At 69.9% G+C, this 221870-nt stretch carries 216 protein-coding genes, 2 tRNA genes and 1 other RNA gene (2 of these 219 running past the window's edge); 141 read left to right on the top strand and 78 right to left on the bottom strand.

The features are described from left to right. The 5 genes in view from ACTJJ4_RS04870 to ACTJJ4_RS04850 are tightly spaced (at most 20 nt apart) and all read right to left on the bottom strand, a layout consistent with a single transcriptional unit that may run on beyond the window. Nucleotides 1–1213, bottom strand: the 5' portion of a protein-coding gene (locus ACTJJ4_RS04870; RefSeq protein WP_440942251.1) for a DUF1116 domain-containing protein. The gene continues 212 nt to the left of window position 1, outside the view; 1213 of the gene's 1425 nt are visible here — the first part of the coding sequence; the start codon lies at nucleotides 1211–1213; its stop codon lies off the left edge, out of view. Beyond that, complete coding sequence (gene fdrA / locus ACTJJ4_RS04865; protein WP_440942250.1) at nucleotides 1213–2763, bottom strand: acyl-CoA synthetase FdrA; 1551 nt, start codon at nucleotides 2761–2763, stop codon at nucleotides 1213–1215. The genes ACTJJ4_RS04870 and fdrA overlap by 1 nt, the downstream gene beginning before the upstream one ends. Nucleotides 2764–2783: 20 nt before the next feature. Further along, nucleotides 2784–3383: an ankyrin repeat domain-containing protein gene (locus ACTJJ4_RS04860; protein ID WP_440942249.1), complete on the bottom strand. Its 600-nt coding sequence runs from the start codon at nucleotides 3381–3383 to the stop codon at nucleotides 2784–2786. Next, nucleotides 3380–4699, bottom strand: coding sequence for a purine-cytosine permease family protein (locus ACTJJ4_RS04855; RefSeq protein WP_440942248.1), 1320 nt, complete (start codon nucleotides 4697–4699; stop codon nucleotides 3380–3382). The genes ACTJJ4_RS04860 and ACTJJ4_RS04855 overlap by 4 nt, the downstream gene beginning before the upstream one ends. Beyond that, complete coding sequence (locus ACTJJ4_RS04850; RefSeq protein WP_440942247.1) at nucleotides 4692–5666, bottom strand: DUF2877 domain-containing protein; 975 nt, start codon at nucleotides 5664–5666, stop codon at nucleotides 4692–4694. The genes ACTJJ4_RS04855 and ACTJJ4_RS04850 overlap by 8 nt, the downstream gene beginning before the upstream one ends. Nucleotides 5667–5808: 142 nt before the next feature. On the opposite strand from ACTJJ4_RS04850, the gene ACTJJ4_RS04845 reads away from it, so the two are divergent. From ACTJJ4_RS04845 to ACTJJ4_RS04835, 3 genes are all read left to right on the top strand, one after another. Further along, entirely contained in the window at nucleotides 5809–6765 is a 957-nt protein-coding gene (locus ACTJJ4_RS04845; RefSeq protein ID WP_440942246.1) for a carbamate kinase, read from the top strand. 35 nt (nucleotides 6766–6800) lie between these two features. Further along, on the top strand, nucleotides 6801–7475 hold the full coding sequence (locus tag ACTJJ4_RS04840; protein WP_285633550.1) for a GntR family transcriptional regulator: 675 nt from the start codon (nucleotides 6801–6803) through the stop codon (nucleotides 7473–7475). A gap of 87 nt (nucleotides 7476–7562) precedes the next feature. After that, nucleotides 7563–8786 carry a pyridoxal phosphate-dependent aminotransferase gene (locus ACTJJ4_RS04835; protein WP_440942245.1) on the top strand — a complete coding sequence of 408 codons (1224 nt, stop codon included), beginning with the start codon at nucleotides 7563–7565 and terminating at the stop codon, nucleotides 8784–8786. On the opposite strand, the gene ACTJJ4_RS04830 is transcribed toward ACTJJ4_RS04835, so the two are convergent. After that, nucleotides 8734–9936 (bottom strand): AAA family ATPase, encoded by a 1203-nt coding sequence (locus ACTJJ4_RS04830; protein WP_440942244.1) that lies wholly within the window; start codon nucleotides 9934–9936, stop codon nucleotides 8734–8736. The two genes, ACTJJ4_RS04835 and ACTJJ4_RS04830, sit on opposite strands and share 53 nt — an antisense overlap. Beyond that, nucleotides 9933–10547 (bottom strand): SAF domain-containing protein, encoded by a 615-nt coding sequence (locus ACTJJ4_RS04825; protein WP_440942243.1) that lies wholly within the window; start codon nucleotides 10545–10547, stop codon nucleotides 9933–9935. The genes ACTJJ4_RS04830 and ACTJJ4_RS04825 overlap by 4 nt, the downstream gene beginning before the upstream one ends. A gap of 97 nt (nucleotides 10548–10644) precedes the next feature. On the opposite strand from ACTJJ4_RS04825, the gene ACTJJ4_RS04820 reads away from it, so the two are divergent. Beyond that, nucleotides 10645–10923 (top strand): helix-turn-helix domain-containing protein, encoded by a 279-nt coding sequence (locus ACTJJ4_RS04820; protein WP_285633538.1) that lies wholly within the window; start codon nucleotides 10645–10647, stop codon nucleotides 10921–10923. A gap of 44 nt (nucleotides 10924–10967) precedes the next feature. Here ACTJJ4_RS04820 and ACTJJ4_RS04815 read toward each other — a convergent pair whose 3' ends face one another. After that, complete coding sequence (locus ACTJJ4_RS04815) at nucleotides 10968–11570, bottom strand: hypothetical protein (RefSeq protein ID WP_440942242.1); 603 nt, start codon at nucleotides 11568–11570, stop codon at nucleotides 10968–10970. A gap of 157 nt (nucleotides 11571–11727) precedes the next feature. Between ACTJJ4_RS04815 and ACTJJ4_RS04810 the strand changes: the two genes are divergently transcribed. Then, complete coding sequence (locus ACTJJ4_RS04810; protein ID WP_292701939.1) at nucleotides 11728–12120, top strand: Rv3235 family protein; 393 nt, start codon at nucleotides 11728–11730, stop codon at nucleotides 12118–12120. A gap of 52 nt (nucleotides 12121–12172) precedes the next feature. Beyond that, nucleotides 12173–13645 (top strand): sensor histidine kinase, encoded by a 1473-nt coding sequence (locus ACTJJ4_RS04805; RefSeq protein WP_440942241.1) that lies wholly within the window; start codon nucleotides 12173–12175, stop codon nucleotides 13643–13645. A gap of 64 nt (nucleotides 13646–13709) precedes the next feature. Here the strand turns inward: ACTJJ4_RS04805 and ACTJJ4_RS04800 are convergent, their stop codons facing one another. Next, the gene (locus ACTJJ4_RS04800; protein WP_071641453.1) at nucleotides 13710–13958 is read right to left on the bottom strand and encodes a WhiB family transcriptional regulator; all 249 of its coding nucleotides are present in this window, start codon (nucleotides 13956–13958) and stop codon (nucleotides 13710–13712) included. 206 nt (nucleotides 13959–14164) lie between these two features. Between ACTJJ4_RS04800 and ACTJJ4_RS04795 the strand changes: the two genes are divergently transcribed. Next, complete coding sequence (locus ACTJJ4_RS04795; protein WP_440942240.1) at nucleotides 14165–14575, top strand: hypothetical protein; 411 nt, start codon at nucleotides 14165–14167, stop codon at nucleotides 14573–14575. A gap of 12 nt (nucleotides 14576–14587) precedes the next feature. Here ACTJJ4_RS04795 and bcp read toward each other — a convergent pair whose 3' ends face one another. The 3 genes from bcp to aroA are packed head-to-tail and all read right to left on the bottom strand — an operon-like array spanning nucleotide 14588 to nucleotide 17439. Next, nucleotides 14588–15064 carry a thioredoxin-dependent thiol peroxidase gene (gene bcp, locus ACTJJ4_RS04790; RefSeq protein ID WP_440942239.1) on the bottom strand — a complete coding sequence of 159 codons (477 nt, stop codon included), beginning with the start codon at nucleotides 15062–15064 and terminating at the stop codon, nucleotides 14588–14590. Between the two features lie 9 nt (nucleotides 15065–15073). Continuing rightward, the gene (gene rsgA / locus ACTJJ4_RS04785; RefSeq protein ID WP_440942238.1) at nucleotides 15074–16117 is read right to left on the bottom strand and encodes a ribosome small subunit-dependent GTPase A; all 1044 of its coding nucleotides are present in this window, start codon (nucleotides 16115–16117) and stop codon (nucleotides 15074–15076) included. Then, entirely contained in the window at nucleotides 16114–17439 is a 1326-nt protein-coding gene (gene aroA / locus ACTJJ4_RS04780; RefSeq protein ID WP_440942237.1) for a 3-phosphoshikimate 1-carboxyvinyltransferase, read from the bottom strand. Before aroA ends, rsgA begins: the two co-directional genes overlap by 4 nt. 50 nt (nucleotides 17440–17489) lie before the next feature. Between aroA and ACTJJ4_RS04775 the strand changes: the two genes are divergently transcribed. From ACTJJ4_RS04775 to ACTJJ4_RS04720, 12 genes are all read left to right on the top strand, one after another. Beyond that, complete coding sequence (locus ACTJJ4_RS04775) at nucleotides 17490–18158, top strand: sigma-70 family RNA polymerase sigma factor (RefSeq protein WP_292701968.1); 669 nt, start codon at nucleotides 17490–17492, stop codon at nucleotides 18156–18158. Then, entirely contained in the window at nucleotides 18155–18400 is a 246-nt protein-coding gene (locus tag ACTJJ4_RS04770; protein ID WP_285633503.1) for a zf-HC2 domain-containing protein, read from the top strand. Before ACTJJ4_RS04775 ends, ACTJJ4_RS04770 begins: the two co-directional genes overlap by 4 nt. A gap of 55 nt (nucleotides 18401–18455) precedes the next feature. Continuing rightward, complete coding sequence (locus tag ACTJJ4_RS04765; RefSeq protein WP_440942236.1) at nucleotides 18456–19766, top strand: GNAT family N-acetyltransferase; 1311 nt, start codon at nucleotides 18456–18458, stop codon at nucleotides 19764–19766. Nucleotides 19767–20047: 281 nt separating this feature from the next. Beyond that, nucleotides 20048–21577: an ABC transporter substrate-binding protein gene (locus ACTJJ4_RS04760; RefSeq protein WP_440942235.1), complete on the top strand. Its 1530-nt coding sequence runs from the start codon at nucleotides 20048–20050 to the stop codon at nucleotides 21575–21577. A 41-nt stretch (nucleotides 21578–21618) separates the two neighbouring features. After that, nucleotides 21619–22623 (top strand): ABC transporter permease, encoded by a 1005-nt coding sequence (locus ACTJJ4_RS04755; RefSeq protein WP_440942234.1) that lies wholly within the window; start codon nucleotides 21619–21621, stop codon nucleotides 22621–22623. Further along, the gene (locus ACTJJ4_RS04750) at nucleotides 22616–23644 is read left to right on the top strand and encodes an ABC transporter permease (protein WP_440942233.1); all 1029 of its coding nucleotides are present in this window, start codon (nucleotides 22616–22618) and stop codon (nucleotides 23642–23644) included. The genes ACTJJ4_RS04755 and ACTJJ4_RS04750 overlap by 8 nt, the downstream gene beginning before the upstream one ends. After that, nucleotides 23641–24573, top strand: coding sequence for an ABC transporter ATP-binding protein (locus tag ACTJJ4_RS04745; RefSeq protein WP_440942232.1), 933 nt, complete (start codon nucleotides 23641–23643; stop codon nucleotides 24571–24573). The genes ACTJJ4_RS04750 and ACTJJ4_RS04745 overlap by 4 nt, the downstream gene beginning before the upstream one ends. Beyond that, nucleotides 24570–25427 carry an ABC transporter ATP-binding protein gene (locus ACTJJ4_RS04740; protein ID WP_292702012.1) on the top strand — a complete coding sequence of 286 codons (858 nt, stop codon included), beginning with the start codon at nucleotides 24570–24572 and terminating at the stop codon, nucleotides 25425–25427. Before ACTJJ4_RS04745 ends, ACTJJ4_RS04740 begins: the two co-directional genes overlap by 4 nt. An 85-nt stretch (nucleotides 25428–25512) precedes the next feature. Further along, the gene (locus tag ACTJJ4_RS04735) at nucleotides 25513–26658 is read left to right on the top strand and encodes an ROK family transcriptional regulator (RefSeq protein ID WP_440942231.1); all 1146 of its coding nucleotides are present in this window, start codon (nucleotides 25513–25515) and stop codon (nucleotides 26656–26658) included. A 36-nt stretch (nucleotides 26659–26694) separates the two neighbouring features. After that, nucleotides 26695–27951 carry a family 4 glycosyl hydrolase gene (locus ACTJJ4_RS04730; protein WP_440942230.1) on the top strand — a complete coding sequence of 419 codons (1257 nt, stop codon included), beginning with the start codon at nucleotides 26695–26697 and terminating at the stop codon, nucleotides 27949–27951. Further along, complete coding sequence (locus ACTJJ4_RS04725) at nucleotides 27948–28955, top strand: N-acetylglucosamine kinase (protein WP_440942229.1); 1008 nt, start codon at nucleotides 27948–27950, stop codon at nucleotides 28953–28955. Before ACTJJ4_RS04730 ends, ACTJJ4_RS04725 begins: the two co-directional genes overlap by 4 nt. Nucleotides 28956–29062: 107 nt before the next feature. Continuing rightward, a complete protein-coding gene (locus ACTJJ4_RS04720) occupies nucleotides 29063–30364 on the top strand; it encodes an APC family permease (RefSeq protein WP_440942228.1) in 1302 nt (433 codons plus the stop codon). Nucleotides 30365–30482: 118 nt separating this feature from the next. Here ACTJJ4_RS04720 and ACTJJ4_RS04715 read toward each other — a convergent pair whose 3' ends face one another. Then, nucleotides 30483–34151, bottom strand: a complete 3669-nt coding sequence (locus ACTJJ4_RS04715) for a multifunctional oxoglutarate decarboxylase/oxoglutarate dehydrogenase thiamine pyrophosphate-binding subunit/dihydrolipoyllysine-residue succinyltransferase subunit (RefSeq protein WP_440942227.1) — start codon at nucleotides 34149–34151, stop codon at nucleotides 30483–30485. A gap of 164 nt (nucleotides 34152–34315) precedes the next feature. Here ACTJJ4_RS04715 and ACTJJ4_RS04710 point away from each other — a divergent pair, with 164 nt between their 5' ends. The 3 genes from ACTJJ4_RS04710 to ACTJJ4_RS04700 all read left to right on the top strand — a co-directional run bounded on the left by ACTJJ4_RS04710 (nucleotide 34316) and on the right by ACTJJ4_RS04700 (nucleotide 38269). Then, nucleotides 34316–35776, top strand: a complete 1461-nt coding sequence (locus ACTJJ4_RS04710; RefSeq protein WP_440942226.1) for a GuaB1 family IMP dehydrogenase-related protein — start codon at nucleotides 34316–34318, stop codon at nucleotides 35774–35776. A 115-nt stretch (nucleotides 35777–35891) separates the two neighbouring features. Beyond that, complete coding sequence (locus tag ACTJJ4_RS04705) at nucleotides 35892–37217, top strand: hemolysin family protein (protein ID WP_440942225.1); 1326 nt, start codon at nucleotides 35892–35894, stop codon at nucleotides 37215–37217. Next, complete coding sequence (locus ACTJJ4_RS04700) at nucleotides 37214–38269, top strand: hemolysin family protein (RefSeq protein WP_292702035.1); 1056 nt, start codon at nucleotides 37214–37216, stop codon at nucleotides 38267–38269. Before ACTJJ4_RS04705 ends, ACTJJ4_RS04700 begins: the two co-directional genes overlap by 4 nt. A gap of 64 nt (nucleotides 38270–38333) precedes the next feature. On the opposite strand, the gene ACTJJ4_RS04695 is transcribed toward ACTJJ4_RS04700, so the two are convergent. Beyond that, complete coding sequence (locus ACTJJ4_RS04695) at nucleotides 38334–39401, bottom strand: NADH:flavin oxidoreductase/NADH oxidase (protein ID WP_440942224.1); 1068 nt, start codon at nucleotides 39399–39401, stop codon at nucleotides 38334–38336. A gap of 85 nt (nucleotides 39402–39486) precedes the next feature. On the opposite strand from ACTJJ4_RS04695, the gene ACTJJ4_RS04690 reads away from it, so the two are divergent. From ACTJJ4_RS04690 to ACTJJ4_RS04670, 5 genes are all read left to right on the top strand, one after another. Then, complete coding sequence (locus ACTJJ4_RS04690; protein WP_440942223.1) at nucleotides 39487–40323, top strand: ADP-dependent NAD(P)H-hydrate dehydratase; 837 nt, start codon at nucleotides 39487–39489, stop codon at nucleotides 40321–40323. A gap of 46 nt (nucleotides 40324–40369) precedes the next feature. Further along, complete coding sequence (locus tag ACTJJ4_RS04685; RefSeq protein WP_440942222.1) at nucleotides 40370–41599, top strand: hypothetical protein; 1230 nt, start codon at nucleotides 40370–40372, stop codon at nucleotides 41597–41599. Nucleotides 41600–41625: 26 nt separating this feature from the next. Continuing rightward, on the top strand, nucleotides 41626–41943 hold the full coding sequence (locus ACTJJ4_RS04680; protein ID WP_285633448.1) for a thiamine-binding protein: 318 nt from the start codon (nucleotides 41626–41628) through the stop codon (nucleotides 41941–41943). A gap of 1 nt (nucleotide 41944) precedes the next feature. Beyond that, nucleotides 41945–42595, top strand: coding sequence for an NUDIX hydrolase (locus ACTJJ4_RS04675; RefSeq protein ID WP_440942221.1), 651 nt, complete (start codon nucleotides 41945–41947; stop codon nucleotides 42593–42595). Between the two features lie 91 nt (nucleotides 42596–42686). Then, nucleotides 42687–43877 (top strand): MFS transporter, encoded by a 1191-nt coding sequence (locus ACTJJ4_RS04670; RefSeq protein ID WP_440942818.1) that lies wholly within the window; start codon nucleotides 42687–42689, stop codon nucleotides 43875–43877. A gap of 33 nt (nucleotides 43878–43910) precedes the next feature. Here ACTJJ4_RS04670 and metX read toward each other — a convergent pair whose 3' ends face one another. Then, on the bottom strand, nucleotides 43911–45116 hold the full coding sequence (gene metX / locus ACTJJ4_RS04665; RefSeq protein ID WP_440942220.1) for a homoserine O-acetyltransferase MetX: 1206 nt from the start codon (nucleotides 45114–45116) through the stop codon (nucleotides 43911–43913). A gap of 451 nt (nucleotides 45117–45567) precedes the next feature. Between metX and ACTJJ4_RS04660 the strand changes: the two genes are divergently transcribed. Then, entirely contained in the window at nucleotides 45568–46314 is a 747-nt protein-coding gene (locus tag ACTJJ4_RS04660) for a hypothetical protein (RefSeq protein ID WP_440942219.1), read from the top strand. A 158-nt stretch (nucleotides 46315–46472) separates the two neighbouring features. On the opposite strand, the gene ACTJJ4_RS04655 is transcribed toward ACTJJ4_RS04660, so the two are convergent. Beyond that, on the bottom strand, nucleotides 46473–47795 hold the full coding sequence (locus ACTJJ4_RS04655; protein ID WP_440942218.1) for a bifunctional o-acetylhomoserine/o-acetylserine sulfhydrylase: 1323 nt from the start codon (nucleotides 47793–47795) through the stop codon (nucleotides 46473–46475). A 137-nt stretch (nucleotides 47796–47932) separates the two neighbouring features. Between ACTJJ4_RS04655 and ACTJJ4_RS04650 the strand changes: the two genes are divergently transcribed. From ACTJJ4_RS04650 to ACTJJ4_RS04640, 3 genes are read left to right on the top strand one after another with little or no spacing between them, the layout of a single operon-like run. Continuing rightward, nucleotides 47933–48718 carry an SDR family oxidoreductase gene (locus ACTJJ4_RS04650; RefSeq protein WP_440942217.1) on the top strand — a complete coding sequence of 262 codons (786 nt, stop codon included), beginning with the start codon at nucleotides 47933–47935 and terminating at the stop codon, nucleotides 48716–48718. Then, nucleotides 48718–49416 (top strand): uracil-DNA glycosylase, encoded by a 699-nt coding sequence (locus tag ACTJJ4_RS04645; RefSeq protein WP_440942216.1) that lies wholly within the window; start codon nucleotides 48718–48720, stop codon nucleotides 49414–49416. Before ACTJJ4_RS04650 ends, ACTJJ4_RS04645 begins: the two co-directional genes overlap by 1 nt. Next, nucleotides 49413–49916, top strand: a complete 504-nt coding sequence (locus ACTJJ4_RS04640; protein ID WP_440942215.1) for an N-acetyltransferase family protein — start codon at nucleotides 49413–49415, stop codon at nucleotides 49914–49916. Before ACTJJ4_RS04645 ends, ACTJJ4_RS04640 begins: the two co-directional genes overlap by 4 nt. A 2-nt stretch (nucleotides 49917–49918) precedes the next feature. On the opposite strand, the gene ACTJJ4_RS04635 is transcribed toward ACTJJ4_RS04640, so the two are convergent. The 6 genes from ACTJJ4_RS04635 to ACTJJ4_RS04610 are packed head-to-tail and all read right to left on the bottom strand — an operon-like array spanning nucleotide 49919 to nucleotide 55855. Further along, nucleotides 49919–50719 carry an ABC transporter ATP-binding protein gene (locus tag ACTJJ4_RS04635; protein ID WP_440942214.1) on the bottom strand — a complete coding sequence of 267 codons (801 nt, stop codon included), beginning with the start codon at nucleotides 50717–50719 and terminating at the stop codon, nucleotides 49919–49921. After that, on the bottom strand, nucleotides 50716–51537 hold the full coding sequence (locus ACTJJ4_RS04630; RefSeq protein WP_440942213.1) for an ATP-binding cassette domain-containing protein: 822 nt from the start codon (nucleotides 51535–51537) through the stop codon (nucleotides 50716–50718). Before ACTJJ4_RS04630 ends, ACTJJ4_RS04635 begins: the two co-directional genes overlap by 4 nt. Next, complete coding sequence (locus ACTJJ4_RS04625) at nucleotides 51534–52403, bottom strand: ABC transporter permease (RefSeq protein ID WP_440942212.1); 870 nt, start codon at nucleotides 52401–52403, stop codon at nucleotides 51534–51536. The genes ACTJJ4_RS04630 and ACTJJ4_RS04625 overlap by 4 nt, the downstream gene beginning before the upstream one ends. Beyond that, a complete protein-coding gene (locus ACTJJ4_RS04620) occupies nucleotides 52400–53353 on the bottom strand; it encodes an ABC transporter permease (RefSeq protein WP_440942211.1) in 954 nt (317 codons plus the stop codon). Before ACTJJ4_RS04620 ends, ACTJJ4_RS04625 begins: the two co-directional genes overlap by 4 nt. Before the next feature lies 1 nt (nucleotide 53354). Further along, a complete protein-coding gene (locus tag ACTJJ4_RS04615) occupies nucleotides 53355–54884 on the bottom strand; it encodes an ABC transporter substrate-binding protein (RefSeq protein WP_440942210.1) in 1530 nt (509 codons plus the stop codon). Nucleotides 54885–54940: 56 nt separating this feature from the next. Next, on the bottom strand, nucleotides 54941–55855 hold the full coding sequence (locus ACTJJ4_RS04610; protein ID WP_440942209.1) for an alpha/beta fold hydrolase: 915 nt from the start codon (nucleotides 55853–55855) through the stop codon (nucleotides 54941–54943). 160 nt (nucleotides 55856–56015) lie between these two features. Here ACTJJ4_RS04610 and ACTJJ4_RS04605 point away from each other — a divergent pair, with 160 nt between their 5' ends. Both ACTJJ4_RS04605 and ACTJJ4_RS04600 read left to right on the top strand, forming a co-directional pair. Next, a complete protein-coding gene (locus ACTJJ4_RS04605) occupies nucleotides 56016–56720 on the top strand; it encodes a tyrosine-protein phosphatase (RefSeq protein ID WP_440942208.1) in 705 nt (234 codons plus the stop codon). Between the two features lie 85 nt (nucleotides 56721–56805). Then, entirely contained in the window at nucleotides 56806–57267 is a 462-nt protein-coding gene (locus tag ACTJJ4_RS04600; RefSeq protein ID WP_292702078.1) for an SIP domain-containing protein, read from the top strand. On the opposite strand, the gene ACTJJ4_RS04595 is transcribed toward ACTJJ4_RS04600, so the two are convergent. The 4 genes from ACTJJ4_RS04595 to ACTJJ4_RS04580 all read right to left on the bottom strand — a co-directional run bounded on the left by ACTJJ4_RS04595 (nucleotide 57246) and on the right by ACTJJ4_RS04580 (nucleotide 61540). Beyond that, a complete protein-coding gene (locus ACTJJ4_RS04595) occupies nucleotides 57246–57731 on the bottom strand; it encodes a Fe-S oxidoreductase (protein WP_440942207.1) in 486 nt (161 codons plus the stop codon). The genes ACTJJ4_RS04600 and ACTJJ4_RS04595 overlap by 22 nt on opposite strands. Before the next feature lie 31 nt (nucleotides 57732–57762). Further along, nucleotides 57763–58569, bottom strand: coding sequence for an arginase family protein (locus ACTJJ4_RS04590; protein WP_292702084.1), 807 nt, complete (start codon nucleotides 58567–58569; stop codon nucleotides 57763–57765). 83 nt (nucleotides 58570–58652) lie between these two features. Further along, nucleotides 58653–59390, bottom strand: a complete 738-nt coding sequence (locus ACTJJ4_RS04585) for a PspA/IM30 family protein (protein WP_285633394.1) — start codon at nucleotides 59388–59390, stop codon at nucleotides 58653–58655. A gap of 101 nt (nucleotides 59391–59491) precedes the next feature. Beyond that, nucleotides 59492–61540, bottom strand: coding sequence for a TPM domain-containing protein (locus tag ACTJJ4_RS04580; RefSeq protein WP_440942206.1), 2049 nt, complete (start codon nucleotides 61538–61540; stop codon nucleotides 59492–59494). A 90-nt stretch (nucleotides 61541–61630) separates the two neighbouring features. On the opposite strand from ACTJJ4_RS04580, the gene ACTJJ4_RS04575 reads away from it, so the two are divergent. The 8 genes from ACTJJ4_RS04575 (at nucleotide 61631) to ACTJJ4_RS04540 (ending at nucleotide 67110) form a co-directional block, all read left to right on the top strand. After that, nucleotides 61631–62470 (top strand): DUF3097 domain-containing protein, encoded by an 840-nt coding sequence (locus tag ACTJJ4_RS04575; RefSeq protein WP_440942205.1) that lies wholly within the window; start codon nucleotides 61631–61633, stop codon nucleotides 62468–62470. Between the two features lie 59 nt (nucleotides 62471–62529). Beyond that, a complete protein-coding gene (gene trmB / locus ACTJJ4_RS04570; RefSeq protein ID WP_292702091.1) occupies nucleotides 62530–63255 on the top strand; it encodes a tRNA (guanosine(46)-N7)-methyltransferase TrmB in 726 nt (241 codons plus the stop codon). Further along, entirely contained in the window at nucleotides 63252–64118 is an 867-nt protein-coding gene (locus tag ACTJJ4_RS04565) for a CPBP family intramembrane glutamic endopeptidase (protein ID WP_440942204.1), read from the top strand. Before trmB ends, ACTJJ4_RS04565 begins: the two co-directional genes overlap by 4 nt. Before the next feature lie 72 nt (nucleotides 64119–64190). After that, complete coding sequence (locus tag ACTJJ4_RS04560) at nucleotides 64191–65489, top strand: cysteine desulfurase (RefSeq protein ID WP_440942203.1); 1299 nt, start codon at nucleotides 64191–64193, stop codon at nucleotides 65487–65489. Next, a complete protein-coding gene (sufU, locus tag ACTJJ4_RS04555; protein WP_440942202.1) occupies nucleotides 65489–65929 on the top strand; it encodes a Fe-S cluster assembly sulfur transfer protein SufU in 441 nt (146 codons plus the stop codon). The genes ACTJJ4_RS04560 and sufU overlap by 1 nt, the downstream gene beginning before the upstream one ends. Before the next feature lie 45 nt (nucleotides 65930–65974). Continuing rightward, a tRNA-Arg gene (locus tag ACTJJ4_RS04550) sits at nucleotides 65975–66047 on the top strand. Nucleotides 66048–66314: 267 nt separating this feature from the next. After that, nucleotides 66315–66530, top strand: a complete 216-nt coding sequence (locus ACTJJ4_RS04545) for a DUF2945 domain-containing protein (protein ID WP_440942201.1) — start codon at nucleotides 66315–66317, stop codon at nucleotides 66528–66530. Beyond that, a complete protein-coding gene (locus ACTJJ4_RS04540; RefSeq protein ID WP_440942200.1) occupies nucleotides 66523–67110 on the top strand; it encodes a DUF488 domain-containing protein in 588 nt (195 codons plus the stop codon). The genes ACTJJ4_RS04545 and ACTJJ4_RS04540 overlap by 8 nt, the downstream gene beginning before the upstream one ends. On the opposite strand, the gene ACTJJ4_RS04535 is transcribed toward ACTJJ4_RS04540, so the two are convergent. From ACTJJ4_RS04535 to ACTJJ4_RS04510, 6 genes are all read right to left on the bottom strand, one after another. After that, nucleotides 67070–67864 carry an SGNH/GDSL hydrolase family protein gene (locus ACTJJ4_RS04535; protein ID WP_440942199.1) on the bottom strand — a complete coding sequence of 265 codons (795 nt, stop codon included), beginning with the start codon at nucleotides 67862–67864 and terminating at the stop codon, nucleotides 67070–67072. The two genes, ACTJJ4_RS04540 and ACTJJ4_RS04535, sit on opposite strands and share 41 nt — an antisense overlap. Nucleotides 67865–67969: 105 nt before the next feature. Then, the gene (locus ACTJJ4_RS04530) at nucleotides 67970–68878 is read right to left on the bottom strand and encodes a carbohydrate ABC transporter permease (RefSeq protein ID WP_440942198.1); all 909 of its coding nucleotides are present in this window, start codon (nucleotides 68876–68878) and stop codon (nucleotides 67970–67972) included. Continuing rightward, on the bottom strand, nucleotides 68875–69822 hold the full coding sequence (locus ACTJJ4_RS04525) for a carbohydrate ABC transporter permease (RefSeq protein ID WP_285633367.1): 948 nt from the start codon (nucleotides 69820–69822) through the stop codon (nucleotides 68875–68877). Before ACTJJ4_RS04525 ends, ACTJJ4_RS04530 begins: the two co-directional genes overlap by 4 nt. 71 nt (nucleotides 69823–69893) lie before the next feature. Then, nucleotides 69894–71312: an N-acetylglucosamine/diacetylchitobiose ABC transporter substrate-binding protein gene (gene ngcE / locus ACTJJ4_RS04520; protein WP_440942197.1), complete on the bottom strand. Its 1419-nt coding sequence runs from the start codon at nucleotides 71310–71312 to the stop codon at nucleotides 69894–69896. An 83-nt stretch (nucleotides 71313–71395) separates the two neighbouring features. Continuing rightward, nucleotides 71396–72148, bottom strand: coding sequence for a sugar isomerase domain-containing protein (locus tag ACTJJ4_RS04515; protein ID WP_440942196.1), 753 nt, complete (start codon nucleotides 72146–72148; stop codon nucleotides 71396–71398). Next, a complete protein-coding gene (locus ACTJJ4_RS04510; RefSeq protein WP_285633359.1) occupies nucleotides 72145–73077 on the bottom strand; it encodes a MurR/RpiR family transcriptional regulator in 933 nt (310 codons plus the stop codon). Before ACTJJ4_RS04510 ends, ACTJJ4_RS04515 begins: the two co-directional genes overlap by 4 nt. Nucleotides 73078–73167: 90 nt before the next feature. Here ACTJJ4_RS04510 and ACTJJ4_RS04505 point away from each other — a divergent pair, with 90 nt between their 5' ends. From ACTJJ4_RS04505 to ACTJJ4_RS04495, 3 genes are read left to right on the top strand one after another with little or no spacing between them, the layout of a single operon-like run. Continuing rightward, the gene (locus ACTJJ4_RS04505; protein ID WP_440942195.1) at nucleotides 73168–74151 is read left to right on the top strand and encodes an N-acetylglucosamine kinase; all 984 of its coding nucleotides are present in this window, start codon (nucleotides 73168–73170) and stop codon (nucleotides 74149–74151) included. Between the two features lie 27 nt (nucleotides 74152–74178). Further along, nucleotides 74179–75846, top strand: coding sequence for an arginine--tRNA ligase (gene argS / locus ACTJJ4_RS04500; protein ID WP_440942194.1), 1668 nt, complete (start codon nucleotides 74179–74181; stop codon nucleotides 75844–75846). A 1-nt stretch (nucleotide 75847) separates the two neighbouring features. After that, nucleotides 75848–76624, top strand: a complete 777-nt coding sequence (locus ACTJJ4_RS04495) for an LmeA family phospholipid-binding protein (protein ID WP_440942193.1) — start codon at nucleotides 75848–75850, stop codon at nucleotides 76622–76624. 6 nt (nucleotides 76625–76630) lie between these two features. On the opposite strand, the gene ACTJJ4_RS04490 is transcribed toward ACTJJ4_RS04495, so the two are convergent. Further along, nucleotides 76631–77671: a YhjD/YihY/BrkB family envelope integrity protein gene (locus ACTJJ4_RS04490; protein WP_440942192.1), complete on the bottom strand. Its 1041-nt coding sequence runs from the start codon at nucleotides 77669–77671 to the stop codon at nucleotides 76631–76633. Nucleotides 77672–77788: 117 nt separating this feature from the next. Between ACTJJ4_RS04490 and lysA the strand changes: the two genes are divergently transcribed. The 5 genes from lysA to prfA all read left to right on the top strand — a co-directional run bounded on the left by lysA (nucleotide 77789) and on the right by prfA (nucleotide 84851). Next, entirely contained in the window at nucleotides 77789–79180 is a 1392-nt protein-coding gene (gene lysA, locus ACTJJ4_RS04485; RefSeq protein WP_440942191.1) for a diaminopimelate decarboxylase, read from the top strand. A 70-nt stretch (nucleotides 79181–79250) separates the two neighbouring features. After that, nucleotides 79251–80567, top strand: a complete 1317-nt coding sequence (locus ACTJJ4_RS04480) for a homoserine dehydrogenase (protein ID WP_440942190.1) — start codon at nucleotides 79251–79253, stop codon at nucleotides 80565–80567. A 29-nt stretch (nucleotides 80568–80596) separates the two neighbouring features. After that, entirely contained in the window at nucleotides 80597–81559 is a 963-nt protein-coding gene (gene thrB, locus ACTJJ4_RS04475) for a homoserine kinase (RefSeq protein WP_440942817.1), read from the top strand. Between the two features lie 167 nt (nucleotides 81560–81726). After that, complete coding sequence (gene rho, locus ACTJJ4_RS04470; protein WP_440942189.1) at nucleotides 81727–83748, top strand: transcription termination factor Rho; 2022 nt, start codon at nucleotides 81727–81729, stop codon at nucleotides 83746–83748. A 20-nt stretch (nucleotides 83749–83768) separates the two neighbouring features. Next, nucleotides 83769–84851 (top strand): peptide chain release factor 1, encoded by a 1083-nt coding sequence (gene prfA, locus ACTJJ4_RS04465; RefSeq protein ID WP_440942188.1) that lies wholly within the window; start codon nucleotides 83769–83771, stop codon nucleotides 84849–84851. Nucleotides 84852–84873: 22 nt separating this feature from the next. Here prfA and epsC read toward each other — a convergent pair whose 3' ends face one another. Together epsC and cysK are read right to left on the bottom strand one after the other, a co-directional pair. Continuing rightward, nucleotides 84874–85443 carry a serine O-acetyltransferase EpsC gene (epsC, locus tag ACTJJ4_RS04460; RefSeq protein WP_440942187.1) on the bottom strand — a complete coding sequence of 190 codons (570 nt, stop codon included), beginning with the start codon at nucleotides 85441–85443 and terminating at the stop codon, nucleotides 84874–84876. Between the two features lies 1 nt (nucleotide 85444). After that, nucleotides 85445–86392: a cysteine synthase A gene (gene cysK / locus ACTJJ4_RS04455; RefSeq protein ID WP_292702146.1), complete on the bottom strand. Its 948-nt coding sequence runs from the start codon at nucleotides 86390–86392 to the stop codon at nucleotides 85445–85447. Between the two features lie 111 nt (nucleotides 86393–86503). Here cysK and prmC point away from each other — a divergent pair, with 111 nt between their 5' ends. The 17 genes from prmC to ACTJJ4_RS04370 all read left to right on the top strand — a co-directional run bounded on the left by prmC (nucleotide 86504) and on the right by ACTJJ4_RS04370 (nucleotide 103291). Next, nucleotides 86504–87361, top strand: coding sequence for a peptide chain release factor N(5)-glutamine methyltransferase (prmC, locus tag ACTJJ4_RS04450; RefSeq protein ID WP_440942186.1), 858 nt, complete (start codon nucleotides 86504–86506; stop codon nucleotides 87359–87361). Between the two features lie 70 nt (nucleotides 87362–87431). Then, nucleotides 87432–88223: an L-threonylcarbamoyladenylate synthase gene (locus ACTJJ4_RS04445; RefSeq protein WP_440942185.1), complete on the top strand. Its 792-nt coding sequence runs from the start codon at nucleotides 87432–87434 to the stop codon at nucleotides 88221–88223. Continuing rightward, nucleotides 88220–89452: an MraY family glycosyltransferase gene (locus ACTJJ4_RS04440; protein WP_440942184.1), complete on the top strand. Its 1233-nt coding sequence runs from the start codon at nucleotides 88220–88222 to the stop codon at nucleotides 89450–89452. Before ACTJJ4_RS04445 ends, ACTJJ4_RS04440 begins: the two co-directional genes overlap by 4 nt. After that, a complete protein-coding gene (locus ACTJJ4_RS04435; protein WP_440942183.1) occupies nucleotides 89449–89961 on the top strand; it encodes a hypothetical protein in 513 nt (170 codons plus the stop codon). The genes ACTJJ4_RS04440 and ACTJJ4_RS04435 overlap by 4 nt, the downstream gene beginning before the upstream one ends. A 175-nt stretch (nucleotides 89962–90136) precedes the next feature. Beyond that, nucleotides 90137–90877 (top strand): F0F1 ATP synthase subunit A, encoded by a 741-nt coding sequence (gene atpB, locus ACTJJ4_RS04430; RefSeq protein WP_285633317.1) that lies wholly within the window; start codon nucleotides 90137–90139, stop codon nucleotides 90875–90877. A gap of 41 nt (nucleotides 90878–90918) precedes the next feature. Then, complete coding sequence (gene atpE / locus ACTJJ4_RS04425; protein WP_285633314.1) at nucleotides 90919–91155, top strand: ATP synthase F0 subunit C; 237 nt, start codon at nucleotides 90919–90921, stop codon at nucleotides 91153–91155. Nucleotides 91156–91182: 27 nt separating this feature from the next. Then, nucleotides 91183–91725, top strand: a complete 543-nt coding sequence (locus ACTJJ4_RS04420; protein WP_285633312.1) for a F0F1 ATP synthase subunit B — start codon at nucleotides 91183–91185, stop codon at nucleotides 91723–91725. Further along, on the top strand, nucleotides 91725–92513 hold the full coding sequence (locus tag ACTJJ4_RS04415) for a F0F1 ATP synthase subunit delta (protein WP_440942182.1): 789 nt from the start codon (nucleotides 91725–91727) through the stop codon (nucleotides 92511–92513). Before ACTJJ4_RS04420 ends, ACTJJ4_RS04415 begins: the two co-directional genes overlap by 1 nt. A 50-nt stretch (nucleotides 92514–92563) precedes the next feature. After that, nucleotides 92564–94204 (top strand): F0F1 ATP synthase subunit alpha, encoded by a 1641-nt coding sequence (gene atpA / locus ACTJJ4_RS04410; protein ID WP_440942181.1) that lies wholly within the window; start codon nucleotides 92564–92566, stop codon nucleotides 94202–94204. A gap of 19 nt (nucleotides 94205–94223) precedes the next feature. Next, the gene (locus ACTJJ4_RS04405) at nucleotides 94224–95120 is read left to right on the top strand and encodes a F0F1 ATP synthase subunit gamma (protein WP_285633306.1); all 897 of its coding nucleotides are present in this window, start codon (nucleotides 94224–94226) and stop codon (nucleotides 95118–95120) included. A 26-nt stretch (nucleotides 95121–95146) separates the two neighbouring features. Continuing rightward, complete coding sequence (gene atpD / locus ACTJJ4_RS04400) at nucleotides 95147–96601, top strand: F0F1 ATP synthase subunit beta (RefSeq protein ID WP_440942180.1); 1455 nt, start codon at nucleotides 95147–95149, stop codon at nucleotides 96599–96601. Between the two features lie 2 nt (nucleotides 96602–96603). Then, nucleotides 96604–96864: a F0F1 ATP synthase subunit epsilon gene (locus tag ACTJJ4_RS04395; protein WP_292697895.1), complete on the top strand. Its 261-nt coding sequence runs from the start codon at nucleotides 96604–96606 to the stop codon at nucleotides 96862–96864. Nucleotides 96865–96940: 76 nt separating this feature from the next. After that, nucleotides 96941–97681 (top strand): YaaA family protein, encoded by a 741-nt coding sequence (locus ACTJJ4_RS04390; protein WP_440942179.1) that lies wholly within the window; start codon nucleotides 96941–96943, stop codon nucleotides 97679–97681. Nucleotides 97682–97759: 78 nt separating this feature from the next. Then, nucleotides 97760–98602, top strand: a complete 843-nt coding sequence (locus tag ACTJJ4_RS04385) for a DUF5684 domain-containing protein (protein WP_440942178.1) — start codon at nucleotides 97760–97762, stop codon at nucleotides 98600–98602. 88 nt (nucleotides 98603–98690) lie between these two features. Next, nucleotides 98691–99674: an aldo/keto reductase gene (locus ACTJJ4_RS04380; RefSeq protein WP_440942177.1), complete on the top strand. Its 984-nt coding sequence runs from the start codon at nucleotides 98691–98693 to the stop codon at nucleotides 99672–99674. A gap of 70 nt (nucleotides 99675–99744) precedes the next feature. Continuing rightward, nucleotides 99745–100539 (top strand): PP2C family protein-serine/threonine phosphatase, encoded by a 795-nt coding sequence (locus tag ACTJJ4_RS04375; RefSeq protein WP_440942176.1) that lies wholly within the window; start codon nucleotides 99745–99747, stop codon nucleotides 100537–100539. A gap of 58 nt (nucleotides 100540–100597) precedes the next feature. Beyond that, on the top strand, nucleotides 100598–103291 hold the full coding sequence (locus tag ACTJJ4_RS04370) for an FtsK/SpoIIIE domain-containing protein (protein ID WP_440942175.1): 2694 nt from the start codon (nucleotides 100598–100600) through the stop codon (nucleotides 103289–103291). Between the two features lie 47 nt (nucleotides 103292–103338). Here the strand turns inward: ACTJJ4_RS04370 and ACTJJ4_RS04365 are convergent, their stop codons facing one another. Continuing rightward, complete coding sequence (locus ACTJJ4_RS04365) at nucleotides 103339–104334, bottom strand: asparaginase (RefSeq protein WP_440942174.1); 996 nt, start codon at nucleotides 104332–104334, stop codon at nucleotides 103339–103341. 97 nt (nucleotides 104335–104431) lie between these two features. Between ACTJJ4_RS04365 and ACTJJ4_RS04360 the strand changes: the two genes are divergently transcribed. Further along, nucleotides 104432–104926: an OsmC family protein gene (locus ACTJJ4_RS04360; protein ID WP_440942173.1), complete on the top strand. Its 495-nt coding sequence runs from the start codon at nucleotides 104432–104434 to the stop codon at nucleotides 104924–104926. Between the two features lie 2 nt (nucleotides 104927–104928). On the opposite strand, the gene ACTJJ4_RS04355 is transcribed toward ACTJJ4_RS04360, so the two are convergent. Beyond that, the gene (locus tag ACTJJ4_RS04355; RefSeq protein ID WP_440942172.1) at nucleotides 104929–105705 is read right to left on the bottom strand and encodes a lysophospholipid acyltransferase family protein; all 777 of its coding nucleotides are present in this window, start codon (nucleotides 105703–105705) and stop codon (nucleotides 104929–104931) included. Between the two features lie 123 nt (nucleotides 105706–105828). Here ACTJJ4_RS04355 and ACTJJ4_RS04350 point away from each other — a divergent pair, with 123 nt between their 5' ends. Together ACTJJ4_RS04350 and dxr are read left to right on the top strand one after the other, a co-directional pair. Continuing rightward, on the top strand, nucleotides 105829–106782 hold the full coding sequence (locus ACTJJ4_RS04350) for an FKBP-type peptidyl-prolyl cis-trans isomerase (protein ID WP_440942171.1): 954 nt from the start codon (nucleotides 105829–105831) through the stop codon (nucleotides 106780–106782). Nucleotides 106783–106852: 70 nt separating this feature from the next. Then, a complete protein-coding gene (dxr, locus tag ACTJJ4_RS04345) occupies nucleotides 106853–107935 on the top strand; it encodes a 1-deoxy-D-xylulose-5-phosphate reductoisomerase (protein ID WP_440942170.1) in 1083 nt (360 codons plus the stop codon). 21 nt (nucleotides 107936–107956) lie between these two features. Here the strand turns inward: dxr and ACTJJ4_RS04340 are convergent, their stop codons facing one another. From ACTJJ4_RS04340 to ACTJJ4_RS04330, 3 genes are all read right to left on the bottom strand, one after another. Next, nucleotides 107957–109576: a Mur ligase family protein gene (locus ACTJJ4_RS04340; protein WP_440942169.1), complete on the bottom strand. Its 1620-nt coding sequence runs from the start codon at nucleotides 109574–109576 to the stop codon at nucleotides 107957–107959. 85 nt (nucleotides 109577–109661) lie between these two features. Continuing rightward, nucleotides 109662–110339: a DUF1775 domain-containing protein gene (locus ACTJJ4_RS04335; RefSeq protein WP_440942168.1), complete on the bottom strand. Its 678-nt coding sequence runs from the start codon at nucleotides 110337–110339 to the stop codon at nucleotides 109662–109664. A 150-nt stretch (nucleotides 110340–110489) separates the two neighbouring features. Then, nucleotides 110490–111074: a hypothetical protein gene (locus tag ACTJJ4_RS04330; protein WP_440942167.1), complete on the bottom strand. Its 585-nt coding sequence runs from the start codon at nucleotides 111072–111074 to the stop codon at nucleotides 110490–110492. A gap of 70 nt (nucleotides 111075–111144) precedes the next feature. Between ACTJJ4_RS04330 and ACTJJ4_RS04325 the strand changes: the two genes are divergently transcribed. Next, complete coding sequence (locus tag ACTJJ4_RS04325) at nucleotides 111145–112464, top strand: M50 family metallopeptidase (RefSeq protein WP_440942166.1); 1320 nt, start codon at nucleotides 111145–111147, stop codon at nucleotides 112462–112464. 36 nt (nucleotides 112465–112500) lie between these two features. Then, nucleotides 112501–113625 carry a hypothetical protein gene (locus ACTJJ4_RS04320; RefSeq protein ID WP_440942165.1) on the top strand — a complete coding sequence of 375 codons (1125 nt, stop codon included), beginning with the start codon at nucleotides 112501–112503 and terminating at the stop codon, nucleotides 113623–113625. A 22-nt stretch (nucleotides 113626–113647) separates the two neighbouring features. Here ACTJJ4_RS04320 and ACTJJ4_RS04315 read toward each other — a convergent pair whose 3' ends face one another. Together ACTJJ4_RS04315 and ACTJJ4_RS04310 are read right to left on the bottom strand one after the other, a co-directional pair. Next, nucleotides 113648–115525 (bottom strand): anthranilate synthase family protein, encoded by a 1878-nt coding sequence (locus ACTJJ4_RS04315; RefSeq protein WP_440942164.1) that lies wholly within the window; start codon nucleotides 115523–115525, stop codon nucleotides 113648–113650. A gap of 173 nt (nucleotides 115526–115698) precedes the next feature. Further along, nucleotides 115699–116325: a pyroglutamyl-peptidase I family protein gene (locus ACTJJ4_RS04310; RefSeq protein WP_440942163.1), complete on the bottom strand. Its 627-nt coding sequence runs from the start codon at nucleotides 116323–116325 to the stop codon at nucleotides 115699–115701. A 77-nt stretch (nucleotides 116326–116402) separates the two neighbouring features. Here ACTJJ4_RS04310 and ispG point away from each other — a divergent pair, with 77 nt between their 5' ends. The 3 genes from ispG (at nucleotide 116403) to ACTJJ4_RS04295 (ending at nucleotide 118886) form a co-directional block, all read left to right on the top strand. Next, nucleotides 116403–117533 (top strand): flavodoxin-dependent (E)-4-hydroxy-3-methylbut-2-enyl-diphosphate synthase, encoded by a 1131-nt coding sequence (gene ispG / locus ACTJJ4_RS04305; protein ID WP_292697918.1) that lies wholly within the window; start codon nucleotides 116403–116405, stop codon nucleotides 117531–117533. A 98-nt stretch (nucleotides 117534–117631) separates the two neighbouring features. Then, complete coding sequence (locus ACTJJ4_RS04300) at nucleotides 117632–117964, top strand: nuclear transport factor 2 family protein (protein WP_440942162.1); 333 nt, start codon at nucleotides 117632–117634, stop codon at nucleotides 117962–117964. Between the two features lie 67 nt (nucleotides 117965–118031). Further along, nucleotides 118032–118886: a hypothetical protein gene (locus tag ACTJJ4_RS04295; RefSeq protein ID WP_440942161.1), complete on the top strand. Its 855-nt coding sequence runs from the start codon at nucleotides 118032–118034 to the stop codon at nucleotides 118884–118886. 13 nt (nucleotides 118887–118899) lie between these two features. On the opposite strand, the gene ACTJJ4_RS04290 is transcribed toward ACTJJ4_RS04295, so the two are convergent. Both ACTJJ4_RS04290 and ACTJJ4_RS04285 read right to left on the bottom strand, forming a co-directional pair. Then, the gene (locus tag ACTJJ4_RS04290) at nucleotides 118900–120225 is read right to left on the bottom strand and encodes an erythromycin esterase family protein (RefSeq protein ID WP_440942160.1); all 1326 of its coding nucleotides are present in this window, start codon (nucleotides 120223–120225) and stop codon (nucleotides 118900–118902) included. Then, nucleotides 120222–120938, bottom strand: a complete 717-nt coding sequence (locus ACTJJ4_RS04285) for an ASCH domain-containing protein (RefSeq protein WP_440942159.1) — start codon at nucleotides 120936–120938, stop codon at nucleotides 120222–120224. The genes ACTJJ4_RS04290 and ACTJJ4_RS04285 overlap by 4 nt, the downstream gene beginning before the upstream one ends. A gap of 76 nt (nucleotides 120939–121014) precedes the next feature. On the opposite strand from ACTJJ4_RS04285, the gene ACTJJ4_RS04280 reads away from it, so the two are divergent. After that, nucleotides 121015–121995 (top strand): aldo/keto reductase, encoded by a 981-nt coding sequence (locus tag ACTJJ4_RS04280; protein ID WP_440942158.1) that lies wholly within the window; start codon nucleotides 121015–121017, stop codon nucleotides 121993–121995. 90 nt (nucleotides 121996–122085) lie between these two features. On the opposite strand, the gene ACTJJ4_RS04275 is transcribed toward ACTJJ4_RS04280, so the two are convergent. Both ACTJJ4_RS04275 and ACTJJ4_RS04270 read right to left on the bottom strand, forming a co-directional pair. Then, entirely contained in the window at nucleotides 122086–122940 is an 855-nt protein-coding gene (locus ACTJJ4_RS04275) for a phosphotransferase family protein (RefSeq protein ID WP_440942157.1), read from the bottom strand. Beyond that, nucleotides 122937–124358: an RNB domain-containing ribonuclease gene (locus ACTJJ4_RS04270; protein WP_440942156.1), complete on the bottom strand. Its 1422-nt coding sequence runs from the start codon at nucleotides 124356–124358 to the stop codon at nucleotides 122937–122939. The genes ACTJJ4_RS04275 and ACTJJ4_RS04270 overlap by 4 nt, the downstream gene beginning before the upstream one ends. Before the next feature lie 105 nt (nucleotides 124359–124463). Between ACTJJ4_RS04270 and ACTJJ4_RS04265 the strand changes: the two genes are divergently transcribed. The 3 genes from ACTJJ4_RS04265 to ACTJJ4_RS04255 all read left to right on the top strand — a co-directional run bounded on the left by ACTJJ4_RS04265 (nucleotide 124464) and on the right by ACTJJ4_RS04255 (nucleotide 128222). After that, nucleotides 124464–125234, top strand: a complete 771-nt coding sequence (locus ACTJJ4_RS04265; RefSeq protein WP_440942155.1) for an isocitrate lyase/PEP mutase family protein — start codon at nucleotides 124464–124466, stop codon at nucleotides 125232–125234. Between the two features lie 58 nt (nucleotides 125235–125292). Beyond that, complete coding sequence (locus tag ACTJJ4_RS04260) at nucleotides 125293–127047, top strand: proline--tRNA ligase (RefSeq protein WP_440942154.1); 1755 nt, start codon at nucleotides 125293–125295, stop codon at nucleotides 127045–127047. A 140-nt stretch (nucleotides 127048–127187) separates the two neighbouring features. Next, entirely contained in the window at nucleotides 127188–128222 is a 1035-nt protein-coding gene (locus ACTJJ4_RS04255; protein WP_440942153.1) for a TIGR00730 family Rossman fold protein, read from the top strand. A 61-nt stretch (nucleotides 128223–128283) separates the two neighbouring features. On the opposite strand, the gene ACTJJ4_RS04250 is transcribed toward ACTJJ4_RS04255, so the two are convergent. Then, complete coding sequence (locus tag ACTJJ4_RS04250; RefSeq protein WP_440942152.1) at nucleotides 128284–128631, bottom strand: hypothetical protein; 348 nt, start codon at nucleotides 128629–128631, stop codon at nucleotides 128284–128286. 100 nt (nucleotides 128632–128731) lie between these two features. Then, nucleotides 128732–130093, bottom strand: a complete 1362-nt coding sequence (locus ACTJJ4_RS04245) for a flavin monoamine oxidase family protein (RefSeq protein WP_440942151.1) — start codon at nucleotides 130091–130093, stop codon at nucleotides 128732–128734. A gap of 119 nt (nucleotides 130094–130212) precedes the next feature. Here ACTJJ4_RS04245 and ACTJJ4_RS04240 point away from each other — a divergent pair, with 119 nt between their 5' ends. The 7 genes from ACTJJ4_RS04240 (at nucleotide 130213) to rbfA (ending at nucleotide 138733) form a co-directional block, all read left to right on the top strand. Then, entirely contained in the window at nucleotides 130213–131190 is a 978-nt protein-coding gene (locus tag ACTJJ4_RS04240) for an alpha/beta hydrolase (RefSeq protein WP_440942150.1), read from the top strand. An 87-nt stretch (nucleotides 131191–131277) separates the two neighbouring features. Continuing rightward, complete coding sequence (locus ACTJJ4_RS04235; RefSeq protein WP_440942149.1) at nucleotides 131278–133338, top strand: PhoX family protein; 2061 nt, start codon at nucleotides 131278–131280, stop codon at nucleotides 133336–133338. Between the two features lie 81 nt (nucleotides 133339–133419). After that, nucleotides 133420–133905 carry a DUF3592 domain-containing protein gene (locus ACTJJ4_RS04230; protein WP_440942148.1) on the top strand — a complete coding sequence of 162 codons (486 nt, stop codon included), beginning with the start codon at nucleotides 133420–133422 and terminating at the stop codon, nucleotides 133903–133905. Nucleotides 133906–133984: 79 nt separating this feature from the next. Further along, a complete protein-coding gene (gene nusA, locus ACTJJ4_RS04225) occupies nucleotides 133985–134974 on the top strand; it encodes a transcription termination factor NusA (protein ID WP_292697842.1) in 990 nt (329 codons plus the stop codon). A 69-nt stretch (nucleotides 134975–135043) separates the two neighbouring features. Next, entirely contained in the window at nucleotides 135044–135316 is a 273-nt protein-coding gene (locus tag ACTJJ4_RS04220) for a YlxR family protein (protein ID WP_440942147.1), read from the top strand. Between the two features lie 94 nt (nucleotides 135317–135410). Further along, entirely contained in the window at nucleotides 135411–138176 is a 2766-nt protein-coding gene (infB, locus tag ACTJJ4_RS04215) for a translation initiation factor IF-2 (RefSeq protein WP_440942146.1), read from the top strand. A gap of 134 nt (nucleotides 138177–138310) precedes the next feature. Beyond that, a complete protein-coding gene (rbfA, locus tag ACTJJ4_RS04210; protein WP_292697835.1) occupies nucleotides 138311–138733 on the top strand; it encodes a 30S ribosome-binding factor RbfA in 423 nt (140 codons plus the stop codon). 77 nt (nucleotides 138734–138810) lie between these two features. On the opposite strand, the gene ACTJJ4_RS04205 is transcribed toward rbfA, so the two are convergent. Then, nucleotides 138811–139698: an A/G-specific adenine glycosylase gene (locus ACTJJ4_RS04205; RefSeq protein WP_440942145.1), complete on the bottom strand. Its 888-nt coding sequence runs from the start codon at nucleotides 139696–139698 to the stop codon at nucleotides 138811–138813. Nucleotides 139699–139741: 43 nt separating this feature from the next. On the opposite strand from ACTJJ4_RS04205, the gene truB reads away from it, so the two are divergent. From truB to ACTJJ4_RS04175, 6 genes are all read left to right on the top strand, one after another. Continuing rightward, the gene (truB, locus tag ACTJJ4_RS04200) at nucleotides 139742–140635 is read left to right on the top strand and encodes a tRNA pseudouridine(55) synthase TruB (protein ID WP_440942144.1); all 894 of its coding nucleotides are present in this window, start codon (nucleotides 139742–139744) and stop codon (nucleotides 140633–140635) included. Further along, the gene (locus tag ACTJJ4_RS04195) at nucleotides 140632–141000 is read left to right on the top strand and encodes a hypothetical protein (protein WP_292697829.1); all 369 of its coding nucleotides are present in this window, start codon (nucleotides 140632–140634) and stop codon (nucleotides 140998–141000) included. Before truB ends, ACTJJ4_RS04195 begins: the two co-directional genes overlap by 4 nt. A 123-nt stretch (nucleotides 141001–141123) precedes the next feature. Next, complete coding sequence (locus ACTJJ4_RS04190) at nucleotides 141124–141516, top strand: hypothetical protein (protein WP_440942816.1); 393 nt, start codon at nucleotides 141124–141126, stop codon at nucleotides 141514–141516. Continuing rightward, nucleotides 141513–142460 (top strand): bifunctional riboflavin kinase/FAD synthetase, encoded by a 948-nt coding sequence (locus tag ACTJJ4_RS04185; RefSeq protein ID WP_440942143.1) that lies wholly within the window; start codon nucleotides 141513–141515, stop codon nucleotides 142458–142460. Before ACTJJ4_RS04190 ends, ACTJJ4_RS04185 begins: the two co-directional genes overlap by 4 nt. 170 nt (nucleotides 142461–142630) lie before the next feature. Further along, complete coding sequence (locus ACTJJ4_RS04180; RefSeq protein ID WP_440942142.1) at nucleotides 142631–144778, top strand: DEAD/DEAH box helicase; 2148 nt, start codon at nucleotides 142631–142633, stop codon at nucleotides 144776–144778. A gap of 222 nt (nucleotides 144779–145000) precedes the next feature. Further along, a complete protein-coding gene (locus ACTJJ4_RS04175) occupies nucleotides 145001–146029 on the top strand; it encodes a 6-phosphofructokinase (protein ID WP_285633178.1) in 1029 nt (342 codons plus the stop codon). A gap of 22 nt (nucleotides 146030–146051) precedes the next feature. Here ACTJJ4_RS04175 and ACTJJ4_RS04170 read toward each other — a convergent pair whose 3' ends face one another. Then, nucleotides 146052–148163: a S9 family peptidase gene (locus ACTJJ4_RS04170; RefSeq protein WP_440942141.1), complete on the bottom strand. Its 2112-nt coding sequence runs from the start codon at nucleotides 148161–148163 to the stop codon at nucleotides 146052–146054. Between the two features lie 196 nt (nucleotides 148164–148359). Between ACTJJ4_RS04170 and ACTJJ4_RS04165 the strand changes: the two genes are divergently transcribed. From ACTJJ4_RS04165 to ACTJJ4_RS04150, 4 genes are read left to right on the top strand one after another with little or no spacing between them, the layout of a single operon-like run. Next, nucleotides 148360–149826 (top strand): anion permease, encoded by a 1467-nt coding sequence (locus ACTJJ4_RS04165; RefSeq protein ID WP_440942140.1) that lies wholly within the window; start codon nucleotides 148360–148362, stop codon nucleotides 149824–149826. Continuing rightward, the gene (locus ACTJJ4_RS04160; protein ID WP_292697817.1) at nucleotides 149823–150164 is read left to right on the top strand and encodes a peptidase; all 342 of its coding nucleotides are present in this window, start codon (nucleotides 149823–149825) and stop codon (nucleotides 150162–150164) included. Before ACTJJ4_RS04165 ends, ACTJJ4_RS04160 begins: the two co-directional genes overlap by 4 nt. A 52-nt stretch (nucleotides 150165–150216) precedes the next feature. Then, on the top strand, nucleotides 150217–151134 hold the full coding sequence (locus ACTJJ4_RS04155; protein ID WP_440942139.1) for a phosphodiesterase: 918 nt from the start codon (nucleotides 150217–150219) through the stop codon (nucleotides 151132–151134). 50 nt (nucleotides 151135–151184) lie between these two features. Then, complete coding sequence (locus ACTJJ4_RS04150; RefSeq protein ID WP_440942138.1) at nucleotides 151185–152645, top strand: aspartate ammonia-lyase; 1461 nt, start codon at nucleotides 151185–151187, stop codon at nucleotides 152643–152645. Nucleotides 152646–152712: 67 nt separating this feature from the next. Here ACTJJ4_RS04150 and ACTJJ4_RS04145 read toward each other — a convergent pair whose 3' ends face one another. After that, nucleotides 152713–153582 (bottom strand): fumarylacetoacetate hydrolase family protein, encoded by an 870-nt coding sequence (locus tag ACTJJ4_RS04145; protein WP_440942137.1) that lies wholly within the window; start codon nucleotides 153580–153582, stop codon nucleotides 152713–152715. 59 nt (nucleotides 153583–153641) lie between these two features. Between ACTJJ4_RS04145 and ACTJJ4_RS04140 the strand changes: the two genes are divergently transcribed. Next, nucleotides 153642–155120, top strand: coding sequence for a PrsW family glutamic-type intramembrane protease (locus tag ACTJJ4_RS04140; RefSeq protein ID WP_440942136.1), 1479 nt, complete (start codon nucleotides 153642–153644; stop codon nucleotides 155118–155120). Between the two features lie 109 nt (nucleotides 155121–155229). On the opposite strand, the gene ACTJJ4_RS04135 is transcribed toward ACTJJ4_RS04140, so the two are convergent. Next, nucleotides 155230–156252 carry an asparaginase gene (locus ACTJJ4_RS04135; protein ID WP_440942135.1) on the bottom strand — a complete coding sequence of 341 codons (1023 nt, stop codon included), beginning with the start codon at nucleotides 156250–156252 and terminating at the stop codon, nucleotides 155230–155232. A gap of 132 nt (nucleotides 156253–156384) precedes the next feature. Between ACTJJ4_RS04135 and ACTJJ4_RS04130 the strand changes: the two genes are divergently transcribed. Next, on the top strand, nucleotides 156385–156753 hold the full coding sequence (locus ACTJJ4_RS04130; RefSeq protein WP_285633152.1) for an FKBP-type peptidyl-prolyl cis-trans isomerase: 369 nt from the start codon (nucleotides 156385–156387) through the stop codon (nucleotides 156751–156753). Between the two features lie 195 nt (nucleotides 156754–156948). Beyond that, nucleotides 156949–157497 (top strand): YceI family protein, encoded by a 549-nt coding sequence (locus tag ACTJJ4_RS04125; RefSeq protein WP_292697807.1) that lies wholly within the window; start codon nucleotides 156949–156951, stop codon nucleotides 157495–157497. Between the two features lie 42 nt (nucleotides 157498–157539). On the opposite strand, the gene ACTJJ4_RS04120 is transcribed toward ACTJJ4_RS04125, so the two are convergent. Further along, entirely contained in the window at nucleotides 157540–158832 is a 1293-nt protein-coding gene (locus ACTJJ4_RS04120) for an MFS transporter (RefSeq protein WP_440942134.1), read from the bottom strand. A gap of 141 nt (nucleotides 158833–158973) precedes the next feature. Here ACTJJ4_RS04120 and rpsO point away from each other — a divergent pair, with 141 nt between their 5' ends. The 3 genes from rpsO to ACTJJ4_RS04105 all read left to right on the top strand — a co-directional run bounded on the left by rpsO (nucleotide 158974) and on the right by ACTJJ4_RS04105 (nucleotide 160553). Then, nucleotides 158974–159243, top strand: coding sequence for a 30S ribosomal protein S15 (gene rpsO / locus ACTJJ4_RS04115; protein ID WP_005048780.1), 270 nt, complete (start codon nucleotides 158974–158976; stop codon nucleotides 159241–159243). A 145-nt stretch (nucleotides 159244–159388) separates the two neighbouring features. Further along, nucleotides 159389–160243, top strand: coding sequence for a hypothetical protein (locus ACTJJ4_RS04110; protein ID WP_440942133.1), 855 nt, complete (start codon nucleotides 159389–159391; stop codon nucleotides 160241–160243). Then, nucleotides 160236–160553 carry a transcriptional regulator gene (locus ACTJJ4_RS04105; RefSeq protein ID WP_440942132.1) on the top strand — a complete coding sequence of 106 codons (318 nt, stop codon included), beginning with the start codon at nucleotides 160236–160238 and terminating at the stop codon, nucleotides 160551–160553. The genes ACTJJ4_RS04110 and ACTJJ4_RS04105 overlap by 8 nt, the downstream gene beginning before the upstream one ends. A gap of 1 nt (nucleotide 160554) precedes the next feature. On the opposite strand, the gene ACTJJ4_RS04100 is transcribed toward ACTJJ4_RS04105, so the two are convergent. Beyond that, on the bottom strand, nucleotides 160555–161553 hold the full coding sequence (locus tag ACTJJ4_RS04100) for an isopenicillin N synthase family dioxygenase (RefSeq protein ID WP_440942131.1): 999 nt from the start codon (nucleotides 161551–161553) through the stop codon (nucleotides 160555–160557). A gap of 163 nt (nucleotides 161554–161716) precedes the next feature. Between ACTJJ4_RS04100 and efeU the strand changes: the two genes are divergently transcribed. Genes efeU through efeB form a run of 3 tightly spaced genes read left to right on the top strand, consistent with a single transcriptional unit; the run spans nucleotide 161717 to nucleotide 165160 of the window. Beyond that, a complete protein-coding gene (efeU, locus tag ACTJJ4_RS04095; RefSeq protein WP_440942815.1) occupies nucleotides 161717–162658 on the top strand; it encodes an iron uptake transporter permease EfeU in 942 nt (313 codons plus the stop codon). Further along, nucleotides 162655–163887: an iron uptake system protein EfeO gene (gene efeO / locus ACTJJ4_RS04090; protein ID WP_440942130.1), complete on the top strand. Its 1233-nt coding sequence runs from the start codon at nucleotides 162655–162657 to the stop codon at nucleotides 163885–163887. Before efeU ends, efeO begins: the two co-directional genes overlap by 4 nt. 7 nt (nucleotides 163888–163894) lie before the next feature. After that, entirely contained in the window at nucleotides 163895–165160 is a 1266-nt protein-coding gene (efeB, locus tag ACTJJ4_RS04085; RefSeq protein WP_440942129.1) for an iron uptake transporter deferrochelatase/peroxidase subunit, read from the top strand. 3 nt (nucleotides 165161–165163) lie between these two features. Here efeB and ACTJJ4_RS04080 read toward each other — a convergent pair whose 3' ends face one another. Then, nucleotides 165164–166291, bottom strand: a complete 1128-nt coding sequence (locus tag ACTJJ4_RS04080) for an acyltransferase family protein (protein ID WP_440942128.1) — start codon at nucleotides 166289–166291, stop codon at nucleotides 165164–165166. 161 nt (nucleotides 166292–166452) lie between these two features. Here ACTJJ4_RS04080 and ACTJJ4_RS04075 point away from each other — a divergent pair, with 161 nt between their 5' ends. Further along, a complete protein-coding gene (locus tag ACTJJ4_RS04075) occupies nucleotides 166453–167652 on the top strand; it encodes an LLM class flavin-dependent oxidoreductase (RefSeq protein WP_440942814.1) in 1200 nt (399 codons plus the stop codon). A gap of 1 nt (nucleotide 167653) precedes the next feature. Continuing rightward, nucleotides 167654–168298, top strand: a complete 645-nt coding sequence (locus ACTJJ4_RS04070) for an FMN reductase (protein ID WP_292697789.1) — start codon at nucleotides 167654–167656, stop codon at nucleotides 168296–168298. A gap of 12 nt (nucleotides 168299–168310) precedes the next feature. Here the strand turns inward: ACTJJ4_RS04070 and ACTJJ4_RS04065 are convergent, their stop codons facing one another. Continuing rightward, on the bottom strand, nucleotides 168311–169000 hold the full coding sequence (locus ACTJJ4_RS04065; protein WP_440942127.1) for a response regulator: 690 nt from the start codon (nucleotides 168998–169000) through the stop codon (nucleotides 168311–168313). Then, nucleotides 168997–170271, bottom strand: coding sequence for a sensor histidine kinase (locus ACTJJ4_RS04060; protein WP_440942126.1), 1275 nt, complete (start codon nucleotides 170269–170271; stop codon nucleotides 168997–168999). Before ACTJJ4_RS04060 ends, ACTJJ4_RS04065 begins: the two co-directional genes overlap by 4 nt. A 144-nt stretch (nucleotides 170272–170415) precedes the next feature. Here ACTJJ4_RS04060 and ACTJJ4_RS04055 point away from each other — a divergent pair, with 144 nt between their 5' ends. Next, entirely contained in the window at nucleotides 170416–171813 is a 1398-nt protein-coding gene (locus ACTJJ4_RS04055) for a cation:dicarboxylate symporter family transporter (RefSeq protein ID WP_440942125.1), read from the top strand. Between the two features lie 91 nt (nucleotides 171814–171904). On the opposite strand, the gene ACTJJ4_RS04050 is transcribed toward ACTJJ4_RS04055, so the two are convergent. Next, complete coding sequence (locus tag ACTJJ4_RS04050; protein WP_285633077.1) at nucleotides 171905–172078, bottom strand: DUF5302 domain-containing protein; 174 nt, start codon at nucleotides 172076–172078, stop codon at nucleotides 171905–171907. A gap of 5 nt (nucleotides 172079–172083) precedes the next feature. Continuing rightward, the gene (locus ACTJJ4_RS04045; protein WP_440942813.1) at nucleotides 172084–172695 is read right to left on the bottom strand and encodes a DedA family protein; all 612 of its coding nucleotides are present in this window, start codon (nucleotides 172693–172695) and stop codon (nucleotides 172084–172086) included. A 143-nt stretch (nucleotides 172696–172838) separates the two neighbouring features. Between ACTJJ4_RS04045 and ACTJJ4_RS04040 the strand changes: the two genes are divergently transcribed. From ACTJJ4_RS04040 to ACTJJ4_RS04015, 6 genes are all read left to right on the top strand, one after another. Continuing rightward, nucleotides 172839–174779, top strand: coding sequence for a GDSL-type esterase/lipase family protein (locus ACTJJ4_RS04040; protein WP_440942124.1), 1941 nt, complete (start codon nucleotides 172839–172841; stop codon nucleotides 174777–174779). 261 nt (nucleotides 174780–175040) lie between these two features. Beyond that, nucleotides 175041–177314: a polyribonucleotide nucleotidyltransferase gene (locus tag ACTJJ4_RS04035; protein ID WP_440942123.1), complete on the top strand. Its 2274-nt coding sequence runs from the start codon at nucleotides 175041–175043 to the stop codon at nucleotides 177312–177314. Between the two features lie 209 nt (nucleotides 177315–177523). Continuing rightward, complete coding sequence (locus ACTJJ4_RS04030; RefSeq protein ID WP_440942122.1) at nucleotides 177524–178549, top strand: aldo/keto reductase; 1026 nt, start codon at nucleotides 177524–177526, stop codon at nucleotides 178547–178549. A gap of 80 nt (nucleotides 178550–178629) precedes the next feature. Then, nucleotides 178630–179232 carry a histidine phosphatase family protein gene (locus ACTJJ4_RS04025; RefSeq protein WP_285633065.1) on the top strand — a complete coding sequence of 201 codons (603 nt, stop codon included), beginning with the start codon at nucleotides 178630–178632 and terminating at the stop codon, nucleotides 179230–179232. A 53-nt stretch (nucleotides 179233–179285) separates the two neighbouring features. Further along, nucleotides 179286–180032: a 4-hydroxy-tetrahydrodipicolinate reductase gene (dapB, locus tag ACTJJ4_RS04020; RefSeq protein ID WP_440942121.1), complete on the top strand. Its 747-nt coding sequence runs from the start codon at nucleotides 179286–179288 to the stop codon at nucleotides 180030–180032. After that, entirely contained in the window at nucleotides 180029–183193 is a 3165-nt protein-coding gene (locus ACTJJ4_RS04015; RefSeq protein ID WP_440942120.1) for an ATP-binding protein, read from the top strand. The genes dapB and ACTJJ4_RS04015 overlap by 4 nt, the downstream gene beginning before the upstream one ends. Nucleotides 183194–183276: 83 nt before the next feature. On the opposite strand, the gene ACTJJ4_RS04010 is transcribed toward ACTJJ4_RS04015, so the two are convergent. Continuing rightward, nucleotides 183277–184107: an ABC transporter permease gene (locus tag ACTJJ4_RS04010; RefSeq protein WP_440942119.1), complete on the bottom strand. Its 831-nt coding sequence runs from the start codon at nucleotides 184105–184107 to the stop codon at nucleotides 183277–183279. Beyond that, on the bottom strand, nucleotides 184104–185114 hold the full coding sequence (locus tag ACTJJ4_RS04005; protein ID WP_440942118.1) for an ATP-binding cassette domain-containing protein: 1011 nt from the start codon (nucleotides 185112–185114) through the stop codon (nucleotides 184104–184106). Before ACTJJ4_RS04005 ends, ACTJJ4_RS04010 begins: the two co-directional genes overlap by 4 nt. Nucleotides 185115–185224: 110 nt before the next feature. Between ACTJJ4_RS04005 and ACTJJ4_RS04000 the strand changes: the two genes are divergently transcribed. Then, nucleotides 185225–185668 carry a hypothetical protein gene (locus ACTJJ4_RS04000; protein ID WP_440942117.1) on the top strand — a complete coding sequence of 148 codons (444 nt, stop codon included), beginning with the start codon at nucleotides 185225–185227 and terminating at the stop codon, nucleotides 185666–185668. Nucleotides 185669–185692: 24 nt separating this feature from the next. Here the strand turns inward: ACTJJ4_RS04000 and ACTJJ4_RS03995 are convergent, their stop codons facing one another. The 3 genes from ACTJJ4_RS03995 to ACTJJ4_RS03985 form a co-directional block, all read right to left on the bottom strand. After that, a complete protein-coding gene (locus ACTJJ4_RS03995; RefSeq protein WP_285633047.1) occupies nucleotides 185693–186118 on the bottom strand; it encodes an OsmC family peroxiredoxin in 426 nt (141 codons plus the stop codon). An 87-nt stretch (nucleotides 186119–186205) separates the two neighbouring features. Continuing rightward, complete coding sequence (locus ACTJJ4_RS03990) at nucleotides 186206–186694, bottom strand: DUF4395 domain-containing protein (protein ID WP_440942116.1); 489 nt, start codon at nucleotides 186692–186694, stop codon at nucleotides 186206–186208. Then, nucleotides 186691–187116, bottom strand: a complete 426-nt coding sequence (locus ACTJJ4_RS03985; RefSeq protein WP_292697760.1) for a thioredoxin family protein — start codon at nucleotides 187114–187116, stop codon at nucleotides 186691–186693. Before ACTJJ4_RS03985 ends, ACTJJ4_RS03990 begins: the two co-directional genes overlap by 4 nt. A gap of 96 nt (nucleotides 187117–187212) precedes the next feature. On the opposite strand from ACTJJ4_RS03985, the gene ACTJJ4_RS03980 reads away from it, so the two are divergent. The 17 genes from ACTJJ4_RS03980 to dapF all read left to right on the top strand — a co-directional run bounded on the left by ACTJJ4_RS03980 (nucleotide 187213) and on the right by dapF (nucleotide 203345). After that, a complete protein-coding gene (locus tag ACTJJ4_RS03980; RefSeq protein WP_440942115.1) occupies nucleotides 187213–188022 on the top strand; it encodes a thymidylate synthase in 810 nt (269 codons plus the stop codon). Next, nucleotides 188019–188495: a dihydrofolate reductase gene (locus tag ACTJJ4_RS03975; RefSeq protein ID WP_440942114.1), complete on the top strand. Its 477-nt coding sequence runs from the start codon at nucleotides 188019–188021 to the stop codon at nucleotides 188493–188495. The genes ACTJJ4_RS03980 and ACTJJ4_RS03975 overlap by 4 nt, the downstream gene beginning before the upstream one ends. Next, entirely contained in the window at nucleotides 188495–189256 is a 762-nt protein-coding gene (locus ACTJJ4_RS03970; protein WP_440942113.1) for an SDR family NAD(P)-dependent oxidoreductase, read from the top strand. The genes ACTJJ4_RS03975 and ACTJJ4_RS03970 overlap by 1 nt, the downstream gene beginning before the upstream one ends. Before the next feature lie 93 nt (nucleotides 189257–189349). Then, nucleotides 189350–190327, top strand: a complete 978-nt coding sequence (gene dapA / locus ACTJJ4_RS03965) for a 4-hydroxy-tetrahydrodipicolinate synthase (RefSeq protein ID WP_285633036.1) — start codon at nucleotides 189350–189352, stop codon at nucleotides 190325–190327. Between the two features lie 64 nt (nucleotides 190328–190391). After that, complete coding sequence (locus ACTJJ4_RS03960; protein WP_440942112.1) at nucleotides 190392–192068, top strand: ribonuclease J; 1677 nt, start codon at nucleotides 190392–190394, stop codon at nucleotides 192066–192068. A 59-nt stretch (nucleotides 192069–192127) separates the two neighbouring features. Further along, nucleotides 192128–194878 carry a DNA translocase FtsK gene (locus ACTJJ4_RS03955; protein WP_440942111.1) on the top strand — a complete coding sequence of 917 codons (2751 nt, stop codon included), beginning with the start codon at nucleotides 192128–192130 and terminating at the stop codon, nucleotides 194876–194878. After that, on the top strand, nucleotides 194878–195453 hold the full coding sequence (gene pgsA / locus ACTJJ4_RS03950) for a CDP-diacylglycerol--glycerol-3-phosphate 3-phosphatidyltransferase (protein WP_440942110.1): 576 nt from the start codon (nucleotides 194878–194880) through the stop codon (nucleotides 195451–195453). The genes ACTJJ4_RS03955 and pgsA overlap by 1 nt, the downstream gene beginning before the upstream one ends. After that, nucleotides 195450–195932 (top strand): CinA family protein, encoded by a 483-nt coding sequence (locus ACTJJ4_RS03945; RefSeq protein ID WP_440942109.1) that lies wholly within the window; start codon nucleotides 195450–195452, stop codon nucleotides 195930–195932. Before pgsA ends, ACTJJ4_RS03945 begins: the two co-directional genes overlap by 4 nt. Before the next feature lie 174 nt (nucleotides 195933–196106). Next, the gene (locus ACTJJ4_RS03940) at nucleotides 196107–196415 is read left to right on the top strand and encodes a helix-turn-helix domain-containing protein (protein ID WP_285633026.1); all 309 of its coding nucleotides are present in this window, start codon (nucleotides 196107–196109) and stop codon (nucleotides 196413–196415) included. Nucleotides 196416–196431: 16 nt separating this feature from the next. Beyond that, on the top strand, nucleotides 196432–196653 hold the full coding sequence (locus ACTJJ4_RS03935; RefSeq protein WP_285633024.1) for a DUF3046 domain-containing protein: 222 nt from the start codon (nucleotides 196432–196434) through the stop codon (nucleotides 196651–196653). A gap of 273 nt (nucleotides 196654–196926) precedes the next feature. Beyond that, on the top strand, nucleotides 196927–197976 hold the full coding sequence (recA, locus tag ACTJJ4_RS03930; RefSeq protein WP_440942108.1) for a recombinase RecA: 1050 nt from the start codon (nucleotides 196927–196929) through the stop codon (nucleotides 197974–197976). A 2-nt stretch (nucleotides 197977–197978) separates the two neighbouring features. Next, nucleotides 197979–198737: a regulatory protein RecX gene (locus ACTJJ4_RS03925; RefSeq protein WP_440942107.1), complete on the top strand. Its 759-nt coding sequence runs from the start codon at nucleotides 197979–197981 to the stop codon at nucleotides 198735–198737. A 78-nt stretch (nucleotides 198738–198815) separates the two neighbouring features. Then, nucleotides 198816–200369, top strand: coding sequence for a tRNA (N6-isopentenyl adenosine(37)-C2)-methylthiotransferase MiaB (gene miaB, locus ACTJJ4_RS03920; protein ID WP_440942106.1), 1554 nt, complete (start codon nucleotides 198816–198818; stop codon nucleotides 200367–200369). Between the two features lie 118 nt (nucleotides 200370–200487). Continuing rightward, nucleotides 200488–201399 (top strand): tRNA (adenosine(37)-N6)-dimethylallyltransferase MiaA, encoded by a 912-nt coding sequence (gene miaA / locus ACTJJ4_RS03915; RefSeq protein ID WP_440942105.1) that lies wholly within the window; start codon nucleotides 200488–200490, stop codon nucleotides 201397–201399. 40 nt (nucleotides 201400–201439) lie between these two features. Continuing rightward, nucleotides 201440–201997, top strand: a complete 558-nt coding sequence (locus ACTJJ4_RS03910; RefSeq protein ID WP_440942104.1) for a dihydrofolate reductase family protein — start codon at nucleotides 201440–201442, stop codon at nucleotides 201995–201997. Next, nucleotides 201994–202437, top strand: a complete 444-nt coding sequence (locus ACTJJ4_RS03905; RefSeq protein WP_440942103.1) for a GNAT family acetyltransferase — start codon at nucleotides 201994–201996, stop codon at nucleotides 202435–202437. The genes ACTJJ4_RS03910 and ACTJJ4_RS03905 overlap by 4 nt, the downstream gene beginning before the upstream one ends. Before the next feature lie 35 nt (nucleotides 202438–202472). Further along, nucleotides 202473–203345 (top strand): diaminopimelate epimerase, encoded by an 873-nt coding sequence (dapF, locus tag ACTJJ4_RS03900; RefSeq protein WP_440942102.1) that lies wholly within the window; start codon nucleotides 202473–202475, stop codon nucleotides 203343–203345. A gap of 13 nt (nucleotides 203346–203358) precedes the next feature. On the opposite strand, the gene ACTJJ4_RS03895 is transcribed toward dapF, so the two are convergent. After that, nucleotides 203359–204003: a class I SAM-dependent methyltransferase gene (locus tag ACTJJ4_RS03895; RefSeq protein ID WP_440942101.1), complete on the bottom strand. Its 645-nt coding sequence runs from the start codon at nucleotides 204001–204003 to the stop codon at nucleotides 203359–203361. Nucleotides 204004–204109: 106 nt separating this feature from the next. Between ACTJJ4_RS03895 and hflX the strand changes: the two genes are divergently transcribed. After that, on the top strand, nucleotides 204110–205618 hold the full coding sequence (gene hflX / locus ACTJJ4_RS03890) for a GTPase HflX (RefSeq protein WP_440942100.1): 1509 nt from the start codon (nucleotides 204110–204112) through the stop codon (nucleotides 205616–205618). 19 nt (nucleotides 205619–205637) lie between these two features. Here the strand turns inward: hflX and ACTJJ4_RS03885 are convergent, their stop codons facing one another. Then, nucleotides 205638–206303 carry an SIMPL domain-containing protein gene (locus ACTJJ4_RS03885; protein ID WP_440942099.1) on the bottom strand — a complete coding sequence of 222 codons (666 nt, stop codon included), beginning with the start codon at nucleotides 206301–206303 and terminating at the stop codon, nucleotides 205638–205640. 146 nt (nucleotides 206304–206449) lie between these two features. Here ACTJJ4_RS03885 and ssrA point away from each other — a divergent pair. Then, nucleotides 206450–206819: a transfer-messenger RNA gene (gene ssrA / locus ACTJJ4_RS03880) on the top strand. An 80-nt stretch (nucleotides 206820–206899) separates the two neighbouring features. Here the strand turns inward: ssrA and ACTJJ4_RS03875 are convergent. Then, nucleotides 206900–208759, bottom strand: a complete 1860-nt coding sequence (locus ACTJJ4_RS03875) for an alkaline phosphatase family protein (RefSeq protein ID WP_440942098.1) — start codon at nucleotides 208757–208759, stop codon at nucleotides 206900–206902. A gap of 508 nt (nucleotides 208760–209267) precedes the next feature. Here ACTJJ4_RS03875 and ACTJJ4_RS03870 point away from each other — a divergent pair. After that, complete coding sequence (locus ACTJJ4_RS03870) at nucleotides 209268–209582, top strand: hypothetical protein (RefSeq protein ID WP_440942097.1); 315 nt, start codon at nucleotides 209268–209270, stop codon at nucleotides 209580–209582. Here the strand turns inward: ACTJJ4_RS03870 and ACTJJ4_RS03865 are convergent, their stop codons facing one another. After that, a complete protein-coding gene (locus tag ACTJJ4_RS03865) occupies nucleotides 209583–210185 on the bottom strand; it encodes a TetR/AcrR family transcriptional regulator (RefSeq protein WP_440942096.1) in 603 nt (200 codons plus the stop codon). A 117-nt stretch (nucleotides 210186–210302) separates the two neighbouring features. On the opposite strand from ACTJJ4_RS03865, the gene ACTJJ4_RS03860 reads away from it, so the two are divergent. After that, entirely contained in the window at nucleotides 210303–210503 is a 201-nt protein-coding gene (locus ACTJJ4_RS03860; RefSeq protein ID WP_292697715.1) for a hypothetical protein, read from the top strand. Nucleotides 210504–210590: 87 nt separating this feature from the next. Here ACTJJ4_RS03860 and ACTJJ4_RS03855 read toward each other — a convergent pair whose 3' ends face one another. After that, entirely contained in the window at nucleotides 210591–211175 is a 585-nt protein-coding gene (locus ACTJJ4_RS03855) for an SPOR domain-containing protein (RefSeq protein WP_440942095.1), read from the bottom strand. A gap of 31 nt (nucleotides 211176–211206) precedes the next feature. Continuing rightward, nucleotides 211207–212016 (bottom strand): inositol monophosphatase family protein, encoded by an 810-nt coding sequence (locus ACTJJ4_RS03850; protein ID WP_440942094.1) that lies wholly within the window; start codon nucleotides 212014–212016, stop codon nucleotides 211207–211209. 186 nt (nucleotides 212017–212202) lie between these two features. Here ACTJJ4_RS03850 and ACTJJ4_RS03845 point away from each other — a divergent pair. Beyond that, a tRNA-Lys gene (locus tag ACTJJ4_RS03845) sits at nucleotides 212203–212275 on the top strand. 101 nt (nucleotides 212276–212376) lie between these two features. On the opposite strand, the gene ACTJJ4_RS03840 is transcribed toward ACTJJ4_RS03845, so the two are convergent. The 3 genes from ACTJJ4_RS03840 to ACTJJ4_RS03830 form a co-directional block, all read right to left on the bottom strand. Next, nucleotides 212377–212556: a hypothetical protein gene (locus ACTJJ4_RS03840; protein WP_440942093.1), complete on the bottom strand. Its 180-nt coding sequence runs from the start codon at nucleotides 212554–212556 to the stop codon at nucleotides 212377–212379. A gap of 602 nt (nucleotides 212557–213158) precedes the next feature. Further along, nucleotides 213159–213533, bottom strand: a complete 375-nt coding sequence (locus ACTJJ4_RS03835; RefSeq protein WP_440942812.1) for a phosphotransferase — start codon at nucleotides 213531–213533, stop codon at nucleotides 213159–213161. Nucleotides 213534–213989: 456 nt separating this feature from the next. Beyond that, entirely contained in the window at nucleotides 213990–214265 is a 276-nt protein-coding gene (locus tag ACTJJ4_RS03830) for a hypothetical protein (RefSeq protein ID WP_440942092.1), read from the bottom strand. A gap of 140 nt (nucleotides 214266–214405) precedes the next feature. On the opposite strand from ACTJJ4_RS03830, the gene ACTJJ4_RS03825 reads away from it, so the two are divergent. After that, entirely contained in the window at nucleotides 214406–214702 is a 297-nt protein-coding gene (locus ACTJJ4_RS03825; protein WP_440942091.1) for a DUF7882 family protein, read from the top strand. A 21-nt stretch (nucleotides 214703–214723) separates the two neighbouring features. On the opposite strand, the gene ACTJJ4_RS03820 is transcribed toward ACTJJ4_RS03825, so the two are convergent. Next, nucleotides 214724–215563 (bottom strand): transposase, encoded by an 840-nt coding sequence (locus tag ACTJJ4_RS03820; protein WP_440942090.1) that lies wholly within the window; start codon nucleotides 215561–215563, stop codon nucleotides 214724–214726. Between the two features lie 10 nt (nucleotides 215564–215573). Then, the gene (locus tag ACTJJ4_RS03815) at nucleotides 215574–216668 is read right to left on the bottom strand and encodes an LOG family protein (protein ID WP_440942089.1); all 1095 of its coding nucleotides are present in this window, start codon (nucleotides 216666–216668) and stop codon (nucleotides 215574–215576) included. Nucleotides 216669–216741: 73 nt separating this feature from the next. Between ACTJJ4_RS03815 and ACTJJ4_RS03810 the strand changes: the two genes are divergently transcribed. Then, entirely contained in the window at nucleotides 216742–217236 is a 495-nt protein-coding gene (locus tag ACTJJ4_RS03810; protein WP_440942088.1) for a hypothetical protein, read from the top strand. Here the strand turns inward: ACTJJ4_RS03810 and ACTJJ4_RS03805 are convergent, their stop codons facing one another. The 3 genes from ACTJJ4_RS03805 to ACTJJ4_RS03795 are packed head-to-tail and all read right to left on the bottom strand — an operon-like array spanning nucleotide 217237 to nucleotide 219409. Further along, nucleotides 217237–217719 (bottom strand): YbaK/EbsC family protein, encoded by a 483-nt coding sequence (locus ACTJJ4_RS03805; RefSeq protein WP_440942087.1) that lies wholly within the window; start codon nucleotides 217717–217719, stop codon nucleotides 217237–217239. Between the two features lie 26 nt (nucleotides 217720–217745). Further along, nucleotides 217746–218972 carry an MFS transporter gene (locus ACTJJ4_RS03800; RefSeq protein ID WP_440942086.1) on the bottom strand — a complete coding sequence of 409 codons (1227 nt, stop codon included), beginning with the start codon at nucleotides 218970–218972 and terminating at the stop codon, nucleotides 217746–217748. Then, complete coding sequence (locus tag ACTJJ4_RS03795; protein WP_440942085.1) at nucleotides 218969–219409, bottom strand: MarR family winged helix-turn-helix transcriptional regulator; 441 nt, start codon at nucleotides 219407–219409, stop codon at nucleotides 218969–218971. The genes ACTJJ4_RS03800 and ACTJJ4_RS03795 overlap by 4 nt, the downstream gene beginning before the upstream one ends. A 125-nt stretch (nucleotides 219410–219534) precedes the next feature. Between ACTJJ4_RS03795 and ACTJJ4_RS03790 the strand changes: the two genes are divergently transcribed. The 3 genes in view from ACTJJ4_RS03790 to ACTJJ4_RS03780 are tightly spaced (at most 3 nt apart) and all read left to right on the top strand, a layout consistent with a single transcriptional unit that may run on beyond the window. Then, on the top strand, nucleotides 219535–220731 hold the full coding sequence (locus tag ACTJJ4_RS03790) for a substrate-binding domain-containing protein (RefSeq protein ID WP_440942084.1): 1197 nt from the start codon (nucleotides 219535–219537) through the stop codon (nucleotides 220729–220731). A gap of 3 nt (nucleotides 220732–220734) precedes the next feature. Then, the gene (locus ACTJJ4_RS03785) at nucleotides 220735–221511 is read left to right on the top strand and encodes an ABC transporter ATP-binding protein (protein ID WP_440942083.1); all 777 of its coding nucleotides are present in this window, start codon (nucleotides 220735–220737) and stop codon (nucleotides 221509–221511) included. Then, nucleotides 221508–221870 carry the 5' portion of an ABC transporter ATP-binding protein gene (locus ACTJJ4_RS03780; protein ID WP_440942082.1) on the top strand. The gene runs 348 nt beyond the window's last position, so only the first 363 of its 711 coding nucleotides appear in the window; its start codon is at nucleotides 221508–221510; its stop codon lies beyond the right edge, outside the window. The genes ACTJJ4_RS03785 and ACTJJ4_RS03780 overlap by 4 nt, the downstream gene beginning before the upstream one ends.

Below are 221870 nucleotides of genomic sequence, written 5' to 3'. Positions count from 1 at the left end.
GGTTGTTGCCCGTCGTGATCGCGTTCATCGTGCGCGAGTAGCCCATGGCCTCGGCGACGGTGCCGCCGACGAGGGCGACGATCGCGGGGGCCGCGGCCATCGCGAAGCCGCCGATGCCGAAGGTCTCGGTGATGGCGGAGTCGCCCATGTCCAGACCGGAGTCCTCACGGGTGTAGCCGGCGAACATCGGGCCGATGACCTCCTGCGCGGGGCCGGTGAACCACTGCCCGCCGGTGCCGGAGACACGGATGCCGAAGTCGACGCCGTTGCGCGCCATGGTGGTGACGATCGTCGAGTTCTCGATGCCGTTCGCCGCGTCCATCGAGGCCTTCGCCGCGACCATCCAGGTGGGGCCGGAGAAGTAGTCCGACGAGGCGACGAAGTCGAACACCTCACGCTTCTCCTTCGTGGTGAAGTCGGTCTCGAGGATGTACGGGGCCAGCGCCTGGATCAGCAGGGTGGTGCCGGCCACGTTGCGGTTGTGCGCCTCGTCGCCCATGTGCAGCGCCTGCGAGAGCATCAGACGCAGGTCCAGGCCCTCCTCGTTCAGCGCCATGGCGCCGGCGAGCACGGGACCGAACACGTCGCGCATCCAGTTCAGGCGGTCGATGACCGACTGGTCGTTCGCGCCGAAGCGCAGGATCTTCGACAGCTGCTCCGACAGGTTGGTGAACGCGGTGTTGCCGTGGGTGCGGTTGGTGACCTTGTGCACCCACATGCTCGCGCTGGTGACGCCGGCCATCGAGCCGACCGACTGGTGCTCGTGGCAGGGCGAGAAGGTGATCTCGCCCGAGGCCGCGAGCTCGAACGCCTCGTCGACGTCCTTCGCCAGGCCCTCGAAGACGAGCGCGCCGGTGACGGCGCCCTTCATCGGGCCGGACATCCGGGTGAACTCGATCGGCGGGCCGGCGTGCAGGATGGTCTTCGCGGTCATCCCGGGCACGGTGTCGATCGCCTGACCGAAGCCCTCCAGGAAGGGCTGCGAGGAGAGGATGCGCTCGAGGGCGACCTCGTTGGCGGCGTCGATCTTCTCAGCGACCGCAGGGTCCTCGAGCCGGCTCAGCGCGGCGATGACCTCCGGGTCGCCACCGCCCGGCGGGGTCCAGTCCATCAGGACCGGCTCGACGCCCTGCGTCTTCAGGTCGTCGGCGAACATGTCGAGGCCGAGGTTCACCGGCTTCAGATCGGAGGAGAAAAGGTCGTTGACGCTCATCAGTTGTCACCCTTCGCGACGAATTCACGGGCCAGCAGGCCGAGGTTGGTGGAGGAGGAGGCGATGGTCACGCCGGCGGCCTCGAGCTTGGCGACCTGCTCGGCGAGAGCCGGGGTGTCCAGGTCGGTGCCGAGGACGTAGCCGAGGATCTCGAGGTGCTGACCGCGAGCGGCCGCCTTCGACTTGGCCTCGGTGATGGCCGGGATGGTGACGCCCACCGGGTCCTCGTGCGATCCGAAGCCGAGCACGAAGTCCATGGCGATGACGCCGACCTCGGGGTCGTCCGCCTCCTGGACGATGCGCTGCAGACGCAGCGACGGGTCGATCATCGGGTGCGGACGGCCGTTGGTGAAGTCGTCGTCGCCCATGTCGAGGAAGGTGTGCTCCTTCGAGGCATCCATCGCGCCGATCCTGTACGCCGGGTTCTTCTGGATGTTGGAGTACACGTTCTCGTACTTGCCCAGGGCCGCGAACATCGACTCGTCGCACAGCGTGCCACCGCAGAACAGGCCGCGGATGTACTTCTGCTCGGGGGTGAGCTTGGCGCGCACCTCCTCGATCAGCGGGATGTTCAGCGGGTGCTTGTCCAGCGTCGACTCGTCGATGCCGGATGCTACGACCGCGGCGATCGCGAGGGGCTTGGTGCCCTCGGTGATCATCGTCACGTTGTCGTAGCCGGACTCGGAGCGGTCCGAACCGAGGAAGGTCACGAAGACGGGCTTCGAGGCTGCGCCGGCGACGGCGAGGACCTTCTCGGCGACCTCCTCCGCCGGCGGCTTGGAGATGAGGACGATGACCTTGGTCTCGGGGTCGGCGTCCAGGGCCCGGATGCCGTCGATCATCGAGATGCCGCCGATGTCGGTGCTGAGGTCGCGACCGCCGGTGCCGATCAGCTGCGAGATGCCGCCGCCGAAGTCGTGCACGCGGACGGACACCTCCTGGCTGCCGGTGCCCGAGGCGCCGACGACGCCGATGCTGCCGCGGCGCACTGCGTTCGCGAAGGCCAGGCCGGTGCCGTTGATGATCGCCGTGCCGCAGTCGGGACCCATGACGATCAGGCCCTTCTCGTGGGCCAGGTTCTTCAGCGACAGCTCGTCCTCGACGGACACGTTGTCGGAGAAGATCATGACGCTCTTGCCGGCGTTCAGAGCCTTGCGCGCCTCCCGCGCCGCGAACGCGCCGTTGACCGAGATCAGGACGAGGTTGGTGTCCTGGTTCTCCTCGAAGGCGCCGTCCAGGGTGCGGTAGCGCACCTCGTGCGCCTCGCCGGCCTTCTTGTCCTTGCGGGCCAGGATGTCGTTGACGGCCGCGATGGCGGCCTCGATGGCGTCCTCGCTCGCGTCGATCACGATCATCAGATCGCTGGGCCTGGCCTCGTCGACGGCGGTGTCGTTGACGCCGACATTGGCGACCACCTCCTTGTTCATCGGCGTCGCCATGCCCAGCAGGGCCTGGGTGACGCCCTCGACGGCGTTCGCCTTGGTGCTCATCGACATGAGCGAGACGGAGTCGAGGTAGGTGTTCTTCCTGATTTCGATGTGCCTGGTCATCGTTGTCCTTTCGGGGAGTCTTAGGCGTGCGCCTGGTCGAGGATGGCGGCGATCTCGGTGAACCCGCGCTCGCGCGCGAGGTCCGCCGGGGACACGCCCCACTCGTTGGTCATGCCGGGCTTGGCGCGGTGCGCGAGCAGCAGCCGCACGATCTCCTGGCGGACGGGGCCGCCGTCGCCGAGGATGATGGTCTCGATCAGCGCGGTCCAGCCGAGGTTGTTCGTGAGGTTCACGTTGATGCCGGTGTTCTCCAGCAGGTAGCGGACGACCTCGATGTGGCCCTTCTCGGCCGCAGGCGTCAGGCCGTTGCCGCCCATGCGCGTCAGGCGCGTGAGGTCGGCGCCCGCCTCGACCATGATCTTCACGAGCTCGAGGTCGTCGGTGATGCAGCCGAGCAGGAACGGGTTGGAGCAGGTCTGGTCCTGGGCGTCGATGTCGACGCCCTCCGCGATGAGCGCGCGCACCACCTCGAGGTGCCCGCCCCGGGCCGCGTGCAGGATCGCGGTCGCCTCCTCCCAGTCCACGGCGTTCTTGTCCGCGCCGTCGGCGAGGGCGGCGCGCACGCCGTCCAGGTCGCCGGCGGCTGCGGCATCCAGATAGCGCTGGTCTGCGTCTGTCATCGGGTGATCTCCTTCTTGGGGGTGAACTGCTCCATGGCGAGGTATGCGAGGCATCCCACGACCAGGCCGACCACGGCATCCGAGAGGGCCGGGGCGAAGAAATGCGTGATCAGGGCGGAACCGGCGCCGATGGCCCACGCGATCAGGGCGCTGACGCGGAACCGCTGCTCCGGGCGACCGGCGTTGCGGCGGCCGAGGATGATCTGGTCGGCGATCAGCACGGCGCCCAGGGGCGGGACGAGCACGCCGAGCAGCGCGAGCCAGTTGGCGAAGTACTGCCATGCGCCGAGCACGGCGACGATCACGCCGATGACGCCGAGGATCAGCGTCAGCACGCGCATCTTCGACCGGGTCAGGTGCGACCAGCCGAGGGCGCCGTTGTACAGGCAGTGCGTGCAGACGGATCCGAGGTTGATCACCACGAACAGCAGCAGGAACACGTTCAGCAGGGGGTTGCCCGTGCCGGTGAGGATGGGCGCGAAGTTTCCGCCGTTCACGGCGGGCAGGGCGATCGCGCCGGCGGCGACGAGGACGCCGCCGCTGAGCTGGGCGACCAGGCTCGCGATCGGGAACGCGGTGACCGTGGCCAGCACGGCCTCCTTTCCGTTGCGTGCCCAGCGCGCGAAGTCGGCAGTCATGGTGCCGGAATCGGCGAAGGTCGCCATGATCGCGGTGACGGCCACGCCGAAGGTCATCGCGTCGTTCACCTTCTCTCCGCCATAGCTCAGCACCGCCGAGAAGTCCGCGGTCTGCGAGGCGATGACCACCGCGACGATCACGGCGATGATGAACAGCGGGGCGGCGATGGTGCCGAGCACCGACAGGGCGCGGATGCCGAGGTAGGTGACGGCGATGAACACGATTCCGGCGACGGCGGCGACGAGCATCTCGTTCCAGCCGAACGCCTCGCTGAGGGTCGCGCCGGTCGCCCCCGTGTTGAAGGCGAACCAGCCGACGACGACCGTGGACAGGAAGCCGGAGGCGATCGCGTAGCCCGCGGTGCCGAAGGTCTCGATCGCCTGCAGCGAGAAGCTCTTCCCGGTGCGGCCGGCTCGCCAGCTGAGCAGGCTGACGTAGACGAACATGATCGCGTTGGCGACGAGGATCGCGCCGACGCCCTGCCAGAAGCCGAGCATCGCGACGACCAGGCCGCCGGGGACGGCGTTGGTCAGGATCATCGGGAACCCGAACCAGACGGCCGAGACCGTGAACAGTGACTTGCGGTGGCTCTCCGGGACCGGCTCGCGCTCGAACTCGTCGGATGCCGAGGCATCCGATGCGGTCGCCGCGGCGGTGCCTGCAGCTGAATCAGTCAAGAGGGATCCTCGATTCCGTCGGAGGGGTGGTGGCTGCGCTCCGGGAGGCGCGGAGCGACCTCTCGACGTCGAGCGCGAGCCGGATGCCGGTGAGGATGTCCGCACCGGACGTGTGGCCGATCTCGAGGATCGCGGAGGCGACGGAGCGCATGCGATCGAGATCACCGGAGACGAGGGAGCCGGCCAGTTCGTGCAGGCTCTGGCGCGCACGGCCTTCGGCGGCGTGCGACAGGGTGACGTGACTGAGCAGGCCCGTGGAGGTCCGGCCGTCGCGGATGGCGGCGGCGAGGGACGGCAGGCGGCGGCTCAGCAGCGCTCCCGGCTGGGCGGCGAGGAAGACCAAGCCGGTGAGGATGTCGTCACCGGAAGGGGTGAGGCCCTCGCCCAGTCCGATCAGCGAGTTCGCGGCCGCCTGCACGACCCGCCCGTCGCCGTGGAGGAGCTCGCGGCGCAGCTGCGCTGTTCGGGTCACCAGGAGCTCCTGCGCCGCATGTCCGAAGGGCGTGACGGGCTCGGACGCCCGGAATCCCTCGAGCACGGCCAGGGCAGCTGTGAGCTCGTCGACGCCGAGCCGCTCCAGATCGGATGCCGGGGCGGTCCAGGCGCGTGCGCCGGTGAGGGACACGACCACGTCGTGGCCGTCGGCCGCGAGCACGATGCGATCCACGGAGACGTCGACGGGGGAGTCCTGCGTCACGCCCAGCCGTCGCCAGTCCTCGACGGGGACCCGGACCGTGGCGGGCGCATCATCGATGTCGAGGCTCGCCAGCGCGACCAGGACGTCGTCGATGAGGACGTTGACCACCCGGCGGTGCACCGAGTGCACGTGAGCCGGGGTGCCGGCGGAAAGCGCAGCGGCGCGCGTGCCATCGGCGAACGCGCGCTCTGCTGCGCATGAGAGCGTCTCCTCAAGCGCAGCATCCCAACTGGCCGCCGTCACGGCGACCGGGATTGCGACGGGGGTCATCGTCTTCTCTCCATGACGGTCGTCTCGTGGATGTGCGATGCGGCCCGTCTTCACTTTGTGTCTCCCCAGGTATACCATTCAAACGGATGGAATACCATTCCTAAATTTGGAATACCAAAAGTCTTCTACTGAAGGAGTAAACATGCGCGTCGTAGTGGCCCTCGGGGGCAACGCCCTCGCCCGTCGTGGTGAGCCGATGACCGCCGAGTTCCTGCGCTCGAACGTGAAGTCGACGTGCGAATCGCTGGCGAACCTGGCCCGGGACAACGAGGTCGTCATCACCCACGGCAACGGCCCGCAGGTGGGTCTGCTCGCCCTGCAGAACCTGGCCTACCAGGACGTCGCCGCGTACCCCCTGGACATCCTCGGTGCCGAGACCCAGGGCATGATCGGCTACGTCGTCCAGCAGGAGCTCTCGAACGCGCTGAACGGCGAGCGCGAGGTCGCCGGCATCATCACGACCACGGTCGTCGACGAGAACGACCCGGCCTTCTCGCGTCCCACCAAGCTCATCGGCCCGACCTACTCCGCGCACGACGCCGCCGAGGCCGCTGCCGAGTACCGCTGGACCATCGCCAAGGACGGCAGCGCCTTCCGCCGCGTCGTCCCCTCCCCGAATCCGATCTCGATCGTGCAGGCCCCGCTGATCCGTCGCCTGCTCGAGGCCGGCAGCCTCGCCGTGTGCGTCGGCGGTGGCGGCGTGCCGGTGCGCGAGGACTCGAAGGGGCGTCACGTCGGCGTCCAGGCGGTGGTCGACAAGGACCTCGCCTCGGCCGCCCTGGCAGCCGACATCGGCGCCGACACCCTCATCCTGCTCACCGACGGCGACTACGTCAGCGAGAACTGGGGCACCCCGGAGCAGCGCGACATCCACACCGCTTCCGTCGACGCGGTCGCGGCGATGAAGTTCGCCGAGGGCTCCATGCAGCCGAAGATCGACGCCGCGATCCGCGTCGGCCGCGCCGGTGGCCGCACGCTGATCGGTCCGCTGGACCGCCTCGACGACCTCCTGGCGCGCCGGATCGGCACCGAGATCGTCCCAACGCTCGAAGAGGGCATCCGCTGGGTCGAGAGGACGCCCGCCGGCAAGAAGGCCTGACAGGCTTCTCGCCCCCGGCGTGCGAGGATGAATGCGTGAGCAGAGCAGAAGAGCGTGAGCTCGAGTCGACGAGGGTCACCGCGTGGTTGCGCGACGCGATCATCATCGGCGAGCGTGCTCCGGGCAGCAAGCTGATCGAGCGCGACCTCGCGGCCGAGATCGGTGTCAGCCGCGTGCCCGTCCGCGATGCACTCAAGGTCCTCGAGGCCGAGGGGCTGGTCGAACTGCGACCGCGCACCTGGGCCATCGTGCGCGAATTCACCGCCGCAGACCTGGCGGACCTCGACGAGGTCCGCCAGGTGCTCGAGCCGATGGCGTTCCGCCTCGCAGCGGAGCGCCATCGCCGAGACGGCCTGGAGCGGCTGCGCGCCGCGCTGGAGGACGAGCAGGAGAGCGCGCGCAGCGCCGACCAGCTGATCTCCCGCCGCGCGGCGGCCGACTTCCACGAGATCGTCGTGGATCTGGCCGACAACCGCCTGCTCACCGACCTGATGGGCGGCATCCGCAGCCGGCTGCGCTGGGCGCTCGCGCAGCACGACGACCTGCATCACATCGCCGAGGAGCACGTCGCGCTCTACGAGGCGATCCGGGACCGCGACGGTGCCCGCGCCGCGGATCTCGCCTTCCGGCACGTCGAGAGCAGTCGGCTCGAGCGCATTGCGCACACCGAGGCGCTGCGCACCTCCTCGATGCCCGTCATCGCAGACTGAACGACGACCGCTCCGTCGTCCTCCAGGCGACCCCGGCGGTGCGGAACGGTGGCGAGCCGGCCTCTGCGCTGTCGGTATCCTTGGCAGATGACCCGCCGAACCCTGGACCAGTCGTCCAAGCTCAAGAACGTCCTCTACGAGATCCGTGGCAAGGCACTGGTCGAGGCGGCGCGTCTGGAGGCGGAGGGGCACCAGATCCTCAAGCTGAACACGGGCAACCCGGCGGTCTTCGGTTTCGAGGCGCCGCACCAGATCGTGCGCGACATGCTCGCCGCGCTCCCGACGGCGCACGGCTACAGCGAGAGCAAGGGCATCATCTCCGCCCGCCGTGCGGTGGTCAGCCGCTACGAGGAGATCCCCGACTTCCCGCGCTTCGACCCGGACGACGTGTTCCTGGGCAATGGCGTGTCCGAGCTCATCACGATGGTCATGCAGGCGCTGCTCGATCAGGGCGACGAGGTCCTGATCCCCGCGCCGGACTACCCGCTGTGGACCGCCATGACCTCGCTGGCCGGCGGCACTCCGGTGCACTACGTGTGCGACGAGGAGAACGGGTGGCAGCCCGACCTCGAGGACATCCGCTCGAAGGTGACGCCGCAGACGAAGGCGATCGTCATCATCAACCCGAACAACCCCACCGGCGCGGTGTACTCCCGCGAGGTGCTCGAGGGCATCGTGCAGATCGCGCGCGAGAACCAGCTGCTGCTGCTCTCGGACGAGATCTACGACCGGATCCTCTTCGACGACGCCGTGCACACGCCGACGGCGACGCTCGCTCCCGATCTGCTCTGCCTGACGTTCAACGGACTCTCGAAGACCTATCGCGTCGCCGGCTACCGCTCGGGCTGGCTCGTGATCACCGGCCCGAAGTCCCATGCTCGGGGCTTCCTCGAGGGGATCACCCTGCTGGCGTCGACGCGACTGTGCCCGAACGTGCCCGCGCAGCATGCCGTGCAGGCGGCGCTGGGCGGTGTGCAGTCGATCGACGCGCTGATCGTTCCGTCCGGGCGCCTGCACGAGCAGCGCGACATCGCCTGGAAGGGACTGGAATCGATCCCGGGCGTGAGCTGCGTCAAGCCGGAGGGGGCCCTCTACGCCTTCCCGCGCCTCGACCCCGAGGTGCACGACATCCGCGACGACGAGAAGCTCGTCTACGACCTGCTCGTCTCCGAGAAGATCCTTCTGGTGCAGGGGACCGGCTTCAACTGGCCGAACCCCGACCATCTGCGCGTCGTCACCCTCCCCGAGGCGAGGGTGCTCAGCGAAGCCGTCGAGCGGCTCGGGAACTTCCTCGCGAGCTACCGCCAGTAGCCGCTTCGGCGCGTGCGCCCAGCGATGAGGCGATGCGACGCACGGCCGTGACCAGCGGCGAACGCGGCGCCACGTCGGCGATCGCGCGCGCGTGCAGAGCCGCGGCATCCGCTGCACGCTGATCCTCGGGGACGAACGCGACCTCGTCGATCCCCGCGAAGCGGTCCAGCGTGCGCCGGATCTGCCCGCGCGCGTCGATGCCCAGCGGACCGGGACGCACGCGGTTCGCGACCACAGTGACCGGTGTGCCGCCCAGCACGTGCCTGAGCTCGGCGTGGGCGCGGATGAACCGGCTCACGCCGAGGGGGTCGGCGGAGAGCACCGCCACCACTGCATCGGCCTCCAGCAGGGCGGCGGCGGTCGCGGCGTGCCGGGCGGGCGCACCCGGGTCGAGGCCGTCATCGTCCGCATCGAGCTCCGCGGCGACGTCGACGACGGTCTCGTCGGTCCAGTTGCGGCAGGCCGCCAGCGTCGCTCGCACTCGACCCGCGCCGAGCTCCGGCCAGCGACTGGGCCTGTTCAGCCCGCTGAGCACCTCGAGCGTGCCGCCGGAGGTCTCGACAGGGCTCGACAGCCGGGAGAGCTCGGCGACGTCCAGAGTCCCCAGCTCGGCCCGACGGCATGCGGCGGCGAGACCGGGAGCGTCCTCGCCCAGTCCGAGCACGAGCGCGAGGGACGGCGCCACGCTGTCGGCGTCGACGAGCGCCGTGCGCCGCCCCGCCCTGGACAGCTCCACCGCGAGCTGGACGGCGATCGTCGAACGGCCGGGAGCACCGTGCGGACCCCAGACCGCGATCACACGTGACGGCCGGCCGGTCGGGGCACCGGGCGAGCCCGCTGCCAGCGCTTGAAGCACCTGCGCCGCCGATGTGCCGTAGGGGAGCGGTGCCGGCAGACCGAACCTCGTCGCCAGCCGGGTGTCGGCGTCGCCGACGGGCAGAACCCGCACGCCCGTGCGATCGCACGCGCCGATCAGCTCGGCGGTCAGCGTCGACCGCGTGGGCGCGATCAGCAGGGCATCCGCTCCGTCCAGCGCGGCGGCCGTCAGCTCGGACGCGTCCAGTCGTCGCACGTCGACGCCCTCGAGCTCCAGATCGGAGGCCAGCATCGAGGCCTCGGCGTCCGGTGCGCAGAGCAGGATGCTGGTCACGAGCCCGCCCCCGCGGGGATGATCGAGATGACGGAGCCGCCCGTGATCGCAGCCAGCACCTCTGCGACGTCCGCGCGGTCGATCACCACCTCCACGTCGGTGCGGTTCTCGCTGAGCATGCCCTCCGCCTCGGCGACCCTGCCGATGACCGCATCGCCGACGAGCACGCGCGGGGCGTCGCGAGTGCGGCCGTCATCTTTCAGCGGCGCCTGCCAGAGCTCCACCGCACTGCCCGCCACCACGCCAGCGGGAATGGCCGTGCTGCTGACCACGATGGTCGTCGTGCGGGACGCTTCCCGGTCGCCGATGCTCGCCGAGGGCACCAGCTCGCCCTTCGGCACGGTGCGCGTCGCGACCGCACCCGACTTCAGCTCCTGCGGAGCGAGATAGGCGTCGACGACCCCGCCCAGGCCCACCTCGACGACCTGGAAGTCCGCGGCACTGACGCTCTCGCCGGGCAGCACGGTGCGCGTGGCCTGGAGCACCGGCGTCGTCTGGCGCGAGGAGGACACCAGCATCCAGACCCCGGCGATGGAGACCGCGACCAGCACGAGGCCGATCAGAAACCGGAGATCGCCGAAGAACGGGCGGTGTGCACGCGAGGACATCATGCACACATCGTCACAGATTCGATGAAGGTGCCCGAAAAGTTATCCACAGGGCCGATTCTCAGGGGCGTGAGCCGCCCAGGCAGGGGAGAATGAACGCATGCCCGAAGCATCCGACATGGCTCCGCGCTTCCTCGCGCCCGCGCAGGTCGCCGAGCTGCTGAGCATCGAGGTCGATGAGGTCATCGATCTCGTGCAGCAGGGGCGCCTGCGGGGCTCGCAGCTGGGTTCGCCGCCGCGCTGGCGGGTCGAGGAGGCCAGCCTCGCCGACTACCTCGAGGAGCAGTCCGAGGATGCCAGACGCCAGGCGCTGTGGCGCCAGGCCAACGAGGCGAGCTTCCCCGAGCTCTGGGGCACCACTCCGTACCGTCGCAGTTGACCGGCGCCGCGCCGCGCGTGAGGCGCCGGGATCCGGCGCGCCTCTCATGATGCCGCCGTCTCGCCGCTCTCGACCCTGATCCAGACCAGCGAGTCGAAGGGGATCACCCGGAAGCCGCGCACCGATCGCGTGCGGCGGACCTCACCGGCGTCATGCAGCGCGAGGTCGAGATGATCGGCGCCGGCGCGGTCGATCGTGCCGTGCTGCGGATCGGTGCCGCGTCGGGCCACCGTCACCGGGGTGCGTCGCCGGGCGAGGTCGCGCAGCACGAAGCCGAGCGTCATCCGCTCTCGCATCGTGGGGGCGGATGCTGCGGCATCCGTGCCGAGCGAGGACAGCAGCGTGCCGTGATCGACGCCGATCGCCGAGACGGCTGCGACGGGCAGGATGCGCAGTCGCGGGTCGGAGGGGAGCACGACGCCGATCCAGTCGGCGCCGATGGCGTGCACCGTGCACTCCCAGCGCTCACCGTCGGCCGGTTCCAGCACCATTCGGATGCGCTCGTCGGCGATCGCGCGGAGTCTGTCGCGCAGTGTCAGCTTCGAGATCCGCAGTCGCTCCGACTCGGCATCCAGTGCGGCGCGCTCCGCCTCCCACTCGGCGGCGAGCTGACCCTCCAGGTCGGCGAAGAGGTGATCCCATTCCACCCGAATGAGCGTAGGCGACCCGAAACGGGCGTGCGCGAGTTATCCACAGATCGGTGCCCGCGACTTCCCTGAGACCGTCGCGCGTGCTGTACTGCAAGGAGTTCGAGCCGATATGCCAGCATGCACGACTGCCACGACCCGGGGGGATCGCGGAACCATGACGACGACGTTGACCGAGTACTTCGCACCGCAGCCGACTCCGAGCGCCGCGCTTCCCGATCCTGTCCCGCTGCTCCGCAGTCTGACGAACGGGGCGCTGGAAGTGCTCGCCGGCATCCGCAAGGTCGACCAGCTGGCGCGCTGGCTCAGCGAGGACGCGTTCCGCGCGCTGGCCGCACGGGCGAACCTGTCGGCGCGTGCGCGCAGCGCTCGCGGCATCGCCCCGGCGCGGCCGAACTTCCAGATCCTCTCCATCCGCGTCACGGAGCCGGTCGACGGCATCGTCGAGGCGGTCGTCATCGTCGCCGGGCCCGGCCGGACGCGTGCGGTCGCGGTGCGGCTGGAGGGTCTCGACGGCAGATGGCGGGCGAGCTCGTTCGCCGTGCTGTGACGCGTGCGCGGCGGACGCGGTCGGCGCCGAACGCCCCCAGTAGGCTGAGGGAGTGTCAACGCTCAGTGATCTCGTACACGCCCAGGGCCGCCTGAACGACGCGGATGTCGAATGGCTGCATCGCCTCGCGGGCGACGGGCAGCTCCTGGCCGACCTCGCCTCCGCGGACATCGTGATGTGGATCGAGACCGCCGACGGCTCCTTCATGGCCGTCGCGCACTCCCGGCCCAGCGGGGCGGCGACCCTCTTCTACCGCGACATCGTGGGGGAGAAGGTGCGTCCGCAGTGGCGCACGCAGGTGCAGTCGGCGTTCGAGTCCGGCGAGATCGTCGATTCCTCGTCACCGGACTGGTTCGAGGAGACGCCCACGCGCGTGCGCGCGGTGCCGATCAAGCGCAAGCACGACGGCGGCGCCATCGTGGGCGTGATCACCCGGCACACCAACCTGGGCGAGGCGCGGATGCCGTCCCGCCAGCAGATCAGCTTCGACGAGTGCGCGAACGACCTGTTCCGCATGATCGCCTCCGGCGAGTTCCCGGATCTCGCGGCGCCGACCGCGCCCCGGCGCGGCGCGCCCCGTGCATCCGACGGCCTCATCCGGCTCGACGTCGACGGCATCACCACCTTCGCGAGCCCCAACGCGCTGTCGGCGTTCAACCGGATGGGGTTCGACGACGAGCTCGAGGGCGAGTCGCTGGCCGAGGTGACCACGCGGATCGTGCCGCCCTCGCGTCAGGTGGACGAGTCGCTCCCCGTGGTCGTGACCGGCCGCGCACCCTGGCGCACCGACATGGAGGCTCGCGGGGTGACGGTGTCGCTGCGAGCGATCCCGCTGAAGGACCACGGCACCCGGATCGGGGCGATCGTGCTGTGCCGCGACGTGTCGGAACTGCGTCACCAGGAGCAGGAGCTCATCACCAAGGACGCGACGATCCGCGAGATCCACCACCGAGTCAAGAACAACCTGCAGACGGTGGCCTCGCTGCTGCGCATCCAGGCGCGCAGGACACGCTCCGACGATGCCAGGGACGCGCTGACCCAGGCCATGCGCCGCGTCGAGTCCATCGCCGTGGTGCACGACACCCTCGCCAGCGGCCTGTCCCAGACCGTCGACTTCGACGAGGTCTTCGACCGCGTGCTCAAGCTCGTCGCCGAGGTGGCCGCCGCCCCGAACACCCGGGCGCGGACGCAGCTCGAGGGGCGCTTCGGCGTGCTGCCCAGCGAGTACGCCACACCGCTCGCGCTCGCGCTGACCGAGGTCGTGACCAACGCCGTCGAGCACGGCCTCGCGGGGCAGGAGGGCATCGTCCGCATCGAGGCTACCCGCACGTCCGAGCTGCTGACCGTGACGGTGACCGACACCGGGCACGGCCTTCCCGAGGGGCGGGTCGGCCAGGGGCTCGGCACGCAGATCGTGCGCACCCTGATCCAGGGCGAGCTCAGCGGCACGATCGAGTGGAAGGGCACCGAGGGCGAGGGCACGCAGGTGACCATCGCGATCCCCATGCGGTGGATCGCCGCCTGACGAGCATGCGAGAAGCGCCGGCCCCGAAGGGGACCGGCGCTTCTCGCGTCTGGTGCGAGGGAGTTCAGCCCGCGCGGCGCGCGCGTGCGGCGCGGCGCTTCAGCGCACGGCGCTCGTCCTCGGAGAGACCGCCCCACACGCCCGAGTCCTGGCCGGACTCCAGGGCGTACTGCAGGCAGATCTCGGTGACGGTGCAGGTGGCGCAGACGGCCTTCGCCTTCTCGATCTGGTCGACCGCGGGGCCGGTGTTGCCGACCGGGAAGAACAGTTCGGGGTCGACGGTAAGGCAGGCCGCTTTGTCGCGCCAATCCATGGATGGCTCCTCAGAGATAGATGTTCGGTGTGGTGGCCGCAGATGCGGCACTCGAGTTCGGGAAGCGGATCGGGAGTCAGCTACCCTGGTCATGCGGGTGTTGCACCCGCCCCACTCCGATGTGGGAGCACATGGCTTTGTCTATTCTGTTACATGGAATGTGCGAAATCAAGGGTTTTTGTGACATTCATCCCTGAGGAGTTCCCGTGCGCCGATCCGGCCCCGCCGCCATCGCAGCCGTCGTCCTGGGACTCGAGGGCGTCGCACTCGCGGTGATCAGCCTGATCGAGCTTTTCGCCCTCGGCGCCGGTGATGCGTCGTCCGCGGCGAGCGGGATCGCGCTTATCGGACTGACCTTGATCGGCGCCGCCGCGCTGATCGCCTTCGCCTTCGGCGTGGTGCGCCGTGCGTCGTGGGCGCGTTCGGGCGGCATCGTGTTCCAGGTGCTGGGGATCGCCCTGTCGCTGGCGGCGCTCACCATCCGGCCCACGCCCTGGACGTTCGTGCTGGTCCTCGGGATCGTGGGCGTCGTGGGGCTGGTCACGCTGATCGCGACGGTGCGCCGGGAGGGCGCTGACGATCCCCGACTGCAGGGGCGTTCGTCCGACGACGAGTGAGGATGCCCGCGCTCAGGCGTCCACGCCGAGCGCTTTGCGCAGCCGGGCGACGTGGCCGGTGGCCTTCACGTTGTACTGCGCGAGCTCGATGACGCCCTGCTCGTCGATGACGAAGGTCGAGCGGATGACGCCCTCGATCACCTTGCCGTAGTTCATCTTCTCGCCCCACACGCCGTAGGCGGTGTGCACGGCGTGGTCGGGGTCGCTGAGCAGCTCGAAGGTGAGGGCATCGCGCTCCTGGAACTTCTTCAGCGTGGCGGGCTCGTCCCGCGAGACGCCGACGACCGTGTAGCCGGCACCCTGCAGGGAGGAGATGCTGTCGCGGAAGTCGCACGCCTGCGTCGTGCAGCCGGGCGTCATTGCCGCCGGGTAGAAGTAGAGGATGACCTTCTTCCCGCGCAGATCGGAGAGCGAGACGCTGGTCCCGTCCTGATCGAGCAGGGTGAAGTCGGGGGCGGGGGTACCGGGTTCCAGGCGCGTCGTGGTCACGCCACCAGCCTATCCGCCGAACGTCTCCAGCAGACGCTGCAGCGACTCGAGGCGAGCGCGTCCCGCCTCGCTCAGGGTTCCGTCCGCCGCGGCCAGGTTCAGCGCGCAGTCCTCGGCGTCGGGCAGGTGCGTGCAGCCGCGCGGGCAGTCCTCGGCGATCTCGGCGAGCTCGGTGTACGCCGCGAGGATGTTGGCGCGGTCCACGTGCCCGAGCCCGAACGAACGCACGCCGGGGGTGTCGATCACCCAGCCTCGCCCGGTATCCGCGACATAGCGCAGCGAGACCGTCGACGACGACGTGTGCCGTCCGCGGCCGGTGACCTCGTTGACGTGCCCGGTGGCCCGGCCCGCTCCCGGGACCAGCGCGTTCACCAGCGTCGACTTGCCCACGCCGGAGTGGCCGACGAACACCGTGGAGTGGCCGATGAGGGCCGCGCCGATCTCGTCCACGGGCATCTGCCCGCGGGCGCTGGTGAACACGGTGAGGTCGAGGCCGTCGAAGTGCGACAGGAAGTCCGACGGATCGGCGAGGTCGGTCTTGGTCACGACCAGGAGCGGGCGGATGCCGGCATCCAGGGCCGCCACGAGATAGCGGTCGACCAGACGGGCGCGCGGCTCCGGGTCGGCCGCAGCGACGACGATCAGCATCTGGTCGGCGTTGGCGACGATGACCCGCTCCACCTGGTCGGTGTCGTCGGCGCTGCGGCGCAGCAGCGAGGTGCGATCGACGATGCCCACGATGCGGGACAGCGTCCCTTCATCGCCCGAGGTGTCGCCGACGACCCGGACCCGGTCGCCGGTGACGATCGGCGTGCGGCGCAGCTCGCGCGCGCGGGCCGAGGTCACGGTGCGCTCATCGGCCCGGTCCTCGCCGATCAGCACGCTGTACCTGCCGCGGTCGACGCCGAGGATGCGACCGATCTCGGCGTCCTCATGTGCAGGGCGCCGCTTGGTGCGTGGCCGGTTGGCCTTCGGGTTCGGACGCGACCGGATGCTGCTCTCGTCGAACTCCTCGAAGTCGGAGTCCTCGTCGTCGTCGCCCAGCCAGCTCACGCGGTGGCGCCCGTCAGCATCCGCTCCCAGAGCATCGTGAACTCGGGAAGGGTCTTCGCGGTGGTGCCGATGTCGTCGATCTCGACGCCGGGCACCCGGAGTCCGATCAGCGCGCCCGTGGTCGCCATCCGGTGGTCGTGATGTGCGGGCCACACGGCGCCTGTCAGAGGGGCGGGGGTGATGCGCAGGCCGTCGGGCAGTTCCTCGGCCTGGCCGCCGAGGGCGCGCAGGTTCCCGACGAGCGCGGCGATGCGGTCGGTCTCGTGCCGGCGGATGTGCGCCACCCCGCGGATCGTCGTGGGGCCGTCGGCGAACGCCGCGAGTCCGGCGATCGTCGGCGTCAGCTCGCTCGCCGCGGACAGGTCGATGTCCAGTCCGCGGATCCCGTCACCCGCCCTGACGGTGAGTGCACCCGCGTGCCGGCTGGTGTGCGCGCCCATGGCGTGCAGGATCTCGGGCAGCAGCGCACCCGGCTGCGTGGAGTGAAGCGGCCAGCCCGCCACCGTGACCTCGCCACCTGTGACCATCGCCGCGGCCAGGAACGGGGCCGCGTTGGACAGATCCGGCTCGATCGCCACGTCCTTCGCGCGGGGGACCCCGGCCTCGACGAGCCATTCGCCGACGGCGGGACGCTCGATGCGGATTCCGCGACGGCTGAGCGACTCGATGGTCATGTCGATGTGCGGGAGGCTGGGGAGGTGCTCGCCGGTGTGGACGAGGTGCAGACCGACGTCGAATCGCGGCGCCGCGAGCAGCAGGCCCGAGACGAACTGACTCGAGCCCGAGGCGTCGATCTCGACCCGGCCGCCTCGGATGCGACCGTGCCCGCGCACCGTGAACGGCAGCGACCAGGTGCCCTCGTCGTCGATGTCGACGCCCAGATCGCGCAGGCCCGTGATGAGTGCGCCCATCGGGCGATGCAGCGCGGTCTCGTGCGCGGTGAGATGCACGTCCTGCGCGGCGAGGCCTGCCAGCGGGGCGATGAAGCGCATCACCGTGCCGGCCTGGCCGCAGTCGATGGTGACGCCGCCCTTCAGAGGAGCCGGGGTGACGAGGAGGTCGGGGCCGAACTCGCCGTCGGAGGCGACCTCCTCGACGCCGACGCCGAGCAGCCGGAGCGCCTCGATCATGCGACGCGAGTCGTCCGAGTGCAGCGGCCGCAGCAGGTGGCCGGGTCCGTCGGCGATGGCGGCGATCATCAGCTCGCGGTTCGTCAGCGACTTCGAGCCGGGGATCGTCACGGAGGCGTGCACGGGGCGTCCGCTCTCCGGCGCGCGGTACGCACCGCGGGCGGGGGCGGGGGAATACCGGTCAGTGCTCATCGGTTCTAAGCCTAGTGAAGCCTGCGACACACGGAGAGAAGAGGTGACGGATGTCCGCGACGCTGACGACGGATGCTGTCGACTCCTCCGCTGAGGAGGTGCTCGCCCGCCTAGACTGGCCGGTGATGGACGAGACGACAACCGCGGACCCTCGACGGGATTTCGAGGAGCAGGCGATCCCCTTCATGGATCAGCTCTACGCGGCGGCGATGCGCATGACGCGCAATCCCGCCGATGCGGCTGACCTCGTGCAGGAGACCTTCGTGAAGGCGTACGGGGCGTGGTCCTCGTTCACGCAGGGCACGAACCTGAAGGCGTGGCTGTACCGCATCCTGACGAACACCTACATCAACATCTACCGCAAGCGTCAGCGCGAGCCCTTCCAGGGCACGATCGACGACCTCGAGGACTGGCAGCTGGGCGGGGCGGAGTCGACCACCGCATCCCACAGCCGCTCGGCCGAGGCCGAGGCGATCGACCGGATGCCGGCCTCGGCCGTCAAGGACGCGCTGCAGCAGGTGCCCGAGGACTTCCGCCTCGCGGTGTACCTCGCAGATGTCGAGGGGTTCTCCTACCAGGAGATCGCCGACATCATGAAGACCCCCATCGGCACCGTGATGAGCCGCCTGCACCGTGGCAGGCGCATGCTCCGCGAGCTGCTGGCAGACTATGCCGCCGAGCGAGGAATTGCGGCGGCTCAACCGAGGAGCACGAAATGACCGACTGCGGCTGCGAGAAGGCGCGAGCTGACCTGGAGGAGTACCTCCGCAACGAGATCTGCACGACCGAGCATTCCGAGATCCGCGAGCATCTGGAGAACTGCGAGTTCTGCCGGAGCGAGGCGCTGGTCGCGACGACGCTCACCGAGGTCGTCGCGCGGGCCTGCAAGGAGAGCGCTCCGGAAGAGCTGCGCGAGCAGGTCTTCGCGCGTCTGCGTGCCGCCCAGGCCGCCGCGCACTGACCGTTCCGCCGCGCTGCACCGACCCGTTCCGCTGCCCGCTGAGTAGTCTGGGCGAGTGAACTCCGTCGACGCCCGCACCGTCCCTGCCGATCCCGAGTCCGCGCGGAGGCTGCGAGAGCAGGGCTTCGACTACCGCGTCGTCGACATCGCCGACTACGGCTCCGCCGTGGCGTTCGCGCAGGCCGCCGAGCGCGGATTCCTGGGCGGTGCGCCCTCCGATGCGGAGATCGAGCGCATGCGCGAGACGTGGCAGGAGCGCCGCAACGTCGGCGTGTACGAGGCGGATGCGGTGGCCTCGGCGCTGCCGGTCGGCACCGTGAACTCCTGGGTCGCATCGATGTCCCTTCCCGGCGGTGACGCGGGGAGGGCGATCCCGATGTGGGCGATCAGCATGGTCACGGTGGCCGCGACGCATCGTCGGCGCGGCATCGCCCGGGGACTGCTGGAGGGCGAGCTGCGCGCCGCGGCATCCGCGGGAGTCCCGATGGCCGGGCTGACCGTGACGGAGGCGACCATCTACGGCCGCTACGGCTTCGGGCCGGCCGTGCCGGTGTCGCGCATCGCAGTGGACGCGCGCACCTCGGGCTGGCGGGCGCCGCAGGCGCCGGGAAGGCTCGAGTACGTCGGCCTCGACCAGCTCGCGAGGGAGCTCGGGGAGCTCCACGAGCGCGCCCGCTTCGCGCGGGCCGGACAGATCGCGGGCTGGCGCGGACGCTGGCTGGGTCAGGCGGGACTGGGTGCGGGCTCCAAGAAGGATGCCAACGCGCGCGGCGTGCACTACCGCGACGTCGACGGCGTCGTGCGCGGTGCGATCGCGTACACGCTGAAGGAGCTCCCCGGATCGTTCCGGAACAGCATGACCGTCCGCCAGCTCGTCGCCGAGACCGACGAGGCGCTGAGCGCTCTGTGGGGCTTCGCAGTGAATCACGACCTCGTCGATCGGATCGAGGCCGATCTGCGTCCCGTCGACGATCCGGTGGTGCGCCTGGTCGCGAATCCGCACGCGGTGGACGTCACGGTGCGGGACCACGGCTGGCTGCGCATCCTGGACGCGCCCGCGGCACTGCGTGCGCGCCGCTATGCGGCATCCCTCGACACGGTGATCCGCGTCGAGGACGGGTACGGCTTCGCGGACGGCACGTGGCGGCTGAGCGTCGACGCGGCCGGCGCTGCCGAGCTGGAGACGACGGATGCCGCGCCCGACGTCGCGCTCGATGTCGCGACGCTGTCCAGCGCCTATGCCGGGGGAGTGCCGCTCACCCAGCTCGCCGCGGCCGGCCGGGTGCAGGGCGACGCGGCGTCCGTCGCAGCTCTCGGGCGAGCCCTGCACGCGGACCCGGCGCCCACGCTCAGCATCTGGTACTGAGCCCGCAGGCAGGGGCCCTGCGGACTTCTCTGCAGAAATCAATTGGAAAGGTCTTTACCGGAAAGAACCTTTACTATAACCTCGCTTCTGGCGGAGTCCTCTCCGCGCGCTCGACAAGCCGACGAAGCACTTGAGACGAGGTCCCCATGCACGACATCCGGTGGAGGAAGACGATTCCTCTTGTCGCAGGCACTGCCGCGCTCGCCCTGGCACTGGGAGGATGCGCACCTTCAGGCGCTCAGCCGACCGGCGAACGGCCGCTGCGTGTCTGGTCGGGGTCGATGACCCCGATCGCGAACAACTTCAACCCCTTCGCCGTCGACACCGCGGCGCACCTGACGTTCGGCGCGATCTACGAGCCGCTGTTCTTCTTCAATCAGCTCTCCGCCGAGGCTCCGGTCGGCCTCATCGGCGACTCCTTCGAGTTCAACGACGACGGCACGGTGCTCACGATCAGGATCAAGCCGGACCAGAAGTGGAGTGACGACGCCGACCTCACCGCCGAGGACGTGGCGTTCAGCCTCGGCTACGGCTCCAATCGCGACCCGGACACGGTGTCGGTCGAGGCGAAGGACGCGACCACCGTGATCGTGACGTACTCGACGCCCAAGTTCACCGCCGCCTCGATGATCCTCGGCGCGACCTTCATCGTGCCCGAGCACATCTGGTCCAAGATCACCGACTACATGTCGGAGACCAATCCGAAGCCCGTCGGATCCGGGCCGTACGTCCTCAAGACCTTCACCGACGCCGCCTACACGCTCGAGGCCAACCCGCTCTTCCGCGAGGGCGCGCCCGACATCAAGAAGGTGCAGGACGTCGGCATCGACTCCAACCAGTCCGCCGAGGACCTGCTGAAGACCGGCGAGCTCGACTGGGTCGGGCAGTTCGTGGCCAATCCGGACGGCGTCACCGGCAGCGGCAGGGTCGCCACCATGAACCAGCAGCAGGACCCCACCGTCATCATGACCTGCGCCGATGCGGCCCTCGGCTGCAAGGGCGCGCAGACCGATCCCGCGGTGCGCCAGGCGCTCAACGCCGCGATGGACCGGGCATCGATCAGCAAGAAGGCGTTCGCGGGCCTCGCGGGGGAGTCCAGCCCGAGCTTCGCCCTGCTGCCGCGGGACGAGAAGTGGCTGAGCGACCCGTCGCTCGCGACCAGCCCGCAGCGCGCCGATGCCGCCGAGGCAGGCCGGATCCTGGAGGCCGCCGGGTACACGAAGGACGCCGACGGCTTCTACGGCAAGGACGGCACCGCCATCGAGCTCGACCTGTTCTCGCCGGACGGCTGGACCGATTACAACGACGCGGCGAAGCTGATCGCCGCTCAGGCGGCCAAGGCCGGCATCAGGGTCAACGCGCGCACGGTCTCCGAAGCCGAGTACTGGACGCCGGTCTCCAACGGCGACTTCCAGCTCGCGCTGTACGGACTGACGCAGTCCCTGGTCGCCGACCCCTTCTCGAACTACGACCAGTACTTCGCCACGGGCGCCACGGCGAAGGTCGGCGAGATGCCGGCCAAGGGGCAGAACTACGCCCGCTACAGCAACGCCGATGTCGACGCGGCCGTCGCCGCGGCCGGCGCGACCCAGGACGAGGGCGTCAAGAAGGAGGCGTACGCGAGGATCCAGGCGCAGATCGCGCAGGATCTGCCGTACATCCCGGTGGTGCTCAACGCCTCGCAGGCGTTCTACAACACCGCCGAGTTCGCCGGCTGGCCCACCGCCGACGACCTGTACGCGAACCCGCTTCCGTACCTGTCCACTGCCTCCGCCGTCATCCTGACGCACCTGCATCCGGTCGAGAAGTAGGAGCGCCCTCACATGGTTCGGGTCCCGAGGAGGGGGAGCGCATGAGGTTCTGGACGCGTCGAGTCGTCTTCTACGTGATCACGCTCTGGGCCGCCGTCTCGCTCAATTTCCTCCTGCCGAGGATGATGCCGGGCGATCCTGCGGCGATCATGATCGGCAAGCTGCGCCGGGCCAGCGGCGGACGCCAGCTCTCGGAGGCCACGATCACGTCGATCCACGCGCTGCTGGGCACCGGGAAGGACACCAGCCTGTGGGACCAGTACCTCGTCTACTGGGGGCGGATGCTGCAGGGTGACCTCGGCGTCTCGTCCACGCGTTATCCCGCATCGGTGGGCGACCTCATCGCCGACGCGCTGCCGTGGACAGTGACCCTGGTGGGGACGGCGACCGTGATCTCCTTCGTCATCGGGATCGTCGCCGGAGCCTGGGCCGGATGGCGTCGGGGGACCTGGGTCGATCAGCTCGTGCCCGTGACGACGTTCCTGCAGTCCATTCCGTACTTCTGGCTCGCCCTGGTGCTGGTCGCCGTCTTCTCGGTGCAGCTCGGGCTGCTGCCGATCTTCGGCGGCTACGGCGTGTTCGAGTATCCGGCGGGCCCGGAATGGAGCCTCGGCTTCATCGGGAGCGTCGTCGTGCACGCGCTGCTGCCTGCGACGACGATCGTGATCTCGTCGGTGGGTGGATGGCTGCTGGGCATGCGCAACATGATGGTGCAGGAGATGGCGGAGGACTACGTCCTCACCGCCGAGGCAAAGGGGCTGCGGCCGTCTCGGATCCGCCGCGCCTACGCCGCGCGGAACGCGGCCATCCCGAGCCTGGCGGGATTCGGCATCGCGCTCGGGTTCGTCGTGGCCGGGTCCATCGTCACCGAGCAGGTGTTCAGCTACCCCGGCATCGGCAAGCTGATGATCCAGGCCGTGCAGGGACTGGACTACGCGCTCATGCAGGGCGTGTTCCTGGTGATCACCCTCACGGTGCTCGCCGCCAATGTGCTCGTCGACCTGCTGTACGGGTTCATCGATCCGAGGGTGCGGAGAAATGGCTGAACTGATCGAGGCGCCGACGGGCGCACACACCGACGCGGGCACGTACGACGCACCCGCGGACACGCACGCCGTCGCCGTCGCGCGGATGGGCCGCTCCGGGCGCGTCCTGCCGAGGATCACCGGCAAGCTGCTGAGCGGTCTGACCATCATCGGCGCGATCGCGCTCTTCGGTCTGCTGGGTCCGCTGGTCGTGGGGGATCCGCACGATGCATCCCACGAACCGCTGCTCCCGCCGTCTCCCGCGCACCTGCTGGGCACGACCAAGCTCGGTCACGACGTGCTGGCGCAGATCGCGACGGGCACGCAGGGGTCGCTCTTCGTCGGACTCGTCGCCGGGCTGGTGGCCCTGCTGCTCGCCCTGGTGTTCGGCGTGCTGGCCGGATACTTCGGCGGCGCCGTGGACGAGGTGCTGATGCTGATCACGAACATCATGCTCGTCATCCCGGGGCTGCCTCTGGTGATGATCATCGCCACCTACGTGCAGCACACCGAAGGGCTCGGAGCGCTGGCCCGCAGCTCGCTGCTGGTGGCCCTGGTGCTCGGCATCACCGGATGGGCGGGATCTGCCGTGGTGCTGCGCGGGACCGCGAGGTCCCTGCGCACACGGGACTACGTCGCGGCATCCGTCGTCGCGGGGGAGCGTCCGCTGCGCATCATCTTCGTGGAGATCCTGCCGAACCTCGTGCCGCTGCTGGCGGCTCAGCTGATCTTCGGCGTGATCTTCGCGGTGCTCGGCGAGGCCGGTCTGTCCTATCTGGGTCTCGGCCCGACCGGGTCGATCACGCTGGGCACCGTGCTGAACGACGCGCAGACCGGACAGGCGGTCGGCAGCGGTGCATGGTGGTGGTTCGTGCCGCCGGGCGCGATCATCGCCCTGATCGGGACGGGGCTCTCGCTGATCAACTTCGCGATCGACGAGATCGTGAACCCGAAGCTGCGGCTCGCACCGGCTGCCGCGCGCAGGCAGCACCGCGCCCAGCGCGCCGAAGCGGCCACCAGGGGAGAGGAGGTGGCGGCATGACCGACCTCATCACCGCGCCCGTCGCGGAGCCGGTCGTCGCGTCTGTGGATGCCGAACCCGTTCTCACGGCCCGCCATGTGACGATCGAGTACGAGGTGGATCCGCCCGTCCAGGCGGTCCGCGATGTCTCGCTGACGCTGAACCGCGGCGAGATCCTGGGCCTCGCGGGAGAGTCCGGATGCGGCAAGACGACCCTCGCGTACGGGCTCAACCGGCTGCTGAAGGCGCCGGCGCTGATGACCTCGGGCGAGATCGTCTTCCACGATCGATCCGGCGCGGACATCGACGTCGCCGCGCTGGGCGGTGAAGCGCTCCGGGCGTTCCGCTGGGACAAGATCTCGATGGTCTTCCAGGGCGCGATGAACTCGCTCAACCCGGTGATCACGATCCGCGCGCAGATCTTCGACATCTTCGACACCCACCGGCCCGGCATGTCGCGGCGGGACAAGCAGACACGCGCCGAGGAGCTGCTGACGCTGGTGGGCGTGGAGCCGGCTCGGCTCGCCAGCTTCGCGCACGAGCTGTCCGGCGGCATGCGCCAGCGCATGATGATCGCGATGGCGCTCGCCCTGGATCCGCAGGTGATGATCATGGACGAGCCGACCACGGCGCTGGACGTCGTGGTGCAGCGGGGGATCATCCGCGAGATCATGCGGCTGCGCGAGAAGCTCGGCTTCGCCGTGATCTTCATCACCCACGATCTTCCGATGCTGATCGAGATCAGCGACCGCATCGCGGTGATGCTGGACGGACGCATCGTCGAGCAGGGCCCCGCCGAGCAGATCTACCGCGCACCCGAGCACGAGTACACCCGGCGGCTTCTGTCGAGCTTCCCGAGCCTGAGGGGGCAGCGGGGCGGATTCGTCCGCGCCGGTTCAGGCGTCATGGGCGCGGAAGCGGCCGGACCGACCGGAGAGGGGTCGCGATGAGGACGACGGATGCCGGAGCGCAGCCGCCGACGCTGGAGGCCAGGGGCCTGGTCAAGGACTTCCATCTGCGTTCGGGAATGCGTACGACCGTGCTGCACGCGGTGAAGGACGTCTCGTTCACACTCGAAGCCGGGAGGACTCTCGCGCTTGTCGGCGAATCCGGCAGCGGGAAGTCGACGATCGCGCGGATGCTGATGAAGCTGGAGAACCCCACCAGGGGGCAGATCCTCCTCGACGGGCGGCCGACCGGGCGCGGCGGGTGGGCCAGAGCCGCGTATCGCTCCGAGGTGCAGATGGTGTTCCAGGATCCGTTCGCGTCGCTGAACCCGTTCCACACGATCATGCATCACCTGGAGCGCCCGCTGCGGATCCATCATCCGGGGCTGTCCGGGACGCGCGTGCGCGAGCGAGCGCTCGAGCTGCTGGAGCGGGTGCGGCTGTCTCCCGCGGAGTCGTTCATCGATCGCAGGCCGCACGAGCTCTCCGGAGGCCAGCGGCAGCGGGTCGCGATCGCCCGCGCGCTCGCTCCCGGTGCACGGTTCATCGTGGCGGACGAGCCGGTGTCGATGCTCGACGTGTCGATCAGGCTCGGCGTGCTGAACCTGCTGGCCGACCTGCAGCGCGAGGACCGTCTGGGCGTGCTGTACATCACCCACGACCTCGCCACGGCTCGCCACTTCAGCGACGAGATCATGGTGCTCTACAAGGGCGATGTCGTCGAGCGCGGCCCGGCGGACCAGGTCATCCTCGACCCGAAGCACGAGTACACCAGGACGCTTCTCGCCGCCGCGCCCGAACCCGAGAATCTCGGACGGCTGCGCGACGAGGTGCGCGCGGAACTCGCCGCCGGCTGACGGCCGATCCGATTCTCTTCCCGCCACCGGCGACAGGTCCGGCTGCGGTGTCCCCGTACGACGTCGAACCCTGAGAGGAGCACTCATGTCGCAGATCGACCCGGGCACGTCCGCGTGGCTGCGCACGCGGAACGACCGCGAGGCGCTCCACCTGTTCCTCGAGCACGGAGCACTCACCCGGACGCGGCTCGGCGAGCTCTCCGGGATGTCCAAGCCCACCGCGACGCAGATGATCTCGCGGCTGGAGAGCGCGGGACTGATCGGGCCGGTGGGCGAGGTCGCCGGCAGTCGCGGCCCCAGCGCCGTGAGCTGGGGCGTGCGGAGCGACCGCGTCGCAGGCGTGGCGGTGAGCATGCTCGAGGACTGCATCCAGGCGGTGGTCGTCGACGCGCTGGACCGCAGGCATCCGATCGTCGAACTCGAGGTGCGCGGCGAACCGCGCTCGCCGGAGCGCGACATCGACCGCGCGATCGACGCGGCGTGCGCGGCGTCCGGCATCGAGCGGCGCACCGTGGAGGTGGTGACCGCGGGCGTCCAGGCCGCGGTGAGCAGCGAGTCCGACGCCCTCTCCCTGACCGACTCCCTTCCCGGATGGCCCTCTGTCGGCGCCCGTGCGCGCATCGAGTCCGAACTCGGCATCGCCGTCGTGCTGGAGAACGACGTCAATCTCGCCACCATGGCGGAGCGGGCCTTCGGCGTCGCGCAGCAGGCGGGCAGCTTCGCGCTGCTGTGGCTGGGGGTCGGACTGGGTGTCGGCGTCGATCTGGGCGGCCGGATCCACCGCGGGGCCCACGGCGGGGCCGGTGAGATCGGCTACCTCGTCGTGGCCGGACGCTCACAGCGCAGGGGCGCGGTGACCACGCAGCTGCTCGGTTCGGACAGCATCCTCGCGCTCGTCGACGCGCCGGCGGGCACGCGGTACCCGGAGGGCATCGCCGCCCTCGCGCATCATGAGCCGGCGCTGCGGACGGTCGCGGCGCGCATCGCCATGACGGTCGAACCCGTGCTCGCCGTGCTCGACCCCGAGCTCATCGTGCTCGGCGGACCGACGTCCCTGGCCGGTGGCGAGCGGCTCGCCGAGCTGGTCGCCGACGAGCTGCGCAGCGACGAGCGGCCCGACGCAGACGTGCGCCTGAGCGTCACCGGCGACAGCTCGGTGCTCGCGGGCGCGAGACGGCTGCTCGTCGAGCAGATCCGCACCCGACTCGAAGACCGAATCCCCACCTGGTGAGCCACGGCCCAACCGGTACCAACACAAGGAGAGCACATGAAACTGGCCATCGTCGGCGGCGGATCGACATACACGCCCGAACTCATCGACGGCTTCATCCGCCTGCAGGCCGAACTGCCGATCGACGAGCTCGTCCTGGTCGACACCGACCCGTCGCGACTCGAGCTCGTCGGCGGGGTGGCGAAGCGGATGCTGGTGCGCGGTGGTCACCCGGCTCGGTTCAGCACCACGGATGACCTCGTCGCGGGGGTCGCGGATGCGGATGCCGTGCTGATCCAGCTGCGCATCGGCGGGCAGGACGCCCGTGAGCAGGACGAGAGCTGGCCGCATGACGCGGGCTGCATCGGCCAGGAGACCACCGGGCCGGGCGGTCTCGCGAAGGCGCTGCGCACGGTGCCCGTCGTGCTCCGGATAGCCGAGACCGTGCGCGCGCACGCCAAGCCGGATGCCTGGATCGTCGACTTCACCAACCCGGTGGGCATCGTCACCCGGGCCCTGCTGCAGGCAGGACATCGCGCGGTGGGCCTGTGCAACGTGGCGATCGGCTTCCAGCGCCGCTTCGCGGCCGAGGCCGGGGTCTCGCCCGATCGCGTGGCGCTCGGGCACGTCGGGCTGAACCACCTCACCTGGGAGCGCGGGGTCTTCATCGACGGCGTCGACACCCTGCCGCAGGCCCTGCAGGGCGATCTGCAGGAGCTGGCCGACGACGTGCAGCTGGCGCCCGCGCTGCTCGCGCAGCTGGGGATGATCCCCTCGTACTACCTGCGCTATTACTACGCGCACGATGAGGTGCTGCATGAGCAGCTGCACAAGTCCACCAGAGCGCACGAGGTCCGCGCGATCGAGCAGGAACTGCTGGCGCTGTATGCGGACAGCAGCGTCGACACCAAGCCCGAGATCCTGGAGCGCCGCGGCGGCGCGTACTACTCCGAAGCCGCGATCGAGCTGCTGCTGGCGATCCGCGGTAGGTCCGAGCTGCCCCGCGTGGTCAATCTCCGCAATGACGGCGTGCTGCCCTTCCTCCCCGACGATCACGTGATCGAGGTGCCGGCGCGGCACGTCGACGGACGCTTCGTGGCCGAGCCGGTCGCTCCGCTGCCCGATGACATCCGGGGACTCATCAGTGCGGTAGCGGGCTACGAGCGGCTCGCGCTGGATGCGGCCGTGAACGGCGGCCGCGACCGCGTTCTCCATGCCATGCGATCGCATCCGCTGGTGCTGCAGCACGACCGCGCGGAGAAGCTCACCGACCTGCTGATGGCGGCGAACTCGCGCTTCCTGGAATGGGCATGACCATGGCGGCGGATCTGGTGATCGCGGTCGACGGCGGAGGCTCGAAGACCGACGTCGTGCTGCTCGATCTGAGCGGCAGGATGCTGGGCTGGGAGCGCGGCTCGGGGTCGAGCCCGCAGGTGGAGGGACTGACGAACTCGGTGCGCGTCATCGACGGTCTCATCGACCGCGTGCTCGACGGGCGGGACCCGAGGCGGCTCGCGCAGGTCGGGGTGTACCTTTCCGGTCTGGACCTGGACGAGGAGATTCAGGCCTTCCGTGCGGCCATCGCCCACCTGCCCTGGGCTGCGAGGCCTACGGTCGCGGAGAACGACCTGCACGCCCTGCTGCGCGCCGGCACCGATTCGCGCAATGCCGTGGCCGTGATCTGCGGCACCGGGATGAACGCCATCGGCGTGCGCGAGGACGGGGCCGACGTGCGCTTCCTCGCCCTCGGGCCGCTGTCAGGGGACTGGGGCGGCGGGACGGAGCTCGGCGCCGCCGCGCTCTGGCACGCCGCCCGTGCGGAGGACGGACGCGGGCCGCGGACGGAGCTGCTCCCGCTGCTGCTGGATGCCGTCGATGCACCGAGCGTCGGCGCGATGATCGAGGACGTGCATCTGGGGCGGCGCGAGGGCGACCGCCTCGGCTACCTGGCGCCTCTGGTCTTCCGTGCCGCGGCAGACGGCGACGTCGTCGCGCAGGGGGTCGTGCGGCGACAGGCGGATGAGGTGGTCGCCTACGCCCACGCCTGCATCCGGCGGCTCGGACTGCTCGAGGTCGACGTGCCCATCGTGTTCGGCGGCGGAGTCGCTCGAGCCAGGGACCCCCTGCTGCTGTCCGGGATCGAGGAGGGGATCTCCACGCGGATTCCCCGCGCGTCCCTGACGATCGTCGATTCCCCGCCCGTGCTGGGCGCGGCGCTGCTCGCGCTCGAGCAGGTGGGCGTCGGCATCGACGCGCTGGCCGGGGTGCGCACGGAGCTGGAATCGGACGAGAGGTTCACCCGGCCCGTGCTGCTCTGAGCATCCCCTCGTCGCCTTCCGGTCGCGTTCCGACGCAATCCGGCCATTCCTCGCACGTCAGGGTCGGCCGGGGTCTCGGTGTCCGCGGCCGTGGCTATCGTGAGCGGGTGAGCATCCGCGAATCCGACCTCCGTGCACCCTCGTCCGGAGCGCCCGCCGGGCGGCTCGGCCTCGGGCCGGGGATCGCTCTGTACCTGGCATCCGTGCTGGGCACCGGTCTGCTCGTGCTCCCCGGACTCGCCGCGCGCGCCGCGGGGCCCGCGAGCATCCTGTCGGTGGCCATCGTGACCCTGCTCGCCATCCCGCTCGCCGGGACGTTCGCGGCCCTGGCTGCCCGGCATCCGGACCCGGGCGGAGTCGCCTCCTATGTGCGGCGGACGCTGGGCCCGACCGCGGCTCGTGCGGCCGGCTACTGGTTCATGTTCGGCGTCGCCGCGGGCGGCGCCGTGGTCGCGATGCTCGGCGCCCGCTACATCGCGACGATCGTCGGGATCGACCCCGGGATGGTGCCCGTCCTGGCCCTCGCGTTCCTGGCTCTGCCGTTCATCACCAACCTGTTCGGCGTGCGGGTGGCCGGCTGGCTGCAGCTGGTGCTGACAGCCCTGCTGATGGCCGTGGTCGTCACGGTCATCGCGGTCGCTGCTCCCGCCGTGCAGCCGGCCCGTTTCGAACCGTTCCTCACGCACGGCTGGGGTGGCGTGGGCACCGCGGTCGTGATGTTCGTGTGGGCGTTCGCCGGATGGGAAGTGGGCACGCACATATCCGGCGAGTTCCGCGATCCCCGGCGCACCATCCCGATCGCGACGGCGGTCACTCTGGCGCTGTCCGGCGCGAGCTACCTGGTGCTGCAGGTCGTCACGGTCGGTGCCCTCGGGGCGCGCGCGGGGGAGGGGGACGTGGTGCTGCTCGACCTGGCCAGCCTGGGCGGGCTGTCGGCGGCACCCGCACTCGTCGGCGCGGCGGCAGGGATCGTGGCGCTCGGAGTGATGAACGTCTACCTCGCCGCATTCGCGAAGCTCGGCGCGTCGCTGGCCTCGGCCGGTGACCTGCCCGCCCCGCTGGCGAAGGGCGTCGGGAACGGCGAGGTGCCGCGTCGCGCGCTGCTGCTGACGGGTGCGATCATCCTGGTCTACTTCACGATCGTGCTGCTCACCGGCGGGGACCTGCAACCGTTCATCCTGATCCACACCGCGAGCATGGTCGCCATCTACGCGCTCGGGATGGTCGCCGCCGTGCGCCTGCTCCCGCGCCGGACCCTCGGGCATCGACTGGCCGTGGTCGCGGCGGTGCTCACCGTGGCGATGCTGCCGCTCGCCGGCACCGCGCTGATCGTGCCGGTGCTGCTCGCCGGGGCGGCCGTGCTGGTGGGAGTCATCCGCGGACGCATGCGGCGGGACGTGCGCTCCTAGGCCGACGGTTCACCTCGCGTCCGAGACGCGCGAGCCGTCGAGGCTCGCGACCCCGCACACAGACGAAGGATGCCGCCCCTCGCGAGGAGGGGCGGCATCCCGTCGTATGCGGCTCGGCTCAGTCCAGCGTCAGCGCCTGCTTCAGCAGGGCGGCCTGCTCGGCCGCGTGCACCTTCGACGACCCGGTCGACGGCGATGCCGCGGCCGGACGGGACACCACGCGGAACTGCCGCGGGCCGGGGACCTCGGCGAACGCCAGGGCCAGGAACGGCCAGGCGCCCTGGTTCTCGGGCTCGTCCTGCGCCCACACCAGCTCGGCGTTGGGGTAGGAGTCCGTGATGGCCTTCAGCGCATCGATCGGCGTCGGGTAGAACTGCTCGAGGCGCACCAGGGCGATCTCGGGGTTCGGGTTCTTCTCCAGCTCGCTGGCGAGGTCCCAGTGGATCTTGCCGGCGTGCACGACGACGCGCTTGACGGCGGCGCGGTCCAGAGCGCGGTCATCGTCGATGACCGGCTCGAAGCGTCCCTGGGTGAAGTCCTCGACCTGGCTGGTGGCACCGCGCAGACGCAGCATGGCCTTCGGGGTGAAGACGATCAGCGGCTTGCGCGGACGCGTGTACGCCTGACGACGCAGCAGGTGGAAGTACGACGCGGGAGTGGAGGGCCGCGCCACGGTCATGTTCTCCTGGGCGCACAGCTGCAGGAAGCGCTCCATGCGTGCGGAGGAGTGGTCGGGGCCCTGGCCCTCGTAGCCGTGCGGCAGCAGCAGGACGACGCCGGACTGCTGACCCCACTTCTGCTCGGCGGCCGAGATGTACTCGTCGATGACCGACTGGGCGCCGTTCACGAAGTCGCCGAACTGCGCCTCCCACAGCACCAGCGCCTCGGTGTTCTCGACCGAGTAGCCGTACTCGAAGCCGAGCGCGGCGTACTCGCTGAGCAGCGAGTCGTACACGAAGAAGCGACCCTGCGACGCGGACAGGTTGGTCAGCGGCAGCCACTCCTGACCGTTCTCGCGGTCGTGCAGCACGGCGTGACGCTGCACGAACGTGCCGCGGCGGGAATCCTGACCGGCCAGACGCACAGGGGTGCCCTCGACCAGGAGCGAACCGAACGCCAGCAGCTCGCCGAAGCCCCAGTCGATGCCGCCGGTGCGGCTCATCTCCACGCGCTTGTCGAGCTGCTGCTGCAGCTTCGGGTGCACCGTGAAGCCGTCCGGCTTGTTCGCGTGCGCGTCGCCGATGAGGTGGATGACCTCGAGCGGCACGCCGGTGATCTCGGGCTCGCCGACCTGCGGGTCGACCTGGGTCAGCTCGGGCGCGATCGGGGTGGCACCGGTCTCGGCGGCGTGCGTCTCGGCGAACGCGATCTCCAGGCGGTTCTGGAAGTCGGCCTTTGCCTTGTCGTACTCCTCCTCGGTGATGTCGCCTCGTCCGACGAGGGCCTCGGTGTACAGCTTGCGCACCGAGCGCTTCGCCTGGATGAGGTCGGTCATCAGCGGCTGGGTCATCGACGGGTCGTCGCCCTCGTTGTGACCGCGGCGGCGGTAGCAGACCAGGTCGATCACCACGTCGCGGTGGAAGCGCTCGCGGTACTCGAAGGCCAGCTGTGCCACGTGGATGACCGACTCGGGGTCGTCGCCGTTCACGTGGAAGATCGGCGCCTGGATCGTCTTGGCGACATCGGTGGCGTACACCGAGGTGCGCGAGTCGGTCGGCAGCGTCGTGAAGCCCACCTGGTTGTTCACCACGATGTGCACGGTGCCGCCGGTGCGGTAGCCGCGGAGCTGAGACATCTGCAGCGTCTCGACCACGACGCCCTGGCCGGCGAACGCGGCGTCGCCGTGCACGAGGATCGGCAGCCAGGTGAAGGTGCCGATCGGCTTGCGGTCCTGCTTGGCGCGGGCGATGCCCTCGAGGACGCCGTCGACCGTCTCCAGGTGGGAGGGGTTGGCCGCGAGGTACACGGGCAGCTCGGCGCCGTCCTCGGCGACGAAGGTCCCCTCGGTGCCGAGGTGGTACTTCACGTCGCCGGATCCGCGCTGGTTGCCCGGGGTGAGCGATCCCTCGAACTCCCGGAACACCTGGCCGTAGGTCTTGCCCGCGATGTTGGTGAGCACGTTCAGGCGGCCGCGGTGGGCCATGCCGATCGCGGCACCGTCCAGGCCCGCGTTCGCGGCGCCCTGCAGGATCTCGTCGAGCAGCGGGATCAGCGATTCGCCGCCCTCGAGCGAGAAGCGCTTCTGGCCGACGAACTTCGTCTGCAGGAAGGTCTCGAAGGCCTCGGCCTCGTTGAGCTTGCTGAGCACGCGCAGCTGCTCGTCGTGGCCGGGCTTGACGTACTTGACCTCGACCTTCTCCTGGAACCAGCGCCGCTGCTCCGGGTCCTGGATGTGCATGTACTCGATGCCGAGGGTGCGGCAGTACGAGTCGCGGAGCACGCCGAGGATCTCGCGCAGCTTCATGACGCGCTTGCCGCCGAAGCCGCCGGTGACGAACTCGCGGTCGAGGTCCCAGAAGGTCAGGCCGTGGCTCTCGATCTCCAGGTCGGGGTGCGAGCGCTGCACGTACTCCAGCGGGTCGATGTCGGCCATGAGGTGACCGCGCACGCGGTAGGAGTTGATCAGCTCCTGCACCCGGGCCTGCTTGTCGACGCGCTCGGCGAGGTCGACGGCGATGTCCGCGTTCCAGCGGATGGGCTGGTAGGGGATGCGCAGCGCGGCGAAGATGTCGTCGTAGAAGCCGCGCTCACCGATCAGCAGCTCGTGCACCTTCTTCAGGAACTCGCCGGAGCCGGCGCCCTGGATGACGCGGTGGTCGTAGGTGCTGGTCAGGGTGATGACCTTGCCGATGCCCAGCTCGGTGAGCACCTTCTCGCTGGAGCCCTGGAACTCGGCCGGGTAGTTCAGGGCGCCGGCGCCGATGATGCAGCCCTGGCCCTTCATCAGGCGCGGCACGGAGTGCACGGTGCCGATGCCGCCGGGGTTCGTGAGCGAGACCGTGGTGCCGGCGAAGTCGCCGGCGGTCAGCTTGTTGTTGCGGGCGCGGGCGATGAGGTCCTCGTAGGCGAGGAGGTACTCGCCGAACGTCATGGTGTCGGCGCGCTTGATGCTGGGCACCAGGAGGGCACGGGTGCCGTCCGGCTTGGGGACGTCGACCGCGATGCCGAGGTTGACGTGCGCGGGCGCGACCACCGAGGGCTTGCCGTCGATCTCGGCGTAGAACACGTTCTGGCTGGGGAACTCCTTGAGTGTCTTGATCAGCGCCCAGCCGATCAGGTGCGTGAAGGAGACCTTGCCGCCGCGGGTGCGGGACATGTGGTTGTTGATGACGATGCGGTTGTCGATCATCAGCTTGGCGGGGATGGTTCGGACGCTGGTCGCGGTGGGGACCGTCAGCGACTGGTCCATGTTCGCCGCGAGGGTCTTCGGCATGCCGCGCAGCGGCGTGACCTTGTCCTCCTCAGCGGACTCCGTCTCCTCCTTGGCCTGCGGCTTGGGCGCCTGCGCGGGGATCGGCGCCTGCTTCGCGGGCTTCGTCGTGGTGCGGGCCACGGGCTGCGCGCCGATCACGGGGATCGGCGCCGTCACCGGCGCGACGCTCGGCGCGTCCGAGGTCCGCGCGGTCTGCGCCGCCGCGGCATCCGGAGTGTAGTTCTCCAGGATCGGCCACCACTCCTTGTCGACGGAGTTGCGATCCTGCTTGAACTGCTCGTACAGCTCGTCCACGAGCCACGAATTGGCTCCGAACCCCCCGTCGCCCCCGACGCCGGTCACCTGGTTCGACACGCTCTACCGCCCTACTTTCATCGCTGAAGCTGTGCATGCGGCTCGGCGGCGAGAGCGCGTCGGGTCGCACGTCTGTAACAGTCTCCCAGCCTAACGCCAATCGGCCGCCGGAATGCTCCCCGGTCGGGCGGTTCGCTGCGGGCGTGGAGGGGTAGCGTGACGATATGAAGTTCTCCGGTGAGCTGCCCGCAGTGGATCTGACCTATTCGGACGTCTTCCTGGTGCCGCGGCGCTCCGCCGTCTCCAGCCGGCTTCAGGTGGATCTGGCGCCGCACGACGGCACGCCCGCGACGATTCCGCTGGTGTCGGCGAACATGAACTCGGTGACGGGTCCGCGGCTCGCCGCGGCGCTCGCGCGTCGCGGTGGGCTCGGCGTGCTGCCGCAGGATCTGCCGCTGCAGGAGCTGGATGCCGCCATCCGCTGGGTCAAGCGCCAGCCCGTGCGCTGGGACACGCCCCTGGTGCTCTCTCCGCGGGCGACGGTCGCCGACGCGCTGCGGCTGCTGCCCTCGCTGCCAGGGCACGGCATCGTCGTCGCCGACCAGCGCGGCGGCGAGCCGCTGGAGCGCGCCGACGTCCGGGGCATCCTGCCGGCACCGAGGCTCGCGACGGCCCTTCCGGACGCCGCGCTCGGCGACCTGGTGCACGCAGGGCCGGTCGCGCTGGCCGCTGAGGACATCGGCGAGGGACGCGCGGCGTACGACGCGATCGACGCGGCGGATGCCGAGATCGTCCTGGTGCTCGATCGCGGGCACGTGGTCGGCACCCTGACCCCGCGCACCGCGCTGCGCTCGAGCCTGTACCGCCCTGCCGTGGACGCCTCGGGGCGCCTGGCGGTCGCGGCGGCGGTCGGCATCAACGGGGATGTGGCGGGCAAGGCCCGCGCGCTGGCATCCGCCGGTGTCGACGTCCTGGTGATCGACACCGCCCACGGACATCAGGAGGGGATGCTGCGCGCGCTGCAGACCGTCGCGGGGCTGGATCTCGGCATCCCGCTGGTCGCAGGCAACATCGTCACCGCCGACGGCGTGCACGACCTCGTGCGTGCCGGGGCGTCGATCCTCAAGGTGGGCGTGGGGCCCGGCGCCATGTGCACGACGCGCATGATGACCGCGGTCGGGCGCCCGCAGTTCTCCGCCGTGCTCGAGACCGCGCAGGCGGCGCGCGAGCTCGGCGCGCACGTGTGGGCCGACGGGGGAGTGCGCTACCCGCGCGACGTCGCGCTCGCGCTCGCCGCCGGTGCCGCGTCCGTCATGATCGGATCCTGGTTCGCCGGCACCATCGAGGCGCCGGGCGAACTGCTCCACGACGCCGAGGGGCGGGCGTACAAGGAGTCCTGGGGGATGGCGTCGACGAAGGCGGTGCAGGCCCGGTTCGAGCGACTGGACCCCTACGAGCTGGCCCGCAAGGAGCTGTTCGCGGAGGGCATCTCCTCGTCGATGATCTACCTGGACCCGCTCCGGCCCGGCGTGGAGGACCTGCTGGACATGATCACCTCGGGCGTGCGCTCCTCGTTCACGTACGCGGGAGCGGCCACCGTCGCCGAGTTCCACGACCGCGCCCTGGTCGGCCTGCAGTCCGCGTCCGGCTACGAGGAGGGCAAGGCGCTGCCGGTGAGCTGGTAGCGTCCGCGCGGCTCACAGCAGGATTCTGTAAGATCGTCCGCACCATGGACGACCCTCCTTCTTGCAGTCCCTCGCCCCACCGCCCGCTCCTCGCCCATAGCGAGGACTTCAGCTGATGGAATTCGTGCTGCTGGGCGTGGGGCTCCTCCTCATCGTCGGGACCGGCCTGTTCGTCGCCAGCGAGTTCGCGCTGGTGAACCTCGACCGTGCAGAGCTCGAAGCGCGCCAGGCGCGCGGCGAGTCCCGGCTGATGCTCACCATTCGTGCGCTCAAGATCACCTCGACGCATCTCTCCTCGGCGCAGCTGGGCATCACGCTCACCACGCTGCTGACCGGATACACCATGGAGCCGGCGATCTCGAAGCTCCTCGAGCCGCTGCTCGAGGCGTGGGGCGTTCCGGATGCCGCGGCCGTACCGGTCTCGGTCACCGTGGCGGTGCTCGTCGCCACCTTCCTGTCGATGATCATCGGCGAGCTGGTGCCGAAGAACTTCGCGCTCGCCCTCCCGGTGCAGACGGCCAAGCTGGTCATCCCGTTCCAGACGGCGTTCACCGTGGTGTTCAAGCCCGCCGTGCTGATGCTCAACGGCAGCGCGAACGCCGTGCTGCGCGCGATGGGCATCGAGCCGAAGGAGGAGCTCTCCGGTGCGCGCAGCGCCGAGGAGCTCTCCTCGCTGGTGCGCAGGTCGGCCAGCCAGGGCGTGCTCGAGGAGGACACGGCGACGCTGCTGGACCGCAGCCTCAACTTCGCCCGCCTCACCGCGGATGACATCATGACGCCGCGCCCGAGCATGCATGCGATCTCGGTGGGCGACTGCGCGGATGATGTCATCCGCCTGGCCCGCAGCACCGGGCACAGCCGCTTCCCGGTCTACGACGACGACCTCGACGACATCACGGGCGTCGTGCATGTGAAGGCCGCCGTGTCGGTGCCCCGCGAGAAGCGCCTCGAGGTGCCCGTCGGAGCGCTCAGCACGGAGCCGCTGCGGGTGCCCGAGACCGTGCACCTGGACGCACTGGTCGCCGAGCTGCGCTCGAAGGGGTACCAGATGGCGATCGTCGTCGACGAGTACGGCGGCACCGCCGGCATCGTCACCCTGGAGGACCTCATCGAGGAGATCGTGGGCGAGGTGTTCGACGAGCACGACCGATCCCGCGCGGGCATCGTCCGCCGGGTCGACTCGATCACCTTCCCCGGCGAGCTGCGTCCGGACGAGCTCCTGGCGCGCACGGGCATCGAGGTGCCCGAGGGCGAGGTGTACGACACCATCGGCGGCTACATGATGAGCCTGCTCGAGCGCGTGCCCGCCCTCGGCGACGAGGTGCGCATCGGCTCCGGCACTCTCACGGTGGTGCGCATGGACGGCAGGCGCGTGGATCGCATCCGCTACATCGCCGATCCCGCCACCGAGACCGACGACGAGACGGAGGCCCGCCGATGAGCGACTGGGCAGGCCTGGTGTGGCTGATCGTGCTGCTGCTCGCCAACGCGTTCTTCGTCGGCGGCGAGTTCGCCGTCATCTCCGCGCGCCGCTCGCAGATCGAGCCGCTCGCGGAGCAGGGCTCGCGCGCGGCGAAGACCGCGCTGTACGCCATGGAGCACGCCACGCTGATGCTGGCGACCTCGCAGCTGGGCATCACGATCTGCTCGCTGCTGATCCTGAACGTGTCCGAGCCGGCGATCCATCATCTGCTGGAGATCCCGATGCACGCGTTGGGCTGGGATCCCGCGCTGATCTCGGTGCTGGCCTTCGTGATCACGCTCGCCCTGGTGTCGTTCCTGCACGTCGTGTTCGGCGAGATGGTGCCGAAGAACCTGGCGTTCTCGGTGCCCGACCGTGCCGTGCTGATCCTCGCGCCTCCGCTGGTGTGGGTCTCCCGCGTCTTCCGGCACGTGATCGCGCTGCTGAACGGCTCGGCGAACCTGTTCCTGCGGCTGTTCGGCGTGGAGCCGAAGAACGAGGCGGCCTCGACGTTCACGATCGAGGAGGTCGCGACGATCGTCGACCGGTCGCGTCGCGAGGGCGTGCTGACGGACACCTCCGGCGCCGTCGCCGCTGCGGTCGAGTTCACCGACAAGAAGGCGCGGGATGTCGCCGTGCCGCTGGCCGAGCTGATCACCCTGCCGGACACCGCGACGCCCGGCGATGTGGAGAAGGCGGTGGCCCGCTACGGGTTCTCGCGCTACGTGATCGTCGACGACGAGGACGTGGCGATCGGCTACGTGCACCTGAAGGACGTGCTGCGGGCCTCCGAGGAGTCCGACTCGCACATCGACGAGCCGCTGCCCGCCAAGCGGATCCACCACATGGTGCCCGTGCAGGAGGACACCGACCTGGAGGACGCGCTCGCCGCGATGCGCCGGGGCGGACGTCACCTCGCGAAGGTGCGCGACTCCTCAGGGGAGACGACCGCGGTGCTGTTCCTGGAGGACATCCTCGAGGAGCTCGTCGGCGAAGTGCAGGATGCCACGCGTCGCGGCCACGGCCGCTGAGCACGGCACAGCGCGCTGAGCGCAGCGCGCGGCCGCTGAGCGCCGCCTCCGGGGGAGGTGGCGCTCAGCGCCAGCGTGCGCGCAGGTACTGCGGCGGCCAGTCGACCTCGGCGCCCAGCTCATGCGCCGCGCGCAGCGCGAAGTGCGGGTCGCGCAGCCACTCGCGGCCGGCGAACACCGCATCCGCTGCACCGGAGGCGAGCACCTCCTCGGCCTGAGCCGCGGAGGTGATCAGCCCCACCGCGCCGGTGGGCACCCGCCCGCCGGCGCGGACGATCTCCGCGAACGGCACCTGGTAGCCGGGGCGCAGCTGCACCTTCGGGTGCGCGATCGTGCCGCCGCTGGACACGTCGACGAGGTCCGCTCCGTGCTCGATCGCCCACCTGCCGACCTCCGCCGCCTCCTCGGGGACGAAGCCGCCTTCGGCGTAGTCGGTCGCCGAGAGCCGCACGAGCACCGGCAGATCGGGGCCGGCGATCTCCCGAACCGTTTCCACGATCCGCAGCAGCAGCCGGGCGCGGTTCTGCAGCGAACCCCCGTACTCGTCGGAGCGGACGTTCGACAGCGGCGACAGGAACTGGTGCAGCAGATAGCCGTGCGCGCCGTGCACCTCGAGCGCGTCGAATCCGGCATCCACTGCCCGACGCGTCGCGTCGGCGAACCCGGCGACGATGCGGTCGATGCCGGCGGCGTCGAGTGCCTCGGTGGGCGCGAAGCCCTCGAAGGGCACGGCGGAGGGGGCGACGGTCTGCCAGCCGCCCTGATCCGCGGGGACGGATCCCTGCTCCTCCGCCCACGGCCACCAGGTGGACGCCTTGCGACCCGCGTGGGCCAGCTGGATGCCGATCATGCCACCGCGTGCGTGGACGTCGGAGACGATCTCGGCCCAGACGTCGCGCTGCTCGTCGGTCCACAGGCCGGTGTCCCGCGGGGAGATGCGGCCCTCGGGCGTCACGGCGGTCGCCTCGGCGACGATGAGCCCTGCGCCGCCTGATGCGAACTGCGCCAGATGCGTGCGGTGCCATGACTGCGGCACGCCCTCCACGGCGCTGTACATGCACATCGGCGACACCCACAGGCGATTGCGGAAGGTGCGGGAGCGGAGGGTGAGCGGCGAGAACAGCAGGGTCACCCTACGACGCTACCGGCTGATGACAGGGGTGAGGGCCGTCCCCGATCCGGGGCGGCGCCCGGCGTCCGCGCGATAGCGTGGTCTCATGACGCGCGAGTGGACGCAGGCCGACACCACCGGCTTCCTGCGCGTTCCGGCGGCTGACGACGACAAGTACTCCCGCGGCGTGGTCGTGCTGCGCACCGGTTCCGCCGCCTACCCCGGTGCTGCGGTGCTGGGCGTGGAGGCGGCCTGGCGCGCCGGTTCGGGGTACGTCCGGTATGCGGGTGAGGCCGCGGACGCCGTGCTGGCGCGCCGCCCCGAGACCGTGGTGGGCTCCGATCTCGGACGCACCAGGGTCGACGCCTGGGTGATCGGATCGGGCACGGACGCCGCCCATCGCAGCGAGGAGGAGCAGGAGGCGCTGCGTCGCATCCTCGCCGGGGCCGCCCCCGTCGTGGTGGACGCGGGTGCCCTGGATCTCGCGCGCGGCGCGACCGCACCGTGCGTCCTGACCCCGCACGCGGGCGAGCTCGCCCGGCTGCGCGCGCAGCTCGGGCTCGCCTCGGGGGAGCGGCCCGCATCCGACGATCAGCGGATCGCCGAGGTCGTCGAGACCGCGCAGACGCTGGGATCCGTCGTGCTGTGCAAGGGATCCCGCACGATCATCGCGGCACCGGACGCGGAACCCATCCTGGTGTCGAACGGGCCGGGGTGGCTCGCCACGGCCGGCACGGGCGACGTGCTGGGCGGCGTGCTCGGCACCCTGCTCGCGGCCAACTCCGGAAGGCCCCTCGCCGAGACAGCGGCGGCGGCCAGCTGGCTGCACGGGCGCGCAGCGGCGATCGCGTCAGGATCGGGCGACGGCGCCGTCGGGCATCCGATCGTCGCCCTCGACGTCGCGGACGCCCTTCCCCTCGCGATCGCGGAGCTGATCGCGTGAGCGCGGCGCGGCGCGTGCGCGTCTGCGGCCGAGAGCCGGCCCGCGGATGACGCGGAAGTCCGGCCGCACCGCACTGCTGTGGGGCGCGTTCCTCGCCGCGCATGCGGTCGTCGCCTGGCTGGGCTGGGTGCTGCCCGCGCAGCCGATGGGCGATGTGGTGCTGGTCTATCAGCCGTGGTCGTCCGCCGCGCTCGACGGCGGCGCGGTCGTGGGGATCACAGAGAGCTGGGTGTACCCGCAGCTGGCGCTGGTGCCGATGCTGCTGGCGCAGCTGCTGGCGGTGCCGTTCACCGGCGCCCTGGGGCCGCAGGCCGGCTACCTGATCGGGTGGGCGCTGCTGGTCACGCTGTGCGACCTGCTCGGGTTCGCGGCGCTCGTCGGCCGCGGCGGCACCCGGCGCCGACGGATGGCCGCCTGGTTCTGGATCGGCGCACTGCTGCTGCTCGGCCCGATCGCCATGTACCGGATCGACGCGGTCACCGTGCCCGTCGTGATCGCAGGCGGGCTGTGGCTCGCGCAGCGGCCGCGGGTGGGCGCCGCTCTGCTCACGATCGGCGCCTGGGTGAAGATCTGGCCCGGCGCCGTGGTGGTCGCCGCGATCGCTGCCGGCCGGCGGTCCTGGCAGGTGCTGCTGAGTGCGGCATCCGTCACGATCGTGATCATCGGCGTGCTGCTGATGCTCGGCGCAGGCGGGAATCTGCTGGGGTTCCTCGGCATGCAGACCGGCCGCGGCCTTCAGATCGAGGCCGTGGGGGCCACGCCCTTCCTGTGGCTGGTCCTGGGCGGCGCCGCGCGCATCGAGTACAGCTACGAGATCCTCACCTTCCAGATCGCCGCGCCCGGGGCGGACGTGGTCTCCGCGCTGCTGACGCCGCTGATGGCGCTCGTCGTCGCCGGTATCCTGATCCTCGGCGTCGTCCGCGCACGTGGCGGAGCGGCGTGGCAGCGGCTCCTGCCGCCTCTGACGCTGGCGCTGGTGACCGGGCTGATGGTGACCAACAAGGTCGGCTCCCCGCAGTTCCACACCTGGCTGATCCCGCCGGTCATCCTGTGGATCGTCTTCGACCGCGTCCGATCGCGCACCGCGGCGCTGCTCGTCCTGGCGCTGTGCGCGCTCACCTTCACGATCTATCCGCTCACCTACGACCAGCTGCTGCGCGCCGAAGCGCTGCCCGTGCTGCTGCTCACGGCTCGCAACCTGCTGCTGGTCGTCCTGCTCGTCCATGCGGTGCGCGCCGTCGTGCGCGTACCGCGCGGATCCGCGACACCCACCTGAAACCACCCCGAAATCGGAGGACACCCATGCTCGTCGCCTTCTCAGTCGCCCCGTCCGGAAACGGCCGCTCCGGCGATTCCGTCCATGACGCCGTCGCCGCCGCGGTCCGCGTCGTTCGCGAGTCCGGTCTCGCGCACCGCACCACGAGCATGTTCACCGAGATCGAGGGTCCGGACTGGGACACGGTGATGGACGTCGTCAAGCGCGCCACCGAAGCGGTGATGCCGTTCGGCTCCCGCGTCTCACTGGTGCTGAAGGCCGATATCCGTCCCGGCTACAGCGGGGAGCTGGATGCCAAGATCGAGCGGCTCGAGGCGGCGATCGACGCCGCAGACCAGGACTGAGATGAGCGCCGACGGGGAGATCCGCGTCGCGGGCACCGCCGTCGTGCTCCGCGACGGACCGGAGGGCCTGGAGACGCTGATGCTGCGGCGCCCGTCGAAGGGCTCCTTCGCGGGAGCCTGGGTGTTCCCCGGCGGACGCGTCGACCCCGGCGACTGGGCGGATGCGGACGACGAGGCGGATGCCGCCCGGGCCGCGGCCGTGCGGGAGACGCGGGAGGAGACCGCGATCCGCATCGCCGATGTCACCCTGCTCTCCCGGTGGACGCCGCCGCCCGAGCAGCCCGTGAAGTTCCGCACCTGGTTCTTCCTCGCCCGCGACCTCGGCGACGAGGTGCGCGTGAACCCCGGCGAGATCGAGGAGGCGGTGTGGCTGAGCCCGAAGCGGGTGTTCGCGCAGCATGAGGCGAGCACCCTGACCCTCTTCCCGCCGACCTGGGTGACCCTGAACGGACTGCTCGGGCACCGGACGGTCGATGACGCGCTCGCCGCCGTCGGCGAACCGGCGCTCTACGCCACGAACCTGCGCGACGGCGTCGACGGCCGCTTCGCGCTGTGGGCGGGGGACGCCGAGCACGCGGAGGAGCCCGGGGGACCGGATGCCCGGCATCGGCTCCTGATGGGCACGCTGCCCTGGCGGTACGAGCGCCGCTGATGCGGCATCCGCTCGTCATCCCGTCTTCCCCGCGCTCGCCCGCCACTAGCATGGACAGGTGACTCCCTCGAACCTCTCGAGGGGTGCGGCGATGAGGGCGCTCCTCTCCCTCGCCATCGGCAGCTTCGGCATCGGCATGACCGAGTTCGTCATGATGGGCCTGCTTCCCGACATCGCCCAGGACCTGCTGCCCGACCTCTGGGCGCGCAGCCAGGAGCAGGCGATCGGTCAGAGCGGTGTGCTCGTGTCGATGTACGCGCTGGGCGTCGTGATCGGCGCGCCGACCATCGCCGGTGCGGTCGCGCGGTATCCGCGGCATCGGGTGATGCTCGGCCTCGCCGTCGCCCTCGCCCTGTTCAACGCACTCGTCGTGGTGCTGCCCGGCTTCGGACTGGTCGGGATGGCACGTCTGCTGGCCGGCCTCCCGCACGGCGCCTACTTCGGCATCGGCGCGCTCGTCGCGGCCGACGTGCTGGGTCCGGGGCGTCGCGCCCAGGGAGTGGCCTTCATCCTCACCGGGCTCACGATCGCGAACGTCGTCGGCGTGCCCGTCGGCACCTATCTCGGCCAGCAGTGGGGCTGGCGGACCGCGTTCCTCGCCGTCACCCTGGTGTTCGCGCTCGGCGCGGTGTGCATCGCGCTGTTTGTGCCCGCCCACGAAGGCGATCCCGGACGCACGATGCGCTCCGAGCTGGGGGTGTTCCGCTCCTCGCAGGTGTGGCTGACGCTGGGCGTCGGCGCGATCGGATTCGGCGGCTTCTTCGCGGTGTACAGCTACATCGCCCCGCTCGTCACCGAGGTCGCCGGAGCACCGCAGTGGGCGGTGCCCGTGACGCTGGTGCTGGTGGGGGTGGGCATGACCATCGGCAACCTCGCCGGCGGCCACTTCGCCGACCGCGACCTGCGGGCCACGCTGCACTTCGGACTGGCGGGCCTCGCCGCGGCGCTGGTCCTGCTCGCGCTGCTGGCCTGGTCGTTCGCCGCGCTGGTGGTCCTGGCACTGATCGTCGGTGCGCTCTCCGCGATGATCAGCCCGGCGATCCAGACCCGGCTGATGGACGTCGCCGGAGACAACCAGTCGATCGCGGCAGCGCTGAACCACTCCGCGCTGAACATCGGCAACAGCCTGGGTGCGTTCCTCGGCGGCGTCGCGATCTCGCTCGGGCTGGGGTTCACCGCTCCGGAGTGGGTGGGCGCGGGGCTGGCGCTGCTGGGACTCGGCATCACCGTGATCGCGTACCGGGCGGAGCGGCGGACACTGCAGGCATCGGCCGCGGTCTGAGCCGCGGATCCCCGGCGGCCACCGCGGGACGGCTCAGGCGTCGAGCAGCCGCTGCAGATGCATCCCGACCTCGTCGGTCTCGATGAGGAAGCCGTCGTGGCCGAAGTCGCTGGCCAGCACGATCGCCTCGTCGTCGATGAGGTTCGGGATGCTGCGCGCGATGCGCTGCTGCCCGTCGACCGGGAACAGCCGGTCGGTGTCGATGCCGATCACCAGGCTCTTCGCGGTGACGGTGTGCAGCGCCTCCTCGACACCGCCGCGGTCGCGCCCGATGTCGTGGGAGTTCATCGCCTCGACCACGGTGATGTAGCTGTTCGCATCGAAGCGGCGGGTGAACTTGTTGCCGTGGAAGTCCAGGTAGGACTCCACCGCGAAGCGACCGCCGTGGCCGAGCGGGGAGACCCCGGACTGCCAGGAGCGCTGGAACCGCTGATTCAGCTCGATCGGGCTGCGGTAGTTCAGCAGCGCCATGCGGCGGGCCAGCGCCAGACCGCGGTGCGGGCCCTCGCCGAGGGCCGCGTCGTAGTACTCGCCGCCGGCGAAGCGCGGATCCATCCGCACGGTCTCCAGCTGCACGAAGTTCAGGGCGAGCTGGTCGGCCGTCGTCACCGGGGGAGAGGAGAGCACGGCCAGGCGTTCGACGCGATCAGGAGCCATGACGGCCCACTCCAGAGCGTGCATGCCGCCCATGGAGCCGCCGATCACGGCGGCCCAGGTCTCGATGCCGAGCTCGTCGGCCAGCCGGATCTGCGCAGCCACCTGATCGCGGATCGTGAGGTAGGGGAAGCGGGATGCCCACTCCCGGCCGTCCGGGGCGATGCTCGCAGGGCCGGTCGAACCCTGGCATCCGCCCAGCATGTTCGGGGCGATCACGAACCAGCGATCGGTGTCGATCGCAGCTCCCGGTCCGACCACGGAATCCCACCAGCCGGCCGTCGGATGCCCGGCGCCGGCCTCGCCGCGCACGTGGCTGTCACCGGTCAGCGCGTGCAGGATGAGCACCGCGTTGTCGCGCGCCGCGTTGAGCTCGCCCCAGGACTCCCAGGCCAGGCGCATCACGGGCAGGTGCTGGCCGCTCTCGGTGCGCAGATCGCCCAGGAAGGTGAAGCGGCGGTCGCCCGCGGGGTCGCCGTCGCGCCAGGCGCCGGTCGCGGGGGGACGGGCGCGCAGCAGTCGCTGGTCGGCCTCGGTCACGGGTGCCGAGGGCACCGTGTCCTCTGAGGTCGTCTGCCAGTCCATGTCTCCCATTCTCCCGGGTGCCCGCCTGCGGGAGCGGAAGGTTACGCCTCGTTCTCTCGGCTCTGCTCCTGCCCACCCCGCGGAGTCTGCTCCTGCCGACCCCACGGAGAAGGAGGAAAACGTTCGTCAAACCCTGCTAGAACCGATGTTTTCCTCCTCCCAGCGGAAGGAGGCCTTCATTCTGCACAGGTCGCGGTGAATACCGGGTTATCCCCTGAGCACGGGAATCCGTCGTCGCTCCGCCTTTTCGCTCCGCGAGCATGGACGAATGCGAACACGAGTGCGTCTTCCGCCCAGGCTGGGCGTCCGGTTCACGATCCAGGAGGCCGCACGGGCCGGAGTCGGACGGTCCAGGCGGGACGCTCCTGATCTTGCCCGACCATTCCCCGGCATCCGCAGTGTCAGACCGCCCGAGACGTTCAGCGAGCGGGTCGACACATATCTCCGGCGGATGAAGCCCGGGCACCGCTACGTGGGACGGACGGCCATGCGGCTGTGGGGACTGCCCCTGCCCTGGGCATGGAATCGCGGAGAGCCCCTGGACGTGGCCGTCCCGCCGGATGCCGCACCGCCTCGGACCGCCGGCGTCACGGGGCGCAGGCTCGCCCCTCACCGGGCGGAGACACTGATTCTGCAGGGCGTTCCGGTCGTCGACGCGACCGCGGCGTTCTTCTCGGCCGCTGCCGAGCTCGGTCTGGGGCACGCCGTCGCCGTCGCGGACGCACTCCTGACCACCGCGGACGACTACCCGGGGCTCGGTCCGGGCAGACCTCTGGCGACACGCGAGACGATCACGCGAAGGCTCGCCGAGTGGGGAAGGTTCCCTGGATCGGCGACGGTGCGAGAAGCGCTGAAGCTCGCCAGGGAGAAGGTGGAATCGCCCAAGGAGACCGAGACGCGACTGCTGCTGGTGAATGCCGGGATGCGGGAGCCCGAGATCCAGTTCGAGGTGAGAGTGGGGCGTCGCCTGGTCGCGAGGACGGACCTGGCCTACCCGGAGCTGAAGACAGCGATCGAGTACGAGGGCGATGGCCATCGGCGTAGCAAGGAGCAGTGGCGCATCGACATCCGCCGTCAGCGCGAACTCGTCGCGCACGGATGGATCGTCGTCCGCCTCACCCAGGCCGACCTCGATGACGGCGGACGGCTTCTGCTGGAGAGTGTCCGTTCGGCGTTCGCGACCCGCAGGAGCTCATGAAAGGAGGAGAACGTCGGAGATCCGCCGGCTTGATCGACGTTTTCCTCCCGAACCGGCGCGGAACGGGACCCGAAGCCGGACGAGGATCTCCGCCGCACACGCACGGATGCCCCGGACCGCGCGGTCCGGGGCATCCGTGTCTCTGAGGAGGAGTCCGATCAGGCGCGAGCGGCCTCGGCGACGCGACGGGCCGCGGAGAGCGCCGTCTCCAGGTCCGCCTTCAGGTCGTCGATGTTCTCCAGGCCCACCGACAGGCGCACCAGGCCCGGCGTGACGCCGGCGGTGAGCTGCTGCTCGGGCGAGAGCTGGGAGTGGGTGGTGGATGCCGGGTGGATGACGAGCGAGCGCACGTCACCGATGTTGGCGAGGTGGCTGAACAGCGTGAGGCTGTTCACGAACTCGCGACCGGCCTCCACGCCGCCCTTGAGCTCGAAGGACAGCACCGCGCCGACACCCTTGGGGGCGTACTCGTTGGCCTTGGCGTACCAGGGCGACGAGGGCAGACCCGAGTAGTTCACCGAGGCGACGTCGTCGTGGTTCTCGAGCCACTCGGCGATCTCCTGCGCGTTCTGCACGTGACGCTCGACACGCAGCGAGAGCGTCTCGATGCCCTGGATGAGGTTCCACGCGCTCTGCGGGGCGATCGCGGAGCCGAGGTCGCGCAGCAGCTGCACGCGGGCCTTGATGATGTACGCGAGACCGTCGCCGACCGCGGTGGTGTAGCTGGCGCCGTGGTAGGACGGGTCGGGCTCGGTGAGGCCGGGGAACTTCTCGACGTTCTTCGACCACTCGAAGGAGCCGCCGTCGATGATCGCGCCGCCGATGGTGGTGCCATGGCCGCCGAGGAACTTGGTGACCGAGTGGATGACGATGTCGGCGCCGTGCTCGAACGGGCGGATGAGGTACGGGGTGGCGATCGTGTTGTCGACGATCAGCGGCACGCCGCCCTCGTGGGCGATGTCGGCGACCCCGCGGATGTCGAGGACGTTGATCTTCGGGTTGCCGATGGTCTCGGCGAAGAACAGCTTCGTGTTCGGGCGGAGCGCCGCGCGCCACTCGGCCGGGTCGTCCTGGTTCTCGACGAAGGTGACCTCGATGCCGAGCTTGGCGAGCGTGTACTTGAAGAGGTTGTAGGTGCCGCCGTAGATCGAGCTGGACGAAACGATGTGGTCGCCGGCCTGAGCGATGTTCAGCACGGCGAACGTGGACGCCGCCTGACCGCTGGAGAGCACGAGCGCGCCAGTGCCGCCCTCGAGCGCGGCGAGGCGCTGCTCGAGCACGTCCTGGGTGGGGTTCTGGATGCGGGTGTAGATGTTCCCGAACTCGGCCAGGGCGAACAGATTCGCGGCGTGGTCGGCGTTGTCGAACACGTAGGAGGTGGTCTGGTAGATCGGCGTGGCGCGCGCCTTCGTGACCGGGTCGGGTGCTGCGCCGGCGTGGATCTGCTTGGTCTCGAAGCGCCAGTTCTCGGGTGCGGACATGAGGTTCTCCCAGAGTGAGTGGTGGTCGTGCGGCCGGATGCCTGGAAGCGAGGTTACGGAGCATGCACGAAGCCCGACAACAGCCGGGAAATGTTACGTAACACAGCGAACGGCTCCGAAAGCCGTACGGTGGAGGAATGCTGAACAGACGTGCCGTGGTCACAGGGGCGAGTACCGGTATCGGAGAGGCCGCAGTGCGTGCGCTGCGCGCGCAGGGCTGGGACGTGGTCGGCGTCGCCAGACGGGCGGAGCGGCTGGAGGCGCTCGCCGCGGAGACGGGTTCGACCGCGTTCGCCTGCGATCTGACCGATCCGGATGCCGTGGCCGCGCTCATCGAGGAGCTCGAGCGCACCGGTCCCGTTCATGCCCTCGTGCAGGTGGCCGGCGGCGCGCGGGGCACCGACAGCGTCGAGAACGGCTCGATCGACGACTGGCAGTGGATGTACGACGCGAACGTGCTGTCGACGCAGCGGCTCGTCGCAGGCATCCTGCCGCTGCTGCGCCGCGCCGCGGAGGACACCGGCCACGCCGACACGGTGTTCGTGACGTCGACCGCCGCGCAGACCGCCTATCCGGGTGGCGCCGGTTACAACGCGGCGAAGGCCGCGGAGTCGATGCTCGTCAAGGTGCTGCGTCAGGAGCTGAACGGCGAGCCCATCCGCGTCGTCGAGGTCGCTCCCGGCATGGTGCACACCGAGGAGTTCACCCTCAACCGCCTCGGCGGCGACCGCATCGCCGCGGACGCCGTGTACTCGGGTGTCGAGGAACCGCTGCTGGCCGAGGACGTCGCCGATGTGATCGCCTTCGCCCTGAACGCGCCGCGCCGCGTGAACCTGGATCTCGTGACCATGCGCCCGGTGGCGCAGTCCGCGCAGCACCTTCTGGCGCGCGGGCCGCTGCACGTCCGCACCGACGTCGACTGATGCCGCAGACGCTCGCCCAGCTCGCCGAGGCCGGGCAGATCGATCCGGGATGGGCGGAGGCGCTCGCGCCCGCGCAGCCGCTGATCACCGAACTGGGGGACAGGCTGCGCGCCGAGAACGCGGCCGGCCGCGGGTACCTGCCCGCGGGGCCCCATGTGCTGCGTGCGTTCCAGCGACCCCTGGCCGACGTGCGCGTGCTGATCACGGGTCAGGACCCCTACCCGACGCCGGGGCATCCGATCGGCCTGTCGTTCGCGGTCGACCGCGAGGTGAGGCCGCTCCCGCGCAGCCTCGGAAACATCTACAAGGAGCGCCAGGACGATCTCGGCATCCCTCCGGCTCCGCACGGCGACCTGACCGCCTGGAGCGACCAGGGCGTGCTGCTGCTGAACAGGGTCCTGACCGTGCGCCCCGGCACCCCGGCCTCGCACCGCGGCTGGGGCTGGGAGAAGGTCACCGAGCTCGCGATCCGCACGCTGGTCGCGCGCCGGAAGCCGCTGGTCGCGGTCCTCTGGGGAGCGGATGCCCGGGGCCTCAAGCCCCTGCTGGAGGACACCCCGATCATCGAGTCCGCCCACCCCTCGCCGCTGTCGGCGAGCCGGGGCTTCTTCGGGTCGAAGCCGTTCTCCCGGGCGAATACGATGCTGGAGTCGATGGGCGCGCAGCCCGTCGACTGGCGTGTGGAGGGAGAGGCATGAGCGCACTGCGCATCCGGCCGGTGGCGGATGCCGATCTGCCGGCGATCCGCGACATCTACAACCACTATGTGCGCACCTCGACGGTCACCTACGACGAGGTCGAGTCCACGGAGCAGACCTGGGCGGACAAGGCCGCGAAGATCGCGGACGCGGGCATCCCGTTCCTGGTGGCCGAGGCGGAGGACGGTGGACTCCTCGGGTATGCGCTCGGCCAGCAGTGGTCGCCGAAGTCGGCGTACCGGTTCACGATCGAGAACTCGATCTACCTCGCCCCGACGGCCGGCGGCCGGGGGATCGGGTGGGCGCTGCTCGCCGAGTTCCTGGACGCCTGCCGCGCAGCGGGCCTGCGCCAGGTGATCGCCGTGATCGCCGACCGCGGAGCCGAGGCCTCCATCGCCCTGCACCGCAAGGCGGGCTTCACCGACGCGGGCCGGCTCACCGAGGTGGGCCTGAAGTTCGGCGAGCCGCAGGGCGTGTTCCTGCTGCAGAAGACGCTCTAGCTCTAGCTCGAGCCGTCCGGGTGCGGAATGACGGGGATCGCTGCCAGCAGCCGCCTCGTGTAGTCCTCGGTCGGGCGCTGCAGCACGGCATCCGTCGGCCCGCGCTCCACGATCCGTCCGTCCTTCATGACCATGACCGTGTCGGCGAGGTTCTGCACCACGCCGATGTCGTGCGAGACCATGATGACCGTGAGGCCCTCCTCGCGCTGCAAGTCCGTGATCAGCTCGAGCACCTGCGCGCGGACGGTCACGTCGAGCGCCGACAGGGGCTCGTCGCCGACGAGGACGCGGGGGCGATGCGCGATGGCGCGCGCCAGGGCGATGCGCTGGCGCTGCCCGCCCGAGAACTCATGCGGATGCCGGTCGGCCATGCCGGCCTCCAGACCCACCTGCTCGAGCACCTCGCGCACTCGCGCACGGTGGTCGCCCGGGATGTCGAGGGCCCAGAGCGGCTCGGCGATGATCCGGCCAGCCGTCATCCGCGGATCCAGCGATGCGTACGGATCCTGGAAGACCAGCCCGGTCTGCCGGCGCAGCCAGTGCAGGGAGCGGGCGGATGCCGTGGCATCCACGTCCCTGCCGTCCACCGCCACCCGGCCGGTCGTCGGACGATCGAGTCCCAGCAGCAGTCGCACGAGGGTCGACTTCCCGGAGCCCGACTCGCCGATGATGCCGACCGACTCGCCTTCGTCGATCGTCAGATCGGTGGGATGCAGGGCCGTGCTGGTGCGTCTCGACTCGAACAGGGTGCGCTTCGGAAGGGCGAACGTGCGGCTGAGGCCCTCCGCCTCGATGAGGCTCATGCGACGCCTCCCTTCGGGCCGTGACCCTCGTCATGCCCGGCGTCGGGACGCCACAGCGTCGCGGTCGCGTCGCGCAGCAGCGCCTGCGTGATCGGGGACGACGGCGCCGTCAGCAGCGTCGAGACCGGCCCCTGCTCGACGACGCGGCCGTGCTCGAGCACCACCGCATGCGTCGCCACCTGCGACAGCACGGCGAGGTCGTGCGTGATGAACACCAGCGACATGCCGTGCTCCTCCACCAGCGACAGCAGCAGCTTCAGGACCTCGGCCTGGATCGTGACGTCGAGGGCGGTGGTGGGCTCGTCCGTGATCAGCAGTTTCGGCCGGCAGGCGAGCGCCATCGCGATCGCGACGCGCTGACGCTGGCCGCCGGAGAGCTGATGGGGGTAGCGGTCGACGATGGCATCCGGCTCCGGGAGCCGGACGCGAGCGGCTTCGGCGACGGCCCGCTCGCGGGCCTCGCGGCGTCCGATGCGCTCGTGGATGCGCACCGATTCCGCGATCTGCCGGCCGACGGTGCGGATCGGGTTCAGCGCGGTGCGCGGCTCCTGGAACACCATGCCGATCTCATCACCGCGCAGCTTCGCGAGCTCGCGGTCGGGCATTCCGATCAGCTCGGTGCCGTTCCAGCGGATGCTGCCGCTCGCCGTCGCCGCATCCGGGAGCAGACCCAGCAGTGCGAGCGCGGTCAGGGACTTGCCGGATCCCGACTCGCCGATCAGGCCGAAGCGCTGGCCGTCGGCGACCGAGAACGAGACGCCGTCGACCACGCGACGGCCGTCGATCTCGATGACGAGGTCATTCACCTCGAGGCTCATGCGACCACCGCCGGGACATGGACCTCTGCGCCGCGGCGGCTCAGCGTCGGGTCGGTGGCCTCGCGCAGGGCGTCGCCGAGCAGGTTCAGCCCCAGCACCGTGATCGTGATGGCAAGGCCCGGCCAGACCACGGTGAGCGGATGCACGCCGATGTAGCGCTGCAGATCCGCCAACAGGGTTCCCCAGGACGCCTCGGTGAGAGTCGCCCCGAAGCCCAGGTAGGACAGGCCGGCCTCGGCGAGCACGGCGACCGCCATCGACCAGGACAGCTGCACGATGAACACCGGCGCCACGTTCGGCAGCAGGTGGCGGACGAGGTTCTGCCCCGTGGTGAGGCCGCTCGCGCGGCCGGCCACGACGAAGTCGCTCTGCTGCACCCGGCGCAGCTCGGGCCGGGTGACGCGGGCGATGCTCACACCGAACCCGATGCCCACGGAGAACACGACGACCCACAGCGAACCGCCCCAGACGGCGGAGATCATCATCGCGATCATCAGCACGGGGAAGGCGATGAGGATGTCCACGAGAACTGCGACGGTCTCGCGCACCCAGCGCGCGGTGAGAGCGCCGAGGGCCGCGAGGGCGACGCCGACGAGGGTGGCGACGACGCCCGACCCCACGGCGACGAACAGCGTCGTGCGGGCACCGGCCATGACGAGGCTGAGGATGTCCCGCCCCGTGCCGTCTGTGCCCAGCAGATGCGGCCAGCCGGGCGCAGCCCATCGGCCCCGGATGTCGGAGAGCATCGGGTCGAACGGAGTCCAGAACAGCGAGACCAGCGCCGTCACGGCGATCAGCAGCACGACGATCACGCCGAAAAGCCCGGTGCGCGACGAGAGCAGGGAACGCAGCCAGCGGGGCATCATCCGGCCTCCTCGCGCTGTCGGGGGTCGATGGCGTGGTGGACGAGGTCGACCAGGAAGCCGATCACCAGCACGAAGCCGGTCAGCACCAGCAGCTCGCTCTGCACCTTCACGAGATCGCGCGTGCCGACGTCGGCCACCAGCATTCGCCCGATGCCGGGGAGCGTGAACAGCTGCTCCACGACGACCGAGCCGACGATGATGCCCGCGACCTGCACACCGAGCACGGTCACGATGGAGAGCCCCACGGCGGGGATGCCGTGCCGGATCAGCGCCTGGCGACGGGTGAGGCCCTTCGCAGCCGCAGTGCGCACGAAGTCCTGCCCCGCGGCCTGAAGGGTCGCGCTGCGCACGAAGCGCATCAGCATGGCGCCCTCGACGATCCCGATGGTCATGGCCGGCAGCAGCAGCGATTCGAACGCCTTGGCCGGGGTGGACCAGCCGGTGCGGGGGAAGCCCTGGGCTGGCAGCCAGCCCAGCCAGTGTGCGAAGACGACGACCAGCATCATGCCGGCCCAGATGACCGGGATCGCGGCGACCGCCTGTGCGGCGACGCTCAGCGCCGTGCCGCCGGCACGACCCCGCAGCATCGCGGAGAGCACGCCGAAGGGCGCTGCGATCAGCATCGCGATGGTCATGGACATCAGCGCCAGGGGCCAGGTCACGCGGGCCTTCTCGGCGAGCTCAGTGCCCACGGATGCCCCGCTGAGCTGAGAGGTGCCGAGGTCGCCGTGCAGGATGCCGCCGATCCAGTCGGTGTACTGCGCGAGCAGCGGCTTGTCGAGGCCGAGCGACTGGCGGATCGCCTCGACCTGCTCGGGGCTCGCCTGCGTGCCGGCGATCAGCTGCGCGACGTCGCCGGGGAAGACGCGCAGGGTGAAGAAGATGATCACGCTCGACACGAGGAGCCCTGCGATGAGCAGGACCCCTCGTGTGAGCGCGTAGCGGAGCATGTCAGCCGGCGGTCTTGGTGACGCCCGCGAGGTCGATGCGAGAGTTGATCGAGTCCTTCGGGAAGCCCTTGACGCCCGCGGTCAGGGCGGTCAGGGTGGCGCCGTTGTACAGCCAGTCGGCGGCGTCGTCCTCGGAGACGATCCGCGCGGCCTGCGCGAGCAGGTCGGCCGACTTCGCCGGGTCGAGCTCGGCCTGCGACTGCGCGTACAGGTCCTGAACCTGCTTGTTGTCGTAGCCGAAGTAGTACTCGGGGTTCGCCCAGTTGCTGAAGTCGCGCGGCTCGACGTGCAGCACGAAGCTCAGCTCGTAGTCGTGGTTCTTGTAGACGTCCTCGAGCCAGGTGGCGAACTCGACGCGGTCGACCTCGAGCGAGACGCCGATCTTCGCGTAGTCGGAGACCAGCACCTGAGCGACGGTCGTGCCGTAGAACGACGGGATCGTCAGCGAGAGGTCGAGCTTCTCGACGCCGGCCTCCTTGAGGAGCGCCTTGGCCTTGTCGGGGTCGTAGGGGACCAGCTTGGACAGGTCCTCGTAGCCCGGGTCGAGCTCCGGGATCGGACCGTACAGGGGCTGGCCGGCGCCGACGGCCTCGACGAGAGCGTCGTGGTCGACCGCCAGGCGTAGCGCCTCGCGCACGCGCTTGTCGTTCAGCGGAGCCTTCGCGTTGTTGAAGGCGAGCGTGGCCTTGTCGGTGGTGCGCCCCGTCGTGATCGTGAAGTCGCCGCTGTCCTTCAGCTGCGAGACCAGGTTCGGGTCGACCGCGGTGAGCACGTCGAGGCTGCCGTCAAGAGCCGCGTTCACGCCGGCGGTGAAGTCCGGGATGTACTGGAACGTGACCTCGGCGAGCCCGGCCTTCTTGCCCCAGTAGTCGTCGTTGCGCGAGAATGTGATCGAGCTGCCCTTGGCCCAGCGCTGCAGTGTGAAGGGGCCCGTGCCGTTCTCGGCGGTCTTCAGATCGGTGGTGTCTCCGGTCTTGAAGACGAGGCCGGCCGGTCCCGTGAGGTTGAAGAGGAAGTTCTGATCCGGCTTCGCCAGCGTGATCTGCACCGTCGTCGGGTCGGGGGCGGTGATCGCGGTGACGCCGGCGAACTCGGCGTTGCCCTGCACCGTGGCATCCGACTTCACGGTCTCGTACGAGGAGACGACGTCAGCCGAGGTGAGGGCGGTGCCGTCGTGGAAGGCGATGCCCTCGTTGAGCGTGAACGTGTAGGTGAGGCCGTCGGGCGAGATCTCGTGGGACTTCGCCAGGCGATCCTCGATCTTGTTGTCCTGCGTGCGCGTGACGAGGCCCTCGTAGATGTTGTCGACGAGGATCTGCTCGAGTGCTGCGCCGCTGGTGTGGCGGATGTCGAGGTTGGTGGGCTCGAGCACCAGCCCGACCGTGAGACCGGCCTTGGGGTCGGCCTTTCCCGTCGAGGTGGTCTGCGGCTCGGACGATCCGCCGCAGGCGGTGAGGATCAGGGCGCCGACGGCGAGGATGCCGATGGCCGCGAGACGGGCCGATCGTCGGGTGCTGCGGAAGGGAGACACGGTGTTTCCTCTCGGAGGGGTGCTGTGAGGCGCTGAGTGCGCAGCCACGGGGCTGGTCAGCGCGAAGGTCGGGTCAGGGCGTCGGATGCGAGGGAGGCGAGCAAGGCCGGGTCGGTCTCCTGCACGTTGTGGCCGGCGTCGACGGTGATCGCGGTGGCGTTCGGGAGACGCCGCTCGAACGCGGCGGCGTCGGTGTCGGCGAGGAAGCCGCGCGCACCTCGGACGAGGGTGACGGGTGCTCGGACCGCTTCGAGGTCCGCCCACGGGTCCGTCTCGGCGGCCTTCGCGTTCGCCGCGTTCAGCGCGTCGAAGGCGTGCCCGATGATGTGCGCGAAGTGGTGCTTCCACTCCACGCGACCGTCCTCGCGCACGCGCGTGTTGAAGAAGACACCGCGCTCGGTGTCCTCGCGGGAGCCGCCGAAGCCGAACGCCTGCGCCCGGTCGACGGCATCGTCGCGATCCGCGAACTCGGTCACCTGGTAGAAGTCGCGGAGAACGGCAGGGGCCGCGTCGGTGTCCATCCCCGGGACGATGTCGACGAGGATCAGCTCGCGGACGAGCTGCGGATGCCGCGCGGCCACGACGGATGCCGTGAGCCCGCCGAGCGAGTGGCCGATCAGCACCTGCGGGTCACGCGTCCACTCGGCCATCGCGACCGCGACATCGGCGGCGAGGGAGACGGGGGAGTAGTCCAGGTCCTCGCGCCAGGAGGAGTCGCCGTGACCGGCGAGATCGATCGCGAGGGCGGGACGGCCGAGCAAGAGCTGGACGGTGTCCCAGGTGTGCGCGTTCAGGCCGGCGCCGTGCAGGAGGGTGACCTCCGGTTCGCCCGCGCCGAAGCGGAGTGCGCTGAGCGTGCGGCCGTCCGGCAGCGTCAGCGCGATCCGCTCGGCGGAGGGTACGGTGGTGCCGAGCATCGCCGCCTGCGCGGGCAGGTACCGGAACTCGCTGGTGTCTTGTGCCACGGCCATATTCTGCTATCGGGATGTGGTTCACAGGAAATGCGGGATCATCATGACAAGTAATATCGGGTAATCATTCGTCACATAGTGAACTCATCGCAGATTTCACTTGTCGGTCTGTCCTGGCGGGTGTCCGACCGTGTCCTGCTCGCTCGCCTAGGCTGGAACCGTGACGGTCATTCGCATTCCTGGCGTGAACAACCTGCGCGATGTCGGCGGCATTCCCGTCGGTTCGGCGCGGGTGCGCGCGGGTGTGCTGCTGCGGTCCGGCCACCTCGCGCGGGTCACTCCGGAGGGGCAGACGATGCTGCGCGACCGCATCCGGCGGGTGGTCGATCTGCGGGACGACACCGAGGTGCGCTCGGAGCCCTCTGCGCTTCGTGACGTCCCGACGACTCGCGTGCCGCTCTTCCTCGGCTCGGTCGGATCGTTCTTCGAGCAGGACATGGACCTGGCCGGCATGTACGGCCATCTGGTCGACGACTGCTCGTCGCGCTTGGCGGATGCCGTGCGCATCATCTCCGAGGGGGAGTCCGCACTCGTGCACTGCACGGTGGGCAAGGACCGCACCGGAGTCATCGTCGCGCTGGCGCTGAGCGCGATCGGGGCGGATCGGGATGCCGTGGTCGCGGACTACGCGCTGACGGCATCGCAGCTGCCTGCTGAGCGCAATCGCGCCATCGCGGAGTACTTCCGCGCGCACATGCCCGATGCGCGCAACGCGATCCAGCTCGCCACGGAGTCGCCCGCACCGGTCATGGCCGCGCTGCTCGGCGATCTCGATCGTCGCTACGGCTCGGTCGCCGCCTACCTCCGCGAGGCGGGTCTCACGCAGGCCGAGCTGGATGGCCTCGCGGACGCGCTGATCGAGTGAGCGTGCGCTTCGACAGGCTCAGCATCCCAAGGCTGGGAGCCGCATAGGTTAGGCAACCCTTCCTCAGTGCTACGATGAAGACATCATGAGCACTGCCGAGACGACCGCGAGCGCACGCGCCGCACGCCGGGCATCCCGTCGTCCGCAGGCGCAGCACCTGATCACCGCCGACGAGAACTCCCTCGCCGAGCTGGAGGTCCTGCTCGCGACGCTGCCGCTGTGCGCCGTGGGCCGGGTGTTCATCGAGGTCGCCGACCAGGACGACGTCAGCGTCGTCTCGGCACCGCCGCGCATGACCGTCACCTGGCTGCCTCGCACCCGCAGGGGCGGCGTCCGTCGGGCGATCGGCGAGACGCTCAGCCGAGCCGCGATGGCGTGGGCCGACGAGATGCTGTGCGACGACTCCGAGGGTGCGATGCGCACCGAGGTCACGCTGTTGGGCGGCTACCTCAGCACGGCAGACATCGTCGAGCACCTCACCGGAGCGTGCGGCGTCGAGCCGACGGCCATCCACGCGCCCGCGCGCTACGGACTGCCGGTCTTCTGACGCTCCTGGGTCTCTGATCCGGTCGAAGGGCGGGACCGCGGCACGTAGCCGCCGTCCTCCAGCCCCGCCTCGATCTCGAAGCGGTTGCGCAGCGCATTCCGGCCGGCGAAGAGGTACAGCACGGGCATGAGGAAGCCGTAGCGCAGCCACTGCTGCTTGTGCACGCTCTCATGACGCAGCACGGCATCCGAGGGGTCGACGTCACCGGTCAGATAGCAGCCGCCCACGCACACCCCGCCGCGACCGTAAGCCCAGTCCGGCAGGCCGCGGAACACCCAGAGGCCGGCGCGGCGCTCGATCGGCCCGGTGCTCCAGAGCGAGCCCCAGACCCAGCCGACGGAGGTGCCCCACCAGTAGCCGATCCGGCTGATGGGGGAGCGCAGCAGGAACGAGGGGATGCGCAGATCGGAGCGCCGCCCGCGCTCGAGCGCACGCTCGGCGTCGGCGCGCCAGTCGGCGCTCACGCTGCACCCCTTCTCGCGCCTGTGCGCCGCGTCACGCCACGGACCCGATCAGGCGCAGGATCGCGCCCATGTCCTGCACGGCATCCGCAGGGCTGCGAGGCGCGAATCCCGCGATCGTCGCACCCGCGAGCGGGAGATCCTGGCGGACGCGCTTGACGGCCGCGGCAAGGGCGGCGGTACTGACGCCGAACGGCTCCGCGTCCGAGACGCCCTCGAACTCGGCGGGATCGATGACGTCGACGTCGATGTGCACCCAGACCCGGGATGCCCCGGTCGCGCGCAGCGCCTCGGCCACGGCATCCGGATCCTGCGCGTCGTCGGGCGAGAGCGTGCGCAGCGCATCCAGGCGCGACTTCTCGCCGTCGTCGACGCTGCGGGCGCCGAGCAGGACGACGCGCTCGGCGGGGATGCCGGGGTTCAGCGCGAGTTGCGGCTCCCCGTCGCCGAGCACGGCTCCGAGGGACATGCCGGAGAACGCGCCGGACGGGGAGGTGGAGGGATCGTTCAGATCGGGATGCGCGTCGCACCAGAGCACGGCGAGGTCCGAGGTGTCGATCGCGGAGAGCGCGAACACGCTCACGCTGCAGTCGCCGCCGACGAGCACGATCTGATCATCGGCATCCGTCATGTGCTCCGCGATCAGCTCGCGCACGCGCAGCAGCGAGCTGAGCCGGCGGACGCCGGTGCCCAGCGATTCACCGGCCTCGAGCGGCACATCCAGGACGGTGGTGTCCTTGCGGGGCAGGTCGCCGGCGATCGCGGTGGCACCGTCGACGAGGAGCATGGCCCGCGAGGCGGGCGAGCCCTGCCACTGCGGGACGATGAGGAAACGGGTCATGGTCTCTCCCGGGAGGAGAAGGAGCGGGCGGACGCCGGGATGCGGCATCCGCCCGCTCGGTCAATCTGCGTGTCCGAGTCCGATCACTCGGCTTCGATGGCGGCCTGCGGCTTGCCCGACTTGAGCTCGGCGAGGCGCGCCTCGACCTCGGTGAGCTCACCGAGGTCCTCGAGGCTCTCGAACTGCGCGTCCAGCGACGAGGCCGCGATCTCGGCCTTGCCCTGGGCGAGAGCCTCCTGGCGGCGGATCTTGTCCTCGAAGCGGCCGAGCTCGCTGGTCGGGTCGAGCACGTTGATCGAGCCGATGGCGTCCTGAACCTTGGTCTGCGCCTCGGCGACCTTGGCGCGGGCGAGCAGCTCGCTGCGCTTGGTCTTGAGCTCGCCGAGCTTGTTCTTCATGCCGTTCAAGCCGTCCTTCAGCTTGTCGACGATCTCGGTCTGCGACGCGATCTGCGGCTCGGCCGCCTTCGCCTCGCGCTCGGAGCTGATCTGGCGCTGCAGCGCGATCTTCGCGAGGTTGTCGAACTTGTCGGCGTCGGCGGTGTGGCCGGTGCCGCGCAGCTCGTCGGCCTTGCGGGAGGCGGCGAGGGCCTTGTTGCCCCAGTCCGTCGCCGCCTGCACGTCCTCCTCGTGGTCGCGCTCGAGAAGACGCAGGTTGCCGATGGTCTCCGCGATCGCGGACTCGGCGTCGGCGATGTTGTTCGTGTAGTCGCGGACGAGCTGGTCGATCATCTTCTGCGGGTCCTCGGCCTGGTCGAGGAGAGCGTTGATGTTGGCACGGACGAGCGTGGAGATGCGTCCGAAGATGGATTCCTTGGCCATTGTGTGGGTTCCTTTTTCTTCTCGGATGGTTGTCTTGCCGTGTACGTGTCTGGTCAGGTTAGAGCTCGATCTGATGAGCCGCGATCAGGTGCGAGATGCGGTCAGAACGAGCCGCCGCCTCCGCTGCTGCCGCCGAAGCCGCCGCCTCCTCCGCCGAAGCCGCCGACGGAGAAGCCGCCCCCGCCCCCGCCTCCTCCGAAGAAGCCGCCTCCGCCGCTCCCGCCGCCGCTGAAGCCGCCTCCGCCGCTCCCGCCGAAGATGCCGCCGCCGTCTCCCCAGCCGCCGCCACCGCCGTGGTGGTTGCCGGCCGAGCCGATGAGGACGCCGCCGATGAACGCGCCGAGATTGTCGTTCCCGCCTCCGCCGCCGTTCCACCCGCCGTAGTCGTTCTGGGCGAGGCGCAGGGCCTCGGCGGCGAGGGTGTCGGCGCGCTGCGCGAGCGCGAGGGCCTGAACCGGATCCGCCCCGGCGAGGCTCTGCGCCTGGTCGAGGTTCCCCTGGGCCTCGGAGAGCCGTGTGCGCGCGGTCGAGGAGATCGAGCCGCGCCGATTGAGGATGAAGCTCTCCGCCGAGGAGATCTGCATCTGCGCACGCTGCATCGCATCGCCGAGCATGGCGGCGGCGCGCTGGATCCTGGCCTGTTCGTCGCGCACATGCGCGATGACGCCGTCGATCGCGATGTTCGCCGCCTCCAGGACGCGCAGCGCCTCGACAGGATTTCGCCCCGATGCGCCGAGCTGACTCTGCGCCTGCCGGATGCCCTGTTCCGTGGCCGCGACGGCCTGGGCGACAGCACCCTGCGCGTCGGGCAGTGCGCGAGCCGTCTGCAGGTCGCTGCCCAGCTCTGCGATGAGGGCCGCGGCACGATCATCGGCGTCCTTCAAGGACTTCTGCAGCTGCTCGACGGCATCCTCCAGCTGCGTCGCCTGCTGCACGGCACCCTCGGCGGCGCGCACCGCGACGGCCGCGTCACCGGTCTTCCCCGCGGCGATGAACCCGTCGGCCGCCTCGACCTGGGCGTCGGTGAAGGCGAGGCGGGACCGAGCCTGGGCGGGGTTGTCGGCGACAGGGGAGATCGCGGCTGACGCGTAGGCGGCCGTGAGCGCGGCGAGGATCTGATCGGCGCGGTCCACCTCAGCACCGGCGGCGGCACGGAGCTTTCGCACATTGTCCAGCGCGGCGGGGGCGTTCTGCTCCAGCTTGCGCAGTTCGTCGAAGTCGGCCTTGCGCTCCTCGAGCACCTTCGTCGACTCGGAGCACAGCTCGAGGATGCGCTGCGACCACTCCAGCTTCTGCTCGTCGGTGTCGGGGACCTCGTCGTCGAGCTTCTGCTGCAGGGAGAAGGCCTCGTTCAGATTGGTGCGCGAGGTCTGCAGCGCCGTGACGAACTCGCCGATCACGTCATCGCCGAACTGGGCGCGCGCGTACTCCATCTCCTGCTCGCTGGAGCGGACGAGATCGTCGGTGCGCACCAGCGCGATGTTCGCCTGCTGGCCGATCTCCGCCAACTGGGCGCGGCGCTTCGCCTGTTCGGCTGCGCGCTTGCGCGCCCGCCGGATCAGCAGCACGACGACGACGATGATCACGGCGATCAGCGCGATGATCCCGAACACCGTCCAGCCCGTTGCGGCGCGCTGCGGGCCCAGCACATAGATGTCGTACGCCTCGTCCGCGCCTGCGACGACGGCGTGGCTGAAGTCGCTCGCCGTCAGGTCGGGGCGCATCGCGGAGAGGATCTGGTCTCGCTGCGAGACGGTCATCCGCCCGGCGTCCGGACGGTACATCGTGTACGAGCGCCCTTCCGTGGCCACGGAGATCAGGTACTGGTCGTCGCGGAAGCTGTTGCCCTGGGCCGTGGTGGTGGTCCACTGCTCCATCGATGCCGGATCGGTGTACTCGGGGATCATCACGAAGAACAGGTCGATGCCGGCTTCCGTGCGCAGCTTCTCGAGCGTGCTCTCCGCTTGAGCGCGATCGGAGCTCGACACGACGCCGCTGCGGTCGGTGATGTGCCCGTCGAGCGGCCCGGGGGCCGTCGCGGAGGCGGCGCTCAGCGAGAACCCGCCCAGGACCGTGCCGAGCAGGACCGCGACCCAGACCAGCCACCGTTGACGCATACTGTTCCCTCCGACCGGCAGCCGTGCCCCCATGCGACGAGTCTATGCACAGCGGCCGACACGCGACAGCATCCGCTGGGTGCTGCCCGTTCGCTGTCCGCGGAGGCGCATACGCTGGAAGGCATGGACGACAGGTACGGCAGCGATGTGCTCGCAGCGGGATGGCGGGAACGCGGCTTCGCGAAGGCGAGCGACGTGCCCGCCGTGAAGGATCTCGTCGTCGAGGTCGCTGCGGACGGCTACTGCGGCGCGATCACGCGGGTCGAAGCCGGGATGGTCGAGCTGGAGGACTGGAAGGGCCGCCGCCGCAGCTTCCCGATGGGCGGTGGATTCCTCGTGGAGGGCAAGCCGGTGCGACTGGTGGTGCCGAAGGCCGCGCCGCAGGGCACCAGGCGCACGGCGTCCGGCTCCTTCGTCGTCGCCGACGACCGCGCGAAGGTCGCGCTGCCCAGCCGCATCCTGGTCGAGGGCCGGCACGACGCCGAGCTCGTGGAGAAGGTATGGGGCGCCGACCTGCGGGTCGAGGGCGTCGTCGTCGAGTACCTGCAGGGCATCGATCTGCTCGAGGAGCTGCTGACGGAGGCACCGCCGAACGCGACCCGCCGCTACGGCGTGCTGGTCGACCACCTCGTGCCGGGATCGAAGGAGACCCGGATGGTCGAGCAGATCCTGCGCGGCCCGCACGGGAAGCACCTCAAGATCGTCGGTCACCCGTACATCGATGTCTGGCAGTGCGTCACGCCGGCCGCGATGGGCATCCGCGCCTGGCCGCAGATCCCGCGCGGCACGGACTGGAAGACCGGGATCTGCCGTGCGTTCGGCTGGCCCGCGGAGGACCAGGCCGACATCGCGCGGGCGTGGCAGCGCATTCTGTCCCGCGTGACCACCTTCCGCGATCTCGAGCCGTCGCTGCTCGGACGGGTGGAGGAGCTGATCGACTTCGTCACCGCTCCGGTATCATGAGCGGCCGGTCGCGCGGCATCCCGACGGGCCGGGAGGGCTCGCCCCGGTACCCTGGAGGGATGCCAGAACCCCGCACCTTCCGTGAAGAGCCGGTCTCGTTCGTGCGCCGCAGCGGCCGGATGTCCGAGGGACAGGAGCGGGCGTTCGAGGAGCTCGCTCCGTTCTATCTGATCGATGTCCCGCGCGACGTGGCGTTCACCTCGGTGCATCCGGATGCCCGCCTCGAGGTGGCATCCGTCTACGGCCGCACCGCGCCCCTGATCGTCGAGATCGGGTCGGGTCAGGGGCACGCGATCGTGTCCGCGGCGTCATCGCGCCCTGACGACGACTTCCTCGCCGTCGAGGTCTTCCGCGCCGGGCTCGCCCGGACGATGCTCGACGCGGATCGCGAGGGCGCCCGCAACCTCCGTCTCGTGGAGGCGAACGCCCCTGAGGTGCTGTCGACGTTCCTGCCGGAGGGCGCGGCATCCGAGGTGTGGATCTTCTTCCCCGACCCGTGGCACAAGTCGCGTCACAACAAGCGCCGTCTCGTGCGCCCCGGGTTCCCGGCGACCGTCGCGCGCGCTCTCGCCGACGGTGGACTGCTGCGTCTGGCGACCGACTGGGAGGACTACGCGCTGCAGATGCGCGAGGTGCTCGACGAGGCGCCCGAGTTCGAGCGCGCCTTCGACGGGGAGTGGGCCGAGCGGTTCGACGGCCGGGTGATGACCGCCTTCGAGCGCAAGGGCATCGCGAAGGGCCGCGACATCCGGGATCTGACATACCGCAGGGTTCCGCGGGTGTGACCTCCGTCGCCTGGCGGCGGCTGGGGCCCGCCGCACTGGTGTGCCTCGCGGCACCGGCGTTCTTCGTGCTCGGCTGGACCTGGCTGGGGTGGATGCTGATCGCGATCGGCGTCGGAGTGGCCGCGCTGCTGGAGCGCCGGCCGTCCGACAGGGGAGTGGTGTTCGCCGGTCACCGGCCGACGTGGCGCATCGGCGAAGGACGCGCGCCGTCACTCGTGCGGGATCTCCTGCTCATCGCGGTCGGGATGCTGATCGTGCACGCCATCTCGCTGGAGGCTCAGCTCGACGACGCGGCGATGCTGCGATTCACCTTGGCGCTCGGGGGAGCGGTGCTCGTGCCGTACCTCGTCTCGCGGTTCGCGTTCCGGGATCGGGCGATCTCGTTCCCGTGGCGCACCCGCAGGCGCTGGGCGCGCTGGCAGTGGGTGTGGCTGGTGGCCGTGCTGGTGCTCGGCTGGCTGATCCTGCCGTACTACTTCATCTCCAGCGGCGTGTACCGCAACTGGCCCGTGGTCGACTCGCCCGAGCTGATCGGACGGCTCTTCGTCGGCGTGGGAGCGGTGGGCATCTGGGACGAGCTGTTCTTCATCTGCACGGTGTTCGCGCTGCTGCGGAGGCACTTCCCCGACCTGGTCGCGAACCTGCTGCAGGCGATCGTGTTCGTGTCGTTCCTGTGGGAGCTCGGCTACCGGGCGTGGGGGCCGGTGCTGACCGTCCCGTTCGCCCTGCTGCAGGGCTGGATCTTCCTGCGCACGCATTCGCTCGCCTACGTCGTCACGGTGCATCTGCTGTTCGACGCGGTCGTGTTCGCCGTTCTCGTGCACGCGCACAATCCGGGCCTGCTCCCGATGTTCCTGATCTGAGATCGCCTCGCGGCCCGTAAGCGCCTGACGCACGACGGCCGCCTCGGTCTCCGCAGGTGGGAGACTGGAGGGGTGCACAACACAGCCTCCACCGTGGACTCGCTCGCCGAAGCGGAGGTGCTCCGCCTCCGCGAGGACTTCCCGATCCTGCAGACCGAGGTCAACGGGCATCCGCTCGTCTACCTCGACTCCGGCGCGACCGCGCAACGGCCGCTCGCGGTGCTCGACGCCGAGCGCGACTACCTCCTGAACCTCAACGCGGCCGTGCACCGAGGTGCGCACACGCTCGCCGCCGAGGCGACGGAGGCCTTCGAGGACGCGCGTGAGACGGTGGCGCGCTTCGTGGGCGCCGATGCCGACGAGATCGTCTGGACCTCCAACGCCACCGAGGCCGTGAACCTCGTCGCCTACTCGCTGTCGAACGCCTCGGCGGGACGCGGCGGAGCCGAGGCGGACCGGCTTCGTCTCGGCGAGGGCGACGAGATCGTGACCACCGAGATGGAGCACCACGCCAATCTCATTCCCTGGCAGGAGCTGGCCGCACGCACCGGCGCGACGCTGCGCGTCATCCCGCTCGACGACGACGGCGCCCTGCGCATGGAGGAGGCGGCCCGGCTGATCGGGCCGCGCACCCGGATCGTCGCCGTCACGCACGTCTCGAACGTCCTCGGCGTGATCAACCCGATCGAGGAGGTCATCGCGCTCGCCCGGGAAGCAGGGGCGATGGTGCTGCTCGACGCCTGCCAGTCCGCCCCGCACCTTCCGCTGGATCTGCACGCACTCGACGTGGACTTCGCAGTGCTTTCGGGGCACAAGATGCTCGGTCCGACCGGGATCGGCGCCCTGTACGGCCGGCGGGAGCTCCTCGAGGCGATGCCGCCGTTCCTCACCGGTGGTTCGATGATCACGACCGTCACCACCACCGAGGCCTCCTACCTGCCGCCGCCGCAGCGATTCGAGGCCGGGACGCAGCGCGTCTCGCAGGCGATCGCGCTCGCCGCCGCCGTCCGCTACCTGGAACGGGTCGGGATGCTGCGGATCGCCGCGCACGAGGCCGAGCTCGGAGCCATGCTCGTCGATGGGCTCGGTGCGATCGACGGCGTGCGGGTGCTGGGTTCCGGTATCGCTCGGCCCCGTGTCGGCCTCGCGAGCTTCGACGTCGCCGGCATCCACGCCCACGACATCGGCCAGATCCTCGACGACGCCGGCATCGCCGTGCGGGTGGGCCATCACTGCGCCCAGCCCTTGCACCGGCGTCTGGGCATCACGGCATCCACCAGGGCCAGCACTTATCTGTACACCACCCGCGACGAGGTCGACGCGGTGATCGGCGGGGTGGCCCGCGCGATCGACTTCTTCCGGAGGCACTGATGACCTCATCCGACCTTCAGGGGCTCTACCAGGAGCTCATCCTCGATCACTCGCGCGCGCCGTACGGGTACGGGCTGCGCGAGCCGATCGCCGCGCAGTCGCACCAGCTGAACCCCACCTGCGGCGACGAGATCACCCTGCAGATGCACCGTGCGCCGGACGGCACGATCGAGGCCGTCGCGTGGGAGGGACACGGGTGCGCGATCTCGCAGGCCTCGGCGTCGCTGTTCGCCGAGCTGGTCGAGGGGATGCCCGAGGCCGAGGTGATCAAGCGGATCGACGCGTTCCGCGAGGCGATGCGATCGAGGGGGAGGATCGAACCCGATCCCGAGCTGCTCGGAGACGCGGCCGCCCTGGGCGGGGTGTCGAAGTACGTCGCCCGCGTGAAGTGCGCGATGCTCGCCTGGGTCGCGGCGGAGGATGCTCTGCGCAAGGGGTGAGGCGGCACAGGAGGGGTCCCGCTGAATGATAGGCTCGATGAGTTCGCCTCCGTAGCTCAGCGGATAGAGCGCCGGTTTCCGGTACCGTAGGTCGCAGGTTCGATTCCTGTCGGGGGCACGAACGCCGAAATGGGCCGCCCGGAGGGCGGCCCATTTCAGCGTTCTACCCGCCCCCGACAGAGGGGCCCCGCCGGCCAGGAGGCTCGCCGCGCCGCCTCCGTGCGCAATGCGACCCGACCTCGCCCACCCGCGGCGCGGTGAGTGGCCGGTGGGGACGCGGGGGCACGACGGCCGAAGGCCGTCTCGAGTCTCGATGTGAGCAGAGCACCTCACGCGCCGTCCGAGGCACAATGGCCCTGTACGCCGCCATCGGAGGGACCCCGTCATGCCCGAGCATTTCAAGGTCGGAGATCACGTCTCCTGGAACTCCGAGGCCGGGCGCGTCAGCGGCCGCATCATCAAGGTGCACACCGCGGACTTCGACTACAAGGGGCACACGCACCGCGCCAGCGAGGCCGATCCGCAGTACGAGATCAGGAGCGACAGGACCGACCACATCGCGGCGCACAGGGGCAAGGCGCTGACACTGCTCGATGGCTGACTCGTCGCCCGCCCCGACGATCCTCACGGTCGGGCACTCCACGCATCCGCTCGAGGCGTTCCTCGGCCTGCTGCGCGAGGCGGAGGTCGGTGGGATCGTCGACGTGCGCCGGCTGCCGGGCTCCCGGCGCTTCCCCTGGTTCGATCAGGACGCGCTGTCCTCGAGCCTCGCCGACACCGGGATCCGATATGTCCGCATCCCGGAGTTGACCGGTCGCCGTCCCGTGCAGCGCGATGTCCCCGACGAGGTGAACGCGCTCTGGCGCAACCGCAGCTTCCACAACTACGCCGATCACGCGCTCGGCCAGGACTTCGCCCGCGGCCTCGACGAGCTCGTGCGCCTGGGCGGCGAGAGCCGGAGCGCGGTGATGTGCTCGGAGGCCGTGTGGTGGCGCTGCCATCGCCGCATCATCGCGGACCACCTGCTGGCCCGCGGCATCCGCGTCGAGCACCTCATGCCAGACGGGCGCATCTCACCGGCCGAGCTCACCCCGGGCGCGGTCCTCCGAGGGACTCAGGTCGTCTATCCGGCCGCAGGCCCTACTTCGCCGGCTTCTGATGGGCGCCGTCCGCCGCGGTGACCGGCGCCGCGCTGAAGCGCTCCAGCGCGTCGTGCACCTTCTCGGCGAGGTACTCGTGCCCGGCGTTCGTCGGATGCCTGCGGCCCGCGCCCACATCGATCAGGCGCAGGTAGTTCTCCGGCGTGATCCAGTTCTCCTGCACGGGCGAGATGTACCACCAGGCGCGCTCGGCCGCCAGGCGTGAGAGGTCGCGGTCGATGCGCGCGGTCGATGCGCCGACGGGCAGCTCGTGCGGGGCGGGACCCAGCACGACGATCGGGACGTCCGGGAACTTGCCGGCCAGCGCGTCCCACGCGGCGTTCACGGCGGCGGGGAACGCCGCGGCGTTCTCGCGCCGATCGTTGATCGAGCCCTCGATGACGATGAGGTCGGGGGAGATGCCCGGATCCAGCGCCTTGATGCGGGTCCCGTAGTCGGGTCCGTCGAGTCCGGGCTTCTGGTAGCCGCTGCCGCGGACGCCGTCCACCACGGTGGTTCCGTCGATGAGCCCGGCGAGCAGATACGCGTACCCGTCGGTCGGGGGAGTGGCGGCCGAGCCGTACGTCCAGGAGTCTCCGAACACCAACACCTTCGGATGCTCGGGAAGCACGAGCGGGGCGGGCTGGACGCCGCTCTCGGCGGCCGCGATCGGCGGCGTCTCCGCGGGCGGCATCCATGGCCGGGAGATCCCGAGGATCACCGTGAGCGCGACGGCGAGAGCGCCCACGACCACGAGGGCCGTGCGACGCCGTCGGGTCGGCGGACGCGTGGTCATGGGAGAAGAGTAGGTCATGTTCGGCCGGAAGAGAATTCGGGTGCTGCTGAGGGACGCCGAAGGCCCGGGAACCTGCGGAACCCGGGCCTTCGGACCTGACGGATGCTACTTCGAGGTGCCCTGCGAGACGGATCCCTGCAGCTGGCGCTGGAAGAGGATGTAGACGATCAGCACCGGGATGATCGTGATCATCACGGCGGCGAACATCTGCCCGAAGTCGAGGGCGTAGCCGGCCGACGACGCGTATGCGGCCATACCCTGCGAGAGCACGTAGTTGTCCTTGTCCGCGTTCAGCGAGATCGGCAGCAGGAACTGGTTCCACAGGCCCAGGAAGTTCATGATCGCGACGGCGGCCATGCCGGGCTTGGCCATCGGGAGCATCACCTGGAAGAACGTGCGCCACTCACTGGCGCCGTCCACGTAGGCGGCCTCCTGGATCTCGTACGGCAGCGACTTGAAGAACGAGAACAGGAAGAACACCGTGAACGGCAGCGCGAACGCCACGTAGGTGACGATGAGGCCTGCCAGCGTGTTCAGCAGCTGCATGTTCTGCAGGATCATGAACAGCGGAACGATGGCGAGGAATACCGGGAAGGTGAGCCCCGCCAGCATCAGGTAGTAGATGACCTTGCTGCCGGGCAGCGAGAACCGTGCCAGCACGTACGCGCACATGGCGCCGAGCACCATCACGAGCACGAGCGAGACGCCCACGACGATGACGGTGTTCAGGAACATGCCGCCGAAGTTGTTGTCGACCCAGGCGCTGACGTAGTTGTCGAAGTTCCAGTTCGCGGGCAGGCCGAAGGGGGACTTGAAGATCTCCTTCGTGGTCTTGAACGAGCCGATCAGCGTCCACAGCATCGGCAGGATCACGATCAGCGACCAGATCACCATCACCACGTGGGAGATGCCGCCGACGACCTTGTCGCCGGCGGTCGACTTCGTGGTGCGCACGTCCTTGCCGGAGGCCGAGTGGCGATCGATCGTGATTGCGGCGCGCGTGTCGGTGCTCATGCGCGTCCTCCTTCATCCTTGCCGCCGATCAGGCGGAACACGCCGATGATGAGTGCGGCGAACAGCAGCGTGAGCACGGCGAGCACCACGCCCATGGCGGTGGCGAGGCCGAACTGGCCCTTCTCGAACGCGGTGCGGAACAGGTACTGGCTCATGACCAGCGTGCTGTTGCCCGGACCGCCGGTCGAGTTCAGGCCTGCCATGTAGACGAACGCGTCCAGGGCCATGATCCCGAGGTAGATGTACGCGGTCTGCACGTTGTCGCGCATCTGGGGGAGCAGGATCGAGGTCACGGTGCGGAAGCGGCCGGCGCCGTCGATGCGGGCGGCCTCGAGGGTCTCGGCGGGAATGCCCTTGATCGCGGCGATGAACAGGATCATGTAGAACCCGACCATGCTCCAGACGATCACGAAGATCGTGGCTCCCATGGCGGTGTTCGCATCGCCGAGCCAGGCGAACTGGCCGGTGTCGATGCCGATCGCGCCCAGCGCGCCGTTGAGCAGGCCGGTCGGCGCGTAGATCATGCTCCACAGGATCGCGATGACGATCGCGGGGATGACGTAGGGGAAGAACGAGATGACGCGGTAGAAGCTCGAACCCCGGAGTCCGCGCACCTGACCGTGGCTCGGGCCGCCGACGGTGATCATGCTGGCGAAGACGAGGGCGATGACGATGGTGATGAGCGGCACGATGAGCGCCAGCACCACGTTGTTGAGCATCGCCTGCTTGAAGGTGCTGTCGTTGAACAGCCGGACGTAGTTGTCGAGGCCGACGAAGTCCATGTTCGGCGAGAAGCCGGTCCAGTTCGTCATGGCGTAGTACAGCGCCTGCACGAACGGCGAGATGACGAAGATCAGGAAGATGGCCAGCGGCAGCAGCAGGAAGACCGCGATGAACGAGATGAAATCGAAGGTCAGCCTGCGCCCGCCCAGGCGGGGCGACATGCGTCGCCCCGCCTGGGTTGCAGTGACCGCGGCCGTCTGAAAGCCGGGTCCGCCGCTGGGTGTCGTATTGCTCACTTGATCTCGATCTTCTTGACCGAGCTGTCCTCGCGGACCTTGTCGGTCAGGGCCTGCAGCTGAGAGGTGATCTCGGCCACCGTCATGCCGCCGCCCAGGAACGAGTTCCAGATCGGCAGCTGGTCGGAGTTCATGCCGTACAGGTTGAACGACTTGATGGTGAAGACGTTGTCGCCTGCGGCGGCCAGCAGCTCCGACTGGGAGACGAGCGCCGTCGAGCCGAAGCCGTCGGCGGGGACCGTGTCCTTGACGATGGTCGGCGCGAGCTTCGCCTTGGCGAACGCCGTGGCGGACTCCTTCGAGAGCATCGTGCGCAGCAGCTCCTTGCCGCCGGCCGGGTTCTTCGCCTTCGTGGGGACGATGAACGGCTCGCCGGCCTCGGCGCGCATGGTGCCCTTGGGGGTCGTCTGGTTGGCGTCGAGGGGCAGCTCCGCGATGCCCTTCATCTTGAAGCCGTCCTTCGTGGTCTTCTTCATCTCGTTCTCGATCCACGAGCCCGAGGGGTACAGCAGCGCCTCCTGGTCCAGGCTCCACTGGGACTGGGCCTGGGTGAACTGCGTGCCACCGCCACCGGGCTTCACGTAGCCCGACTTGATGAGGTCGTAGAGGATCTCGAGGATGCCCTGGATGGCCGGGTGCGACCACGCCTTGGCGTCGAGGTTCTCCAGCGGCAGGCGCACGTCGTCGCCGGCCTGGATGACAGCGGAGTCCACCACCATGGTCTGGTAGTAGGTCGCCGCCTCCTTGCCCCAGAGGAAGAGGTACTTGCCCTTCGCCTTGGCGGCCTCGCCGAGGGCCTTCAGGTCCTGCCACGAGGTGGGGACGGTCCAGCCGTTCTCCTCGAACAGGCTGGAGGAGTACCAGATGCCGTAGACGGTCATGACGTAGTTCAGTGCCACGAACTTGCCGTCGAAGGTACCGGGCGCCTTGACGCCGCCGAACAGCGTGTCGCTGATCTTGGTGCCCTCGAGGTTGTTCGAGTCGAGCACGTCGTCGAGCGTCTCGAGCTGGTCGAGGATGGTGTTCCATCCGATCGAGTTGGCGCCCGAGTTGTCGATGAGGTCCGGCGGGTTGCCGCCGACGAAGCGGGGCTGCAGCTCCTGGGCGATCTTGGTCGAGGAGTTCACCTTGACGGACACGCCGCCGAGCTTCTTGTTCCCCTCCATGATCTTCGCCGAGGTCTCGACGTAGTCGATGCCGTAGCCGCCGTTGAAGATGACCGCGTCGACCTTCGAGTTGGCGGCGACGCCGAACGGGTTGTCAGCGGTGACCTTGCCGGTTCCCGCGCCGCCGCCACCGCCGCCGCCGGGTGCTGCGCACGAAGCGAGGGTTGCGCCGAACGGCAGCAGGAGAGCAGCCGTGGCCGCGCCGCGCAGCAGGTTGCGACGGCTGATGGATGCTTCTTTGAGTTCCATCTTCATACCTTCCGTAGTGATGTGATCGGTGTACAGGGTTCGGGCCCTTCGACGAGCTCAGGGTCCCAGGGTGAGCTCTTAGGTCAAGCTCCCCGCCGCAGGCGGCCCGCGTAGCGGTCCTCGAGGACGGAGTTGTGCTCATCACCGCCGGGGATGTTGGCGGAGATGTACATCGGTGGGGTCTCACCGCGCTCGGCGATCGTGCGCGCGACGCCGAGCGTCAGCAGCTGCGCGATGAAGGCCGCGGTGATGGAGGAGATCGCGCCGGCGCCGATGCCGTCCGTGATCTCGAGCGTGGAGTCGCCGTACGGGGCGAGGTTGTCGATGACGACGTCGGCGATCTCGCTGAGTCGCTTCCCGCTGGGATGCTTGGGCTCGACGCGCGCGGTGTGCTGCAGGCTCGTCACGGCGATGACCTTGTGGCCGTGCTCCTGCGCCCATAGCGCGGTGCCCACGATCGATCCGTTCACGCCCGAGTTGGAGGCGATCAGGAACACGTCGCCCTCGCCGACCGGGACCGTGGCCATCAGCTCGTCCACGACCCACGGCTCGCGCTCCAGGGAGCCGGTGAGCACCTCGACGTCGCGGTCGCCGTGCATCACGATGTCGCGCAGGGCGAATCGGTTGGTGGGGATCAGTCCGCCGGCGCGTCCCGCGATCTCCATCGCGAACGCCTCGGAGTGACCGGTGCCGAACGCGTGGATCACTCCGCCGTCGTCCAGCGCCTTCACCATGAGGGCGACGGCGGCGTCCAGTGCGCCCGCCTCGGCATCCGCGGCGAGACGCTCGAGCCGGGAGGTCGCCTGATGGAGCAGGTCGGTCGGGGTGGCGGTCATCGGTTCTCCTCCGTGACGGGGGCGGGCTTGGGGACGCGGACCGGGCGACGGTGGGCGGAGACGGCCATCGCGCTGGCGGCGAGATGCGTGGATGCCTCGCCGAACATCTGCTGCGCCACCAGCAGGTACAGCAGATCCAGCACCAGCAGCTGCGAGTGCTTGACGGACAGATCGTCGGGGCGCAGGTAGTGAGAGGGCTCCGCGGTGGCGAGCGAGATGTCGGCGATGCCCGCGAGCCAGGAGTCCGCGTCGTGCGTGATCGCGACGGTGAAGGCGCCGGCCGCGCCCGCCTGGGAGAGCATCTGCACGGTCTCGTCGGTGCGGCCCGTGCTCGACACGCCGATCGCGACCGAGGACGCGTTCTGCATCACGGCACTGGTGAGGCCGTCGTGCACGTCCGACCAGGCGTGCGCGTTGACGCCGATGCGGTACAGCCGGCCCTGGAACTCCCGGGCGATGACGCCGCTGCCGCCCACGCCGTAGATGTCGACGTGGCGCGAGGCGGCGATGGCGTTCGCGACCTGCATGACGGCGTCGAGGTCCAGGCGCGCTGCCGTGCTCTCCAGGCTGGCGACGTGCAGGGCGACGAGCGTCTGGAGCACCTTGCCCGGCTCGTCGGTGGCGCCGAACTCCTCGCCGATGTCGGCCTGCCAGCTCTCGTCGGCGTCTCCGCGGCCGATCTCGCTCGCCACACCGACGCGGAACTGGGTGTAGCCGTCGAACCCGATCGCCCGGCAGAAGCGGGTGACGGTCGCGGGGGAGGTGCCGGCACGGTCGGCGAGCTCGGTGATGGTCAGCTCGACAGGGGCCGCGGGGTGACCGGTGACCACGTCGGCGATCTTGCTCATCGCCGTCGGCATGGTGTGACGACCGGCCGCGATGCGGCGCGCGATCGTCATTCCGTTGCCGAAGTCCTTGGTCCGTGGCACCATTGCCTCCTGAATCCCGCCCGGAGTATTTCTCGTTGAGATGAAAACTATTCTCACGCGACGAAAACGTCAAATAGGACAACATCACAAATGAGTCACGAACCGCTGCTGCTGGGGATCGACGCAGGTGGGACCTCGACCAGGGCGGTGCTGACCGACCTGCACGGGGAGTGCCTCGGATACGGCGTCGGCGGGCGCGGTAACCCCATCTCCGCGGGGCCGGAGCGTGCCGCGGACGGTGTGCTGGATGCTGTGGGCGCAGCCCTGTCGGCGTCCGGCCGGACCCTCGCCGACATCGCGGTGATCGTGCCGGCGATGGCAGGCATGCGGGCCGCGGGCGGTGCGGACTGGCTGCTGGACCGGCTCACCCCGCAGGGGTTCACCGGACGCCTGGTGTTCGAGTCCGACCTGCTGGCGACCTACTTCAGCGGGGCGGCCGCCGAGTTCGGGTACGCGCTGGTCTCCGGCACCGGAGCCTGCGTGATCCGCGTGCAGGACGGTCGGATCGACGGCACCGGCGACGGGCTGGGGTGGCTCCTCGGCGACAGGGGGAGCGGGTTCTGGATCGGGCACGCGATCGCGCGGGCGGCTGTCCAGGACCTCGACGGCACGGGGCCGCGAACGGGGCTCACCGACCTCGTGCTGGCGCACCACGACCTCGCGCGCACCGAGGTGCGCCACGACGGGCGCTGGCAGGAGCTCGAGGAGCTGGTCGGAGTGCTGTACTCCCGGCCCCCGATCGAGCTCGCCGGGCTCGCGCCCTTCGCCTTCGAGGTCGACGATGCGGTGGCGCGCGGCATCCTCGAGGAGGCGGGGGAGCACCTGGCGAGCACGCTCTCCGCAGTGCTGCGGGGCCCCGGACCGCTGGTGATCGGCGGAAGCGTCCTCGCCCGCAGCGGGCCGGTGCGCGATGCCTTCCTCGCCCGGCTCGGCTCCGCGGCCGGCGATCTGGACATGCGCGCGGTCAGCGATGGCGCGGTCGGCGCGGCGATGCTCGCCATCCGCGCCGCCGGAGGCGTGCCCGACGACCGGATCCTGGCCCGTCTGACGGAGACGGTCGCCGCATTCCGCTGAGTGCCGGGCCGGTAGACTTGTCGGTCTATGAATCCTGAAGCCCTCGCCGCAGCCATCCTCGCCGTCCTGACGCCGATCGCGGCGTCGCTGCGACCCGACGAGGAGCTGGGGCTCACGGCATCCGACGTCGTGCTGGACCGCCCCCGCAATCGCGACCACGGCGACTGGTCCAGCAACATCGCCATGCGACTGGCTAAGAAGCTCGGGTCGAACCCGCGGGAGCTCGCGCAGCGCATCGCCGATGACCTGGCCTCCGTCGACGGGATCTCGAGCGTCGAGGTCGCCGGTCCCGGATTCATCAACATCCGCCTGGAGGCCGGCGCCGCCGGAGCCCTCGCGAAGACGATCGTCGACGCGGGCGCCGCATACGGCACCAACCACTCCCAGGCCGGCGTGTCGGTGAACGTCGAGTTCGTGTCGGCGAACCCGACCGGCCCGCTGCACATCGCGCACACCCGGTGGGCGGCGCTCGGCGACTCGATCGTGCGCCTGCTGCTCGCCAGCGGCGCGCACGCGGTGCGCGAGTACTACATCAACGACGCCGGCGCCCAGATGGAGCGCTTCGCGCAGTCCGTGCTGGCCGCGGCCAAGGGCGAGCCGACCCCCGAGGGCGGCTACCCGGGCGAGTACATCACCGAGCTCGCCCAGCGCGTGCTCGCTGCCCACCCTGGGCTGCTGGAACTCCCCGAGGACGAGCAGCTCGTCGTCGCCCGCGACCAGGCCTACGAGTACCAGCTCGCCGAGATCAAGAACTCGCTCGAGCGCTTCAATGTGCCCTTCGACGTGTGGTTCTCCGAGCGCACTCTGCACGCCGCCTCCGAGGACGGCGGGCCCAGCCTCGTCGACCAGGCCGTCGACCGGCTGCGGGCGCAGGGACACGTCTTCGACGACGAGGGCGCCGTGTGGGTGCGCACCACCGACTTCACGGACGACAAGGACCGCGTCATCCGCCGCTCCAACGGCGAGTACACCTACTTCGCCGCCGACGCCGCCTACTACCTGAACAAGGGCGACCGAGGGTTCCAGAACAAGATCTACCTGCTCGGGGCCGACCACCACGGCTACGTGAACCGCCTCAAGGCCGTCGCCGGAGCGGCGGGCGAGGACCCCGAGAAGAACATCCAGGTGCTGATCGGGCAGATGGTCTCGATCAACGGCGCGCGTCTGTCCAAGCGCGCCGGCAACATCATCGAGATGGACGACCTGCTGAACTGGCTGGGCGCGGACGCGCTGCGCTATTCGCTGGAGCGCTCGCCCGCCGATTCGCCCCTGGACCTGGACCCGGAGCTGCTGCAGAAGCGCACGAACGACAACCCGGTCTTCTACGTGCAGTACGCGCATGCGCGCACGCACAACGTCGCCCGCAACGCCGCCGACTCCGGCGTCGACCGCTCGGAGTTCGCCCCGGAGCTGCTGGTGCACGAGACCGAGGGCGCCCTGCTCGGCGCGCTTCAGGAGTTCCCGCGCATCGTCGCGTTCGCGGCCGAGGTGCGCGAGCCGCATCGCATCGCGCGCTATCTCGAGGAGCTCGCCGGCCTGTATCACCGCTGGTACGACAACTGCCGGGTGATCCCCAAGGGTGACGACCCGATCGAGACCGTCCACCGCACGCGCCTCTGGCTGAACGACGCCGCTGGTCAGGTGCTGCGCAACGGCCTGGAGCTGCTGGGCGTCTCCGCGCCCGAGCGGATGTGACATGACGGCGGCGGCGACAGGACCGGACGTGCGCCGTCGGCGTGCGCGCTGGCCCTGGGTGCTGCTGATCGTCGTCGCGGTGATCGCTGCTCTGCTCGTCGCCGCCGAACTGGTGGCGCGTGCCGTGCTGCCTGGGATCGTCCGCTCGCTGGTCGTCGAGGAGCTGAAGCTGCCGGCTGATCAGCAGCTCGACGTGGAGGCGTCCGGTGTGCTGCTCCCGCAGCTGGTCTCGGGAACGCTGGACGAGCTGCAGCTGTCCTCGAAGCGGGTCACGATCGGCGGGATCGCCGGCTCCGCGCAGGTGACCGCGACGGGTGTGCCGATCCGGGGCGGCGCCCTGGGCTCGGCGAAGGGCACCGTCGCCATCGATCAGAGTCAGTTCGCGACGCTGCTGAAGAACTCGCAGTTGCCGATCACCGGGGTCGTGCTGGCGGCACCGGACGCCACCGTGCAGGGCGAGCTCAGTGTGCTCGGACGCGAGATCCCGGTGGGCCTGACGGTCACCCCAGGCGCCCAGGACGGCGACCTGCTGCTCACGCCCGTCTCCGCGACGCTCGGCGGCGCTGAGATCGACCTGAAGCGGCTCTCCGGGATGCTCGGCGGCCTCGGCGCGCAGCTGGCTGCGCCGCAGCGCATCTGCATCGCCGAGCACCTGCCGGCAGGCATCACCCTCACCGGGCTGCGCATCGAGGGCACCAGCGCGGTCGCCGACATCAGCGCCGACGGCCGCATCGCCACGGACCCCGCGCTGCTCGAGAACGGCACCTGCCCGCGCTGAGCGGCGTCAGGGCGCGGCACGCTCCGCATCGGCGCGCGCCGCCCGCAGCGCCTCGGTCGCGATGCGCACGTCCTCCTCGGCGAGTCGCACGGCGGCGTCGGCGAGCGTCGTCGCTCCGAACCTGGCCGCCACCCGGTCGTGCTCCTCGTGCACCGACACCACGATGAACGCGCTCGCCAGCAGGATCACCTGCGTCGACAGGTTCAGCCACAGCAGCAGCGCCAGCAGCGACGCGAACGACGCGAGCAGGGGGTTGGCCCTGGCGCCGCCGACGAACAGTCCGGACAGCTCCTGCAGCACCAGCAGCGCGACTCCGCCGAGCACGGCGCCGGACCAGAGGGAGCGCGCCGAGGCCCGCACACCGGACAGCATCCGGAACGTCGCGGCGATGAGCACCGCGTTGAGCGCGAGCACGATGACGAGCGAGACGATCCGCACCGTCCAGCGCACTGCGGCGGACCTCGCGGTCAGGCCGAGGAGATCCGCGAGCCAGCCGACCACGAACTCGCCCGCCAGGGTCAGTGCGGCGGCGCCGGCGAAGGTGACCGCGATGATCAGCGCGAGCAGGATGTTGCGCGCGATGACCAGGTACCAGGCGACATCGTCATGCGCCGTGCCCGCGATCGACCGGACCGAGACGCGCAGCGAGCTGATCGCGCCGAGCGCCGCCCCGATCAGGCCCGCCAGCGAGACGATCCCGGCGACCGACAGGCCGGCGGGAGCGCGGATCTCATCGAGATCGACGATGCCCTGGCCGCCGGAGGTCCGGATCAGTCCCGGCACCGCGGTGGCGACCGCGTGGACGACGGCATCCCATGCGGCGTCGTCCCGCGAGAGCCACAGTGCAGCCGCCGAGAAGGCCAGCAGTACGGCGGCGAACACGCTGAACAGGGCGCGGTAGGTCACCGCGTCCGCGAGCACCGGTCCTCTGCGTCCCGAGTAGCGCAGAGCGGCCCGGACCAGACGCCATCGCAGCGCACGTGCGATGACTGCGGCGGAGGCCCTGGCGAACGCGCTGGGACGCGGGGAATCGGTTCGTCGGCTCATCCGGCCACCATAGTCATGCCAGGGAACACAGGCGGAGGGGGTTGCGGAGATGACCTAGAATCGGGGCAGCCTCGTCGTGCGCTCCCCGCCCGAGGTCCCGCCCACGATTGGTGCTCTGTGCATTCAGCTGTCTCATCGCCCGCTCCCGAATGGCTGGCCGTCCCCGAGGACGCCAATGACCTCGTGCCCGCGATCTGGCCGGCATCCGCCCACCGCGACGCGGACGGCGAGCTGATCATCGGGGGAGTCGAGGCCGGGCTGCTGGCCCGCACGTACGGCACGCCGCTGCAGGTGATCGACGAGGGCGAGGTGCGGCGTCGTGCCGCGGCCATCCGCTCCGCCTTCGACACCGCGGCCGAGGCACATGGCACGAGCGCGCGGGTGTACTACGCGGGCAAGGCCCTGCTGAACACCTCCATCGTGCGCTGGGTGACGGACGAGGGCCTGAACGTCGACGTCTGCACCGGCGGTGAGCTCGAGGTCGCACTGGCCGCGGGGGCCGATGCGGGCCGGCTGGGCTTCCACGGCAACAACAAGTCCGTGCCCGAGCTGGAGCGCGCCGTCCAGGTCGGAATCGGCACGATCATCATCGACAGCGAGATCGAGATCGAGCGGCTCGCCGCGATCGTCTCGCGCACCGGGACCACTCAGCGCGTCATGCTGCGCGTCAACAGCGGCGTGCACGCGGAGACGCACGACTTCCTCGCCACCGCGCACGAGGACCAGAAGTTCGGCACCCCGCTCTCCCTCGCACCCGGACTCGTCGCCCGCATCCGCGAGATCGAGGGCCTGGAGTTCGCCGGTCTGCACTGCCACATCGGGTCGCAGATCTTCGGCGTGGCCGGGTTCCGCGAGTCGGCGGCCCGCGTCCTCGACCTGCACCAGGAGCTGCTGGCAGACGGGGACATCCCGCAGCTGAACCTCGGCGGCGGCTTCGGGATCGCCTACACCCGCGTCGACACCCCGGAGCCCATCGAGGCGCTTGCGCAGGGCATCGTGGATGCGGTGGCGGAGGGATGCGCGGCGCGCGGCATCCGCATCCCCGCGCTGTCCTTCGAACCCGGCCGGGCCATCGTCGGCAACGCCGGCATCACGCTCTACGAGGTCGGCACCATCAAGGACGTCGCCCTCGAGCAGGGGGAGCGGCGCTACGTGAGCGTGGACGGCGGGATGAGCGACAACGCCCGCCCCGCGCTGTACGGTGCGCAGTACTCCGCGCGTCTGGCGTCGCGCGCCGGCGAGGACGCGCCGGTGCTCGTGCGGGTGGTCGGCAAGCACTGCGAGTCCGGCGACATCGTCGTCGACCACGAGTACCTTCCGGGCGACGTCGCCCCCGGCGACCTGCTGGCCGTGCCGTCGACCGGGGCGTACTGCGCGCCGCTGTCGAGCAACTACAACCACATCGCCCGCCCGCCGATCGTCGCCGTGCGCGACGGGGAGTCCCGGGTGATCGTGCGCGGCGAGACCCTGGACGACCTGCTCGCCCGCGACGCCGGCATCGAGCGGTGAGGCCCCTGCAGACGTCGGGCGCGCGTCTCGCGCCCGACACCCGACGACCCCGATGTGCTGAGGAGCGCTGATGACTGATTACCGACGACTTCGTGTGGCACTGCTGGGTGCCGGAGCCGTGGGCTCGCAGGTGGCGTCCCTGCTGCTCAAGCACGGCGACGAGCTCGCCGACCGCGCGGGTGCGCGGCTGGAGCTGGCGGGCATCGCGGTGCGCAACCCCGACGCGCCGCGCGACGTCGAGCTGCCCCGTGAGCTGTACACCACCGACCCTGAGGCGCTGATCACGAGCGCCGACATCGTCATCGAGCTGATGGGCGGCATCGAGCCGGCCCGTTCGCACATCCTCCTGGGTCTGGGCTCGGGCGCCGACGTGGTCACCGCCAACAAGGCGCTGCTGGCCACCCACGGCCCCGAGGTGTTCGAGGCCGCCGACCGCGTCGGCGCCTCGGTGTACTACGAGGCGGCCGCCGCGGGCGCGATCCCGATCATCCGCCCGCTGCGCGACTCGCTCGCCGGCGACCGCGTGGTGCGGATCATGGGCATCGTCAACGGCACCACGAACTACATCCTCGACCGCATGGACAGCGAGGGCGCCGACTTCGCCGACGTGCTCGCCGACGCGCAGCGCCTGGGCTACGCCGAGGCCGACCCGACGGCCGACGTCGAGGGCTACGACGCCGCGCAGAAGGCGGCGATCCTGGCATCCCTCGCCTTCCACACCACGGTCCCGCTGGATGCCGTGCACCGCGAGGGCATCACGACCATCACCGCCGACATGATCGAGGAGGCGCGCGAGGCCGGCTTCGTGATCAAGCTGCTCGCCGTCTGCGAGCGGCTGACCACCGAGGACGGCGAGTCGATCTCGGTGCGCGTGTATCCCGCGCTCGTGCCGCGCTCGCATCCGCTGGCCTCCGTGCACGGCGCGAACAACGCGGTCTTCGTCGAGGCCGAGGCGGCCGGCTCCCTGATGTTCTACGGCGCGGGAGCGGGTGGGATGCAGACCGCATCCGCCGTGCTCGGTGACGTCGTCTCCGCCGCCCGGCGCCACATGGCCGGCGGCACCGGGGTCGGCGAGTCGACCAGGGCGAACCTGCCGATCGTCTCGATCGGCCACGTCGTGACCCGCTACCAGATCACGCTCGAGGTTGCCGACCAGCCGGGCGTGCTTGCGTCGATCGCAGGCCTCCTCAGCGAGGGCGGCGTCTCGGTGGCGACGCTCGTGCAGACCGCGATCCCCGCGATCGAGGGGGAGCAGCGCAGCACCGCGCGCCTGATCATCGGAACGCACCGCGCGGCGGACAGTGCGCTGAGCGCGGCCGTCGCGCGGCTCACGGCCAGCGACGTCGTCGAGAACGTCGTCTCGGTGCTGCGCGTCGAAGGGGAGTGAGCATGACCGTCACCCTCGTGCCGGCGGACATGGAACCCGTCGTCTTCGAGGCGCACGCCGTCGAGGGCGCGCTGCGCACGGTCATCGTGACGGTGCCGGCCACCAGCGCGAACCTGGGCCCCGGTTTCGACACCCTGGGCCTCGCGCTCAGCATCTACGACACGCTCACGGCGTCGTCCTTCGACGACGACCGCCTGGAGATCGAGGTCGAGGGATCGGGCGCCGCCGAGATCCCCACGGACGCGAGCAACCTCGTCGTCCGCACCATCGCGCACGTCTACGCCGACGCCGGGCGGCGGATGCCTGGACTGCGCATCCACGCCCTCAACGGCGTCCCGCACGGGCGCGGCCTGGGGTCGTCCGGTGCGGCGGTCACCGCCGGCATCCTCATCGCCAAGGGCCTGCTGGCGGGAGACGTCGACCTCGACGACGAGGCGCTGCTGCGCCTGGCCACCGAGCTGGAGGGGCACCCCGACAACGTCGCTCCGGCGCTCTTCGGCGGCCTGACGATCGCCTGGATGGGTGAGCGCGGACCGCAGCACAAGAAGCTGCTCGTGCATCGCGGCGTGGCGCCGCTCGTGTTCGTGCCCGGGTTCACCATGTCGACCTCGCTCGCGCGCTCACTGCAGCCGCCGCACGTTCCGCGCGAGGACGCCGTGTTCAACGTCTCGCGATCCGCGCTGCTGGTGGCGGCGCTGACGCAGAGCCCCGAGCTGATGCTGGACGCCACCGCCGACCGGCTGCACCAGGACTACCGCGGCGCCGCGATGCCGGAGACCCTGCGACTGGTGCAGGCGCTGCGAGCCGAGGGCTTCGCAGCCGTCGTGTCCGGTGCGGGACCGAGCGTGCTGGTGCTCGCGGACGGTCCTGGCACGCGCCAGCGCGCGGTCGAGGTGGCGGATGCCGTCACGGACACTCCGTGGGACGCGCACATGCTCGCCGTCGACGTGCGTGGTGGTACAGTTAGGGATCGAGCGGAGGGCTCCACGTAACTTCGTGAATCTCGCCCCATCGCACTTCTGCGAAATCCGCACGCGATCCCCAGCACCATCCAGGTTCTGGCAGGCAGACGCTCTTCTGCGTCGGCGCGTGTGAAACGCGCAGCTTCCGCTGCGCACATCTGGATTGCTCATTTCCCACGACATATGAGGGAGTACTCGTGGAGACCTTCTCCGAGACCCAGAACGACCAGCCGACCGCTGAGGCGCCGGCTTCCGAGGCTGCTCCGGTGCGCAAGCGCGCTCCGCGCCGCGCCACCACGGCATCCGCCACTGCTGCGGCTGAGGCGCCGGCCGCGGTGACCGAGGCGCCGGCCGCGCCGGCATCCGAGGCGGCTCCCGCCGCTGAGGAGAAGCCGAAGGCGGCGCGTCGCACCCGTGCCAAGAAGGCGGATGCCGAGACGCTCGACATCCCCGTCGCCGAGACGCCCGCCGCAGACGAGGCGCCGGCGAAGCCCGTCCGCAAGCGCGCGTCGCGCGCCGCGGGCAAGGCGGCGACGGAGGAGGCCGCTGCTCCCGCCGAGACCGCCGCCGAGCAGTCCGCCGCCCCGGCAGAGGCCGCGGACGCCGCAGCATCCGATGAGTCGGCCGCACCGGCCAAGCGCCCCGCACGCGGGCGTCGCGGCTCGAAGGCCGCCGATACGGCCGAGGGCGCCGCATCCGAGGCATCCGGCGACAGGCCCGCCGAGTCCGCTTCCGTGGAGTCCGCACAGGGCGAGCAGGGCGCGTCCGCCGACGGCGAGCAGACCGACGGCGAGGGCTCCGGTCGCAGCCGGAGCCGCAGCCGGAGCCGCAGCCGCGGTCGCGGCGGCAAGGGCGAGGGCACCCAGAACAACCAGAGTGGTCAGAACGGCGGCCAGCAGGGCGGCCAGAACAACCGCGGAGGCCAGCAGGACGACGCCTACGGCGACGACGAGCAGGGCTCCGGTCGCACGCGTCAGCGCAACAAGCGACGTGGCGGCGCGAACCAGAACGCCGACGAGTTCGAGACCGAGATCGGCGAGGACGACGTGCTGATCCCCGTCGCGGGCATCCTCGATGTGCTCGACAACTACGCGTTCGTGCGCACCACCGGCTACCTCGCCGGCGCCAGCGACGTCTACGTCTCGCTCGGACAGGTCAAGAAGTACAACCTGCGCAAGGGCGACGCGATCGTCGGCGCCATCAAGCAGCCGCGTGAGGGCGAGCAGCAGGGCCGTCAGAAGTACAACGCCCTGGTCAAGGTGGACTCCATCAACGGCCTCTCGCCCGAGGACGCGGGCAACCGCGTCGAGTTCGGCAAGCTCACCCCGCTGTACCCGCAGGAGCGCCTGCGCCTGGAGACGGCGCCGGAGAAGCTGACGCAGCGCATCATCGACCTGGTCGCCCCGATCGGCAAGGGTCAGCGCGGCCTGATCGTCGCGCCGCCCAAGGCCGGCAAGACGATCGTGCTGCAGCAGATCGCGAACGCGATCGCGCAGAACAACCCCGAGGTGCACCTCATGGTCGTGCTCGTCGACGAGCGCCCCGAAGAGGTCACCGACATGCAGCGCACGGTGAAGGGCGAGGTCATCGCCTCCACCTTCGACCGCCCCGCCGAGGACCACACCACGGTCGCCGAGCTCGCCATCGAGCGCGCCAAGCGACTGGTGGAGCTGGGCCGCGACGTGGTCGTGCTGCTCGACTCGATCACCCGACTGGGCCGCGCGTACAACATCTCGGCGCCCGCCTCCGGGCGCGTGCTGACCGGTGGTGTCGACGCCTCCGCGCTGTACCCGCCGAAGCGCTTCTTCGGCGCGGCGCGCAACATCGAGAACGGCGGCTCGCTGACCATCCTCGCGACCGCTCTCGTGGAGACCGGTTCCAAGATGGACGAGGTCATCTTCGAGGAGTTCAAGGGCACCGGCAACAGCGAGCTGCGCCTGTCGCGCGCTCTGGCCGACAAGCGGATCTTCCCGGCGGTGGACGTCAACGCGTCCAGCACCCGCCGCGAGGAGATGCTGCTCTCGGCCGACGAGGTGAAGATCACCTGGAAGCTGCGCCGCGCCCTCGCGGGCCTGGACCCGCAGCAGGCCCTGGAGGTCGTGCTCGGCAAGCTGAAGGAGACGAGCTCGAACGTCGAGTTCCTGTTCCAGATGCAGAAGTCGATCCCGGCGCCCACCTCGACCGGCTCCTCGCACGCGCACGAGAACAACATCCGCTGAGCTGCAGTCGGGACTGATCTGTGTTCGAGTCCGTCCAGGCTCTGATCGACGAGCATCGCCGGGTGCAGGAGGAGCTCTCCGACCCGGCGGTGCACGCCGACGCCGCGCGGGCGAAGCGCGTCAACCGCCGCTACGCCGAGCTCTCGAAGATCGTCGCCGCGCACGAGGCGTGGGTCGCTGCAGGTGAGGATCTGGAGGCCGCTCGTGAGCTCGCCCGTGAGGACGAGGCCTTCGCCGACGAGGTCCCGGAGCTGGAGGCGGGCCTGCACGCCGCGCAGGAGAAGCTGCGCAGGCTGCTGATCCCGCGCGATCCGGACGACGCCCGCGACGTGATCATGGAGATCAAGGCGGGGGAGGGCGGCGCCGAGTCGGCGCTGTTCGCCGCCGACCTGCTGCGGATGTACATCCAGTACGCCGCGCACCGCGGCTGGAAGACCGAGCTGCTCGAGCGGAACGAGTCCGACCTCGGCGGTTACAAGGACGTGCAGGTGGCGATCAAGGGGGCCTCCAGCGACCCCTCGCAGGGTGTCTGGGCGCACCTGAAGTACGAGGGCGGCGTGCACCGCGTGCAGCGTGTGCCGGCGACCGAGTCGCAGGGGCGCATCCACACCTCGACCACCGGCGTGCTGGTCTTCCCCGAGGTCGACGAGCCGGAGGAGATCCAGATCGATCCGAACGATCTGAAGATCGACGTGTACCGCTCGTCCGGCCCCGGCGGGCAGTCCGTGAACACTACCGACTCCGCGGTGCGCATCACGCACGTGCCGACCGGCATCGTGGTGTCCATGCAGAACGAGAAGTCGCAGCTGCAGAACCGCGAGGCCGGCATGCGCGTGCTGCGCGCCCGGCTGCTGGCCCGCCAGCAGGAGGAGCTGGCGGCCGCGGCATCCGATGCCCGTCGCTCGCAGATCCGCGGCATGGACCGCTCCGAGCGGATCCGCACCTACAACTTCCCGGAGAACCGCATCGCGGATCACCGCACCGGGTACAAGGCGTACAACCTGGACCAGGTGATGGACGGCGCACTCGAGCCGATCATCGAGTCCTGCATCGAGGCCGACGAGGCCGAGCGCCTCGCCGCCGTCGGCTCCGACGCCTCCTGACCCGGCATCGGAACGCGGCCGCTCAGATCGAGTAGTCGGGTGCGGACAGCAGTGCGCGCACGCTCTCATCCGCGTCGCGCGGCCGGGCCTTCGCAGGGATGCCCACCAGCACGCTGTCCGGCGGGGCATCGCGGGTCACGACGGCGTTCGCCCCGATGACTGAGCGCGCCCCGATGCACACCGGGCCGAGGATCTTCGCGCCGGCGCCGACGGCGACGCCGTCCTCCAGCGTGGGATGCCGCTTGCCGTGATCCCGCGTGCGGCCGCCCAGCGTGACGCCGTGGTACAGCATCACATCGTCGCCGACCTCCGCGGTCTCGCCGATCACGACGCCCATGCCGTGGTCGATGAAGAACCGCCGGCCGATGCGCGCACCCGGATGGATCTCGATGCCGGTCAGCCAGCGCGACACCTGCGAGCCCATCCGGGCGGGGAAGCGGATGCCGCGCCGCCACAGCGCATGCCATAGCCTGTGCGCCCAGATGGCGTGCAGCCCCGGGTACAGCAGCGCCACCTCGACTCCTGAGCGCGCCGCCGGGTCGCGCCTGCGTGCGGCTGCGACGTCCTCGCGCAGCCGCCCGATCATGCCCATCTCAGTCCTTCGGCTGGTCGCGCAGGTCCTCGAACAGCGCGGTCGAGATGTAGCGCTCCCCGGTGTCGGGGACGACCGCGACGATGGTCTTGCCGGCGTTCTCGGGCCGCCGGGCGACGTTCAGCGCCGCCCACACGGCAGCGCCGGCGGACATGCCCACGAGCAGTCCCTCCTTGGCGGCGAGGTCGCGTGCGGTGCGCAGCGAGTCCTCGAACTCCACCGGGTAGACCTCGTCGATCACGTCGCGGTCGAGCACCGGCGGGACGAAGTTCGGGCCGATGCCCTGGATCTTGTGCGGTCCGGGGTGACCCTCGCTGAGCACGGGGGAGTCCTTGGGCTCGACCGCGATCACCTGCACGTCGGGCTTCACGGCCTTCAGCGCCTGACCGACTCCGGTGACGGTGCCACCGGTGCCGACGCCCGCGACCAGGATGTCGATGCTCCCGTCGGTGTCGCGCAGGATCTCCTGCGCGGTGGTCTCGCGGTGGATCCGGGGGTTCGCCTCGTTCTCGAACTGGCGCGCCCACACGGCGTCCGGGTTCTCGGCGAGGATCTCCTTCAGCGCCTCGATGGATCCCGACATGCCCTTGGTGGGGTCGGTGAGCACGATCTCGGCGCCGAACGCGCGCAGCAGCACGCGGCGCTCCTTCGACATGGACGCGGGCATGGTCAGGATCACCTTGTAGCCGCGCGCAGCGCCCACCATCGCGAGCGCGATGCCGGTGTTCCCGCTGGTGGCCTCGAGGATCGTGCCGCCGGGCTTGAGCTGGCCCGACGCCTCGGCGGCGTCGACCATGGCGATCCCGATCCGGTCCTTGACGCTGGAGGCCGGGTTGTAGAACTCCAGCTTCGCGAGCACGGTCGCGTCGAGGCCCTCCGTGACGCGATTTAGACGCACCAGCGGGGTGTTGCCGAATGCTGTGGTGATGTCGGAGTGGATGCCGGTCATGGCGGGCCTTTCGTCGAAGGATGTCGGAGTGATCAGCGTGCTCAGCCTACGACCCGCATCCCCGGCATTCGCCGAATGTGTCCGAGCGCCTCCGACGCCTACGCTGGAGAGATGCCCGACACGCTCTCCGCGCGCCTGCGCGCCGTCGCCCAGCAGCTCGCCGACGCCGGGGTCCCGGACCCGCTGGTGGATGCCGAGCTGCTGATCGGCCACGTCCTGGGCCTCGGGCGCGGTGAGCTGCAGGCCGCGGTCGTCCGCGGTGACGGGCTGCAGGACGAGGATGCCGCTCGGCTGGACGCCCTCGTCGCGCGGCGCGCCGCCAGGGAGCCCCTGCAGCATCTCACCGGTGTCGCCGCGTTCCGGCACCTGGAGCTCGCCGTGGGACCGGGCGTCTTCGTGCCTCGGCCGGAGACCGAGACGGTGGTGCAGATCGCCATCGACGCGCTGATGGAGAGCGCATCGCCCGCTCCCGTCGCGATCGACCTGGGCACGGGCAGCGGCGCGATCGCTCTGGCGATGGCCACCGAGGTGCCGCACGCGCGTGTGTTCGCCGTCGAGCGCTCACCCGAGGCGCACGTCTGGGCCGCGAGGAACACCGCGGATGCCGCGAACCTGACGCTCGTGCTCGGCGATCTCGCCACGGCGTTCGATGAGCTGCGCGGCACGGCATCCGTCGTGATCTCCAATCCGCCGTATGTGCCGGACGATGCGATCCCGCGCGATCCGGAGGTCCGCCTGCACGATCCCGCGCAGGCGCTCTACGGCGGTGCGGACGGGCTCGACGTGGTGCGCGTGATCAGCAGGAGGGCGCAGGAGCTGCTGCATCCGGGCGGGCTGCTCGTGCTGGAGCACGGCGAGCTGCAGGGCGCGTCGATCCGGTCTCTGCTGGAGGCCGACGGATGGCGCGCCGCGGCGACGCACGAGGACCTGACCCGTCGCGATCGCGCCACCACCGCGCTGAGTCGCTGAGCCTCCCCTGGAACCCGGATCCGCCCGCCCACGGCGGACCGACAGACCACCACCGTAGAATGAGCACGCCATGTCAACTGTCTTCGATTGCCGCGACGACGCCCAGATCCTCGCCGGCATGCGTCACGCCCGTCAGGCGATCGCCCGCGGCGAGCTCGTCGTCCTCCCCACCGACACCGTCTACGGCATCGCCGCCGACGCGTTCTCCCCGGCCGCCGTCCAGCGGCTCCTCGACGCCAAGGGCCGCGGCCGCGAGATGCCGCCGCCCGTCCTCGTCGCCGGGCCGGAGATGATGGCGGCTCTGGTGGAATCCGTGCCGGACGCCGTGCAGAAGCTCATCGACGCGTTCTGGCCCGGCGGCCTGACCATCGTGCTGCCCGCGCAGCCGTCGCTGACCTGGGACCTGGGGGAGACCAAGGGCACGGTCGCCGTGCGCATGCCCGACCGCCGTGTCGCCCTCGAACTGCTCGCCGAGACCGGCCCCCTCGCCGTGTCGAGTGCGAACCTCACCGGCCACGACGCCGCGATCATCGCCTCCGACGCCCAGGAGATGCTGGGCGACTCCGTCGCGGTGTACCTCGAGGAGGGCTACAGCGAGAACGGCATCCCCTCGACCATCGTGGATGCCACCTCGCTGGTGGGCACCGAGGAGGGGGAGACCCCTGCCGTGCGGATCCTGCGCCAGGGCGCGATCACCCGCGAGCAGCTCGAAGAGGTCCTCGGCGACCTGCTCGAGCCCGCCGAGAAGCCCGACGAGACTGTCCCGGGCCATGTTCCCGACGCCGCCCCCGCCGCGGACTCCGTCCCGGCCGTGGACGCCGCGTCGGCAGGGGACGCGGGAAGTCCGGTAGACGAAGAGTGAAGCAGTATCTGTTCACGATCATCCTCACGGCGTCGATCACCTTCGCGCTGACGTGGGCGGTGTGGCGCTTGAGCATGAAGTTCAAGCTCTACCCCGGCATCCGTGAACGGGACGTGCACAAGACCCCGAAGCCGCGACTGGGCGGCGTGGCGATGTTCATCGGCATCGCGGTCGCGATCCTGATATCCGCAGCGAACCCCTTCTTCGAGCGGATGTGGTCGCCGCCGCAGACGCTGTGGGCGATCCTCGCCGCAGCCGCGCTGATCGCCGTCGTCGGCGTGATCGATGATCTCTGGGATCTGGACTGGATGATCAAGCTGGCCGCGCAGTTCCTTGCCGCCGGCATCATCACAGCATGGGGCGGTCTGCAGATCCTGTCCCTGCCGATCGGCACCATGGTGCTCGTCTCGCCCTGGCTCAGCATCGCGATCACGATGGTGGCGATCGTGGTGGTCATGAACGCGGTGAACTTCATCGACGGGCTCGACGGACTCGTCGCGGGGGTGTGCCTCATCGCGAACGGCATCTTCTTCGTGTACTCGTACATCCTCACCCGCGACTCCGGTGCCACCAGCTACTTCAACCTCGCCACCTTCCTCGCCGCCGTCCTCATCGGCGCCTGCCTGGGCTTCCTGCCGTTCAACTGGAGCCCCGCCAAGATCTTCATGGGCGACTCCGGCGCACTCGTGCTCGGCCTGCTGATGGCCACCTCGGCGATCGCCGTGACCACCCAGGGCGATGTGAACGCCTTCGACCCCGCGAAGTTCGGGCGCTCGCAGCTGCTGGGAGCCTTCATCCCGATCGTCCTCCCGCTGGTGATCGTGATGCTGCCGCTGCTGGACTTCGGCCTGGCGGTGTTCCGGCGCATGCGGGCGGGCAAGTCGCCCTTCGCCCCGGACCGCAAGCACCTGCATCACCGGATGCTGGACCTCGGCCACCGCGACCGCGACGCCGTGCTGGTGTTCTACGCCTGGACCGCCGTGATCTCGCTGGCGGTGCTCCTGATGTACATCGGGACGCGCCAGGACTGGCCGGGCGGTTACGTCGGCGGCATCGTGTTCGGCGTGGTCGGCGCCGCCGCCTGCCTCGTGGTCACCCGGATGCCCTCGCGGTACACCGTCCGCATCGACGAGGAGCCCGAGGGCGAGACGCGGAGCGGTGAGACGCAGTCCGGCGAGACGCAGACCCCTGAAGCCACGAAGCCCACGAAGCCCCTGGAGCCCCGATGACCCCGAGCCCCGTGTCCAGCACGCCCATCCTCCGCCGCACTCTGATCCTGTCCGCCGTCGCGGCCGCGGTGCTGGCCCTGATCGCCGCCGGCATCGGCTTCGCCGTCGCGGGCACCGACGGGCTGTGGAGCGGGCTGATCGGCGTGCTCCTCTCGTTCATCTTCCTCGGGATCACGGCGGGCAGCATCCTGTTCGCGAACCGCTGGTTCGGAGACCCCCTGTACGTGCAGTTATTCTTCGCGATCGTGCTGGGTGGCTGGCTGGTCAAGCTCGGACTGTTCGTGGTGCTCATGCTCGTGCTGCGCGAGCAGCCGTGGATCGACCCCCTCGTCTTCTTCCTCGCTCTGGTCGCCGGCATCGCGATGACTCTGGTCGTGGATGTCATCGTCCTCACGAAGATGCGACTCCCGAACGTCAGCGACATCGACCTCCCGACGACGAACCCCGAAGACGACGGTGACGACGCCCAGGGGGCGCCCGGTGCGCCAAAGCAGCCCGGCGACATCTGATAGTGTTGAACCGTGCCCGCCGCTCGTTTCGCGAGCGCTTGCGCTGTGATGCACACCGTCCCTCGTCGCCCCGGTTCCGACCGGTGACCCGAAGCTGGAGCCCGCGCTGTTGAATCCCGTTGCGACAATGATCCTTCGTCCATTCGCCGGTGATGGTGAGTTCCATGGTCCCTCGATGGGCGACTTCTTCCCGCCGATCCTGTTCGAGGTCTTCGGTGTTCCGGTTCACCGGATTCACCTGATCCAGTTCCTCTCGGTGATCGCCGTCGTGCTGTTCATGTGGCTCGGCACGCGCCGGATGAAGGTCGTCCCCGGCCGCTTCCAGAGCCTCGTCGAGATGGGGATCGGCTTCGTCCGCAACGGCATCGCGCACGACCTGCTCGGCCGCAAGGACGGCGAGCGGTTCGCACCGCTGCTGGTCACGATCTTCTTCATGATCCTGTTCATGAACATCACGGGCATCATCCCGTTCCTGAACATGCCCGGTACCGCGATCATCGCCGTGCCGCTCACGCTCGCCGTGATCAGCTACGTGACGTTCATCTACGCGGGCATGAAGAAGAGCCCTCTCGGCTTCTGGAAGAACTCGCTCTTCCCGTCCGGTGTGCCGTGGCCGGTGTACATCATCGTCACGCCGCTGGAGTTCATCTCCACCTTCATCATCCGCCCGGTCACGCTCACGCTCCGACTGATGATGAACCTGGTCGTCGGGCACATGATCCTCGTGCTCTGCTTCTCGGCCACCGCATTCTTCATGTTCACCGCAGGCGGCGGCTGGGCCGCGCTCGGCGTCGGAACCCTCGCCTTCGGCGGCGCGTTCACGATCTTCGAGATCCTCGTCGTCGTCCTGCAGTCCTACGTCTTCACCGTCCTCACCGCGATCTACATCCAGCTCGCGGTCGCAGAAGAGCACTGAACGGGTCAGCATCTGCTGACCAAAATCGAAAGGAAAACCCCGTGGACGCAACTACGGTTCTCGCAGCAGTCAACGGCAACCTCGCGGCAGTCGGCTACGGCCTCGCCGCCATCGGCCCGGCCATCGGCGTGGGCATCGTCGTCGGCAAGACGATCGAGGGTGTCGCCCGCCAGCCCGAGCTCGCAGGTCGCCTGCAGGTCCTGATGTGGATCGGTATCGCCTTCACCGAGGCGCTTGCATTCGTCGGCATCGCCGTCGGATTCATCCCCTTCCCGTAAACCGCAGCGACTTCTGAAGGAGACAGGATGCTGAACGCTCTTGTCACGAACCTGGCAGCAGGAGAAGAGGCGCAGAACCCTCTCCTCCCTGCCTGGTACGACATCGTCTGGTCGGCGCTGTGGTTCCTCATCATCCTCATCGTGGTCTGGAAGGTCGCCCTTCCCAAGCTCACGGCGATGCTCGATGAGCGCTCCGCGGCGATCGAAGGCAACATCGCCAAGGCTGATGAGGCTCAGAAGCAGGCCGAGGCCGCGCTCGACGAGTACACCCGTCAGCTCGCCGAGGCGCGCACCGAGGCCGGACAGATCCGCGACGCCGCCCGTGAGGACGGCAAGAAGATCGTCGCCGAGGCGAAGGATGCCGCGTCCGCTGAGGCGAACCGCATCACGACCGCCGCGCACACGCAGATCGAGGCCGAGCGCCAGGCCGCGTTCGTGTCCCTCCGCAACGAGGTCGGCACGCTCGCGATCGACCTCGCCGGCGGCGTCGTGGGGGAGACCCTCACCGACGACGCGCGTGCGACGGCCGTCGTGGACCGCTTCCTCGCCGACCTCGAGAAGGCGAAGTAATGGGCAGCGCGACCACTCAGGCACTCGCGGCATCCACGCAGGCGCTTGCCGCGGCGTCGGGCCTGAACCTCGACAGCGCGGCCGAGCTGTTCGCAGCCGCCCGTGCCCTCGGGGACTCGGCTCAGCTGAGCGGCGCGCTGGCCGACCCCACGGCGTCTGCTCAGGCGCGCTCGGCGCTGGTCTCCAGCGTGTTCGCCGGGGCATCCGCTCCGGTCCGCGCGCTGCTGGACACCGTCGCCGGTGAGCGCTGGTCCAGTGCATCCGATCTCATCGACGGTGTCGAGGAGCTCGCGATCCGCGCTGCGGCCATCGCCTCCGCGAAGGACGACGTCGCCGGCGAGCTCTTCGAGTTCTCGCGCGTCGTCGCCGCGAACCCGGAGTTCGAGCTCGCGCTCGGCAGCCGCCTCGGCGACTCCGCGGCGAAGGCCGCGCTCGTCGAGAACGTGCTGGGCTCCTCGGTCTCCGCTGCGACCGTGCTGATCGCCGCTTCGCTGGTGCGCCTGCCGCGCGAGCGCCGCGTCCGTCAGCTTCTGAGCCGGGCCATCGACATCGTCTCCGCGCAGGCCGGCCGCACGGTCGCGACCGTCTACACGGCCGCACCGATCGCCGCTGCGCAGGAGACGCGTCTCCGTGACGCTCTGGCGCGCCGCTACGGCGGGGAGATCTCCGTGAACCAGGTGATCGACCCCTCCGTCGTCGGCGGCCTGCGCGTGCAGATCGCCGATGACGTCATCGACGGCAGCATCTCCGCCCGACTCGCCGAGCTCCGTCAGAAGCTCGCGAGCTGACACAGACTGACGCGGGGAACCGCGCACACCAGACACACAAAGGGAAGACAATGGCAGAACTATCGATCAGCCCCGACGTCATCCGTGACGCGCTGAAGAACTTCGCAGCCGCCTACGAGCCCACTGGCGCCGTCGCGACCGAGGTCGGCACCGTCATCGACGCGGCCGACGGCATCGCGCACGTCGAGGGGCTGCCCGGCGTCATGGCCAACGAGCTCGTCACTTTCGGGGACGGCACCAAGGGCCTGGCGCTGAACCTCGACGAGCACGAGATCGGCGTGGTCGTCCTCGGCGACTTCACCGGCATCGAGGCCGGCCAGGAAGTGACCCGCACCGGCGAGGTCCTCTCGGTCCCGGTCGGCGACGGCTACCTGGGTCGCGTGGTCGACCCCCTCGGCAACCCGATCGACGGCCTCGGCGCCATCGAGACGGACGGCGTGCGCGAGCTCGAGCTGCAGGCGCCCGGCGTCATGCAGCGCAAGTCGGTGCACGAGCCGATGCAGACCGGCGTCAAGGCGATCGACGCCATGATCCCCGTCGGCCGCGGCCAGCGCCAGCTGATCATCGGCGACCGCCAGACCGGCAAGACGGCACTGGCGATCGACACGATCATCAACCAGAAGGCCAACTGGGAGTCCGGCGACGTCAACAAGCAGGTTCGCTGCATCTACGTCGCGATCGGCCAGAAGGGCTCGACCATCGCTTCGGTGAAGGGCGCGCTCGAGGACGCGGGTGCGCTGGAGTACACCACCATCGTGGCCGCTCCCGCCTCCGACCCCGCCGGCTTCAAGTACCTCGCCCCGTACACCGGCTCGGCCATCGGCCAGCACTGGATGTACGACGGCAAGCACGTGCTGATCGTCTTCGACGACCTGTCCAAGCAGGCCGAGGCGTACCGCGCCGTGTCGCTGCTGCTGCGCCGCCCGCCGGGGCGTGAGGCCTACCCGGGCGACGTGTTCTACCTGCACTCCCGTCTGCTGGAGCGCTGCGCGAAGCTGTCCGACGAGCTCGGTGCCGGCTCGATGACCGGTCTGCCGATCATCGAGACCAAGGCGAACGACGTCTCTGCGTACATCCCGACCAACGTGATCTCGATCACCGACGGCCAGATCTTCCTGCAGTCCGACCTGTTCAACGCCAACCAGCGTCCTGCTGTCGACGTGGGCATCTCGGTCTCGCGCGTGGGTGGTGACGCCCAGGTCAAGTCGATCAAGAAGGTCTCCGGAACGCTGAAGCTGGAGCTCGCGCAGTACCGCTCCCTCGAGGCGTTCGCGATGTTCGCATCCGACCTCGACGCCGCGTCGCGCCGTCAGCTGGCACGCGGTGCCCGCCTGACCGAGCTGCTCAAGCAGCCGCAGTACTCGCCGTACCCGGTGGAGGAGCAGGTCGTCTCGATCTGGGCCGGCACCAACGGCAAGCTCGACACCATCGAGGTCGAGGACGTGCTGCGCTTCGAGCGCGACCTGCTCGACTACCTGCGTCGCAACACGAGCATCCTCGACACCCTGCGCGAGACGAACGTCCTCGACGACGCGACCGTCGCCGAGCTCGACAAGCAGACCGACGCCTTCCTTCTGGAGTTCCAGGGCGGCAAGGGTCACGCCATCGGCGCCCCGGGCCACGAGGAGCACGCCGCCGCCGAGGCGGACGACGTCAACCAGGAGAAGATCGTCAAGGGTCGTCGCGCGTAATCGCGTGAGGTACTGATTCATGGGCGCTCAACTCAGGGTCTACAAGCAGAAGATCTCTTCTGCTCAGACGACCAAGAAGATCACGAAGGCGATGGAACTCATCGCGGCTTCGCGCATCCAGAAGGCGATGGCACGCGTCAAGGCGTCCAGCCCCTTCGCGCGGGCCGTGACGAGGGCCGTGTCCGCCGTCGCGACGCACTCGAACGTCGATCACCCGCTCACCCGCGAGCCCGAGAAGATCAGCCGCTCCGCGGTCGTCATCTTCTCGTCCGACCGCGGCCTCGCCGGAGCCTTCAACTCGCAGATCCTCCGTGAGGGTCTCGAGGTGGCGGAGCTCCTGCGCGAGCAGGGCAAGGAGCCGGTGTTCTACCTGGTGGGCCGCAAGGCCGTCGGCTACTTCCAGTTCCGGGGCATCGCCTCGGCGGCGGAATGGACCGGCGACACGGACACGCCGTCCTTCCACACCGCGGAGAAGATCTCGCACACGCTGCTGGATGCCTTCAACCGCGGGGGAGATGCGGGCGGCGTGGACGAGATCACCCTCGTGTACAACCGCTTCGTCAGCATGATGACGCAGTCGCCGGAGTCCGTGCGCCTGCTGCCGCTGGAGATCGCGGAGGCGGACGACTCGGAGGCGGGCAGCACGGTCTACCCGCTGTACGAGTTCGAGCCGGATGCCGAGACCGTGCTGGACGCGATCCTGCCGGTGTACATCCAGAGCCGTGTGTTCAACGCACTGCTGCAGTCGTCCGCCGCGAAGCAGGCGGCGACGCAGAAGGCGATGAAGTCGGCCAGCGACAACGCCGACAAGCTGATCACCGACTACACCCGCCTGCGCAACAACGCGCGTCAGGCCGAGATCACCCAGCAGATCGCCGAGATCGTCGGTGGCGCCGACGCACTGGCATCCAGCTGACAGACACTCAGGAAAGAGACGAAGAAATGACCCCCACCGCTACGGCTGACAAGCCCGCGACCGCGGTCGTCGGGCGCGTCGCACGCGTCAACGGTCCGGTTGTCGACATCGAGTTCCCGCACGACTCGATCCCCGACATCTACAACGCGCTGAAGACGACCATCGTCATCGGCGATGAGTCCAACGAGATCACCCTCGAGGTCGCGCAGCACCTGGGCGACGACCTGGTGCGTGCGATCGCCCTGAAGCCGACGGACGGCATCGTCCGCGGCCAGGAGGTCCGCGACACCGGCGCCGCCATCTCGGTGCCCGTCGGCGACGTCACCAAGGGCAAGGTCTTCAACGTGATCGGCGAGGTCCTCAACGCCGAGCCCGGCGAGCAGATCGAGATCACCGAGCGCTGGCCGATCCACCGCAAGGCGCCGAACTTCGACCAGCTCGAGTCGAAGACCACGATGTTCGAGACCGGCATCAAGTCGATCGACCTCCTCACCCCGTACGTGCAGGGTGGAAAGATCGGCCTGTTCGGCGGCGCCGGCGTCGGCAAGACGGTCCTCATCCAGGAGATGATCCAGCGCGTCGCGCAGGACCACGGTGGTGTGTCGGTGTTCGCCGGTGTCGGTGAGCGCACCCGTGAGGGCAACGACCTGATCCACGAGATGGAGGAGGCGGGCGTCTTCGACAAGACCGCCCTCGTCTTCGGCCAGATGGACGAGCCGCCGGGGACGCGTCTGCGCGTCGCCCTGTCGGCCCTGACCATGGCAGAGTACTTCCGCGATGTGCAGAAGCAGGATGTGCTGCTCTTCATCGACAACATCTTCCGCTTCACGCAGGCCGGTTCCGAGGTCTCCACGCTGCTGGGCCGCATGCCCTCCGCCGTGGGCTACCAGCCGAACCTGGCCGACGAGATGGGCCTCCTGCAGGAGCGCATCACCTCGACGCGCGGTCACTCGATCACCTCGCTGCAGGCGATCTACGTGCCGGCCGACGACTACACCGACCCGGCCCCGGCGACCACGTTCGCGCACCTCGATGCGACGACCGAGCTCAGCCGTGAGATCGCGTCGAAGGGTCTGTACCCGGCCATCGACCCGCTGACCTCGACGTCGCGCATCATGGACCCCCGCTACCTGGGCGAGGACCACTACCGCGTGGCCACCACGGTCAAGCAGATCCTGCAGAAGAACAAGGAGCTCCAGGAGATCATCGCGATCCTCGGTGTCGACGAGCTCTCGGAAGAGGACAAGATCGTCGTCGCCCGTGCGCGCCGCATCCAGCAGTTCCTCTCGCAGAACACCTACATGGCGAAGAAGTTCACCGGTGTCGAGGGTTCGACCGTGCCGCTGAAGGAGACCATCGAGTCCTTCGATGCGATCTGCCGCGGTGACTTCGACCACGTCGCCGAGCAGGCGTTCTTCAACGTCGGTGGCATCTCCGACGTGGAAGAGGCCTGGGCGAAGATCCAGAAGGAGAACGGCTGACCATGGCTCTGCAGGTCAGTCTCGTCTCCGCGGACGCGGAGGTCTGGACGGGGGAGGCGACGCTCGTCGTCGCCAAGACCGTCGAGGGCGAGATCGGATTCATGTCCGGTCACGAGCCCGTGCTGGCCATCCTCGCCGAGGGACAGGTCCGCATCACCCGGGCCGACGGCACGAAGGTGCTCGCCAACGCGCAGGACGGCTTCCTCTCCATGGAGGGCGACGCCCTGACGATCGTGGCCGGGAACGCCGCGCTGGTCGCCTGACACCCATCTCCGAGACGTCCGCCTCGACCGCGCTCCGGCGCAGGACGAGGCGGACGTCTCCGTCTGCAGGGAGCTCATGAAGATCCTCCTCCCGCCCTCAGAGACCAAGCGCACCGGGGGACGCCCGCGTCCGCTCGATGTCGCCGGGCTCGCGCTGCCCGCACTGGCCCCGCTGCGCGAGGCCGTGGTGGATGCCCTCGTGACGCTGTCGGCGGATGCCGACGCCGCGAGGCGCGTGCTCAAGCTCAGCGACCGTCAGCTGGCCGATGTGGACCACAACCGGATGCTGCGCACCGCCGCCACGATGCCGGCCGTCGACCGGTACACCGGCGTGCTCTACGACGCGTTGGATGCCGGATCGCTCGATCAGCCCGCGCGGAGGTGGCTGGGACGGAACGCGCTCATCCACTCGGCGCCCTTCGGGCCGATCGGAGCGCTGGACCCCATCCCGGTGTACCGACTCTCGGCGGGGACGTCCCTGCCCGGCATCCCGCCTCTGCGGCGGCATTGGAGCACGGCGACCAGCGCCGCGCTGGCCGACGCAGACTTCGTCCTCGACCTGCGCAGCGAGGCCTATGTCGCACTCGGGCCGGTTCCCGCCGACGTCCCCGCGGCCTACGCGCGCGTGGTCACCGAGACGGGGCGGGCGCTCAACCACTTCAACAAGAAGTCCAAGGGCGAACTGGTGCGGACCCTCGCGCAGACACGCCCGAGGGCGAAGTCGGTGAGGGCCCTCCTCTCATGGGCCGACGAGCAGGGCATCCTGCTCAGGACGACGGCGGATGCCGGAGTGCTGGAGCTCGTCGTCGCCGAGTGAATGATTGCCGCTGGCCACCGGCGTTGGCTAGTGTGGTCACGGCGTCCGCGTGGACGCGAATGCCTATCGGAGGGAAACATGGACGACTACAGCGGTTACGGCTATGGGGGGTTGAGCGCCCTGATCGGTCTGATCTGGCTGATCGCGCTGCTTGCCGGCCCCATCTTCTACGTCATCACGGCCTGGTTCCTGATGAACATCTTCGAGAAGGCCGGCGTGCAGGGCAAGTGGCGCGCCTGGGTCCCGTTCTACAACGGGATGATCTTCTTCAAGCTCGGTGATGTCAGCCCGTGGCTGCTCTTCGGCGTGTTCCTGACCTGGATCCCGTTCCTCGGCTGGCTGATCAGCCTCGGCGTGGCCGTCATGGGCATCCTGGCCGCCTACCGCGTCGGCCAGAAGCTGCAGAAGGACGGCGCGTGGATCGTGCTGTACATCCTGGTGGCACCGGTCTGGCTGGGCATCCTCGCCTTCGACTCCTCGCGCTGGAACCCGAACATCCCGCCGTCCGCGTGGGCGACGAACAGCTTCCTCGCCGACCGCACCGTGTGGGACGGCATCCCCGTGCAGCCGTCGGCCGCTGCTGCTCCCGGCTTCGCCGCGCCCGGTTACGGCGCGCCGCAGGGCTACCAGCCGCCTGCACCGCAGGGCTACGCCCCGCAGCAGCCCGGCTACGGCGCCCCGCAGCAGCCCGGTTACGGCGCCCCCGCTCAGCCCGGATACGGTGTTCCGCAGCCCGGCGCTCCGGTCCCGCCGCCCGCCGCGCCCGGTGCTCCGGTGCCGCCGCCGGCCGCACCCCCGGCAGCACCCGTGCCGCCGGCTGCGCCGCCCGCGACCCCGCCGGCGCCTCCTGCACCGCCCGCACCGCCGGCCGCTGAGCCGCCGGCCGCTCCGCCGGCAGACCCGACGCAGCCCCCTGCGTGATCTGATGCGCATCGAACGCCCCCGACTCCGGTCGGGGGCGTTCCTGCGTGCGGCCTCCGCAGCTCTCCGCGTTCGATACGGTGGAGGCATGGGAACCTCGCAGCGTCGCGTCGGCGCATCCGGCCTCGTCGTCTCCGCAGCCGGACTCGGCTGCAACAACTTCGGGCGCGCGGGCACCGTGACGCAGACGCTGGAGGGGACCAGAGCCGTGATCGACGCGGCACTCGCGAACGGCGTGTTCTTCTTCGACACGGCCGACATGTACGGCGCCGAGCCGGGCAGCAGCGAGGCACTGATGGGCGAGGCCCTCGAGGGGCGTCGCGATCGCGTCGTGCTGGCCACCAAGTTCGGGCACGCCCGGGACATGGGCTACGACTTCCCGGGCGGCCGAGGCTCCCGGCGGTATGTGCGGTTCGCCGTCGAGCAGTCCCTGCGCCGCCTGCGCACGGACTGGATCGATCTGTACCAGCTGCACCTGCCCGATCCGCAGACGCCGATCGCCGAGACGATCGACGCCCTGGACGAGCTCGTCGACGAGGGGAAGATCCGCTACTACGGTCATTCCAACTTCGACGGCTGGCAGATCGCCGAGGCGGAGTTCACGGCCCGGGCGCGCTCCACAGGCCGGTTCATCTCCGCGCAGAACCACTACTCGCTGCTCGCGAGGGCATCCGAGCGGGAAGTGCTGCCCGCTGCGAATCGCTACGGCCTGGGATTCTTCCCGTACTTCCCGCTGAAGAACGGCCTCCTCACCGGCAAGTTCACCCGTGAAGGAGGCCCGGCCGGAAGCCGCATCATGGAGACCCGTCCGCACATCTGGGCGGATGCGCCCTGGGATGCGCTCGAGGCCTACCAGGCGTTCTGCGATGCGCGGGGGATCACCATGCTGCAGGCCACGTTCGGGTGGCTGCTCGCTCAGCCGGGTGTGGCCAGTGTGATCGCCGGAGCCACCACACCCGCCCAGGTGGAGGCGAACGCCGCAGCATCCGACGCCTGGGCGCCCTCCGTCGCCGATCTGGAGGAGATCGACCGGCTGTTCCCGCTGGTCGAGGACCCCGCGTCGGCGATGTGAGCGGCGACCACTAGCATGTATCTGTATCCCGCGGATGCCCCTGCATCCGCCCACTCGACGGAGACCGCCCGTGCCTGAGACCACAACGCAGACGCACCGCGTCAGCGACGAGCTGCAGCTCGCCTGGGCCGGGGTGACCGATCGAGGTCGTCGCCGCGAGAACAACCAGGACTCGTTCCTGGCGCGGTTCCCGCTCTTCGTGGTGGCCGACGGGATGGGCGGGCACGCGGGTGGCGAGATCGCCAGCCAGAGCACGGTCGCCCGCCTCGACGAGATGGTCGGAGACGGCGAGGTGTCGGATGCCACCATCCAGACCGCCCTGCACCATGCGGTCGACGACATCCACCTGCATCCTGAGACGACGGACGAGGGCACCGGCACCACGCTGACTGGCGCGTACCTGGACCACGCCGAGGACGGCACGCCGCAGTGGACCGTGCTGAACATCGGCGACTCGCGCGTCTACCTCAAGCGCGACGACCGGCTCGTGCAGGTCACCACCGACCACTCCGTGGTGCAGGAGCTGATCGCCTCGGGCAAGATCAGCCCGGAGGAGGCCGACGGCCACCCGTACAGCAATGTGATCACGCGCGCTGTCGGTGCCAGCGAGCTCGTGCCGCCGGACTACGTGACGGTCGACCTGCGCGACGAGGACAGGCTCGTCATCTGCTCCGACGGTCTCACCAAGGAGCTCACGGATTACGGCATCCTGCATTTCCTGCGCGAGCACGAGGACCCCGCCGAGGCGGCGGAGGCCATGCTCGACGCAGCTCTGGAGAACGGCGGACGCGACAATGTCACGCTGATCGTCGTTCGCGTGCTGCTGTCGCACTCTCCCTCCACAGACGCCGATTCGGACGATTGACCGATCCGGCCTGTGGACAGGCCGGTTCCGACGCTGATCGTGCGGTGCAATGGTGCGCATGGACGCCACCACGATCGTGCTTCCCGCTGTTCCCGCCGAGCCGAGGCGCCCGTCGCTGCCGCTGATGGCCGCGGTCGTGCCCGTCGTCGCCGGCGTCGTCCTCTGGCTGGTCACGGGCTCGCTGTTCGCGCTGTGCTTCGCGGCGCTCGGGCCGCTGATGCTGGTCGCGTCGTTCCTCGACGGGCTGCGCACCCGGGGCAGGGAGCGCAGGCGGTCGCAGCAGGAGGCGGATGCCGGCTGGCAGCGAGCCGAGGTGGAACTGGAGCGCCTGCACGCACAGGAGCACGCCGCCGCCTGGCGCCGCGAACCGGGCGTCGCGGAGTGCCTGGCCGAGCCGCCGCTGCGAGGGTATGAGCCGCCTGACCGGGCGACGCCGGTCGTGCTGGGCCGTGGATCCCGGACGAGCCGTGTCCAGGCCCGTGGCGGGGACGACGAGCGCTCGCGGGCGTTCCGCGTTCGGGCGCAGCGGCTGGACGACGCGCCCGCGTCGGTCCCGCTCGGCGGCGGGATCTGCGTCCGCGCCGCCGAACCCGTGGCCCGGGCCGTCGCCCGCGCCCTCGTGATCCAGCTGTGCCTGCGGTTCGGTCCGACGCAACTCGGAGTGATCGGCGGCTCCGCGCCGGACTGGTCGCTGGATGCGCTGCCGCATCGGGGCCGCCGTCGCGCGGCGTTCCGGCTCGGGCTCGATACCGGGGTGGAGGGCGCGGATGCCGTCGTGTGCATCCGCAGGCCGGGGGAGGAGGCCCCGGAGGGCGTGACCACCGTGCTCGACTGCACAGTGCCGGGCGAGGCGCGTGTGCGCACGCCCGACGGCGAGGAGTCCGTCGCGGTCGAGGCTCTCTCCGCGCAGCAGGCGCGGGCGATCGCCGCGGAGCTCGCCGGGCGGTCGGATGCCGAGGAGACCATCCCCGACCGCATCGGTCTGGACGAACTCGCGCCGGCGGGTGCTGCAGGCCTCACCGCGGCGCTCGGGAGGGGCGAGCGAGGAGATGTGACCGTGGACCTCGTCGAGGACGGCCCGCATGCCATCGTCACCGGCATGACGGGGACCGGCAAGAGCGAGCTGCTGACCACGTGGATCACGAGCCTCGCTCGGGCGCATCCTCCGGAGGAACTCGCCTTCGTGCTCGTCGACTTCAAGGGCGGCACGGCGTTCGACCCGCTGCGCCGTCTGCCGCACGTGGTCGCCGTCATCACCGACCTGGACGCCGAGGGGGCGCAGCGGGGCGTGGGGAGCCTGAGTGCCGAGCTGCGGCGGCGGGAGGCGGCGCTTTCGCAGGCCGGCGTCCGCGACGTCGCCGGCTGCCCCGGTCTGTCGAGGCTGGTGATCGTCGTGGACGAGTTCGCCGCACTCCTGCAGGAGCACCCCGACCTGGGGCAGATCTTCACCGACGTCGCCGCGCGCGGTCGCGCACTCGGCATGCATCTCATTCTCGGCACGCAGCGCGCGAGCGGGGTCATCCGCGACGCCCTGGCGGCGAACTGCCCGCTGCGCGTCAGCCTGCGGGTCGCCGAGGCGGCCGACAGCCGTTTTGTGATCGGCTCGGATGCGGCATCCGATCTGCCCGGCGGGGCCGAATCGCGCGGTCTGGCCTTCGTTCGGCGTCCCAAGGACACCGAGGCGCTGCCCGCCCGCATCGCCCTCACCGCCGAGACCGACATCGCCGGCGTCGGCCGGCGTTGGGCGGGGCGCGAGTCGCAGAGAAGCCCATGGCTGCCTCCGCTGCCGGCGCGGATCCCGCTGCCGAGCGGCGTCCGTGACGACGGCGGGGCGGTGCTCGGCCGGGCCGATGAGCCCGAGCGGCAGAGACAGCCGTGGGTGGTACTTAGCCGCTCGGACGGGCTTTCGCTGATCGGCGGACCCGGCTCGGGCAAGAGCTCGGCCGTCGCGATGCTGGCCTCGCAGCTCCCGGGCGCGATCGTGATCCCCGCGGATCCCGAGGCCGCCTGGGACGCCGTTGCGGAGCTGAGCGCGGCAACCGATCAACCCGTGCTGTGCGACGACCTGGATGTGCTGATCGGTGAGTACCCGCCCGACTACGCTCAGCTCTTCCTGAGCCGCTGGGAGAGGATCGTGCGCGCCCCCACGACGGTCGTGGTCACGCTGTCGCGGGTGTCGGGGCCGGTCGGCCGGCTGATCGACGCCCTCCCGCGGCGGGGGCTGCTCAGACTGACGAGCAGGGTCGAGCACATCGCGGCCGGTGGAGAGCCGGCGGCGTTCGAGCGCGACCGTCCGGTCGGGCGCGCCTGGCTGGACGGGCGGGAGGTGCAGCTGTGCCTGCCCGGGTCCTCCGATGGCGCCGCATCCTCGGTTCGCGCCCCATCGGCGACCGATGCGGTGTGGACGCCGTTCGAGCACCGGGCGGGGATCATCACGCAGGCGGCCGGCGCGACCTGCGCCGTGCTGCGGTCCGCGCATCCCGGCCATCGCGTCGTGCCTCTCGGCGAGGCGCTCGGCGCGCAGGCGGACGCTCCCGTCATCATCGTCGGTGATCCCGAGGAGTGGCGCGCGCAGTGGGCTCTCCTGCAGGGCATCCGGTCCGCCGGGGAGCTCGTCGTCGCAGCGGAGTGCGCCACTGAGCTGCGGCAGCTCGCGGGCGTGCGGGAACTGCCGCCGTATGCGCGCGCCCACGCCGATCGGGCGTGGAGCGTGCAGGGCGGACGCATGCCGCGACGCGTGGTGCTCGGATGAGCGCGATCACCCCGCTGAGGGGAGCGCTCGTCGGACCGCGGCGGAGTTCAGAGGCCGGGAGTGACCCGGATGGAACCGACCGGCTGCCCGCCGCCGAGCACCGACAGCGGCAGTGCCGCGGTCAGCGTCGCCACATCGGTATCCGTCAGCGCCCCGGCGCGGGCGAGCAGCGTCGCGGCGACGAGCGTCGCCGCGCGGCCGTTGCCGTCGAGCATCTTCAGTGCCACGGTCGCGCCGTTCGGGGCGACCATGACCATCACGCCCTCGGCACCGCCCTTCGCGAACACACCGAGCGTCTCGATCGCGATCGTGTCCGGCTCACCGGGACCGGCGATCGTCCACGGGTTCTCGCGCACGGCGCGCACCAGGGTGCCAGCCACGCGATGCAGAGCGAACGGAGATCGCTCCGACGCGGAGCCGATCCGGTGGATGCCGCGGGCGAGTCCGGTCAGGGTGATCGCGTGCACCGGCGCACCGCAGCCGTCGACCGACGTGTGCGCGATCTTCTCACCGGTGAGCCGCTCGACGACCTCGCGGATGTGCACCTGCAGCGGATGCGCGGGATCCAGGTACCCCGCGGTCGGCCACCCTGTGGCCACGCACGCGCGGAGCATGAGCGCGTGCTTGCCGGAGCAGTTCATCCGGATGCGGGACTCCGCCGCGTGATCGCTGATCATCTCCCGCCGGGTTGCGGCATCCGAGGGCCAGGCGGGCGGGCAGCCCAGATCGTCCTCGGTCAGACCACCGGCGGCGAGGATCTCGCGCACGACCTCAGCGTGTCGATCGGTCCCGGAGTGGCTGGCCGTGCCGAGCGCGAGCTGCTCGCCCTCCAGCGCGGCGCCTGCGGTGAGGCTGGCGACCGCCTGCAGCGGCTTGAGGCTCGAGCGGGGGAGGATCAGGGCATCCGCGTTCCCGTACTGGGCGACGACATCGCCCTCCGGCGACAGCACGACCGCAGCGCCCGCGTGGCGGGACTCCACGAAGCCGCTGCGCTCCACGACGGCGAGTTCGACAGCATCACGGACAGTAAGGGTCTCCAGCACCAGACCAGCCTAATGCGCCGCGTCACGCCTTCCTGCAGACGACGTCGCCCTGCCGCGAGACCGTCCCGCCGCTTCTCGAAGATGAAAGACTGGCGGCATGGCACAGCATCCGCTCGGCGAGCACCGGTACGCACTCACCGCCACCTGGACCGGCGACCGCGGCAGCGGCACGAGCGGCTACCGGGACTACGCGCGCGACGTGACGATCTCGATCGACGGCAAACCGGACCTGCTCGCCTCAGCCGACCGTCCGTTCCGCGGTGATCCCGCCCGATGGAATCCGGAGGACATGCTGATCGCGGCGCTCGCCGAGTGCCATCTGCTCTCCTACCTGCACGCCTGCGTCACGGCCGGCGTCGTCGTCACCTCGTATCGCGATGAGGCGACCGGGCTCATGCGCGAGGACGGCCGCGGCGGGGGAGCGTTCGCCGAGGTGGTGCTGCATCCGCAGGTGACGGTCGCCGACCCGTCCATGATCGAGGCCGCCGAGCAGGCTCACCACCAGGCGCACGACTGGTGCTTCATCTCGAACTCGGTGAACTTCCCGGTCCGCCATGAGGCGACGGTGACCGTCGCCGCGCTCGGGAGCTGACGTCAGCGCCGCTCGTGCGGCAGCGCCTGCTTGATCTTGTCGATCGGGTTCTGCGCCGGCGGCTCGTTGTACACGCCCGCGAGCTCCTGCTCGCTGAGCGCGTGGATGGCGGCCATGATCTCGTCGGTCGCGAGTCGACGGGCCTTGCCGCTGGTGGCGGGGCCGTGCTTCGACACGTCGATGGGTTCGCCGAAGCGCACCGTGATGCGCTCCTTGACCGACGGCATCTTCGCACCGACGGGCATCACGCGGTCGGTTCCGATCAGCCCGACCGGGACGACGGGCGCACCGGTCTGCAGGGCGAGGAAGGCGACGCCGGTCCTGCCCTTGTACAGCCGACCGTCGGTGGACCGCGTCCCCTCCGGGTAGAGAGCGACGGCCAGGCCCTGATCGAGCAGCTGGCGCTGCTGATCCAGAGCGTCCAGCGCGGCCTGGCCGGCACCGCGCCGCACGGGGATGGCGCCGACGGAGGTGAAGAACTCCCTCGAGAGCGCACCCTTCACACCCGTGCCCTCGAAGTAGCTCGACTTCGCGAGGAAGTGCACGGGGCGAGGGGCGGCGACCGGGATCGCCATGGAGTCGATGAACGACAGGTGGTTGCTGGCGAGGATCACCGCGCCGCGCTTGGGCACGTTCTCGCGCCCCTCGATGTGGGGACGGTACACGATCCGGGCCAGGGGAGTGGCGACCATGCGACCGACCGCGTACTTGAATCCGGCATGTCGGGGGGTGTGCGATTCCGGCTCGTGCTCGGACCCGACCGACTGCGCAGAACTCATCCGTGAAGTTTATCGAGCGCCGCATTCCGGTCGCGGAATGTCCGCGATGCGTGTTCGTTCAGCCGCGGCAAAGCCGGATGCGCGAAGATGGACACTTCCCTTCAGCGATTCCGAGGTCTCATCTTGCGCCTGCGTCCCCTGGCCCTCCTGTCCACCATCGCCGTCTCGGCGCTGCTCCTGGCCGGCTGCTCCGGCAGCGCGTCGCCGAGTCCGACCTCGACCGACTCCGCGAGCGGCGATGTCTGCGCGCAGACCGCTGAGCCGGGTTCGATCTCCGACGGCATCAAGGTCGACGGTCAGTTCGGCACGCCGTCGAAGGCCACCTTCACGCTCAAGCAGGACATCAAGAAGCTGCAGCGCACGGTGATCACCAAGGGCGACGGCGCGACGGTCAAGAAGGGCGAGTTCGTCTCCTACGCCCTCAGCGCGTTCAACACGACCACCGGCGAGCACCTCGGCGACGCGGGCTACCCGGGCACCGAGCAGATGCTGCCACAGAACGTTCTCGCGAACCCCACCCTCGCCCAGGTGATCGGCTGCGCCACGGTCGGCTCGCGCCTGGCCGTCGCATTCCCGACCGGTTCCAACGGCGCCGAGTCCCAGATCTACATCGTCGACGTGCTCGGCACCGTCCCGACGGCGGCGTGGGGCGAGGAACAGGCGCCCGTCGACGGGGTGCCCGCGGTCAAGCTCGCCAAGAACGGCGAGCCCAGCATCTCGATCCCGAAGACCGACGCCCCCACCGAACTGAAGGTGTCGGTGCTCAAGCAGGGCGACGGTGAGTCGGTCGCCGACGGCGACACCACGCTGCTGCAGTACTACGGCGTCAACTGGGCCGACGGCAAGAGCTTCGACTCGTCGTGGAAGAACGGCGAGCCCATCTCCATCCCCGGCAACACCTACGTGCCCGGTTTCGTCCAGGCGCTCGCCGGTCAGAAGGTCGGTTCGCAGGTGCTGGTCGTCATCCCGCCGGCGCTCGGCTACGGCGACAAGGAGCAGGGATCGATCCCGGCGAACTCGACCCTCGTGTTCGTGATCGACATCCTGGCCACGCAGCACGCGCCCGCCGCCAAGTAGGCATCCTCGCACCGTCAGTGCGCCGGCCCCGCTCCTGCAGGGCCGGCGCACTCTCGCATAGGCTGGCGACATGCGTCGCATCATCGTCCTCGGCTCCACCGGCTCCATCGGCACGCAGGCCCTGGATGTGATCCGCGCCAATCCCCGCCGCTTCGAGCTGGTCGGGATCTCGGCGGGATCGAACGCCGAGATGATGGCCGGTCAGGCGGAGGAGTTCCACCTCGAGCACACGGCGCTCGGCGCGGCGGAGTCCGAGCAGCTGGTCCGCGACGTGGAGGCGGACGTCGTGCTCAACGCCATCACGGGCTCCATCGGACTCGGGTCGACGCTGGCCGCGCTGAAGGCGGGGCGCACCCTCGCCCTGGCCAACAAGGAATCACTGATCGTCGGCGGTGCACTCGTGCGCGCCGCGGCGGAGAGGGACCAGATCGTCCCGGTCGACTCCGAGCACTCGGCGATCGCCCAGGCACTCCGATCGGGCACCGGCGCCGAGGTGCGGCGGCTCGTCGTCACGGCATCCGGCGGACCCTTCCGAGGCCGCACCAGGGCCGAGCTCGGCGATGTGACACCCGCGGAGGCCCTCGCGCACCCGACCTGGGACATGGGGCGGATGGTCACGACCAACTCCGCCACCCTCGTCAACAAGGGCCTGGAGGTCATCGAGGCGCACCTGCTCTTCGACGTGCCGTACGACGACATCGAGGTGGTCGTGCACCCGCAGTCGATCGTGCACTCGATGGTCGAGTTCGTCGACGGCTCCACGATCGCCCAGGCGTCGCCCCCGGACATGCGCCTGCCGATCTCGCTGGGGCTGGACTGGCCGAACCGCGTCGGCGGGGTGGGCAAGCCGCTGGACTGGCGGCAGGCGACCAGCTGGACCTTCGAGCCCCTCGACGGCGAGGCGTTCCCGTCGGTCGGCCTGGCGAAGTCCGTCGGCCGCGCGGGCGGCACGTTCCCCGCGGTCTACAACGCCGCCAACGAGCAGGCCGTGGACGCGTTCCACGAGGGCCGGCTGCCGTTCCTCGGCATCGTCGACACGATCGAGCGCGTCATCGAGGCGCACGACGCCCCGGACGACCTCACGCTCGAGACGCTGGCCGAGGCCGAGAGCTGGGCGCGTGCCAAGGCGGACGCGCTGATCGCCTCCGCCTGATTCCAGACGGGCGGGCTCTGGTCAGACCCGGTCGTCGTAGGGGACGGGCCAGTGCGAGTCGGGGGCGGGCCAGCCGGCGGCGATGAGCGCGCGCCGGGCGAGCTCGCGGGCCGAGTACGGGGTGCGCACACCGCGGATGTCGCGGTAGTCCTGGTGGCCGGGACCGGCCCACAGGATCGCGTCGCCTTCGCCGACCATGCCGACGGCCGCCACGATCGCCTTCTCCGGCGGGGAGAACTCGTGGATCTCGGCATCCGGTCGCGCCTTGCGGGCTCCGGCGACGAGGGTCGCGCGGATCGAGTCCGGGTCCTCGAAGCGCGGGTGATGGTCGGTGACGACCAGGATGTCACTGCCTTCGACGGCCGTGCGGGCCATGTCGTAGCGCTTGGTGGCGTCGCGGTCGCCGTCGGCGCCGAACAGCATCAGCACCTTGCCGGGCGTAACGCGGCGGACCGCGGCGAGGGTCTTCTCGAAGGCATCCGGGGAGTGACCGAAGTCGACGTAGACGGCGGGGCCGGTCTCGCCGGAGATGAACTGCGTGCGACCGGGCAGGTACGCCAGGATCTGGCCGTCCCGCTCGAACGCCGCGGCGATGCGGTCCCAGTCGTAGCCGGCCTCGAGCAGCATCACGATCGCGAGTCCGGCATTCGCGGCCATGTGCTGGCCGATCACCGGCACCATGGTCGTCAGGGTGCGTCCGTCGCGGCCCGTGAGCGTGAACACCGTGCCCGCCTGCCGTTCGTCATCGATCGTGACGACCCAGTCGGCCGCGGCGGCGGCATCCGGATCGGCGGCGATCGACGGGGTCCCGACGGTGACGACGGGGATGCTCGCGGCCTCGACGACGCGCGGGCTGTACGCCGAGTCCAGGCTGATCACACCGCGGCGGGCGCGCTCGGGGGTGAACAGCGGCAGCTTCGCCTGGAAGTACTCCTCCATGTCGGCGTAGTCGTCGAGGTGGTCGTGCGAGAGGTTCGTGAAGCCGGCCACGTCGAACACGATGCCGTCCACGCGGTGGCGGGAGAGCGCCTGCGCGCTGACCTCGACGGCGACGGCCTCGACGTTCCGCTCGCGCATCAGCGCGAGCAGGGCGTGCATCTCGGATGCCTCGGGGGTGGTGAGCCGGGAGACGATGACCTCACCGGCGATGTGCCGCTCCGCGGTGGAGGAGAGACCCGAGACGACGCCGAGCTGGTCGAAGATGCCCTGCAGCAGGTGGGAGACGCTGGTCTTGCCGTTGGTGCCGGTGGTGCCGAACAGCAGCGGCAGCGGATCCGATGCCCCGGTGCCGTACACCCACGCGCTCAGCTCGCCCAGCACGCCGCGGGGATCGTCGACGATCACGATCGGCAGACCCGCTGATGCCGCGATGTCGGCGCCGGCGGCGTCCGTGATGATCGCGACCGCGCCCTGATCGGCTGCGGTCTGCGCGAACTCGGCACCGTGCCGGTTCACGCCCTGGATCGCGACGAAGGCCTCCCCGGCGCGGAGATCGGCGGTGGCGAGCGTGATGCCGCTGAGCTGAACGCCCGCGAGATCACCGCGGACCTCCGTTGCGAAGCGGTCTGCGAGCTCGGCCAGAGCACGACGGGGTGGGTCGGCGGGGCGGAGCACGGGCGGCAGTGAGGGCTGAGTGGTCATAGCGTCTCCATGATCTCACGCACAGCGGAGGGATCCTGCGGATTGGAGGCGCCCGGCGTGCGCCGGGCGCCTCCTCGCGGGTGCGCTACGCGCGCCGACGGTACGCGCGGATGGCCACCACGAGTGCCGCCATGGCGATCACAAGCCCGCCGCCCCCGAGCAGCGTCGGCAGGATCGCCGCCGGCTCCTCCGTGCTCGACGACGATGCCTCCGGGGCGGCAGTGTGCTGACCGTGCGTGTCCTGCTGACCGTGCTCGCCGGAGGCGCCGGCGGCGGTCAGCGCGACGACGGGGGCCGGCGAGTCCAGATCGTGGGCGTTCTCGCCGTCCTTCGCCACCTGGGTCCACTCGTTCGTGCCCGAGACGCAGCGCTGCTCGACGGGGAAGACCAGTTCATCGGCGGCGTTCTTGTCGGTGATGACGGCCAGCTCCACCGAACCGCGCAGATCGACAGGCACGGGCTGCGCGGCGGTGAACGTGACGGCGGTGATCGCCCCGCCCGCATCCTTCTCGATGTCTGCCGCCCAATCACCGTCGAACGCGGGCCAGGCGCTGCCGATGCCCTTCGGCATCGTGACGCGCAGCGAGGTGGTCGGGGACTCGCCGCAGCCGTGGCTGAACGAGAAGGTCAGCGGCGTGACCTGGCCGGCGGGGATCCGGTCCGGTGAGACGCCCACGTGTGCGGAGGCCGCGGTGGGTGCGGCGATGAGGAACAGGGCGAGGGTGGCAGCGGCGATGCCGCCGCGACGGAGGGTAAGAGACATGGATGGTCCTTCATGGATGAGGGGCCGCGCACGCGCGCGGCGAGAAGATGCTCCGCGCGTGAGCGCGCGGACGGATGCCGTCGCGGGGCGCGATCGGCGGGACGCGGTCCGGCCGGCCGGACGGCGAAGACGGGCTGGACGCCCGGAAGGTCAGCTGAGCGCCGACGCAGGAGGACCGCGCCGCCAGGCGCAGTCGGCGAGCAGCCGATCGAGGAGGGGAGCCTCGGTGCGTGCTGCGGTCGCCGGTGCCGCCAGGGGATGCGCAGGGGCGGTCTGCGGGAGGCGCAGCAGGGTGCGAACCCAACGCGCGATCGTGCGGACCAGCAGCTCGCCGCGCCAGAGCAGCAGCGTGGTGACGAGGGCTGCCAGCAGGTGGGCGAGCAGCATGACGGGAGACAACGACAGCAGGTCGGGATGCGGTCCTGACGCGAGCTCGAGGACGATCGGACCGTGCTGGTGCCCGCCCACGAGGCCCGTGGGGGCGATGCCGCCGGTCAGCTCGAACAGCGCATGGAAGACGAACTGCGTCGAGAGCACGGCTCCGGTGAGTCCGGACAGCCGGATCCGCGTGCCCACCAGGAGAGCGGCGATCGGCGAGAGGAGCACCGCGACGGTGACGATCAGCAGCGGGTGCGGTGCGGTGCCGCCGCCGACGGTGTGCGAGACGGCGGCGAGGATCGTCGCGACGGAAGAGGCCGCAGCGCCGCGGAACAGGCGCAGCTGGCGGGTCGTCACCTCTTCAGCCTAGCCGGATGCATAGCGAGGGCACAGCGGATTCCTCGGTGCGGGGCACTAGCGTGGTCGGGTGGAGATCCTGCTGTATCTGGGCGGCATCCTGTTCATGCTCGTCGGTCTCGGCGTGTCGATCGGGCTGCACGAGGTGGGCCATCTGGTGCCCGCGAAGCTGTTCGGCGTGCGCGTGGGCCAGTACATGATCGGCTTCGGACCGCGGCTGTGGTCCAAGCGGATCGGCGAGACCGAGTACGGTTTCAAGGCGCTTCCCGTCGGCGGATTCATCTCGATGTCGGGCATGTACCCGCCCTCGACGAAGACCGGACCGGCGAAGGGCGTCTTCGCCGCCCTGGTGCAGGACGCCCGCACGGCCAACGACGAGACGATCGCCGAGGGCGAGGAGGAGCGCGTCTTCTACCGCCTGCCGGTGTGGAAGCGCGTGATCGTCATGCTCGGCGGCCCCGTGATGAACCTGGTCCTGGCCGTGCTGCTCTTCACGCTGATGGCATCTGGGATCGGCATTCAGCAGGCCAGCACGACGGTCGCCTCGGTCAGCGAGTGCATGATCCCCGCGACCGCGACGAAGCAGCAGACCTGCGCCGCGGACGACCCGGCCGCCCCCGCCGCGGAGGCCGGGTTCGAGCCCGGCGACCGCCTGGTCAGTATGGACGGCGAGCCCGTCGCCACCTTCGCGGCCGCGTCGCAGATCATCCAGGACTCTCCCGGACGCACCCTCGAGGTGGTTGTGGAGCGGAAGGGCGAGGACGTCACACTGCAGCTGACCCCGGTCGCCGCTCAGCGTCAGCAGACGGATGCCCAGGGCCGGCCCGTCACCGACAAGGGCGGCGAGCCCGTCACCCGCAGCGTGGGCTACGCGGGCATCACCGCGCAGCTGGAGTACGCGCACCAGCCGATCTGGACCGGCGCCCAGATGACCTGGCAGCAGGTCGGCGGAGTGACGAACCTGATCATCCAGTTGCCGCAGAAGCTCTGGAACGTCGGCGAGTCGCTGATCACCGGATCGCAGCGCGACCCGAACGGCCCGCTCAGCGTGGTCGGCGTCGGGCGCATCGCCGGGGAGGTGGCGGCGACCAACGCTCCGGTGCTCGACCGCCTCGCGGTGCTGCTGAACCTGCTCGCGGCGCTGAACGTCGCGCTCTTCGTGTTCAACCTCATCCCGCTGCTGCCGCTGGACGGCGGGCACATCGTGGTCGCGCTGTGGGAGGGGATCAAGCGCCTGTGGGCGAAGGTCACCGGGCGTCCCGAACCCGCTCCCGTGGATGCGACGCGCCTGGTGCCGGTCACGGTCGTGGTCGCCGTGCTGCTGATCGCGATGGGGGCGCTGCTGATCATCGCCGACATCATCAGGCCGATGAACCTGCTCGGCGGCTGACGCCGATCGCTCAGCCTGCGCGGCTAGCGTGACGGGATGCAGCCGCATCCGCATGCACTTCGGTACCGCACGTCGGGTCTGCGCCGAGCGACCTGGCGGATCTGGCCGTGGCTGAACTGGCTGCTGCCGACCGGCTTCGTGCTGTTCTGCCTGTGGTGCGCGACGATCACTCGTGGTGAGAGCGCCTTCCTCATCGTGGTGGCCTCACCGTTGCTGATTCCCGCAGCAGGTCTGCTCGGGGCACTGCCCCGGTTCGTGCTGCGCCGTCAGGGCGCACAGGCGACGCCCTTGCCTCAGGTCACCTTGCTCGCGGTGCTGTGGTGGAGCTGGGCGGCCCTCGCAGCCGCGATGCCGGACCGCACCATCGAACTGGACCCCTCGGAGTCGGTTCCGGTGCCGTCACTGCTGCACCGCCTGGTCGGCGATCCTGCGGGCGGAGTGCTCTCGACGTGGGTCTTCTCGGCGGCGATCGTGTGCGGAGTCGCTGCCTGGATTCTGCTTCTCGTACGGGGACTGGGAGCCCTCGCGATCCGGCATCCTCGGCGATGGGAGCGTGCGGGATGCGCTGCGTTCGCGCTGGCGCCGCTGCTGCTCGCCGGCGTCGGAGGGCTCGGCGTGGCTCTCGGACAGGTGCAGACGGATGCCGCTGGCGAGCCACGCGCACAGGCGACGGCCCGCAACGCGGACGAGCAGATCGCACTCGCCGAGCAGCGATACGACGCGGTGCAGCAGGTGGTTGCCGACCTGCGCGCCGCTGCGGCGCCCGGCGGATGGGACTCACAGCAGGCCTGCGCGGAATCCCTGGACGACGACGGGCGCGGCTGGGACGCGTATCGGCTGCGCATCGGTTTCCGTCATGCCGCGAGCTTCGACCTGGACCACGCTGCGCTGGCGAAGGCCATCACGGATGCCGGCTGGAGCATCACTCGCGACCAGGAGGGGTCGCTGCTGATCGAGGCCACCGGCCCGCAGGGTGCGCACCTGAGGTTCGCGGCCGACGGCGACGCACCGCTCTCGATCACCGCGACCGCTGGGTCGTTCTGGCAGTCGGCGGATCGGCCGGTGTCGTCATCCTGGTGCAGCGCGCATGGCGGGTACAGCAGCAGCCCCGGAGTCCGCGGAGACGGCGCGGATGCCGCGTGGTGGCCGCCGCTGCACTGACTCTGCCTCAGCTCAGCTCAGCTCAGCTCAGCGCGTGCGCGGTGAGCCGCTCCAGAGTGGCGATCCCGTCGCGGGACAGGATCGATTCCAGGTGCCCCTGAATCGAGGCGAAGCGCTCGCCGCGCAGCGCGTAGACGTCACCGCTCTCCGCATCCGCGGCGACCTCCGCCTCGCCGACCCGCGTGGTTCCGGGGGCGACGCGGGCTGTGAAGGTGTTGTAGAAGCCGACCGACGCGTCCTCCCCGAACACCGGCACGGTCTTCTGCACGCCCTGGTACGGAGAGTCCAGCGGCACCAGGTCGATGCCGAGACCGTCGGCGAGGATCTGGTGACTCAGGCACACGGCCAGCAGGGGTGAGCCGGTCGCACGACGCCGGGCGACGACCTGCTGCATCCGGGCGATGCGCGGCGACGACGGGTCGCGCGGGTCGCCGGGGCCGGGCCCGGACACCACCAGGTCGGCGGCGTCGACGGCCTCATCGGTCACCTCGGACCAGGGCGCGATGGTCACGTCCAGGCCGAGATGGCGCAGCTGGTGTGCGAGCATCGTCGTGAAGCGGTCCTCGGCATCCACGACGAGTGCGCTGCGCCCGCCGAAACGGCCGGCGGTGGCCGCGTCCTGCGGCTGCATCCAGAAGTCCGCCAGGCGCGTGTTGCGGGATGCCAGGAGTGCCGCGATCTCGGGATCGTCCGCCAGTCGCGCGGGCGCCGGCGCGTCGTCGTCACGCGTCTCCGCGACATGATCGCGTTCGATGGCGCCGATCGCGCCCAGCACGCCTGCGGCCTTGCCGTGCGTCTCGCCCACCTCGCCCAGTGGGTCGGAGTGACGCACGAGGGTCGCTCCGACGGGCACGCGGAGGTGTCCCCGATCCAGGTAGGCGGTGCGGATCAGGATCGGCGCGTCGAGGTCGTGGCCGCCGTCGGCGTTCGGGGTGAACAGCGCGGCGACGCCCGAGTAGTAACCCCGCGGCGCGCGCTCGTGCCGGCGGATGACCGCGCACGCGTTCTGCATGGGGGAGCCGGTCACCGTCGGGGCGAACATGGTCTCGCGCAGGATGTCACGCGGGTCCAGGCGGCTGCGTCCGCGCAGCATGTACTCGGTGTGCGTGAGCCGCGACATCTCCTTCAGATGCGGGCCGGTGATGCGGCCGCCGTCCGAGCAGACCTGGCTCATCATCTTGAGCTCCTCGTCGACGACCATGAACAGCTCCTCGGTCTCCTTGGTCGAGGAGAGGAACTCGGTCAGCGACTCGCGGGTCGCGCCGCCCGCGGGGTGGCGGAACGTCCCCGAGATGGGGTTCATGGTCACGATGCCGTCGCGGGCGACGACGTGCGCCTCCGGGCTCGCGCCCACCGCGATCTGTCCCGAGGTGATGACGGCGAACGTCCAGTACGCGCCCCGCTCGTGCTCGAGCAGCGCGCGGAACCAGGTGAGTGCGGCGATGCGATCGTCGCACTCGTATCCGGCGCGGTAGTCCCTGCGGATGACGAAGTTCGCGCCCTCGCCGCGGCCGATCTCCTCGGCGATGACCTGCTCGACGATGTCCGCGTACTCGTCGTCGGAGATGTCGAAGCCGCCGCCGCGCAGGTCGATCGGCGTGTCGGGCAGTGCGGCGCGCAGCTCCTCGGCATCCAGCCCCTCGCGCTCGGCGACCAGCAGGCAGCGCAGGGGAGTGCCGTCGTCCTGCGCCTCGAACCCGCGCTCGCGCACCTGCCGGTAGGGCACCATCGCGAACACCTCGCGGGGGCCGTTAGCGCCCTCCAGCGGGATGTCGGACAGCGTCTCGACGTCGACGATCTCGCCGGTGAGCAGTTCGACGACGCCGTCGCGGGCGATCAGCACGAAAGAGGTCTCGGGGTCGGCGGCGAGAGCGCGGATGCGGCGCTTCAGGTCGGTCATCGGGGTCTCCAGGTTCTGGGAATCCGGTGCGGAGAACGAAAAAAGACCGCCCCGGAAGGCGGTCGTGTTCTCGTGGTTCGCGAAACACCGCCTAGAAGGCGGGCCACCAGGTGCGGGTCGCGGACATACCGCGAAAGTATCACATCAGAGATGACCGCCGGCGCGGCGTGACGTCACCAGATGCTGCCGCCGGGGATCGAGTCGTCGGGGTCGAAGGCATGGTCGACGACCAGGCGCACCGCCCGGGCCAGGTCCTGCTCGGACAGACTCGGCGCATCGGCGGGCGCTGTCGCCGTCGACCACGGCAGGTGCACGAATCCGGTCGGCACATGGGGGCGGGACGCTCCGAGCGCCGTGTAGAGCACGTGGTTGCACACGTACGAGCCCGCCGACAGCGACGCGCGCGCCGGGATGCCCTCCTCCTCGAGCACACTGACGATGCGCTTCACCGGCAGTGTGGCGAAGCGCGCGGCGGGTCCGCCCGGCTCACTGGGCACGTCGATCGGCTGAGCGCCGTCGTTGTCGGGGATGCGCGCGTCCATGAGGTTCACGCCGACGCGCTCCACCGCCACCCGATCGCTGCCGCCGGCCAGGCCCGTGGCGATCACGGCATCCGGATCGTGCTCGGCGATGAGGGCGTGCAGATGGGCTGCCGCGCCCGCGAACGAGACCGGCAGAGTGGCTGCGATCAGACGGTGAGGTCCGTCGTAGCCCGAGGCGACGGCCGCGACGGCGTCTCCCGAGGGATTGCGCTCCGCACCGTCGAAGGGCGCGAAGCCGGTCAGCAGGATCGTCGACATGGGCTCAGCCTACGAGCATCCAGCCCGCATGCACTCAGCGACGGTAGCCTTGAGGAGTGCCAGCAGTGAACCTTGGGATGCCGCGCATCCCCGAAGTCCTCGCGCCCCGCCGCAAGTCCCGTCAGATCCGGGTCGGCAAGGTGCTCGTCGGCGGCGACGCACCCGTGAGCGTGCAGTCGATGACCACCACGAAGACCACCGACATCAACGGCACTCTGCAGCAGATCGCCGAGCTCACGGCCTCCGGCTGCGAGATCGTGCGCGTCGCGGTGCCGTCCCAGGACGACGCGGATGTGCTGCACATCATCGCGGCGAAGAGCCAGATCCCGGTGATCGCCGACATCCACTTCCAGCCCAAGTACGTGTTCCAGGCGATCGATGCCGGGTGCGCGGGCGTGCGCGTCAACCCCGGCAACATCCGCAAGTTCGACGACCAGGTCGGCGCGATCGCGAAGGCCGCCCAGGCGGCGGGCGTGTCGCTGCGCATCGGCGTGAACGCCGGATCGCTGGATCGCCGCCTGCTGGAGAAGTACGGCAAGGCCACGCCAGAGGCGCTCGTCGAGAGCGCTGTCTGGGAGGCATCGCTGTTCGAGGAGCACGACTTCCACGACTTCAAGATCTCGGTGAAGCACAACGACCCGGTCGTGATGGTCAAGGCCTACCGTCAGCTGGCCGAGCGGGGCGACTGGCCCCTGCACCTCGGCGTCACCGAGGCGGGGCCGGCGTTCCAGGGCACCATCAAGAGCGCCACGGCATTCGGCATCCTGCTCGGCGAGGGCATCGGCGACACGATCCGCGTCTCGCTGTCCGCGCCTCCGGCCGAGGAGGTCAAGGTCGGCCACCAGATCCTGCAGTCGCTGAACCTGCGCGAGCGCAAGCTCGAGATCGTGTCCTGCCCGTCCTGCGGCCGTGCTCAGGTGGACGTGTACACGCTGGCGGAGGACGTCACCGAGGGTCTGAAGGACATGACCGTGCCGCTGCGCGTCGCCGTGATGGGGTGCGTGGTGAACGGACCGGGTGAGGCTCGTGAGGCCGACCTCGGTGTCGCGTCCGGCAACGGCAAGGGCCAGATCTTCGTCAAGGGCGAGGTCATCAAGACCGTGCCCGAGTCCGAGATCGTCGCGACCCTGATCGAGGAGGCGAACCGCATCGCCGCCGAGATGGGTCCGGATGCCGCGGTCGGCACGGCACAGGTCATCACCGCCTGACGGATCCCAGGGGTCAGGGGCTGGTCTCGGAGGCACTCCCGGGTTACGCTCGGCGTCCGGATGCCGGGCTCGACCCGGCTCGAATCGAGGAGACATCGATGCCCGCTGCAGATCTTCCCGCGCCCGTCCAGGCGATGGTCGATGCCATCAACTCCGCCGACACCGAGGCGTTCGTCGCCGCGTTCACGGCCGACGGCTTCGTCGACGACTGGGGGACGGTGAAGTCCGGCCCGGAGGGGATCCGCTCCTGGGCGGACAGCGACGCTATCGGCGCCGGCGCGCGGATGACGGTGCTCTCGGCCGAGACTGCGGGCGACACCACCAGCATCCGCTTCGGCTGGCGCAGCAACGTCTTCAACGGGGAGTCGACGGGCGTGTTCGTCGTCCGCGGCGACAGGCTCGTGAGCTTCACGATCCCGCCGAGCCACTAGACCTCCGCAGGCTCCGCGGCCGCTGGTCGCATCGTCGTCCAGCCCCTCGGTCGCGTAGCGTGGGAGCATGCAGTCCACGCGTGTGACGTTCCCCGATGGCTCCCTGACCGGTGAGGGCGACGTGCTGATCGTCGACCGCGAGCGGGCGGTGGTCGTGGTGGACGCGACGCCGTTCCACCCGGTCGATCACACCTGGCCCGATCAGCCGGGGGACAGCGGGACGATCACCGTCTCCGACGTCGTGCTCGACGTCTCCGAGGCCGTGATGGCTGCCGTCAGCGATGAGGGCGAGCTGGCGGTCGGCACCGACATCCCGGTCAAGCGCGGCGCGGACGGGTGGACGTGGCTGGTCGGCCATCGCGTGGACGGAGAGATCCCGGGATCCGTCGTCGCAGGGGCATCCGCGCGTCTCGAGGTGGATGCCGCACGCCGGGCCGGGCTGAGCCGCGGTCACACGGCCTGTCATCTCGCTTCGCTGGCGCTGGACGCCGCGCTCGCCGACCTGTGGCGCAAGGAGATCGGCGTCGACCCGCTGGGGCACCCGGACTTCGAGGGGCGGGCGAACCAGACCAGCTTCATCCACCCGGACGGCAGCGTCGACGAGTACCGGCTCGGCAAGAGCCTGCGCAAGGCCGGATTCGACTCCGAGGGCTTCGCTGCCTCGCTCGCCCAGCGCGAGCAGCGGATCAACGAGCTGCTGGCCGGCTGGATCGCGTCGGGTGGCGAGAGCCGCATCGACGTCGAGGGCCCGGGCATCTCGGACCGGCGCACCTGGCGCTGTGCGCTCCCCGAGGGCGAGGTCGGCTTCCTCTGCGGCGGCACGCACGTGCGCTCGCTGGCCGAGTTCGCATCCATCGCCGTGTCGCTGGACCTCAGCGATCCGCAGCTGCTGGTGATGACGACGACGGCAGTCCCGGCCTGAGCCGCGAAGGGCGTCAGGCGAGCCCGTCCTCGTCGATCCAGGTGTGCCACGGCGTGACCTCGTCGACGTACGCGATCGCGTCGAAGGCATCGAGAATCGGCAGGGGCTGCAGCACGTCGCCGTTGCGCAGACCCGCGGTGCGTTCCAGGGCGGACGCGGCCTCCGGCGGAGCCGTGCGGAGGTCGACGAGGAAGTCGCCGATACCGGCCCCCGAGAACGCGGCGTCCGCGCTCGCCGGGTCGGGCGGTCCGAGCGGCTGGACGAACGGATGCGAGTGGCCCGGGGCATCCTCGGGACGAGGCCGATGCAGCCACGCGTCGCCGTGCCCGAACGCGGTGCCGATCGCCACGTAAGCGGAACCCAGCCGATCAGCGAGATGGCCGCCGAGGGTCGTCATCGGCTCGGGCACGAACGGGGGAGCGCTGAACGCCGTGCGCTGCACGTGTCCGTTCGCGGCCGCAACGAGCACCCGCGGTTCGCGTTCGAGCACCCACTCGACGGAATCCGCCATCCAGACGTCCCGCACGTTCGCGGCAGGCCAGGTGCGGGAGGGCGCCGAGACCATCGCGTGCAGGAACGCATCTCCCGCCTGCGCGCTCTCCGCGGAGCGGATGCCGAACCGCACCCGCTCCTCGGCCGCGTTCCCTCCGCCGAGGCTCGCGATCATGTCCGGACGGCGGGCGCGCATCCTCGCGACAAGGTCGGTCAGCGCGACCGTGATCTCGTGCTGCGCGGCGGCATCCAGCGCGAGGTAGGAGTGGATGGCCGGCGCGGCCTGAGCCAACCCGGTGCGGTCCGCCGGCAGGTAGGAGAACAGCGGGAGCAGCATCGAGCGGAGGTGCGCGGCGTAGTGCGGGTCCGTGTCGTCGAGGAGCGCGAGCGCGGCCTGGACAGCAGGAAGGACCGACGCCGAGGAGTCCGGGATGTCCATGCCGGCGAAGCGCACGGGGACGGACCCGCGCACCTGCTGCTCGCGCATCCAGGTGACCTGGTCGAGCATCTCCTGGCAGGCGCCGAAACGGTAGCCGATGCCCTCGGCCAGCACGTCGCGGAGGCGCCCCTCGCCGGTGCGGATCCAGCGGTCGACGAGTCCGCCCTCGGGCATCCCGCTCTCCATGACCAGCGCGGTGAAGCCGGCACGACGCGCGAGGAAGCGGAAGACGCGGTGCCGCACCTGCAGGAACTCGTGCATGCGGTGCATGGACTCGCCGATCGCGACGACACGTGCGTCGCCGATGATGTCGAGCAGCGGCTCGAGGTCGTCGTCGTCCTGCTCATCGGGGTCGAGCGTGCGCAGGCGATGCGCCGAAGAGCGCAGCCAGTCTTCGAGGTCGCTCATCCAACCGCCCCAGTGACGTGGAACCGGACGACCTCGACGGTGTCGGCATCGGTGATGGCCGGGTAGTGCCCGCGCAGACCGGCTCTGAGCTCATCGGCGCGCTCGCAGCCCTCCAGGCGCGCGTCGTCATCGCTGATCTCGTCGAATCGCTTGGAGACCACCGAGTCGATGAGTCCTGGAAGCCTGCGGTACACGTCGTCGAACTCGAAGAGCAGCCAGGCGGGTCCTGGCTCGCAGGGATCGTTCAGACGGGTCGTGGCGGTCTTGCGCCCATCCCGTACGGCCTCGAAGTAACCGGCGCTGAAGCGGACGAACCGCTCGGGCTCGGCATCCGGATGCCGGTAGGAATGGGGCAGGAGGCTGCGGACGTTGACCGGACCAAGTTGGTCGCCGTCCCGGATGATCACGTCGCAGTCCGGATGCTTATCAAGCAGCGCCTGGCGACACCGCCCGCACGGAGCGATGACGTCGCGGTCCCCGTCGCCGACGGCCACGATCGTGACCAGGGGGCCGGATGCCGCGGCTGCGGCGACCCCGAGGACGACGAGCTCCGCGCAGGGCCCGCCGGTGAAGGGGTAGTCGTTCACAGCGGTGTGGATGCGTCCGAGAGTGTCCATCGCGGCTGCGGCGACCGTGTGGTTCGGGTCGCCCCGCAGGGCACGCGCCTGTTCACGTGCCGCATCGAGCACGCGCGTCTCCGGTGGGTAGAGCATGGTTCAGTCTCGCACTCCGCCCATCACGCCAGGGCAGCGGCGTACGCTCGTCGCAGAGTCGATGAGGAGCGCGCACATGAAGACGAGGATTCTCGGACTGGGCCTGGAGGTCTCGGCGATCGGCCTGGGCTGCATGGGCATGTCGCAGAGCTATGGCCCGAACCCCGGATCGCGGGATGACATGATCGCCGTGCTGCGCGGAGCGGTGGACGCGGGGGTGACTCTGTTCGACACTGCCGAGGTGTACGGACCGTATGTCAACGAGGAGCTGGTCGGCGAGGCGCTCGAGCCGGTCTGCGACCAGGTCGCGATCGCGACGAAGTTCGGCTTCGACATTGGCCGGGAAGGTGGACTGAACAGCCGGCCCGAACATATCCGGGAGGTCGCGGATGCCTCGCTGCGGCGGCTGCGGACGGATGTGATCGACCTGTTCTACCAGCATCGCGTCGACCCGGATGTGCCGATCGAGGACGTCGCGGGGACGGTCGCGGAACTGGTCGCCGCGGGCAAGGTTCGTCATTTCGGTCTGTCCGAGGCCTCCGCCGCGACGATCCGTCGCGCGCACGCCGTGTTCCCTGTGACGGCGGTGCAGAGCGAGTACTCGCTGTGGACGCGCGACCCGGAGGCGGAGGTGCTGCCGGCGCTCGAGGAGCTGGGCATCGGCTTCGTGCCGTTCAGTCCGCTCGGCCGCGGTTTCCTCACCGGCGCGATCGATGCGAGCACGACCTTCGCGAACGACGACATGCGCCGCGGTCTGCCGCGCTTCACGGAGGAGAATCGCGACGCGAACGCGGCACTCGTCGCGCATGTCGCCGAACTGGCGGCGGCGAAGCACGCCACGACGGGACAGGTCGCGCTGGCGTGGCTGCTCGCACAACGACCCTGGATCGTGCCGATCCCCGGCACCCGCAGGATGTCGCGCATCCAGGAGAACCTCGCCGCGGCCGACCTGGAGCTGACACCGGGGGAGCTCGACGACCTGGACGCGCTCGCCGCGAGGATCGGAGTGCACGGAGAGCGCTACCCGGAGTCGATGCAGCGCACCGTCAACGGCTGACGCGGGTCGAGGCTCGGCAGAATCTCGGAGATATGCAGAATCTCGGATGCTGTGCATCGAAAATCTCCGAGATCGTGCACATCTCCGCGGTCATGAACCGTCGTACGCGTCCAGCGCCTCGGTCAGCATCCGGTGGCCCTGCTGCTCGAACGCCTCGTCGCGCACCTTGAACGCCCAGCACGCGGTACCCACGGCCTCGCGCAGGGCATCCAGGCGCCACAGGTCCGGATCCCGCGGGTCCGGACCGTAACCCGCGAAGAACGCGGCCTCCAGATCTGGGCGCTCCCGCCACTGCTGAGCTGCCAGGCGCGTGAGGTCCGAGGCCGCCGGGCGGAGTGCGAACCGCCCGAAGTCGATCACCCGTACGACGCCGTCATCGATCAGCCAGTTGCGAGGGTGCCAGTCGCCATGCGTCGGCACCAGCGTCGTCGCCGGGGCGGGCACGGATGCCAGTACCTGACGCGCACGTGCGGCCACCGCCGGGTCGATGCGGTGAGGCTCATCCAGCCAGTGCAGCGCCCTGGCCGTCGCACGCGCCTCGTATTCGGCATCCGTCCGAGAGTCCTGCTCGTGCAGCCGCCGAAGCAGCTCACCCGCCTGTGCATAGGTGTCGGGTTGCCACTCGGCATCCGCGCCCAGCACCAGCTCGCCGGGAAGGTAGTCGAGCAGGATCACGCGGTCGGCCGCGGACGCGTCCCTCAGCCGGGCGGCGTGGCCGGTCGAGATCAGCGGCTCGGTGTAACCCGCATGGGCGGAGATCTCGCGAGTCAGATGCGTGTCCGACGGTCCGGCGGCCTTCACCACGACGTCCTCGCCGCCCGCCCGCGCGTGCAGCACCGTGGTCTCGACGAGACCCCACGACATGTCGCGCACGAGCTCGGCATCCGGCATCCGCTCGCCCACCCACGCCCGCTGCGCGGCGTCGAGACCGGGCAGCGGGCTCACGCGGCGAACTGGACTTCGCCCTTGGCGACGTCCACACTCGTCAGCTTCAGTGTCACCGTGTCGCCGGGAGCGGTCCCCGCACGCACGGGCGCGGATGCCGTCACAGCCGGTTCTGCGATCTGCACAGCTGCGCGCGACTCGCCGCGCAGCTCGATGACGGTCGCCTCGATGCTCTTCCCGACCAGCGGATGCAGCAGGGCGGCCTCCACGCGGTCGATGGTCTCGCCGTTGAGCGTCGACGCCCGCTGCGCGGACTGCTGCATGACGTCCGGGAGCTGGGGGAGCGACTCCCGCGCCCACTCCGGTGCGGGCCGGCCCTGCGAGACTGCCTCGCAGATCGCCAGCGACCAGCGATCGACCAGCCGCCGCAGGGGCGCGGTGGCATGCGCGTACGGCGCGCCGATCGCGGCCTGCTCGAGATCCCCGGCCGGCACGGTGCCGTCGAACGTGACGTAGCCGGCTCCGCGGAACAGCGATGCGGCGGCCTCGAGCACGGGCAGCGTCATCGGATCGTTCTTGTCCAGACCTCGCAGGTAGTCCCCGTACCTGCCGTCCTTCCACGGCCGTCCGAGTGCCTCGGTCTGCCGGCGGAATCGCGAGAACGCCTGATCGTCCGGCTGCGGCATCGTTCGCAGCACGCCCACCTTCGCGCCGATCATCAGCTCTGCTGCGGCCATCCCGGTCATGAGTGACAACTGGGCGTTCCAGTCCTCGATGGGCAGCGGACTCCGGCGCTCGATGTCGTAGCTGCCGTCGGGCTTCTGGACGACCTCCTCGTCGGGAAGGTTCAGGCTCGCGCCGCCGCGCTGCTGCTCCTGCTGCTGCCGCAGTCCGCCGATCTCGCCCAGCAACGACAGCGGGCCTTCCTGCCCCGCGTCCAGCAGCTCCTGCGCCGCCACGTAGTCGAGCTGAGCGCGCGACCGCACCAATGCGCGCTCCAGGCGGAAGTCGGTCACGGCCCCCGCGGAGTCCAGCACGAAGGTCCATACCAGCGCGGGCCGCTCCTGGTCGGCCAGGAGTGAGGCCCTTCCCTCCGAGAGCACCTTCGGGTGCAGGGGGATGTTCCCGTCGGCCAGATACAGGGTCTGGCCACGCTGGCGCGCCTCGGCGTCCAGAGCGCCACCGGCCCTGACGAAGCCGGGGACATCGGCGATCGCGTATCGCACCTGATATCCCGAACCCGCGCGGGACAGGTGCATGGCCTGATCGAGATCCTTCGAACCCGCCGGGTCGAGCGTCACGAACGGCACCTCGCGCAGGTCGAGGTCCGGCACCTCCGGTGTCGTCGACTCCGCCTCCGCCAGAGCCTCGGGCGAGAACTCGACGGGGGACTCGATGCCCGCACGCAGGGCGGCGAGGGCAGCGGCCAGCTCACTCTGCGAGGCGGACGGGGCGACATGTGATCGACGCTGAGGCATGTCGTCAGCCTATTCGCGGGCGCTCGCCGAGCCGGAGCGCCTCGGCCGCGCGTCATCCTGGGGCATTCGCGCGCCGGTGTCCGCGACCGGGACTAGCGTGGAGCCATGAGCACCGCTGACAAGGCCCGCACCCTCACCGACCTCTACCTCGCCCCCGAGATCCTCCGCGTCGTCAACATCTGGGACGTCGTCTCGGCGAAGGCGATCGCCGCGCTCCCCGAGACGCGCGCACTGGCCACGGCGGGGCACTCCATCGCCGCGAGCTTCGGCTACTCGGACGGGCAGATCCCCCGGGAGCTCATGCTCGACATGGTCGGTCGCATCGCAGCATCCGTCGATCTGCCGGTCTCGGCAGACCTGGACGACGGCTACGGCGACGCGGGGGAGACCACCCGCCTCGCGATCGGCGTCGGCATCGTCGGCGCGAACGTCGAGGACAGGCTGAAGCCCTTCGCCGAGTCCGTCGCACAGGTCGAGGCCATCGTCCGGGCCGGTGAGGCCGAGGGCGTCTCCTTCGCTCTCAACGCCCGCACCGACGCGATCGTGCGCGGCGGTGACAAGCCGCTCTCGGACAAGCTGGCGGATGCCGTGGAGCGCGGCCGCGCCTATCTCGACGTCGGTGCGACCGCCGTCTTCGTGCCCGGCATCCTGGACGCCGACGCCACCCGCTTCCTCGTCGACGGAATCGGCGCGGGCAGGGTCAGCGTGATCGGACTCCCCGGCGCACTCACCGCCGCCGAGTACGAGGCTCTCGGCGTCGCCCGCATCTCGTACGGGCCCTTGCCGCAGCGCGTCGCGCTGACCGCGCTGCAGGACACGGCAGCCGACCTCTACGCGAACGGCGCGATCCCGGCGGGCACCCGCGCGCTGAACTGACGCGGCACCGAACCGACGCGCGGCGGATGGGCGTCCACGCGGTCGATACAATCGACCCGTGGTCACACGTCTATCGAACTTCTTCCTCCGCACGCTCCGCGAAGACCCTGCAGACGCAGAGGTCACCAGCCACAAGCTGCTCGTTCGCGCCGGCTACATCCGCCGCGCAGCGCCAGGAGTGTTCACGTGGCTGCCGCTCGGCCTGAAGGTCAAGTCGCGCATCGAGCAGATCATCCGCGAGGAGATGGGCAACGCCGGCGCGCAGGAGGTCCACTTCCCCGCGCTGCTGCCGCGCGACCCCTACGAGCAGTCGGGACGCTGGGAGTCCTACGGCGACGGGATCTTCCGTCTGCAGGACCGCAAGGGCGCCGACTACCTGCTCGCGCCGACGCACGAGGAGATGTTCACGCTGCTGGTCAAGGACCTGTACTCCTCGTACAAGGACCTGCCGCTGACGATCTATCAGATCCAGGACAAGTACCGCGACGAGGCGCGTCCGCGAGCGGGCCTTCTGCGCGGTCGCGAGTTCACGATGAAGGATGCCTACTCCTTCGACTCCTCCGACGAGGGACTGGACGTCAGCTATCAGAAGCAGCGCGACGCCTATGAGCGGATCTTCCAGCGCCTCGGCCTCGAGTACGTGATCGTGAACGCCGACAACGGCCTGATGGGCGGCGCCCGCAGCGAGGAGTTCCTGCACCCGACGCCGGTCGGCGAGGACACCTTCGTGCGTTCCGCCGGCGGCTACGCGGCGAACGTCGAGGCGTTCACGACCGCCGTTCCCGAGCCTGTCGACTTCTCCGCCGTGCCCGCTGCGACGATCTTCGATTCGCCCGCGACGCCGACGATCGAGACACTCGTGGCACATGCCAACAAGACGCTGGAGGGCGAGTACACCGCGGCGGACACGCTCAAGAACGTGGTGCTCGCGCTCACCCATCTCGACGGCACCCGCGAGCTCGTCGTGGTCGGCATCCCCGGCGACCGTGAGGTCGACGAGAAGCGTGCGGAGGTCGCGTTCGCGCCCGCGGAGGTCGAGACCGCGACGCCCGAGGACTTCGAGAAGAACCCCCTGCTCGTCCGTGGCTACATCGGCCCCTGGTCCGAGACGGGCGCGGTGCTTGGCGAGGAGTCCGCCACCGGCATCCGCTACCTGGTCGACCCGCGCGTGAGCGAGGGCACAGTGTGGATCACCGGTGCGAACATCGACGAGAAGCACGCGCACTCGGTGGTCGCGGGTCGCGACTTCTTCGCCGACGGCATCGTCGAGATCGCGAACGTCCGCGAGGGCGACCCCGCTCCCGACGGCTCCGGTCCGGTCGAACTCGCCCGCGGTATGGAGATCGGACACGTCTTCCAGCTCGGTCGCTTCTTCGCCGAGACCCTGGGGCTGAAGGTGCTCGACCAGAACGGCAAGCTCGTGACGGTGACGATGGGCTCCTACGGCATCGGCGTGACCCGCATCCTCGCGATCATCGCCGAGCTGAACAACGACGACAAGGGTTTGATCTGGCCGGCATCCGTCGCCCCGTTCGACGTGCAGGTCGTCGCAGCAGGGCGCGACCAGGTCGCCTTCGACGTGGCGGAGGACATCGCGAACCAGCTCGAGGCTGCTCGCCTGGACGTGCTCTACGACGACCGGGTGAAGGTTTCGCCCGGTGTGAAGTTCGGCGACGCCGAGCTGGTCGGCGTGCCGAAGATCGTGATCGTCGGCCGTGGCGCGGCCGAAGGGCAGGTCGAGCTGTGGGACCGCGCGACCGGCGAGCGCGAGGCGATCTCGGCGGCGGATGCCGTCGCACGACTCACGCGCTGAGATGACAGCATCCGTGCGAACACGGATGCCGGACGCACCCGTGAGGTGGATCATCGTGCCGTGGCGCGATGATCCACCTCGACGCGTCGCCGACCTGCTCGAGGACTCCGCCCGGGCTGCGCCTGTGACAGGCTGAGGGCATGACGGATGCCACGCTGAACGACGACCTGCGACACGAACTGACGACGCTTCTCGACCGTGCGGGCATCCACACCGACCGGGGGCTGATCGCGCGGATGCTGCAGACCGCGCTGAAGCTCGGGGTCGAGCACACGGACCGGCTGGACCTGAAGATCGCGTCGGCCGCGCTGAGCGAGATGCACGATGCCTTCCGGCTCTTCCAGCCCTTCCACCAGGTGCCCAAGGTCACGGTGTTCGGATCGGCGCGCACCGCGCAGGACGACCCGCTCTACATCCAGGCTCGCGATGTGGCCGCCGCGCTCGCGAGCGACGGATGGATGGTCGTCACGGGCGCCGGCCCTGGCATCATGCAGGCCGCCGCCGAGGGAGCCGGCGCGAGGATGTCGCTGGGTGTCTCCATCAGGCTGCCGTTCGAGGAGCGGATGAACACGATCATCGCCCAGGATGCGCGGGTCGTCTCGATGAAGTACTTCTTCACCCGCAAGCTCATGCTCATGAAGGAGTCCCGCGGGTTCATCTGCCTGCCCGGGGGATTCGGGACGATGGACGAGATGTTCGAGCTGCTGACCCTGCAGCAGACCGGCAAGGCCGAGCCGATGCCGATCGTGCTGCTCGACGCACAGGGCGGTTCGTTCTGGACAGGCCTGAAGACCTTCGTCGACGAGCATCTCGCCCCAGCAGGAGTGATCTCACGGGACGACCTCGACCGCGTGCTCATCACCGACTCCGTCAGCGAGGCCGTGGCGAACATCACCGGCTTCTGGCGCAACTACGACTCGCTGCGCTGGGTGGGGGACAGGCTGGTCCTGCGGCTGGTGCACGAACCGACGGATGTCGACATCGACAGCCTCAACGAGCGCTTCGGCGGCATGTGCGCGGAAGGGCGCATCGAGCGCACCGACCCGCTCGACGTGGAACTCGCCGACGGGGATGCCGTCGAGCTGCCCCGCATCGTGCTGAACCTCGCCCAGCGCTCCGTGGGCTCGCTGTTCGCGCTGATCCGCGCCATCAACGAGCTGCCCTCGGCACGCTGAGGCCGACGGGGCGAACGCTCGCCGCAGGCGGGGCCGACGGCGAGCGGTGCTCGAGATCGGGTCAGGGCTCCGGGGACTCGGTCATGTTGCCACGGCAGGCGTCGCCGGGGTTGAAGCCGCCCATCGAGGCCTTGACATCGGGGTTGCGCATGAACGTGCCGAAGTTCTGCACCCCGTGGTAGCCGTGCTTCTGACTGCCGCGCATCGCGAGCGCGTCATCGTCGAACCCCGCAGGGTTGTTCTCCACCTGGTCCCAGGTGTCCTGTCCGGAGAACGCGCATTCGGAGGAGGCATGATTCGCGCCCTGCGCATCCTTGCCGTTGCCCGTCACCTCTCCCGCGTACGCCGTGCCCGTCCCGACCAGCACGAACACCAGCGCGACGGTGGCCCCCAGTGCCATTCGCTTCATGATTCCGCCTTCCAACGACGGGGCGCACCGATGCGACCCCTGTTCCGACAGAAGGCTAGGTGGGTGTCACAGCTCGCGCATCAGTGCTGATACGGAGAAATCATCTCCGGGGAGGGTGATCCGCGGTCCTCTCCGCCACATGCTTCGCGAACTCCGCGAGGTCGACGGCGTGCCCGAGGATCCGCTCCGCAGCCCGATGCCCCGAACGGTACGCGGCTCCGACCGTCGCGGGCTCCGCGCCCCAGGTTGCCTCGCCCGCGAAGTGCAGGCCGCCTTCGAACGGCCCCGCCAGGGCATCGTGATCGTGATGCGATGCCCCGACCGGCAGATGCGAGTAGGAGCCCGCGGCGAACGGGTCGTCGCCCCACCGCGTGACCCACGAGGCGATCGGGTCGCCCACTGCGTCCCCGTACAGGGCACGGAGCGCGCTGACGGAGTCCGCGACGACCTCGGCATCCCGAAGGGTCTGGAGGTGCCGGCCCAGCGGACCCGCCGCGAAGGTGAGCAGGGTCGGGACGCCGCTGATCGACGATACGTCGTACCAGGAGTGCCAGCGCTCGCCCGCCTCGCCGAGCGCGCGGATGACGTACGTGTCCGCACGCCAGAAGCGCTCGGGGAACTGCACGAAGATCTTGTTGAACACCCCCATGCCGAGCCGGGGGATCGGTCCCGTGGCGGCCTCGGGCAACGGCGGGTCGAAGGCGATCGTGCCGGCCTTCAGCACGCCGAGCGGCACGGTGACGACGACCTGCTGCGCGCTGAGGTCGCCGTCGTCCGTGTGGGCGAGCCATTCGGCATCCGTGCGCCGGATCGTCCTGACGGCATGCGACAGTCGCACATCGAGCCCCACCGAGATGCGGTGCGGGATCTCGTCATAGCCGTGCGGGAAGATCACCTCATCACCGTCGATGCCGTCCTCGTCGAGGCCGTGCGCGTCGAGGTCGCCGATCCAGGCACCGCACTGCTCCTCGACACGATGCCGGAAGAACTCGCGGATCTCGTCGATCCGCTCGGCATCCAGCCCTGAGGCGTCCAGCGCGCGTTCGGTCACGTCCAGGTAGCTGTCCCCGGGAGCGGAGGCGGCGATCTGCTCCGCGAGTGCGGCGTCCACCGCCTCCACGTCGGAGATCCATCGTTCGGACGCCGCAGCATCCATCGGCCGTCCGGTGCCGTCGAAGTGCTCGATCGGCCGCCCGCCCGCCTGGAAGCTCCCCACCGTGAACTCCCGCGTCGGGATGTCCAGCGCCTGCACCAGCTCCCAGAGCGGCGAGTGCTCGATGCCGTGGATCCAGGAGGCGCCGAGATCGACGGGGAAACCGGCGGTGCGGTCCGTGCGCATCCGCCCGCCGATGCGCTCCCGCGCCTCCAGCACCACGACGCGCCTGCCCGCGTCGGCCAGCATCCTGGCGCACGTGACGCCTGCCATGCCCGCACCGACGACGACCGTGTCGAATCGCTCCATGCCCTCAGTATGAAGCGTCCGGACCCGCCGACCCGGCAGGGCCGGCGCTCGCCGCCGTGCGCATGTCGAGCGTGGAACGGGTCTCCCGAGGGCGAGCGCGGGAGTGTCATCATGAGCACATGACGCATTCGGCGGAGGTCAGCTGGCAGCTCGACGGCATCGACATGTTCGGAACGTTCACCACGCCGGACGCCGGTGGGCCGCATCCTGCCGTGGTCATGGTCGCAGGCAGCGGACCCACGGATCGCGACTGGACGTCACCTCTGCTGCCGGGGGACAACGGCTCGGCGGTGCTGCTCGCCGAGTATCTCGCCGCGGCGGGCATCGCCTCGCTCCGGTACGACAAGCGCGCCTCCGGGCCGCACGTCGCGGAGAACATCCCGAAGATCGCCGGCCGGATGAGCATGGAGTCCCACCTCGACGAGCTCGTCGCGGCGGTCGGAGTCCTCACCGCCCAGCGCAACATCGATTCCACGCGCATCGTCGGTCTCGGCAACAGCGAGGGATGTCTGCACGTGCTGCACTATGCGGGCAGCGCCCAGCATCCGCCCTTCGCCGGTCTCGTGCTCACCGCTCCTCCCGGCCGTAGCATCGGTGCTGTTCTCCTGAGCCAGTTGCGCGCGCAGCTCGGCTCCCTTCCCGACGGAGACGAGCTGTTCCCGCTCGTCGAGCAGGCCGCCGCGCGTTACAGCGCCGGCGAGCCCATGGACGCCGATCCGCGCCTGCCGGAGGGCGTGCGCGGCGTGCTGGCGAGCTTCGAGACCCCGGTGAACCTCCCGTTCGCGCGGGAGCTGTGGAACGAGGATGCGACGGCGGCCCTCGCATCGGTCACCGTCCCCGCTCTGGTGCTCATCGGACGCAGGGACGTTCAGGTGGACGCCGAGCTCGACGGCGGTCCGCTCCGGTCGGCGGCATCCGGGATGCCGAACGTGACCTTCGCGTTCCCCGAGCACGCCAACCATGTGCTCAAGGAGGATCTGCGCTCGCCGGAGGAACGGGCTGCCGCTCCCGGGAGCGGGTACAACGAACCGGGTACGCGCCTGGACCCCGAGGCGCTGGGCGCCATCCTCTCCTGGCTGCGCGTCGTGGTGGGCTGAGGCACAACGCCGAGTTCAAACCCCGTTCATCCGCCCGTCATCAGCGCCCGGCATCGTGTCATCCACCGCATCCGACGAGGAGGACCGATGACTCTGGCCGAACCCACGCGACGCAATCTGCCCATGCTCGATCACGTGCGAGGCAAGCGCTCAGCGGTCACCTGTCAGCTCAAGTGCGCGAACGCGTGCCTCGGCCCCGAGTGCAACACGTCCGCCAACGAGGACTTCCGCTCGATCGCCACGGCCGTCTTCTCCCGTCGTGCCCTCTTCGGACTCGGTGCTGCGGCCGCGGTGGCGGTCGCCGTGGGAGTGGGACGAGGCGAGGGCGCACCGACCTCCGCGCCCTCGGCGGCAGGCGTCGGGGGACCGGGCGCGTCCTTCGCGCGGCCTGGTCGCGCAGGCCTGTCCTTCGGTGCGATCGCCCCGGTTCCGGCCGAGGTGGACGCCTTCACCGTGCCGGACGGCTACACCTGGAAGCCGATCATCCGCTGGGGCGATCCGCTCTTCTCGAGCACGCCGGCCTTCAACATCGAGGCGCAGACGCCCGAGGCGCAGGCCGGGCAGTTCGGCTACAACAGCGACTACCTCGACATCGTCGCGGATCCCAGCGGGAAGACCGGCGTGCTCGTGAACAACCACGAGTACGTCAACCCGAACCTCATGTTCCGCGACACCGGCGATGCCGCCGAGCTGCGTCGTCGCGGTGACATCTACAAGGCCGCCCAGGGCATGTCGGTCGTCGAGATCCGCCGTCGCCGCGTGGGGGACCCGTGGGAGTACGTCGTCGACGGCCGGCGGAACCGCCGCATCACCGTCGAGACGGTGTTCGAGCTCACCGGCCCCGCCGCAGGGTCCGACCTCGTCAAGACCGCCGCCGACCCGGAGGGCCGTTGGGTGCGCGGCACCCTGGGCAACTGCTCCGGCGGCACCACTCCGTGGGGCACCATCCTCTCCGGCGAGGAGAACTTCAACGGCTACTTCGCGTGGGCGGCCGACACGGCCGAGCAGAAGCGGTACAGCGGCTCGAGCACGACGAGCACCTCCACCGGCTGGGAAGCCTACGACCCGCGCTTCGACGCGCACCGGGCGGACTACGTGAACGAGCCGAACCGGTTCGGCTACATCGTCGAGATCGACCCGCAGAACCCCACCTCTACGCCGCGGAAGCACACCGCGATGGGGCGCTTCAAGCACGAAGGCGCCAATGTGCGCGTCGCCGAGGACGGCCGCGTCGTGGCGTACATGGGTGATGACGAGCGCAACGACTACCTCTACAAGTTCGTCTCGAAGAACCGCATCTCGGGTTCGCGCAAGAAGAACCTGAAGCTGCTCAGCGAGGGCGACCTGTTCGTCGCCAGGTTCCGTGGCGACTCGCCCGCCGCGGAGATCACCGGAACCGGCGCGCTGCCGACCGACGGAGCGTTCGACGGCACCGGAGAGTGGCTGCCGCTCACCAGGAACGGCGATAGCGTGGTGCCGGGCTTCACCACTGAGCAGGTGCTCGTCTACACCCGCCTCGCCGCCGACGCGGTCGGCGCGACGAAGATGGATCGCCCCGAGGACGTCGAGCCGAGCCCGGTCACCGGCAAGGTGTACGTCGCGCTCACCAACAACTCCCGGCGCAACGAGGTAGACGAGGCCAACCCGGTGCGCGGCAACCGCTATGGACACGTGGTGGAGATCACCGAGACGGCCGGGCAGTCGGGAACCCGCTTCGGGTGGAGCATCCTGATGCTGTGCGGCGATCCGAACACCTTCGAGAACGCCTACTTCGCCGGATTCCCGAAGGAGCTGGTCTCTCCGATCTCCTGCCCCGACAACGTCGCGTTCGACTCCCAGGGCGATCTGTGGATCTCCACGGACGGCGCGCCGGGCACGATCGGCTACGGCGACGGGCTGTTCAAGGTGCCGCTGACCGGCTCCGAGCGCGGCCACGTGCAGCAGTTCCTCTCCGTGCCGCGGGACGCCGAGACCTGCGGTCCGGTGATCCACGACCGCGAGGGCCTCGTGTTCGTCGCGGTGCAGCATCCGGGGGAGGACGGCACCTTCGACCAGCCGCGCTCGCTGTTCCCGGACTACGGCTCGACCGCGCCGGGCGACATCGCGACGGCGCCGCGCCCTGCCGTCGTGCAGGTGCACCGGGCCTGAGCGGATGCCGGTGCCGCGACCCGCGGGTGCGCGGCACCGGCACTGACGTCAGGGCCGGTCGTATCCGGCTAGCCTTCCAGGATGGACATCTGGGACATGCTGAGCGGCCTGCTGGACGGCGTCGGCGTGCTGATCGGCGTCGTGGCCCTGCTGCTCGGTGCACTCGCCGCGCTCGCGTGGCTCTGGGGTCTGCGCGCCCTGCTGCGCAGGCTGCGCGAGTCACGGGAGATCGCCGGGAACTGGCCGCGCGCCGCCGCATCGATCGCCCGGGTCGACATGGTCCCCTTTCCGCTGCCGCAGGATGCTCCTCGGCCGTTGGCGCACTACGGCTTCACGGTCCGCGATCGGGCGTACACGGGCGAGGACGCCGAGCGGCTTCTGGTGGCTCCCGCGGTCGGCGACACGGTGGAGGTCCTCTACGATCCCGCCGACCCCGCCGTCAACCACCTCTCGACGCGCATCCGCTCCCGCATCGGGTCGTGGCTGGCGCTGTTCATCGTCGTGGAGCTCGCGCTGCTCGGGTGCGTCGTGCTGCTCCTCTGGCTCGGCGTCGACGCGCTCATCTGAGTGGCCGAGGTTCGGGTATTCTTTTCTGATGCCCGCGGAGTGTCTGTCCGCGGAGAGAGCTGAATAGAGGAGACCGCTGATGGACATCGAACTCGGACTGCTGCGCGGAATCGAGAAGGAGAAGGCGATCCCCTTCGACGAGCTGGTCTCGATCATCGAGCAGGCCATCCTCACCGCCTACGGCAAGCACGTCTCCGCCGACGGCGCTGTGCCCGAGGGCGTGCGCGTCGAACTGAACCGCACCACCGGACACGTCGCCGTGCTGCAGCCCGTCACCGACGAGGAGGGCGCGGTCATCGGCGAGGAGGAGGCGACGCCCGAGGACTTCGGCCGCATCGCCGCCTACGCCGCCAAGCAGGTCATCGGCCAGCGCCTGCGCGACATCGCCGACGACGCCGTTCTCGGCGAGTTCCGCGGCAAGGAGGGCGACATCGTCGCCGGCATCATCCAGCAGGGGCCCAACCCGCGGATGATCCACGTCGATCTCGGCTCCGTCGAGGCGATCCTGCCGCCCGAGGAGCAGGTCCCCGGCGAGGAGTACGCCCACGGCACCCGCCTCCGGGTGTACGTGACCAGCGTCGCCAAGGGGACGAAGGGTCCCCAGATCACCGTGTCGCGCACCCACCCCGGGCTGGTCCGCAAGCTGTTCGCCCTCGAGGTCCCCGAGATCGCGGCCGGTCTGGTCGAGATCGTCTCGCTCGCCCGCGAGGCGGGTCACCGCACCAAGATCGCCGTCAAGGCCAACGACCCCTCGGTCAACGCCAAGGGATCCTGCATCGGCGAGATGGGCCGCCGCGTGCGGGCCGTCACCGAGGAACTGTCCGGCGAGAAGATCGACATCGTCGACCACCACCCCGATCTGGCGACCTTCGTCGCCAATGCGCTCTCGCCGGCCAAGGTCACCTCGGCGTTCGTGCTGGATGCCGGCACCAAGGCCGTGCGCGCACTCGTCCCGGACTACCAGCTGTCGCTCGCGATCGGCAAGGAGGGCCAGAACGCCCGGCTCGCGGCCAAGCTCACCGGCGCCAAGATCGACATCCAGCCCGACAGCGTGATGGCCGAGGAGTGACCGCGGGGGAGCGACGCACTCTGCGCACACGCCGGGCGCCGGGCTTCGATCCGCGTCGCGAGGTGTAAGATGGAAGCTGTACGAACGTGTGTCGGCTGCCGCGGTCGTGCCTCTCGAACCGCCATGATCAGGGTGGCCCTGCACAATGACGAGCTCGTCTTCGACGAGCGAGCCGTGCTGCCGGGGAGGGGCGCGTGGCTGCATCCGTCACGCGAGTGCCTGGATGCCGCGTTGCGGCGCCGGGCCTTCGCACGAGCACTTCGCATCTCTCCGTCCATCGGTTTCCCCGAAGCGGCGGATGCGCAGACCACCGAACGGTACTTCCACCGAAACAAAGGCTGAACGGCTATGGAAACAAAGTGAACGGCTCGAAATGAGACCCGTCCGCGACTAGTGGTCTGCCCTGCCAGGGCGGACCGACCCTGACAGGAGAATTGTGGCTGGTAAACCACGCGTGCACGAGATCGCCGCTGAACTCGGCGTCGACAGCAAGTTCGCTCTCGCGAAGCTCAAGGAGCTCGGCGAGTTCGTGAAGAGTCCCTCTTCCACCATCGAGCCCCCTGTGGCTCGCAAGCTCCGCGCTGCCATCGAGGCGGACCCGTCGGCCAAGGCCGCGGACAAGCCCGAGGCGAAGCCTGCGGCGGCGAAGGCACCGGCATCCGGCGCGCCCAAGCCCGGTGCTCCGGTCCCCGGACCCAAGCCCGGTCCCAAGCCGGCCGCCAAGGCCGAGGCACCCGCCCCCGAAGCCGCACCCGCGGCTCCGAAGGCGGAGGCGCCTGCACCCGCTGCGGACGCCCCCAAGCCGGGCGGCAGCGCGCCGAAGCCGGGCGGCAACGCGCCGAAGCCGGGCGGCAGCGCACCCAAGCCGGGCGCTCCCCGCCCCGGCAACAACCCGTTCTCGTCCGCGCAGGGCATGGGCTCGCGCCCGGCGGGTCCGCGTCCGGGAAACAACCCGTTCGCCTCCGCACAGGGCATGGGCCAGCGCCCGACGCCGGGTAACATCCCGCGTCCCCAGGCGCCGCGTCCCGGCTCCCCGCGCATCGGCGCCCCGCGTCCCGGTCGTCCCGGTGGCGGTGCTCGCGGCGGTCAGGGCGGTCGTCCCGGTGCTCCGTTCCAGCAGCGCACGGGCGGTCCCGGTCGTCCCGGCGGTGCTGGCGGCGCTGGATTCCAGCGTCCGGGCGGCGCACCCGCGGGCGGCGGCTTCGCCGGTCGTCCCGGTGGCGGCGGCGGTCGTGGTCGTGGACCCGGCGGTGGCACGGCAGGTGCCTTCGGCAAGGGCGGCGGCAAGAGCAAGCAGCGCAAGTCGCGTCGGGCGAAGCGGCAGGAATTCGAGATGCGGTCGGCGCCGGTCGTCGGCGGCGTCAACGTCTCGAAGGGCAACGGCGAGATCATCCGTCTGCGCCGCGGTGCCTCCATCGCCGACTTCGCGGACAAGCTCGAGGCTCTGAACGGTTACACCGTCCAGCCCGGAACGCTCGTCACGATCCTCTTCAACCTGGGTGAGATGGCCACGGCCACCGAGTCCCTGGACGAGGCGACCTTCGAGGTGCTGGGTGCCGAGCTCGGCTACAAGATCCAGATGGTCTCGCCCGAGGACGAGGACAAGGAGCTCCTGGAGGGCTTCGGTCTCGACCTCGAGGCCGAGCTGGAGGCGGAGAGCGAGGACGACCTCGAGATCCGCCCGCCGGTGGTCACCGTCATGGGTCACGTCGACCACGGTAAGACCCGACTGCTCGACGCGATCCGCAAGAGCAACGTCATCGAGGGCGAGGCCGGCGGCATCACCCAGCACATCGGTGCGTACCAGATCTGGACCGAGCACGACGGCATCGAGCGCGCTGTCACGTTCATCGACACCCCGGGTCACGAGGCGTTCACCGCCATGCGTGCCCGTGGTGCGCAGGTGACCGACATCGCGATCCTCGTGGTCGCCGCCGACGACGGCATCATGCCGCAGACGGTGGAGGCGCTGAACCACGCCCAGGCGGCCGACGTGCCGATCGTGGTCGCGGTCAACAAGGTCGACAAGCCCGAGGCCAACCCGGCCAAGGTTCGCCAGCAGCTCACCGAGTACGGTCTGGTCGCCGAGGAGTACGGCGGGGACGTCATGTTCGTGGATGTGTCGGCCCGTCAGGGCACCGGCATCCAGGACCTGATCGACGCCGTGCTGCTGACCGCCGACGCGGGTCTGGACCTCACGGCCAACCCGAACAAGGCGGCCCGTGGTGTCGCGATCGAGGCCAAGCTCGACAAGGGCCGCGGTTCGGTCGCCACCGTGCTGATCCAGTCCGGAACGCTGCGCGTCGGAGACGCCATCGTCGCCGGCACCGCGTACGGCCGCGTCCGCGCCATGCTCGACGAGAACGGCGAGCAGGTCACCGAGGCCGCGCCGTCCCGCCCCGTGCAGGTGCAGGGTCTGAACTCCGTGCCCCGCGCCGGTGACGTGTTCATCGTCACCGACGAGGACCGCATGGCCCGTCAGATCGCGGAGAAGCGCGAGGCCGTCGAGCGCAACGCCCAGCTGGCCAAGGCCCGCAAGCGCATCTCGCTCGAGGACTTCACCCGTGCTCTCGAAGAGGGCAAGGTCGAGACGCTCAACCTCATCATCAAGGGCGACGTGTCCGGTGCCGTCGAGGCGCTGGAGGAGTCGCTGCTCAAGATCGAGGTCGACGACTCGGTGCAGCTGCGCATCATCCACCGCGGTGTCGGTGCGATCACGGAGTCGGATGTGAACCTGGCGACGATCGACAACGCGATCATCGTGGGCTTCAACGTCCGTCCGGACGCCAAGGCACGCGAGGCCTCGAACCGCGAGGGCGTGGACATCCGCTTCTACTCGGTGATCTACTCGGCCATCGAGGAGATCGAGAACTCTCTCAAGGGCATGCTCAAGCCGGAGTTCGAAGAGGTCCAGTCGGGTGTCGCCGAGATCCGTGAGGTGTTCCGCTCCTCGAAGTTCGGCAACATCGCCGGTGTCATCGTCCGCTCCGGAACGATCACGCGCAACGCCAAGGCGCGCGTCATCCGCGACGGCGTCGTCATCGCCGATGGCCTGGCCATCGAGTCGCTGCGTCGCTTCAAGGATGACGTCACCGAGGTCCGCACCGACTTCGAGGCCGGTATCGGCCTGGGCAAGTACAACGACATCCAGATCGGCGACGAGATCGAGACCACGGAGATGGTCGAGAAGCCTCGCGGCTGACATCTGGACGCTGCTCCGGCGGCTGCCTTCCCTTCACTCGCAGAGTGGGGCCCCTACCCCAATGCTCGTGAAGGGAAGGCAGCCGCCTTCGCGGTTCCACATGGAATCCGCTCGGAAGGTATAGGAATAGGAACATGGCTGGAGAACGACAGGCACGGCTCGCGGATCGCATCCGCGTCATCCTCGCCGAGCGCCTCGAGAAGGGGCTGCGCGACCCGCGACTGGGCTTCGTGACGATCACCGACGTGCGCGTGTCGGGCGACCTGCAGCACGCGTCGGTGTTCTACACGGTGCTCGGAAGCGAGGAGGAGCGCGTCGCCAGCGGTGCCGCGCTGACCTCTGCCACCGGGATGCTGCGCAAGGAGGTCGGCCGTCAGCTGAACGTGCGCCTCGTGCCGACGCTGGAGTTCATCCCGGACGCGCTGCCGGAGTCGGCCGGGCACATCGCCGACCTGCTGCGCCAGGCGCGCGAGCGGGACGAAGAGGTGGCCAAGCTCGCCGCAGGTGCGACCCACGCCGGCGACGCCGACCCGTACGTGCACGACGACGAGGACTGAGCCGAGGCCTGACGAGCGCTGAGTGACCGTCGGGCCACTCTCGGCAGCTCGGGGAGGGTTCTGCCTGCGCCTGCCCCTCACACGGGCAGGCGCAGCAGCCCGTCCACGGCCTCGACCAGCCCGTCGCCGATCAGAGAGTCGATCGCCCGGTCGCGCTGAGCGGTGTCCGGCCAGTCGGCCAGCACGGCATCCGCCGGCATCCGATGACCCTCGGCATGGCGCAGCGCGCGCAGCACGCCGCCGCGCGCCTGGCGGTCCGAGCCCTCGTACTTCGCCTGCCGCCGCCGCGTGTCGCCGGTGTCCGGGCGGCCCGCCTGAAGCCAGGCGCAGGAGGCCGCGATCGGGCAGATCTCGCAACGGGGTGCGCGCGCGGTGCAGATCACGGCACCGAGTTCCATCATCGCGGCGTTGAAGACGGCTGACTCCGCGACGCCCTCCGGCAGGAGCTGCGTCATACGATCCAGGTCCTTCTTCGCGGGGGCGTCCGGCTGCGCGCGCCCGTCGACGGCGCGCGCGATCACACGGCGCGTGTTGGTGTCGACGACCGGATGCCGGTCGCCGTAGGAGAAGACCGCGACCGCCCTGGCCGTGTAGTCGCCGATGCCCGACAGCGCCAGCAGAGCGCCCACGTCACGGGGCACCGTGCCGCCGTGCCGCTCCACGACCTCGACCGCCGCGCGGTGCAGCCACAGCGCCCGGCGCGGATAGCCGAGGTTCGCCCACTGGTGCACGACTTCGGCCGGCGTCGCCGCAGCCATCGCCGCAGGGGTGGGCCACCGCTCCAGCCAGGCCTGAAGGTGCGGGATGACGCGGGTCACCGGGGTCTGCTGCAGCATGAACTCGCTGACCAGCGTGCCCCAGGCGCCGTAGCGCTCGGCGAACTCGGCCCGCCGCCAGGGAAGATCCCTCGCCTCCTGCCGGTACCAGTCCGCGAGCGCGTGCGGGAGGACGGCGGCGGTCGGCATCCCGCCAGCCTAGACGAGCTCCGGGCATCGATAGGCTTGACGGGTGGCATCGCACGGCATCCTCCTCGTCGACAAACCCGCAGGCCTGACCAGTCATGACGTGGTCGCGCGCGTGCGGCGCGCTTTCGGCACCCGCAAGGTCGGGCACGCCGGGACGCTCGACCCGATGGCGACCGGACTGCTGGTGATCGGCATCGAGGGCGCCACCCGGCTGCTGACGTACATCGTCGGCGCCGACAAGACGTACACCGCGACCATCCGCCTCGGCGCCCGGACTACCACGGACGACGCGGAGGGCGACACCGTCGACACCGCGGATGCCGGGGACTGGGCGTCCGTCGACGACGAGGCGGTCCTCGCCGGCATCCGGAACCTCACCGGCACGATCGCGCAGGTGCCCAGCTCGGTCTCCGCCATCAAAGTTGCGGGCAAGCGCGCCTACGACCTGGTGCGGGCGGGGGAGAGCGTCGAGCTCGCGGCCAGGCAGGTGACTGTCTCCCGATTCGACGTGCTCTCGCAACGCCGGACGGAGGGGTTCCTGGACCTGGATGTGATCGTCGACTGCTCCTCGGGCACCTACATCCGCGCCCTCGCACGGGACCTCGGTGACGCGCTCGGCGTCGGCGGCCACCTGACCGCGCTGCGTCGCACCCGCGTCGGCGGTTTCGAGGTGGCGGATGCCGTCGGCATCGACGAACTGGAGGGCGCCGCGACCCTCACACCCGCGGCGGCCGCGACCCGCGTCATGCCCGCGCTCGATGTCACCGCGGAGGAGGCGCGAGACCTCCGCCACGGCAAGCGACTCGTCGGGCAGCGCGACCGGCTCGATGCCGCCGAGGTGGCGGCGATCGATCCGGACGGCGCCCTCGTCGGCATCCTCGAGGCCCGCGGGCACGACATCAAGAGCGCCATGAACATGCCGGAGGTGCAGGCATGATCCTGTGGTTCACGATCGTGCAGATCGCGATCGCCTGCGCATCCGGGCTCTTCTGCCTGATCGCCGGCCTCGCCGGACGTCGACCCAGCGACTACACCGTGGGCAGCCTGCTGCTGGTCGAGGTGCTGCTGATCGTGCAGGTCGTGATCGCGATCATCGCGCCGCTGGCCGGCAATCCGCCCACCGGTGACCTGCTCGAATACTGGGTGTATCTGATCGCGGCCGTCCTGCTCCCTGTCGGCGGCACTGCCTGGGCGCTGCTGGACCGCACCCGCTGGAGCACGGTCGTGCTCGGCGTCGTCGGCCTGTCGCTGGCGATCATGCTGTGGCGGATGCAGAGCATCTGGACCCTGCAGATCGGATGACCGCCCGCTGCGACCCATCGCGGCTCGCGATGCCCGCGGCGGCATAGGATGGTGGATGCGATGTCCAACACCGATGCTCCGCCCCAGCCCGCTGACCCGATGAGCGAACACGGGCGCACCCGGATGACGGGTGTCGGGCGGGTGCTCGTGATCGTCTACGCCGTCATGGCGCTGGGCGCGACCGGGCGCAGCTTCGTGCAGATCGTGCGGCGCTTCGACGAGGCCCCGCTCGCGTACTCCCTCTCCGCCCTCGCCGCGGTCGTGTACATCCTGGCCACGCTCGCCCTGGTGCTCGCGCATCGGCGCGGCTGGTACGCGGTCGCCTGGATCGCCATCCTGTTCGAGCTCACCGGCGTGGTGACCGTGGGCCTGCTGAGCCTGCTGGTCCCGACGCTGTTCGGCCACGACAGCGTGTGGTCGTACTTCGGCATGGGCTACGTCTTCATCCCGCTCGTGCTGCCGCTGTTCGGTCTGTGGTGGCTGCGCACGCATCGACCGCAGGAAGCCTCCGCATGATCGTCTTCCGAGACCCCTCCGAGGTCCCCGCCGACTTCGGCCCCAGCGTCGTCGCCATCGGCAAGTTCGACGGCGTGCATGTCGGCCACCGCGCGATCATCGAGCGGATGCGGGTGGATGCGGCAGCCGTCGGCGCCAAGACGGTCGCGGTGACCTTCGACCGGAACCCGCTCGAGATCCTGCGTCCCGAGCTGTGTCCCGAGAACGTCGTGGCTACCGACCGCAAGGTCCAGCTGCTGGCCGAGCTCGACCTCGACGCCACTCTCGTGCTCACGTTCGACAGGGCCCTGGCGTCACTCGCCGCCGAGGACTTCGTGCGCAGCATCCTGGTGGACGCGCTGCATGTGGTGACCGTGCTCGTCGGACGCGACTTCCGCTTCGGCCGTGGGGGCGCGGGCACGCCCGAGCTGCTGCGCGAGCTCGGGCCGACGTACGGCTTCACCGTCGACGTCATCGACGACGTGCATCCGGACGGCGAGCAGCGTCGCGTCTCCTCGACCTGGATCCGCGAGCTCCTCGCGGAGGGCGATGTCGTCGAGGCGGCGAAAGCGCTCGGGCGCCCGGTCGCGGTCACCGGCGAGGTCGTGCACGGGCTCAAGCGCGGACGCGAGCTCGGCTTCCCGACTGCGAACCTCTCCGAGCTGATCGACGCGCTCGCGCCCGCGGACGGCGTGTACGCCGGCTGGCTGGACGACCACGACACCGGCATCCGGCATCCCGCCGCGATCTCGGTGGGCACCAACCCGACTTTCGACGACGTCGAGCGACGTCAGGTCGAGGCGCACGTGCTCGACGAGTCGGGCCTGGACCTGTACGGCCACAGGGTCACGGTGGAGTTCACCGACCACCTGCGCGGCATGGTCGCGTTCGAGGGCATGGATGCGCTGATCGCACAGATCGCCGCCGACGTCACCGAGGCGCGGACGCGACTCGGCCTGGGCTGAACCCCGCAGACGGCATCCGGATGCCGTAAACTGTCGCCTGGCACTCGAAGCCGCCGCTGCGCGCGCAGTCCGAGAGCCGCTCTCCGCACGGTCCTGGCTGGCGCCACACGCGGAACACAGTAGGAACCGAAGGCCTCTTCGGCACTTCGGCATTCACGCTCAGGAGGAGCATGCCGACCACGGCGACCGCCGCATCGCGGCGCAAGAAGACCTCTCGTCGAGACGAAGAGGCACCCCTCATCCCGATCCTCGCGCGCAAGGTCCGCGAGATCGAGGCGAAGGCCCAGCGATCCAAGCTCGGCCCCACGAATCGCGTCAAGTTCCAGGTGATCGCGTTCCTCGTGCGCGAGGAGCGCGCCAGGGTGAAGTCGGACGCCGAGCTCGGCGACTCCGCGCGCGCCGAGCTGCTCAAGCGCCTCGACGGCGTGGCGACGATCCTCGCCAAGACCGCGGCTCGCGACACGTCGCTGATCCAGCTGCTGGAGGCGGACCAGGCGACCTCCCCGGTCGCGAAGCGGATGCGGCGGGACTGGCTGCTCGAGTCGGGTGCCGAGCTCGCTCCGGAGGAGCTCGTCATCACCGACATCGCGCCGGTGCGCACCACCCAGGTCGTGCCGGCCGCCCTCGCCGAGAAGCAGGTCACCCCGCCCTCGGTCGAGTCGCGTCAGCTCGCGAACCCCTTCCTCGCGCCCGATCTCACGCCGCGCCCGGCCTCCGTGCCTCGGCGCCGCCTGGACGGCTGGGAGCTGATGGGCCCCCTGTACAAGGCCTTCGAGTCGGGTGCGGGTGGAAGCGCGGCCTCCATGGAGCTGCCGCCCCTGCCCGAGTACGACCACATCTCGCCCAAGGGGCGCGAGGTCATGGTCCACCAGTCGCGGTTCGTGGAGTCCGTGCGCGCCGGGCACCGCAGCTTCCTGCTGGCCGACGAGCCGGGCCTGGGCAAGACCGCGCAGTCGGTGCTCGCGGCATCCGTCGCCGACGCCTACCCGCTGCTCGTCGTCGTGCCCAACGTGGTGAAGATGAACTGGGCGCGCGAGGTGGAGCTGTGGACGCCGCAGCGCCGTGCGACCGTCATCCAGGGCGACGGCGACGACATCGACGCCTTCGCCGACGTGTTCATCGTGAACTACGAGATCCTCGACAGGCACCTGTCCTGGCTCGGCGCGATCGGCCTGAAGGGCATGGTCGTCGACGAGGCGCACTTCATCAAGAACCTGTCCTCGCAGCGGTCTCAGAACGTGCTCGCACTGGCATCCCGCATCCGCGAGCGCGAGCAGCATCCGCTCATGCTCGCGCTGACCGGAACCCCGCTGATCAACGACGTCGAGGACTTCGACGCGATCTGGCGGTTCCTGGGCTGGACCAACGGCGAGAAGCCCGAGCCGGTCCTGATGGAGAAGCTCGACGCCACCGGACTCACGCCGGCCGACAAGTCCTTCTACGCCGAGGCGCGCGAGGCCGTGATCTCGATGGGCATCGTGCGCCGCAAGAAGAAGGACGTCGCGGCCGACCTGCCGGACAAGCTCATCGCCGACCTTCCCGTCCAGCTGGACGACGAGTACGGTCGCAGCATCCGAGCCGCTGAGCGCGAGCTGGGGGAGCGGATGGCCGCCAAGTACCGCCGCATCGTCGAAGCGCGCGCGGCGGCCCATGGACCGTCCGGCTCGCACGAGATCGACGACGACATCGTCCGTCTGGTCGCGCACAACGAGCTCGAGGAGTCGAAGGCCGCCGGCACCGGCGGGGACAACGTCTTCACGATGGTGCGGCGGATCGGTCAGGCCAAGGCGATGCTCGCTGCGGACTACGCCGCCCAGTTGCAGCGCTCGGTGGAGAAGGTCGTCTTCTTCGCCAAGCACATCGACGTCATGGATCAGGCCGAGGCGCATTTCGCAGCATCCGGCATCAAGGCGGTGTCGATCCGCGGCGATCAGTCCACCCCCGCACGTCAGCAGGCCATCGACGCCTTCAACAACGACCCCTCGGTGGGTATCGCGGTCTGTTCCCTTACCGCCGCCGGCGTGGGCGTGAACCTGCAGGTGGCCTCGAACGTCGTCCTGGCCGAGCTCAGCTGGACCGCTGCCGAGCAGACCCAGGCCATCGACCGGGTGCACCGCATCGGGCAGGACGAGCCGGTCACCGCGTGGCGGATCATCGCCGCGCACACGATCGACACGAAGATCGCCGAGCTCATCGACCAGAAGCAGGGGCTCGCCGCGCGCGCCCTGGACGGGGAGGCGGTGGAGGAGGCTCCGGGCGAATCCGTGCAGCTCGCGGCCCTCATGCACCTGCTGCGGGAGGCGCTCGGCGCGGCCTGATCGTCACATTCCCGAAGAGGGCGTTAAGAACACACGTTCTTGGCGCCCTTTTTCGTCGATATCGGCGGGTTTCGTGAAGATCTCATCGGATGCCTCGGATCCGACGTCAAGATTCTTGGTTTTCGCGCCTTCAGGAATGGCATCCGGGGTGCATCCCCACTAGGGTCGAGAACAGGCAACGTCGCCGGTTCCCCTCTCCTCCCGAAGCACGAAGGCAGCAGCATGAAGATCGGCATCCTCACCAGCGGCGGCGACTGCCCCGGACTCAACGCCGTCATCCGCGGCATCGTGCTCAAGGGCACCACCACGTACAACCTGGAGTTCGTCGGCATCCGCGACGGTTGGCGCGGCGTCGTCGACGGCGACTTCTTCCCCCTCACCCGTCACGAGGTGAAGGGCCTGTCCAAGGTCGGCGGCACGATCCTCGGCACCAGCCGCACCAACCCCTACGAGGGCGTGCGCGGGGGAGCGGAGAACATCGCGAAGACCCTGGCCGCTCACGGCATCGACGGCATCGTCGCGATCGGCGGAGAGGGTACGCTCGCCGCCGCGGACCGGCTCTCCAAGGACGGCATCAACGTGCTCGGCGTGCCGAAGACGATCGACAACGACCTGCGGGCGACGGACTACTCGTTCGGCTTCGACACCGCCGTGAACATCGCCACCGACGCCATGGACCGGCTCCGCACCACGGGCGACTCCCACCAGCGCTGCATGGTCGCCGAGGTGATGGGCCGGCACGTCGGGTGGATCGCGCTGCACGCCGGAATGGCGGCGGGCGCCCATGTCATCTGCATCCCCGAGGTGCCGATGTCGATCGACGAGATCTGCGCGCTCGTCACGCGCGCCTTCGACCGCGGTCGCGCGCCGCTGGTCGTCGTCTCCGAGGGCTTCAAGCTGAGCGGCATGGACGAGGCGTACAGCGACAAGGGCCTGGACGCGTTCAACCGTCCGCGGCTGGGAGGCATCAGCGAGATCCTGGCGCCGGAGATCGAGCGGATCACCGGCATCGAGACCCGCTCGACCGTGCTCGGTCACATCCAGCGCGGCGGCTCGCCGTCGGGCTTCGACCGCGTGCTCGCGACTCGCCTCGGCCTCAACGCGGCCGACGCGCTCGTGGACGAGTGCTGGGGGCAGATGGTCGCCATGCGCGGCACCGACATCGTGCGGGTGCCGTTCGAAGAGGCGCTCGGCGAGCTGAACACCGTGCCGCTCAGCCGCTACGAGGAGGCCTCCGCGCTGTTCGGCTGACCCGGCGGCCGGGCCGGGCGGTTCAGTCCGCCAGGCCCAGCACGTCCAGCATCCAGGCGAGCTCGAACGCGCGCTCGCGCCAGGCGTTGTACCGGCCGCTCACGCCGCCGTGGCCGGCCGACATCTCGCATTTCATGATCACGTCGGCGGCACCCGCATGGCGCAGCGCCTGCACCCACTTCGCCGGCTCGACGTACAGCACGCGGGTGTCGTTGAGCGAGGTCATCGCGAGGATGCGCGGATAGGCCGAGGCATCGGGCGCGATGTTCTCGTACGGTGTGTACGACTTCATGTACGCGTACACCTCGGGGTCGTGCAGGGGGTCGCCCCACTCGTCCCACTCGATCACGGTGAGCGGCAGCGACGGGTCGAGGATCGTGGTCAGCGCGTCGACGAACGGCACGGCGGCGAGGATGCCGGCGAACAGCTCCGGGGCGAGGTTCGTGACCGCGCCCATCAGCAGCCCGCCCGCGCTGCCGCCCTCGGCGACCATCCGCTCCGGGCTGGTCACCCCGGTCTCGACCAGGTGGCGGCCGGCGGCGACGAAATCGGTGAAGGTGTTGCGCTTGGTCAGCTCCTTGCCGTCCTCGTACCAGTGCCGGCCCATCTCGCCGCCGCCGCGGACGTGCGCGACGGCGAAGATCACGCCGCGGTCCATCATCGACAGGCGCATCGTCGAGAAGCCGGGGTCGATCGAGTGCTCGTACGACCCGTAGCCGTACAGGTGCACGGGGCGCACCTCGGCGCCGGGCTCGCCGAACGACCGCTTCCACACCAGGGAGATCGGCACCTGGGCGCCGTCGGGCGCGGTGGCCCACACGCGCTGCTGACCGTAGTCCGACGAGTCGTAGCCACCCAGCACCGGCATCTGCTTGCGCACGTGCTTCTCACCCGTCGCGAGCTCCAGCTCCAGCACGGTCGAGGGCGTCACGAACGAGGTGTAGCCCATCCGCAGGAACGGGGCGTCCCACTCGGGGTTGCCGGAGAAGTACGCCTCGTAGAGCGGCTCGTCGAACTCCACGGCGTCGAGCGCGTCGGTGCGGTAGTCCAGCAGCGCTGCACGCGGCATGCCCTCGGTGCGGTACTCGACGGTCGCGAAGTCGCGGAAGCAGTCCACGTCGAGCAGCCGCCGGCCCGGAGTGTGGGGGAGGATCACACGGCGCTCGCCCTGCGGGTCGGACGCCGCGACCGAGACGAGCTCGAAGTCGAGGGCGCCGTCGTTGTGCAGGATGAACAGGCGGTCCTCGCCGTCGACGACGGCGTGATCCACGGAGTACTCCACGCCTTCCACGCGGGGCCAGACGGGCTGCGGTGCGGCGGTCAGATCGGTCAGGTCGAGCAGCAGCTCCTCGCTGGTGATCTTGGAGCCCAGCCCGATGACGAGGTACTTCTTGCTGCGGGTGATGCCCGCGCCCAGCCAGTAGCGCTCGTCCGGCTCGTGGAACAGCTTCACATCGTCGGCGACCGGGGTGCCGATGCGATGCAGCCACAGGGTGTCCGGCCTCCAGGCCTCATCGCGGGTCGTGTAGACGACGGCGAGACCGTCCGGGGTGAAGAACGCCTGACCGGTGCTGGGGATCTCGTCCGCGAGTCGCTCGCCCGTCACGAGGTCGCGGACGTGGGCGGTGTACAGCTCGTCGCCCTCGAAGTCCACCGACCACAGCATCCGCGTGCCGTCGTCGGAGAGGTCGAACGCGCCCATCGAGAAGAACTCGTGCCCCTCGGCCTCGACGTTGCCGTCCAGCAGCACCTGCTCGCCGGGAACCGCCACGCCCGGCTCGAGCACCGGGGGAGTCCAGTCGTCAGGACCGGAGATCGCGGTCCGGCACTGGATGCCGTACTGGGCTCCCTCCTCGGTGCGGCCGTAGTACCACCAGTCGCCCCGACGCGTCGGCACGGAGAGGTCGGTCTCGAGCGTGCGCGACTTCACCTCCTGGAAGATCTCGTCGCGAAGTCCGCTCAGGTGCGCGGTGCGTGCGTCCGTGTACGCGTTCTCCGCCTCGAGGTGCGCGACGACCTCGGCGTCCTCCTTGGCGCGCAGCCATTCGTACGGGTCCTCGAAGGTGTCGCCGTGGTGGGTGCGGGCGACGGGACGGCGGTCTGCGACGGGCGGTTGGATGCTGAGTTCGCTCACGGGTCCACGCTATCGGAGCAGCCCCGCCCCGGGCGCGCCGGCCACAGCGTTCGAGGGGGTGCGAAGTTGACCGAGGCGGGGGAGGATGGGAGGATTCTCGCGGGCCCGTATACGGAACATGAACCCACGGTGAACTCTTCGTTCGTCACGCCGGCGCACCGGCATCCCCTCCTGACAGTCCCAACGAAAGAGAACGGTGGAAACCGCAGCCCTCGTCGTCGTGCTGGTCATCGCACTGGCACTCTTCTTCGATTTCACCAACGGATTCCACGACACGGCGAACGCGATGGCGACGCCGATCGCGACCGGAGCCCTCAAGCCCAAGACGGCCGTTCTGCTGGCCGCGGTGCTGAACCTCGTCGGCGCGTTCCTGTCGACGGAGGTGTCCAAGACCGTCTCCGGCGGCATCATCAACGAGTCGGCGGTCGGCCACACGCTGCTGCCGGAGCTGATCTTCGCCGGCCTGATCGGCGCCATCACCTGGAACATGCTCACCTGGCTGCTGGGGCTGCCGTCCAGCTCCTCGCACGCCCTGTTCGGCGGCCTGATCGGCGCCACCATCGTCGGCTTCAGCGCGAGCGGCATCAACTTCGGCGTCGTGCTCTCCAAGGTCATCCTGCCGGCGCTCATCGCACCGCTCACCGCGGGCGTCATCGCGTACGTGGCGACCAAGGTCGCGTACGGCCTGACCCGTCGCTACGACGGCAAGCCCGACGGCCGCTCCGGCTTCCGGTGGGGGCAGATCTTCACGTCGTCCATGGTCGCGCTCTCGCACGGCACCAACGACGCCCAGAAGACCATGGGCGTGATCACCCTCGCGCTCATCACGGTCGGCTGGCAGAGCGGCGATCCGGGCAGCCCCGAGTACCACAACCCGGAGTTCTGGGTGATCGTCGCCTGCGCCGGAACCATCGCGCTGGGCACGTACCTCGGCGGCTGGCGCATCATCCGCACCCTGGGCAAGGGCCTCACCGAGGTCAAGCCCGCTCAGGGCTTCGCAGCAGAGAGTTCGACCGCTGCCACGATCCTCGCCTCCAGCGCGTTCGGCTTCGCGCTGTCCACCACGCAGGTCGCCTCCGGCTCCGTCATCGGCTCTGGTCTGGGACGCCGCGGCTCCACGGTGCGCTGGCGCACCGCAGGGCGCATCGCGGTGGGCTGGCTGCTCACGCTCCCGGCGGCGGGCCTCGTCGGCGCCCTGGCGGCCGTCATGGTGCGCTGGCTCGGTGGCTGGGGTGTCGCGATCGACGCTGTGCTCGCCGTCGTCATCATCGTCGGGCTGTTCCTGCGCTCACGGCGCAACGCCGTGACCCACGCCAACGCGATGAGCGACGTGGCCGAGTCCGGTCACGCCGTCGAGCTCCCTGAGGTGCCCGGTCCCACCCGCCGCACCAGCCGCATCGAGCTGATGCGCGCACTCGAGCGGGCCGAGCGCAAGGCTGATGACGCCGAGCGTGCGGCCAAGAGGGCCAAGAAGCTCAAGAAGTCCGGTGGCACGCCCAGCGAGGTCAAGGCCGCACGCAAGGCCGCCGAGCGCGCCGCCCAGAAGTACGCCGAGGCCGAGAAGGCCGCAGCGGCGTGGGAGGAGCTGAGCGCCAGCCGCCGCGCTCGTGCGAAGCTCGCCGAGTGGGACCTCGGCGTCGACGATCAGGAGGGCGCCCGATGAGTGTCGAGATCGACTGGATGGCCTTCCTCAGCGTCTTCGCCGCAGCCCTGATCGGCGCGGTCGCCATCGTCGCGTTCTACGCGCTGGGCCTGCGGATGCTGGTTCGCGCCGGGCGGGTGCCGGTGGTGACCCCTGCGGAGTTCACGGACGCCATCACCGTGCTCTCCGAGAAGGACATCAAGCGGGCGGCCAAGCAGGCGGAGAAGGCGGCGCGGAAGAGTCCGCTCACCGAAGGCCAGAAGACCCTCGCGTTCGTCGCGGCGCTCGGATGCTTCGCGCTGTGCGCCGCCGCGGTGATCGGCGGCATCCTGCTCATCGTCCTGGGTGGCGGGCACTGAGGATCCGCACTCGGATGGCGCGGACGTCGGCGGGCGACCCTATGCTGGGCGCATGATCGACACACCGGTGTTCGGACGCCATCAGCCGCCGTCGCACACGATCATCCACCTGAGCGACCCGCACTTCGTCGCCGGGGGGGCCCGGCACTCCGGCGGCGCCGACAGCGACGGGAACCTCGCGCACACGCTCGAGACGATCCGGCGGGTCGATCAGCATCCGTCGGCGATCGTCGTCACGGGCGATCTGACCGACTTCGGCGAGCCGGACGCGTACCGGCGCATCCGCGCGGCGATCGAACCCGTCGCCGCCGAACTCGGATGCCCGATCGTGTGGGTCGCGGGAAACCATGACGAGCGACCCGCGCTGCGCGCGGAGCTGCTCGACGAGCCCGCGAGCGAGGAGCCCGTCACGGGCGTCTGGGACCTCGACGGACTGCGCCTGATCGCGCTGGACACCAGCGTCCCCGGCTGGCACCACGGCGACATCGACGCCGCGCAGCGGGACTGGCTCGCGGGAGTGCTGGCCGAACCCGCCCCGCACGGCACGCTGCTCGCCCTGCACCATCCGCCGCTGCCGGCACACGTGCCGCTGTTCGACATCCTCGAGCTGCAGCATCAGGACGAGCTCGCCGACGTCATCCGCGGCACGGACGTGCGGGGCATCCTCGCAGGCCACCTGCACTACTCGTGCTCGGGCATGTTCGCGGGAGTCCCCGTGAGCGTCGCGTCCTCGACCTGCTACACGATGAACCTGGGGCGGCCCGCCGCCGAGGTGAACGGAATGGATGCCGCGCAGGCCTTCCAGCTCGTGCATGTGCGACCCGACGTCATCACGCACACCGTCGTCCCGGTCGCGGAGGCGCCCACCGGCGACTACTTCAGCGAGGAGTGGGTCCGCGGGATGGCCGCGCTGTCGCCGGAGGGCCGGCTCGAGGCCTTCTCGCGCAAGCCGCCTGCCGCCCGGGCATAGAATTGATGCATCCCCCGCATCCCATCCGCCACCACCCACAAGGAAGTGACATGGCTGCTGACGCGCCTGCCCTGACCCGTACTGAGACCGACTCGATCGGAAGCCTGGAGATCCCCGCCGACGCCTACTACGGCGTGCACACGCTGCGGGCCGAGCAGAACTTCCCGATCACCAAGCGCCCGATCTCGGTGTACCCCGATCTGATCCGCGGCCTGGCGATGGTCAAGCAGGCCTCGGCCCGGGCCAACAAGGAGATCGGCGTTCTCGACGCCGAGCGCGCCGACCTGATCGACGCGGCCTCGCAGCGCATCATCGACGGGGAGTTCCACGACCAGTTCGTCGTCGGCGTCATCCAGGGCGGTGCGGGCACGTCGACCAACATGAACGCGAACGAGGTCATCACCAATGTCGCGCTCGAGATGGCCGGCCGCGAGAAGGGCGACTACGCCTACCTCTCGCCGATCGACCACACCAACCGCAGCCAGTCCACCAACGACGTCTACCCGACCGCCGTCAAGATCGGCCTGTCGCTGAACCTGCGCTCGCTGCTCGACGAGCTCGACCTGCTGCGCCAGTCGTTCCTGGGCAAGGCATCCGAGTTCCACGACGTGCTCAAGGTCGGCCGCACGCAGCTTCAGGACGCCGTGCCGATGACGCTCGGTCAGGAGTTCCACGGCTTCGCGACGACGCTCGGCGAGGACCACAGCCGTCTCACCGAGAACGCCTCGCTGATGTTCGAGATCAACATGGGCGCCACGGCGATCGGCACCGGCATCACCACGCACGCCGGTTACGCGCCCACCGTGCTCAAGCACCTGCGCGAGATCACTGGTCTGGACCTGCAGACCGCTGGCGACCTCGTCGAGGCCACCAGCGACACCGGCTCGTTCATGTCGTTCTCCTCGTCGCTCAAGCGCAACGCGATCAAGCTCTCCAAGATCTGCAACGACCTGCGTCTGCTCTCCTCCGGCCCGCAGGCCGGCCTCGGTGAGATCAACCTTCCCGCCATGCAGGCCGGCTCCAGCATCATGCCCGGCAAGGTCAACCCGGTCATCCCGGAGGCCGTCAACCAGGTGGCTTTCGCCGTCGCCGGCGCCGACGTCACCGTGACCATGGCGGCCGAGGGCGGGCAGCTCCAGCTGAACGCCTTCGAGCCGGTCATCGCGCACTCGATCTTCCAGTCCATCACCTGGATGCGTCAGGCGATGTGGACGCTCCGCGTCAACTGCGTCGACGGCATCACCGCGAACCGCGAGCGCCTGGGCGCGATGGTGGGCGCATCCGTCGGCGTCGTCACCGCACTGACCCCGTTCATCGGCTACGCGGCATCCGCCGCCCTCGCGAAGACCGCGCTGCTGACCAACCGCAACATCGCCGACCTCGTCGTCGAGGCCGGTCTGATGACGCGCGAAGAGGTCATGAAGCAGATCTCGCCGGCTCGCCTCTCGGGCCTCGAGACCGTCACCTCGGCCATCCCGGTGATCGCCGCGGAGGATCTGCCGGAGAACTGATCCCGGAATGCGGAAGAGGCGGATGCTGAACAGCATCCGCCTCTTCTTCGTCTGAGCCCGCGCCCGATCAGTCCAGGATGCGGCAGTGCGTGGTGAGCTCGCCGATCCCCTCGATGCCGACCGTGACGGTGGAGCGGTCGCGCAGGAAGATCTGCGGGTCGCGGGAGTAGCCGGCGCCGCCGGGGCTGCCGGTGGAGATCAGCGTGCCGGGGAGCAGTGTGACCGAAGACGACAGGTGCGCGACCAGAGTCGCGACGGTGCGCACCATCTGCCCCGTGGACGCATCCTGCACGGTGTGACCGTCGACGACGGTCCAGATGTGCAGCGCCTGAGGATCGGGGATCTCGTCGGCGGTCACCACGACGGGGCCGGTGGGGGTGAAGCCGTCGAAGGACTTGCAGCGGCACCACTGGGCCTCGGCGAACTGGATGTCGCGCGCCGTGATGTCGTTGACCACCGTGTAGCCCCAGACCGTGCTCAGCGCGTCCTCCTCGGACACGTCCTTGGCGGGCTGTCCGATGATGACGCCCAGCTCGGCCTCGTAGTCGACCGACTCGCTGAGCGTGCGCGGCCACGAGGTCGTCTGGCCGTGTCCCGCCAGCGAGTTCGGCCACAGGGTGAAGACGGTGGGAGCGGTGTCGGTCTTGAGGCCCAGCTCGCTGGAGTGCGCGGAGTAGTTCAGGCCGACTGCGAGGATCGCGGGCGGGTCGACGACCGCGGACCCGAAGGAGAACCCGTTCAGCGGATGCCGCGGAGCAGCGCCCGCCGCCACCGCGGTGCGCAGCGCCTCGAGCATCTCGTCACCGCCCACGATGAGTTCCTGCAGGGTCTTCGGGCCGGGGGAGAGGAGGTCGCTGACCAGGATCGCCTCGTCGCCGTCGATGACGGCGAGCTGGAGGGAATCCGAGTCGCGAGCGCTCAGATGGGCAAAACGCATGCCTCTACGCTACCGGCCAGGATGCCCCCGTCGGCTGAGGCTCCCTCTAGGCTTTGCTCATGAGCTTTGGAGGACAGCCCCCGGCCTACCAGCCGCCGCCCCCGTCGGGCCAGCCGGTGCCCGAAGGGCAGCAGCCCGCGTACGGTCAGCCGCCGACCCCCGTGTACGGTCAGCCGCCCGCACCCGTGTACGGCCAGGGGCAGCCCCCCTACGGTCAGCCTCCCGCTCAGCCGTACCCCTCCGCTCCCGCGTATGGTCAGCCGCCGGCTCCCTCGTACGGTCAGCAGGCGCGGCAGCTGGCGCCCCAGGCGCCGGTCTCGGATGCCTACGCGGCGACGGCTTCAGCCGCGCCCGCGATCGGCTACGGCCAGCCTCAGCAGCTGGCACCGCAGCCGTCGGCCGCAGCAGCGTACGCGCCGCCGGCTCCGCTCTCGCCCGCCCCGGTCGCCGGTGTGCCGGCGCTGCCGATGCCGGTGCGCAAGGGGCGCTCGGTCTCGGTGTGGGTGTTCGGTGTGCTGGGCTTCGTGATGCTCGCGCTGATCGCCTACTTCGCGATGTTCCTCGGCACGGGCGCCTCGGTCGTCGGCCTGATCCTCGCCTTCGTTCCGCTCGGCATCGTGCTGTTCGGAGTGCACCTCATCGACCGCTGGGAGCCGGAGCCGAAGAGCCTGGTGATCTTCGCGCTGGCCTGGGGCGCGATCGCGGCGATCGGCATCGCGTTGCTGTTCGACCTGCTCCTGACCCTCGCAGCCGGCCGCCCGGACGACTTCTTCTCCGCGGTGATCCAGGCCCCGCTGATCGAGGAGATCGGCAAGGGGCTCGGGGTCTTCCTGATCTACGTCATCGGACGCCGGGCGTTCGACGGCCCGGTCGACGGCGTCGTCTACGGCGCGCTGGTGGGTGCGGGATTCGCCTTCACCGAGAACATCCAGTACTTCGGTGTCAGCCTCGTCAACGGCGGCGCCGGTGAGCTGACCATCACCTTCATCCTCCGCGGCCTTCTCTCGCCGTTCGCCCACGCCATGTTCACGGCGCTCACGGGCTTCGCCATCGGGCTCGCGGCACGCCGCGGGGCGACCGTCGCGGGTGCACTCGGCGCCGGGGCGCTGGGACTGCTCGGTGCGATGGCGCTGCACGCCTTCTGGAACGGCTCGTCGATGCTGGGCGACTTCTTCACGCTCTACCTCACGGCGCAGATCCCGCTGTTCCTCGGCTTCATCTTCGCGATCGTCGCTCTCCGGCGGGCGGAAGCCCGCCTCACCCAGCGACGGCTCGAGGACTACGCCGCAGCCGGCTGGTTCACGAAGGAGGAGGTCGTCATGCTGGCGACCCCCGCCGGACGCAAGGCCGGGATGCAGTGGGCGCGCGGACTGCGGGGGGACCGCCGCAAGCTGATGCGGTCGTTCATCAAGGACGCCACGGAGCTGGCGGCTGTCCGTCAGCGGGCGATCAACGGGCACGACGCCTATGCCGCTGCGGACGAGCAGTCGCTTCTGGCACGCACCAGGGCGACCCGCGCGCACCTGCTGGCGTACTGAGCGAACACCGCTCCGAACAGCACTCAGCGCCCGGTGCTGCGGCGATGCCTGCTAGTCTCCCGGGCGCTGAGTTGGCCTGATCTCAGGATGCATGAGGGCAGGCGGCCTGTCAAGAGGTCGCTGCGTCTTCGCGCTCCCCGAGGATGTTCTGCGCGAGCAGCGAGCGCACCTGCTCGGGAGAGAGATCCGTGCGCCGCAGCGCGGCGAGCTTGCCGAGTGCGGTCTCGGGGGTCATGTCGCCGCCCGCGACGGCGCCTGCATCGGCGAGCAGCGACCCGACCGCGTAGCGCCCGAGGTCGACGGGACCGTCGGCGCACTGCGTGACGGCCAGCACGATGCTGCCGCCGTCGACGCCCGCGCGCACGGCCTCGGTCAGTCCGCCGGACGTCATCGGCGCGGTGCCCGCGCCGTAGCACTCCAGCACGACGCCCGCCGGGCATTCGGCCAGCGCCGCCGCCAGCTGACCGCGGGTCAGGCCCGGCGACACCTTCACGAGTCCGACCCGGGGCGCGTCGCGCCCCGCCGACCGGGTGAGCGCGGCGGTCAGCTCGGGCGGCGTGCCGGAGCTCCCGGGGGCGAGTGGTCGAGGGGCGGCGAAGGCGTCCAGGCTTCGGCTGGAGCGCTTCGTCGCGCGCACCGCGGGAAGCAGGCGCCCGCCGAAGGCGATCCAGGTGCCCGCGGGCGTCCCCTCGGATGCAGCGGCGAACGCCTGCGCGAAGTTGTCCGGCGCATCGCTCCCCGGCATGCCCAGGGGCACCTGCGCACCTGTGAACACCACGGGGACGTCGATGTCCGCCAGCGCGAAAGCCGCGAAGGCCGCGCTGTAGGCCATGGTGTCCGTGCCGTGGATCACGACGACCCCGACCGGATGCTGCGCTTCCACGATCCCGCGGATGCCGTCGGCGAGTTCAGCCATACCGCCCGGCTGGAGCTCTGCGCTGTCGATGGCGCGGGCCGTCGCCTCGTACGTCCACGGCTGAGCGGGCGCGCTGCCCTGCGAATGAGTGACGAGCTCCTCGATCTGCTCTCTCAGGTGCGGATCCGGTGCCAGCCCCTGAGGAGTCATCACCATCCCGAACGTACCGCCGGTGTAGAGCACAGCGACAGGTCGTGCTCCGTCGTATCGGGTCATGGAGCACTCCTCGGGGCCTTGCTGATGACCTCGCAATCCTATTCCGAGAGGCATCGACGGCCTGCGGTGCTGTTCGCTCTCGGCACGCGCGGCGGCGTTGACCGGGGTGCACGGCTCGGGTTTGATGGAACCATGACAGATCGCACCAAGCCCGAGTTCGACGCACCGACCGGACCCGCACCCACCGAGCTCGTCATCCGCGACATCATCGTCGGCGACGGCGATGAGGCGAAGCCCGGCGACACCGTCACCGTGCACTACGCCGGCGTCGAGCACGACTCCGGTGAGGAGTTCGACTCCTCGTGGGGCCGCGGCGAGACCATCCAGTTCCCGCTGCGCGGCCTGATCCAGGGCTGGCAGGAGGGCATCCCCGGCATGAAGGTCGGCGGTCGCCGTGAGCTGACCATCCCGCCGCACCTCGCGTACGGCCCCGCCGGCGCAGGCCACTTCCTCTCCGGGAAGACGCTCATCTTCATCATCGACCTGGTCGCCGTCGGCTGACCCAGGGAGTCCCGTCAGCCCTCGGCATCGACCTGGTCGCCGTCGGCTGATCCTCGACATCCTCGAAGCCCCCGTCCGCATTCTGCGGGCGGGGGCTTTCTGCAAGAATTCTGAAAACCGGGAATGTATGCAGATGCATGCAAGTTATCCTCATTACGGCCCACGCGGCACCCACGACTTCAAGGAGAAGCAGATATGTCGATCGAGATCCCCGGCTACCGTCCCGGCACCTACGTCCTCGACCCCGCGCACAGCGAGGTGACCTTCAGCGTCCGTCACATGATGATCTCGAAGGTGCGCGGCACCTTCGGCGTGAAGGAGGCGACGCTGATCGCCCCCGAGAACCCCCTCGAGGCCAAGGTCGAGGCGAAGGTCGACGTGACCTCGATCGACACCAAGGACGAGAACCGTGACGCCCACCTGCGCTCCGCGGACTTCTTCGATGTCGAGAACCACCCGTCGATGGAGTTCGTGTCCACCGGCACCCGCGTCGAGGACGGCGACTTCCTCGTCGACGGCGACCTGACCATCCGTGGCATCACCAAGCCGGTCACCTTCGAGTTCGAGTTCGGCGGCTTCGGCACCGACCCGTACGGCAACTACAAGGCCGGCGCGTCCGCGAAGACCGTCATCAACCGCGAGGACTTCGGCCTCACCTGGAACGCCGCGCTGGAGACCGGCGGCGTCCTGGTCGGCAAGGAGATCACCATCGGCCTCGACCTGCAGGGCGCTCTGCAGGCCTGATCCGCTTCCCTTCACGAGCCCCGGGGCCCGGCGCCGTCAGCGTCAGGCCTCGGGGCTCAGTGCGTCGTAGGCGCGGAAGCGGGGGCTGAGCCGCGCGAGTGTCGCGACGATCCCGATGACCAGGAAGCCGCCCAGCAGGGGAGGGAACCACAGGCTGGTCGCCGTGGCGAGGGCGCCGGCATACAGAGCGCCGACGCGGGGTCCGCCGGCGACCACGATGATGAAGACGCCCTGCAGCCGCCCGCGCATGGTGTCGGGGACGGCCGCCTGCATCATCGTGTTGCGGTAGATCGAGCTGACGTTGTCCGCGGCGCCGGAGAGCGCCAGTGCGATGCAGGCGGCGACGATGAGAGCGACGTGCGGCACCTGCTCGGATGCCGGCGGCAGCAGCATCCCGATCAGCAGCACCGCCCCGAACAGCGCGATGGCGATGCCGTAGGCCTGCACCGCGCGGGAGATGCCCAGCCCGTGCCAGCGGAAGTGCACGATCCGCCCGGAGAACAGGCTGCAGGCGAACGTGCCGACCGCGACCGCCGCCGTGAGGATGCCGGTGGTGAAGGCGCCGCCGCCGAGGATCACCGTTCCGAGTGCGGGGAACAGGGCGAGCGGCTGACCGAAGGTCATCGCCGTGATGTCCATCAGGTACTGCATCCGGATGTTCCCCGCGCGCTGCAGGAAGCGCCAGCCGTCGACCAGCGATGCGAGCCCCGGGCGCACGATCGTCCCCTCCGGGAGCAGCGCCGGCAGCGTCCAGAGGCCGAGGAACATCGACAGCATCAGGATGACGTCGATCGTGTACGTCCATCCGAATCCGGTGAGCGCCACCAGCAGGCCGGCGACCGCCGGACCGACCATCACGGTCAGCCCGAACGCGACGCCGTTGAGGGCGGATGCCGCCGCGAGATGGTCCAGGGGGATCAGCCGCGGCACGATCGCGGTGCGCGTGGCCATCCCGACGGAGTTCGCCGCGGCGATCGTCATGCTCAGCCCGTACAGCCACCAGATCGTCTCGGTGTGCGTCCAGGTCAGCGTCGCCAGCAGCGCCGTCGCGATGAAGGCGACCGTCGCGGAGATGAGCGCGACGCGGCGCCGGTCGAAGGCATCCGCCAGCATCCCTCCGTAGAGGCCCGCGAGGATCATGGGCACGAGACCCGCGACGGCGATCATCGACACGGCGAAGGTGCTGCCGGTCAACTCGAACACGTGCAGCATCACGGTCACGACGGTGAGCTGCCCGCCGATGCCCGCGAGAGTCGAGCCGATCCACATGCGCGTGAACGCCGGGCTGATCTTCAGGGGGGAGAGGTCGATGAGAAGACCGCGGGAGAACTGCACCTCTCGAGGCTATCGGCTGTGCGCGACCGGGGCGCCGAAGCTGGTAGGCTATGGAGGTTGCCGTTCGATCGGCCGCGGATGAAGAGAGCCCACACATCAGGTGTCGGGCGCCGCGCAACAAGCAGAGAGGGGATCGAATCTATGGCACTGGAAGCAGACGTCAAGAAGGCGATCATCGAAGAGTACGCGACGCACCCCGGTGACACCGGATCCCCCGAGGTGCAGGTCGCGATGCTGACGCAGCGCATCAAGGACCTCACCGAGCACCTCAAGGAGCACAAGCACGACCACCACTCGCGTCGTGGCCTGTTCCTGCTCGTCGGTCAGCGCCGTCGCCTGCTGGGTTACCTGCAGGACATCGACATCAACCGTTACCGCTCGCTCATCGAGCGCCTCGGTCTGCGTCGATAAGCACCGCTGCCGCGTATATCGCGCAGAACATTCTTGGAGAGCCGCCCCACGGTGTGGGGCGGCTCTCGCTGTGTCCCGGGGTTGACGGTCCCGCTCGGTTTCCAGTAGGAAAGTATTTAGGTTTCCTGGTGGAAAGTGGGGGGTCATGGAGCAGAGGCCGGAACCGGGGCTGGAGCCCTACGAGCCGCCGACCGCAGCCGTCGCGCAGGCGTATCTCGACGAATCGGCTCGCGTGGCTCAGCGTCGCGAGCAGCACATCGATCGCCGCGCCGCCGCGCGGCTCCTGCTCGCCGAGGGGATCTCGTTCGCGATCTACCTCGTCGTGCTCATGCTCGTGTTCCCACCCGCCGAAGGCGTCAACATCATCGTCATCGTCGCGCCGTTCATCGTCTGGACTCAGCTCGTGACGACGCTCCGGGAGGAGTACGGCTATCAGCGCCGAGGCCGCGAGCAGCGGATGCGGACAGCAGTGATGCTCATCCTGCTCGCTGTCGTGATCGGATCACTCGGCACGCTCATGCTGGGTGTCGACATCCCCGTCGCTCTGAGGTTCGCGCCCGGGGTCCTGTGCTTCGTGCTGTATGGCCTCCTCGCGTGGGGTGAGTGGAGACATGCAACCGCTGAGCGGATCGTCCGGAAGCGGGCGCCCTTCGACCGCGGGGCGCGACTGACCACGACCTGCATCGGGATCGCGGTCGGGGCGATCGTCGCCTGCGTGGCGACCCCCTCCGCGCTCATCGCCAACATCGTCAACCTCCTGGCGATGCTCGCCCTGGTGGCGTGGTTGTCGGCCTCGATGCTGACGCAGGGATCCCAGCTCGCGCTGGCATGGGGGCCGTTCCTGTGGATCTGTTTCGCCCTCTCCGGTGCAGTGATCATCGCGCTGCTGCTGCTGGCGCAGTTCACCTCCATGCCACTGACCATCGGGGGCTACGTCGTCGGTGGTGCGATCGCGCTGGCGTTCGCCCTCGGAGCCTGGTGGGGCCCCGATCGTGGGTGAGAGCCCCAAGCATCCGCGGCTCCGGCTCGACGACAGTTTCGCCAGTCCCATCCGCTTCTCGTTGATGGCAGCGCTCGGCGAGGAACTCGAGCTCGACTTCGCCACCTTGGCCGGCATCCTGCAGGTCTCCGACTCCGCGCTCAGCAAGGCGATCTCCTCGCTCGAACAGGTGCACTACGTGAAGGTCCGCAAGGGGCAGGTCGGTGCTCGCGGGCGCACCTGGGTCACCGGCACAGCAGCCGGCCGCCGGGCGTTCCAGGCGCACCTCGAGGCGCTGCGCGCGATCGTCGACTACGGTACGGGCGGGTGACTCAGGCGCCGACCAGGTCCGCGTGGTGAATGGCGGCGACGTCCGGGTGCGCCCGCAGCCGTGACTTGAGCGCGTTCTCGCCGTAGAGGCTGTGGATCGGATTGGCCGGGTCGTCGGTGACGCCGCGGGCCTGGGCGGCCAACTCCGCGGGGAGATCGATGAGCGGCAGCTGCGAGTCCAGCGCGGGGTTGAAGAAGAACGGGATCGACAGGCGGTCGTCGGGGGCGGCGGGGGAGATGACCCGATGGTTGGTCGCCTTCAGATATCCGCCGGTCGCGTACTCCAGCAGCTCGCCGATGTTGACCACGAACGCGCCCTCGACGGGCGGGGCATCGACCCATTCGCCGTCGCGCTCGACCTGCAGGCCGCCACGGCCGGGCTCGACCCAGAGGAGGGTCAGGACACCGCTGTCCTTGTGGGCGCCGACGCCCTGCTGCGGAAGCGGCTCATGCGTCCCCGGATAGCGCACGATCTTGATGAGCGTCGAGGGCTCCCCGAAGTGGTCGTCGAAGTACGACTCCTCTGCTCCCAGTGCCAGCGCCCAGGCGCGCAGGAGCCGTCGGGAGATCGCCGAGAGCGCCGCATGCCATTCCGCGACCACCTCGCGCAGCCCCGGCTGAGCGGACGGCCACAGGTTCGGGCCGATCAGCCTGGAGTAGGGCGGCCCTCCGGCCACGGCGTCCCGCTCCGGCCCGATGTCGATCTGCTCACGCCAGTCCACCGCACCCTGCGTGCGCTCGCCCCCGATCCGGGTGTACCCGCGGAAGTGCGGGCTCTTCACGTTCTCGATCGCGAGCTTGTCCTCGTCGGGAAGCGCGAAGAAGTCCCGAGCGGCGCGGTGCAGGCGCTCCTCGAGCCCGGCGGGGAGGCCGGTGCCGGTCAGATAGAAGAAGCCGACGTCGTGGGTCGCCGCACGAAGATCGGCTCGGAACGCGGCGGCCTCCTCCTCTCCGGCATCGAGTCGGGAGAGGTCCAGGACGGGGAGGTTCAGGTCGGACATGCGTCGACGGTAATGCGGATGCAGGTGCGGTGGCGCGAATGTTGCGCTGTTTTACCCGGCGGCCGCGACAGGAGCGCAGTGATCGCAATGCTAGGCTCGGTTAGGTAAGGCACCCCTTACCGATCATCGACACACGGAGAACACCCCGCTCGTGCTCGCAGTCATGCTTCCCGCGCTCCTGATCGGCCTTCGCGAAGGCCTGGAGGCGGCTCTCGTCGTCGGCATCCTCGTGGCCTACATCCGGCGCCTCGGGCGCGCCGACGTCCTGGGCCGGATGTGGATCGGCATCGGACTGGCGATCGCCCTGGCGCTGGGCATCGGCGCCGTGCTCACCTTCGGCGCCTACGCCCTCACCTCCGAGGCCGAGGAGATCATCGGCGGAACGCTGTCGCTGGTCGCCGTGGTGATGGTCACCTGGATGATCTTCTGGATGCAGAAGGCCGGACGCACCATGAAGTCGAACCTGCAGGGCGGCGTCGACCGCGCGCTGGCGGACGGCGGCCTGTGGGCGCTGGTCGCGGTCGGCTTCGTCTCCGTCGCCCGGGAGGGCATCGAGACCACTCTGCTGCTGTGGTCCATGGTGCAGTCGTCCGGAGACGCGCCGCTGGCGCTCCCCGGGGCGCTCCTCGGACTCGCCATCGCCGTCATCGTCGGCTGGCTGATCGCGCGCGGCGCCGTGCGCCTCGACCTGCGACGCTTCTTCGCCTGGACCGGCGGCTTCCTCGTCATCGTCGCCGCAGGTGTGTTGGCATACGCCGTGATGGATCTTCAGGAGGCCGGCGTGCTGCCGGGACCGTTCTCCGCGCTCGCTCCCGTGGATCCCGGCACGGGCATCGTGCTCACCGGCGTGGCCGGATTCCCTTTCGGGTGGGCATTCGATGCCAGCGGCGTCATCGTGCCCGGCGGTGTCTGGGCGGTTCTCCTGCAGGCGATCGTGGGGTTCATGCCGCACATGACCTGGCTGCAGGTGATCGCGTGGACGCTGTACATCGTCGTCGTCGGCGCCCTGTTCATCCGCGGCATCCGTGCCGGTCGTCCGCGCGCCCACGCCGCCGCCCCCGCTCAGACCTCCTCCCTCACCTCGACATCCCCTGGAGCAGCATGACCCTCACCGCCCGCACTCTCGGCGCCGCTGCGGCGCTGGCGGCAGCAGCCATCGCCCTCACCGGATGCGTCGCCAAGGCGACCGCCGACCCGGCCGCATCCTTCACCGTGAAGTCCACGGCCGATGCCTGCACGGTCTCCGCCGACACGGCGAAGAGCGGCACGCTGACCTTCGACATCTCCAACAGCGGAGACCAGGTCACGGAGTTCTACCTCCTGGCCTCCGACGGCCTGCGCATCGTCGGCGAGGTGGAGAACATCGCTCCGTCGGCGTCCCGCACCATGACCGTCGTGGCCCAGCCGGGCGACTACTTCACGGTGTGCAAGCCCGGCATGGTGGGCGACGGCGTCGGCAAGTCCGCGTTCACGGTGAGCGGCGAGAAGGTCGCCATCGACGGGCCGGACGCCGAGCAGAAGCAGAAGGCCGTCGACCTCTACGCCGCGTTCGTGAAGGATCAGGTCGGACAGCTGGTCCCGGCGGTGCAGGAGCTCGTGAACGCCTACCAGTCCGGCGACGACGAGAAGGCGCGCGAGCTGTTCCCGAACACCCGGGCGTACTACGAGCGCATCGAGCCCGTCGCCGAGGCACTCGGCGATCTCGACCCCCGCATCGACTTCCGCGAGGTGGATGCCGTCGCCGACGGCCTGGACTGGACCGGCTTCCACCGCCTGGAGAAGGACCTGTGGCAGCCCGCCCAGGATGCGCTGAACTCCGACGGCGAGACGTCGGCGTGGAAGGACTGGGCGCCGTCCACGCCTGAGCAGCGGGGCGAGTTCGGTGATCTGCTGATCGCCGACGTGCAGGAGCTGTACGACTACGTCCACTCGAAGGACTTCACCACAGCGCTGAACGACCAGGGCATCGCCGGCATCTCCAACGGTGCGGTCGCGCTGCTCGACGAGGTCGCCACGGGCAAGATCTCGGGCGAGGAGGACTGGTGGTCGCACACCGACCTCTACGACTTCGCCGCCAACGTAGAGGGCTCGAAGATGGCGTTCTCGCTCGTCAGCGACCTCGTCGCCTCGAAGGGCGCGGACGGCAAGGCGCTCGTGGAGGAGATCTCCACCGGGTACGCGGACCTGGAGAAGGCTCTGGCCGCGCAGGGATCGCTGGATGCCGGGTTCGTCCCGTTCACGCAGCTGAACGACGCCGACAAGCGCGAGCTGATCGACCTGATCAACGCTCTCGCCGAGCCGCTGTCGAAGCTGACCAGCACGGCTCTCGCCTGATCCGCCGATGACCGAGGACGTCGAAGCCGGGCGGAAGAGGCCCGGACTGAGCCGGCGGGGCCTGCTGGGGCTCGCGGCGGGCGGGGGAGCCGCCGCCCTGGCGCTGGCCGGTGGCGGAGGCTATGCGCTCGCCGCCGCTCAGCGGCGGGAGGAGACGGCATCCGGAGTGCATGCGTTCTTCGGCGCCCACCAGGCCGGCATCACCACTCCGGTGCAGGAGCATCTGCATTTCGCGGCGTTCGACATGATGCCCCGCAGCGACCGCGCCGACCTCATCGAGCTGCTGCAGGACTGGTCGTACGCGGCCTCCCGGATGACGCAGGGGCTCGAGGTCAGTGCGACGGGCGCCGTGGGCGGATCCTCCGAGGCGCCTCCGGACGACACCGGGGAGGCGCTGGGGCTTCCGGCGAGCTCGCTGACCGTCACCTTCGGCTTCGGTCCGACGCTCTTCGAGAACGAGGACGGCGATCGCTACGGCATCCGCGATCGTCTGCCCGCGAAGCTGAAGCCGCTCCCGGCCTTCCTCGGCGAGGATCTCGACCCGATGCTCTCGGACGGCGACCTGTGCGTGCAGGTCTGCGCCGACGATCCGCAGGTCGCCGTGCACGCGATCCGCAATCTCAGCCGCATCGCGTTCGGGCGCGCCAAGCTGCGCTGGTCGCAGCTCGGCTTCGGCAAGACCTCGCGCACGACGGCGGAGCAGCAGACCCCGCGCAACCTGTTCGGGTTCAAGGACGGCACAGCCAACATCCTCGCCGACGACGCCGAGGCGCTCGACGAGCACGTGTGGGTCGCGGACGGCGACGATCCCGCCTGGCTCGCCGGCGGTTCGTACCTCGTCGCGCGCAAGATCGCGATGCTCATCGAGACCTGGGATCGGGTGCGCCTCGGCGAGCAGGAGCGCATCTTCGGACGTGACAAGGGCGAGGGCGCGCCTCTGAGCGGCGGCACCGAGGGGACCGCCCCCAAGCTGTCCGGACTGGATGAGCACAGCCACGTGCGGCTCGCGCATCCCGACAGCAACGGCGGCACCCGCATCCTGCGACGCGGCTTCAACTACGTGGGTGGCAACAACAGCCTCGGGCGCCTCGACGCCGGGCTCTTCTTCCTCGCCTACCAGCGCGACCCGGCGCAGTTCATCGGGCTGCAGCGGAAGCTCTCCACCGATCTGCTGAACGAGTACATCCGGCACGTCGGCTCCGGCGTCTGGGCTGTTCCCGCCGGCGCGCGCTCCGGTTCCTACGTGGGCGAGGCGCTGTTCCGCGACGCGTGACGCCTATCCGCGACGCGAGCCGGTGGGATCGCTGCGGTGGTCCGATCCGGATGACAGTGCGGCATCCGTGAACATCCACTTCGGGCGCGGCTCGATCAGCGGGCGGAACACCCTCCGCACCGGCTTCGAGGCGAGCAGGAACGCGATGGCGACCGCGAGCACGGTGATCAGCGGGAGCCAGATCCAGGTGGGGTCGAGCCCGCGCAGCAGACCTGATTCGCGGAACGGGTACAGCACGAACGAGTGCAGCAGGTAGACGTACATGGTGTACTGACCGAAGGTGGTCCACCACTGCGCGCGGCGGGGGAGCAGCACGAAGAAGCACGCGCTCAGCAGGATCGCCAGCGCCATCAGGCCCAGGCGGATGCCTCCCGCCCACCACTGATCGACGGAGAGCCCGGAGTACGAGTCGTCGTAGAAGAACCAGAAGCGCAGATCGACGTCGTCCCAGAATGCCAGCCAGCGCCAGCACACGAAAGCCCACGCGGCGAGCACGGCGACAGCGGAGACGCGCAGCCACCACGGGCGGTAGTCGATCAGGCTGAACCGGCGCACGACGTCGCGTTCGCGCAGCCACCAGCCGAGCGTGAAGAAGAACATCAGGCCCAGCGTGCGCGAGAGCGAGAAGGTGCTGTCGACATTGCTGAGATAGCCGACGCCCACGGAGATCGCCAGCGCCCAGGCCAGCGGCCAGCGCAGCAGGGCCAGATAGGGCAGGACCAGGCGGAAGATGCCGAGTGCCAGCAGGAACCACAGGGTCCATGACGGCTGTGTGAGGTTCGGATCCGCGCGTCCCTCGACCAGCCACTTGGTGAGCGTCCACAGTCCCTCGAAGATCACGTAGGGCACCAGGATGTCGGTGATCACACGAGCCATCTGACGCTTCGTCGGGCTCGCCGACTTGGAGAAGTAGCCGGAGATGATCGCGAACGCCGGCATGTGGAACGCATAGATCCACAGGTAGAACGCGTAGGAGATGTCGGAGTCGTAGATCAGGCGCTGCGTGCCGTGCCCGATCACCACCAGCACGACGCAGGCGAAGCGGGCGTTGTCCCAGAACGGAACGCGCCGCCGCCCGCGGATCGTCCCCGTCGGCGTCGTCGTGGGCGGATGCTGGTCGGCACTGCTCATCCCTCGAGGCTACCCGGCCGGACTTCTCCGGCGCCTGCGGGAATATCCTTGCGGCTGCGGTGTTCCACCAAGTACATTCATTTGAATAGAAACGGATGCCACCGCATCCCGAGTGGAGAATCAGAACCATGGACGCTCAGAACAGCACCCAGACAGCCGGTATGCAGTTCGGCATCATGTCGGTCAGCGACATCACGCAGGACCCGACCACGGGCATCACGCCCAGCGAGCGCGAGCGGATCCAGGCGGCGGTGACGATCGCCAAGCATGCGGAAGAGGTCGGCCTCGACGTCTTCGCCATCGGCGAGCACCACAACCCGCCCTTCTTCTCCTCGAGCCCCACCACGCTTCTGGCGTACATCGCCGCGCAGACCGACCGACTGATCGTCTCGACCTCGACGACGCTGATCACCACGAACGACCCGGTGCGCATCGCCGAGGAGTACGCGATGCTGCAGCACCTCTCCGGTGGCCGTATGGACCTGATGATGGGGCGCGGGAACACCGGGCCGGTGTACCCGTGGTTCGGTCAGGACATCCGTCAGGGCCTGCCGCTCGCGATCGAGAACTACGCGCTCCTGAACGAGCTGTGGACCAAGGACGTCGTGGACTGGGAGGGCAAGTTCCGCACTCCGCTGCAGGGCTTCACGGCCACGCCGCGCCCCCTCGACGGCGTCAAGCCGTTCGTCTGGCACGGCTCCATCCGCACGCCGGAGATCGCCGAGCAGGCCGCCTACTACGGCGACGGCTTCTTCGCGAACAACATCTTCTGGCCGAAGGAGCACTACCAGCGCCTCATCGAGCTGTACCGCCAGCGCTGGAGCCACTACGGTCACGGCGCACCCGAGACCGCGATCGTGGGCCTCGGCGGCCAGGCGTTCATCGCCAAGAACTCGCAGGACGCCGTCAACCAGTTCCGTCCGTACTTCGACAACGCCCCGGTCTACGGCCACGGCCCGTCGATGGAGGACTTCACCGAGATGACGCCGCTGACGGTCGGCTCGCCGCAGCAGGTCATCGACCGCTACGCCGCCATGCGCGACACCTTCGGCGACTACCAGCGCCAGCTGTTCCTCATGGACCACGCGGGCCTGCCCCTGAAGACCGTGCTCGAGCAGATCGACCTGCTCGGCGAAGAGGTCGTGCCGGTGCTGCGCAAGGAGCTCGCGAAGGACCGTCCCGCGACGGTGCCGGACGCTCCGACCCATGCGGCCCGCGTGAAGGCGATCTACGGTGACGGTCCGGCTCGTGAGGCCCGCCCCGCCGCCAACCGCGGCGACAACCTCACCGCGGGTTCCCCGTACCAGGACGCCCCGGCGCCCGCCGGCGCCGCGTTCGGCCTCTCCCGGAAGGAGGCGTGAGATGAGCGAGCGCCGCATCGCCGTCGTCTCGTCCGGTCTGTCCAACCCGTCCTCGACGCGGATGCTGGCCGATCGGCTGGCCGCCGAGACCGCGAGGGCTCTGCGCGAGCGCGACATCGACGTGCAGGTGGATGTGATCGAGCTCCGCGACCTCGCGCACGACATCACGAACAACCTGCTCACCGGCTTCGCGCCGGCGCCCCTGGAGGAGGCGATCAACCGGGTCGTGTCGGCGGATGCCGTCATCGCCGTCACGCCGATCTTCTCGACCAGCTATGCGGGCCTGTTCAAGTCGTTCATCGACGTGCTCGACCCCGACGCCCTCACCGGCAAGCCCGTTCTGATCGGCGCGAACGCGGGCACCGCCCGCCACTCGCTGGCGATCGACTACGCGATCCGCCCGCTCTTCACCTACCTGCACGCCGAGCCCGTCTCGACCGGGGTGTTCGCGGCATCCAGCGACTGGGGTGCGAACGCCGACGACGTGGCACCGCTCAGCGCCCGTGTCGAGCGCGGCGCGCGCGAGCTCGCCGAGGCGATCGCGCGCAAGGAGCCGGTCACCGACGCCGACCCCTTCGACCCCGACACGTACCTGGGCAAGGGCAAGTCCTTCGGACACCTGCTCGGAGGTCTCGCCGGGGAGTGAGGCACTGATCGGTCAGCGCGGCGGCCGGAGATTCCAGCGGTACTGGGTCTCCGGCCGCCCGCGCGTGCCGTAGCGCGCCTCGCGCACCGCCACCCCGTCGTCGGCGAGGTGCTCCAGATACCGGCGCGCGGCGACCCGGGACATGCCCAGCGCGTTCGCGGCGCCGGTCGCGGACAGCGGGCCTGAGGCGCGCAGCACGGCGGACACGCGCTCCAGTGTGTCGGATGCCAGACCCTTGGGAAGCGGGACGGCGGGGCGAACACGGCCCAGCAGCGCATCGATCTCGGTCTGCGTGGCCTCGCCCTCGGTGGCCAGGGCGCGCTGCTTGTGCTCCCGGTAGGCGCTGAGCCGTTCACTGAAGACCGCGAACGGGAACGGCTTCACGAGGTACTGGAACACGCCCAGTGCCGCCATCTGCCGCACCGTCTCGGCATCCCGCACGCCGGTGATCGCGATGACGTCGATCGCGGCCGCCCGAGTGCGGATGGTGCGCAGCACGTCGACGCCGGAGCCGTCGGGCATGGTGATGTCCAGCAGAGCGAGGTCGAACGCCTGGGCTCCCGGACGCTCCAGCACCGCCGTCATCGCCGCCCGCGCGCTCGTGCACTCGCCTGCGATCTCGAACCCGCTCATGCGCGCGAGGTAGCTGCGGTGCAGCTCCATGGTGAGCGCATCGTCGTCGACCAGCAGCGTCCTGATCATCGGCGGCTCCGCGGCACGGGGAGCTCGACCAGGAACGTGCTCGGATCGTCCAGGATGCGGACGGAGCCGCCCGCCTCGGTCACGACGGAGCGCACGAGCGCCAGGCCGACGCCGCGGCCCTCCGCCCCGGCGGGCTTGGTCGAGAAGCCCGGCGAGAAGACCTGCTCGCGCAGCTCGGCTGGCACGCCCTCGCCGCTGTCCGACACCGCGATCACCAGGCCTCCGTCCGCAGCCGGGTGCATCTCGACCTCGACCCAGCGATCGTCGGATGCGGCCGCCGCGTCGAACGCGTTGTCGATGAGGTTGCCGATCACGGACACGCTGTCGATGGGCGAGAGCCCCGAGGACGGGGCATCCTTCGCGATGTGCAGGCGCAGCTCGATGCCGCGCTCCCTCGCCTGGGACACCTTGCCCAGCAGCAGCGCGCCCACCGCCGGGTCTCCGTGGCGCTGGGCCGTCACCTGGTCGACGAGCGTCTGGCTCTGCCGGGAGGTCTCGGTCAGGATCTCGATCGCCTCGTCGGTGCGGCCCAGCTCGAGCAGCGCGACGGCGGTGTGCATGCGGTTCCCGTGCTCGTGGGTCTGCGCCCGCAGCGCCTCCCCGAGCGTGCGGAACGATTCGTACGACGACACCGCATCACGGACCTCGCCAGGCGGCAGGTCTCCCGCGATGCGGCGGGTGAAGCGGCGCGCCGCCATCGACCCGAGGGCGCCCAGCAGGACGAGCACGGCAGTGATCGCGACCGTGAGGGGGAGCCGGCGCACCAGCGTCTCCGAGATGGACTCCGTCGTGACGCCCGCGGCCACCCACCCGACGAGCCGGCCCGCGGCATCCCTCACCGGCACGATCGTGCGCACCGAAGGACCCAGCGTGCCGGTGAAGACCTCAGTCAGCTCCCTGTCGTCGGCGGGGATCGTGCCGCGGTAGTGCCTTCCGATCTCGTCGGGGTCCGGATGCGTGACGCGCGTGCCGTCCGGCGTCATCACGGTGATGAAGTCGAGACCCGCCCGGGAGGTGACCTCCAGTGCGTAGGGCTCGAGGGCGGCCGACGCCGCGTCACGGTCGTCCTCCAGCGCCCCGGCGACGAGGGGCGACACGGCGAGGGTCCTGGCGGTCGCCGCAGTGACGCGCTCCGCCTCGTCGTGCGCGGCGGTCTGCGTCTCGAAGACGAGGAAGGCCGCCACCAGGGCCGCGAGGACCAGGGATGCCGCGATCAGGACCACGAAGACGCGGGACGCGGCGCTGCGCGCGTGGGTGGGCACGGTCGTCATCCACGCCTCCCGTCGTCCGCTGCGCTGCTCGCGACCAATACGACCACAAATGGTGCCGCGATGAGAAGTCCGTGACGGTGGAGGAACCGACGGCGAGGACGCCGTCCGGCATGACACGACGACGTTCATGATCGAGGAGGAAACATGGCGATGACAAGCGGATTCGGGTTCCCGAGGATCCCGCAGCGGCGCGGCCGGAAGTCGTGGGACAAGCACACCTGGCTCTACCTGTCGGTGCTGATCGCGGTGGTGCTCGGCGCAGTGGTCGGACTGATCTGGCCCGAGGTGGGGCAGGGCTTCGAGGCGCTGGGCAAGGGCTTCGTCGCCCTCATCAAGATGATGATCGCGCCGATCATCTTCTGCACGATCGTGGTGGGCGTCGGCTCCATCGCGAAGGCGGCGACGGTCGGCCGGATCGGCGGGCTCGCGCTGATCTACTTCATGGTGATGTCGACCTTCGCGCTCGCCATCGGGCTCGTGGTCGGGAACATCATCCACCCGGGTTCAGGACTGGACATGGCCGGGTCCAGCTACGAGGCCGCGTCCACCGAGGCGTCGACCGCGCAGGACTTCGTGCTCGGGATCATCCCGACGACGTTCTTCTCCGCGTTCACCGGGGAGAGCGTGCTGCAGGTGCTGTTCATCGCACTGCTCGCCGGCTTCGCGCTGCAGGGCCTCGGTGACCGCGGTGCGCCGATCATGGAGGCGGTGAAGAACCTGCAGCTGCTGGTCTTCCGCATCCTCGGCATGATCCTCTGGCTGGCGCCGGTCGGTGCGTTCGGCGCCATCGCGGCGGTGGTCGGGAAGACCGGTCTGGCGGCGATCTGGAGTCTCGGCATCCTCATGGTCGCGTTCTACATCACCTGCATCGTCTTCATCGTCGTCGTGCTGGGCACCGTGCTGTGGCTGGGCTCTCGGGTGAGCATCTTCAGCCTGATGCGGTACCTCAGCCGCGAGTACCTGCTCATCGTCGGCACCTCGTCGTCCGAGTCCGCCCTCCCTCGTCTGATCGCGAAGATGGAGCACGTCGGCGTCTCCAAGCCGGTCGTCGGCATCACCGTGCCCACCGGCTACTCGTTCAACCTGGACGGCACCGCGATCTACCTCACGATGGCCTCGCTGTTCATCGCGACGGGAATGGGACAGCCGATGTCCATCACGGAGCAGATCGGCCTGCTGGTGTTCATGATCCTCGCGAGCAAGGGCGCGGCGGGCGTGACTGGAGCGGGCCTTGCCACGCTGGCCGGAGGTCTGCAGGCGTATCGCCCGGACCTGGTCGACGGGGTCGGCGTGATCGTGGGCATCGACCGCTTCATGTCCGAGGGCCGCGCGCTGACGAACTTCACCGGCAACGCCGTCGCGACGCTGCTGATCGGCACCTGGACGAAGCAGATCGACCGGGATCGCGTGCGCCGCGTGCTCAGCGGCGAGCTGCCGTTCGACGAGTCCTCGCTGGACGGCGTCGACAGCCACGGCGGCGCTAAGACGCGCACCGAGAGCGCACAGGTCGAGAGCGCACAGGTCGGCGCCGCGCAGCGCTGAGCGGTACCGGACGCCCGGGAGCAGCGGACCGGAACGACGCAGGCCCGCGATGCAGCAGCATCGCGGGCCTGCGTCGTACGTGGGTACGGGCTCAGCCGCTCTTCCGGCGGAACTCGCGCTTCATCTGCGGCGCGGGGGTCGCGTGCACGGCTGAATCGCCGTCGAGGTGCGCCTCGCCGCCCTGGTTCTTCGCGTTCTTCCGGTCGAGCGCTTCCTTGAACTTGCGCTTCATCTCCTCGGAGGAGACTGCCTTGTCTTCGCTCATGTCCGTCAGCCTAGCCGGTCGGCTTCCGCGGAGCGCGAGCGAGGCCGCCGCGCCGTGATCAGGTCGATCGCAGCACCCAGGGCGACCGCGACGAGCACGGAGACGACCACCGCCAGCAGCGGGCCGCCCGGCAGGAGCGCCGCGACCACCGCACCGACGGCGGCCTGATATGCGGCCCAGCCGGTCGCGGCGACGGCGGCGAGGCCGAGATAGCGAGGCGGGTGGATGCGGGACGCGCCGGCGACGAGATTCACCGCGAGCCGGGCGAACGGCACGAAGCGCGCGGTGAACAGCACGGTGGCGGTCCCCGTCGACAGCCGGCGCCGTGCCCAGTCGAGGGCGGCGCGCACCCGGGGCGCGCGCATCCAGCGCCACCGCTCCACGCCCGCCGTGCGCCCGATCAGGTAGCAGGCGACGTCGCCGCACCAGGCGGCCGCCGCTGCCAGCCCGATCACCGCCAGGAGCGGCGGGGACCCCTGCGACATCGCGATCGCGCCAAGCGCGGTGACGGCGATCTCACCGGGGATGACGACCAGGAACGCGTCTCCGACGACGAGAGCGCACATCACCACGAGGCCCCAGGGGCCGGTCAGCAGCTGCAGCAGAGGTTCCGGCATCACAGCGGAACTGTCGCTCATCCTGGTGAACGGGAGGAGGCCGGCAGGTGAGGAGATGACCGGCATCCGTGCATCGGGTGAACACTCGGCTCCCGACGCCGATTCCGTCCGTTCCGCGCGTCCGCCGCAGGCATCCTGGCCTGGTGAGAGTCGCGATCGTCACCGAGTCCTTCCTCCCGCACATGAACGGCGTGACCGGATCCGTGCTGCAGATCCTGCGCCACCTCGAGCGCACCGGGCATCAGGCGCACGTGATCGCCCCGTCCGCTCCAGACACGCCGCTGCGCTCCGGCGGGGCTCGCGTCGACACCGTGGCATCCGTGCCGCTGCCCGGCTATCGGCATGTGCGGGTGGGGATGGCGTCGACGGGGCGCGTCGTCGATTCGCTGCGCAGGTTCCAGCCGGACGTCGTGCACCTGGCATCGCCGTTCGCCCTCGGCTGGCGCGGCGTGGCCGCAGCGGAGCGGCTCGCCCTGCCGACGGTGGCCGCGTACCAGACCGACGTCGCGGCGTACACGTCGCGCTACGGGGTGGCGCTGACCACCTCCCTCGCCGAGACTCACCTCGCACGGCTGCACCGCCGCGCCACGCTGACGCTGGCGCCGTCGAGCGAGTCCGAGGCGCAGCTCAGCCGGCTCGGAGTCGACAGGGTGCGCCGGTGGGGCAGGGGAGTGGATGCCGAGCGCTTCCGCCCCGATGCAAGGGACGAGCAGTGGGAGCATCGCATCCCCGGCCTCGTGACAGTGGGTTACGTGGGTCGTCTCGCGCCGGAGAAGCAGGTGGAGGACCTGCACGCGCTGCGCGGCATCACGGGCATCCGCCTGGTGATCGTCGGCGACGGGCCGTCCCGTGCCCGCTTGGAGACCCTGCTGCCGGATGCCCTGTTCCTCGGCCACCTCTCCGGCGCCGAGCTCGCCCGGGCGATGGCATCCTTCGACGTCTTCGTGCACCCCGGCGAGAGCGAGACCTTCGGGCAGACGCTGCAGGAGGCGCACGCCAGCGGCGTCCCGGTGATCGCCACCGGGCGCGGCGGCCCGCTGGACCTGGTGCGCATGGGCATCGACGGCTGGCTGTACCGGCCCGGCGACCTCGACGACCTGCGGATGCGGGTGCGCGACCTCGCGGGAGACGAGCGCAAGCGACGGGCGTTCGGCCGGGCCGGGCGCGGGGCCGTGGAGGGCCGCAGCTGGACGGCTGTCTGCGATCAGCTCGTGGAGAGATTCGACGAGGCGCAGAAGCTGCACGCGCTGGATCGCACGCTGCGGGTTCCCCGGACGCGGCGACCGGAGCCCGCCGAACCGCAGCGGGGGAGGCGCTGGCAGCGCTTCGTCGCCCTCGGCGACTCGCTCACCGAGGGCCTGGGCGACCCGGGCGAGGACGGAATCGAGCGCGGGTGGGCCGATCGTCTCGCGCTGCTGCTCGCCGCCCGCGGCGGCCTGCACTACGCGAACCTCGCCGTGCGCTCGCGGCGGGTCTCCGACGTCTGCGGCCCGCAGCTGCGACGCGCCCTCGAACTGCGTCCGGACCTCGCATCGGTGTTCGTCGGATCGAACGACCTGGTGCGGGTCCGCGCCGACATCCCCGCGCTCGCCGCGCGCGTGGAGGATGCCGTGGCGCAGCTGCGCGCCGCGGGAGCCGATGTCGTCCTGGTCACTCCGATGCTGCCCCGTCGTGCGGCCTCCGCCGTCTACGCCCGGCGCTTCGCCGCGTACGCCAGCGCGCTCGCCGCAGTCGCGCAGCGCACCGGCGCGATCCTGATCGACGCGGACCTGCATCCGATGCTCGGACGTCGCCCGAACTGGGCCGAGGACCTCGTGCACCTCTCCAGCCGTGGCCACCGCTTCCTCGCCTACCGGGTCGGTGAGGCGCTGGGCGTGCCGCATGCCGAGGCGCTTGGCGTGCTGGACGAGTCCCTGCACGACCACGAGCACATCCCGCGCCGCACGTGGTGGCGACGGCACGCGCTGCCCTGGGTCTGGCGGCGGCTGCACGGACGCACGGCGGGGGACGGCCGCGTGGCCAAGCACGACGACTGGGTGTACATCGCGCGCAACGACTCCCGCGTGCGCGAGCACGCCGGTTGAGATCGCACTGGTAGGCTTGCAGAGGATGCCTGTGGCATCCGTCAAACTGCATATCGACTTAGTACGGAGCGGTCGGCTGAGAAGCTGGTCCCCTGTGGTGGGTTCCTCGTCGCACACGGCGCCGGGTGATCTTCTACTGGTGGCCAGCGCAGGCGAGATTCGCGGGGATGCCCGCGCGCTTATATCTGCCCGCATCCGCTCCTTCGCGAGAACTCGCGCGTCATACGGACGCGCGAGCCTAAACAAAGAAGGAGAGACCTCTTGGAAGGTCCTGAAATCACTGCCACCGAGGCCGTTCTCGACAACGGCCGCTTCGGCACCCGCACTGTCCGGTTCGAGACCGGACGCCTCGCCCAGCAGGCGCAGGGCTCCGTCGCCGCGTACCTCGACGACGAGACCATGCTCCTGTCGGCCACCAGCGCAGGCAAGCACCCGCGCGAAGGCTTCGACTTCTTCCCGCTGACCGTCGACGTCGAGGAGCGCTCGTACGCCGCCGGAAAGATCCCCGGCTCGTTCTTCCGTCGCGAGGGCCGCCCCTCCACCGAGGCGATCCTGGTCTGCCGTCTGATCGACCGCCCGCTGCGCCCGTCGTTCGTCGACGGCCTGCGCAACGAGGTCCAGATCGTCATCACGGTGCTGTCGATCGCCCCGGGCGAGTACTACGACGCGCTGGCGATCAACGCGGCATCCGCCTCGACCCAGATCTCGGGTCTTCCGTTCTCCGGCCCGATCGCGGGTGTGCGCCTGGCGTTCATCCCCGGCCACGGCGAGCACGCCGACCAGTGGGTCGCCTTCCCGAACGCCGCCCAGGTCGAGGAGGCCGTCTTCGACCTCGTCGTCGCCGGCCGTGTCGTCACCAAGGCGGACGGCTCCGAGGACGTCGCGATCATGATGGTCGAGGCCGAGGCCACCGAGAACAGCTGGAACCTGATCAAGGCCGGCGCCACCAAGCCCAGCGAGGACATCGTCGCGCAGGGTCTCGAGGCCGCCAAGCCGTTCATCGCCCAGCTGGTCAAGGCACAGGCCGAGCTCGCCTCGCACGCCTCCAAGGAGCCGGGCGTCTACCCCGTCTTCCTGCCGTACTCGGAGGAGACCTTCGCGTTCGTCAACGAGCGTGCGCACGATGAGCTGGTGGGCGTCTACCAGATCGCCGACAAGATCGAGCGCCAGAACGCCGACGACGCGATCAAGGACCGTGTCAAGGACGAGCTCGCCGCCGCCGTCGAGGCGGGCACCCTGCCCGAGCCGGCACTGGCCGAGTTCTCCGGTGCCTACAAGTCGGTCACCAAGAAGATCGTCCGCGGCCGCATCCTCACCGAGGGCGTGCGCATCGACGGTCGCGGCCTGGCCGACATCCGTCCGCTGGACGCCGAGGTGCAGGTCATCCCGCGCGTGCACGGCTCGGCCATCTTCCAGCGCGGTGAGACCCAGATCCTGGGCGTCACCACGCTGAACATGCTCAAGATGGAGCAGCAGATCGACTCGCTGTCGCCCACCACGAGCAAGCGCTACATGCACCACTACAACTTCCCGCCCTACTCCACCGGTGAGACCGGTCGCGTCGGGTCGCCGAAGCGTCGCGAGATCGGGCACGGCTTCCTGGCCGAGCGCGCCCTCGTGCCGGTGCTGCCCTCCCGCGAGGAGTTCCCCTACGCGATCCGCCAGGTCTCCGAGGCCCTCGGGTCCAACGGCTCCACCTCGATGGGCTCCGTCTGCGCCTCGACCCTGTCGCTGCTGAACGCCGGTGTGCCGCTGCGCGCACCCGTGGCCGGCATCGCCATGGGCCTGGTCTCCGACGAGGTCGACGGTGAGACCCGCTACGCGGCCCTCACCGACATCCTGGGCGCCGAGGACGCGCTGGGCGATATGGACTTCAAGGTCGCAGGCACCAGCGAGTTCGTCACCGCGATCCAGCTGGACACCAAGCTCGACGGCATCCCGTCGTCGGTGCTGGCCGGCGCGCTGACCCAGGCCCGCGACGCGCGTCTGACGATCCTGAACGTGCTGAACGCCGCGATCGACGCTCCCGACGAGATGGCGCCCACCGCGCCGCGCGTCATCAGCGTGCAGATCCCGGTCGACAAGATCGGCGAGCTGATCGGCCCGAAGGGCAAGACGATCAACGCGATCCAGGACGAGACCGGCGCGCAGATCTCCATCGAGGAGGACGGCACCGTCTACATCGGCGCCGTCGACGGTCCGTCGGCCGAGGCCGCCCGTGCCCAGGTCAACGCGATCGCCAACCCCACCAACCCCGAGGTCGGCGAGCAGTTCCTCGGAACCGTCGTGAAGATCGCCAGCTTCGGCGCCTTCATCTCGCTGCTGCCCGGCAAGGACGGCCTGCTGCACGTCACCGAGGTGCGCAAGCTCGCCGGTGGCAAGCGCGTCGAGAACGTCGACGACGTCCTCTCGGTCGGCCAGAAGATCCTCGTCAAGATCACGAAGATCGACGACCGCGGCAAGCTGTCTCTCGAGCCCGTGCTCGATGACGCGCCCGCCGAGGGCGAGAAGGTCGAGGAGCCCGCTGAGGCGTGATCCCGTCGGATGCCGGTGACCCGGCATCCGTGAGCAGGGCCCGGAGCAGTGCATGCGCACGACTCCGGGCCCTGCGTCGTATCCGATGTGACCGGATCGTTACGAGAACTTCTCGTCACCGCTGTCGCAGTGTTCATCGCCGTGGAAAACCTCGCTTACCCTCGAAGTACGCACCCCGGGGTGGGCTGCGGATCTCGCGGGGGTGAGAGATGAGGATCTTCGGAGTCGGCACGGCCGATCAGCGGTCGCGCCCCGACGATGCCCTCGACGAGCATCCCTCCGCCCCGATCCCCGTCGTCGGACCCGGCGTCGGCGAGACCATCCGGGTGCCGCTGGGGGAGACCGGCTTCTCGATCTTCCCGCTCATGCTGGGCGCCGCGGAGTTCGGGTGGAACGTCGATCTGCCCACCAGCCATGCGCTGCTGAACCGCTACGTGGAGTTCGGTGGCAATGCGATCCACACCGCCGACGGCTTCTCCGGAGGACGCAGCGAGCACATCATCGGCCAGTGGATGCGTTCACGCGCGGACCGTGACGGGCTCGTGCTCAGCGTGCGGATCGGCGCACACGCCGACAACCCAGGGCTGGGGTCGGTGAACCTCGTGCGCGCCGTCGAGGGATCGCTCACGCGGCTCGGCGTCGAGCGGATCGACGTGCTGTACCTGGACGCCTCGCTGGATGAGACCACCAACCTCGAGGACACTCTGGCGACGACCGAGTGGCTGCGGGATGCCGGCAAGATCGCGTCCGTGGGCGCATTCCACTTCGCACCCGAGCGCCTGGTCGAGGCGCGCATCCTGGCCTCGGCCGGCTATCCGCGACTCGACGTGCTGGACGAGCCGTACAACCTGGTGCGCCGCACCGAGTTCGAGGGCGATCTGCGGCTGGTGGCCGCCGCCCAGGGGCTGGCGGTCACGCCCTCGCACGCACTGGAGCACGGGTTCCTGTCGGGTCAGCATCGCAGCAAGTCCGCGATGAGCGGGGTGCGAGGGCAGCAGCTGCGCAGCCAGCTGAATCGGCGTGGCATCCGGGTGCTCCGGGCGCTGGACGTGATCGCCGCCGAGCTCTCCGTGCCTGTGGCGGCCGTGTCGATCGCCTGGCTGCTGGCCCAGCGGACAGTGGTGGCGCCGATCGTCAATGCGTTCGCGACCACGCACGTCGACGAGCTGATGCAGGGCGCGGGCATCACGCTCTCGCGCGCGCAGATCGCCGAACTCACCCGGGCGGGCGCCTGATCCGAGTTCACCGGTGCGGCTGTCGGTCGGGCGGCTAAGCTGGAGAAGCCGCAATGCGGCGGCACGAAGCGAGCAGGGTTGTGACGCACTACATATATCTGGTCAGACACGGTGAACATCAGGATGCCGAGCACGGCATCGACGACGGACCCCTCTCGCCGCGAGGTCAACGACAGGCCGAGCTCATCGCCGACCGTCTCTCGGGCCTTCCGCTGGACGCCGTCTGGCACTCCCCGCTGCTGCGCGCCACGGAGACCGCGCGTGCGATCGCGGAGCGGCTGCCCTCGGTCGACCCCGTGCCTTCGGCGCTGCTGTTCGACTGCGTTCCGACCGGCATGACCGAGGACACCCCTGCGGCCTACGAGTCCTTCTTCGGGTCGGTCAGCGAGGCCGAGATCGAGGCCGGCTCGGCGCAGATGTCGGACGCGGTGGGCGAGTTCCTCCGCCGCCGCAACGGCGAGGTGCACGAGGTGCTCATCACGCACAACTTCGTGATCTCGTGGTTCGTCCGCGAGGTGCTGGGTGCACCGGACTGGCGCTGGATGACGCTGAACCAGGCGCACTGCGGGCTGAGCGTGATCGCCCAGAAGCAGGGCCGGCCGTGGACGCTGATCAGCCACAACGATCTCGGACATCTGCCGATGGAGCTGCGCACGGGCCTTCCCGATGTGCCCTCGGTCTGACGGGCGCCCGTCACGCGTCGGAGACGCTCGCACGGCGAATCTAGACTGGTGACATGACCACTCAGGTTGCCCTCGTCGGCGGATCAGGCAAACTCGGCCGCATCATCCACGCGGTGATCGACGAGCTCGACGGCTTCGAGGTGCGCAATGTCCTCGGTTCCGCGAGCGATCTCAGCGAGCTCGACGGCGCCGACCTCGTCGTCGACGCGTCCACCCCGGCCGTGAGCATCGAGGTGGTCCGCGCGGCCCTCGAGCGCGGCATCAGCATCCTGGTCGGCACCTCGGGCTGGTCCCAGGAGCGCATCTCGCTGGTGCGCCCGCTGCAGGCCACCGCCGGGACGGGTGTGGTCTTCATCCCCAACTTCTCGCTGGGCTCCGCGCTGGGCACCGCGCTGGCCGCCGCCGCCGCGCCGTTCTTCCCCTTCGCCGAGATCGTCGAATCCCACCGCGACTCCAAGATCGACTCTCCCAGCGGCACCGCGGTGCGCACGGCCGAACAGATGGCCGAGGCTCGCGAGGAGCAGGGACCGTTCGACGCCCCGCACGTCGATCAGCGCGCTCGGGGGCAGCAGGTCGCGGGCATCCCCGTGCACTCCCTGCGCCGCCCGGGCGTGATCGCCCGGCAGGAGGCGATCCTGTCCGGCGCAGGGGAGTCCCTGACGATCGTGCACGACACGGTGGACTCCGCGGCAGCCTACGCGCCCGGCATCCGGCTGGCGGTGCCGTTCGCACGCGACAACCGCGATCTCGTCATCGGACTCGAGAACATCATCGACCTCGGCCTGCGCCCGAAGGCATGACCTTTCCCGTCGGCGTGCTCGGCCCCGTGCAGGTGGCCGGCCACGACGCGGGCGGAGCGGCGATGAGAGCGCTGCTCGCCGCGCTCGCGCTGACCGGAAGCGACAAGGTCCGCTCCGTCGCGGCCCTCGCCGACGACGTCTGGGGCGAGGACCCGCCGCAGAATCCGAAGGCCGCGCTGCAGACGCTGGTCTCCAGGGCGCGCGCGGCAGGCGGTTCGGAGCTCGTGCGCAGCGCTCCAGGCGGGTATGCGCTGGGGACAGACGCGACGGATCTGCAGCGCGCTCGGGAGATCGTCCTGGAGGCGACGAACCGGGCTGATCGGGATCCACGGCGGATCGAGCTGCTCGAGTCCGCGGTCGCGCTGTGGCGCGGCGAACCGGGCCTGGATCTCGGTGACGCGCCCGTGGCCGGAGAGCTCTCCCGCACCGCGAGCGCGCTGCTCGGCACGATCCGCTCCGGCCTCGCCGCCGCCTACGCCGACGCCGGTCGAGACGCCGATGCCGTCGCGCTCCTGGCCGCACTGGCGGGCGAGCGCCCGCTCGACGACAGCATCCACGTGGCGCTGATGGAGTCGCTGGCCCGCGCCGGTCGCGCACCCGAGGCTCTCGCGGTCTTCGCCGACCTGCGCGCACGGCTGCGGGACGAGCTCGGAGCGTCGCCGTCACCCGCCGCGGTCGAGCTCAACGCGCGGCTGCTGCAGAGCTCGGATCAGGTCGGGGCGCGCGTGCGCATCGGCGTCCAGGCCGCCCCGAACGAGCTCATCGGCCGGGACGACGTGCTCCGTGAGGCGAAGGCCCTGCTCGCGCGGACGCGACTGCTGACGATCCTCGGTGCCGGCGGTCTGGGCAAGACGCGGCTGGCGCAGGCGATCGCCCTCGACGCCGATGCGCCGGCGGTGGTCGTCGTCCCCCTCGCAGGCGTGCGGGAGGACGCCGGGGTGCAGATCGCCGTCGCCGCCGCCCTCGGGATCAGCGAGAGCACGCCTGGCCGGCGGCTGAACGAGCCGGTGCAGAGACCCGACCTGATGGCGCGCGTGACGGCGATGCTGGGGGAGCGGTCCACGCTCCTCGTGCTGGACAACTGCGAGCAGGTCATCGACGGCGCCGCGCAGTGCGCAGCCGAGCTTCTGTCTGCGGTGCAGACTCTGCGGATCGTCACGACGAGCCGCACACCGCTGGCGGTCGCCGCCGAGCAGGTGCTGCCGCTCGATCCGCTGACGATCGACGCCGATCCCGGAGCTCCGGCCGTCCGTCTCTTCATGGAGAGGGCGCACGCCGCCCGCCCCGGTGCGACCCTCGACCTCGAGACGGTCGCACGGCTGTGCCGCCACCTCGACGGACTGCCCCTGGCGATCGAGCTCGCCGCTGCGCGCGTGCGCACGATGACCCCCGAGCAGATCGAGCTGCGGCTGGAGAACCGGTTCGCGCTGCTGACGACCGGCGACAGGTCCGCGCCGGAGCGGCACCGCACCCTGCAGGCGGTGATCGAGTGGAGCTGGGACTTGCTGGCGCCCGAGGCGCAGCGCGCGCTCGCCCTGCTCTCGGTGCTGCCGGGCGGATTCTCCGCATCGATCGCCGAGGCGGTGCTCGGCGATGCACCGGCGGATGACGTGCTCGACATGCTGGTCTCGCACTCCCTCCTCGGCGTGATCGAGAACGCCTCGGGCGCGGAGGTGCGCTTCCGGATGCTCGAGACCGTGCGCGAGTTCGGTCAGCAGCGACTTCAGGACGCAGGCAGGGAAGGGGCTGCCTGGGAGGCCGTGATCGCCTGGGCGACCGCGTTCGCCTGCGAGCAGGGCGAGGGAGGCCGGCTGTTCCCCGTGGGCCTCACCGCTGCGCAGCATCTGGCCGTCGTCCGGGAGCACGACAACCTCGTCCACATCCTGCGGCACCTGCTCACCGAGCGCCGCGACGCGGACGCCGTGCTGCTCTTCGCCGTTCTCGGGCAGTCCTGGTTCATCCGCGGCTCCTTCACCGAGTTCATCGGCTATGCGCCGCGGATGATCGAGACCGCCGCCTCGTCCGATCGCGACCGGATCGACCCGGACGTGGTCGTCATCACGATGGCGATGGGCGTGCTCGGATGCCTGATCAGCGGCGATCCGTGGGCGACCAGGGGGCTCGCGCTGCTGCGGCTGCATCGAGCGCGCGCCGGAGATCGCCTCGCTCCCGCCTGGCATCTTCTGACCGAGGCACTGGACGCGGCGGCGCGCGGGGAGACGTCGAGCGCGGCGGACATCCGGGCGGGGCAGACCGACCCGCGTGCACAGCTCGCCGCGGACATCCTCGTGTCGCAGGCCGAGGAGAACGACGGTGAGGCGGAGCCTGCGATGGATGCCGCCCGCAGCGCCTGGGAGCGAGCACGGAGGCTCGGCGAGCGGTGGGCCGAGGGCATGGCCGCCGACCTCGCCGCCCAGTTGGCCGCGCAGACGGGGGAGGCCGAGGAAGCACTGGTGTGGCTGGACCGCGCCGCCGTGGTCTTCCGGGAGTACGACGCGCAGGATCAGCTGAGTCAGCAGGAGTGGGTCCGCGGTGGCGCGCTGCTGCGCCTGGGGCGCACCGGCGAGGCCCGGCCGCTGTTCCAGCGTCTCGTCGACGAGGGCGGTCTCAGTCAGGACGGCCTGGAGCTCACCTCCATCGGCCGGTACGGACTCGCCGAGGCGGATCTTCTGGACGGCGACCTCGCCTCGGCATCCGCATCGTTCGCGGCCGCGATGCGGGCCTTCGCCGAACCGGCCACGCGACGCTCGCCCTGGTACCTCATGGCCATGTCGGGCTATCTCTCGGCGGCCGTCCGCTCGTTGCGTCTGCCGGTCGAGGAGTGCGCCGTCTGGGAGCGAAGGCTGCGCACCAGGACGATCGCCGCCTGCAGGCAGCGCCGCGAAGGCGTGGATCGACCCGTGCTGGGCACCGCGCTGATGGGCTGGTCGGCGTGGGCGCTCCGCAGCCCCGGCGACGTCGAGCGCGCGGTCGAGGCCGTCGCGCTGTCCGAGGTCCTCGGCGGCAGACAGAACATGCCGACGCTCGACCTCGCCGCGCATCTGGCGGATGCCGAGCGGGTGGCCGGCGCCGAGACCGTGGCGCGAGTGCGCGCGGAGATCGCCGCCCTGCCCGCGGGCCGGCGGGTCGAGCGCGGCCTGGCGGTGCTCGCGGGGCGCTGATCGCGCCCCGCCCGACGGCACGAGGTGCCGCGGAACGCCGAGAGGGACGCCCGCCGGCGGCGGACGTCCCTCTGCAGCGCGGATCAGGCCTTGCGCATGTAGGCCCGCACGGTGAGCGGTGCGAAGATCGCGACGATCACGGCTGCGCCGAGGATCGAGATCCAGGCATCCGCACCGAAGGCGCCCGTGGCCGTGAGATCCCGGACGGCCGTCACCAGGTGCGAGACGGGGTTGATGTTGACGAACCACTGCAGCCAGCCGGGCATGGTGTCGACCGGGACGAACGCGTTGGAGAGGAACGTCAGCGGGAACAGGATGAGCATCGAGATGCCCTGCACGCTCGATGCCGTGCGCGCGATCACTCCGAAGAACGCGAAGATCCAGCTGACCGCCCAGGAGCACACGATCACGAGCAGCCCCGCGACGACCACCGATGCGATGCCGCCGCCGGGACGGAAGCCCATCAGCGCACCCATGGTGAACGTGAGCACGGTGGCGATCGCGTAGCGCACCGTGTCGGCCAGCAGCGCGCCGGACAATGGGGCGATGCGCGCGATCGGCAGGGATCGGAACCTGTCGAACACGCCCTTGTCCATGTCCTCACGGAGCTGCACGCCAGTGACGACCGAGGTGGTGATCACGGTCTGCACCAGGATGCCGGGGATGATCACCGGCAGGTAGGACTGCACGTCCCCGGAGATCGCTCCGCCGAAGATGTAGGTGAACATCAGGGTGAACAGGATCGGCTGCAGCGTGACGTCGATCAGCTGCTCCGGCGTGCGGCGGATCTTGATCAGGCCGCGCCCGGCCATCGTGACGGTGTTGCGCAGCGCGAGACCGAGGCCGGCGTGGTTCCTGAGCCGGCGTTCGGACGCGGGGATGATGCGGGTGGCGGTGGGGGCGAGAGCGCTCATGCGCGCACCTCCTCCTTCTGTGAGGCGGCCGGGGCCGCGGTGTCGTCGGCGTCGGCGTCTGCGGAGTGACCGGTGATGGTGAGGAAGACCTCGTCGAGAGTGGGCTTCTGCACGCTCATCTCGTTCAGGCCGATGCCGGCCTCGCGGAGCACGATGAGCAGGTCCGCGACGCGATCGGCGTCCGTCATGGGGGCGGTGATGCGGGCGGCCTCGGGCGAGAGCACGCCCTGCACGCCGAGCACGCGCTCGATGGCGCGCAGCGCGTCCTCGGCGTCCGCGGGCTGCGTGAGCCGCAGCTGCAGCGAGGATGCTCCGACGGATGCCTTGAGATCGTCCGGCGAGCCCTCGGCGACGACGCGGCCGCGGTCGATCACGGCGATGCGGTCGGCCAGCTGATCGGCCTCGTCGAGGTACTGCGTGGTCAGCATCACGGTGGACCCGGTGCGGACCAGCTCGCGGATGGTGTCCCACATCTGCCCACGCGTCCGCGGGTCCAGGCCGGTGGTCGGCTCGTCGAGGAAGATGAGTGGCGGCTGGGCGATGAGCGAGGCGGCGAGGTCGAGGCGGCGGCGCATGCCCCCGGAGAACTGCGCGAGGGGGCGGCGCGCCGCCTCGGTGAGCCCGAACCGCTCCAGCAGATCCGCGGACTTGGCGCGCGCCTCGGCGCGGGTCAGCCCGAGCAGCCTCGCGAAGATCATGAGGTTCTCGTTCGCCGACAGCGTCTCGTCGACCGAGGCGAACTGGCCGGTCACCCCGATGAGCTGGCGGACGATGTGCGCCTCGCGGACGACATCGTGGCCGAAGATGCGGGCGTCGCCGCCGTCGGGACGCATCAGCGTCGCGAGCATGTTGATGGTGGTGGTCTTGCCGGCGCCGTTCGGGCCGAGGACCCCGTAGACGGTGCCGGTGGGCACGCGCAGGTCGACGCCGTCGACTGCGCGGTTCGCACCGAACACCTTCACGAGTCCGTCGGCCGCGATGGCCCATTCTGAGGTGGAGTTCGTCATGCGACGAGCATCCGCCCGGCCGCTATCGTCGTACTGTCGTTCCGCTGTCGGCGCCTGTCAGCCGCTGTCAGCGGGAGGGAACCGTCTCCGCGGGCTCCTAGGATTGAGGCATGAGCTCTCGCATCGGCGTCGCAGTCATGGGCGCGGCGCTCTTCCTGTACGTCGTCGTCGCCGCCTGGTTCGCCGTGCTCATGTTCTCCGCCGCGACCCCGCTGTCGATCGCGTTCGGGGTGGGCCTGATCGTCATCGCCGTGATCGGCGGATGGGCGCTCGTGCGCGAGCTGATGTTCGGGTTCTCCGCCGACCGGCTCGGGCGTCAGCTCGACGGGGAGGGCGGGATGCCCGAGGCGCCGGAGGCCCTGAGCCCGAGCGGGCGCCTGCTCCGTGAGGACGTGGAGCCGATGATCGCGCAGTACAGGACGGCGGCCGACGCGGATGCCGACGACTGGCGCGCGCGGTACCGGCTCGGTGTCGTGCAGGAGGCGTCCGGACGCAGAAAGGACGCCAGGGCCAGCATCCGCGAGGCGATCCGCCTCGCTCGCGTCCGTCCCTGACGTCCTGCAGGACCGCCGAGGCGATCAGGCCAGGCTGGCCTCGAGGGTGATCTCGATGCCCGCGAGGGCCTGCGACACCGGGCAGCCGGTCTTGGCGCCTTCGGCGATCTCCTGGAACTTCTCCGGGGTGAGGCCGGGGACGGTGGCGTTCACGTTCAGGTGGCTGCCGGTGATGCCGGTGCCGGGCTTGAAGGTGACGGATGCCGAGGTGTTCACGCGCTCGGGCGGGGTGCCGTTCTCGGTCAGCGCGTGCGAGAGCGCCATGCTGAAGCACGAGGCGTGCGCGGCGGCGATCATCTCCTCGGGGGTGGTGGTCGTGTCGGAGCCCTCGCTGCGGGCCTTCCAGTCGATCGGGAAGGTGCCGAGGTTCGAGCTCGAGAACGCGACGGTGCCGGATCCCTCGGTCAGGGAACCGGTCCAGGTGGCGGCGGCTTCGCTGGTGACGGGCATGTTTCCTCCAGGGGTCGCGATCATGCGGTGGACGCGGGTTCGCGTCGCTTCGCAAGCCTATCCAGGAGGCGGCTCCGGCGGTACCGGTCAGGCCGCGCGAGGACCGCGTCCGAACACGCCGGCGCGCTGCAGCAGCAGGTAGAGCTCGCAGCCGAGGCAGAAGCCGAACGCGGCGTTCAGGAAGGCGGCTACGAACGCCATGGCCGTCGCGATCGGCAGCGCGAGCGGAACGCCCAGCAGGTGCAGGAGCAGTCCGACGACGACCACGAAAAGGCCGACGCCCTGCGCGAAGCGCGGCGGTCGGGGATCCTCGAGCTCGGTCGGCGGCGCGAGGCGCGGCCGCACGACGCGGCGGAACAGCACGCTCCACGGAGAGGTCGTGGGGGACAGGACGCCCCACAAGAACAGCAGCGCGATCACCGCGGTCAGCACGAATGCCGGATCGACGCGCGACCCGCCGATCCCGATCAGGCCCAGGAACGTCGCCACCAGCAGCAGCGCGGAGGTGATCCAGGCGGCGAAGCGCGGCGCGCGCGGATCGATGCCGCGCGGCGCGGCGGGGGCGGTGTCGGTCATGATGCCTCCTGGAGGACGGGCAGTTCGCTGAGTGCGGCCTCGACGTCCGCGCGGCGCGGCACGCCGTTGAATCGGGCGACCAGAACGGCGTCCGCTCCGATGAGGAACGTCGTCGGCGTGCTGAGCACGCGGTGCGCCCGAGCCAGATCGGGGCGGTGCGTCAGGTCGACGTCGACGTGGTCGACGGCAGGCAGAGCGGATGCGATGCCCTGCAGCATCCGCCGCACCTGCGGGCAGCGGGCGCACGTCTCGGTGCCGAACTGCACCAGCGTGACGCGTCCGGCCGTGACCCCCAGGTCGGTGAGGTCCACGACATCCGATCCGCCGCGACGACGGCCGTCGCGGGCGCGCCAGACGACGCCGGCCGCGGCGGCGATCACGACGAGCGCTGCCAGGACGAGCAGCGCGGGGATCGGGGACATGAGCCGAGGATAAGTCCGTCCGCTGGGTGCAGGACCCGATGTGACGGATCATGACGGAACGCCGCCGACCCCGCCTCGGCGGGTATCGTGGCAGGCATGAGCGCCGCCGTCCCCACGCCCTATGAAGACCTGCTCCGCGACGTGCTCGAGCACGGCACGCACAAGGACGATCGCACCGGCACCGGGACGACCAGCGTGTTCGGCAGGCAGATCCGCTTCGACCTGTCCCAGGGCTTCCCGCTGGTCACGACCAAGCGCGTGCACTTCAAGTCGATCGCGTACGAGCTGCTGTGGTTCCTGCGCGGCGATTCGAACGTGCGCTGGCTGCAGGAGCACGGCGTCTCCATCTGGGACGAATGGGCGGATGCGGACGGCGACCTCGGTCCGGTGTACGGCGTGCAATGGCGTTCGTGGCCCACGCCGGACGGCGACAGCATCGACCAGCTCTCCCAGGTGATCGAGCAGATCAAGGCGACGCCGGACTCGCGCCGGCTGATCGTCTCGGCCTGGAACCCGGCCGACATCCCCGACATGGCGCTGGCGCCCTGCCACGCCATGTTCCAGTTCTACGTGGCCGACGGGAAGCTGTCCTGCCAGCTCTACCAGCGCAGCGCCGACCTGTTCCTCGGCGTGCCCTTCAACATCGCCTCGTACGCGCTGCTGACCCTGATGGTCGCGCAGCAGACCGGTCTCGAGCCCGGCGACTTCGTGTGGACCGGCGGCGACTGCCACATCTACGACAACCACGTCGAGCAGGTGCGGGAGCAGCTGACCCGCGAGCCGTACCCGTACCCGACGCTGCGCATCACCCGCACCCCGGACTCGATCCTGGACTACCGCTACGAGGACTTCGAGGTGGTCGGCTACGAGCATCACCCCGCGATCCGCGCGGCGGTGGCCGTATGAGCTGGGCCGGCCTGATCTGGGCCGAAGCCGAAGGCGGCGTCATCGGCGCCGCGGGCGGGATGCCCTGGCACGTGCCCGAGGACCTCGCTCACTTCAAGGAGATCACCCTCGGCGACCCGGTGATCATGGGCCGGCGCACCTGGGAGTCGCTCCCGGAGCGGTTCCGTCCGCTGCCCGGCCGGGAGAACATCGTCATCACCCGGCAGCAGGACTGGGCGGCGGAGGGCGTGCGGCGTGCCGCCGACATCGACGAGGCGGTCCGCGGTCTCGACCGGATGTGGTTCATCGGCGGCTCCGACATCTTCCGGCAGGTGATCGGTCACGCCGACCGGCTGGAGGTCACCGAGCTCGAGCTGAAGGTCGACGGCGATGCGTTCGCCCCCTCGCGGGAGGGCTGGCGACTGGTCGACGAGGGGGAGTGGGAGACCTCCCGCACGGGCATCCGCTACCGCTTCCTGGGATACGAGCGCTGATGCCCACCGCGCTGATCACGGGCGCCAGCTCCGGCCTGGGGGCGGAGTTCGCACGTCAGCTCGCCGCGAAGGGCGCGGATCTCGTGCTCGTGGCTCGCGGGACGGATGCCCTGAACGCCCTGGCGGGCGAACTGCGGACGCAGCACGGTGTCGCGGTCGAGGTGCTCGCGGCGGACCTGGCGCAGGAGTCCGACGTGACCCGGGTCGCCGAGCGGATCGCGGATGCTGGGCATCCGATCGACCTGCTCATCAACAACGCCGGCTTCGGGCTGCCGCTGCAGTTCGCCGACAACGACATCGAGGACGAGGTGCGCCATCTGCGCGTGCACGTCGAGGCATCGATGCGGCTCATGCACGCCGGGATCCGCGCTATGCGGGGTCGCGGCGGTCGCATCATCAACGTCGCCTCGGTCGCGGGCTTCATCTCCCGCTCCACCTACTCGGCGTGCAAGTCGTGGCTGATCGGGTTCAGCCGCTGGGCGAATGCCGAGTACTCGCGCGACGGTGTGAGCGTCACGGCCGTGTGCCCCGGCTTCACGCACACCAGCTTCCACGCGCGGATGGGGCTCGCGCCGGGGCACGAGGGCGTGCCGAAGCTGATGTGGCTGGACGCCGCGGACGTCGTGCGCGAGGGGCTGCGGGATGCCGCACGCGGCCGATCCGTGTCGATCCCGTCGCTGCGGTACAAGGTCGTCGTCGCCCTGTCGCGCGTCCTGCCGAGCTCGCTGACGGCCGGCGTGGCCCGCCGGGGACGCGTCTGAACAGGTCGTCGCCGTTCCCCGCGCCCGGGCGCGGCCCGTCATCCGCGCGGTATCGGGCGCATGCCACCGCATCCGACGCGATAACCTGAATCCATGACGCACATCGACAATCCGTTCGGACAGGTCCTCGTCGCGCTGGTCACCCCGATGACCGCCGACGGCGAAGTGGACTGGCCCGCTGTCGAGAAGCACCTGGACCGCGTCATCAGCGACGGCGCCGACGGCATCGTCGTCACCGGCACGACGGGTGAGACCTCCACCCTGACCGACGCCGAGAAGATCAAGCTGGTCGAGGTCGGCAAGGACGTCTCCGCCGGCCGCGCGAAGATCATCACCGGCGGCGGATCCAACGAGACCGCGCACGCGATCGAGCTCTACAAGGCCAGCGAGAAGGCCGGCGCAGACGGCATCATGATCGTCACGCCGTACTACAACAAGCCGACTCAGGCCGGCATCCTGACGCACTTCCGGCTGGTGGCGGACGCGACCGACCTGCCGGTCATCCTGTACGACATCCCCGGGCGCACGGGCGTGCCGATCAAGTACGAGACGATCCTGCGCCTGGCCAAGCACCCGAACATCCTCGCCGTGAAGGATGCCAAGGGCGACTTCTCCGAGGTCAGCCGCGTGCTCAACCAGACCGACCTCATGTACTTCTCCGGTGACGACGCGAACGTGCTCCCGCACCTGGCGATCGGTGCGACCGGGATGATCGGCGTCACGGCGAACATCACGTCGGCGCCGTACCGCACGATCGTCGACGCCGTGAACCGCGGCGATCTGAAGACCGCGACCGCCGAGCACAAGCGCCTCGAGCCGCTGGTGCGCGCGGTCATGACCCACGTGCCGGGCACCGTCTCGGCCAAGTACATCCTGCACGGACTCGGCCGCATCGGCAGCCCTCGCGTCCGCCTGCCGCTGGTGGGACCGGAGGAGTGGGAAGCCGCGATCATCGAGGACGAGCTGGCTCTGGTCCACGACGTGCCCGGAGCCGACTTCTCCAACTTCCGTCCCGACCGCAACGCCGCCGCCGGCGGCGCACTGCCGAAGGTGCACGGCACCACGCGCTGACATCCCGGGCGCGTGGAGCGCCCGACCACGAACGGGCACTCGGTGTCCGACTGAGGAGACACCCATGTCCATCCCCATCGCCGCTCCCGAACCGCTCGCACAGGGCACGCTCCGCGTGACCCCGCTCGGCGGTCTCGGCGAGGTCGGCCGCAACATGACCACCTTCGAGTTCGGCGGAAAGATCCTCATCGTCGACTGCGGGGTGCTGTTCCCCGAGGAGCACCAGCCCGGCGTCGACCTGATCCTCCCCGACTTCGAGCCCATCAAGCACCGCCTCGACGACATCGTCGGGGTCGTGCTCACGCACGGCCACGAGGACCACATCGGCGCGGTTCCCTACCTGCTGCGCCTGAAGCAGGACATCCCGCTGATCGGCTCCGGGCTGACCCTGGCCCTGGTGGAGGCGAAGCTCAAGGAGCACCGCATCAAGCCGTACACGCTGACGGTGACGGAGGGACAGCAGGAGAGCGTCGGTCCGTTCGACCTCGAGTTCATCGCGGTGAACCACTCCATCCCGGATGCGCTCGCCGTCGCCATCCGCACGCCCGCGGGCCTGGCGCTCGCGACCGGTGACTTCAAGATGGACCAGCTGCCGCTGGACGGCCGCATCACCGACCTGCGCGCCTTCGCCCGCCTGGGCGAGGAGGGCGTGGACCTGTTCCTGGTCGACTCCACGAACGCGGACGTCCCCGGATTCACGCCCACCGAGCGCTCGATCGGCCCGGTGCTCGACCAGGTGATCGGCAAGGCGCCGCGCCGAGTGATCGTGGCGAGCTTCTCGAGCCACGTGCACCGCGTGCAGCAGGTCATCGACGCCGCGCACGCGCACGGCCGTCGTGTCGCGTTCCTCGGCCGCAGCATGGTGCGCAACATGACCATCGCCGAGCAGCTGGGCTACCTGCACGTCCCCGAGAACGTGCTCATCGAATACAAGAAGGCCCGCGACCTGCCCGACGACCGGATCGTCTACATGTCGACCGGCTCGCAGGGCGAGCCGATGGCCGTGCTCAGCCGGATGGCCAACCTCGACCACGCCATCGAGCCGGGACCCGGTGACACGGTCATCCTCGCCTCCAGCCTGATCCCCGGCAACGAGAACGCCGTGTACCGCGTGATCGACGGGCTCACCAAGCTCGGCGCGAACGTCGTGCACAAGGCCAACGCCCGGGTCCACGTCTCCGGCCATGCCGCCGCGGGCGAGCTGCTGTACTGCTACAACATCCTCAAGCCGAAGAACGTGCTGCCCGTGCACGGCGAGTACCGCCACCTGATGGCGAACGCCCGGCTCGCTCAGGACACCGGCATCGCCGAGGAGAACACCATCATCGGTTCCAACGGCACGGTCGTCGACCTGAAGGACGGCAAGGCGACCGTCGCGGGGCAGCACGACATCGGGTTCGTGTACGTCGACGGCTCCACCGTCGGCGAGATCACGGATGCAGATCTGAAGGACCGCCGCATCCTCGGCGAGGAGGGCTTCGTGTCGGTGATCGTCGTGGTGGACTCCGCCACCGGACGCATCATCTCCGGCCCCGAGATCCACGCCCGCGGCGTCGCGGAGGACGACAGCGTCTTCGACGACGTGGCGCCGAAGATCGTCGCGGCACTCAAGGAGGCCGCCGGCAACGGCGTGCGCGACAACCACGCGCTCTCCCAGATCGTGCGTCGCACGATCGGCCGCTGGGTGAACCAGAAGCTGCGTCGGCGCCCGATGATCGTGCCGCTCGTCATCGAGGCCTGATCCCGCGGAAACCCGCGTCATTACGGCCGGATGTCGGCTCCTGGCCGTACCGTTGAGGCATGGCCAGGAGCACCACGAAGTCTGAGCGCGCGTCGGCGACGCCCGCGTCGCGTCCGAAGCGGCAGACGACCTCGCGCTCCGGTGCGAAGGCCGCGCCGGCACCGAAGAAGTACGTGGGCGAGGCCGACAGGCCGCCCGTCGGCGTGCGGATGTGGCTCGGCATCGCCCACGGCGTCGGTGCGCTGTTCCGCGCCTTCGGTCCGGAGTCCCTGGAGAAGGACGACCGGCGCGACGGCTTCCCGTTCCTGCTCGTGCTGCTTGCCTGCGCCGGCGCGGTCGTCGAATGGTTCTTCATCGGCAACGAGATCGCGCAGTCCATCAGCGCCTACACCTGGGGGCTGCTCGTCGGGCGGGTGGCATTCGTGCTGCCCGTGCTGCTGCTGTTCCTCGCCGGGTGGCTGTTCCGTCATCCGTCGTCCGTGCACGACAACGGCCGGATCGGGATCGGCTTCGGCTTCTTCGTGCTCGCCATGGCCGGCTTCTGCCATGTCGCGGCCGGCACCGCGAACAGCCTGGGCGACGTCGTCCGACCGCAGCCGAAGGACGGCATGCCGGCGCTCAGCGCAGCCGGCGGTCTGTTCGGCTGGATGCTGGGCGAGCCGCTGGCCCACCTCACCGCCGTCGTGGCGTACATCGTGCTCGGCATCCTCGCGGTGCTCAGCATCCTGATCCTCACCAAGACCCCGCCGAACCGCATCGGCGAGAGGCTCGGCGACCTGTACTCCTGGATGTTCGGGGCGGAGCGCCCGCTGCGTGCCGCCGCCGTCGACGAGGCCCCCAAGGACGAGGACGACAGCGCCAAGGACGAGCTGCCCTGGTGGCGGCGCAACAAGACGGGCCGCGAGGAGGATCCCGACGACGGGGTCGACTCGAAGGCGATCACCGCCCTCTTCGACGAACCCGCCGGTGACGGCGCGTACGAGCAGGCCGTCGTGGTCGACCCGACTCCGCAGGATGCCGCGACCGAGGTCCTCAGCGACATCAGTGCGCTGACCGGGCTGCTCGACGAGCAGAACACCACGGCGCTGCTGGACGACACCGGCTCCACCGGCGAGCTTCCCGGGCTGGACGGCTTCGGCACGGCCGGCCCCGGGGCGGGCGGTCCGCAGCCGCCGGCGGCACCGTACGTGCTTCCCAACCCGGGCATCCTCAAGGCCGGGCCGCCGCCGGTCACCCGATCGGATGCAACCGACCAGACGATCGCGCAGATCACCAGCGTGCTCGAGCAGTTCAAGGTCGACGCCAAGGTCACCGGCTTCTCGCGCGGCCCGACGGTCACGCAGTACGAGGTCGAGGTGGGCCTGGGCGTCAAGGTCGAGAAGATCCTGCAGCTGAGCAACAACTTCGCCTACGCGGTCGCCTCCAACGACGTGCGCATCCTCTCGCCGATCCCGGGCAAGAGCGCCATCGGCATCGAGATCCCGAACGTCGACAAGGAGACCGTCGCGCTGGGTGACGTGCTGCGCTCGGCCGCCGCGCAGAAGAGCACGCACCCCCTGACCATCGGCGTCGGCAAGGACGTCGGCGGCAAGTTCGTCGTCGCGAACCTCGCCAAGATGCCGCACCTGCTGGTGGCCGGTTCCACCGGCTCCGGTAAGTCCAGCTTCGTGAACTCCATGATCACGAGCCTGCTGATGCGCGCTCGTCCCGCCGACGTGCGCATGGTGCTCATCGACCCGAAGCGCGTGGAGCTCACGTCCTACGCGGGCGTGCCGCACCTGATCACCCCGATCATCACGAACCCCAAGAAGGCCGCCGAGGCGCTGCAGTGGGTCGTGAAGGAGATGGACATGCGGTACGACGACCTCGCGTCGTTCGGGTTCCGCCACATCGACGACTTCAACCGCGCGGTCCGCGCCGGCGAGGTCGAGGTCCCCGTCGGCAGCGAGCGCGTGCTCAAGCCGTACCCGTACCTGCTGGTGGTCGTCGACGAGCTCGCCGACCTGATGATGGTCGCCCCGCGCGACGTCGAGGATTCGATCGTGCGCATCACCCAGCTGGCGCGCGCCTCCGGAATCCACCTCGTGCTCGCCACGCAGCGACCCAGCGTCGACGTCGTCACCGGCCTCATCAAGGCCAACGTGCCCTCGCGTCTGGCCTTCGCGGTCACCAGCGTCACCGACAGCCGCGTCATCCTGGACGCCCCGGGTGCCGACAAGCTCATCGGACAGGGCGACGCCCTGTTCTCGCCGATGGGCTCCTCCAAGCCGTTCCGGCTGCAGGGCGCCTGGGTGGACGAGGCCGAGATCGCGACGGTCGTCAAGCACGTCACGCAGCAGGCCCGCCCCGAGTACCGCGCGGACGTGCAGGAGGCCGCGGCCACGAAGAAGGAGGTCGACGAGGACATCGGCGACGACCTCGAACTGCTGCTGGCCGCAGCGGAGCTGATCGTGTCCTCGCAGTTCGGCTCGACCTCGATGCTGCAGCGCAAGCTGCGCGTCGGCTTCGCCAAGGCCGGCCGCCTGATGGACCTGCTGGAGTCCCGGGAGATCGTCGGCCCGTCCGAGGGCTCCAAGGCCCGCGACGTGCTGGTCACCAACGAGCAGCTGCCCGCGGTGCTGGCCAAGCTCCGCGGCGACACGCCGTCCGCGTCCGCGCCGGCAGGACCCGCTCCTGCTCCCGCGGCCGCGCCGGCCGAGCACGACATGTACGCGCAGGACCCGGTCGAGCAGCAGTTCCGGGACCTCCCTGTCGTCGATCGCGAGGACGACGGCGACGAGGACGCCTGGGGCCTGACGGGCCGCGACTGATGGCGATCCCCCGGCAGCTGCCCAATGCGATCACGATCGCCCGCATCCCGCTGGCGGTCGTGTTCTTCGTGCTCCTGCTCCTGGCGGGCACGTTCGGTGCGGACAGCCTCACGATGCGCTGGGTCGCCAGCGTGCTGTTCGTGCTGGCCATCTCGACGGACTGGGTGGACGGCTACCTCGCCCGCCGATTCGACATCGTCAGCGACTTCGGCAAGCTGTGGGATCCGATCGCCGACAAGCTCCTCACCGGCGCGGGGTTCCTGGGTCTGGCGATCCTGGGCGAGGTGCCGTGGTGGATCGTGATCCTCATCCTGATCCGGGAGTGGGGGATCACCGTCCACCGCTTCACGATCGTGCACGAGCACGTCGTCGCCGCGGCCTGGATGGGCAAGATCAAGACCGTGGTCCAGGCCGTCGCGCTCAGCTGGGCTCTGCTGCCGCTGCACGTCTGGATCGGGATGCCGGTCTGGACGATCACGACCCTCGTGCTCATGATCGCGGCGCTCGTGCTCACGGTCGCGAGCGGCATCGACTACGTCGTCGCGCAGGTGCGCGGGCGCCAGGACCGGGCATGAGCGACGCCGCGCTTCTCATCGCCGCCCTTCGCGAGCGCGGCTGGACGCTGGGCGTCGCGGAGTCGCTGACCGGGGGAGCGGTCGCCGCCGAGATCGTCTCCGTTCCCGGGGCATCCGCTGCGCTCTGGGGAGCGGTGGTCGCCTACGCGACACCCGTCAAGCACACGCTGCTGGGCGTGGATGCCGGCCTGCTCGCCGCGCATGGCCCGGTTCACCCGGAGGTCGCCGTGCAGATGGCCGAGGGCGTGCGGCGCGCGGTGGCGGTCGACGGCAGGCCTGCCGACGTCGGCATCTCGACCACGGGCATCGCAGGCCCGGACTCGCCCGACGGGCAGCCTGTCGGGACCGTGCACGTCGGCGTGGCCACGCCGGACGGAACGCGTTCCGGGTCCCACCTCTTCGCAGGATCGCGCGCGGAGATCCGCATGCAGGCGCGGGACGCCGCGATCGCGCTGGCGTTGCGCGCCCTGCGGGAATAGCGGATGCCGAACGCGGGTTGTCCCTGATGTGCTCAGCAATCGACACACCGTCAGACCCGCATCATCCCTCACAACAGAACCACAGCGAGAAACAGTAGATTCAGCGTCATCCAGTCGGGTTAGACTGGCCATCCACTCGGGGACTCCGAGGGGGATCGTGGAGAGGAGGTTCCGATGATCCTTGTCAGACAGGAGATCGGCGATGTGCTGCGGGACTTCCGCCTGCAGAAGGGGCGCACCCTCCGACAGGTGGCGAGCAAGGCATCGGTCGCGCTCGGTTACCTGAGCGAGGTCGAGCGCGGTCAGAAGGAGGCCTCCAGCGAGATCCTCGCCTCGGTCGCCGACGCACTCGACGTTCCCATCTCGACGATCATGCGCGAGGTCGGTGACCGCATCTCGGTCCTCGAGGGCCTGAGCAGCTTCCCGGACGTCGTGCCGGACGACCTGGTCGCCTCGGTCGAGCCCGAGCTCTCGCTGCACTGATCGGCGAGAGGCACGGATGCGACGCAGTGAATTCCTGCGCGCTGTCGACGACGAGTTCGGCGGGCGCGCGACGGCTCTCACGCACGATCTGATCCTCAGCGGGCTCGGCAGGACGGCGCTGGAGGCGCTGGACGCGGGCGTCCCGCCGCGGGACATCTGGCTCGCGCTGTGCGAGGAGGCCGACGTGCCCGCCGAGCGTCGCTACGGCGTGGGCCGGCTGGAGCCGCGACGGCGCTGAGTCGCAAGGACTGAGCGCGAGCGGCGATCGAAAGTCGGGCGCGACCGTGCGGCGTGTCGTCGAAGATGTGTTCGAGATGCGCGTATCGTTCTGCACAAGTGGTCCTGGTGTGATCTTCATCCACAGAAGGCGGCTCTCCCGACTCGATGTCGGAGGCCCCCTCTAGCGTGATGGATGTGGCACCAGCCATACGCCTTGTCGCAGAGTCGATCCATCCCGGAGAGGCCGCGACAGCCTACAGGCGGCAGCATTCGAGACACTGAGGAGCACGTCATGCCATCCACCGACGACCGCGAGAAGGCACTGGATTCCGCACTCGCGCACATCGAGCGTCAGTTCGGCAAGGGATCGATCATGCGACTGGGCAGCGACGAGCGCGCCCCCGTCGAGGTCATCTCCACCGGCTCGATCGCCCTGGACTCCGCACTCGGCATCGGCGGGCTTCCGCGCGGCCGCATCATCGAGATCTACGGCCCCGAGTCCTCCGGTAAGACCACGCTCACGCTGCACGCCATCGCCAACGCCCAGCGCGCCGGCGGCATCGCCGCGTTCATCGACGCGGAGCACGCACTCGACCCCGAGTACGCCCGCAAGCTCGGCGTCGACATCGACCAGCTGCTGGTCTCTCAGCCCGACACGGGTGAGCAGGCACTGGAGATCGCCGACATGCTGATCCGCTCCGGTGCGATCGACCTGGTCGTGATCGACTCCGTCGCCGCCCTCGTCCCCGAGGCCGAGATCAAGGGTGAGATGGGCGACTCGCACGTCGGCCTCCAGGCTCGACTGATGTCGCAGGCCCTCCGAAAGCTGACCGGTGGACTGAACCAGACCAAGACCACCGCCATCTTCATCAACCAGCTGCGTGAGAAGATCGGAGTCTTCTTCGGCTCGCCCGAGACCACCGCCGGTGGTAAGGCGCTGAAGTTCTACGCGTCCGTGCGTCTGGACATCCGCCGCATCGAGACCCTCAAGGACGGCGCCGAGGCGGTCGGCAACCGCACCCGCGTCAAGGTCGTCAAGAACAAGATGGCTCCGCCCTTCAAGCAGGCCGAGTTCGACATCCTGTACGGCATCGGCATCTCCCGCGAGGGCAGCCTGATCGACTTCGGAGTCGAGCACGGCATCGTCAAGAAGTCCGGTTCCTGGTACACCTACGACGGCGACCAGCTCGGCCAGGGCAAGGAGAACGCCCGCAACTTCCTGATCAAGAACGAGGACATCGCCGTCGCGATCGAGACGCAGATCAAGCAGAAGCTGGGCATCGGCGTGAAGGCTGCGACCGAGGCTCCGGCTGACGAGCTCGCCGAGCGTCGTCCGGCCTGATCATGGGGCACACGAACGGGGGCGAGGAGCATCTCGCCCCCGTCATCCCGCTCTTCGGCGGCGCGCGATCGAAGGCGGGCGTGCCGCCGCGCCGAGAGCCCGACTCCGAGCCCGACGGCATGCCGCGGCGCACGGGTGAAGAGGGTCTCTGGCGCTCCGCGCTGATCGACGGCCCGCGACGCAGGTCCGACTTCCCTGCGGGGCACTCGGACGCCGAAGCGGAGGCGGATCCCGACGCTGCGGAGGCGCCCGTCGACCCCGAGGAGCTGCGCCGTCGTGCCGAGGAGGTGCTGGTGCGCCGGCTCCGCGGCAAGCAGCTTTCGGTGTCGGAGGCGCGTGCCGTGCTCCGCGAGAACGATGTGGATCGGGACACGATCGAGGACATCCTCGACGAGTTCCAGCACCGCGGCTATCTCGACGATCGCACCCTCGCGCAGCTGCTGGTGACCTCCGGCGTCGAGCGCAAGGGGCAGGGCAGGATCGCGCTGTCCCGTGCGCTGTCGCAGCGCGGTATCCCGCGGGATGTGGTCGAGGAGGCGCTCGAGGAGCTTCCCGACGACGACGCAGAGCGCGCCCTCGAGTTCGCACGCAGCAAGGCATCGGGGATGTCACGACTGGAGCCGGACACGGCGCTGCGCCGTCTGCTCGGTCAGCTCGCCAGGCGCGGCTACGGTGGCTCCGTCGCGATGAACGCCGCGCGCACGGCGCTGCGGGAAGCGGGGAGCGGCCGCAGCGGAGTGCGGTTCGTCGACTCCGACTGACGGGTGCGCCGACGGCGCTCGGACCCGGCGGTCGGCCGCGACGCCGCACCCCGCGGCGGATCGTAGAATGGCTGGATCATGTCTCTTCTCTCCTCCGAACCGACGATCATCGCGCCCTCCTCGGCCGCGATCGACGCCGACGGTCGCCACCGCTCCTATGAGGTCCGCACCTTCGGCTGCCAGATGAACGTGCACGATTCCGAGCGCCTCTCGGGCTCGCTGGAGAGCGCAGGGTACGTGCCGGTCGCCGAGGGCGAGGACGCCGACATCGTCATCATCAACACCTGCGCCGTGCGCGACAACGCCGCCGGCAAGCTCTACGGCACGCTCGGGCACCTCAAGTCCCGCAAGGACAAGCACGAGGGCATGCAGATCGCCGTCGGCGGATGCCTGGCGCAGATGGACCAGCAGGCCGTGCTCGACAAGGCTCCCTGGGTCGATGTGGTCTTCGGCACGCACAACATGGGCTCCCTCCCCGGGCTGCTCGAGCGCGCCCGCCACAACGGCGACGCGGAGCTGGAGATCCTCGAATCACTCGAGGTGTTCCCCTCGACGCTCCCGACCAAACGCGACTCCGCGCACAGCGGGTGGGTGTCCATCTCGGTCGGCTGCAACAACACCTGCACCTTCTGCATCGTGCCGAGCCTGCGCGGCAAGGAGAAGGATCGCCGTCCCGGCGACATCCTCAGCGAGATCCGCCTCCTCGTCGAGGACGGCGCGATCGAGGTCACGCTGCTCGGCCAGAACGTGAACTCCTACGGCGTCGAGTTCGGCGACCGTCAGGCGTTCAGCAAGCTGCTCCGTGCCGCGGGCGAGATCGAGGGGCTGGAACGCATCCGCTTCACGAGCCCCCACCCGGCCGCCTTCACCGACGACGTCATCGCCGCCATGGCCGAGACGCCCAACGTCATGCCCCAGCTGCACATGCCGCTGCAGTCCGGCAGCGACCGGATCCTCAAGGCCATGCGGCGCTCGTACCGCAGCTCGAAGTACCTGGGCATCCTCGACCGCGTGCGCGAGCGCATCCCGAACGCGGCGATCACCACCGACATCATCGTCGGCTTCCCCGGCGAGACCGAGGAGGACTTCCAGGAGACCATGCGCGTCGTCGAGCAGTCGCGCTTCTCCGGTGCCTTCACCTTCCAGTACTCCATCCGCGAGGGCACGCCCGCTGCGACCATGGCCGACCAGGTGCCCAAGGAGGTCGTGCAGGAGCGCTACGACCGTCTGATCGCCCTTCAGGAGCGCATCTCACTGGAGGAGAACCAGAAGCAGGTCGGCCGCGAGGTCGAGGTGCTGGTGTCTGTCGGCGAGGGCAAGAAGGACGCCGAGACCCACCGCCTCACGGGGCGCGCCGAGGACAACCGTCTGGTGCACTTCGAGGTCACGCCCGGCTCGGACCTGCCCCGTCCGGGTGACGTGGTGACGGTCACGATCACGCACGGTGCGCCGTTCCACCTGCTGGCCGACGACCCGACCGGCGCTCCGCTGCGCATCCGGCGCACCCGCGGCGGCGACGCCTGGGATCGTGCGCAGGCCGCCAGCTGCGGCGTGCCCGCACCCGCCGGACAGGCGGCGGGAGCACCGCGCGCCGTCTCCCTCGGACTTCCGACCCTGCGCGTCGGGGTGTGACCGGCATCCTCTCGTCGCGTTCGCTCGCAGATCCGCACACGTCCGCAGGCCTCGAGCCCGTCGCCTGCGGAGTCGTGCAGAACTGCGGAGACGTGCGGCGTCTTGAGCGAGGATCAGCATGACCGCGCGGATCTGGGCGGTCGTGGGCGCCACGGGCACGGGGAAGAGCGAACTCGCGCTCCAGCTCGCCGAGGCGCTGCGCGCGCGCGGCAACCCCGCCGAGATCGTCAACGCGGATGCCATGCAGCTGTACCGCGGCATGGACATCGGCACGGCCAAGCTCTCGCCTGCCGAGTACCGCGGCATCCCGCATCACCTGTTCGATGTCCGCGAGGTGACCGAGGAGGCCGCGGTCGCCTGGTATCAGCCGCTCGCACGTGCATCGATCCAGGCGATCCGCGAGCGCGGTGGCGACGCGATCCTCGTCGGCGGCTCCGGACTCTACGTCTCGAGCGTCGTCTTCGACTTCCGCTTCCCGCCCAGGGACGCAGCAGTGCGCGCGCGACTCGAGGCGGAACTCGAGGAGAGCGGCGCGGGCGTGCTGTTCGCGAGGCTGCAGCAGCAGGACCCCGTGACGGCGCAGCGGATCGACCCGAAGAACGGCCGTCGCATCGTGCGGGCACTCGAGGTGCTCGAGCAGGGCGGGGCGACGCACGGCGCCGCTCTCCCCGAGAAGCCGGAGCTGTGGCATCCGGAGACGCGCATCCTGGGCATGCACACGGAACGCGAGACCCTCGTCGAGCGACTCGACCGACGCGTCGAGCGGATGTGGGCCGACGGAATGCTCGACGAGGTCGCGGCGCTCCAACGAGCCGGCCTGGAGCGAGGCGTCACGGCCTCCCGCGCCATCGGCTACGCGCAGGCTCTCGCCCAGCTGCGCGGCGACATCACGGAGCCGCAGGCCATCGCGGAGACCCAGGCGCTCACGCGTCGGTACGCCCGACGCCAGGTGTCGTGGTTCAAGCGCTATCCCGGGATCGAGTGGCTCGACGCCGGCACAGCGGACCCGGCGGGGCTCATCGACGCCTGACGGCATTGTGAGTGTCGGTGGCCCCCGTCACGATGGAGTGATGACCACCCACTACTACACCGCCTCCAGCCTGGACGGATTCATCGCCACCGCCGACCATTCACTGGACTGGCTCCTGCGACAGGACATCGACGAGGACGGCCCGATGGCGTACTCGGGATTCCGCGAAGGTCTCGGCGCGATGGCGATGGGTGCGCACACGTATGAGTGGATCATGCGGCACGACGAGGGCGGCTGGACCTACACGCTGCCGACCTGGGTGTTCACGCACCGCGCGCTCGACGTGCCGGACGGCGCCGACATCCGGCTCACGCAGGAGGATGTCCGCGCGGTGCATGGCGAGATGGTGGCGGCCGCCGGCGACAAGGACATCTGGATCGTCGGCGGGGGAGAGCTGGTCGGCCGGTTCGCGGATGCCGGGCTGATCGACGAGGTATGGATCCAGTACGCGCCGGTCACGCTCGGCGCAGGGGCTCCCGTGCTCCCGCGCGCCCTCGATCTCGAGCTGATCGACGTGGCGCGCAACCGGAACTTCCTGTGCGGTCGCTACCGTGTCACAGGTACCCTCGACGACGCGAAGGACGGAGCACAGGCATGACCGTGGAGATCAGGACCTTCGACCCCGCCGAGACCGGCGACGTCGTCGCGCTGTGGGAGGAGGCGGGCCTCACACGCCCGTGGAACGACCCGCGTGCCGACATCGAGCGGATGCGGGCGGTCTGGCCCGACCTGCTCATCGTCGCCGTCGACGGCGACCGGATCGTAGGAACCGTGATGGCCGGATACGACGGACACCGGGGATGGATCTACTACCTGGCCAGCGCCGCCGACCGGCGCAGTGAGGGCATCGGACGCATGCTGGTGGGAGAGGCCGAGCGCCGGCTGCTCGCACTCGGCTGCCCGAAGGTGCAGCTCATGGTGCGGCCGGGCAACGAGATCGTCTTCGCGTTCTACGACCAGGTCGGCTACGAGCGTTTCGACATCGGCATGACGGGCAAGCGGCTGATCGTCGACACCCCGACCGAGGCGTCCGTCTGAGCGCCGGCATGTCCGCCGCTCTCTAGACTGTTGGCATGGTCGCATTCACCAAGGGACACGGCACCGGCAACGACTTCGTCATCATCGAGGACGTCGACGGCGCCCTCGAGCTGACACCGAGCCAGGTGCAGGCGCTCTGCGACCGGAACTTCGGCATCGGCGCGGACGGCGTGCTCCGTGTGGTGCGGTCGTCGGCGATCTCCGACGGCGCCGCAGCCCTCGCCGAGGAGCCCGCGGCGGAGTGGTTCATGGACTACCGCAATGCCGACGGCTCGATCGCCGAGATGTGCGGCAACGGCATCCGCGTCTTCGCCCACTACCTGCTCCGCTCCGGCCTGGCCGAGCTCGAGCCGGGCTCGACGCTGCCGATCGGCACCCGAGCCGGTGTGCGCGACGTGATGCGCTCCGAGAACGGCTATCAGGTCGACCTGGGCCGCTGGCGGCTGGCCGGCGGTGAGCCCCTGGCACGCGCTGCGGGACTGTCCGTCGCGCGGCCCGGTCTCGGCATCGATGTCGGCAATCCGCACGTCGTGGTCGCGCTGGCATCCGATGAGGAGCTCGAGGGACTCGACCTCAACCCGACACCGGTGCTGGAGCCCGCCCCGCCGGCAGGCGCCAACGTCGAGTTCGTCGTGCCGGGGGAGCCCCTCGTGCGGGACGGAGTCGGTCAGGTGCGGATGCGGGTGCACGAGCGCGGCGTCGGCGAGACCCTCAGCTGCGGCACGGGTGTCGCTGCCACGGCGCTGGCGGTGCGGCACTGGGCGGGCGAGCGCGCGCCGCACCAGTGGCGGGTCGAGGTGCCCGGCGGCACACTGGGCGTGCGGATGTTCCCCGCCGAGGACGGCGAGCACGTCGCGCTCTCGGGCCCGGCGCAGCTGGTGTACCGCGGCGAGATCGACCTGGTCTGAGCGAGGGCGCCGGTCACTCCGCGACGGCGATCGGAGCCGTCGGCGGCGTGCCGTGCCGGCGCACCTTGAGCACCCGGTAGCCCTTCCCCGTGGCGGCGCGGTGCACGCTGTAACCGGGGGTGAACGTCGCCGTCATCCAGCGCTGCAGGGAATCCGAGCCGAGGTTGCGCTGCACGACCATCCACGCGTCGCTGTGCTCGTCCAGACGCGGGATCCAGTGCTCCAGCATCTCGTGCAGGATGCCCTTGCCGACACGGATCGGCGGGTTCGAGCGGATCGTGCGGAACAGCACGTCATCGGGAACATCGTCGGGCGTCACGGCGTTGACATTGGTGAGGCCCAGGGACTCGGCGTTGCGCCGGGTCAGATCGAGCGCCCGCTCGTTGACGTCGACGGCCCACACGGTCGCGTGAGGGGCGGCCAGGGCCATCGTGAGCGTGATCGGTCCCCAGCCGCAGCCGAGGTCGAGGAAGTCGCCCCCGGGCGGCAGGGGCGGCATGTTGGCGAACAGCACGGCCGTCCCCGCATCCAGGCGATCGGGGCTGAAGACGCCACCCGCAGTGGTGAGGTCGAGTTCCCGTCCCGCGAGGGTGACATGGATGGTGCGCAGGTTCTCTGCACTTGCCGGGGCCGCGCTGAAGTAATGGTCGGACGGCATGGAGTGAGCGTACCGGATGGCGGGGGCTAAGGTTAAGGCGCTCTGAGTGGTTGTGGCCCTGCGAGCCCCAAGCACCCATGCGCACGCAGGAGAAGAAAAGGATCGGATGACGAAGAGCAACGACGAGAGCACTCAGACGGATGCGCTGGATCGCGTGCTGTCGCACGCGGAGCCGCGAACCGAGGCGAAAGTGTTCGGCGCCGCTCAAGCACTGCAGAACGAGGCCACGGCCGCGCACGGCGCCGCCGACGGCGAGCAGTGGGACCTCGAGGATCGGCACGCGCTGCGTCGCGTGGCGGGGCTGTCCACCGAACTCGAAGACGTCACGGAGGTCGAGTACCGCCAGCTGCGCCTGGAGAACGTGGTGCTCGTCGGCGTGTACCCGCAGGGGGCTCAGGACGACGCGGAGAACTCGCTCCGCGAGCTCGCCGCCCTCGCGGAGACAGCTGGAGCCGCCGTGCTCGACGGATTGCTGCAGCGCCGCCCGCATCCGGATCCCGCCACCTACCTCGGCCGAGGCAAGGCGCAGGAGCTGAAGGACATCGTGGCGGCCGTCGGCGCCGATACCGTGATCGCCGACACCGAGCTCGCGGCGAGCCAGCGCCGCGCGCTGGAGGACGTCGTGAAGGTCAAGGTCATCGACCGCACCACGGTCATCCTGGACATCTTCAGCCAGCACGCCAAGAGCCGTGAGGGCAAGGCGCAGGTCGAGCTCGCACAGCTCGAGTACCTGCTTCCTCGTCTGCGCGGCTGGGGTGAGTCGATGAGCCGTCAGGCCGGTGGCCAGGTCGGCGCCGGGGGAGCGGGCATGGGCTCGCGAGGTCCCGGTGAGACCAAGATCGAGCTGGATCGCCGCCGCATCCGCACGCGCATGGCGCAGCTGCGCAAGCAGATCCGCGAGTTCGCGCCGGCGCGCGACGCCAAGCGCGCCGAGCGCAAGCGCAACACGATCCCGTCGGTCGCCATCGCCGGGTACACGAACGCCGGCAAGTCGAGTCTGCTGAACGCTCTCACCAGCGCCGGCGTCCTGGTCGAGAACGCGCTGTTCGCGACCCTGGATGCCACCGTGCGCCGCGCCGAGACCCATGACGGCCGCATCTACACGCTCACCGACACGGTCGGCTTCGTGCGCAACCTGCCGCATCAGCTCGTCGAGGCGTTCCGCTCCACGCTCGAAGAGGTCGGACAGGCCGACCTGATCGTGCACGTCGTGGACGGTTCGCATCCGGATCCCTCCGCCCAGCTGCAGACGGTGCGCGACGTGATGGGCGACGTCGGCGCCCGCAGCATCCCCGAGATCGTCGTGTTCAACAAGGCCGACCTGGTCGACGAGGACGAGCGTCTCGTGCTGCGCGGGCTGGCGCCCGACGCGCACTTCGTCTCCTCGCGCACGGGCGAGGGCATCGACGAGCTGCGCGAGGCGATCGAGCGGATGCTGCCGATGCCGGCCGTCGAGGTGCGCGCGCTGGTGCCGTACGACCGCGGCGACCTGGTCTCCGCGGTGCACGAGACCGGAGTGCTGATCTCGGCTGAGCACGAGGAGGCCGGCACGCTGGTGCACGCGCACGTGTCGGAGCGCCTGGCGGCCGAACTCGCGCCTTACGCGGCGAACTGAGCCGGACGTCCGGAGACCGTCAGGCGGCCTGGAAGCGCGCCTCGACGGTCGCCGAGACGATGATGTCCTCCGCTTCATAGACCATGCCGGAGGAGCCGGCCGAGTCCATCGCGAAGGCGGCGCTGCGCATGAGCATCTTGGGCTGAGGGGCGGACTCCTGGCGGGAGATCAGACCCAGGTCGGCGACCTCGAGAGGCACGACGGAGTCCAGCCCGAGGGCGGCGGCATAGGCCTCCGCCCGCGCGACGGCCACCGACACGGCACCCGCCGCGACATCCCGTTCCAGTCGCGTCCGCGTCTCCGGTGTGAGCTGCCAGTCCACGATGCCGACTTCGACGCCGTCGCGCAGCGACACGTCGGAGACCCACAGTGAGAGCTCGGAGGGATCCGGGAAGGTGGCGGTGAACGCGATCGTGGCATGGTAGACCGGCGCGAGCTGGCGGCCGTCCGCGTTCCACGGACGCTCGGCGTGCACGGTCATCCGGGTGCTCGACCACTCCACGACCGTCTCCGCGTCCTTGCGGTCGACGATGCTCTGCCGCACGGGTTCGGCCAGCCGGGTGACCTCGTCGACCGCGGCGACGCGCTGCGGCCCCTCGGCGCGGATGTTCAGATGGACGGTGGCGCGCTCGGGCGCGATGCGCAGCTCGTGCTCGCCGCGGACGGTGATGATGACGTCGCTCATGAGTGCGACTGTACGTCACGCGATCGGCTTCGGTGGCGCGGAATGGCACGAGGGGCGGATACGTTGTAGTCTTTGGTGCTCGGGTGCAGCAGCATCCGATTGGTAATTCCACAGTGTGACAGCGGCTCCTTCGCAAGAAGGCCCACGGGGCTGATCGGTTTCGACGGCGTCTGGGTATCGACGGGAAGCGGGCCGAGGATGCAGGGTTATCTCGTGAACGCCCCCTGCGAAAAAATAGTTGCCAATGCAAAGCGCAACGACTTCGCCCTCGCTGCCTAAGCGAGCCCGATAGTCCGTCAGACCGTATGTGATCCCGATACGGACCCTGGCGTCATCTAGGGATCTTGCTGCGTGACGGCGTCTGGACGTCACGTGGGACTCTTCCCAGGCTGGGCTCGTCGACTTAGGTGTCTGCGACAAAGGTCGGAGCCGAGCAGAACGCTTTCACAGACTGCGCCCGGAGAAGACGTGGATGATCAGCGTCGGACGGGGGTTCGATTCCCCCCAGCTCCACCAAGCCGTTGTCACATGATGAACCCCCGTCCTCCTGATTCTCGTCAGGAGGACGGGGGTTCTTCATTGTCGGTGCGACGCCCTCAGCCCTTCTTCGGCTTCGACGGGGGAGTCGCCGGCGTCGCGCGGGACACCTTGGGGGTCGCGAGGACGGCATCCGAGGTCACGGACGTCCCGTACGCGTTCGTGGCCGTGACGGTCACCGTGTAGGACACTCCGTTGCGCAGGCCGCTCAGCGTCGCAGTGAGCGCAGTGGTCTGCGCGGACACGGGAGTCGCCTGCTTGGACTTGCCCTTGTCGACGATGGGCGTCGCTGTGACGGTGTAGGCCGTGATCGGGGAGTGGCCGTCGGAGGCCGGAGCCTGCCAGGATGCTGCGGCGGTGGCGTCGCCCGAGGTCACCTGAAGCGCCTGCGGAGCCGCAGGGGCAGTCGGCTGCGCCTGCTGGAAGGCGACGCGGTCCACTGTCCAGAACGCGCTGTTCGTTCCCGTGTAGCGGAAGCGGAACTGCGCCTGCTGCGCGCCCTGCGGCACCGCGAACTCGAGGCGTTCGTTCGCGTTCGTGTTCTTCGTGTAGTCCTTCAGCGACACCGGCTCGGCGCCATCGAAGCTCACCAGCACCTCGGCGGACTGCGGGCCGTCGATCACATAGGTCGTCGCGAAGGACAGCGCGGCGTCGGAGGCGCCCGTCAGCGGGTACACGGGGCTCACCAGCGTGGAGTCGAAAGCGCCGGTGTCGTGCGCCTTGTCATCCCACTCGTCCGAGTCGGCGACAGCGAACACGTCGCGGCTGCGTACGTCGGTCTCGCGGCCCTGGCCGCGTTCGACGTTCGAGAAGAAGTCGTCTGTCGCGAACGACCAGCCGGCCCACTCGCGTACGCCGCCCGCCGGCATCGCCGAGTTGTCGATCGTCCAGCCCTCGGGGGTCTGGTGCGTCCAGCCGAGCACTCCGGTTCCGGGGCGCGTCTCATCGAGCTGCGGCTGCAGGGCTGGGCGGACGCTGTCGAAGTCGTCGGCCTTCAGGTCTCCGAGCGCGCTGCCGTCGATGTTCCAGGCCGGGTCCGTGGCGATGCCGTCGGCCGCGAGCACGGTCGGGGCGATGTCGACGAGCTTGACGTCGTTGCGCACCGAGCCGGCGACGATCCCCGGGCCGGAGGCGATCACGAACGTCTTCCGCTCTGCAGGGGTGTTGCCCCCGTGCCCGCCGGTGGGCGTGTGGCCGTGATCGGCGGTCACGATGACCAGCCAGTCCTCCGCGGCCCGGGTCGGACGCGACTCGATCGCCGCGAGCATCTCGCCGAGCTGACTGTCGGCTCTGCGCAGCGCGGCGCCGTATGCGGCGCCGTTGGTTCCGACGGAGTGACCCGCGCCGTCGACCTCGTCGAGGTGCACGAAGACGTCGTCGGGGTCGCCCTGGGAGAGCGCCGCCACCGTCCTGGCGGTGGTTCCGGCGTCATCGCCACCCGCGATGCGCTCGTCCACCGCCGCGCCGAACACGGTCTGGGGGATCGGGGTCCAGGTGCCGACCACCAGGGTGGAGCGTTCAGGTGCGGCCTGCTCGATGCGGGTGAGGTAGTCGGGGTACTCGCCGTAGCTCGGTGCGCTGAAGCTGTTGTCGACGACCTTGTGCTTGTCCGGCCACACGCCGGTCGCGATCGTCGACCAGCCGGGGCCCGACACCGTGCCGGACATCGGCAGTGCATACAGGTTGCTCGTGGCGGTCAGCCCGGAGGACCGGAGCGCCGCGAGGTTCGGCATCCCCGCAGGCTCGAGGAAGTCGAAGCTCGCGCCGTCGATGCCGACCACGAGGGTCTTGACGTCGCGGGGGCTCTCCGCGGGAGTCGAAGCGGCCGCAGCGGCGGCCGTGAGGCCGGATGTCGCGGTGATGGCGGTGGTGAGGAGGATGGTCGAAGCGACGCGGTGAGCGCGGTTCGGCGAGGGCATGGTGATCCTTCTGTGAGGGGATGGCGGCGGATGCCGTCGACCTCCACTATCGGATGGTGGAGCGCCATCCGACCGCCAGATCGGAAAGTTGTATAGACATGTTTGCGACGCGTTCATGCATCCGGCGATCGAGAGGGCTGCCCGAGGTGAACGCCCGGGGCTGCTTCCGGCCTCATGGACCCGGCAGACTGTCGGCATGTCGTTCTTCACGCCCTTGGAGCCGGAACCGGAGCTGCCACCGGAGCGCCGCAAGGCACCGCCGTCGCCGATCTGGGTGCGACCGCCGGCGGACGAGATCCCGGTCGCGGTTCCCGCGGGGCGTCGGCTCGCGCGTGTGCCGGGTGCAGCGCTCCACCTCGCACGGATCGACGTCCATCGGGATGGGGCTGTGATCTCGCTGCGCTTCGACATCCGCCTGGAAGACAGCCTGAGCCCTGAACGCCGCGCAATTGTCGACGCCTTTCTGGATCCGAGGAGTCATCGGCCGAGCGTTGAACGAGGGCTCCGGGTGGGCGTCACCACGGCAGACGGCACTGCGGAGCTGATCGGACCGCATGCGGGAGTCTTCGCGCGCCGCATGAGCGGGGATGCTCCGGATCCGCCGCAGCTGACCGCGGTCGACGGCGGCGGAAGCGGCGATGGGGAGCACTGGACGTCGTCGCTCGGCGTCTGGCTCTGGCCACTGCCCGCTGAGGGCGACGTGACGCTGCACTACGTGTCCGAGGCCGTCGGCATCCCGGAGGGATCGGTCACGATCGACGGCGGACCGCTTCGCGAGGCTGCACGAGGCGTCACCCGCGTGTGGGATGGCAGTGCGCCGTGATCAGTCTCGCGGCTGGAGCCCGCCCAGTGCCACTGCGAGGATCTCGCCCGCCAGGAGTTCCGGGTCGACAGGACCGTCGGGCCGGTACCACTCCACGACCGAGTTGATCATGCCGAAGATCAGGCGCGTCGCGACGCCGGCGTCCAGGTCGCCGCGCACGATGCCCTCGGACTGCGCCTCGCGGACCAGGCCTGTCACGGTGTGATCGAACCGGCGTCGCCGGGCCAGTGCCGCCGTCTCGATCTCGCTGTTGCCTCGCAGCCGCAGCAGGAGCGTGACCTGCGGCTGACGCTCCGTGAGCACGCGGACGGCGCCCTCGATGATGGCCGTCAGCCGGGCGCCGGCCGTGGGCTGCTGAAGGGCCTCCTCCAGGGCCTGCTCGAGCCCGCCCAGGGCGTCTTCCAGGGCGATCTGAAGGATCTGCTCCTTCGATTCGACGTGGTGGTACAGCGCCGACTTGGTCAGGCCGAGGCGGCCCGTCAGGTCGGAGACGGAGGTGGCGTCGTACCCCTGCTCGTTGAAGAGCTCGACGCCGGCGCGGATGACGTCGGCGCGATCATGACCCGGGCGTCCACGGCGCACGGTCCTGGAACTGGTCGTCACGGCGTCGTCCTCGGCATGATTCCCAATCTATCGTCGTCGCGCGCACCGGAGCGGCAGGGGAACGGGTCGCAACCGGACTAAGCTGGAGTGGTTATCCGAAGATCGGGAGGGTTCGACGTGGTCGACTTCATCGTGTTCATGGTCCTGTTCCTCGGCGGGTTCTACCTGTTCGGGCTCGCGTGGGAGCTGCCGACCGCGCAGGGCGTGGTGTTCTCCGCGGGAATCCTCCTGGTCAGCCTCGCGCTCGCCTACGTCATGCGCCAGCGCGGCTCCGCGACTCGTCGCGCCGACAACTGGAACCAGCGCGGCGACAAGTGATCGTCGTCGGCGGCTGCAGTGCCGCCGACCCGCAGACGCCGAGAGGGCGCCGCTGATGTAGCGGCGCCCTCTCCCTGTGTCCGGGGTTCACTTCTCGCCCCAGTCGACGAGCAGCAGTCCCTGCTTGGTGTCGGCGAACCTCACCCACCCGTCGCCGAATTCGTAGGTCATGCCGAACCCGTCGTCGTCCTTGGCGATCGCGTAGTCGGGATCCTCGGTGATGTACGTCTTGCCGTTCGAGGTCGAGCGCAGCCATCCCTCCGAGATCAGGCTCGCCTGGGCCGTGCGGGAGTTCTCGGCGCTGATGGGGCCCCACGCGTACATCTGGCCGTGGTCGGACGCCGTCGAGTAGTCGGCCCACATGCACTCCAGCCCGCCATCGACGAGCACGTCGCCGATGCGGAACTCGCGCTCCTCGAACGTCCAGCCCTGGGACTTCAGGGCCTCGACGGTGCCCTTCGTGATCATCGTCTCGCAGGTCGGCCGGTCAGCGGGCGCGGTCGTGGCGGGCTTGTCGGCGGGGGCGGTCTCCACCTCGGCCTTCGGCGTTGCCGGAGGCTTCGAGGCCGTCGAGGCGGGGGTCTTGTCGACCGGCGTGCTGGGGCCGCTGCACGCGGCGAGGGACAGCGCGGCCAGCAGGGCGCCGGCAGCGAGTGGGAATCGGGTTTTCATGTGATCCGTGGGGGAGGGGTGCATGTCGCGCTCAGGCGCGCGGCGCGTCGCGGAACAGGGAGAGGAACGAGTCGTGCAGGATGCCGTTGGTGGCCAGCGCGGACAGTGCGGAGAGGGTCTCCGTGCCGTCGAACGCCGTCATCCGCCCACCGGCCTCGCGGACGATCGGAACGGCGGCGGCGATGTCGTACTCCTTGACGTCGAACTCGGCGACCATGTCGATGCGTCCCTCGGCGAGCAGCATGTAGCTGAAGATGTCGCCGTAGGCGCGGTCACGCCAGACGCGTTCAGCGAGGGCGAGGAGCTCGGGGGTCTTCCCGGCCTGCGCCCACTGCGAGATGCTCTGGAAGCTCACGCTCGCCTCGTCGAGCGAGTCGACCGTCGACACGCTCAGCCTGCGGGCTCCGCCGCTCGTGGCGGTCCAGGAGCCATCTCCTGCGGATGCCCACCAGCGGCGCCCGAGGGCGGGCATGCTGACCACGCCGACCTGCGGGACGCCGTCGACCGCCAGGGCGATCATGGTGCCCCAGAGCGGCACGCCGCGGAGGAAGTTCGCCGTCCCGTCGATCGGGTCGATGATCCACTGGCGGCTCGTGTCGCCCTCAGTGCCGAACTCCTCGCCGAGGATGCCGTCGTCGGGGCGCTCGGCGTGCAGGATGTCTCGGATGGCTCGTTCCGTGGCGAGATCAGCATCCGTGACGTGCGAGCGATCGGCCTTCAGGGAGACCTCGAGGTCGGCCGCGTCGAATCGGGGGAGGGATTGCGCATCGGCGGCATCCGCCAGGCGAAGGGCGAGGTCGAGGTCGGTGCGGAAGTCTGTGGCTGCGAGGGGGACGGTCACTTCAACAGGATAGTCCGGGCTGGTATGCCAGACCGGGGTGCCGGGTATCGGTCGTGAAACGATCTGCGATCGAGTGGCCGCCCGGCCGTGAGCAAGAGCAACGCGCCCGGGATCCGGAAGTGATTTGGCACGACCCGCCCCCGCTGGTAATGTAATTCCTCGGCCGGGGATAACATCCCGGGCCACGCACCTCTAGCTCAATCGGCAGAGCAATTGACTCTTAATCAATGGGTTCAGGGTTCAAGTCCCTGGGGGTGCACGGACAAGCCCTGGTAGATCTCGCCATCTACCAGGGCTTTTCTGCGTGCTCGTCCGGACTCCGATGTACTGCCGGCTGGCACCCAGGATCGCATCCGTCGCCTACTCGTCGTTGCGAACCGACGCCCAGCCCCGGTGGAAGAACGGCTCGAGCACCTCACGGGCCGCATCCGGACCCTGTCGACGAGCCCGCTTGATGTAGTGCTTCTCTGCAATCAGGCTCTGCCGGGACGAGATCTCGGAGAGAGGCGCGGACGGCACCCCGTAGGTCCGTTCGGGCACGCCTCGTTGTCGGGGCTTTCACCGTGTGCAGGGGATGGGGATGTATCCGGTGGCGCTTCGCTTCGTGAGTCTGTGAGCACGCACATGTCGGGCGCGTACAGTCCGAAGATGAGTAAGAACAAGGATTCGAAACACACCCCGCCATCGGAATGGGACGCCGCGCGAGGTGAGCATTGGCACGGCGCCAGGCCAACGAGCGAGACATCGATCCGTGACGCGAAGTCGCGCGCAGAGAAGCCCGATCCCATCCCGTCTCACCGCCCCCGCACGTAGACGAGAGTCCCGACCGAGTTCGACGTCCCGCCGGCGCGGTTCTTACCAGAAGATCCGAGCGGCGAGGTCGAGTTCACATCGATGGGCGACGGGAATCCTTCCTCGGATGTGGCGCGCTGAGATGGAGCTCAGCTACGGTGCCGCCAGGAGTGATGCCGTTCTCCTGCATGTCGACGAGGACGGGTTCTTCTGCCTCGTCGCCCCAGACGTATATCAGGGAACTGCTATCAGAATCCGTGGGATCTCGGGGGAGTCGCGCGACCACGGACCTCGATTCAGGGTTCAATCCCTGGGGCCGTTGTCTCGTCAACTCGCAGGGCTGTTGGAGCTCAGTGGGCGGAGAGCGCAGCGATCATGCCTTGCAGTGCGGCCAGCTGATCCAGGTACAGGCGGCGTGCGTCGGTGGCCCAGTCCGTCCCGGCCCCGTCGCGCTCGACCTGTCTCAGCTCGTGACACAGCACGACCGCCCAGCTGAAGGCGCCGTCGGGCGTCGCGGCGATCGGCGCGGAGAGCAGCTCCGCCCTCAGGTTTGCGGATCGCCACCCGTTCGCGAGCAGCCGTGCCCAGTCGAGTCCGTCCACGAAGCCGCGGCCAGACCATTCGAAGTCGATCACCGCTGCCCGGTCACCGTCGACGAACACGTTGGGTGGGATCAGGTCGCCGTGCTGGAAGACTCGCCTCGCCGACGCGGCATGCCGGCGCATCCTCACGACCTCCCCTTCCCGCAGAATTCCTTCTGCCAGGCCCCAATCAAGCTGGCTGATGTCGTCGAAGCCACGCCCGTCGACGGGCGGGTCCCATTCTGCAGTCGACGTCGCCAGGGCGACGCAGGCTCGCGCCACGCGGCGCGAGACGTCGCTCTCGAGGATCTTCCGCGGCCCAGCGCGAGACCTCCGAGCCGGGTGACCACGAGCTCGTCTCCGTTCGACGAGATCAGGCGCGGCGCACCGAAAGGGGGAGACACGGTGTCCATTGCGCGGTAGTGCTCCGCTTCGTTGGCCGCCGCTTCCGGTGATCGACCGCGCTTGATCACCATGTCGGCGAGGATCGTCACTTGCGATGAAGTCCCCATCGACTCAATCTAGATTCTCGGCCCGCGTTTGCCCACTGGTGCCCGGGTTGCAGCCGTTCCCTGACGCCCGATCCTCCTCGCTGCGTGCTCAGAAGTCCATAAGATCCGGAGGCAGATGACTGAGGTCGACGAGCAGCGTAGGGTCAGGGGGCTCGCGGGGCGCGATAACGGCGATGCTCACTCTCCGGTACGGCGAGACCAGCACGCTCAACTGAGTCCCGTTCGCGGTGCTGAAGTCGACGAACCTCGTCTCGACGGCGGCCACTTCGATGCGTCGCTTAAGGTCGACGACGTCCTCGCCCTGTGCCAGCGGGATTCCGTCGTCGCCGTCGAAGGATATGAGCGCGTGCGGTTGCTGAGTCATGGGCGCGACCATAGCGACATGGTCGCCGTCCGCTGAGGGGCTTGCGTCGGGGCCGTCGATCACTCAACACCGGGGGAACGTTCGGAATACGTCGAGCCCGTCGGCACTCATCCGAGCGTTCTAGGCGTACGGTTGCTGCCATGGGGAACCTCGAATACAACAGCTCCCGCCCGCCGATCCAGGTGGACGACGTGACGCTCGCGCATCTGAAGGTGGTCATCGGCACCAAGCTGCGTCGGCAGGAGAGCTTCATGATGACGTGGCTCCCTGACCAGTCCGTGCAGTCGGGGCGGCTGACGACGTGGATGCACCCTGCGATTCCGCTCGTCTTCTCCTTCGACTCCACGGCCATGCCCGTGATCGATCCGAAGCGGATCGAGCACATGATGGAGCTTCTGAACGCGCGCGGCGACCTGGTCCTCGATCAGATGTCGTAGGAGGTCGAGGACAGGGGCGATCTAGAGCCTGTCCAGCGCTGTCAGGGCGTCCGCGAGTGCCGTCTCCGCATCCGCCATGCGCTCGGCGACGCGCGCCTCCTTGTCGGCCGTCGCGTCCACGGCCTCGGCAGCGTCGTCGGCTTCGTCGCGCAGTCGGGCCAGCTCCGATTCCAGCTCCGCCACCCGTGCGGCGAGTCGGTCGGCCCTCGCGGTGGCGTCGCGCCGGTCGCGCACCGCCCTCCCATGCTCGGACCTCGCCCGGGCCAGCTCCTGCTCCGCGTCGCGCACGACGCGCTCAGCATCGCGACGCTCTCGGCGCGCCTTCACCTCATCCGTCGCCCGCGGCGCCACGGCGCCCCGCTCAGGGGGACCACCTGCGACGACCGCGGCGAGGTCGACCGGCTCGGACGGCTCCAGGTCTCGCACGAGTCGACCGGATGCGACCGCGGCCGCGGCATCCGGGTCGAAGAACGCGGCGGACAGAGTCTGCCGCACGGCCTCCAGAGTCGAAGCCGTCACCCGCTCCCCGCGGTCCTCGGCGAGGCCGGAAGCCTCCCTTGCCAGCTGGTCCGTCAGTGCGCGTCGCTGCCGTCCGAGTTCGGCGAGCGTACCTGCGTCGAGGTCGGCCTGGGCCTCGCGGAGCTCTTCGGCGAGCTGCAGCGCCTGTCCCAACCTGTCACGACGCTCGCGGGCGAAGAGGTTCACGACCCACGCCGCGACCGAGGGCTTCCGCAGGGCACGGATCCGCCTCGACAGGTCCGGATCGCCGACCGCCTCGGCGCGCGCGGCGCGCTCGCTCACGAAGCCCTTCAGCGGCGTGGTGCAGAGGTCAGCGGCGACGCTCTCCAAGGTCTCGGTCATCGCGTGCCTCCTATCGCGGAACGCCGGGCTGCATGAGCTCCACGGCGTCCTCGATCGTCTCGACCAGGTGCACGTGCGGCTCCATGGCGCGTCCTTTCGCCAGCGCCTTCAGCAGCGGCCAGGCGGGATAGCGGCGTGTCCAGTAGTCGCGGCCGATGAGCACCATCGGGGCGGTCGACGACTCGTCGGCGTAGTAGTTCTCGCAGGCGTCCTGGAAGATCTCCTGCACCGTTCCTCCCGCGCCCGGGAGGAACACGATCCCGTCCTGGCAGATCTCCAGCAGGATCGCCTCGCGCTGCGCGTTCCGGAAGTACTTCGCGATCGCGCTCGCGAACGCGTTGGGCGGCTCGTGGCCGTAGTGCCACGTGGGGATGCCGAGCGAGTCTCCGCCATCGGGGAACAGCTCACGCACCGTGAAGGCCGCCTTCGCCCACGCGTCGATGCTCGGAACGAAGCCGGGCGCTCTGCTGAGGATGGACAGCGCCTCGGAGAGGGCATCCGAGTCGTGACCCGCGAGATAGCCGCCCAGGTTGACCGCCTCCATCGCGCCCGGACCACCGCCCGAGGCCACGGTGTGGTTCTGCGCCAGCATCCGTCCGAGACGTGCGCCGTCGGCGTAGCCGGCGTCGCCGCGCGCCACGTCGTGTCCGCCCATCACGCCCACCAGACGGCGCCCCTGGATCCACTGCTCCAATGCCAGCCCGATGCTGTGGTCGTGCAGGGACTGGGCCAGCGCGCTGTCACGAGAGCCGGTGCGCTGCGACCACGCGTACACGCGCGCGTCCAGGCTCTGCGCGTAGTCGGGGGTGTTGTACAGCTCCTGCGCCGTGTACAGCGCGGTCCGGTAGGTGTCCACCGGCGTATCCGGGACGGTGGGGAACACCACGGCGCCGCGTGCCCGCACCGACTCCTCATCGTCCGAACGCAGCACGCACCCGAGGAACAGGGCACCTGCGACGTCGACCGAGCGCAGGTCGCGGCCGCGGTCGGTCAGGTCCAGCGAGCGCAGCCGCCATCCGGACATCGAGCGCGCCCCGGATGCGATGCGATGATCGAAGTCCTCCAGGGAGTCGACGTTGATGACCCCGCCGCGCGATCTCCTCATGTCCACGAGATTAGGCGACGGGGCTCTTCCGTCCGCCGCGACGCGGTGACATCATGGCGAGCAGGAGGCTGACATGATCGAACTCGATGACATCGACACCGACGAAGACGGCGCGCTGACCGCCACCGTGGAACTGCCAGGCGGACGCCGCGTCACCGTGGAGTACGAGTTCGACGAGGACTTCGACCGGGACGATGAGGACGAGGACTCCGCGGACGACGACGATGACGATGTCGTCGATGTGGAGCCCGAGGACCTCCCCGACATGGACACCATGCAGGAGACGGTGCAGCACGCCCTGGCCCGGCTCACCCAGGAGATCCTGGACGAGCGGGAGCGGGAGGTCGCCGAGGAGCTCACGGAGGCCGCTTACGAGGACGAGGATGAGGGCGCAGACCTCGCGGAGGCGCTGCAGTCCCTCAAAGACGACATCGCGCTCGACGGCGTCGTCGTGTTCGGAGACGGCGGCATCACCCTGCTGTACGTCGCGCCGGAGGAGTATCCCGACCTGATCATCTACTGCCTGCTGGACGAGGACCTCGAGATCGACGACCTGATGGTCGAGTGATCAGGCGACGCGGATCGTCTCGCCGCCGGTGAGCGACTCGAGCTGGGCGAACGTCAGCGGCATGACGGTGTGCGGAGTGCCGCCGGCGGTCCACACCTGCGCGAAGCCGCGCAGGTCCTCGTCGATGTAGGTCCGCAGCCGAGTCGGATGCCCGACCGGCGCGACTCCGCCGATCGCCTGACCCGTCGCTTCGCGCACGACATCCGCCGGAGCCATGGCGACGGCATCCGCTCCGATGCTCCGCGCGAGAACGCCGAAATCGACCCGGTGCGCGCCACTCGTCATCACGAGGACCGGCTCGCCGTCGGCGACCAGCACCAGGCTGTTGCCGATCGCGCCGACCTCGCAGCCGATCGCGGCCGCCGCCAGCGCGGCGGTCCGCGCGGAGTCGGGCAGCACGACGATCGCGCTGTCGACCCCGGCGGCCGCGAGGTGCTCCTGCACCAGCCGGCTGCGTGCGGGCAGATCGTCGGGTGCGTTCACGAGCGGCTCCTTCGGTCGGATGCCGCTCAGGCGGCGTCACCCATGAGGATAGCCTCGGCGTCCTCGCCCGCGCCCTCGCCTGCGTCGTCGATGTGGGAGAGCGCGCGACGCCCGAGCAGGATGGTGAGCGCGGCGATCAGCACGGACGCGGCGGCGAACAGGTACGGCACCGTGTCGTCGTAGGCGTGTGCCAGCGCTGCGGCGACCGGCGGTGCCATCGCTCCGCCGAGGAACCGCACCGCTGAGTATGCCGACGATGCGACCGAACGCGGCAGGTCGGTCGCCTCCATGACGGCCTCGGTCAGGACGGTGTTCATGATGCCGAGCATCAGGCCGCCGACGATGATGCAGATCACGAGCGCCGTCGAGTTCGCCACCAGCAGTCCGGCCGCGATCAGGTCGATCGCGAGCAGGGGAAGCGTGATGAGGATGACGGTCGTGCGGGAGATGCGACGCATCAGGGCGGGGGCCACCCACACGCTCGTGATGGCGAGGGCCACGCCCCAGCCGAAGAACGTGAAGCCGATGCCCATGGCGCCGAAGCCGAGGGGGAACGGCGAGAAGGCCAGCAGCACGAAGAAGCCGATGTTGTAGAACAGCGCCGCCACGGCGAGGATCGCCAGGGCCGGGCGCCCGAGTGCGCGGAAGGGCGCGGACAGGGGCATGGGCTCGCGCTTCTCGCCGCTGTCGCGCACCAGCGCCAGGACGGCGATGAATCCGATGGCCATCAGCACGACGACGCCGAAGAACGGGCCGCGCCAGCTGACCTCGCCCAGCAGGCCGCCCAGCAGCGGGCCGATGGCGATGCCGAGGCCGAGCGCGGCCTCGTAGAGCACGATCGCCGCACCGCTGCCGCCCGAGGCCGCACCGACGATGGTCGCGAGCGCCGTGGAGATGAACAGGGCGTTGCCCAGACCCCAGCCGGCGCGGAAGCCGATCACCCAGTCGACGCCGCCGCTCATGGCGCACAGCAGTGCGAACACGACGATGAGGGCGAGGCCGGTCAGCAGCGTCGCCTTGGCGCCGATGCGACTGGAGACCCAGCTGGTGATGAGCATCGCGAGCCCCGTCACCAGCAGGTAGCTGGTGAACAGCAGCTCGGTCTCGACGGGGGATGCCTTGAGCGAGTCGGCGATGGCGGGGAGGATCGGGTCGACCAGGCCGATGCCCATGAAGGCGACCACGCAGGCGAAGGCGACCGCCCATACCTGCGCGGGCTGGCGCCAGACCGATCCCTGTGGTGTTCCGCTCATTCGGCTTCTCCTGTCGTGGTGGTTTCCTGTGCGTGTGCGGCGAGGATCTCTGCTGCGCGCTGCAGCACGATCCACTCCTCGTCGGCGAGTCCCGCGAAACGGGGCGCGAGCGTGTCGCGCAGCTCCGCCCGCCACTCGGCGAGGTGGATGAGCCCGGCATCCGTCGCGTGCACCAGCGTCGCCCGCGTGTCGGCGGGGTCGGTGGTGCGGGTGACGAGGCCCGCCTGCTCGAGCGTCCCGATCAGCCGTGTCATTCCGGGCTGCGTGGTGCGGGCGGCGATCGCGAGCTCGCCGATGCGCATCCCGCCCTTCTGCTCGAGGATGCTGAGCGCGCGCCACTGCGCCGAGGGCGCCTCGTTCCCGGCGTCCTGCGCGGCGAACCGTGCGAGGGCGTGGGCGGAGAGCACGATCGACGGGATCACGTCCGCTTTTTCCATACCAATGAGTATATATCACATGGTATGTATATGGGTCGTTTGACGGCAGATGCCGCAGGGCATACGATTCCAATACCTGAATCGGGTTTCATGTTCCCGACCTTCCACCGTTGAAAGGCATCCAGATGCGGGTTACGAAGAAGTTGCTCCTCGGCTCGGTGCTCGCCACCGCGGCCCTCCTGTTCACGGCATGCGCGCCGCAGCCGGGCGCCGCACCCGGAGACGGCGGCGACAAGGGCCCCGCCGAGGTCCGCGTGGGCGTCATCACCAGCGAGACCGGCCCGCTGGCCGGCTACGGCAAGCAGTATCTCGACGCCTTCGCCGCGGGCCTGGACTACGCCACCGACGGCAAGGGCGCCGTGGGCGGAACCAAGATCGTCATCGAGAACCGCGACGACGCGGGCGACCCTGACACGGCGGTGACCGCAGCCAAGGAGCTGATCGGCGATGGCGTCAACATCCTGATGGGGAGTGCGTCCTCCGGCGTCGCGCTCGCGATGGCCGAGCAGGCCGCGCAGAACAAGGTGCTCTTCATCTCGGGCCCTGCTGCCGCCGATGCCATCACCGGCGTCAACGAGTACACCTTCCGCTCCGGACGTCAGTCCGCGCAGGACGTCGCGACCGCGGGAACGTTCCTCGAGGACATCAAGGGCAAGAAGATCTCCGTGTTCGCGCAGAACAACGCCTTCGGGCAGGGCAACGTCGCGGCGGTCCAGGCCATCCTCGGTGCCAAGGGCGCCACGGTGGAGCCGGTGCTGGTGGCGGAGGACGTGACCGAGTTCACCCCATTCGCGCAGCAGGTGCTCGCATCCGAGCCCGACCTCGTCTTCGTCGCGTGGGCCGGCGCCACCTCCGGCGCCATGTGGCAGGCGATGAGCCAGCAGGGCGTCCTGGACGCCATCCCGGTCGTGACCGGACTCGGCGACCGCGCCACGTTCGGCGCCTACGGCGAGGCATCCGAGAAGATCAACTTCCTGAACCACTACTTCGGGGGCGCGGCCGACAACAAGGTCGACACCGCGATGGTGGACGCGCTGAAGAAGAAGGGCGCCGAGCCCGACCTCTTCAGCCCCGACGGGTTCAACGCGGCCATCATGCTCGTGCACGCCGTCAAGGAGGGCAAGGGCGACGTGAACGCCATGATCAAGGCGCTCGAGGGCTTCACCTTCCAGGGACCGAAGGGCGAGAACACGGTCCGCGCGAAGGATCACGCGCTGATCCAGGACATGTACCAGGCGAAGCTCGTGGCCTCGGGAGGCACGTTCACGCCCGAACTCGTCGACACGGTTCCGGCCGCCGACGTCGCGCCCGCGGAGAAGTAGGAAGTGACCACCCCAGCCCCGCCCGCATCCGGCGCATCACTCCGCGTCGAAGGTCTCGGACTCGAGATCGGAGGAGCGACGATCCTCAAGGACGTCGACCTCGCCGTCGAGCCCGGTGCCCTCGTCGGAGTGATCGGGCCGAACGGCGCCGGCAAGACGACGCTGTTCAACACCATCTCGGGAGTGATCAGGCCCACGGCCGGCCGCATCCTGCTGGACGGCGCCGACGTCACCCGCACGAGCGTGCCGCAGCGCGCCCGGGCGGGACTGGGGAGGACGTTCCAGACCTCGAGCCTCTTCCCGCAGCTGAGCGTGTGCGAGAACGTGCGCATCGCGGTGCAGGCCACCGAGGGCGGCAGCTACTCGCTGTTCCACTTCCCGCGGCGCTCGGACGCCGCCAGCACCCGGGCCGAGGAGCTGCTCCGCTCCGTGGGGCTGGGGCACCGGCTGGACGCGCGTGCGGGGGACATCAGCCACGGCGACAAGCGCAAGCTCGAGATCGCCGTGCTCCTGGCGACCCGCTCCCGTCTGGTGCTGCTGGACGAGCCGATGGCCGGCGTCGCCTCCGGAGATGTCGCGGGCCTCGTCGACAGCATCCGCGGACTCCAGGCCGAGACAGGATGCACCGTGCTCATGGTCGAGCATCACATCGAGGTGCTGATGGGCCTGGTCGACCTGGTCGCGGTGATGTACTTCGGCAGCATCATCGCGGTGGACACCCCGCAGCGGATCATGGAGAACGCGACCGTGCAGAGCGCCTACCTGGGGACGGCTTCGTGAGTGCCCCCATCCTGCAGGTGCGGAACCTGCGCGCGTCGATCGCCGGCCAGCAGGTCGTCGAGGACGTGTCCTTCGACGTGCCGGCCACCGGCATCACCGCCGTGCTCGGACGCAACGGTGCGGGCAAGACCTCGACGCTGCGAGGCATCCTCGGACTGATCTCCCGCAGGGGGGAGGTGCTCCTCGACGGAGAGCGCATCGACGCGCTCAGCACGCACCGCATCGTGCAGCGCGGCGTCGGCTATGTCCCCGAGGACCGCGAGGTGTTCGCCGGGCTCACGGTCGCCGAGAACCTCGCGCTCGCCGAGCGCCAGCGCGAGCCGCGCCGCGAGTTCGTCGCGCAGCTGTTCCCCGATCTG

This window comes from Microbacterium sp. 22195, assembly GCF_052056515.1.
Classification (GTDB): domain Bacteria; phylum Actinomycetota; class Actinomycetes; order Actinomycetales; family Microbacteriaceae; genus Microbacterium.
The sequence above is the reverse complement of the archived record's forward strand: the minus strand, read 5'-3'. Positions and strand labels throughout refer to the sequence as shown.

Coding starts and splice junctions, on each gene's coding strand:
- fdrA (WP_440942250.1), bottom strand. CDS start 2,763: ATGACCAGGCACATCGAAATCAGGAAGAACACCTACCTCGACTCCGTC.
- ACTJJ4_RS04860 (WP_440942249.1), bottom strand. CDS start 3,383: ATGACAGACGCAGACCAGCGCTATCTGGATGCCGCAGCCGCCGGCGAC.
- ACTJJ4_RS04850 (WP_440942247.1), bottom strand. CDS start 5,666: ATGACCCCCGTCGCAATCCCGGTCGCCGTGACGGCGGCCAGTTGGGAT.
- ACTJJ4_RS04845 (WP_440942246.1), top strand. CDS start 5,809: ATGCGCGTCGTAGTGGCCCTCGGGGGCAACGCCCTCGCCCGTCGTGGT.
- ACTJJ4_RS04835 (WP_440942245.1), top strand. CDS start 7,563: ATGACCCGCCGAACCCTGGACCAGTCGTCCAAGCTCAAGAACGTCCTC.
- ACTJJ4_RS04825 (WP_440942243.1), bottom strand. CDS start 10,547: ATGATGTCCTCGCGTGCACACCGCCCGTTCTTCGGCGATCTCCGGTTT.
- ACTJJ4_RS04820 (WP_285633538.1), top strand. CDS start 10,645: ATGCCCGAAGCATCCGACATGGCTCCGCGCTTCCTCGCGCCCGCGCAG.
- ACTJJ4_RS04810 (WP_292701939.1), top strand. CDS start 11,728: ATGACGACGACGTTGACCGAGTACTTCGCACCGCAGCCGACTCCGAGC.
- ACTJJ4_RS04800 (WP_071641453.1), bottom strand. CDS start 13,958: ATGGATTGGCGCGACAAAGCGGCCTGCCTTACCGTCGACCCCGAACTG.
- aroA (WP_440942237.1), bottom strand. CDS start 17,439: ATGAGCACTGACCGGTATTCCCCCGCCCCCGCCCGCGGTGCGTACCGC.
- ACTJJ4_RS04775 (WP_292701968.1), top strand. CDS start 17,490: ATGTCCGCGACGCTGACGACGGATGCTGTCGACTCCTCCGCTGAGGAG.
- ACTJJ4_RS04770 (WP_285633503.1), top strand. CDS start 18,155: ATGACCGACTGCGGCTGCGAGAAGGCGCGAGCTGACCTGGAGGAGTAC.
- ACTJJ4_RS04760 (WP_440942235.1), top strand. CDS start 20,048: ATGACCCCGATCGCGAACAACTTCAACCCCTTCGCCGTCGACACCGCG.
- ACTJJ4_RS04755 (WP_440942234.1), top strand. CDS start 21,619: ATGAGGTTCTGGACGCGTCGAGTCGTCTTCTACGTGATCACGCTCTGG.
- ACTJJ4_RS04750 (WP_440942233.1), top strand. CDS start 22,616: ATGGCTGAACTGATCGAGGCGCCGACGGGCGCACACACCGACGCGGGC.
- ACTJJ4_RS04745 (WP_440942232.1), top strand. CDS start 23,641: ATGACCGACCTCATCACCGCGCCCGTCGCGGAGCCGGTCGTCGCGTCT.
- ACTJJ4_RS04740 (WP_292702012.1), top strand. CDS start 24,570: ATGAGGACGACGGATGCCGGAGCGCAGCCGCCGACGCTGGAGGCCAGG.
- ACTJJ4_RS04735 (WP_440942231.1), top strand. CDS start 25,513: ATGTCGCAGATCGACCCGGGCACGTCCGCGTGGCTGCGCACGCGGAAC.
- ACTJJ4_RS04730 (WP_440942230.1), top strand. CDS start 26,695: ATGAAACTGGCCATCGTCGGCGGCGGATCGACATACACGCCCGAACTC.
- ACTJJ4_RS04725 (WP_440942229.1), top strand. CDS start 27,948: ATGACCATGGCGGCGGATCTGGTGATCGCGGTCGACGGCGGAGGCTCG.
- ACTJJ4_RS04710 (WP_440942226.1), top strand. CDS start 34,316: ATGAAGTTCTCCGGTGAGCTGCCCGCAGTGGATCTGACCTATTCGGAC.
- ACTJJ4_RS04705 (WP_440942225.1), top strand. CDS start 35,892: ATGGAATTCGTGCTGCTGGGCGTGGGGCTCCTCCTCATCGTCGGGACC.
- ACTJJ4_RS04700 (WP_292702035.1), top strand. CDS start 37,214: ATGAGCGACTGGGCAGGCCTGGTGTGGCTGATCGTGCTGCTGCTCGCC.
- ACTJJ4_RS04690 (WP_440942223.1), top strand. CDS start 39,487: ATGACGCGCGAGTGGACGCAGGCCGACACCACCGGCTTCCTGCGCGTT.
- ACTJJ4_RS04685 (WP_440942222.1), top strand. CDS start 40,370: ATGACGCGGAAGTCCGGCCGCACCGCACTGCTGTGGGGCGCGTTCCTC.
- ACTJJ4_RS04680 (WP_285633448.1), top strand. CDS start 41,626: ATGCTCGTCGCCTTCTCAGTCGCCCCGTCCGGAAACGGCCGCTCCGGC.
- ACTJJ4_RS04675 (WP_440942221.1), top strand. CDS start 41,945: ATGAGCGCCGACGGGGAGATCCGCGTCGCGGGCACCGCCGTCGTGCTC.
- ACTJJ4_RS04670 (WP_440942818.1), top strand. CDS start 42,687: ATGAGGGCGCTCCTCTCCCTCGCCATCGGCAGCTTCGGCATCGGCATG.
- metX (WP_440942220.1), bottom strand. CDS start 45,116: ATGGACTGGCAGACGACCTCAGAGGACACGGTGCCCTCGGCACCCGTG.
- ACTJJ4_RS04660 (WP_440942219.1), top strand. CDS start 45,568: ATGAAGCCCGGGCACCGCTACGTGGGACGGACGGCCATGCGGCTGTGG.
- ACTJJ4_RS04655 (WP_440942218.1), bottom strand. CDS start 47,795: ATGTCCGCACCCGAGAACTGGCGCTTCGAGACCAAGCAGATCCACGCC.
- ACTJJ4_RS04650 (WP_440942217.1), top strand. CDS start 47,933: ATGCTGAACAGACGTGCCGTGGTCACAGGGGCGAGTACCGGTATCGGA.
- ACTJJ4_RS04645 (WP_440942216.1), top strand. CDS start 48,718: ATGCCGCAGACGCTCGCCCAGCTCGCCGAGGCCGGGCAGATCGATCCG.
- ACTJJ4_RS04640 (WP_440942215.1), top strand. CDS start 49,413: ATGAGCGCACTGCGCATCCGGCCGGTGGCGGATGCCGATCTGCCGGCG.
- ACTJJ4_RS04635 (WP_440942214.1), bottom strand. CDS start 50,719: ATGAGCCTCATCGAGGCGGAGGGCCTCAGCCGCACGTTCGCCCTTCCG.
- ACTJJ4_RS04630 (WP_440942213.1), bottom strand. CDS start 51,537: ATGAGCCTCGAGGTGAATGACCTCGTCATCGAGATCGACGGCCGTCGC.
- ACTJJ4_RS04625 (WP_440942212.1), bottom strand. CDS start 52,403: ATGATGCCCCGCTGGCTGCGTTCCCTGCTCTCGTCGCGCACCGGGCTT.
- ACTJJ4_RS04620 (WP_440942211.1), bottom strand. CDS start 53,353: ATGCTCCGCTACGCGCTCACACGAGGGGTCCTGCTCATCGCAGGGCTC.
- ACTJJ4_RS04610 (WP_440942209.1), bottom strand. CDS start 55,855: ATGGCCGTGGCACAAGACACCAGCGAGTTCCGGTACCTGCCCGCGCAG.
- ACTJJ4_RS04600 (WP_292702078.1), top strand. CDS start 56,806: ATGAGCACTGCCGAGACGACCGCGAGCGCACGCGCCGCACGCCGGGCA.
- ACTJJ4_RS04590 (WP_292702084.1), bottom strand. CDS start 58,569: ATGACCCGTTTCCTCATCGTCCCGCAGTGGCAGGGCTCGCCCGCCTCG.
- ACTJJ4_RS04585 (WP_285633394.1), bottom strand. CDS start 59,390: ATGGCCAAGGAATCCATCTTCGGACGCATCTCCACGCTCGTCCGTGCC.
- ACTJJ4_RS04580 (WP_440942206.1), bottom strand. CDS start 61,540: ATGGGGGCACGGCTGCCGGTCGGAGGGAACAGTATGCGTCAACGGTGG.
- ACTJJ4_RS04575 (WP_440942205.1), top strand. CDS start 61,631: ATGGACGACAGGTACGGCAGCGATGTGCTCGCAGCGGGATGGCGGGAA.
- trmB (WP_292702091.1), top strand. CDS start 62,530: ATGCCAGAACCCCGCACCTTCCGTGAAGAGCCGGTCTCGTTCGTGCGC.
- sufU (WP_440942202.1), top strand. CDS start 65,489: ATGACCTCATCCGACCTTCAGGGGCTCTACCAGGAGCTCATCCTCGAT.
- ACTJJ4_RS04545 (WP_440942201.1), top strand. CDS start 66,315: ATGCCCGAGCATTTCAAGGTCGGAGATCACGTCTCCTGGAACTCCGAG.
- ACTJJ4_RS04540 (WP_440942200.1), top strand. CDS start 66,523: ATGGCTGACTCGTCGCCCGCCCCGACGATCCTCACGGTCGGGCACTCC.
- ACTJJ4_RS04535 (WP_440942199.1), bottom strand. CDS start 67,864: ATGACCACGCGTCCGCCGACCCGACGGCGTCGCACGGCCCTCGTGGTC.
- ACTJJ4_RS04530 (WP_440942198.1), bottom strand. CDS start 68,878: ATGAGCACCGACACGCGCGCCGCAATCACGATCGATCGCCACTCGGCC.
- ACTJJ4_RS04525 (WP_285633367.1), bottom strand. CDS start 69,822: ATGTCGCCCCGCCTGGGCGGGCGCAGGCTGACCTTCGATTTCATCTCG.
- ngcE (WP_440942197.1), bottom strand. CDS start 71,312: ATGGAACTCAAAGAAGCATCCATCAGCCGTCGCAACCTGCTGCGCGGC.
- ACTJJ4_RS04515 (WP_440942196.1), bottom strand. CDS start 72,148: ATGACCGCCACCCCGACCGACCTGCTCCATCAGGCGACCTCCCGGCTC.
- ACTJJ4_RS04505 (WP_440942195.1), top strand. CDS start 73,168: ATGAGTCACGAACCGCTGCTGCTGGGGATCGACGCAGGTGGGACCTCG.
- argS (WP_440942194.1), top strand. CDS start 74,179: ATGAATCCTGAAGCCCTCGCCGCAGCCATCCTCGCCGTCCTGACGCCG.
- ACTJJ4_RS04495 (WP_440942193.1), top strand. CDS start 75,848: ATGACGGCGGCGGCGACAGGACCGGACGTGCGCCGTCGGCGTGCGCGC.
- ACTJJ4_RS04490 (WP_440942192.1), bottom strand. CDS start 77,671: ATGAGCCGACGAACCGATTCCCCGCGTCCCAGCGCGTTCGCCAGGGCC.
- ACTJJ4_RS04480 (WP_440942190.1), top strand. CDS start 79,251: ATGACTGATTACCGACGACTTCGTGTGGCACTGCTGGGTGCCGGAGCC.
- thrB (WP_440942817.1), top strand. CDS start 80,597: ATGGAACCCGTCGTCTTCGAGGCGCACGCCGTCGAGGGCGCGCTGCGC.
- epsC (WP_440942187.1), bottom strand. CDS start 85,443: ATGGGCATGATCGGGCGGCTGCGCGAGGACGTCGCAGCCGCACGCAGG.
- cysK (WP_292702146.1), bottom strand. CDS start 86,392: ATGACCGGCATCCACTCCGACATCACCACAGCATTCGGCAACACCCCG.
- prmC (WP_440942186.1), top strand. CDS start 86,504: ATGCCCGACACGCTCTCCGCGCGCCTGCGCGCCGTCGCCCAGCAGCTC.
- ACTJJ4_RS04445 (WP_440942185.1), top strand. CDS start 87,432: ATGTCAACTGTCTTCGATTGCCGCGACGACGCCCAGATCCTCGCCGGC.
- ACTJJ4_RS04435 (WP_440942183.1), top strand. CDS start 89,449: ATGACCCCGAGCCCCGTGTCCAGCACGCCCATCCTCCGCCGCACTCTG.
- atpB (WP_285633317.1), top strand. CDS start 90,137: ATGGGCGACTTCTTCCCGCCGATCCTGTTCGAGGTCTTCGGTGTTCCG.
- ACTJJ4_RS04420 (WP_285633312.1), top strand. CDS start 91,183: ATGCTGAACGCTCTTGTCACGAACCTGGCAGCAGGAGAAGAGGCGCAG.
- ACTJJ4_RS04415 (WP_440942182.1), top strand. CDS start 91,725: ATGGGCAGCGCGACCACTCAGGCACTCGCGGCATCCACGCAGGCGCTT.
- atpA (WP_440942181.1), top strand. CDS start 92,564: ATGGCAGAACTATCGATCAGCCCCGACGTCATCCGTGACGCGCTGAAG.
- ACTJJ4_RS04405 (WP_285633306.1), top strand. CDS start 94,224: ATGGGCGCTCAACTCAGGGTCTACAAGCAGAAGATCTCTTCTGCTCAG.
- atpD (WP_440942180.1), top strand. CDS start 95,147: ATGACCCCCACCGCTACGGCTGACAAGCCCGCGACCGCGGTCGTCGGG.
- ACTJJ4_RS04395 (WP_292697895.1), top strand. CDS start 96,604: ATGGCTCTGCAGGTCAGTCTCGTCTCCGCGGACGCGGAGGTCTGGACG.
- ACTJJ4_RS04390 (WP_440942179.1), top strand. CDS start 96,941: ATGAAGATCCTCCTCCCGCCCTCAGAGACCAAGCGCACCGGGGGACGC.
- ACTJJ4_RS04385 (WP_440942178.1), top strand. CDS start 97,760: ATGGACGACTACAGCGGTTACGGCTATGGGGGGTTGAGCGCCCTGATC.
- ACTJJ4_RS04380 (WP_440942177.1), top strand. CDS start 98,691: ATGGGAACCTCGCAGCGTCGCGTCGGCGCATCCGGCCTCGTCGTCTCC.
- ACTJJ4_RS04370 (WP_440942175.1), top strand. CDS start 100,598: ATGGACGCCACCACGATCGTGCTTCCCGCTGTTCCCGCCGAGCCGAGG.
- ACTJJ4_RS04360 (WP_440942173.1), top strand. CDS start 104,432: ATGGCACAGCATCCGCTCGGCGAGCACCGGTACGCACTCACCGCCACC.
- ACTJJ4_RS04355 (WP_440942172.1), bottom strand. CDS start 105,705: ATGAGTTCTGCGCAGTCGGTCGGGTCCGAGCACGAGCCGGAATCGCAC.
- dxr (WP_440942170.1), top strand. CDS start 106,853: ATGCGTCGCATCATCGTCCTCGGCTCCACCGGCTCCATCGGCACGCAG.
- ACTJJ4_RS04340 (WP_440942169.1), bottom strand. CDS start 109,576: ATGACCACTCAGCCCTCACTGCCGCCCGTGCTCCGCCCCGCCGACCCA.
- ACTJJ4_RS04335 (WP_440942168.1), bottom strand. CDS start 110,339: ATGTCTCTTACCCTCCGTCGCGGCGGCATCGCCGCTGCCACCCTCGCC.
- ACTJJ4_RS04320 (WP_440942165.1), top strand. CDS start 112,501: ATGCAGCCGCATCCGCATGCACTTCGGTACCGCACGTCGGGTCTGCGC.
- ACTJJ4_RS04315 (WP_440942164.1), bottom strand. CDS start 115,525: ATGACCGACCTGAAGCGCCGCATCCGCGCTCTCGCCGCCGACCCCGAG.
- ACTJJ4_RS04310 (WP_440942163.1), bottom strand. CDS start 116,325: ATGTCGACGATCCTGCTGACCGGCTTCGCGCCCTTCGACGGTGCGGAG.
- ispG (WP_292697918.1), top strand. CDS start 116,403: ATGCCGCGCATCCCCGAAGTCCTCGCGCCCCGCCGCAAGTCCCGTCAG.
- ACTJJ4_RS04300 (WP_440942162.1), top strand. CDS start 117,632: ATGCCCGCTGCAGATCTTCCCGCGCCCGTCCAGGCGATGGTCGATGCC.
- ACTJJ4_RS04295 (WP_440942161.1), top strand. CDS start 118,032: ATGCAGTCCACGCGTGTGACGTTCCCCGATGGCTCCCTGACCGGTGAG.
- ACTJJ4_RS04290 (WP_440942160.1), bottom strand. CDS start 120,225: ATGAGCGACCTCGAAGACTGGCTGCGCTCTTCGGCGCATCGCCTGCGC.
- ACTJJ4_RS04285 (WP_440942159.1), bottom strand. CDS start 120,938: ATGCTCTACCCACCGGAGACGCGCGTGCTCGATGCGGCACGTGAACAG.
- ACTJJ4_RS04280 (WP_440942158.1), top strand. CDS start 121,015: ATGAAGACGAGGATTCTCGGACTGGGCCTGGAGGTCTCGGCGATCGGC.
- ACTJJ4_RS04270 (WP_440942156.1), bottom strand. CDS start 124,358: ATGCCTCAGCGTCGATCACATGTCGCCCCGTCCGCCTCGCAGAGTGAG.
- ACTJJ4_RS04265 (WP_440942155.1), top strand. CDS start 124,464: ATGAGCACCGCTGACAAGGCCCGCACCCTCACCGACCTCTACCTCGCC.
- ACTJJ4_RS04255 (WP_440942153.1), top strand. CDS start 127,188: ATGACGGATGCCACGCTGAACGACGACCTGCGACACGAACTGACGACG.
- ACTJJ4_RS04250 (WP_440942152.1), bottom strand. CDS start 128,631: ATGAAGCGAATGGCACTGGGGGCCACCGTCGCGCTGGTGTTCGTGCTG.
- ACTJJ4_RS04245 (WP_440942151.1), bottom strand. CDS start 130,093: ATGGAGCGATTCGACACGGTCGTCGTCGGTGCGGGCATGGCAGGCGTC.
- ACTJJ4_RS04240 (WP_440942150.1), top strand. CDS start 130,213: ATGACGCATTCGGCGGAGGTCAGCTGGCAGCTCGACGGCATCGACATG.
- ACTJJ4_RS04235 (WP_440942149.1), top strand. CDS start 131,278: ATGACTCTGGCCGAACCCACGCGACGCAATCTGCCCATGCTCGATCAC.
- ACTJJ4_RS04230 (WP_440942148.1), top strand. CDS start 133,420: ATGGACATCTGGGACATGCTGAGCGGCCTGCTGGACGGCGTCGGCGTG.
- nusA (WP_292697842.1), top strand. CDS start 133,985: ATGGACATCGAACTCGGACTGCTGCGCGGAATCGAGAAGGAGAAGGCG.
- ACTJJ4_RS04220 (WP_440942147.1), top strand. CDS start 135,044: ATGGAAGCTGTACGAACGTGTGTCGGCTGCCGCGGTCGTGCCTCTCGA.
- rbfA (WP_292697835.1), top strand. CDS start 138,311: ATGGCTGGAGAACGACAGGCACGGCTCGCGGATCGCATCCGCGTCATC.
- ACTJJ4_RS04205 (WP_440942145.1), bottom strand. CDS start 139,698: ATGCCGACCGCCGCCGTCCTCCCGCACGCGCTCGCGGACTGGTACCGG.
- ACTJJ4_RS04195 (WP_292697829.1), top strand. CDS start 140,632: ATGATCCTGTGGTTCACGATCGTGCAGATCGCGATCGCCTGCGCATCC.
- ACTJJ4_RS04190 (WP_440942816.1), top strand. CDS start 141,124: ATGACGGGTGTCGGGCGGGTGCTCGTGATCGTCTACGCCGTCATGGCG.
- ACTJJ4_RS04185 (WP_440942143.1), top strand. CDS start 141,513: ATGATCGTCTTCCGAGACCCCTCCGAGGTCCCCGCCGACTTCGGCCCC.
- ACTJJ4_RS04180 (WP_440942142.1), top strand. CDS start 142,631: ATGCCGACCACGGCGACCGCCGCATCGCGGCGCAAGAAGACCTCTCGT.
- ACTJJ4_RS04175 (WP_285633178.1), top strand. CDS start 145,001: ATGAAGATCGGCATCCTCACCAGCGGCGGCGACTGCCCCGGACTCAAC.
- ACTJJ4_RS04160 (WP_292697817.1), top strand. CDS start 149,823: ATGAGTGTCGAGATCGACTGGATGGCCTTCCTCAGCGTCTTCGCCGCA.
- ACTJJ4_RS04155 (WP_440942139.1), top strand. CDS start 150,217: ATGATCGACACACCGGTGTTCGGACGCCATCAGCCGCCGTCGCACACG.
- ACTJJ4_RS04150 (WP_440942138.1), top strand. CDS start 151,185: ATGGCTGCTGACGCGCCTGCCCTGACCCGTACTGAGACCGACTCGATC.
- ACTJJ4_RS04145 (WP_440942137.1), bottom strand. CDS start 153,582: ATGCGTTTTGCCCATCTGAGCGCTCGCGACTCGGATTCCCTCCAGCTC.
- ACTJJ4_RS04140 (WP_440942136.1), top strand. CDS start 153,642: ATGAGCTTTGGAGGACAGCCCCCGGCCTACCAGCCGCCGCCCCCGTCG.
- ACTJJ4_RS04135 (WP_440942135.1), bottom strand. CDS start 156,252: ATGACCCGATACGACGGAGCACGACCTGTCGCTGTGCTCTACACCGGC.
- ACTJJ4_RS04130 (WP_285633152.1), top strand. CDS start 156,385: ATGACAGATCGCACCAAGCCCGAGTTCGACGCACCGACCGGACCCGCA.
- ACTJJ4_RS04125 (WP_292697807.1), top strand. CDS start 156,949: ATGTCGATCGAGATCCCCGGCTACCGTCCCGGCACCTACGTCCTCGAC.
- rpsO (WP_005048780.1), top strand. CDS start 158,974: ATGGCACTGGAAGCAGACGTCAAGAAGGCGATCATCGAAGAGTACGCG.
- ACTJJ4_RS04110 (WP_440942133.1), top strand. CDS start 159,389: ATGGAGCAGAGGCCGGAACCGGGGCTGGAGCCCTACGAGCCGCCGACC.
- ACTJJ4_RS04100 (WP_440942131.1), bottom strand. CDS start 161,553: ATGTCCGACCTGAACCTCCCCGTCCTGGACCTCTCCCGACTCGATGCC.
- efeU (WP_440942815.1), top strand. CDS start 161,717: ATGCTTCCCGCGCTCCTGATCGGCCTTCGCGAAGGCCTGGAGGCGGCT.
- efeO (WP_440942130.1), top strand. CDS start 162,655: ATGACCCTCACCGCCCGCACTCTCGGCGCCGCTGCGGCGCTGGCGGCA.
- efeB (WP_440942129.1), top strand. CDS start 163,895: ATGACCGAGGACGTCGAAGCCGGGCGGAAGAGGCCCGGACTGAGCCGG.
- ACTJJ4_RS04080 (WP_440942128.1), bottom strand. CDS start 166,291: ATGAGCAGTGCCGACCAGCATCCGCCCACGACGACGCCGACGGGGACG.
- ACTJJ4_RS04075 (WP_440942814.1), top strand. CDS start 166,453: ATGCAGTTCGGCATCATGTCGGTCAGCGACATCACGCAGGACCCGACC.
- ACTJJ4_RS04070 (WP_292697789.1), top strand. CDS start 167,654: ATGAGCGAGCGCCGCATCGCCGTCGTCTCGTCCGGTCTGTCCAACCCG.
- ACTJJ4_RS04065 (WP_440942127.1), bottom strand. CDS start 169,000: ATGATCAGGACGCTGCTGGTCGACGACGATGCGCTCACCATGGAGCTG.
- ACTJJ4_RS04060 (WP_440942126.1), bottom strand. CDS start 170,271: ATGACGACCGTGCCCACCCACGCGCGCAGCGCCGCGTCCCGCGTCTTC.
- ACTJJ4_RS04055 (WP_440942125.1), top strand. CDS start 170,416: ATGGCGATGACAAGCGGATTCGGGTTCCCGAGGATCCCGCAGCGGCGC.
- ACTJJ4_RS04050 (WP_285633077.1), bottom strand. CDS start 172,078: ATGAGCGAAGACAAGGCAGTCTCCTCCGAGGAGATGAAGCGCAAGTTC.
- ACTJJ4_RS04045 (WP_440942813.1), bottom strand. CDS start 172,695: ATGCCGGAACCTCTGCTGCAGCTGCTGACCGGCCCCTGGGGCCTCGTG.
- ACTJJ4_RS04030 (WP_440942122.1), top strand. CDS start 177,524: ATGAGGATCTTCGGAGTCGGCACGGCCGATCAGCGGTCGCGCCCCGAC.
- dapB (WP_440942121.1), top strand. CDS start 179,286: ATGACCACTCAGGTTGCCCTCGTCGGCGGATCAGGCAAACTCGGCCGC.
- ACTJJ4_RS04015 (WP_440942120.1), top strand. CDS start 180,029: ATGACCTTTCCCGTCGGCGTGCTCGGCCCCGTGCAGGTGGCCGGCCAC.
- ACTJJ4_RS04010 (WP_440942119.1), bottom strand. CDS start 184,107: ATGAGCGCTCTCGCCCCCACCGCCACCCGCATCATCCCCGCGTCCGAA.
- ACTJJ4_RS04005 (WP_440942118.1), bottom strand. CDS start 185,114: ATGACGAACTCCACCTCAGAATGGGCCATCGCGGCCGACGGACTCGTG.
- ACTJJ4_RS04000 (WP_440942117.1), top strand. CDS start 185,225: ATGAGCTCTCGCATCGGCGTCGCAGTCATGGGCGCGGCGCTCTTCCTG.
- ACTJJ4_RS03995 (WP_285633047.1), bottom strand. CDS start 186,118: ATGCCCGTCACCAGCGAAGCCGCCGCCACCTGGACCGGTTCCCTGACC.
- ACTJJ4_RS03990 (WP_440942116.1), bottom strand. CDS start 186,694: ATGACCGACACCGCCCCCGCCGCGCCGCGCGGCATCGATCCGCGCGCG.
- ACTJJ4_RS03985 (WP_292697760.1), bottom strand. CDS start 187,116: ATGTCCCCGATCCCCGCGCTGCTCGTCCTGGCAGCGCTCGTCGTGATC.
- ACTJJ4_RS03980 (WP_440942115.1), top strand. CDS start 187,213: ATGAGCGCCGCCGTCCCCACGCCCTATGAAGACCTGCTCCGCGACGTG.
- ACTJJ4_RS03975 (WP_440942114.1), top strand. CDS start 188,019: ATGAGCTGGGCCGGCCTGATCTGGGCCGAAGCCGAAGGCGGCGTCATC.
- ACTJJ4_RS03970 (WP_440942113.1), top strand. CDS start 188,495: ATGCCCACCGCGCTGATCACGGGCGCCAGCTCCGGCCTGGGGGCGGAG.
- dapA (WP_285633036.1), top strand. CDS start 189,350: ATGACGCACATCGACAATCCGTTCGGACAGGTCCTCGTCGCGCTGGTC.
- ACTJJ4_RS03960 (WP_440942112.1), top strand. CDS start 190,392: ATGTCCATCCCCATCGCCGCTCCCGAACCGCTCGCACAGGGCACGCTC.
- ACTJJ4_RS03955 (WP_440942111.1), top strand. CDS start 192,128: ATGGCCAGGAGCACCACGAAGTCTGAGCGCGCGTCGGCGACGCCCGCG.
- pgsA (WP_440942110.1), top strand. CDS start 194,878: ATGGCGATCCCCCGGCAGCTGCCCAATGCGATCACGATCGCCCGCATC.
- ACTJJ4_RS03945 (WP_440942109.1), top strand. CDS start 195,450: ATGAGCGACGCCGCGCTTCTCATCGCCGCCCTTCGCGAGCGCGGCTGG.
- ACTJJ4_RS03940 (WP_285633026.1), top strand. CDS start 196,107: ATGATCCTTGTCAGACAGGAGATCGGCGATGTGCTGCGGGACTTCCGC.
- ACTJJ4_RS03935 (WP_285633024.1), top strand. CDS start 196,432: ATGCGACGCAGTGAATTCCTGCGCGCTGTCGACGACGAGTTCGGCGGG.
- recA (WP_440942108.1), top strand. CDS start 196,927: ATGCCATCCACCGACGACCGCGAGAAGGCACTGGATTCCGCACTCGCG.
- ACTJJ4_RS03925 (WP_440942107.1), top strand. CDS start 197,979: ATGGGGCACACGAACGGGGGCGAGGAGCATCTCGCCCCCGTCATCCCG.
- miaB (WP_440942106.1), top strand. CDS start 198,816: ATGTCTCTTCTCTCCTCCGAACCGACGATCATCGCGCCCTCCTCGGCC.
- miaA (WP_440942105.1), top strand. CDS start 200,488: ATGACCGCGCGGATCTGGGCGGTCGTGGGCGCCACGGGCACGGGGAAG.
- ACTJJ4_RS03910 (WP_440942104.1), top strand. CDS start 201,440: ATGACCACCCACTACTACACCGCCTCCAGCCTGGACGGATTCATCGCC.
- ACTJJ4_RS03905 (WP_440942103.1), top strand. CDS start 201,994: ATGACCGTGGAGATCAGGACCTTCGACCCCGCCGAGACCGGCGACGTC.
- dapF (WP_440942102.1), top strand. CDS start 202,473: ATGGTCGCATTCACCAAGGGACACGGCACCGGCAACGACTTCGTCATC.
- ACTJJ4_RS03895 (WP_440942101.1), bottom strand. CDS start 204,003: ATGCCGTCCGACCATTACTTCAGCGCGGCCCCGGCAAGTGCAGAGAAC.
- hflX (WP_440942100.1), top strand. CDS start 204,110: ATGACGAAGAGCAACGACGAGAGCACTCAGACGGATGCGCTGGATCGC.
- ACTJJ4_RS03885 (WP_440942099.1), bottom strand. CDS start 206,303: ATGAGCGACGTCATCATCACCGTCCGCGGCGAGCACGAGCTGCGCATC.
- ACTJJ4_RS03875 (WP_440942098.1), bottom strand. CDS start 208,759: ATGCCCTCGCCGAACCGCGCTCACCGCGTCGCTTCGACCATCCTCCTC.
- ACTJJ4_RS03855 (WP_440942095.1), bottom strand. CDS start 211,175: ATGAAAACCCGATTCCCACTCGCTGCCGGCGCCCTGCTGGCCGCGCTG.
- ACTJJ4_RS03835 (WP_440942812.1), bottom strand. CDS start 213,533: ATGCGCCGGCATGCCGCGTCGGCGAGGCGAGTCTTCCAGCACGGCGAC.
- ACTJJ4_RS03830 (WP_440942092.1), bottom strand. CDS start 214,265: ATGACTCAGCAACCGCACGCGCTCATATCCTTCGACGGCGACGACGGA.
- ACTJJ4_RS03825 (WP_440942091.1), top strand. CDS start 214,406: ATGGGGAACCTCGAATACAACAGCTCCCGCCCGCCGATCCAGGTGGAC.
- ACTJJ4_RS03820 (WP_440942090.1), bottom strand. CDS start 215,563: ATGACCGAGACCTTGGAGAGCGTCGCCGCTGACCTCTGCACCACGCCG.
- ACTJJ4_RS03815 (WP_440942089.1), bottom strand. CDS start 216,668: ATGAGGAGATCGCGCGGCGGGGTCATCAACGTCGACTCCCTGGAGGAC.
- ACTJJ4_RS03810 (WP_440942088.1), top strand. CDS start 216,742: ATGATCGAACTCGATGACATCGACACCGACGAAGACGGCGCGCTGACC.
- ACTJJ4_RS03800 (WP_440942086.1), bottom strand. CDS start 218,972: ATGAGCGGAACACCACAGGGATCGGTCTGGCGCCAGCCCGCGCAGGTA.
- ACTJJ4_RS03795 (WP_440942085.1), bottom strand. CDS start 219,409: ATGGAAAAAGCGGACGTGATCCCGTCGATCGTGCTCTCCGCCCACGCC.
- ACTJJ4_RS03790 (WP_440942084.1), top strand. CDS start 219,535: ATGCGGGTTACGAAGAAGTTGCTCCTCGGCTCGGTGCTCGCCACCGCG.